Source organism: Rhizobium sp. ERR 1071 (assembly GCF_007828675.1).
Classification (GTDB): Bacteria; Pseudomonadota; Alphaproteobacteria; order Rhizobiales; family Rhizobiaceae; genus Rhizobium; species Rhizobium dioscoreae.
Map to the genome: position 1 here is coordinate 55,732 of NZ_VITM01000009.1, position 172,015 is coordinate 227,746.

Consider the following 172,015-nt stretch of genomic DNA (forward strand, 5'->3'; position numbering starts at 1 on the left):
GTGCGCTTTTCCAACAAGGTCTTTGCGGTCGCCGATGCCGTCAGGCGCTATCATAACACGGTCGATCAACTGATATGGCTCGATGCCGATACCGTGACCCATAGGCCCATTCCGAAGAGTTTTCTCGATGGAATCGCCCCGCGTGGAAATCAGCTTGCCGCCTATCTGAACAGGAGAATCTATCCCGAATGCGGATGGGTGGGATACAACCTGCGTCATCCGGCGATATTGACCTTCATCGACCGTTTCGAAGGGGCTTATTCCTCCGGCTATTTCCTGACGCTGAAGGAAAGCCATGACAGCTTCGTCTTCTGGAAGGTGCTCCAGCAGATGGAACAGGACAAGGAAGCCAGATTCAGGCGGCTCGGCTCAAGTCTGACGAAAACCCATGTTTTCATCAATAGTGTCCTGGGCGGTTATCTGGATCATTTGAAGGGTGACAGGAAGGCTGAGGGAAGGAGCCGCCGGCGTGATCTTAAATGGCATCGCCGCGAACCATGGTGGCAATGATTTCCGATCATTTGTAGCGGTGAAAGCCTCATTTCTGCTGGGTGTGGGCGCAGACGATCAAGTTGTTTTTTAGGGTGCATGGCACTAATCTGGGTAGCATTGAGGGATTGGGAATTCATGCACGACGATTCGATCCTGCCGACAGAGATCGCTGTTTTACTTGGCTTGATATGCAATATAGGCGCTCCGCTTCTGGCCTTTTGGGTGGCGGGAAAATTGCCTCGATTTCGCCTCTGGATTCATGGTGTCGCTTTCGTTGCTATCCTTGCCTCGCCGTTGACGGCGATGATCCTCGGGTTGCCTGATCTGCTCCCTGAAGAGGAGGAAAGCCCCGGCGCTCGCTTTGCGTTTCTGCCTCTGATCGTCGAGGCAGCCATCATCGTCCTGCTCTATTGCCTGGCCGGGGCGATGCTTCTATCCCAATCTGTCCATTCGGCAATCACAGACTGGCACCGCGGAGATGGGCTCTCGCGGGCGACGCCACGTCCTCGCCGTACAGCCGGGAGCAGATCCTACATCTCCAAAGGCTCCAAATCGCGATAGATATTGTTCAGTTAGACGCACGGGATTGTTGTTCGCCGTCGGAGCTGCGGAATCGCGATCGATAGGCTGTCGGTGACAATCCGACGCTTGTGCGAAAATGATGACGGAAGTTTGCAGCGCTTCCCAGACCGACATGCATTGCGATGACCGAAACAGGAAGGCTTGTTTCTTCCAGAAGCTCGCGTGATCGCGCGAGACGCTCGTTTTGAAGCCATTCCCCGGGTGCGACCCCCGTCGCCTCGCGAATGTGACGATGCAGGCTCCGCACGCTTACGCATGCTTCTTCCGCCATGCGCTGGACGCTCCATTGTTGTGCGAGGTCTCTTCGGATCGCATCCAGCAGAGCGGATAGCCGCGTGGCACCGCGCCCTGCGACCGGGCGCTCGATGAACTGCATTTGGCCGCCTTCGCGATGGGCGGCGACGACAAGGCGCCGGGCCACGCTATTGGCTGCCTTGGCGCCGAAATCCTTGCGCACGACATGAATGCAAAGATCGAGCCCGGCCGCACTGCCGGCCGATGTCAATATGTCGCCTTCGTCGACATAGAGGGAATGCGGCTCGACATCGATTTCCGGATAGGCGGAAGCAAGCCTTGCGGCATGATGCCAATGGGTCGTCGCGCGTCTGCCGGACAACAGGCCGGTTTGAGCCAGCACGAAGGCGCCTCCGCAGATCGACACCAGCCGGACACCTTTGGCGTGGGCTTTCCGCAGCGCTTCGAGAAGCGGCTCGGGAGCCGCGGCGCCCGGCCCCCGCCAACCCGGTATGACGATCGTATCCGCCTGATCGAACAGCTCAAGGCCACCGTCCGAATTGACGGTCAGGCCGCCGGCACCTCGAATGGGTCCGGGCTCTACTGCAGCGGTCATGCAGCGATACCAGCCCGGCCCCATTTCCGGTCGCGATAATCCGAACACTTCGAAGGCGCATCCGAATTCGAAGGTGCAGAGCTGGTCATAGGCGGCGATGACGACAAGCGGGTTGGCGTTCTTTGGCATGATCCTTGCGCTAATGGCTTTTTCGGCCACTGGCAATAGCCGTCCGCCCACGACTACTATTCCTCATCGGATCGCGGCGCGGTCCTTGCGCTTGTCCAAGCAAAGAGATGGTGATGGTGGATATGAGACTGATCGGAATGCTGGATTCACCTTTTGTCAGGCGTGTGGCGATCTCGCTGCGCGCACTCGATATAGCATTCGTGCATGAGCCGCTTTCTGTTTTCAGCGCTTTCGAGGCTTTTGCCGATATCAATCCTGTCGTGAAGGCGCCGTCGCTTGTCACGGATGACGGAACCGTCTTGATGGATTCGAGCCTAATACTTGCGCATGCCGAACGCATCGCGCCGTCGGGGCGCAGCCTCATGCCCGTCGATCCGCAGGATCATGCCCGGTCTCTGCGCATCATCGGTCTTGCGTTGGCAGCGTGTGAAAAGACGGTTCAGATCGTCTACGAGCATAAGCTGCGTCCTATGGAAAAGCAGCATCAGCCCTGGCTTGATCGAATTCATGGTCAGCTTGCGGCGGCGTACCGTCTGCTGGAGGCGGAAATGCCGCAGGCCGATCCCTGGCTCTTCGGTAGACGGCCGCTCCAGGCTGATATCACCAGTGTTGTCGCGTTTCGCTTTACGCGCGAGATGCTGCCCGATGCCCTCGATGTAAAGGCTTGCCCGCGCCTTCATGCGCTGTCGGTGCGTGCCGAGGAGAGCGCGGAATTTCGCGCCTTTCCCTTCAGCTGAGACATGTCGCGCAAAAGCGCTGCGATTGGGCGGCAGCGCGGCACCCAATCCAGTTCCGACTGCGTTCAGGCAGAGTTCATGCGAATCGGCATATCTTTATTCTTGTCTACAAGACAGGAAATGGGGGTAAGGGAAATGCTTGAAGGTTTGGTACGGATTTCGCGTGTTGCCGTGGTCGGATTGGCCGCGTTGCAACTGATGACGTCTGTCGCTTCGGCGCAGTATTATGGCGGCGATGACGATTATGCACCGCCGCCCTGGCAGCGTGACCAGGGTCGAGACTGGAGAGGTCCGCCGCGCGGCTGGGATCGTGACCGCGACAGGGGCTGGGATCGTGACCGCGGTTGCGACAGACGCGATCTCATGCGCGCCGCGCGGGCGGAAGGCTTCCGTCGCATTGATTCGGTCGACAGTAACGGACGCCGCATCGTCGTTCGCGGCTGGAACGATGGCGGTCCGGACCGCATGGTCTTCGCCAATCGGCGCGGCTGCCCGGTCCTCGACTGACGCTCGAAATAGAGCATAAGCGGAAGCCGAGTGTGGGTCGGCCTCCGCTTACATCACGGCAGCGCATGCTCTCGACTGGCTGAAAGCCATGCGTTTGCTGCGACCTTCGAGTTTTACGATAGCTTTGCCGCGCCTTTCAGGCGGCGGCGAATTTCTTTTTTGTGACCGTGACGCTGCCGATTTGCTCGGATTTGGCGGATATTTTGGCGTCAGCGCTTTGCTGCCTGACCAGAAACTGCCAATATATGCCCCATGGATCTCTCACAAGGCCGCGATCGTCCGGACGGCTTTTCCCCAGCGCATAACGCAAACGGTCCGCCTCGTCCTGTGTCGCACATTCGACTGTGATGGAAGAACTATGCTCCGAGCGGTCGAATGGCCCTGCCTCGAAGCCCATATAGGCGCGATTTCCAAGTGTGAAACCTGCAAACTTTACGCTACCGGCGGGTCCATTCAGATTGTCGGTGAGAATACTTGAGACCCATCCGGCTGCCGAACCCGGGATAAGCGACGTATAAAGTTCGATCGCCGTTTCCATGTCATGTTGAAACCAGAGATGTTGTCTGATCTTCATCGTGACCTGCTTTCTACAAATCTTGCCTGGATGGGGCAGGGCATGAAGGAAGCATGCTGACTGCTTGCCGAATAAAATTCATGCCGCCGGTGAGCCGCCTTCTTGTTCTCTTGAGCGGTGTCACCGACGGCATGCTGGAGAGTTGCTCCTAACCGTTCGTGCTCACCCCTGCGGAGCTCGGACGGACGCGGTACACTATTTCTCAGCAACTCTACCAGCGAGAGCCATCACATAGTCATCGGCAATATCGGCCAAGGTCAAAGCAACCTCGGGCTCGTTCCAGCCGGCAGCGAGCGCCATTTGAACAAAGTCACGAAAGGCCACTTCAAGGACCTCTTCGCGCTCGACTGCGCGGTATGAGTCATTGACGGGATGCTGAGGCTTGCTGATCTCTATTGTCTGGCGAGTAGATACCATTGCTGTTTTCCCTATGACTTGCCCCGTTGGACGCACAGTACATTCACCAAACACTAGGGCTTCGGTCTCCGAACGACTATTCTTCTTCTTTTTTAATGGGTTACGCACCATATGTCGTTAGACGTGCATCCGGAAACTTGCAGCAGCGTCCATTTTCGCAATTGCTGAAGTGCGGTTTCGGGTCGACACGGGGATTGGTGGGAAGATGTGCCCTTCGCTTGCGCGTGCCCACCGGTGCGCACGCGTCTCGAGGCATCGAAATCCGCGGTCTAGTGATAATAGCCGAGGGTTTTCAGCCATTCGTCGAAGGAGTGGCTGCTGCCGGAGGATGCCGGCGAGATGACCTGCCCGAGATAGCGCGGGATGGTAAGGTTTCTGGCTTCACGGGGACTATAGCCGAACTCCTTGCCGAAGGCTCGGCTGAAGTGCGCTGCCGAGGAAAAGCCGACTGCAAAGGCAATGTCGACGATCTGTTCCCGATTGGCGGGATCGCTGAGGGCGGCATGAGCCGACAGGAGGCGACGGCGCTGAATATAGTGATGCACGCCGCCATATTGTTCGAATATTTGATAGAGCCTGGTACGGGATATGCCGAGCTCACGGCATATGTGCTCTACCGTCAGATCGCCCGAAATGAGATTGCTTTCCACGAACCGCCGCACGCGTTCCGTCAGGGCGAGAATGCTATGCTGTTCCGTGCCGGTCGATTGTGCCGCCGAGGTCGAAACGGAGGCCACAATCATATTGCGCACCGTCTGGACGACGTGCGGCAGATCGGTGGCTGCAAACCGCGCGAGATTGTTTTCGACGCTATCGAGGAATTCGATCAACATGCTGGTAAACACGCCGGAGAGCGCAATATTGTTCTCGATCTCGACCGGTGTGGGAACGTCGAACAGCAATGCCCTCGGCAGGAAGAGCGAGAGGCCCTTCGCCTCCGTCGAGCGCCCTCGAAAAGGGTGTCCCAGCGATCGCAGTTCCACCTTGCCCGGCTCGCCTTCCAGAACGTGGCCATCGACTTCCGTCCAGGTCCGGCCACTGGTCGGCACTGAGACCTGCCAGTGATCGATGTGATTGGTTTTCACCTTCGCCTGCGATCGCATGTAGCTATGGGGCGGCGTATCCTGTTGAACGATGAGCATGCCGCCAAGATTCCACGCGATATGATCGGCCGGAAAGCCGGCTTCCGGCGGGATATTGTCCGGCAATCGCACGTCGGCCACGGGAGCGACATAAGCTTGCCAGGCGGCAAATTGCGCGGCCGGCTCGATGTCGCGCGTCGAAAACTTCAGCGGCTGCAAGGCTGGAGGCGGCAGGGCTTCCTCCGTCGCCGCCTTCTCCGGTCGCGGGAAGCGCCGCCGTTCTGACTGTAATGACTTCCTGTCCTTGCGCCATGACGATTCTTTCGCCTCGTCTGACGCAGATCCGGATCGTTCCTCGCGCCGAAAATCAGACAATCCGTTCTCCTCGAATACGGCTAGAACAGGACATGAGCGCCGCCATCTACGCTCCATCCATTATTCAAGCAGACGGCTGTCTCCGCTTCGAGCCGCCTTCTTCAGCAAGCTGGTATGCTGCTGTAATTCCTGCCGTATTCCCAGCTCTTTCACCATACTAAAGCTTTCATTTGCTGCGCATTTTAGAAAAAGCAAGTGTTGCGGGTCGCCAAACCTATATTCCCGCTGCAATTGCCGCAAAATATTGCGCTGGCTGAGCCGATTTGTCTCGTGCAGGCACATCTGCCACGTCAAAAGCGAAAACTCGCTCCATGGAGACGCTCTGCAAAACCGCTGCGAAACTATTCCGCCTTTGCCTCGCCGCCTTGGCACCGCCCGGCCGCCATCGTAATTTCCGAACGTTTTCACAGCGGGGTCTTGCAACCGACCAATTCCATTTTCGCAGACCCTATACGTAGTTTGCAGTTGCCCATTCCGCCAAGCTTGCCTAGGCAGATATCAACTGCAATTTTTGGAATGAGACATGACCGAATCCTCGATAATCCCCGTCTTCGATGGCCATAATGACGTGCTGCTCCGGCTGCGCCGCGGTGGCTTGAATTCCGTCGATGCTTTCCTGAATGGCGAAGCTGCCGGACATATCGATCTGCCTCGCGCTCGCCGTGGCGGTCTCGCGGGCGGCCTCTGCGCCATATTTATCCCGTCGCCGGATCAGCCGAAGGCGGAAAATGCCGATTTCGCAACACCTGCTCAGCCCGACGCGCTGAATGAAACTCTGGCCATGGCGCGGCTTCTGCTTGCGATTGAAGCGCGCTCCCAGGGAGCCGTGAAGGTCTGCCGCACGGCCGGTGATATCAAGCGGTCGATTGCCGAAGGCCAGTTTGCTGCCGTATTCCACATCGAAGGTGCGGAAGCGGTCGCGGCCGATCTCGATGCTCTCTACGTTCTGCATCAGGCCGGCCTGCGCACGCTCGGGCCGGTCTGGAGCCGCCCCAATGTCTTTGCCTATGGTGTGCCTTTCCGGTTTCCTTCGTCGCCCGATATCGGCCCAGGGCTCACCGACGCCGGCAAGGATCTGATCCGCGCCAGCAACGAGCTCAGGATCATGATCGATCTCTCGCATATGAACGAGCAGGGATTCTGGGATATCGCCAAGCTGTCGAATGCGCCGCTGGTCGCCTCGCATTCCAATGCGCATGCCATCAGCCCTCACAGCCGCAATCTGACCGACAAGCAGCTCGACGCGATCCGCGATACCGGCGGCCTGGTCGGCATCAATTTCGGCGTGCTCTTCCTGCGGGATGATGGTGTTAGAAACACCGATACGCCGCTCGAAGTCCTCGTTCGCCACGTCGCTTACATTGCTGAGCGTATCGGCATCGAGCATGTCGCGCTCGGCTCCGATTTCGACGGCACGACCATTCCAGCGGCGCTCAGCGATGCGAGCGGCTTGCCGAAGCTGATCGAAGCCCTGCGCGCGCACGGGTTCGACGATCAGTCGCTTGCCAAAATCGCCCATCAGAACTGGGTCCGTGTCCTCGAACAAACTTGGGGCGGCTGAGACGCCCCCTCGTTTCTGTTCGGGGCAGACGACCCGCTCGACTATCGCTCCACGAGATTGATCGACAGCGGATGCATGGGCCGCAACGTAACCTTCATGACCGGCTTGGGCGAAGACTCGGTCGAGCCGGTTACGCGGAATTTCTGCAGGAGTACGGCGAGGATCGCGACGGCCTCCATCATTGCAAAGCCATTGCCGATGCAGACGCGCGGGCCGGCACCGAAGGGCATGAAGGTGTAGCGATGGCGATTTCGCGCCACCGCCGGCTCAAAGCGGTCGGGATCAAAAAGCTGCGGGTCTTCCCAAAGATCCGCATGATGATGCACGGCGTAGATCGGTACATAGATAATGGTGCCCGCCGGTATCATGTGCGTGCCGATGGCAAATTCGCTAGTGACCGCGCGCGAAACGATTGGCGCCGGCGGATAGAGCCGCATGGCTTCCGAAAAGACCTGCCTGGTGTAGGTGAGCTTGCCGAGATGTTCTGCCGTCAGCGGGCCGCCCTCGGTCACGGTGGCAATTTCTTCAAAGAGCTTGGCCTGGCAATCCGGATGGCGCGCAAGAAGATGGAAGGTCCAGGCAAGACCGAGCGCCGTCGTCTCGTGCCCGGCGGTGATGAAGGTCATCAGATTGTCGATGATCTCTTCATCGGTCATCATGCGACCGGTTTCGGGGTCGGCTGCGTTAAGCAGCATGGAAACCAGATCGCTCCGTTCCCCGCCGCTGCGGCGTCGTTCGGCAATCACCGTACCAAGGGTCGTTCGCAGGAAGGCAACGGCCGATCGCGCCTTCTCCTTGCCGGGATGGGGCATCCAGTCGGGCAGGCCAAGAAGGCCGAGCGCGAATTTCCAGCCGGTCGGCTTGAGGTAGTTGGTAATATTGTGCTCGACCTTGTCGACATCGATGCCTTCGCCGCCCGACATCATCGTATCGACGATAATATCGAAGGTGGTGCGCATCATTTCCTGACACAGGTCGATGGGGCTGTTCTTACGGGTGAGCCAGAGATCACGCCTGCGCCCGGCCGCCGCAATCATGGCTGGCTGCAGTTCCAACAGTTTTTCATGGCGAAAGGCGCCGGCCACCGACTGTCGCTGCCATTTCCAATGGGCGCCATCGGAGGTCAGAATGCCGTTGCCGAGAGCCGGGCCTAGCACGCGGCGCACATCTTCGCCTTTGCTGAGCGCGTCGGAATTGCGCACCAGCGCCTGATAGATGAGCTCGGGATCGGCCAGATAGATCCGCAGTTTTCCACCCACCTTGGTGAAGACCATGGGCTCGGTGAAGATTTCCGGCGGCAGTGCGTCGAGCGGATTGCGGATCAGCGACAGGAGGACATGCGGCATTGAGCGCGGAGTGAGGGGAAATGTCGTCTGCGAGAGATCGGCAGCGTTCACACGTGCATTCATCCTTCAGTCTCCTTGTTCAGCCCGGCGGATGCCTGTAGATCAGGATTAAGGTATTTGCCTTACAAAGAATAAGGTGGATACCTTAGAGCTTCAAGGGGGACGAGATGACGGCCAGCAAAGGTGGGAAGAAGGACGTGGCTGCGCGGCCCGATACGCGCGAGCGGATTCTCGTCTCGACATTGTCGCTCTTCAATCAGAAAGGACCGGAAGCCGTCACCACGGCGGAAATCGCCAAGGCCGTGCACATCAACCAGGGCAATCTCTATTATCATTTCCGCACCAAGGAGTCGCTTGTCCTGGCCTTGTTTTCTCGCTTCGAAGCCGATGCATTGGCGCTCGTCAGGCAGGCCGATTCCGTAGAAGGGGCGGATTCAAAAGCCTATGCCGGCTTTTTGCGCAAATGGTTCTCGCTAGTCTGGACCCATCGCTTCCTCTTTCGCGATATTCCCGGCCTGTTGGCAATCGCACCTGGCTTGAGAGGGCCGATCCTGATGGTCAGCGCCGGCATGCGTGTTTCCGTCGATGCCATTTTTCAGCGCATGGAAGAGGCTGGCTTGATCAGCACCGCCGCGGAGGAGCGCAATGCATTGATGACCAATATGCGGATCGTTGCCACCTATTGGGCCGTCTATCTCGGTCTTCAGGAAGGTGTGGGGGAATTGACGCCTCAGCATGTGCATTGGGGGCTCGGCCAGGTCGCGAGCCTGTTGCGACCCTATCTCTCGCCACAGGCACGGGCCGATCTCGAGGAAATGCTCGCGGAACCCTTCGCCTGAGGCTTTTCCGCCGGGTAAGTCCTTGCCGCCATTCCCTCGGCAAACGAACAAAGAATCTCCGAAGCCAGCCAAAATCGGATGATTTAATCTACTAAAAATATAGGGTTTATATCTAATAATTGCATGCGTCGCAGGGTCATCTATCCGTCAGACGACGCTTCCGATGGATCGTGAGGATCGCAACGATGAGATTATTCACACGGCTTGCCCTGTCGGCCGTTGCCCCGCTTCTTCTGGCACAGACGGCGCTGGCTGCCGGTGTGAACGGTGCGCCTGCGCCTTTCGACAAGGGTGGCGTAAAAGTTGCTCTGGTCAGCTACATTTCCGCCGGCGATTTCTTCCAGGCCTATCAGGCGGGTGCCGAAGCGCAGGCCAAGGCGCTCGATATCGATCTTCGCGTTTTCCCCGGGCGCCAGGACGCAGCCGCCCAGCGTGAACAGATCCTTCAGGCGATCAATCTCGGCGTTTCCGCCATCGTCATCGATCACGGTCTACCAGAATCACTTGGCGACGTCGTTCAGCAGGCGCTCGACAAGGGTATCAAGGTCGTTGCCTTTGACGTCAATCTCAACAATCCTAGGGTTCCACAGGTCGAGCAGAGCGATCACGAACTTGCCGACCTCGCCCTGAAGCAGGTGGTCAAGGAAAATGGCGACAGTTTCAAGGCGGGCTATGTCTATGTCGCCGGCTTTGCTCCGCTCGACCGCCGCAATGAGGTCTGGGATGCTTTCAAGAAGCAGAATGCCGGTGTCGTCGAAAAGGCTCGCTTCGGTAACGTCAGCGATACGACCGCGACCTCGACTGCCGATCAGGCAAAGGCGGCGCTGGCGGCCAATCCCGATATATCAGTCGTCTTCGCACCCTATGACGAGTTTGCCCGCGGCGTGAAGCTTGCTGCCACGGATCTCGGCATTGCCGACAAACTGAAGATCTACTCGGCCGACGTATCGACGGCCGACATTCAGGAAATCACCGAACCGGGCAGCCCATGGGTGGCTACGGTCGCGACCAATCCGGCCGTCGTCGGCGCCGTTTCCATCCGTGCCGCCGCCTTGCAGGTCGCGGGGCAGGAGGTTCCGCATCAGATCACCGTCAAGCCGACGCTGCTGACGCAGGAAGGACTTCGCGCCGCCAACGTCCAGACGATTGAGGAACTGGCCAAGAAAGTTCCCGCCTTCAGCGCCAGCGATGCAGTGACCGCCAGCTGGATCCCGGACAAGCTTTTTTAAGCAGCCATTGTCGATATGTCGGCGGGATTTCCGATCCCACCAGATTACGCTACTGAACCGGAGTTCACATCATGAGCCAGTCCAACGTCATCTTTGCGGGCAATCGTAATGTCACGCGGGAAGATCTCTTTGCCAGAGCGGAAGAGATTGCAGCCGATCTTTCCAAGCGCGCCGCAGAGCTTGACCGCGAAGGCCGGCCGCCGCTTGGCGAGATCGTCAAGCTGAAAAATGCCGGCTTGCTGAACGCGCTGCACGGGTCGCAGATCGGTGGCGGCGGCCTCGATTGGGTGGATGGTTTGCGGCTGGTGCGCATTCTTGCGCGCGGTGAGAGCTCCATCGGCCAGCTTCTCGGCTATCACTACGTCAACAGCCAGTACATCTATTGGGCCTTTGACGAGGCCCGCGCCCAGGAGCTCGGCGGCAAGACGGTCGCCAATAGCCTTTACTGGGGTGCAGCAGTCAATCCGCGCGATCCCGGCCTCGTGCTGACGCGCCGCGGCAACGGCTATGTCCTGAACGGCCGCAAGTCCTTTTCCACGGCCGCGCATGTCTCCGATTACGTCAACGCCAATGCCGCGCTTGATGACCGGATCGTTGGCTTTGCCGTCCCGACCAATCGGGCCGGTTACAAAGCCAATGACGACTGGGACAATTTCGGCCAGCGTCTCTCCGACAGCGGCAGTGTCGAGTTCCACGATTTTCCTGTTTACGAAGAGGACCTGGACAAGGCGGCATCGACCGGTGGCGAAGCGCCGGTGCTTGCGACCTTCAACACGCCGCTCATCCAGCTTGTTTTCGTCAATTTCTATCTGGGCACAGCGGAGGGTGCGCTACGCGAGGCTGTCGATTATGTCCGCACGACGACGCGGCCCTGGATCACTTCCGGTGTCGAACGGGCATCGGACGACCCTTATATTCTGGAGCGTGTCGGTGAATTTACCGCAGCCCTCAAGGCATCCGCCGCCCTGGCCGACAGCGCTGCTGCGACGGTTCAGGAAGCTCTTGCTAGAGGACACAAGGCAACGGCGCGCGAGCGCGGTGAAGCAGCGGCCGAAGCCTATGCGGCGAAGGTGCACGCGACCCACGTTGCCCTCGATATCACCTCGCGCGTCTTCGAGCTGACCGGCGCGCGCTCGACCGCGGAGAAATATCGCTTCGATCGCTTCTGGCGCAATGTGCGGACGCACACCCTGCACGATCCGGTCTTTTACAAGGCCAAGGAGGTCGGCGAGTTCGTGCTCAATGACCGGATTCCAGAGGTCAGCCTCTACAGCTAAACGCCGGGGCGGGGACGCGGCGGAGTTTAAGAAGTGGATCGGCTCGTAATCCGAGCTGATGGTGACTTCATCCGCACTCAAGATCGATCAGCGTCATTGGCATCTGGTGTGGCGTGGACCAGTGTTGGAACACGCCACAGCTTCAAACAGGCTCGCCCGCTTGTGGTCTCCCGCGATGCTGGACGATTGATGTTCTGATATCCGGCTCATAAATCCTGTGCTCAACTCACTATTCTGTGGAGGGCTGCCGCCGCACGCCGCAATGCGCACACGTTCCTCACTAGGATCTCTTCCATCACGAATCGCTCCAATGTCCGTTTCCAATAGGGACAGGCGATCGCGATTGAGAATGAAATTGATCCAATGGAGTCCTTCATGGCAGACATGCGCGCACCACTTTCCGGGGTGATACCGAAGATTTCCGTCGTCGGTGTCGGCGGTGGCGGCGGCAACGCGATCAACAACATGATCGCGCAACAACTTCAGGGCGTTGAATTTATAGCGGCAAATACGGATGCACAGGCGCTTGCGACGTCCAAAGCGACCAGGCGCATTCAACTTGGCGCACAAGTGACGGAAGGTCTCGGTGCAGGCTCCCTGCCGGACATCGGACGAGCCGCCGCCGAGGAATCCATCGATGAGATCATGGATCATCTCCACGGTACGCATATGTGCTTCGTGACGGCCGGAATGGGTGGTGGCACCGGCACGGGCGCCGCCCCGATCATTGCTCAGGCCGCGCGTCAGGCGGGCATCCTCACGGTCGGAGTCGTCACCAAGCCTTTTACCTTCGAGGGTAACCGACGCATGCGCACGGCCGACCAGGGCATCGAGCGGCTGCGCGAAAGTGCGGATACCGTCATTGTCATCCCCAATCAGAACCTGTTTCGCATTGCGGACGCCACGACCACCTTCGAGAATGCCTTTGTGACTGCGGATCGGGTCCTGTATGCGGGCGTCAGCTGCATTACGGATCTGATCATTAAGGAAGGTCTCATCAATCTCGACTTCGCCGACGTCAAATCCGTGATGCGGGGAATGGGGCGCGCGATGATGGGAACGGGCGAGGCGTCAGGGCCGGGCCGCGCGCTGAAAGCGGCAGACGCCGCCGTCTCCAATCCGCTTCTCGACGATATGAGCATGAAGGGCGCGCGGGGTGTGCTGATCTCCATTTCCGGCGGGACAGATATGACGTTGTTCGAGGTCGATGAGGCCGCCAGTCGCATCCGCGACGAAGTCTTTGCCGATGCCGATATCGTCGTCGGTGCGATCTTCGACAAGACTCTCGACGGGGTGTTCAGGGTATCGGTCGTTGCAACCGGTCTGGAAAGCCTCGCGGCGGCCGCCGATCAGTCCATGGAACTCCATATGGATCGGCACTAGCTGGCCTCAGCGTGGCGCTCCTGACTTACGCCTTTGTTTGTATGAAAGCCCCGGCGTCTGCGACGGGGCCTTCGTCTATCCGTCAAAGCGCGCCATTCTTCGGCGGAATGACATCGTTCAGGTGATAATTGCCGACGACGTGATATTTCCATCGAACGGGGTCGTGAAGCGTATGCGTGCGGGCATTGCGCCAGTGACGGTCGAGATTGAGGTCGAGCTTCACGGAGGCTGTTCCGGCAAGCTCGAAAAGCGTGTTCGTCGCTTCGATCGCGATTTCCGTCGTCAGTGCCTTGGCTGCCGCAACGGCCAGCGTCGCCTCGACCACCCGCTTCTCCGTCGTCTCGACCTGAGCGGCATCTACCTTGCGGCCGGCGCGTTCGATGGTCGCAGCCGCCGCTTCAAGCCGGATGGCGATCTGGCCGATCTTGGCGATCGTTAGCGGATCGTCGCTGGCGCGGTCGACGCCACTATCCATCCAGGGGCGTGACCTGGTTTTCACGAAATCGAGCGTTTCCGCGAAAGCGGCCCGGGCAATGCCGAGATCGACGCCGGCATGGATGATCTGGCCGACGGAACCGATCGTCGTCGGCCGCTCGAAGCCCTTATGATGCAGGACGACATGGTCGGCGTTCACATAGACATTGTTGAGCGCCGTCGTGCCGCTGCCTGTCGTACGTTGTCCGAAGCCATCCCAATCGTCGATGATTTCGACGCCCTCCGTACCCTTCGGCACGAAAGCCATGACCAGCTTGTCAGCTTCATCCAGCGCGAAGACGGTGATCCAATCGGCAAAGAGAACGCCCGTCGAATAGAACTTGCGGCCATTGATGCGATAGCCGGGTCCATCGCGAGTAATGCGGGTATTATAGTGCCCGACCGTTTTCGTGCCCCGCTCGGACAAGGCATTGCCGAATCGGTCGCCGGCCAATGCGCGGCTGAAGAAGAAGCGTTTCTGATCCTCGGAGCCATCGACGCGCAGAGCCTCAAGGATATAGAAATGGTTCTGCGGGATCTGTCCAATCGAGCCATCCGCCTCAGCCAGGATCGCCGTGATCTCGGCCAGCGCCGCATTCGAAACATCGAGACCACCATATTCCTCGGGGACGGTGATCGCCAGCAGTCCGGATTGTGCCAGGGCATCCATCTCGGCAAAGGGGAGCAGCCTCTCGCTGTCGCGCTCCGAGGCGCTAGCGGCAAAGCGTGCTGCAAGCTCCTGCGCGACGGCCAGCGCTTGTTGCTCGGTCTCCAGTACCGTGGCCTCCGGATGCGTGGCGTTGATATGGTGCAATTGCGCGTTCATGGACAGGCTCCGATTTCATTCGGCGCCACGATGCCGCATTCAAAGCCGGGCTTCGAGAAAAGGCATTTCATTTTTTGGGGATGAGGTCGCGTCTTCATTCCTTTCTCTATAGAATTAATGGTCAATTACTGCCTGGAGCTGTACCGGTGCTCATGAATATTGATCTTACGCCGATTAGCGGCGTCCGGTTCGCCAATCTTCAAAGCGTGCATGTGCGAGCGCAAGCGAAGCAATGACCGGCGTGAAGCAATGAAATGGCAGAGCGCGGCCGGATTGCAGCGGAATCGGCAGAGATTCCGCCGTTTCGCCGAGCGCCAGTCTCGCCAGTGTCCGACCGAGTTGCGCCGTCATGGCGATGCCGCGGCCGTTGCAGCCGATCCCTCCGAAGAAGCCGTCGCCGAAATGATAGAGGCGCGGCAGGAAGTCCGGCGTCATGATCGCCGTTCCGGTCCAGACGATCTCCACACCCGGATGACGCGGCAGACGGAGTTCGGATGTGAGCCGGTCGACGACGGCGCGACCGACGCGCTCGAAGGCGCCGACCGGATTGATCGCCATACCGCCGCTGATCAGCCTGTTGTCGCGATCGAGCCGGTAGGTGAAGAGGTTGGAGCGCGTATCGCCGACAGGCCGGCGATTTGGGGCGATCCGCGCAACAGTTTCGGCATCGATCGGCTTCGTCGCCACTTGATACACCTTTAACGGCACGCCCGTTCGACCCATGCGGGAAGCTATGCCGCTCGTGAAGGCGTTGGTGGCGAGGATGACGACCTCCGTTTCGATTTCATGGTCCACGAGGTTAACGCGCCAGGTGCCGGCATGTCGCTCGACATGCTCGACCACGCTGTTTTCGCGGATCATGGCGCCGCGCTGCATGACCGCCCTTGCGAGCCCGTAGAGATAATTCAGCGGGTGGATCGTGCCACCGGAGTGATCGATCAATCCTCCGGAATAGATCGCCATACCGGTCTCATTGCGGATGGCGCCGGCATCGAGAAATTCGACTGGACGACCAAGTTCTGTCCAGTCCTTCGCCCTTTGGCGCAGGATCGCTGCCATGTCGTCGCCATAAGCGGGCTGCAGCCAACCGGTCTGCACCGCATCGCATGAAATCTGTTCCTCCGCGATGGTCGCAAACACCTCGTCGGCGCCTGCACCGACGAGCGACAACAGCGCATCTGCCTTGCCGCGCGGCAGCTTCTGACGGACGGTCGTCGGATCGGCCTTGGCAAAATTCGGAACCACGAAGCCGGCATTCATGCCGCTGGCTCCCGCACCCAGCCGCCCGGCCTCAAGAACGGTCACGGAGCGGCCGGCGCGGGCAAGATGAAGTGCTGCGGTCAGGCCGGTGAAGCCGCCGCCGATCACGACGACATCTGAGCGGGAAGGCAGGTCGTGGGAAAGTTCAGGGGCAGGGCCGGCTGTCAGCGTCCACAGGGTAGGATTGGTAGGGCGAGCGGCACTGCTGGGCATCAGCGGAGGGTCTCTCAATAACTACGCCAGATAGCTGTCACCATAGATCAGCCGCTGAAAGGATTGCGCCAGGATGATTTCAAGCGAGGCACCCCAATGGGAGCGCCTCGCCTTTTTGCAAAATAGAGTGTTGCCTACTTGATCTTATCCTTCAGGGCTGAAACGTCTTCCATCTTCAGCTCGCCGTCGGTGACGACCTTGCCGTCGGCGATCTTCCAGAGTCGGAAGGGGCCGGTGATGTCGCCATATTGATCGAAGGAGACCGGGCCGATGACGCCCTCGTAACGGATCGGCTTGCCTTCCTTGATGAGACCGAGCGCCTTGGCGAACTCTTCCTTACCGGCATAGATCGGCGTGCCCTTGGGATCGACGACTTTATAGATGTCATCCTTGAGCTTGGATGTGTCGTCGCCGGCGATAGCCAGCGCGAGACCGACAATCGCGCCGGCGTCATAGGCGCGGTCAGCAGCCGGATTGGTCGGTTCGATCCCCGAGAAATCCTTGTAGTTCTTGTTGAAATAGTCGGTCGAGGGCGTCGGCGTCGTGCCCGAGGAGGTGCCGTAGGCGTCCTTCAGATAGTCGGCGCCGACGGAATCGATAAAGTCCGGGCTGTTCATGCCGTCATTGAGCAGGAACTTCTGCGGGCCGCCTTGCGAGATCCATGTGCGGGCAATCGTCGCACCATCAACCGGCGTACTGACGAGGTAGAGGCCATCCGGATTGCCGCCCATGCCGGCTGTCACTTCGGAAGCATAGCTTGACTGCTTTTCATTGTAGGGCGTCGTCGAGACGATCGTGCCGCCGAGCGCCTTATAGGCTTTCGAGAATTCGGCGACCATGTTGACGCCGAAATCATTGTTGACGTGGATGATCGCGAGCTTCTTGAACCCCTTGTCGATCGCATATTTGGCGGCTGCAATGCCCTGCAGCGAATCCGAGGTGATGGTGCGGAAGAAGATGCCGTTGGTCTTGCCGTCGCGGCCGAGCGCCGTCAGCGTTGGCGAGGAGGCAGCGGGCGATACCTGCACGACCTTCGCGGGTGCGGTGACCGACGTCAGGATCGGGATCGTCACCGAAGAAATAATGCCGCCGATTATAGCCGGTACCTTCTTGACCTGCACCAGCTGGGTTGCAGCATCCACTGCGACATTGCCCTGGCTCTGGCTGTCGCGCGTATCCGTCACCAGATCGCAGCCATGGGCGCCGCCGGCGGCGTTGATATCGCGGAAGGCCATCTCGACGGACTTCGCGCCCGCCTGGCCATATTCGCCGGCCGGGCCGGTCAGTTCCATCACGAGGCCGACCGTGACTTTGCAGTCTGCGGCATTGGCGGCCCCGGCTGCAGTCAGAAGGGCGAGAGCCGTGGTGATTTGAAATATCGTCTTCTTCATCTTTGTTCCCCTTGTTCGGTCAACGATTTTCATTTCTGTTTTTAGAACCTGTCAGGTCTCCGGCATCTGCAGCCAGGTTTCATGCAGATGCTGCCATTCGACGCCGTTGGGTGCCGATGAACTTGCAGTGAAAAGGGCGCTCGCCTGACGCCGGCTATATTTGCCAGCCCGCGTCTGCGCTTCGACATAAGTCAGGACGATCGTATCCGTAGTTTCGTAGCTCGCGCGGATATCCGAAATCTCGATGGTGAAATTGCCCTGAAACGTCGCCCGGTTTGCCCGGATGAGCTCGATGGTTTCAGCGCGGTCGAAGATACGGCCGGTCGGCGGGATCATATGGAACGCCTGGCCGAAGGTGCGCTCGCAGCGGCCGAAATCCGTATGATCGGCAGTGGCGGCATCGTACCAGGCTTCGAAGAAGCGATGGAAATCGATGACTTCGGCGCTGGCTTTGCGGAAGAGAGGCGATTGCTGGCTCATACCTTCCCCGCATTGAGGTTGTAATGCATGATCGAGCCGTGCCTGCCGGTACGGTCGCGCTCCAGCGTATAGACATCGCCATCGAGACCAGGGCTTTGGGCGATGATGTCGGTAATCTGGCGGCGGTCTTCGTCCGAAAGGGCAATGTCCATGATCCTGGCATTGGCGAGCGCATGCGCCTGATTGCGGGCGCCGACGATGACCGCGGCCACCTGCGGCTGCTCCAACACCCAGGCGCTGGCGATCGTGGCGATATCGACGCCATGACGATCACCGATAGCTTTCAGCGTGCCGAGCAGTGATTGAAACAGCTCCCAGCCGCCAAAGTCATCGATGATCAGCTTGTATTTGACGAGCGAGCGATTCTCGAGCGGCATTTCCGGTTCCGGCTCCCCTAGCCATTTGTCGCTCAGGAAGCCGCCGGCCACTGAGCCGTAGCAGAGGAACTTCACGTCGTTCTCCGCCGCCAGCTTGGCGAGGCTACGCGATGGCCGTTGATCGAGAACGGAATATTGCAATTGCTGGCTGACGAGTGGAATGCCGGCTTTCAGAATCTCGGCAACATGCGGCGTATCGAAATTGGTCGTGCCGACATTACGCACCTTGCCTTCGCGGCGCATCTCGTCCAGCCAGCTCAGGGCTTCGAGATAGCCTGATAGCGAGTAGTCCCACCAGTGAAACTGTACCAGGTCAAGCTGTTCGGTCTTCAGTTTGTGCAGCGATTTGTCGACGATGCCGCGAATATAGTCGCGGCTGATGGTTGCGAGCTTTTCCAGATCGGGAACCAGCTTCGTGTGGACCTTCATCGCGCTTGAGGCTTCCGTGCCGCGCTCGTTGCGAAGCCGTTCGCGCGCCTCGCCTATCAGCTCCTCAACGCCCGTATAGATATCAGCGCAATCATAGGTGCGGATGCCGACGTCGAAAGCAGCGATCAGGTCGGTCACGGCCTGGGCGCGATCGATTTCGCCGTGCCCGCCGGCAAGCTGCCAGCCGCCGCGGATGATGCGGGAAATCTCGTATCCGGGGCTGAGCTCAAAAGTCTTGGCGGTCATGCAATTCATTCTCCTTCTGGCAACGGCACGGCCGTTGTTTCGGCATGGCTGAACCGCCGTTTGCCCGTTCTGACGATCCGCAGCCGGCTCGCGCAGTTGGGGTCGGGGCAGGCGATTTCCGCGTCCGAGGTCATCCAGTCGTTCTTGTGGGTTGGTCGCTGCTTGGCCGCCAGCAGCGGCAGGACGGCCGATATGGAGTAGATCGAAAAGCCCTGGCCCGCAGGGAGGGACAGCATCTCGCCCTTGAGTTCGAAATAGTCACCCGGCTTGGCGCCGCAATAGATCGGCTTGCCCTCGGGAATGACCGCTTCCACTCTAAGGTCGAAGAGCTCGAAACTGTCGTCGCTTTCAGCGGCCATCTCAGATCTCCACGCGTTCGAAGGTGACGTCGCAGGCGCCTTTGCGGCGGATGACGCCGCAGGCCGCCGCGAAGTGTTCGCGCTCCTCTGGGCGCACTTGCGCGACGACGCTGCCGGCAAGCCAGCCGATCGGGAAGAGCAGGCGAGCGCCCTGACCATAGAACAGACCGATATCGAAGATCGCATCTGGATTGCCGCCCCACATACGCGGCGGCACATAGCTGAGCACAATATCGCCTGGCTGCGGCGTCAGTGTCGCGTTCTCGGCGGGCAGGGCGTTTGCATAGGAAGCACCCTTCAGATGCGCCGGCGGGATTGGGCACGAGATTTCCGGTCCGGTCCACATGGCATGAATGCCGCCAACCACGCGAGCTTCGCCGAGATAGGTCCAGAGAAAGGCGGCATTATCGGGCGCCTTGGTTTCCAGCAGAGGTGCCAAGATACTGAGGCCGGAACTGGGTTCGGAGATCTTGATGGCGCGTTGGCTCATGCGGATTGGCCCCTTTTGGCTTCGGCTTCCAGTTTGCTGCGCAGGAAGGTGAACGGCCGGCTAATGTCCGCCACCAGCGCATCGCGCGCTTCTCTGGCGTCCTGTGCGGCGATCGCCTTGACGATGGTGCGGTGATAATGGGCGGTATCGACCTCGCCGGCATCCGAGAAGGCATAAATCGCGACGCGGATACAGGGGCCCGATTGCAGCCAAAGGCTTTCGATCATCGGGATCAGCACGGCGGAACCGCAGGCGCGATAGATCTCAAAGTGAAAGGCCTGATTGAGCGTCACCTCGCGGTCGACATCCTTCTTGTGCTTCAGCGCGCGCATCTCGTCCCATTCGCCGAGCATGCTCTCGATGGTCGTAATCTGCCGCGGCGTCATGCGGATCGCGGCAAGCGCGATCGCCTCGCCCTCGATCAGGATGCGAGCGCGCAGAAGATCGTCCATGCGCTCCAGCGTGATCGGCGGCACGCGAACGGATCGATTGGGGAGGGCTTCCAATGCCTTTTCGGTAATGAGCCGACCTAGCGCCTCGCGCACCGGCATGGTGCTGGTCATCAGCGCGTCGGCAAGACCGCGGATCGTCAGCACCTGGCTCGGCTCGAAAAGCCCGCCGATCAGCGCCCGGCGCAGCTCCAGATAGACCCGGTCCTGAACGGTTTCTCGCCCCACTGGCGCAAGCTGTGCGGCAATCGGATCGCTCTTGTCGGCGGTGGCCTTTTGCATTCGAAATCCCTTTTTCGGCTTGCGAAGAGGATTAAAGCTGATTAGCGTGATCAATGCAAGTGTGATCACAAATCAAATAATCAGGGAAACGGCAATGATCGTTTTCCGGCCAGAGGGATCTCATGAGTACGACAACTGAACGGCATGGGGAGGAAGCCCAGCCTGTTCTGACGGCCAGAAACGTGGTGCGGCGTTTCGGCGGCCTCGTCGCCGTCAACGATGTTTCCTTCCATGTGCGCCAGGGCGAAATCCTCGGCTTGATCGGTCCGAACGGCGCCGGCAAGACGACGATGTTCGACCTTCTGGCCGGTAGCGTCGCGCCGAGCACCGGCGAAATCGTCTTGAATGGCACCGCAGTCGCAGGCGAGGCTGCCCATCGACGGATCGCACGCGGACTTGGACGCACCTTCCAGATCCCGCGGCCGTTTCCCAATCTGACGCTTCTCGACAACGTGATGCTGGCCGCCCAACGTCAGACAGGAGAGCGCTTGTTGTCGAATTTCCTGCGGCCATGGAAGGTCGCCGCTGAGGAGAAGGCGGCCTATGCAAAAGCGATGGAGTTGCTTGACCTCGTTCACCTGACGCGTCTGGCGCATGAACCGGCGCGCGTTCTATCGGGCGGTCAACGCAAGCTTCTGGAGCTTGCCCGCGTCATGATGGCCGATCCTGCCCTCATCCTGCTCGATGAGCCCGCCGCCGGCGTCAACGCCACGCTTCTGGAGACGATCATCGACCGTATCCGCGATATCAACCAGCGCGGTGTCACCTTTCTTCTGATTGAACACAATATCGATATGGTCACGCGCCTCTGTCACCGCGTGCTTGTGATGGCGAGCGGCCAGCTTCTTTGCGAGGGCACACCGGAAGAGGTAGCCCGGGATCCGCGCGTCATCGAGGCCTATTTGGGAGGCGCGGCATGAGCGAACCGGTCTTGAGTGTTCGCAATCTCGTTGCCGGCTACGAGCCGGGTGTTCCGATCGTGCGTGGCGCCTCGATTACGGTGAAGGAGAGGGAAATCGTCGTTGTGCTGGGCCCCAACGGCGCCGGCAAGTCGAGCTTCATCAAGGCGATCGCCGGTCTGGTTCCGGTCGAAAGCGGCACGGTGGAACTGGGCGGCAGCGATATAACGAGTACGCCCGCGCACATCATGGTGCGGCTCGGCCTTGCCTTCGTGCCGCAGACGGAGAATGTCTTTCCGCTGATGTCCGTCGAAGACAATTTGAAGGTTGCCGGCGGCATCCTGAAGCCGAAGGACGTGCCCGTTCGCATCGAAGAAATGTATGCGACCTTTCCGGATCTTGCCCGTCATCGCCGCATCGCGGCCGGCAATCTCTCGGGAGGGCAGCGGCAGATGCTGGCCGTCGCCCGAGCTCTTATCGTTCACCCGAAGCTTCTCGTGCTCGATGAGCCCTCGGCGGGCCTCTCGCCGAAATTCGTCTCGATGGTCTTCGACATGCTGAGCGAAATCCGCAAATCCGGCGTCACCATTCTCCTGGTCGAGCAGAATGCCAAGGCGGCGCTTGCGATTGGCGATCGTGCCTATGTTCTCGTCGAGGGCAAAGACAGGCATGAAGGCGTTGCATCGGAGCTTTGGAGCGATCCTGTCGTAGCCGAACTCTACCTCGGGCAGCGACCCGCAACTTCGGCAAGGGGAGGTGCGGCATGAACCTGCAATTCATCATCGATGGCTTGCTCACAGGCTCGATGATCGGCCTAGGCGCGATAGGTGTGACGCTCACCTATTCGATCCTGCGTTTCTCGAACTTCGCCCACGGCGATTTCATGGCCTGGGGCACCTATGCAACGCTTGCTGTCGTCAGTGCCATAGGCGCAATCTTCGGCAAGGTCGCTCCCATTGGCCCGCTTTCCTTCGGCTGGCCGTTGATCGTGGCGGTAATCCTGGCGATGGGCTTTACCGGCATCCTTGCCCTCGCGCTCGACAAGGTGCTGTTTGCCAGGCTAAGGGCTAAAGGCCAGTCGATCATCGTCGTGATGGCGAGCTTCGGTGCCTCCATGGCGCTGCGCAGCCTGCTCGAATTTCTCTTCACGTCGCGCCCGGCCTATTTCAGCCGCGCCATTCAGATCGCCATGCCGATCGGTTTCGGCATCCGCATCACGCCCGATCAGATCGCCCTTTTGATTGTGACGGCGCTTTTGGTCTTCGGCGTTCATATGCTGATGACGAGGACGCAGACAGGGCGTTCCATGCAGGCGCTGAGCCAAAATCCGGCGCTTGCCCGCGTCGTCGGCATCGATGTCGCCAAGGTCGTGCGCGTCACCTGGCTGATCGGCGGTGGACTGGCCTGTGTCGCCGGCGTCATGATCGGCATTCTCGTGCAGATCCGCCCGCTGATGGGCTTTGACATGCTTCTGCCGATGTTTGCCGCCGCCATTCTCGGCGGTATCGGGAGCGTTCCGGGCGCGGTTTTGGGTGGCCTGATTATCGGCCTTGCCGAAGCGGCCGCGGTTCAGCTTATCGGTGCGGAATGGCGTGCCGCCATTTCCTTCATCATCCTGATGGCGGTGCTGTTCATCCGGCCGATCGGCCTTTTCGGAGTGAGAGAGCGATGATGGACATTATTGGCTACGGCGCTTTCTTCCTGACCACAGCGTTGATCTTCTCCTTCATCACCCTCGGCCTGAACCTGCAATGGGGCCTGACCGGCCTCTTCAATGTCGGGCTCGCCGGCTTCGTAGCGATCGGCGCCTATACCTCGGCCCTGCTGACGACGCCGGATACGGCCGGGCGGTTCGGTGGGTTCGATCTGCCGATCCTCGTCGGCTGGCTCGGCGCGATGATTGTCGCCGGTCTTGCCGCCGCCATTATCGGCGTGGCGACGCTCCGGCTGAAATCCGATTATCTGGCGATCACCACCTTCGGCGTGGCCGTCGTCGTCCAGCTCGTGGCCCTGAATGCGCAGAAACTGACCGGTGGCCCCTTTGGCATCGGTTTCATTCCGCGCCCATTTTCCAGCCTCGCCGAAACGCCACTTCTTTTCAATTTGGCCAATCTCGGCATCGTGGTCGTCGCATTGCTGATCGTTTATTTTGCGCTGGAGCATCTGGCGAAAAGCCCTTGGGGACGCGTCCTCAAGGCGTTGCGTGAGGACGAGCGCGCCGCCATTTCTCTTGGCAAGAGCGCTCGCTTCTATCGCGTACAGGCCTTTGCCGTCGGCGGTGCGATCATGGGGCTGGCTGGCGCCATACAGGCGCATTTCATCGGCTTTATCGCGCCGGACAATTATCTTCCGATCCTAACCTTTCAGGTCTGGGTCATGCTGATCGTCGGTGGCTCTGGCAGCAACAAGGGTGCTATCGTCGGCAGCGTTCTGGTCTGGGCTATCTGGGCTGGTTCCGGTGCGCTGACGAGCATCCTCTTTTCGCCGGAACAGCAGGCTCGTGCGGCATCGCTGCAGATCGTAGCGATCGGCGTCATGCTCTGCATCATCCTGCTGGTGCGTCCCGGCGGCCTCTTTGGCGACATGCCGCGGCGGCGATCTGTGATCGCGCCGCAACGAAAACCGGCCGAGGACAAGAGCAGCGCCGCCTCATAGCCTAGCGCCTGAGTGAGCAGAAGCCTCGCTCCAGCTTTAAGCTATGCGCAGTCGCAAGGCGCGTTGCCCCTAACCTTTAACGGCGCCTGCCGTCATCGAACCTGAAAGCTGGCGATACATCACGAGACCGAGCAAGGCTGGCGGCAAGGCGCCGAGGATCATGACGGCGGATGCCAGCCCCCATTGCACGCCGCCGCCGCTGGCCGCGAAGAAGAAGGAGGCGCCGACCGTCATCGGCACGGCGCGGTTGGTCGTCAGCATCAGCCCGAAGAGGAATTCGTTCCAGGCAGTGATGAAGCCGAAGATGAAGGTGGTGACGAGCGCGGGGCGGATCACCGGACGAATGACCCTGATCATGATCTGGAAGACGTTGGCTCCGTCGACCGTCGCGGCCTCGTCGAGCTCTATCGGTATGTCGGATATGGCATTGACCAGCATGACCAGGGCCAGGGGGATATTGACGATCGTCAGAATAAGCCCAAGGCCGATCCGGGTGTCGAGCAGGCCAAGCCACTGATACATCATATAAAGTGGGATCGCGAAAACGACCAGCGGCACGGCGCGAAGGTTGATAACCAGCGGAAGCAGGAGCTTTTGTCCGGTCTCGCTACGGGCGATCACGTAAGCCGCCGGGAAGGTAAGGACGATCGCCAGCAGGGTGCCGATGAGCGCTGCCGCGGCGCTGTTTGCGAGATAAAGGAAAATGTTGAAGCGCTCGGTGTCCGTCAATACCTTGACGTAGTTGTCGAAGGTCGGCTGTTCGATCCACAGGCCGGGATTATTGGAGATCTCGCGTGTAGTCTTGAATGAAGTAATGAGGGTGACGAGGATCGGAAAATTCGTCGCGAAGACCACGATACCATAAACGATCCAACGTAGGAATTTCAGCATCTCATCTCTTCCTTCGCGCGCCAAGCCAGTTCAGGCCGTAGAGAACCAGCAATGAAGTGATGAACAGGACGACGGATGCCGCCACCGCCTTGCCGATGGCGCCTTCCTTGAAGAAGGCCTGGTAGATGTAGATCGACAATGAGGTCGTCGATCCACCGGCCCCGCTGCCGGTCAGGGCGTAGACATTGTCGAACACGCGGAAGCCGTCGATGAAGCGGATGAAGAAGGCGACGGTCAGCGTCGGCAGCATCAGGGGCAATTCGATACGCCAAAGCCGCTGCAGACCGGTCGCACCATCGAGCGCTGCAGCCTCGCGCACATCTTCGGGAATGGCGATGTAGGCGACGTAGAAGAGCAGAAAGGCGAATGGTGTCCATTGCAGCACTTCGACGACGACAAGCGTGCGGAAGGCGTTCTGATAGTCGAGGAAAGCCGGGCTGTCGCCGAACCATTCGAAAAGATAATAGGGCACAGGTCCGGCAAATTCATGCAGCACGAGGCGATACATCAGGCCGACCATGGCTGGTGCGACCATCAGCGGCAGCATCAGCGGAGCCATCAGAACAGGCCGTGCCGATAGAAGCGGCTTCAGAAAGATCGCCAGGAAAAGGCCGAGCAGGCATTCCGAGATAGCCGTGATGATGCCAAAGCGGAAGGAGAACCAGACGGATTGCCAGAATGCGGTTTCCGTCAGCACTGTGACGTAATTGCCGAGACCGCTGATCCGTGGACTGCGCAACGTCTCGAACGAAACGGTCGAAACGGAATAGAGAAGATTGAGAAGAGCCGGGAAGCCGAGGAACAGCAGCAGAAACCCGACCAACGGTGCCAGGTAGAGCCTGCCTTCGGCGCGTTTTACAAGAGCCATGGGTTTCAGCCGCATTGGCCGGATGCCGGGAGAGCCTTTTCACTTTTCGTCGAATCGCGAAAAGGCTCTATTCCTCTGCTTTTACGCAATACCGGACGGAAAACCGCAATACACTTTTCCTGGAATTGCTCCGAAGCCGGCACCCGGCCTTCTCCTTATTTCTTCAAGAAATCCTGCATGCCTGCCTTAGTATGGGCAAGCGCATCCTCAAGGCTCTGCTGACCCGACCAGTAGCCCGTGAATTCCTTGGCCTGCAGCTCGTAGACCGATAGCGCCTTGGCCGAGGTGGCCCCCGTCATGACGTAGCCATATTTGCTGGCAAACTCGCCGAGCTTCACGAGATCGGGACGCTCCTTGGCCACCTTGGCGACGACATCCGGCGTCAGCGCCGGTGAACCGCCGGCACGCGCATAGGCAAGGGCCGCATCCTCGGAGGACAGCCACTTGAGGAACTTGATAGCGCCTTCCTTGTTCTGCGCGTTCTTGTTCAGTCCGAGGCCGAGACCGTGGATATGGTCGACGCGACCGTTCGGCCCGGCCGGCGGCGCAACGATGCCGGTGGCGTCGGCGACGGCAGGCGACTTCTTTGCATCGGTGAGCTCGGCCGCTGCGGCATTCCATTGCAGGGCAGTCGCGGCCTGCCCGGAGCTGAAGGCGGCATTGGTTTCGGCATATTCGTAGCTCAGCGAATCCTTCGGCGATGCGCCGGCATCGTAAAGCGTCTTATAGAGCTTCAGTGCCGTCTTGTAGGCATCCGAGTCGATCGTGACATTGCCGCTCGCGTTCATCCAGTCGCCGCCATAGGAGCGCGGCAGGGATTGGAACACCATCATATTGAAGAGAAGGTTCTTCATCTGCAGCACGGTGCCATAGCGGACCGGGCTCTGGCGGTTCACCTGTTTGCTGAAATAGAGCGAAGTCGCTGCCCAATCATCCCAGGTCCAGTCGTCGGGCTGCTTCGGCGCCAGCTCCTTGCCGAGATATTTCTTGGAGATCTCGGCATATTTGGTCTTGGCATCGGGATCGGCGATAAGGGCATCAACGAGATCCTTGCGGTAGTACATGAAATGCAGCGACAGGTCCGTCGGCACGCCATATTGCTTGCCATCGAACTGCATCGTTTTCAGCACCGTGTCGCCGAACACTTTGGAGGCATCCGCATTAAGCTCGATCGGCTCCATGTAAGGTGCATAGCGGCCGATCGAATAGGTCGCGACCAGATTGACGTCGAAGGCGTTCGAGCCGGCTGCCATGTCGGCCTGCAGCTTGTCGAAGAAACCGTCGCGATTGAAGAACAGCAGCTCGACCTTGTCGGCATCCGATGCCGTCTTGTTGTAGAGATCGGCGGTGGCGCGCAGCGCCGTTTCCTCTGAGCCTCCCGGCCAGCCGAGCACGACGACCTTGGCATTGGCAAGTCCTGGTAGGGCCGTTGCCGACAGCATGAGAGCAAGCAGTGTGGACGATATGTGCTTGAATTTCATTTTGTTCCCTTTCCTTATCGTTGTTTGTTGAATTGAGCAGATCTTTTCATCGATGGCGTGCAGCAAGATCTGCCGCGCCGATGATGCCGGCATTGGAGCCGAGGCTTGCGGCGACCAGGCGCGGTGCCACATGTGGCGGCAACCCCTCGAGTTGCGTACCGACAGCGTCGAGATAGCCGGATGCCAGACCGATACCGCCGCCGATAACGATGCGTTTCGGCGCGAGCATCATCTGGATGTCACGGCATAGAAGCGCGACGCGTGACGCCGACTGCATGATGATCGCTTCGGCCCAGCCGGCACCTTCGCGTGCCTTTCGAAAGATCTCGGGTGCCTCGGCCGGATGCCCGGCGCGGGCGGCTTCGGCCGCCATCCACCGACCCGAAACGACGTCCTCCAGTGGTGACTGGCCGTGCATCGGTCCGCGAAGCAGGCCGAAATGACCTGCCAGACCCAATAGCGGCCGCCCATTAATTACGATGCCGCCGCCGATGCCCGTCGATATGGTCAAAAAGACGATATCCTCGTTGTCGCCCGCGCCGAACCTGTGTTCGCCCCAGGCTGCAGCCTGAGCATCGTTGACGGCGAGAGCCGGCTTGCCGAAGATTTTGCTGGCCTGTGCCACCAGTGGATAACCGTCCGGAATTGCGAGTGTCGCGGGATTGAGGGCCGACCAGCAGCCGTCGTTTATCAAGCCGGTTGCGGCGATGCCGACGCGCTCATATCGACCGACCCAGGACTTTGCGTGCTCGGCGACGGCGGCCAGCCAGGCGTCCGGGCCTGCCTGCCGGCTGGTCGCGATGGTCGCCTTATCAAGTACCTGCCCGCCCTGGACCAGGGCCGCCAGGGTCTTCGTGCCGCCGATATCGATCGCCAGCGTTGCGTCATCACGCGCGGAAAAGGCAGCGGAAACAGCGTCGTCGAACCAGAGTGTCACATGCTCGGTGCGCGTGATTGCCGATCCGACGACGACGGCACAGGCACCGGCCCGCACGGCATCCGCCGCCTGTTCGGGCGTGCGGATGCGGCCTTCGGCGATCACATAGGGCGTGAGCTCCCGCATGGCGGCAATCAGCGCGATATCCGGCTCCACCGGTTCGGGGCCGCCGACATAGCCGGACATGGTCGTGCCGACGAAATCGACGCCGGCATCGAGAGCGCGTTTGGCATCCCCAACACACGAGCAATCCGCCATTGACAGCAGACCTCGGGCCTTGATGGCGGCAATCAGCGCTTCGATCGTTGCCGGGCGAGGCCGATCGGTCGCATCGAAGGCGATGATATCGGCGCCGGCATCGGCCAGCGCCTCAACATCGGTGATAAAGGGAGTGATGCGCACCGGGCTGTCATCGAGGTCACGCTTGACGATGCCGATGATCGGCGCGTCGACGGCCGCCCTGACGGCTGCAACGTAAGCCGCCGACTCGATGCGCAAGGCACGGGCGCCAGCGGCCAGAGCCGCACGCGCAAAGCCGCTAACGAAAATGGCCTCATCCATCGCTCCGCCCGGTACGGGCTGGCATGAGACAATGAGGCTCAGATTGAGATCTTCCTTGCGCATTCGGCACCCCTTTCGGAGCGCAACGATAGAGAATGATCACCAGAAAGCAACCGGTTTTAAACTGGTATTATCTCTGCAGCTCGAAGACGAAATCATAGACCTCGCCCTTGTAGCGGGTCTCGCAATATTCGACGATCTCTCCGTCGGCTAGAAAGCAACGCCGCTCGGTCGTCAGGATCGGTGCGCCCGGTTCGCAGCGCAGATGCTGCGCATCCTCGGGCGAGGCGGCGCGCGCGCGCATGCGCTGGACGGCACGCCTAGGAAGAAAGCCGCGCTCGGCCAGCGCCTCATAGAGGGAATCGCCGACGAACGAAGGTGAGGGAAGGAAGCGCACGGGTACGGCGGCATGTTCGACTGCGATCGGTGCGCCATCGGCTGTTCGCACGCGGCGCATCCGCAGGACTTGCGCATTGGCTGAGATGCCAAGCGCCATCATCTCCGTCGGCGAAGGTCGGGTTAACTGTTTGGAAATCCAGACGCAACCGGGCTCCATTCCACGAGCGCGCAGGTCTTCGGAGAAACTGGTGAGGGTGGAAAGCGATTTTTCGACGCGCGAGCCAATCTCGCTGCGGGCACCTTGCCGTCGGCTCAACATGCCTTCCTCCTCCAGCATGGCGAGTGCTTTTCGAACCGTGACGCGCGACAGGGAGAGGGTTTCCGCAAGCGATCGCTCACCCGGCAATACCGAGCCGGATTTGAAGGCGTGGCTGCGGATGGCGGTTTCGATCGCGCTCTTCAGCTGCTTGTAGAGCGGCATCCCCTCTGTGCCGGAAGCAAGCTCTTTCTTGACCAGCTCAATAATATCAGTTGCCAAGGCAGACTTTCCCTTGATGGCATGGCGACGAAAATGTCGCCCTGTTTGCTACTGGTATTATACTGTACAGGTTTTTGCGATCTGTCGAGGCGGGTAAAGGACATACCGGTCCGCTGAAGCGGGCCGGTATGCAGTTCGTATCAGGAGGCCAGAGCGCGGCGCGCGGTCTGGGCTGGCATGGCTTTGCCGGGGACCCGCAAAGGGGCCTTCGCGACGACGGGCGAAATGCGGGCCGTATTGGACTTGGCAGCTCCCAGCCAGCGAAGAATAGCGTCGAAGCCGGGCTGGGCAGCCCGCTTGAATTCCGGGCTCATCTCCTCGTCCATGCCGCAGAGCGAGGCAATTTCCTGGAAGTCGACACGTCCTGCCCGAAGGGGAGGACGCGACTGGAAAACGATCAGGCCGATCATGAAGCCTTTGATATTCTCGAAGCTACGCGGCTGAAGCAGCGGCTTGAGCCGCATATCGCAAAAATCCGAAATCTTGCGCTGGAAAACGTCAGAGGCAGAGCTTTTCTTTATGGGCATTATTCATTCCTTGCAGGCGACATCATCCAAAGGTCGGGGTGTGGCCCGCTAAAGCACGCAGGTTAACGAAGCGCAAACAACCGACCAATTGGCCGCTTTCAATTCTACGATACATCGCCATTTGGCAAGTGAAAGATCGATCACGCTTCGGTCGGCACCGTTTCCGGCACGAGGCGGCGGAAAGAGATCAGAAGTCTTGTCGTCGAGCCATCAAGACCATGAAAAAACTGTAACTTGCCTCCCGCGTCATTGAGAGCGACATTTTCCTTGCGCCGGAATTATGAGGTGAAAGACATGTCAGTCTTGGAAATGCTGGTCAGACGCCGGATGCAGGAAGAATATGCCAAGGGTACATCGCCGGAGCGCATTACCCGGCTCCTGCAGGAATTCTTCAACGGGGCAGAGGCCTCCCAAGCCGATGTACTGCGTTCGGAAGAATATGCTAATGAATTCAAGATTACAGGTAGTTAGACTGTGGCCTTTTGAATGAGGCAAGGTGCTGTTTTTTACAACGCCTTGCTCATTGTTCTCGGCTTTCCGATCTGGCCGGCTCGCATCGGCGGGCTTCGTTCAGCAGGCGAATGGCTCCGCGTATGGCGGAGTCCGGGCTTGCATAGCGCCGATGATTTCGTCCGCGCCCTTCCTCTCTCCGCTATTCATTCCGCTCGGATGCGAATTGAGAGACCGGTGGCCTAAAATCCGATTTCCGCGATGCGCCGAGGCGCGACAAAATGCAGGTCACGGCCATGGTGCCTGTGATGACTGCCTTCCCGTCCAATGGTGTGCGTTTCCGGTCCTGCCAGAGCGGTTGAGCTTTTCATCGAATATATGAACCGCTCCAGCTTTTGTCTTCACGCAATTCCCTACGGAAACGGCTGCGCACTTTATCCTGGAATTGCTCCAGGCTGACCCATGCATGGTCGGAGTGCAGTCAGAGAACGACGACCTTTGTTCCCACGCCGACCCGGCCATAGAGATCCATAACATCCGGATTTGCCATGCGAATGCAGCCGGACGACACCGCCTTGCCGATCGAGTTTGGCTCATTGGTGCCGTGGATGCGGTAGAGGGTGGAACCGAGATAGAGCGCTCTCGCTCCGAGGGGATTATTGAGCCCACCTTCCATGTGGTCAGGCAATTCCGGACGGCGAGCGATCATTTCCTTGGGCGGCGTCCAATCGGGCCACTCCGCCTTGCGGCTGATCGTCTCGGTGCCCTTCCAGGCGAAGCCTTGCTTGCCGACACCGATGCCGTATTTGAGGGCAGTTCCGTCGTTGAGCACGAGATAGAGGCGCTTTTCCTTGGTGGAGATAACGATTGTGCCGGGATCGTAGCCGGAAAAACGCACAACACTGCGCGGGATCGGCGATTGCGCCAGACTGGCCTGCTTGTCGTCCTTGAGGCCCGGACTGAATTGGGGAGACACCGCATTCCGATCGATCGAAGCCTGGCGCCGTGGACGAGGGGCTGGCGGGAAATCGCCGTCCTCATCGTCATAGTCGTTGTAACGGTCGCCCCGATAGTAATAGCCGTCGTCGAGACGCGGATCGTCGCGATAACGCGGCGGTGCCTCCCGCCAATAGCGCGGAGCAACATAGCCGCCATCCAGATCGTCGCCATAATCCGGCAAATATCTCCATTCCTGCGCATGCGCGGCGGAGCCTGCCATCAGTAAAGCCAGAGCGGGCAAAAGAACAAATTTTTTAGTCTTCACGTGATAACCATACTTCCCGAATAATGCATCGGATTGCACCCCGTGCGAGCGGGGCATGCGTGCTGCAGACAATTCCGGAAACGGCGGGCGTAATTGTGGCAGCGGCGATTGAAAGTCGAGATTTTCCGACCTGTTTTGAAGTTCAGATGGAGATGCGCAAACGGGCGGCCACACGGAGCGTTTCTGTCATCGATCCGAAAAGATCGGATGATTACTCGGCGGATACTGCCAGTTTCGACCAAGCGGGATCGCTGGAAGGGTCCGTCGACCAGAACTGGATATCCGCGAAGTCAACTGATTGCACGACGCCGGGAAGAGTGTCCCTATAGATCCCGAAGCGCGGCTGAACGTCGATGAACGGGCGGCCGTCTTGATGCCGCATACCGTGATCGAGAAAGCCGAGGCGCCCCGTATAGGAGGAGTCGCAGGCGCGTCCGTTGAGATAGACCTGTATGGAGCTCGCACCCTCCTGCAGGCTCGGCTTCAGCATCACATTCACATCATTCCAGTCACCCACATTGAGATGCCAGGGACCACAGATTATCTTGGATTGACCGGCGTTGCAGTCGGCGCTACCCCGCACTTTGGCAACGAAATTCGCCCCTGTTTCCGATGGTATAGCCTCGATTTTGAACAATGGATTTGCCGCCTGGCAAGCTCCAAGAGGCTTCGTCTCCTCCGTTGGAATATTTTGCTTTACCTGATGAATGACGGTGCGGTTGCCGATCCCTCGCCAGGGGGCTTCGAGCCGGAAGGCAAAATGATACCACGTCGGCTCATCGAATTTGATAACCTCTTTCTTGATTTGAATTTCCACCCGTTCGGTCGGCGCATCGCCGATACTCTGGTCGGGGGCATCACCTGGATGCACCGAGATGCGCAATATCGGCCTGGAAGGAGATGAGAGATCGCAAACGATACGCGATCTCCATAAGGCAGGGTCCAGCCTGCTGCTGATCCGCCAGAGCTTCGACGGATGCTCGCCGTCGACGGCGCATAGGTCGGCAAAGCTGCCCGACAGCGGAGCCGCTGCTTCCTGTGCCATGGCGTGCGATCCGTTCAAAGCACCCAGGCATGATAGGACGAAGGCAAGCTGTGGCGTTCTCGAGGTCATCATCGTCGGTCTTTTCCGCAAGACAGGACAGGGTCTGAGAAGTAGCGGCTCCAGCCAGCTTTCTTGACCAACGATATTGGTTGCAAAGCCTCAGTTCATTTCTATCGGCCGAAAATTGCGGGTCAAGAGTGATTCGATCGACAATGTCATTGCCTCGATCTGGTCGTGGGTGACGTAAATCATCGTTGCAGCCACTTCGTCATGCAGGCGTATCAGCTCCAGCCGCATGTTGACGCGCAGCGCCGCATCGAGATTGGAAAGTGGCTCGTCGAACGGAAAGATCTTCGGATTTCGAACGATCGCGCGGCCAACTGCCACGCGCTGGCGCGCCTTGGGACTCATCGACTCCGGGGCGGCTTTCCGTAGCCGTCGAAGATGAGGCTGGCGGCGCCGATCAGACCGGCATGGCGCCCAAGCTGTGCGGCAACGATCGGCACGTCGCGATAGGCGGGCATGGCGCGCTCGCGAACCGTCGCCGCCACTTGGTCGTGCAGAAGATCGAAGCCATGCGAAATTCCTCCGCCCATGACAAGCACGTCGGGCGAATAGAGATGAAGCAGGTTTGTAAAGCCGATCCCTAGCCACCGCGCTTCGTCGATCAGCAGCGCCAATGCATCGGCATCGCCCTTTCGTGCGGCGTCTACGACATGTCGTCCAGTCACGTCGGCATCGGCGGCGAACTTGCGCAGTATCGATCCGTCTGACGGCCTGGTGCGGACCGTCGCCCGCCTGCCGAGTGCCGTGCCGGAGGCGACGGCCTCGAAGCAACCGACTGCGCCGCAAAAGCAACGTTCGCCCTCGTTTGTGATCGTCATGTGGCCGATCTCGGCAGCCAGGCCCCGTCTGCCATGCAGGATCCGGCCATCGGCAATCACGCCGCCGCCGATACCGGTCGATACCGTGACGAACACCATCGATCCCGCCCCGCGGCCGGCGCCATATCGCCATTCCCCGAGAGCTGCCGCATTCGCATCGTTTTCGAGCCGCACGGGCAGCTGAAAATGGTTTTGGAGAATCTCCGCCAGCGGGACCTCATGCCATCCGACCAGCGTCGGGGCCGCAATGACGATACCGGCGTCCGGATCGAGCGGACCGGGCGCGCCGATCCCGATCCCGATCGGCGAAAGATCGGGCGTTTCCGCCAACACCGTTTCCGCCAGCAGTTCGATCTGACGGATGACGGCTGCGGGACCCCCGGCCGCATCCGTCGATAGCGACGAGAACGACAATAGGCATCCCGCATCATCGATAAGTGCGGCGCGAAGCTCCGTTCCACCGAGATCGAATGCAAGAGCGACCTTTTTCACGAAACCTGGCTCTCCAGTCCATGCAGCCAGGCGATCCGGTCGCCAAGATTCTTGTCGCCGAATGCCAGCGATCCGAGAACGACCGTCTGTGCCCCGGCCTGGCGCAGGAGTGGCACTGTCTGCTCGCGAATGCCGCCATCCGCGGCCAGAATTACGCGATCCTCGCGGCCTGCCTTCTTCAGGAGAGAACGCGCCTCGAGCAGCCGGTCGCATGCCTTGTCGGAAAGGCTTTGTCCCTTGACGCCGATCGAGGTTCCGAGCAGCGTCACGAAGGCGACGTGATCGATAAAGGGCTCGATCGCTGAAACGGGTGTTTCCAGCCGCAGCACCACGCCGGCTTCGGCGCCAAGCTCTTTGGCAAGTGCAATGGCGCGTAAGCCGGCATCGCCGTTTTCGGCATGGACGCTGATCAAATCCGCTCCCGCCTCTATGAACTGGCGTGTCTGCTCCTCGACGATTTCAGCCTCGACCATGAGATGCACGTGGATCGGCTTCGCCGTCGACTTGGCGATGCGCGCGACAAAATCAGGAAAGAACAGGAAGCCCGGCGTAAAGCGCGCATCGGCGACATCGATGTGATGTAGATCGACATAGGTTTCGATGCGCTTGAGGTCGGTCTCCATATTGGCAAGATCGGCCGACCAGAGCGAAAATTCGCCGAGAAGCCTGTTGCGGGGAAGCGCTGCGATGGCCGCCGGGCCGGAAAGAGGTCTGGACGTCATGACGAAACGAAGCTCCGGAGTGTTTTGGATGCTAGAAAATGCGCGATGGCGTCTTGGACCTCGGCAAAATGCTTATCTTTATCGACAGCCTTGGCGGTGACTTCGACAAAGCTCGCGCCTGGAATGACATCGGCGAGCGTCTGCGCGCAGGAGAGCGGATGGATCGCATCGTGCTGGTTGCCGATAATCAGGGCAGGCACGGCAAGAGCGGCTGCTGCTGCCCGCGGCACCTCCGGCCCGTCTGCAGCGATATCAGCCAGAACAGAGGCGAAGGCGAGAGCATCTGGTCGGTCGAAGTAGCCAAGCAGGGAGGAGAAATTGTCCGGTGCCTCGGAGGCGATCCGCTGTCCTGTTTCAGAGGCGATAAAGAGCCTTTTGGCCTCCTCGATCGGATGCGAATGGATGAGGGCAGCCACTGTGCGGATCGGCGCGAGATTGCCCGGCGATGCCTCGAAGGTCCAGGCGGGGCGCACAAGAACGAGCCCGGCAATCCGGTGGGCGTGATGATGAGCGAGGTGCAGCGCAATGGCCGCTCCCATCGAAATGCCGCCGATGATGAAGCGATCGAACCCGTATACGGTGGCCGCGGCCAAAACATCCTCGGCAAACATGCGGATGGAAAAGGGTCGTGTATTGCCGAGGGAGGATGCCCCGTGCGCACGGCATTCCAGCGTCAGCCGGTGCATGTCTACCGAAGCGGGAACATTTTGTGCAACCTGTGCCTCGTCGCCGCCAAGGCCATGCTGGAAGATGACGGGGAGTCCTTGCCCATTCTCGTAGACGACAAGTTCCGCATCGTCGCGCTTGAACCATTTCTTGCCCATCAGATTAGCGCCTTGAAAAAGCCGGCAACCGCCGGTGCGTCCGAAGCAGAAAGGCCATGCGTCACGAGCGGGCCTTCGAAATTCACCGAGCGCAGCCGCGCGATGAAGTCGGCAAAATCCACCACGCCCCGTCCGGCGGTTGCGAAGCGACCATCGCTGTAACGATCCTTGGCATGGGCCAGGGCGATATGACCGGCTGACGTTTCGACCGCCTCTTCAATTATCGCCCGCGCCTTGGCAGGTGTTGCCTGTTCGAAGAGATTGGCCGGATCAAGCACGATGCGCAGCCGCCGCGATCCCATCTCGTCGATCAGCCGCAGGGCGTCGCGTGCCGAGGTGACGATATTGGCCTGCTCCGGCTCGATGCCGAGATCGACGCCATGCCGTTCCGCCAACTCCAGAGCCTTCGATATCTCAGCCGCCATGTCGGTCCAGGCGGAGAGATCGCCGTTGTCTGGATGATAAGCCCATTGGTCGTTCGGGTCGCGCGTTCCGGTGCAAAGCGTTACCAGCGGAATCGAGAGTGCCGCCGCCGTTTCGATGACGACGGCGAGCTGGGCGAGGCCCGCTCGGCGTACAGCAATATCAGGGTGAGCCATGTTGTAGGTGCCGGACAGGGCGGCAAGAGAGACGCCCGTCGCCTCGACCGCTGCCCGGATGGTCGCGATCATTTCTTCCGAAACGGCATCGGGCATGGACGGGAGACCGCAGCAGGCGAGATTGAACTGCGCGCATGCGTAACCACTGTTGCGCACGGCCGAGAGAACGCCGAGCGGCTCCGTTCCGGGAAAGGTCTTGGCGAAGATGCCGATCTGCATCAGACCGCTCCCGTGACCGATGCGAGTTCGACGCGCTCGCCTCGTTCCACCGATCGGGCGATCGCCACCATCGCGCGGATGGAGGCCAGGCCGTCCTCGACATTGGCACCGCGCATCGGCGCGCCATTTAATGCCGTATCTGCAAATCCTTCCAGCTGACGGCGGAAGAAATGGCCGTCGGCACCGAGCGGCTTCCGACTCGTCGCATCCTTCTCGTGAAAGATCTCCACTTCGCTCGAGCGGAAGTACCAGGGATTGAAGGTCTTTGCGAGAACCGAGCCGTTTTCGCCATAAAGCTGGAAACCTTCATGCCAATCCATGCGCACGGCAACTGTCAGGTCCAGATGGCCGAGAGCACCATTGGCAAACTCGGTCTCCACGAACCAGCAATAGGCACCCGCACGTTCCAGAAGCCGGGCACGCACGGCGACGATCTCACCGCAGAAGAAGCGGGCGGTATCGACGAGATGTGAGCCATGGGCGAGCATGAAATATTGCCGGAGATCGGCCTTGGGATTGCCTGATGGTTTGCGCGCAAGCTTGCTGGTGACGGGCAGGGGCTGCACCGCATCCGTATTGGTGTAGCGATGGGTGGAATCGCAATACCACGCCTTCATCGCAAAAATCTGGCCTATGTCATCGCGTACGAAATCACGCGCGGCCTCAAGCGCCGGATCGAAGCGTTTCATATGGCCGACCTGCAGGATCCTCCCGGACCGGCGCACGGCCTCGGCAAGCTGCTGCCCTTCCTCGACGGACACTCCGATCGGCTTTTCGCACAGCACATGCTTTCCGGCTTCAAGCGCCTTGATCGACATCGGCACATGATAGGCGTCGGATGTCGCGACGATCACGGCCTCCAGCTCGGGATCGGCCAGCATGGCATCATAATCATCGTACATCTTCTGCGGCTCATAGGTCGCGCCCATGCGGGCCAGAAGATCGGGGGCTGCGTCGCAGATCGCATAAAGATCGGCATTTCTCGCCTTGGCGCAGGATTCGAGATGTGCGAATTGCGCGATCGGGCCGCAGCCGAGTACTCCCACGCGAAGACGACGACTTTCCTTTTCGATCATGGTTCTACTCCTTATGCTCCGTAGCCGCGCATGGTTTGGCGATTGGCTTTGACCGCAGCGGCAGGATCGGAGCTGGCCGTCTCGGATTCCTCCTCCAGCACCAGCCAGCCATTGAAGCGCGGAGCGGCCGAGACGAGGTCGATCACGGCCGGCGTATCGAGAACGCCCTTGCCGAGCATCGCCCATCGGCCCTGCGCATCGACATCCTTCAGATGCAGGTAGCGGATACGGTCTTGATAGGTGCGCATCGTGTCAAGCATATCGGCATGCCCCCGCAGGATATGACCGGTATCCGGCACCCACCCGACCAGGTTCGGATCCAACAATGCGAAGATGCGGTCGTAATCGGCACGGTCGAACAGTAGCGTATTGTGATGCGAGCTCGGATGTACGGCGACCTCAACGCCGGCGGCCTTGCCCAGTTCGCCGGCGCGATTGTAGAACTCGCCGGCAATGGCGAACTTCTCATCTCGCGGGCCATCGGAAACGACGGTTGCCGAGCCGATGGAAACGAGCGCGCCGGGAAAATGCGCGGCATAATCGATCCAGCGCTTGGCCGTCGCAAGATCGTCCTTCACGGCGTCAGCGACGGTAAAGCCGCTCCTGGAACCGAAGGCGAAGGAGACGAGCGTCAAGCCGCAATCCCTCAATGCATTCGCGAAGGCATGCGGCTCCGCGCCATAGCGACCGATCATCGTATCGGTGATTTCGAGGCCGGAGTAGCCGCCGACGGAAATGGCCGACAGCAGATCATCTGCCGTTCCAGTCCAGGTATTGCCGAGCATTTCCCATGTGAATGTCTGGCAGCCGACCTTTATGTCCTTGCGCATTCCCGCTATTCCTTGATTCCGCCTTGGGTCAGGCCTTCGATGATGTGTCGTTGGAAGAAGAGCACCAAAATGATGAGCGGTATGGTGACGACAGCCGATGCGGCGGCGATGTCTCCCCAGGGCACATAATATTGGTTGGTGAAATTGGCGATGCCGACCGGGATCGTCTGGCTGTCGCTGTCCGACGTGAAGGCCAGCGCAAACAGGAACTCGTTCCAGGCGGTAATGAAGGCAAGCAGGCCTGTCGTGACTAGGCTCGGCAGCGACATTGGCAGGATGATATGCCAGAGCAGACCGACAGGGCCGACGCCGTCTATGCGGGCCGCCTCGTCGATCTCGCGCGGCAGCGTTTCGAAATAGCCGAACAGCACCCAGGTCACCAGCGGCAATCCGAGCGCGAGATAGGTGATGATCAGCGCGGTATAGGTATCGAGCAGCCCGAGATCGGAGGCGATGAGATAGAGAGGCCCGACGAGCGCGATCTGCGGAAACATCGATACCGAAAGGATGACCGTCAGGATGCCGAAGCGTCCCTTCACATCGAGGCGCGACAGCGAAAAGGCCGCGAGCGAACCGACGATCAGGCAAAGTGCTGTGGTCGCAAGGGAAACGACGAGCGAATTCAGCACGTAATGATGAAGGCCTTTCTCTACAAAGGCATTGTAGTAGTGCTCCAGCGTGAACGGGTTCGGTATGAGCGAGGGCGTTCCCTCGGTCAGCGCCTTGTCGAGCTGGAGCGATGTCGAAAACTGCCAGATGAATGGGCCGGCGGACCAGATGAGGATGAACAGCGCGCCAAGATAGATGGCGATGTTTTGAAGGACTGAGCGCTCTGCGTTCATGTCGTCCTCCTGATCTGGCGCACGAGGAAGACGCAGAAGCCTATGGCGATCAGACCTTCCGTGATGAACATGGCGGTCGAGACTGCAGAGCCGTAGCCGAACTGAAGCGTCGAAAAGAGTACCTTGTAGGACAGCGTCGAAAGCGTCTCGGTGGAATCGGCTGGGCCGCCGCCCGTCAGCACATAGACGAGGTCGAAAACGCGAAAGGCATCGAGCGCACGGAAGAGGCCGGCAATCAGCAGCGTCGGCATCAGGAGCGGCAGGCGAATATGCCAGAAGATCGTCCAGGCTCCTGCCCCATCAATGCGTGCCGCCTCGATCAGCGATTTCGGAACGGTCTGCAGCCCCGTCAGCAAAAGAAGCGCCATGAATGGCGTGGTCTTCCAAACATCGGCAAGGATGATCGTCGTCAGCGCCGTGTCCGGTGACCCGTACCAGTTGACGTTCTGGTCGATCAATCCTGCATGCAGAAGGATGAAATTGACGATGCCGTGCTGACCGTCGAAGAGCCAGCCGAACATTTTCGACGTCACGACGGTCGGCATGGCCCAGGGCACGAGCATGGCGGCGCGGACCATGCCCCGGCCGGCGAAGGTCTCGCAAAGGATCAGCGCCATTGCCAGGCCGATGAAGGTTTCGAGCAACGTCGAGATCAGGGTAAACCAGATCGTGTGCCACCAGGCATTCCAGAACGGCGGATCGGCCAGCAGCTGCACATAGTTGGCGATACCGACGAAATCATTGTCCTGTGTGATCAGCGAGCGGTTGGTGAAGGACAGATAGACGCCGTTGACGATCGGATAGAAGGATACCGATGCGAGCGAAAGAAATGCCGGCAGCAGCAACAGCCAGGGCCAGAGGGCGCTTGACAGCGCCCTCGACTTACCTGGAGTTGGCTCGGAAACGGCAACCGTCATCGTCACGGCCATTTCAGCCGACGATCTTGTTGATCTGGGCGGCGGCTGCCTGAAGCTCGGCCTTGACGTTGCCGCTGACCAGCGCCTTGGAGATGCTGGACTGCAATGCCAGCGTCACCTTGGCATATTGCGGCGTGATCGGCCGCGGCGTGGCTCCGGTGAAGACGTTCTGGAGACTTGCCATGAACGGCTGCTCGGCCTTGAGCTTCGCATCCTGGAAGATGGCAGGTCGCGAGGGCGCAAGACCGAAATTAAAGGCAAGCCGGGTCTGGGTTTCGGGTGAAGACATCCAGGTCAGGAATTCGATCGCCGCTTCCCGCTTCTTGGAGTTGGCATTGACGCCCAGCTGGTAGCCGCCAAGGCAGGCCGAGCTCCTGCCGCCGGCAAAATGCGGCAGCGGCGCGACAGCCACCTTGTCGACGACATGCGAGGCCTTCGGATCCTGCGCGATCGGATAGACATAGGACCAGTTGCGCATGAACATCGCCTCACCAGACGTAAACGGCTGGCGAGAGGGCTCTTCGTCCCAGGAGAGCACGTTCTGAGGACTGATCTTCGTCTTGTTGATGGTGTCATACAGGAACTGGATCGCGGCAACGGCGGCATCGTCGCCGATGACGGAAGATTTTCCATCTGCGGACAGGATGGAGCCGCCGTTGGATGCGATGATTTCCACGGCGTCACAGACCAGAACCTCGGCCTGCTTGCCCTGCCAGAGATAACCGAATTTGGCGTCGCCGGCTTTTTGCGCCTCTGCCGCCATCGTCGCCATGTCGGCCCAGGTTTCCGGTACCTTGCCGCCGTGCTTTTCCACGAGGTCCTTGCGATAGTAGAACATGCCGGAATCGACGAACCATGGCAGCGCTGTCAACTTGCCGCCATAGGTGCAGGCAGCCACTGTGCCGGGGAAATAATCGGCACGCTTGTCTTTCGGGAAATACTCGTCAAGCGGCAGCGCCCAGCCGGCGGATGCAAAACCCGCGATCCAGATAACGTCCTGGCTGAAAACATCGGGCGTTCCGTTGCGGCGGGCGAGCTGCTGGACGAGGCCCTGATAGACTTCCGTCGACGAGCTCGGCGGCGGCAGTTCGATGAATTTGACGGTAATGCGGTTTTGCGACTCGTTGAACGTCTTGACGAGGTCGCCGAGGCCTTCCTTGCCAAAGAAGCTGGCGCTGGCAAAGCTGATTTCCGTCCGATCGGCGGCACGCGCCGGGCGGATGCCAAGGCTTGTAGCAACTCCAAGCGTTGCCGTACCGATGGCGGCGCCGGCGGCACCCAACAGCAGCTGACGACGATCAAGCATTATCGATTGTCCGGCACTCGTGGAGTAAGCCGGCGTCTTCTTGATATCTGTCATGTTTCCCTCCCAGGAAGACTGGCGACCTCCAAACCTCCACGCCAGTATTCGCATATGTTTTATAAAAATTTATCGCGCGTCAAGAAATAAGGTGCTTTAAATCAACCCGGGAGTCATCGTTCGGATGCGCCGAAGCGCGGCGAACAGATGTGGTAGATCAGGGGGGATTGGGTAATATGGCTGGTAATTCAAAAGCTAAGCTCGGCATTGGCGTCATCGGCTGCGGTAACATCTCGATGACGTATCTGCGCAATGCAGCGCTGTTTGCCGGTGTCGGATTGCGCGTCTGCGCCGATATATCCGCCGATGTCGCCGCGCTGCGTGCCCGGGAATATGGTATTCGCGCGCTCAGCGTCGACCAATTGCTGGCCGATCCCGAAGTCGATCTCGTGCTGAACCTCACTGTTCCCGCCGTCCATTTCGACGTCACGATGTCGGCCCTGTCTGCCGGCAAGCACGTCTTCACGGAGAAGCCGCTGGCAACGTCGGCGGCCGATGGACTGGTTCTCGTGGCGGAGGCCAAGCGCCGCGGATTGCAGCTGGGGTCGGCGCCCGATACGTTCCTCGGCGCTGCAGGCCGCCGAGCGCGGCGCCTGATGGATGAGGGCGCGATCGGCCGGCCGGTCAGCGGCACTGCCTTCATGATGGGGCGCGGCATGGAGCACTGGCACCCCAATCCGCAATTCTACTATCAGCCGGGCGGCGGCCCGGTCTTCGACATGGGCCCCTATTATCTGACGATGATGGTGAACCTGCTTGGTCCGGTCGTGCGGGTCATGGCAATGGCGACGAAGGGCCAGGAAGAACGCCTGATCACCGCCGACGGCCCGTTCAAGAATACGCACTTCAAGGTCGGCACTCCCACAAACATCCTGTCGCTTCTGGAATTCCAATCCGGCGCGACCGTGAATTTCGGCGCCTCCTGGGACGTGTTTCGCCACTCCAACCATCCAATCGAGCTTCATGGCACCGAAGGTTCGCTCCGTTTGCCCGATCCGGACACGTTCGGCGGAACGGTGTCGCTATCCGAGCGGGGCGCCGATTGGTATGATTTCGAAAGCGACGGCGAGCTTTACGGCGCGAGGAACTGGCCATTCCATGCACCGGATCGGGCGAATTACCGCATGCTCGGTGTCGCCGACCTTGCGCGAGCGCTTGAGGAGGGGAGACCTCCCCGCGCGTCGGGAGAGCTGGCCCTTCATGTCCTCGAGATCATGGAGGCCATTCTCCAGTCGGGGGAAAGCCGGCAGTCGGTCAGCATCGGCGCGCAATTCACTCCGCCACCGCGCCTTGACGAAGACGAAGCACGCAGCCTTCTCGCCTGATCGCTGCAGAGAGGGGATAATCCAATGGAAAAGCTGGATGAAAGCGCGCTGCGCGTTCTTGCTCTCACCAGTCGGTCGAGCGGTCGGCCATTCGAAACCGGCACACCTCAGCAGGCGCGTATCGACTATGATGCGAATTGTCCGACGCTCCAGGGCGCAAGAGAGGTGGTCGCTTCGCTGGAGGATCGCGGGATTGCCGGCCCGAGCGGTCCGATCGCCTTGCGCATCTATCGCGGCATCGGTGCGCCTCTGAAGCATGGCCCGGGCCTCATCTATTTGCATGGCGGCGGCTGGGTGATCGGCAATCTCGAATCGCACGACGAAATCTGCCGATGGTTCGCCAATACTGCCAAATGCACTGTCATCTGCCCCGACTACCGGCTAGCGCCAGAACACAAATTTCCCGCCGGAGTGACCGATTGCGCTGCGACTTTGGCATTCGTGGTGAAATCGGCGGCGGACCTCGGCATCGATCCCGGGAGGATCGCCGTTGCTGGCGACAGTGCCGGCGGCAATCTTGCTGCCGTGCTGGCATTGATGTCACGCAATGGCGATGCCCCGCCGCTCGCGGCGCAACTGCTCATCTATCCCAATACGGACGCCGCCCAGACGGCCGACAGCTATCGCCGTTATGCCGAAGGCTTCGGCTTGACTGCCCCGACAATGAGGTGGTTTCGCGATCACTACGTTCGCACTGCAGCCGATATAGCAGACTGGAGGGTTTCTCCGCTACAAGCCGAGACCTTGGCCGGAGTAGCACCGGCCTTCATCGCCACCGCCGGACACGATATTCTGGTCGACGAAGGTATCGCCTATGCCGGGCGATTGCGGGAAGAAGGGGTGCGTATGGTACATCGCCATTGGCCGGGGCAGATCCACGGTTTCGTGTCGATGGGGAGATATGTGGCGGAGGCTCGGCGGGCAGTGGAGGAGGCCGTCGCGGCGTGGCGCGGCTTCGAAGCTGTCTTGATTTAGATGAAGAGCAGGTGTCGCCTTAGGCCGACTGCCGCATGACTAGTGTTCCATCCAGGCAGACCTTGCGCGCGATCGACTGGGTGGGCACGTCCGTATCTCCAAGCAGCATCAGAAGCGTGCTGACGCTGCTTGCCGTCATCGCGGCGAAGTCCTGAGCCATCGTCGTCAGCGGCGGGCAGGTATAGCGGCTCAAGGGATGGTCGTCATGGGCCGCGATGCGCAGATTGTCGCCCTTTTTGCGCCCGATTTTCAGCCCGTGCGCGAAGGCGGCTGCCATCACGCCGAAGGCGAGGCGATCATTCGCGCAAAGGATGGTTTTGCGCGGAAGAGACTTTGCGCGGAGCAGGCCATCCATCTGCTCGTATCCGATGCGCTCGAACTCCCAGGTGTAGGCAACACTGGTGCTGATGACCAGCGGCTCGCAGCCTGCGGCTTCCATGGTGGCGATATAGCTTGCCAGCCTTTCGGGTGAGTTGTGATTGACATGCGGAATGTCGAGATAGGCGGGCGCCTCTCCGGATCGGCAAAGATATTCCACGATCGTTGCGACGCTCTGGTAATTGTCGTTGCCGATGAAGGGCGTATTGCCTTCGATATAAGTGTCGAAATAGACGATGGGCAGGTTCTGCGCGAGTTTTTCAAAGGTGCGCGGATCGGATTTCTTCCCCAATGGTGCGACAAGCGCACCGGCTACCTTCAAGGACAGCATTGTGTTGACCGCTTCGCCTTCCAGTTCGGGCAAACCGTGCGACGAGAACACGATCGGCCAGTAACCCTCGTTGCGCAGGCGCAATTCCAGGCGATTGACCATTTCTGCATAAAAGGGATCGGTAAGGGCGGGAACCAGGATGCCGATATTGCGGGTTCTCTTGCGATTGAGGTTCCGCGCATAAAGATTAGGCTGATAATCCGACGAACGAAGCGCCGCCTCGATCAGCGCGCGGGTTGCCGGTTTTACACTGGTCGGATCGTCGAAATACTTGGAAAGGGTAGGGCGGGAGACACCGCAGGACTTCGCGAAATCCTCCATCGTCTTATGCGTCAATTTTTCCATCTAAAGTCGACCATTTTTCCAGCTGCCGTCGCTACGAATGCCTTATGCGCATACGTGGAAAGCAGCGCAACCAGAGACGTAAAATCCCGACAAGTTCTTTTGCGCTTTGTGTTGCAATAAAAGGTAGCGCGCGAAAATTTATTATTTAACGCGTTAAAATTCAAGTTGCAGCATGAGTGGTCCGAGCGGGAATGGAGCGCATCACACGAAATCCCCTGTTGGGATCCTTCATCAACGCTCATGCGAATGGCGACAAGCTGCGCCGATGAGTAGTTACGACGACATTCGAACCACAGCCGCATAGTCAGCTTTTGATATTGGCGCGTGTGAAGCGGGAATGGGTAAAGCCGGAGGCGCATGAACGGCGCGCTGGCCATTGACATGCATATCCTCTTGCAAATGGTAATTTCGGACTGCTCTTCGCGATCGCCGCGAACCGGGCCTGGGGCTCGCCGTTTTGCTATCGGCGTCGCCTTGATGGATGCCGCGCGTTTCTCCTGATACAAATTTGTTATCGAATCCGCGCGACAAGCCGGCGCCAGCTTTCAAATCCCCGACCCGTCGAGTTGCTGGGCGTTGTCGCCTTCCCAAGGTGAAGGCATTGAGGTGCGATTGAGATTGGCCGAGGGCATCGGCATCCAGCATTTTAGTTCCGGCTCGGCATATTCGATGATGTGCCCGGGTGAAGAATCGGAGGCGCGCCAGCCTTCCGTACCAAATTGATCGCCATTCGACCAATATGCGAGGTCAACTTCTGCAGGCCCCTGTTCTGACGGGCGGATCGTGACAAGGATCCGACTGCCGTCTTTCGGAGCGCTTGCCATGTGCCGCCAGCGGTCTGGCTCATTCATCACTCTTCCTCCTGCCTTGCTTTGGGTTGCAAGTGTCGCCTCGCCATCGAAAACGGTCAACTCAAACTTTGGGCGATCCATTCTCCATCGTCTCAAATGTTTGCGGCTGTATATATTTCAGAAGGAAGTATGTACTGCGATACGGTCGAGGTGCTTTGAGGCATCCCGCGCTCCGGAACTTGCAAGATGCGCCAACACATTCCGGAGCACTTGTATAATCAGGGAGACCGGCGATCGTCCCGCAGAACGAGATGATCGGCTGCGGTACTGGTCGGAACGGCTCCGAGATCTTAGGATAGCGGAGCTTCAGCCTTGCATCTCTTTTTCCCACCAGCCGCGGGTGTTCACGTCCGCGGCGTCAGCGAGCGCTTCCAGCTCTGCAATGTCGTCGCCGGTGAGGCTGATGCTGCCGGCTCGGACGAGACTATCGACATGATCGGGTTTGGTGACGCCGATGATCGGCGTTGTGCCCTTGGCGATTGCCCACGCTATCGCGACATCGGGAGCGGCCGCATCCTGCTTCTGGCCGATCGAGGCGAGCATGTCCGTCAGCGCCTTTAGCTGAGGCAGCATGCCATTGTAAGCAGCCGCCCGGCTGCTTCCTTTTGGCAGCGGGTTCTCCGGACTGTACTTGCCAGTCAGGGCGCCCTGTTCAAGCACCATATAGGCGAAGAACGGGATACCTTGATTGCGGCAGTAGTCCAGGATGCCAGCTTGCTCGGAGCTGCGGTAGAGGAGACTATAGTGGTTCTGGATGGCTTCAACCCGGAATCCGGCTTCTCCGAGGATCCGGTTGGCGAGCTCGATTTCGCTCAGGTTGTGATTCGAGACACCGACATGTTTGACCTTTCCGCTCTTCAGCAGCGGTATCAGGTGCGGAGTCCACCGCGCCACATCGGCTGGATTGTGAATCCAGTAGAGGTCGATGTAGTCGGTGCCGAGGCGCGCCAGGCTCTGCTCCAGCATGTCCGCCACGGGATCATCACCGGTCCCTGCCGCTTGCGGGGTGAACTTCGTGGAGAGCTGATAGCCGCTGCGGGCGTAGCGTTTGAGTATCTCCCCAAGTAGGGTTTCTGAACGGCCCATGCCGTATACCATGGCGGTATCCCACAGGGTGAATCCGCTCGCATGCGCCTTTTCCGCGACCTCTTCGAGGCCAGCCTGAGTAAGGCGGCTGCCGAAGTAACCGTCGCCGGTCTCGCCGCTGTCGCCCCACGCCCAGGTCCCCAGTGCTACTGTGGGGGCTTTCAAATAATCCATCGTCATGTTTGCTCCGTCCTTGTTCTGCAGCCTGGTTCGCTGCGACCCAGGTGCTTCGGACACTATGATGTGTGGCGACGCCGAACCGTTAGCCTTATGCGCCGGGATTACTGCCCAATCCTCCAGAAGCCGCACGGTTTCGCCTTGCTGCCCTCCTGCTCGCATGCAATGGTCAGGCTCATGGAAACACTGACCAAAATCTCTGCAGTAATTGCCCGACACGCCTCCAAGGATGGTTTCCACGCCACCCCCATCGAACGGATGACGCTTGCTCGATCCTCCACGGTGACGATGCCGATGCCGAACGTATATCGGCCGCAACTGTGCCTTGTCGCACAGGGGCAAAAAGAGGTTACTCTGGGTGACCACGTGTTCAGATATGCGCCGGGCCGCTATGGGATTGTGACTTACGATCTGCCGGCAACGGGCCAGGTGGTCGAGGCGACACCTGACAGGCCCTATCTCTGCCTGTTCCTTGATTTCGATCCAGTCAAGCTGGGGCAGCTGGCGTTGCATGTGCCGCCGCCGCCGGGAGCGCCCGCTCGGCCCACAGGCAAGACGGTGTCCGACGCCGGCGCCAGTCTGCTCGATGCGGTGCTGCGCCTGCTGCTTCTGCTCGACGAACCGGCAGCATTGCCCGTACTCGGGCCGTTGACCGAGCAGGAAATTCTCTATCGCCTGCTCGCCGGCCCGGATGGTGCCAGGATGCGCCAGATCACCTCGAGCCAGGGGCGGGTGGCGCAGGTTGGCCGCGCCATTGCGTGGATCGGGCAGAACTTCCGGGAACGGTTCAGCATCGAGCGGCTTGCTGCGGAAGTCGGCATGAGTCCGTCGAGCCTGCACGAGCATTTTCGCGCCGTGACGGCGATGACGCCGCTGCAATTCCAGAAGCAGCTAAGGCTCCAGGACGCGCGCAGCCTGATGCTGGTCCAGGACATTGACGTCACGACCGCCGCCTTCCGCGTGGGTTACGAAAGCCCGTCGCAGTTCACTCGCGAATATCGGCGCCACTTTGGAGAACCGCCGGCGCGTGACATAGCTCGCCTGCGCGCTTCGCCGCGCTTGGTAGGGGTAGCTTGAATTCAGCTTTCCGGGGCATTGACGGTCAGTCCAAATATAGCGCCCGTCGAAGATGCGGACCGAATGCGAATGTGCCTATGGAGCAAGGCCGCGACCGATCCAGCTCCTGATCCCCTCGGGCTGGACCCTGAGACTTTATGCGAACTTCATAGCCGCTTTTCTATGGAGAGCATTCGGGGGCTTTTATCGGGATAAGCCATATTCGGGGTTAGATCCCAGATTTGATGTCGGCCACCACCGCCTGCCAGCCACGAGCGACAGCTCCGGCGCATGCATCTTCGATGCGATCAAGCATGGCATGTAGCACCTCGCGCTCACGAACCGACAAGCTTTCGAGAATACGTGCTTCCATCGCCTGACCGATGGACACGATCTCCTCGAGCACCTTGTAGCCCTCGGGTGTGAGTTCGATCGCAGAGAATCGGCGATCACCGGCACCGGCATTGCGCCGGGCAAAGCCTAGCGAGACCAATTGCGCAATGCCGCGGCTTACTGCGAATTGATCGAGCGCTCCGGCATGGCAGATTTCCTTGCTCGAAAGCCCCGGGCGGCTGCCGGCGATGGCGAGAATTCGCCATGACGCCTGGGACAGGCCATATCGTGGCCCGTAATAGGATGCGAGCAACTCAGCGGTGCTGCTTGCCACCAGAAACATGCGGTAGGGCACCCAGCGATCGAGCCGAAAGGCTGGCTTCACCGCCGTTCCATCCTCGCGTTCCTCCGTCACCCTATTATCGGTTTTATCGTTTTTTAATTGCATATTGCAGATATATTCCAGCGAAGTTCCGAAAACAAGCCGCGGATGATCGCGGCGGATGTCAAGCGAGCAGCAGCCTGTCTTCGGCAATTTCGCCGCCGCTTACCGCTCCAAACAGCGCAATCAGGTCCGGCACATCGTAACCAGCCCGTTCATCCCCTGCGACGTCAAGCACGATGCGTCCCCCGCTCATCATGATGGTGCGCTGGCCATAATCGAGAGCATGGCGCATACTGTGCGTGACCATCAGTGTGGTGAGACGCTGACGCTCGCTGATTTCCGCCGAAAGTGCCAGGATGCGCGACGCCGCCTTAGGATCGAGCGCTGCCGTATGTTCGTCGAGAAGAAGTAGTTTCATGGGCAGCAATGTCGCCATCAACAGGCTTACCGCCTGCCGCTGGCCGCCGGAAAGGGTGCCAATCCCCGCCTTAAGCTTCGTTTCAAGTCCGAGGCCAAGGCTGGCAAGCTGTTCTTCAAACCGCGCGCGCCCAATCCGTCCACCAAGCGCAAGGGACAGTCCGCGCCGTCCGGCGCGCGCGGAAGCAAGCGCAAGATTTTCCTCAACGGTCAGAGCCTCACAGGTTCCGATGCGCGGATCCTGGAATACGCGGCCGATAAATCGCGCCCGTGCCTGGGTCGGCAACCGCGTAACGTCGACGCCGTCGATGACGATCCGGCCCCGATCGGGCGAAGTAGCGCCGGCAATGGCCGAAAGGAGTGTCGACTTCCCGGCACCATTGCTGCCGATCACCGTTACGAACTGCCCCTTGGGGATGGCCAGCGATACGCCACGCAGTGCAGCCACTTCGAGAGCTGTCCCCGGGTTGAAGGTGACCGATATCGCGTCGAGATTCAGCATCATGAGGTCGCTCTTTCTGCTTTCGATGGCTCAGGCAGCCGGCTACGCCTGATGGAGGGCAGCTTCTTCAGCCGCGTTTTCGAAATCATCACGGCGACGGCGACGACCAATGCTGTTACCAGATTGAGATCCTGTGCCTGGATCCCGATCACGCCGCCGTCGAGCGCCAGCGCAATGACCAGCCGGTAGATCAATGCACCGAGGATACAGCCGAAGGTGGCTCGCGCGACCGATCCTGCGCCGACGACCGTTTCGCCGATAATGACGGCGGCAAGACCGATGACGATCGTGCCGATGCCCATTGAGACATCGGCAACGCCCTGGCTTTCGGCATAAAGCGCCCCGGCAAGCCCGACGAGGCCGTTAGCGAGGGCCATGCCGAGCATGACCATGCGGCCATTATCGACAGCCTGTGCCTCGGCCATCCTCGGGCTGGCGCCGGTTGCACGTAAGGCCAGTCCCATTTGCGTGGCAAGGAACCAGTCTACGAACATCTTTGCGGCCAATACGATGCAGAGGAGCAATACTGTATTGGCCCAGACCCCGAGCGCTGCGATGCCGCCGATCCAGGAAAAGATGGTATCGGTCCCATAAAGCGAAACATTCGGCTTACCCATGACGCGCAGATTGATTGAGAACAATGCGACCATGGTCAGGATCCCTGCAAGCAGGTTCATGATCTTCAGCCGGACCGACAGGAATGCTGTGACGAAGCCTGCAGAAGCGCCCGCGGCAAATCCGAGGAATGTCGCAACAATGGGCGGCACGCCGGCCATGATCGTTGACGCTGCAACCGACGCGCCGAGCGGGAAACTGCCGTCGACAGTTAGATCCGGAAAATCGAGCACTCGGAACGAGAGATAGACGCCAAGGGCAACGAGGGCAAACAGCAGGCCTGCTTCGCAGGCACCGGAAAGGGCAATCAGGCTCATTGGTCGATCACCTTCGCTGCGCTCTGTGTCATCGCCTCGGAGAGAGTGACGCCCATCTTCTTGGCCGAGGCGAGATTGAGGTAGAGATCCTCGCTGTCCAGTGTTCCGACCGGGATGTCGCCCGGCTTTGCGCCATTCAGGACCTTGGCGGCAATCTCACCCGTGAGCCGTCCCAGCTTGTAATAATTGAATCCGAGTGCAGCCATCGCACCCCGTTCGACTGAGTTGGTGTCGCTGGCGTAGACCGGGATCTTCGCGTCGACGCCGACCTTGACCACGCTTTCGACGGCCGAGACCACCGTGCTGTCGGTCGGCAGGAGGATTACATCGGCCTTGCCAACGAGGCTGCGGGCAGCGTCCGGCACCGCGGCCGACTGTGCCGCCGTCGCCTCGACGATACTCATACCGATCTTCGCCGCCTCGGTCTTCATTTCAGCCACTTGCGCGACGGAATTGGCCTCGCCGGCATTATAGAGGACGCCGATCTTCGTTGCCGTCGGGGTCAGTTTATGAATCAGTTCGAAGGTCAGGTTCAGGGGCTGCTTGTCACTGGTTCCGGTCAGCGTGCCGTCCGGTTGAGCGAAGCTTTTGACCAACTTTGCGGCAACGGGATCCGTCACGGCCGAGAACACGATCGGGATCGCTCCTTTGGCTGCGGCCTGGCAGGCCTGGGCCGACGGTGTGGAGATGGCGACGATCATGTCGGGCGATTTGCCGGCAAATGTCTTGGCGATCTGCGTCTGCGTCGGCATGCTCCCTTGAGCGCTTGCAATGTCGAGTGTGACGGTCTTGCCGTCGATGAAGCCGGCATCGGCCAGTGCATCGACAATCCCTTTGCGGGCCGCGTCGATGGCCGGATGCTCGACAATATAGGTTAGCGCCACTGTCTTGTTTGCCGCGGTGGTGACCGTGGCGGAGAAAGACAGAAGCAGGGCCGAGAGGGCTAGTGCGTGTACGAAAGCGGTTTTGCGTTTCACCGGAGCAATCTCCTCGTAAGGGTTTTGGCAATGACGGGTCAGGCGGCAAATGGTGACTGTGGGCGCGGAGACATGGGTTCGCGAGCGGAAACCTGCTCGGGCCGCAATAGCATCGGGGGAAGGCGAAGCGTGGAAGGTCGAAGATCGGCAATGGTGGGCGCACCCATCATTGCCTGAGCGACGTCGAGTTCGGCGGCGATGATGGCAAGGGCTCTGAACGCGGCATCCTCGCCGCCACTCGCCAGGGCATAGAGCGTCGCACGTCCGATCTGCACGGCCGTTGCTCCAAGCGCCAGCGCCTTGGCAACATCAGTGCCGCTGCGAAAGCCGCTGTCAATCAGGATTGCGAGCTTGCCCCCGACGGCGCTGACGAACTCCGGCAGGATGTCGATACTCGCGACGGCTCCATCGAGTTGCCGTCCACCGTGATTGCTGACAACGATACCGTCAAGCCCGAGCTCGGCTGCCCGGCTGCCCTGCCTCGGATTGAGCAATCCCTTAAGGATCAGCGGTCCCTTCCAGCGATCCCGTATGAAGGCGATGTCGTCCCAGGACACGGTTGGGTCGAGCTGCTGTTCCATCACCTCGGCAATCGTTCCCGCGGATTTAAGATCGAACTCGGCTTCCATGACTTCCAGACGCGGAGCGCCGGCCTTGGCCATCCGCAAGGCCCATCCAGGATGAGCCGCAAGGCTCAGGAGCTTCCTGGGTGTCCAGCGGAACGGCAGCGAAAAGCCATTGCGGGCATCGCGCAACCGTCTGCCGGGAATGGCGTTGTCGACTGTTATCTCGATTGCTTCGAAGCCCAGTGCTTCGGCCTGTTTCAGCAGCCTGAGGCTCACCTCGCGGTCTCGGAACAGGTAGAGCTGAAACCACTTCCTGCCTTCGCCGGCGGCTGCCACCGCTTCCATGGTCGCGCTGGCCGCTGAGCTCATGACAAAGGGGATTCCCGCTCGCGCGGCAGCCCGGGCCAACGCCTGGTCGCCCGCAGGCCATGCCGCGCCTGCCAGCCCGGTCGGTCCGATGATGACTGGCATTGAGAGAGGCTCGCCGAAGAGCGAGATGGCCGCCGAGCGGTGGCCAACATCGACGGGTGCAGAGCCGACGAGACGAATCCGATCCAACGCTGCCCGGTTTTCGCACAGCGTGAGTTCCGAGCCGGCGCCTCCGTCGAAGAAGTCAAAGACCATTTTCGGCAATGCGCGCCTTGCGGCGTTTCTGAAATCGGCGATCGATGCCGGGCCATGCGGATTGGACATAAATTCTCACTACCTCCCTGGTTTTTGTATCTCGCTCAATTGAAAGGCGGTGCCTCGGCGAGATTGAAGATCTTGCCTGGATTCATGATGTTGTGAGGATCGATGGCGCGTTTGATTGCGGCCATGACCCGGATGGCTGGACCATGCTCCGCGACAAGCGCTGCTATTTTGCCGTGGCCTATCCCGTGTTCGCCCGTCGATGTTCCCTGAAGGGTGATGGCGCGGTCCGCGAGACGTTTGGTCAGTGCCTCGACGCGCTGACACTCATCGGGATCGGCGGGATCGAAAAGGACGCAAAGATGGAAATTGCCGTCTCCCACATGGCCGCAGATCGGTGCGACAAGGCCAAGATCCCGCACGTCATCCTTGGCGGCAAGTATGGCCTCGACAAGCCGCGATACCGGCACGCAGCTATCCGTGGGAAGGGCGCTTGCGCCCGGGCGGAGCGCAAGATTGGCCCACCAGATATCATGGCGCGCTTGCCACAGCCTGCCTCTCGCTTCCGCCGATACGGCGCTATCAAACCGACTGGCACCGGCGGCATGTGCCTCCTCCTCGATGAACGGCAAGGCCGCCTCGACCGCTCCGCGGCTACCATGCAGTTCGATAAAAAGCGTTGGCTCGACCGGCAAGGAGAGTTTTGAATAACGATTGACGGCCTCGACCTGCAGTTCATCCAGCAGTTCGATGCGTGCCAAGGTGTCTGTGAGCCTGGTCGCGACAAGCACGAAGCCGACTGCCTGTTCCAGTGTGGAGAAACTCGCCGAAATCGCAACGATATGGTCTGGAATTGAATGCAGCTTGACGGTGACGTCGGTCACGATGCCGAGCGTGCCTTCCGATCCCACCCAGAGACGTGTCAGATCGTAGCCCGCCGCCGATTTGCGAGCATGGCTCGCGGTGCGGATCCGATCACCATTGGGCAGAACGACACCAAGCGAAATGACGTTGTCTTTCATCGTGCCATACCGCATGGCATTCGTACCGGAGGCGCGCGTCGAGGCCATCCCCCCAAGTGAGGCGTCAGCGCCGGGATCGACGGGAAAGAACAGTCCGGTGTCGCGCAATTCGGCGTTGAGGCGTTTGCGGGTTACGCCTGCCTCGACCGTCGCTGTCATGTCGTCCGGTCGAATCGTCAAAATCCGGTCCAGCCGGGAGAGATCGATACATATTCCGCCCATGAGGGCGGCAACATGTCCCTCGCAGGAGGTGCCGGTTCCAAACGGGATCACCGGCACGTCGAAGGCGTGGCAGGTCGCCACGATACGCGATACCTCATCTGCCGTATCAGGGAAAACGACCGCGTCCGGCGGATAGGAGGGATGCCAGCTCACGTCATGGCCATGCTGATCACGCACAGCCGTAGCCGTTGTCAGCCGATCGCCAAAATGCAGCTTCAGTTTCGCGATTGCCGCCTCGACCAGATCGCTATGGCGCCCGTAGTGCTTCACCGCGGTCGTCATCCCCCGGCCTCCTGCTGGCTATCGGACCATCGAAAGGCGGCCGGAGGCTTGGTCCCCCATGACGGGAGATTTTCTTCGCTGCGGTTGCGCAGATGGCGGCTCGCCATCGGAAACGTCCCGAGCACGACAAGCTCGCGAGCATGGCGGGCGAGAGTATCGAGCGCATCGGCCACCTCCGGTGCAGCCGGATCACCTTCGAACTCGCAGAGGAAGCGGGACGGCACGAATTGCCCGCCGACAAGGTAGCTTTCGATCTTGGTCATGTTGATGGCGTTTTCGGCAAATCCGGCAATGGCGTGGTAGAGGCAGCCCGGCCGGTTCTGTGTGCGGAACACAATCGTCGTCAGAAGCTGTGTTTTTTGTTCGATCGCCTGAGGTTCGGCAGACAACACGTAGAACCGCGTCGTATTATGCGGATCGTCTTCGACATTGCGTTTGAGGATATCCAATCCGTAGAGGTCGGCTGCAAGATCCGAGGCAATTGCTGCTTCGCTCGGATCCTCGCAAGATGCCACCAGCTCGGCGGCGTGGGATGTCGTCGGAGCGGCGATAGCCTCAAGATCGAGCGCTGCGATAAGCCGGCTGACCTGGCCAAGCGCCACTGGATGCGAACGCACGCGTCTGATGCTTGCAAGTGATGCGCCTGGCGGTGCCATGAGGCAATGTTCGACGCGTTGAAAATGCTCGCCGACGATATGCAAACCACTGTCGGGCACGATTCTGTGCACATCCGGCACGCGTCCAACCAGGCTGTTTTCGCATGGCAGGAGGATCCGGTCGACTTCACCGCGGACGGTGCTGGCGATCGTGGTCTCCAAGCTCGGCATGGCGATGCGATCCGCGGACGGGAACGCCATCCTGCAGGCGACATCTGCAAATGCGCCGGGCCGACCATTGTAGCCGACTTTATGGACTGTGGTCTCCGAGCCGAGTTTCCTGGCGCCCGGAACCAATGAACTGGCATCGAAAGGGGCTCCGGTGGGAGGGGCCGTGGCTCCACGGTTTGCGGCGGTCGATGTCATGACGATCTCCGAAGGAATTGTGCACGCCAGGTCACGTTGCGGGCGGATTTGTCCGGTCCCGCGTCAAGCGCCTGTCATCGTTCATCCATGATTAATTCGCAGTCGGCAGCTTTGTCGTTTCCATCACTGTCATCGGCCAAAGCAGGGCGATGCCGTTGCCGTCGGAAACGATGTCAAGATGGCGTTCCGCTGCAACAAGGCAGTCGTCGTCGGTGAAGATGTCGGTTGCCGAGAACAGCAATCGCAGGAAATGTCCGAGACTTGCCTTGGTGTCGAAGCGCCAGCGGGTGGTGACATCGGTAAATTGAGGCTTGTCCCATCCGGTCAGAGCGCACAGGCTCGTTGCAAATTCCCGTGAAAGGAAAGAGACCTCGTGGCCGGTACAGCAGCTCTGCGCGATGAAATCGTCGAAATAGGCGGCAAGCCGCGTTCCGGCGAAGATGTCAGCAATCACCAGCTTGCCGCCGGGCCGCATGTGGGCTGCGATCGCCTTCCAGGCAGCGGTCTTGTCGGAAATATGGTGCACGGCGCCGCGCGACCAGGCCATGTCAAAATCGCGGATCGGCAGGTCGAGCATGTGCGCAGCCTGACCGAAGACCCTGATCCGGCCGCCGCTTTCGACTTCTAGATCCTCAAGTTGTTCGGTGGACGGATCGGTCGCGACCAATAAGCCGGCAGGGCCGACATCTTCGGCAATCGCCCGGCTGAAATGACCGTTGCCGGCGCCGATCTCTAAGACGTGCCGGCCGTAGATCGGCTGCAGGAAGCGGCGCATGGCAGCGACATCGTCAAGCCAGGCATCGGGAAAGAGATGAAGTGCATCGCGGTAGGTCGCCGAGCGGCGGCCGGAGAAGACGATGTCAGATTCAATCGGTGTCGAGGACATATACATGAACATATGCCTTCCAAAATTGTTGCGGTTCGGACATCTCCCTAGATTCTCGTTTTGCGGGCAATCGCGATGCGATTTACCTCTTATGATTAAAACTACAACATAGATTTGATAGGAAATCAATTGCTATTTGCAAGTAATTTAGACATGCATAAGCTTTGTGCAATCGATCTTATTGGAGGCAATTTTAGCGGAGCCAATAGCCGATCTGAGGGATGTTCTTGATGGGTATCCGCATCTTCCGATTATCGGATCGGTCGTTAAACAGCTCTCAAGCTGTGACCGCAACACACCGGCCCTTCACAAATTGCCAGGAGTATTAAGTCTCGCCGGAAGTACTTCAATCGCCGGGACTGCGGGCGAACACGGATAGGATGCCGATTGCAGAACCGGTGCTTGATTGTTGCGCCTCAAGCATTGAGCACCAGTATATTGCCAAGAAGGATCGTCGCGCCGCCGAAGGCAAGACGGGTATCGATGTGCAGGCCTTCGAAGATGACCGAGATGGTTATGGCGACAATCGGAACAACGGTCAGCGCATAGGCCGCCCGTGCGGGGCCGACCTTCTCGATGAGCGTAAAATACATAAGAAACGTGACGCAGGAGGCAATAATTGCCAGATAGGCGAGCTGCGCCAGATAGCCGACAGTGACAGGTATCGTGAGAGACGTGCCGACAACGACCGCCCAGGCGACCCCGAAACCGCATCCGCATAATGCTCCCCAACCCATGAGCACCGGGATCGGCAAGCCGCGCCGCTGGTTGCGCGCAGCAATTGCGGTCCCCGCACCTGTCGCCATCGCCGCAACGCCTGCCCAGATGAACCCAGTCACGGTCTGCGGGTCGAGATGCAGTGCGAAGATCTGTGGGGCGGCGACGATGCCAAGACCCAGGAGACCAAAAACTATGCCAATCGTCGCGCGGCGGCTGATCCGGAGATTCAGCAGTAAACGGCTGGCGATGGCGGCAAACAGCGAGGAACTCGATAGCACCAGGGCAGCAATCCCGCTCGGGATACCCTTGGTCGCCTTATAAAAGGCGATAAATGCAAGCCCGAAAAACAATATGCCTTGCATCATCACCCAAAGACGATCGCTGCGGGCTATCGTGATCGGTTTGCCGGTGGCGATCGAAAATCCGAGCATGCTCAATCCAACAAGGAACATGCGGATCGCTACCGACAGCTCGGGAGCAGAAGCGCCTGCCTGGAGAGATGTCACAATCGCGCCCGAACCCCAGAAAAGCACGGTCGCGAGAAAGAGGGCTGCGGTCATCCTCACATCCTTTGTGGCTAAATGGTAATCCAGGCAGTCGACTCGACTCGTGGAATACGCAGGCATAGGCATAATGTCGGTTATTTAGTTGCAAAATGCAATTATTATTTAATTCGCGTCGCCGCTGCGGCTCCTGCGTCCACGATGGCAAACGGCGATTATCGGAAATCTCGGGCTTCGAAGGTGAGATTCAGTAATTTTCACTTTCGGCCTGAGGCTGCGATATAGCTTGTGACAGGCGGGGAACAACAGGGCGGCGAGCGCGACGCGGGTTCGGGCACCAGTCATTGTTGATCACACGGAAATCCGAATAGCCTTTTGTTTCCACGTGGTGCGAAATCGAATAACATCTCCGTTATCGAAAATGGTCAAAGAGAGCATTAGGGATGTCTATGCAGCCGATCGATAAAGCGTTCACAAGGACGGTTGCCTTAGGCATTCTGATTATTGTTCCCGCCGTTTTCTTTGCTTCCTGCTCGACGGTCGGCGGAACCGGCGGCCAATCCAGGTCGGTAACCGCGAGCAGATCGACAGATCGCGACAAAGACAAAGCGGCCGAACGTCGGCGATGGGCGGAGAGGGTTGAACGAGACAATCAGCTAGCTCCAAGCGGGTCGGCACCGGGTTCCTATGGCTCTTCCCGTCCTCTCTTCACTTGGTGAGCGATAGATTGGCAAACTGCCCCGGTCTCAGGTTTTAGGGAACGGGTCCGCCGCCAGCCGGAGCCACAATCGATCTGCTTGCCGGCAAGATCTTCGACTTGGAAGAGATGATAGTCGTTTCCAGTCTCTGTCCTGGTTTGTGGTCGGCGGACCTTTGCATTGCCCGAATATGGCATACGTCGTTATCCAGCATGCTCCGGAGGCGCTCGCAACGCCGCTTTCGAGAGACCTATGGTCCAATCAGGCAGATCATCAGACAAGCGCATCCCTGGGAAAGCCTGCCGCCAGGCAGTCGATGAACCTGCGAACGGCCGGAGGAAGACCACGGCGCGTGGTGAATACGAGGTGGACAAGGCCCTTCATGCCATGCCAGGCGGGAAGGACCCGTACGAGCTTCCCTTCTTCCAGCGCCTGTCTGCATGTGTGATCGGGGAGAAGAGCGACGCCCAGACCCGCAAGTGCGGCTGCCCTCACGGCCGTAAAGTCCGCACAGCCCATTCTCGGCTCGTGCCTGAGCGTATGGCTTCGGCCATCGTCCGTCTCGAGAAACCAGTTCACTTCGCCCTGATCATCCGTGGTCGAGAGGGTAGGTTCGCTCGCCAAAGCTTCTATGTCTGCAATGCGGCCGGCAAGTTGCGGGCTTGCGACCAGGATACGGATCGAGTTGCCTAGCGAGCGCATCGTCAAGGAGGCATCGCCGTCCAACGACGTTCGGACGCGCAATGCGACGTCGATCCGCTCGTCTATAAGATCGACCGGACGGTCGATCGCGATGAGTTGCAGCTGCACTTTTGGATGCTGCGCCAGGAATTGCATTAGGAGGGGGGAGATCGGTTCGACCAACCCTGTCGGGCAACTCATTCGGATCAGACCATGCGGCTCTGATTTTGCCTCTGCAACGAGCGCCTCTGCACGCTCGGCTTCCGCCAGCATTGCCTTGCAGCGCTCGTAGAAGGATTGACCTACATCGGTCACCCGAAAGCGGCGGCTCGACCGTTCGATCAGTCGCACGCCGAGCCTTTCCTCGAGCCCCGCTATCCGTCGGCTAAGCTTCGACTTCGGCTCGCGCAAAGCGCGCCCCGCGGCTGCGAACCCGCCGTGGGCGACGACCTCGGCAAAATAGACCAGATCATTCAAATCAGATCTCATCATCGTTCTCCATTTGGAACGATGAGTATCAAATTTGCTGGCTGTTTGCAGCATCGTTCCGCTGGCATGTTCAATTCAACGGCAATGCCGCAACAAAGGAGCATGATAGTGAGTAAGAAATTCGAAAACAAAGTCGTGATCGTAACGGGTGGCACGAGCGGTATTGGTCTTGCAACGGCAAAGGCTTTCTCGATGGAAGGTGCCTCCGTGTTCATCACCGGCCGCCGCAAGGAAGCACTCGATGCCGCCCTCCAAAAGATCGGTGGCCGTGTCACGGGCGTACAGGCCGACATGAGCAAGCTCGTCGATATCGACCGTCTGTACGACGCAGTTCAACAGAAGCACTCGCATATCGATGTGGTTTTCGCGAATGCCGGCGGCGGCGAGATGTTACCTCTCGGGGCGATTACCGAAGAACACTACCAGAAGACATTCGATACCAACGTGAAGGGCACCTTGTTCACCGTTCAAAAGGCGCTCCCGCTCCTGCGTGATGGTGGCTCGATCGTTCTCACTTCGTCGACGACGAGCATTTCCGGCACGCCTGCCTTCAGCGTCTACTCGGCAACCAAGGCTGCCGTGCGCAACTTCGCCCGCAACTGGATCCTCGATCTCAAGGATCGCCATATTCGCGTCAATGCAGTTAGTCCTGGCGTGACCGATACGGCCGGTCTCAACGAACTTTTCGGCAATGGTGAAAGCGCGGAGAACACGAAGAATTACCTTGCGAGCCTCATTCCTGCCGGCCGCATCGGGCAACCGGAAGAGATCGCCAAGGCCGTGCTGTTCCTGGCCTCCGACGATGCCAGCTTTATCAATGGCGTCGAACTCTTCGTCGATGGCGGCCACGTCCAGATCTAAGCCGCCATATCAGGGAGAATGACCATGGCAGACATCGCAACGCTGCTCGATCGGAATCTGCAGGGCATCTTTGGGGAGGGCGACGACGTCCTTCGCCGGAAAGTGGCGGAGGAAATCCTTCACGAAGACGCGATATTCATCGAACCGCACGGGATCTACCGCGGCCGCGACGAGATCGTCCGCATTGCCGGAGCCATCCGCGCCATGCATCCGACATTTGCATACACGACAATCGCCGCAGCGGACGTCCTCCATGATCAGGCCGGGCGGGTGCAATGGGTGGCCGGTGCGCCCGGCGAAGAGCCTGCATATGCAGGTACGGACTTCATCATTGCCAAGGACGGCAAGATCGCAGCGATCTATCTTTTCTTCGATGGAAATCCAGATCCGACCAGCCCACCTATCGGGGCCTGAGGGGGCTCAATGCACTAGGAACGATCGCCGCACTCGATTCAATCGGCGCCGGTTCGGATCCCATCATGTGCGGAGATTTGCCACTTTCGTGAAAAAACTTGCTAGGTTCAGGATCCGAAGAAGCGGCCTTTCGGCGACCGGAAGCCGAGCTTTTCGGAGATCTCGTGAGCGGCTCTCAAGAGGCTGTCGAGATAGGCGGTGCGGTTGCGCAAGCCATCCTCACGCGGCGTTACCAGGCAGAGTGTCGCGATGCAGGCGCCGTCGGCTTGATTGATGGGCACGGCGAAGCAATGGGTGAAATTCTCCACTTCGCTGTTGAAGGTGAAGTATCCATCTTCGGCGGCTTGGCGCACTTGAGCGATGAAATCGGCTGGTTCCAGCCGCCTTCCATTCGGAAGGACGAAATCTTCAGGCGGAATGAAATCCAGGATTTCCCGGTCCGAAAGATGGGCTACAAGCAGGCGCCCCGAGGCGGTCCACGGAATAGCGACGAGCTCGCCCACATTCGAGGATATGCGAAAGGGGCGGATGCCTTCCCGCATCATGGCGACCGTATATTTATTGCCTTCCAGCAGGCACATTTGCGCTGTCTCGCGCGTCTCCTCCGCCAGCACGCCTAGCATGCGGCCGCATTCGCGCATCAAGTCGAATTGTTCGGCATAGGCGGTGCCGAGAAAATAGAGACGGCGGCCGAGAAAGACCCGGCCGTCGCCGCCCTGATAGTCGAGCATGCCATGGCCGAGCAGGAGATTGACGAGTTCGTAAATGGAAGAGCGCGGCGCGCCGATCTCCGTGGCGATCTCGTTCGGACGCATGGGCTGGCGTTTTACCCGCAGAAACTCAAGAATCTCGAAGGCGCGATCCAGGCCCCGCATGCGTCGGGATACAATGTCGTTTGCAGTCTCGGCCATGCTTCTCTCCGAATATTCCCATACCAGCCACAACCGGCATGCTGCGACGCATCAGCACATGGTGCCGGCTATACGGCGTTGGTGCCGTCAGATCTCAGCAAGACGCTGCGATAGCATCCGGGCGGGCGATGACGCAACGCTTGCGCCGAGCTGTTGTTTCCTCTCAATTGAAACTCGAGGTCTTGAGGAATTCGGCAAGCCGCTCCGTCTTCGGACGCACGAACATGTCTTTCGGATCACCTTCTTCGCAGATGACGCCCTGGTTCATGAAGATGACGCGCGAGGAGACCTCATAGGCAAAGCGCATTTCATGGGTGACGAGCAGCATCGTCATGCCGTCGGCGGCGAGCCCTTTGATGACTTGAAGAACTTCGCCAACCAGTTCCGGGTCGAGGGCCGACGTCACCTCGTCGAACAGCATCAGCCGAGGCGCCATGGCAATCGCTCGGGCAATCGCAACGCGCTGCTGCTGGCCACCCGAGAGCTGGCCCGGATAATGATTGGCGCGAGCGGCAAGGCCTACACGATCGAGCCATTTTTCCGCGACGACGCGTGCGTCCGACTTCGACATTTTCTTCACCTTGACGAGGCCGAGCATCACGTTCTCGGCGGCGGTCATGTGCGGAAAAAGGTTGAACTGCTGGAAGGCCATGCCGGTGAGTGCGCGCTGGCGGGCAATCTCCTTCTCGCTCTTGCGACGACGGGTACTGCCGTCGGCGTGATAGCCGATCTCCTCGCCATCGAGGCTGATCTTGCCGCCCTGGAACTCCTCCAGCATGTTGATGCAGCGTAACATCGTCGTCTTGCCGGAACCCGACGAACCGATGATGGAAATGACCTCGCCTTCCTCAACCGTGCAGTCGACGCCCTTGAGAACCTCGTGCTGGCCATAGGTCTTGCGCAGGCCCTGAATGTCTAGAATTGTCTTGCCCATCGGTCCGATCTCCTCAAGACGGCAGTGCGGTCTTGCGCTCGACATATTTGCCGAAGCGCTCGATACCGAAGTTGACGATGAAATAGAGGCCGCCAGCCAGGAAATAGAACTGGAGGCTCATGAAATTGCGGGAGATGATCTCCTGCGTGCGCAGGAGCAGTTCGGCGACGCCGATGACGGAAAGCAATGTCGAGGCTTTTACCATCTCGGCTGCCGTGTTCACCCAGGCTGGCAGACACTGGCGCATCGCTTGCGGCCACAGGACCGAAGTGAAGGTCTGGGTGAAGGTGAGGCCGATCGCCTTGGCCGCCTCCGTCTGACCTTTCGGAATGGCCTGCAGCGCGCCGCGCACGATCTCGCCGACATGTGATGAACAGAAGATCGCCAGGGCAAGAACGCCTGCGGAAAACGGCCCCAAATCAAGACCTACCGCAGAAGAGACGTAGTAGCTCGCCAGCACGAGGACCAGCACGGGCGTACCACGGATGATGTCGGTATAGGCCCGGATCAAAAGGCGCAGAATGGCTCCGCCGTAGACGAGCGCGAGGCCAACGAAGACACCGACGATGGAACCGGCAAGAATGGCAAGAAGGGAAATCGATACCGTCACGCCGAGCCCATTGATGATGACGTAGCGGGCGATCCAGAGTTGTTCGAGAAAACTATGAGACATCCGATGTTACCTCGGCAAAGCCAGCCTGCGCTCGACGAAACGCATCAGCGCGGCGATGAGGAAGCAGGTTGCTACGTAAATAGCTGATGTGACCATCCAGGTTTCGATGACGCGAAAGCTCTCGACGTTGATCTTGCGGGCAGCGAATGTCAGCTCCGGCACAGCAATGGCGGCTGCAAGCGAGGTATCCTTGAACAGCGAAATGATGGTCGAAGACAGCGACGGAAGCACGTTGCGCAGCATCAGCGGAGCGATGACCGATCCGCGAATCTGCATTGGCGTCAGGCCGATTGCCAGACCCGCCTCTGAAAGACCTTTCGGGATCGACAGCAATCCTGCGCGAAACACTTCAGCAAGATAGGCGCCTGAGTAGATGGAAAGGACCAGGACGAAGCTTTTGATCTTGTCCAGTCGAAAGCCCATCTGCGGCAAGGCGAAGAAGGCAAACAGCACCAGCACCAGGATCGGCAGGTTTCGGATCACGGTCACATAGACCTGCGCCGGGATCATGGCTGCCCGGTTTTTCGATGTCAGCGCGAAGGCGAGTATCAAACCGATCAAGGCGCCAATCAGAATCGATATGATCGCCAGGCCGAGGCTGAGCGCCAGACCGCTCATAAGAAAATCAAAATTGCGCCAGACGGCGGCAAAATTCAGCGTGTAACCCATGTCGGGCCGCCCCTTTCAGACTGGCGGAGCGGGAGATGTCCCGCTCCGCTCGGCCATTACTTGTATTCGACCGGGAAGCCGATCTGTGGTGGGGTCAGGTCCTTGCCGAACCAGGTCTTGTAGGACTTGGCGTAGCTATCGAATTCGACGCCTGTCATCGCTTCATGAAGAGCGGTATTGACGAAGTTCAGCCAATCCTGGTCGCCGCGCTTGACCGCGCAGGCATAGGTCTGCGGGTTCCAGCCATAGCCGGCATCCTTGTAGCGGCCCGGGTTCTGCGTCATGTACCAGGCGAGTGATGACTGGTCGGTCGCAACCGCGTCGGCGCGGCCGGATTCCAGCGCCTGGTAGATCAGATCGACGGATTCGTACTGGTCGACCTTCGCGTCCGGAAGGGCGGCATGAACCATGGATTCCGCATAGACGTTCTGCAGAACGGAAACCGTGACGGAAGAGCCTGCCGCCTTCAGCGCCGCATAGTCGGCATACTGGCCATCGGCCTTCAGCATCAGGCCGACGCCTTCACGATAATAGGGAATGGTGAAGGCCACCTGCTGGGCGCGCTCGCCGGTCACGGTCATGAACTGGCAGGTGATATCGACCTTGTTGGTGGTGATGTTTGGAATTCGGGCATCGGACGACTGATTGACATACTCGATCTTGTCGGGGTCGCCGAACAGGGCCTTGGCGATGATGTGACCCATGTCGACGTCGAAGCCCTGCAGCTTGTCGTCAGCGCTCTTGAAGTGCCACGGCGCGTTCGTGCTGCCGGTTCCAAGAACGAGGTGACCGCGCGCAAGCACCTCATCGAGCTTGCTGCCGTCGGCGAGAACGGGCGTGGAAGAGAGGAGTGCGGCGGCGGCCAGCGACATCAGGCCGACGCGCAAGGAAATGGTCATGGTTGTTCCCCTTGGTTAATGGCTTTCGAATAATCCAATATTCCGGACATCTGTCTGTTATCTCGGATAAGGCATATCAAGGGATATACGGGGCAACTTGTCAATAGTGACTGCTGTTGCCGATCGTCGGAGATAGTGAATGGTCAGGCGTGTCTCCAGCCGGATTTACCGTTATCGCCGTCGACAATGCAGTGGCGGGGGCGTGCGGTATCCCTGCGGCAGCTCCCCGCATCAGGCTGCTCTAAGCCATTATCCGGGCAACAAACAAGATTCACTCGATGTTGCTGGTCACTCGCAATGCGAGGGATTTTCCGCGGGACTTGCCGGATATCCGGGTGCCTGCGAAATTTGAGCGCTGTGTTTGATCTGTTGTCAGGCGTTGCCGACGCAAGAAGTCCCACCAGGAGGAAAGTAGCCGTTTGCAACTTTTCTTGAAAGTTGTCCATTCAACTGGATGGCCAGGATGCCGAGCTGAATCCTTGGCCGAGCGAGTGCAGTCATCTCGTGTGCCTGCACTCGCTTATTGGTGTTTTTCCGGCCATCCCTCAAGTCTGCGAGATGTTCTCGTCCGAAGCGTTTAATCGGTCTCTGACCATGCCTCGCTACGAGCGGAGTGAAACTTAGGCCGATCAAGGCTGCCAATTGCCTGGGTTCTCGCAGTCAGGCCATGAAGAACGATCTGCAATGCCCGTAAGAGGGTCTTTCTCATCCTGCTTCTCCTTCATTTAACCTGTGGCATCGGCATCGCGAATGAAATTTCGCCAGCCACCAAATTCGGTGATGTCTCTAGCGTCAGCTACGGCGTGGCTCTCGCAGAGGAATCCGGAAACATGGCTGCCATCTTCAAGCAGGATCTTACCGATCCCCAGCGGCGCCGGAATATTCTGGACGAAGTGGGCGAATGCCGCAGGCGGCAAGGCCCAGACCTCTATTTCGATACCCTTGCCGGCAAAGCCGGGATCGCGCACCAATCCCGGCTTCGGCGGCACTGTTCCGGAAAGGGCGAAAAGCCGATAGCTGCCATCCGTCCGTCCCGTCTTCATCCTGTAGCCGCCTTTTCCGGTGAGTTCATGGTTGAGCGGCATATCGGTCAGATGCGCGCCGACAACGACGATCGGGACCATGTCGGCAGCCATAGGTGTCACACGGCTGTTATCCGGCAGTGCCGCCATACGGTCCTTACCCATCCCGCTTTTCGCCGCTCGATGCATAGCATCGGCGAACGGCGCCAAAGCATCGTCGGTAAAGGCAGGCCCGACGAGCATCACACCGGCCGGCAGATGACCGTCGGCATCGAAGCCTGCAGGTACGGCAATTGCCGCGCAGTCGAGCAGATTGGCGAAATTGGTATAACGGCCGAAATGGCTGTTCCTGACGATCGGATCGGCCTGCATTTCCTCGACGGTGTAGGTTGTGGGCGATGTCGGCAGCATCAGGAAATCGACCTTCTCCCACTCCACCTTCGTCTTTTGTCGCAAAGCCTCCAGCCTGTACTTGCCTTCGAAGGCCGCAACCGCGTCATAGCCTTTCGCCCCCTCGATGATGGCTCTGACCGTTGGATTGAAATCGCTGGCATTACTTGCGAGGAAGTCCTTGACCGCCGCCAGGCGCTCCGCAACCCAGGGGCCGTTGTAGAGCAGTTCGGCAGCCTGTCGGAAAGGTGCATAGTCGAATGGGACGATCTCCGCGCCGAGCGATCTCGCCCTATCGATGGCGGCATCGTAGAGGGTCTCGACTTGGCTGTTGCCGTAGAACTCACGTTCGGCGCCTTCGAGCACGCCGACACGAGGGCGTGCCGATGGCAGGGTCGCCTGAGTTGCGTCCCGTGAGAACGGATCTCGTGCGTCATAGCCTTCCATGATCCGCCGGACGGCGATGCCGTCCCCAACGGTCGCGGCGAACACCGTGACGACATCGACGCTGCGGCAAGCCGGTACGATGCCAACATTGGGAACAAGCCCCGGCGTTGGCTTGATGCCGACGAGATTGTTGAAGGCAGCCGGCACCCGGCCCGAGCCTGCGGTATCGGTTCCCAGCGAGAAATTGGCAAGACCCGCCGCCACTGCAACCGCGGAGCCCGAACTGGAGCCGCCGGAAACATAGGCGCGATCGAAAACCGAGCGGGGCGCACCATAAGGCGAGCGGGTGCCGTTGAGGCCGGTTGCGAACTGGTCGAGATTGGTCTTGCCGATGACGATGGCACCGGCAGCCTTCAGACGCGCAACCACGGCCGCATCCTCCTCGGGATGATAGGCAAAGGCCGGGCAGGCGGCCGTCGTCGGCAGACCTGCGACGTCGATATTGTCCTTGACTGCGAAGGGGATGCCCCAGAGCGGCAGGCTGTTGGGCTCGGGTGCCTTCGCCAGCAAGTCTGTTGCCGCAGCTCGCAACGCCTCTGGAGATGCCAGCGTAATGAAGATTGCCGGATCATCGGATGCCCCGCATCGGGCTATGATTTCCTCCACCATGTCGAGCGGTGAAAAGCCTGCCTTATACGCATCTCGCAGGGAGGTAAGGTCAAGGATAGTGGGCAGCATCAGATTTCCTCCAGAATGACGAGAACGTCGCCGGCCTTGACGTTGCGCCCAGGTGCTGCACGCAGATCGCGGACGCGTCCGGCGGCATGGGCGGTGACATTGATTTCCATTTTCATCGACTCGATGATGGCCAAAGTATCGCCGGCTGCAACCGGCTGGCCCTCCTCGACGAGTATTTTCCAGACATTGCCGGGCACGGCGCTTTCGATGCCGAAGCAACCTTCCGGTATATCTCCGGCAAGGGCAGGGCCTGTCCCTTCGTCGACCGAGAAGCTGTCGAGCCCCAGCTCCTTCCAGCGTTGCCTTTCCGCCTCGAAGGCTGACTGCTGCCTCGACTTGAAGGCGCCGATCGCCGCAGCCTCGCGTGCGAGGCCGGCCTCGTAGGCGGCGTAGGAGAACTCCATCTCCTCGATCTTGATCGGATAGCCGCCGTGCGGGAAGGCCGCACGCGCTTCATTGAGCTCTTCATGGGTGACGGGAAAGAAGCGGATCTGGTCGAAAAAATTGAGAAGCCACGGCTTGCCCTTGGCGAAGGCCGGCGTCTGCCGCCAGCTGTTCCACACCTGGATCGTTCGGCCGAAGAGCTGGTAGCCGCCCGGTCCCTCCATGCCATAGATGCACATATAGGCGCCGCCGATGCCGACGGCGTTTTCCGGTGTCCAGGTGCGTGCCGGATTGTATTTCGTCGTTACCAGCCGATGTCGTGGATCGACCGGCGTTGCGACCGGAGCCCCGAGGTAGACATCGCCAAGGCCGAGCACGAGATAGCTGGCGTCAAAAACGATGTCGCGCACCGCCTGCTCGTCCGGCAGGCCGTTGATGCGGCGGATGAACTCGATGTTGGAAGGGCACCATGGCGCATTCGGGCGCACGAGTTCCTGATATTTACGCATGGCAAGCTCGGCCTGCGGATCGTTCCAGGAGAGCGGCAGGTGCACGATCCGGCTCGGGACTTTCACCTCATGTGCCGCCGGCAGCGTAGCCTCGATCTCCGCAAGCAGACCCAGCAAACGATTGCGGGTCAGCGTCGTCCCGTCATAGTGGATCTGCAGCGAACGGATGCCAGGCGTCAGGTCGATAATTCCTGGCAGACGCGCCTCGACGATTGCCTGCATAAGCAGATGCACGCGCAGGCGAAGCGCGATATCGAGCGTCATCGGCCCGTATTCGATGAGCAGATTGTCATCACCCTGCCGACGATAGACGACGGGCACCGGGCCACGCTGGTTCTGACCGACGATTGCCGATCCGGTTTCTTCTGGCACGCGGCGGACAGTCGGACCTGCGATGGCGTCGTTCTCTCGCGCCACCGGATGAAAGCGGATTTTGTCGCCCGGCTTGAACTGGCCCATCTTCCATTGCTCGTCGCGCGCGATGACGGCCGGGCAGACGAAGCCGCCGAGGCTCGGTCCATCCGGGCCGAGAATGATCGGCATATCGCCGGTGAAGTCGATCGCGCCGATGGCGTAAGCATTGTCGTGAAGATTGGAGGGGTGGAGGCCGGCCTCGCCGCCGTCGCTGCGCGCCCATTTGGGCGTAGGGCCAATCAGACGGACGCCGGTGCGGGCGCTGTTGAAATGCACTTCATATTCGGTCGAAAACAGCGTTTCGATATCGTCGTCCAGAAAGAAGTCCGGCGCGCCATGCGGCCCATAGACGACGCCGACCTTCCAGACGCGGGTGAGGGCTGCGGGCACGTCCGCCGGCTTGACTTTAGGCTGAGGTGTGCGTGCCAGCCGCAAGACATGGCCTGTTTGAAGCGTGCCGGTGGCATGGCCCCCAAAGCGACCGAGGCCGAAGGTTGCCCTGGAACCGAGCGTGAGCGGCGCGGCAAAACCGCCCGCAACGGCGAGATAGGCACGTTGGCCCGGGCCTTCTATGGCGCCAATGGCAAGCGTCTGCCCTGCCTTGGCGATAACGGCCTCGTCGTGGGGTAACGGAACGCCCTCGAGAGTCATCGGCATGCGAGCGCCTGCAAGCGCGATCGTCACGTCGGAGAAGATCTTGAGCACCGGTCCCGAGACGGTTAGCTCCAGGGCCGCGGTCTCGTCGGCGTTGCCGACCAGCCTGTTAGCATGGCGGAACGATCGCTCGTCCATCGGCCCGCTCGGCGGCACGCCGACGTGCCAGAGCCCCAGCCTGCCGGGAAGCTCCTGGATGCTCGACTGCGCGCCGGGCGCCACCACCTCGATCACATCGGGCACGAAGGGAAGATCCTTCAGAGCCGTCGTCGCCACATTGCCGCTGGCCAGCAGATCCGATCCGGCAATGGCCTTCAGATAGTCGAGATTGGTTTCGATGCCGGAGATGGAGCTTTGCGCAAGCGCAAGCTTCAGCTTCTCGATCGCGGCCGGCCGGTCTTCGGCTGCCACGATCACCTTAGCGAGCATAGGGTCGTAATAGGGTGTTACTTCCGTGCCGGTCTCGATCCAGCCGTCGACGCGCGTGCCTTCCGGAAAGATAACTTCGGTCAAAAGGCCGGCGCTTGGCCGGAAGCCAGCATGCGGCATCTCCGCATAGATGCGTGCCTCGACCGCGGCACCCTTCGGAACAAGCCGGTCATTGCCTGTTATCACGTCTTCGCCAGCGGCCTCGCGGATCATCCACTCGACGAGATCGATGCCATAGACGGCCTCGGTGACCGGATGTTCGACCTGAAGCCTGGTATTGACCTCGAGGAAGTAGAATTCCTCCCGCGCGGGATCATAGATGAATTCGACTGTGCCGGCGGAGCGATAATGGGCGGAGGTGCCGAGCGCCACCGCCGCTGCATGCAGGCGTTCGCGCACGGAAGGCGACAGGCCCGGCGCGGGCGTCTCCTCGATCACCTTCTGGTTCCGGCGCTGCAACGAGCAGTCGCGTTCGCCAAGCGCGATCACGCGGCCCTTGCCGTCGCCGAAGATCTGAACCTCAACATGCCGCGCCCGCGAGACAAAGCGCTCCAGATAGACGCGGGCATCGCCGAAGCTTGCTTTTGCCGTGCGCTGTACGCTGTCGAAGGCAGCCTTCAGACTTGCGGCATCGTCGCAAAGCTGCATGCCGATGCCGCCGCCGCCGGCTGTCGATTTCAACATGACCGGGTAGCCGATTTTCGCCGCGGCCGCGAGCGCCGCTTCGCTCGTTTCAACGAGGTCGCTGCCCGGCAGTAGCGGAACTCCGCTCGCACGCGCCAGTTCTCGCGCCGTATGTTTGAGCCCGAAGGCGGCGATATTGTCTGCCGTCGGCCCGATGAAGACGATGCCTTCCTTTGCCAGCCGTTCGGCGAAGCCGATATTCTCCGACACGAATCCGTAGCCTGGATGCACGGCCTCGGCACCGGTTGTCTTGCAGGCGGCAATGACGGCATCGACATTGAGATAGCTTTCCAAGGCCGGCGCCGGGCCGAGCCTGACGGCTTCGTCGGCCATCAGGGATGCCTTGGAGAAGCGGTCCGCATCGGAATAGACGGCGACGGAGGCAATGCCCATGCGTCGCAACGTGCCGATGATCCGGACGGCGATCTCGCCGCGGTTGGCGATCAGTATTTTCTTGAACATCTCAGGCCTCACCGTCCCATACAAGGACTCGGATCGGCGTCGGGTCGAAGCCGTTGCAGGGATTGTTGATCTGCGGGCAATTGGAGATGACCAGAAGCACGTCCATCTCGGCCTTGAGCTCAACATAGTCGCCCGGAGCGGAGATGCCGTCGACGATCGTCATTTCACCTGACGGTTCGATCGGTACGTTCATGAAGAAATTGATATTGGGCACGACGTCGCGCTTCCCCATGCCATGCTTGGAGACTTCCAGCACGAAATTGTCGCGGCAGGCGTGAAGATATTTCGTACCGTGGCCAAAGCGGACCGTATTGCTCTCGCAGGAGCAGGCGCCAGCTGAAGTGTCATGACGGCCGCAGCTGTCGGCGGTCATCGTCAGCATGACGCGCCCTTCGTTGGAGATGATCCGGGTGCCTGTGGTGATATAGGCGGCGCTCTGTTCGCGCATCGTGTCCTGGTTGGAATAGCGCTCGGAATAGTCCTCGGCATTGTAGAACAGCGTGTCGATCGCCTGCTGGCCGTAGCTGTCTTCGATGCGCAGCGTCTGGCCCTTGCGCACGATCGTCGAAAACGGCGCTTCGGCAGCGATGAAATGATCCTGCACCGCCTTGTCGAGCGTGCGGGACGGCGCGGTCTGAATGAAATCGCTCATGATCGTCTCTCCCGGCTCAAAGATTGGCGACGGCGTTGTTTTCAAAGCCGCGCACGGCTTCGGCGGTGGCCGTGCGGCACAGATCGTCTTCGGCGATCGGCTGGGCGGCGATGCGGGTGACGGTCACCGGTTTCGGCGCGTAATGCGGGTCTGGATCTAGCGGGTGCGGGCAATTGGAAAAGCCGACAATCATGTCCATCTCGGCGCGAAGATGAACATAGTCGCCATCATGCAGAAGGTCCGGCTTCCAGGCGAACTTGCCGTCCGCATCGACGCGGACGGGCGCGAAAAGCGTAAAAGCTGCGGGAATATCGCGCCGATCCAAGCCAGCTTTCGTCGCGAGCAGGATGAAATTGTCGCGGCTGTTACGCAGGCCTTGGCCATATTTTGTCTCATTGGAGGCGGCGGTGGAGCCTCCCATCAGGCAATCATGGGCGCCGGAGGAATCCTCCGTCACCGAGAACATCACACGCCCCATGTCGGAGAAGATCACGCGGCCCTTCGACAGAGCCGTCGTCCATTGCACCTTGACCGTATCGACGAGGTTCAGCCGTTCGCTCGGATCTGCCGCGTTCCAGGCAATCAGCGATACGGAGGAAAAGCCTTGCTCCTGCGCGATGCGCAAGGTCTCACCCGTCTTGATGCGTGTCGACCAGTACCAGCCGCCGGGCAGGATCTCCCGGTGCAGGACGAGGGAAGGGGCGATCGGTGGGGCGGGAAGCGGACTTGCCGCCGGCAATGCCTTCGGCGCGAATTCCAGCCCCTCGCGTTGATGATCTTCATAGCGCGCGCGATTGGCGGCGATCTCTTCTGGCGAACGTCTGACATGCTGCATGGCTAAATATCTCCCGATGGTGCCAGGTCGTCCCGGCGGTGCCCCAGGGAAGAGACCGGGCCGTCCCGGTCGGGGCCAAAGATCGAGGCTGCGCCGGCAGTGCGCGGCGGCCAGATGGAAATGTCCTTGGTAATGGTGGCGCCGTAGCGCTCCTTCTCTTCTGGCCTGTCGCGGCGCCGCTCGAAGGCGACGACGCGGGTCGCAAGCGTGAAAGCTTCGCGCATGTCATGGGTCACCATGACAACCGTCATTTGCGTCTCGTGCCAGAGGCGTTTCATCAACGTATGGATTTCGGCGCGGATGCCTGGATCGAGCGCACCGAAGGGTTCGTCGAGCAGCAGTACTTTCGGTCGCATGATGAGCGCTTGCGCAAGCGCCAGGCGCTGCTGCATACCGCCGGAAAGCTGGGCCGGGTACTTGTTCTCGGCGCCGGCAAGACCGACTTCCTCAAGAAGCTGACGTGCCTCGTCGGTGGCATCGCGACGCGCCGAGCCGAAAAGCCTTGCCTTGTAGCGCGAGCCGGCAAGTTCCTTGCCGAGCAGTACGTTGCCGAGCGCGGTCAGATGCGGAAAGACCGAATAGCGCTGGAAGACGACGCCGCGATCGGCGCCGGGTTCCGAGGGCAGGGCTGTGCCATCGAGCAGGATCGTCCCGCGCGTCGGCTGTTCTTGTCCCAAAAGCATGCGCAGGAAGGTGGACTTGCCGCAGCCGGAGGGGCCGACGAGCGCGACGAAGGCACGCGAGGCCACCGTCAGCGAGACATCCTCAAGCACGATCTGGTCGCCATATTCCTTCCAGACCTTTTCGATTCTGAGCTCGCTCATGCCTGCTTCTCCAGTTCGGACCAGGGGAAGACGGCGATGCGGATGCGATCGAGCAGGTAGTTCATGACCACGGCAAGCAGCGTGATCCAGGCGACATAGGGAAAGATCACGTCCATCGAGAGATAGCGGCGGACGAGGAAGATGCGGTAGCCGAGGCCGGAATCGGACGAGATCGCTTCGGCGGCGATCAGGAACAGCCAGGCCGGGCCGAGCTGCAGCCTGAGGCAGGTGATCAGCCGCGGCAGGATCTGCGGCAGTACGACGCGAAGGGCGATCTGCCAGGAAGAGCCGCCAAGCGTCTCGGCCTTGACGATCTGCTCGCGCGGCAGTTCCAGCGCCTTCAGGGCCAGGTCGCGGATCATCGTAGGCGCAACACCGATGACGATGAGGGCGATCTTCGACGTCTCGCCGAGACCCATGACGATGAACAGAATGGGCAGCAGGGCCAGCGGCGGCACCATGGAAATGACGGCGACGAAGGGAGACAGAAGCGCCCTCAGATAGGGGAGCATGCCGATCAGCATGCCCAGGCAAAGCGCGATCGCCGTGGAGATGCCGAGACCGGAGAGCAGCCGGACGAGACTTGCCCCAGTGTCCGACCACAGGAGGTAGTCTCCGGTGCGCGGATCGGCGATGAAGGCCATGCGGTTGATGGCGTCGGCAAAGCCGGCGAAATTCGGAAGCAGCTTGTCATTGGCGTTTTCGGCAAGCCTTGCGGCGGAACCGATCGCGTAGGCAATGATCAGCAGCGCAAAGGGCAAGAGCGTCAAGGCAAGCTGCGCGCCGGGACTTGGCTTGGTATTGATCCAACGCATGAATGGCTCCGCGAAAGGAAAGGCTGGCGGCGCTGCTGCGCCGCCGTTCAAGGAAGGTCAGAGCAGACCGTCGGCGGCCGACTTCATGTAGGCTTCGGTGAAGCGAAGCTTCACGTTGCTGCCGTCGCCGAGGACTTTGCCATCGGGCATTTCGATGCCGATGACATCGGCGGAAGGCGCGCCATTGCCGAGAAGCCCCTTCTGAAAGAGGAAATTGCGCACGAGATCCATGGTCTTCGGCAGGTTCGGCGAGGTGGTAAAGGTGAGCGCATCGGCGGGCTTGTCGAAAAGGCGGGTCGCAGCGAGCTGCGCCTCGAAGCCCTTGAGGTCCGTGCCCGATGCCTTGCCCATGGCTGCGCGGGCGGCCTTGCCCTCCGCCGTGTCGGCCTTCATCAGCGCGGCGGTTTCATACCAGATACCGGCGAGTGCCTTGCCGAAATTCGGGTTGTCTTTCAGCACATTGCTGTTGGCGACCATCAGATCGATGATTTCGCCCGGCACCTGCGAACTGTCGAAAACCTTCTTGGCGCTGGAGTCTTCGAGAATGGTCGAAACAAGCGGGTTCCAGGTCACGACGGCGGAAACGTCAGGCGTCTTATAGGCCGCTACCATGTCGGCATCGGAGGTATTGACCACCTTCACGTCGCGTTCGCTGAGCTTGATGCTGTCGAGCGCGCGCGCCAGCAGATAGTGCGATACTGAATATTCGACGAGGTTGACGTTCTGGCCCTTGATGTCGGCGAGGTTCGCCTTGTTTTTGAGGATGACGGCGTCGTTGCCGTTCGAGAAATCGCCGACGATAACGGCCGTCGTATCGACGCCGCCGGCAGCCGGGATCGAGAGACCATCCATGTTGGTGAGCGTTACGGCATCGAAGGCACCGGCCGTATATTGGTTCATCGACTCGACATAGTCGTTGAACTGTGTGACCTCGATATTGATGCCATATTTATCGGCCCATTTCTTGACGATGCCGTGGTCGCTCGCATAGCCCCAGGGCATCCAGCCGACATAGATTGACCAGGCGACCTTGAAGCTGGTCTTCGGCGCAGCACTGGCGACCGAACCGAGCCCGAGGGCCAGCGATACGGACAGGGCTGTGACGGAAAGGATTTTCGAAAAAGTCTGCATTGAAATTCCCCTTTTGCTTTTTTCAAAAAGGGATCGGCAAAGACCATCGCGCCGCCAATCCCTTGGCTTACGAGGTCTCCCGGGCTTTTATCCCGCCGTGCATCCGGTGGGATTTCTCCCCCAGCCGGTGGTGGCTCTCGGACCAGCCACGCTTCATGTGAAGCGCCGGAACCCTAGCCACCAACTCAACCAAATACGAAGCAAATGGCGTGCCAGATCGTAAGTGGTTGATTTTGTTAGAGGAAAGGTGTTGTGGTGTTGATGAAAAATTGAGCGATCTGAAAATTTGCGCGGAGAATATGCAATTTTGATGAGCGCGATGATCCTCATTAGACGACTGACAAGGAACGATCGGAAGCAGCAGGCTGAGCTTGCTCGTGTCGAGTTGGATAAGCCTAGTTCTCCTCCCACCTTGTGATAGCGAACTCGCTTAGGAGGCAAAAAACGCTCCTCGTGCTAGTCGATTAACTTTAGCCGTCGCCGATAAACGAGCTCGATGGTGCAGTGGTCTAAACAGCTCTCTCCCTCAAAACCTCGGCGGCTTCTGACCCGCGGCGCGATGGGCAGCGATGACGGTATTGGCCATCAGCATGGCGATCGTCATCGGTCCGACACCGCCCGGAACCGGCGTGATCGCGGCGGCGACTTCGGATGCTTCACCATAGGCGACATCGCCGACCAGCCGGCTCTTGCCCTCGCCGCGCTCGGGTGCATCGATCCGGTTGATGCCGACATCGATGACAGTGGCGCCGGGCTTCACCCAATCGGCCTTCACCATCTCCGGACGTCCCACAGCCGCCACCAGAATATCGGCGCCTCTTGCCACCGAAGTCAGATCCTTCGTGCGCGAATGCGCCGTCGTGACAGTCGCATTGGCGGAAAGCAGCAATTGCGCCATCGGCTTGCCGAACAGGTTGGAGCGGCCGATGACCACCGCATTCAGACCCGACAGGTCCTCGCCATGGATGGAGCGCACCAACAGCATGGCGCCGGCCGGCGTACAGGAGATCAGCCCGGTTTCGAGATCGCCGGTCGCAAGCTTGCCTGCATTGACAACATGTAGGCCATCGACATCCTTCTCAGGACGGATCGACTGAATGATCGCATCGGAATTCAGATGCTTCGGCAGCGGCAGCTGTACGAGAATGCCGTGGATGGAGGCATCGTCGTTCAGCGAGGCCACCAGGGCAGCGAGCTCTTCCTGCGTCGTCTCCGCCGGCAGCGTGTGCTGAACCGACTTGAAGCCGCACTCCTTGGCCATCTTGCTCTTGGAGTTCACATAGGCGTGGCTGGCCGGATCGTCGCCGACGATGACGACCGCAAGCCCGGTCTTCACCCCGGCCTCCGCCTCAAGCTCCGCCGCCGCAGCCTTCACAGCCTCGATCACCGAAGCTGCTGCTTTCTTACCGTCGATCACTGTCGCGAGCGCCATCACTCACCCCATGCGCTCGGAGGCATAGGAGCCCGGGCTTGCCGGGAAGACGACGGTGCGATTGCCGTTGAGGAAGGTGCGATAGTGGATATGCGCATGGATGGCGCGCGCCAGCACCTGGCTTTCCACATCGCGGCCGATCGAGACATAGTCCTCGGCCGACTGCGCATGCGTGATGCGCGCCGTATCCTGCTCGATGATCGGACCTTCGTCGAGATCGGCCGTCACATAATGCGCCGTCGCCCCAATCAGCTTCACCCCGCGCTCATAGGCCTGCTTGTAGGGGTTCGCCCCCTTGAAGGACGGCAGGAAGGAATGGTGGATGTTGATGATGCGGCCCGACATCTTCCGGCAGAGCGCATCCGACAGAACCTGCATGTAGCGGGCGAGCACGACTAGCTCCGTGCCGGTCTGCTCGACGATCTCGAGCAGCTGGGCTTCGGCCTGCGGCTTGTTGTCCTTCGTCACCTTGATGTGGTGGAAGGGGATGTCGTGATTGACGACCACTTTCTGGTAGTCGAAATGGTTGGAGACGACGCCGACGATGTCGATCGGCAATGCGCCGATCTTCCAGCGGTAGAGCAGGTCGTTCAGGCAATGGCCGAAGCGCGAGACCATGAGCAACACCTTCATGCGCTTCTTCTCGTCATGGATCTCGGCATCCATGGCGAACTTCTCGGCGATCGGCTTGAAGCCTTCGACGAGCGCTGCCTGGCCCACGCCTTCTTCCGAGATGAAGGAGACGCGCATGAAGAACTTGCCGGTATCGAGATCGTCGAACTGGCTGGAATCGACGATGTTGCAGCCCTGCCCGGCCAGATAGTTCGAGATCGCCGCTACGATCCCACGCGTCGATTGGCACGTCACTGTCAATACATAGGTTTTCATTCGAGATAGCCCAATTCGATGTGTAAATGCTTCACCCGAAGCCTAAGGTTCACTTAAAGAGTTTGCTCGGCGATCATATGCAGGAACGCCTCGAGCTCTTGCCTGTCGACTGCGACCTGATGTCCCTTCTCCGGATAGGCGCCGGAACGAACGTCATCGGCAAATTCGGCAAAGGCGGCAATACGCTCATTCTGCAGCCGATCGAACTCCGCCGCGAAATCGCGGTAGACCTTCGCATGGCGGGGGCGATGGCCGCGATTGCTGCCAAGGACATCATCGGCAAACAGATATTGCGCGTCACATCCTGTTCCCGCACCCATGGAAATCATCAGCATCGATGTCCTTTGGCTGATGGCGGCCGCAACGTCACCAGGCACAACCTCGATTTCGACGGCAAAGGCGCCGGCTTCTTCCAGCGCCTTGGTCTGGCGCCAAATTTCAAAAGCGCTGATCGACGTTTTTCCGACGGCGCGAAAACCGCCCGTCCATGTCGCCTTCGAAGGAATGAGGCCAACGTGGCTGCAGACGGGAATTCCCTCATCCCGCATTCGTCGAATGATCGCGAGGCTTGCAGCGCAATAAACGGCATCGCCTCCGGCTTTCAGTGCCTTGAATGCCTCCCGCATATATTCTTCTGCCGAGACATAGTCGCCATATTCCAGGCCCGGTACTGCAAAGGGGCTTGGCGCGGCTTCACGGAAAGAGGGGCCCAAAAGCGCTGGTGGGACAGAAAGCATATCGATGCCGGCTCTCTCGGCGGCTTGCGCTTCCTCAAGTGACGTGACGCGCAGCATTGTCAATTGTCGCTTTCCTTTGAGCGACAGGAGATCAGCAACCGTCGGACGATTGTGCTTTTGCATTGGATGTTCCTCGATATGGATAGTTACGCCGCAAGCAACGACTTCAGCTTGACCGTGCTCGCCGCCAAAGCAGCTTGATCCGGATGCGCGCGGGCGGCGATCAGCATCTCGGCAAGGCGGATATCGCGCGCTATGGCATTGCCGCGTCCGATACCGCTGGCGGCGAGCAGCCTTCCGTCCGCGCCGAGATGGAAGAGGATGAACGCCCCGTCATCGAGGTCGCGCCGTACATGGGCGACCGCTTCATCCGCAAGGCCGGCAATCTGCAATGTCAGATCATATTGATCGGACCAGAACCACGGCACCGCGGATATCTCCGCACATTCTCCCAGCATGTTGGCGGCGGCGAGATTGGCCTGCTCCTGCGCATTGCGCCAGGATTCGAGGCGGACACGCCTTCCGCCATAGAGCGCCAGCGGAAAGGAGCAGCAATCGCCCGCCGCATGAATATCGGCCATCGAGGTCTCCAATCGCTCGTTGACGGCAATGCCGTTGTCGATCGCAAGGCCCGCGTCGGCGGCAAGCGCGACATTCGGGAGGGCACCGATACCGACAAGCAGCAGATCGGCAGAGATCACGTCCCCGGTCGCCATGCGAATGACCACCTTGTCGGCGTCCTCCTGCACTGCTTCGATGACTTGACCGCAGCGTATATCGACACCCTCCTGACGATGCCGTTCGGTAATTGCCTCGGCGATCTCCTCCGGCACGCCGCGTTTCAACACCCGCGGAAGCCCCTCGATTACAGTGACGTCGGCGCCGCGCTTGCGTGCCGTCGCTGCCAGTTCCAGACCGATGAAGCCGCCGCCAATGATGGCAATGTGCCGTCCGGGATTGAGCACGGCATGCAAAGCCACCGCATCCGCATGGGTCCGCAGCATGCGGATGCGATGAGAGGTGCCATCGGTGCCGGGAAGCTTGCGTGCCGAAGCACCAGTTGCGAGCAGCAGTTTGTCGTAACTTAGCGTTTCCCCACCCGCGAGCCTGATGGTCTTTGTGGAGGGAGCGATCGTTGTCACCGTCGTATCGAGCCTCAGGTCGATCGATTGCTCCTGGTAACGCTCCAATGCTGCGACGAATTTTGGCTCGAGCGCCTCATCCGATCCGCCCTTCGAAAGCGGCGGGCGTTCGTATGGGGCCAGCGGCTCGGCGCCGATAAGGGTGATGTCGCCCTCAAATCCCTTTTCACGAAGTGCGAAGGCAGCGCGGGCGCCGCATTCCCCGGCTCCGACAATGACGAAATGCGCCACGATAGCCTCCTCAGAGCCCGATGAAGACGGTGCCATTCTCGACCTTGACCGGATAGGTCTGCAGATTGATGCAGACCGGAGCGCCCTTGGCTTCGCCGGTGCGGTAGTCGAAGCGGCCATTGTGCTTGGGACATTCGATGATGGTGTCCATGACAAGACCATCGGCGAGATGAATCTTTTCATGCGTGCACAGGCCGTCGGTCGCGAAATAATCATCCTCGGGGCTGCGATAGATAGCGAAAGTCCGCCCGTCATGATCGAAACGGATGACATCCTCCTCGTCGATTGCATCAGCGGCGCAGACTTCGATCCAGTTGCTCATGTTTTCCTCCCTCGCAATGTCGATGTTATTGTGCGGCGGCAGCCGGCAGGTCGCCGTGGAACTCTTCACGATAGGGCCGCGCCGTTGGCGGCAGCTCGCGCTTCAGGAAATAGTCCTCGTTGCGCAATTGCCGCAGGAATGCCGGGATCATCTCGCGATAGCCGGACCAGATGGATGGATTGGCGGCCGGCAGATCATGCTTGATCATCGCATGCAGCTTCGGCAGCGCGTGATAGGGCACCATCGGAAACATGTGATGTTCGACATGATAGTTCATGTTCCAATAGATGAAGCGGCTGACCGGGTTCATCATGACGGTGCGGCTGTTCAGCCTGTGGTCGATGACATTGTCGGCAAGGCCGCCATGCTGCAGCAGACCGGTCAGAACATGATGCCAAGCGCCGTAAAGCCGGGGAAGGCCGATCAGCATCAGCGGCAGGATCGAGCCCATGGTGATCGCTGATGCGATAGTGACGATATAGATCGCAAGCCAGATACGGGCGATGCGGATCGCTTTCGGCTGCTCCATCTCGGGAATGAAGGTCTTTTCCGCGGCGCTGACGAAGCCGGCAGCATTGCGCAGCATGTCGATCATGGCGTACCAGGCATCGAGGATGCCGAAGAAATTCAGGACGAGGCGCAGGAGATCCGGCGGCCGCATGACGGCGATCTCCGGATCCCGGCCGACGATGACGGTATCGGTGTGATGGCGCGCGTGGCTCCAGCGCCAGGTCACCGGATTGCGCATGATCATGAAGCAGGCGATCTGATAGACCGCGTCATTCATCCATCGCGTCTTGAACGCCGTACCATGGCCGCATTCATGCCAGCGGCTATCCGAGGCAGAGCCGTAGAGCACACCATAGGCCAGGAAGAAGGGGACACAGATCCAGGATCCCCAGAAGTAGACGGCCAGTACAGCGAAAACCGCCATGCTGCCGAGCCAGATGATGGTGTCGCGGATCGCAGGCGCATCCGAGCGCTGCATCAACGCCTTCATATCCTTGCGCGCAACATCCGTGTGATACCATTCGGCGGCAGCCAGCCCCGTTTCCACCGCCAGCTTGCCGCTTGCGCCGAGCAGATCATAGTCACGCTTGATCATCGTCGTCATCCCTGCCTCCCGCGATGCGCGATAGCGCCTCGCTCTCAATGCTGGAAACGATAGATCGACTTTTTGCTTGCCTCAATGCAGGAATGATGGAATCTATCAAAACCTATCATTAAGATAACGCAGGAATGATAAATTCCATCAGGAGCCGCCATGCGTCGCCCCACCATATCGGATCTCGCCAAGGCGTCCGGCGTCAGTGTCGCCACCATCGACCGCGTGCTGAACGGACGCCTTCCGGTTCGCGAACAGACGGCACGGCGCGTCTATGAAGCGGCGCAGGAAATCGGCTATCACGCTGTCGGTCTCCTGCGTCAGCGCGTCTTCGAAGACGTGCCGCGCTATCAACTCGCATTCCTATTGCAGAAGCCCACGCAATCATTTTATCAAGCTTTTGCCAAAGAGATCGAAGCGGCTGCGGCGGCGATGACGGCAGCGAAGCTGCAGGTTCAAATCGACTATCCGGCTGTCTCGACACCGAGCGCGATCGCGGAGAAAATGCGAGCGCTGGCAGCGCGTAATCAGGCCGTGGCCGTCGTCGCCCCTGATTATCCGGCTGTCGAGGCCATCGTCGACGAACTCAAGGAAAAGGGGATTCCGGTCTTTTCCGTACTTTCCGACTTTGCCGCGGGCGTTCGGGAAGGATATCTCGGCCTCGACAACAGAAAGGTCGGGAGATCTGCTGCCTGGACGATCGCGCGCACGGCTCGCAAGCCGGGCAAAGTGGCGTGTTTTGTAGGCAGCCACCGCTTTCACGGCCACGAGTTGCGAGAGGTGGGTTTTCGCTCCTATTTCCGCGAGAATGCGCCGGAATTCGAAGTGCTGGAAACGCTCATCAATTTCGACGCCGTCGACGTCACGCATGAGGCGACGCTCGATCTTCTGCAGAAGCATCCAGACCTTATCGGTCTTTATGTCGCCGGCGGCGGAATGGAGGGGGCGATCGCCGCACTTCGGGAAGAAAACCGCGCAGGCGATGTTACCCTCATCGTCAACGAGCTTGTCCCCGAGAGTAAGGGCGCACTGATGGATGGAACAGTTGCCATGGCCATTTGCACTCCACTGCCCCTTCTGTGCCGAGAGCTCATCACGCAAATGGTGAGTTCAGTCGAAGGGAGCGCGCAAACGACCGCGCGCCAGACCTTTTTCCCGTTCGAGATCTATATCTCCGAGAATATTTGAATGAGGGAAGCCCGGCGATGGCAAGGTCGCGTTGGCAGCGCCGCTGCCCACGCGAAAGCGCCAAAACAGGAGCTCGATCTTATCGACACCAGATCGGACCGGGCCCACAGCCAAGCTCGGCGGGCTCCTTCGCATCGCCAGCTTGGCGATCACCCGGCCTTCAGGGCCGATTCGATGAAATCAAACGAGGCTTGGATTGCTTCTCGTGGGTTGGCGAGGTCGTGCACCAGGGGAGAGAAGCATTCGTAGGAAATCGGTCCGACATATCCGGCAGCCTGAAGAGCCTTAATCTGACCGACATTGTCCAGTCGGTCCAATCCGTCGACAAGAACCCGGTGTTCGTCTTCCATCTGGTTCAGCTGCAACGTCGGATCGACGACAGCCGATATGTGGACGATCCCGGTGTGGCTGGCAAAAATCGGTCCGCCATCCGCCAGGGCGTGATGGAATGTGTCATGGACGAGTTTATAGCGATGTGCTGCCCCGAGCGCGTTGATCGTGTCCACGAGCTCTGCCTTGTAACGCAGCGAGGAACGCTGAAACCCCAATGGCTCGACCAGTGCGACCAGGTCCGCCTCTTCAAGAAGAGGTAAGATGGCGGCAAGGGACGTTTCGAGATTGGCTTTGCGCTCCTGCGCCTCGGTACCGATCCCCTCGTTTCGAGGGATCAGGCTGATGGTTTCAGCGCCGGCTTCCTTGGCGATTGCAATCAGATCCCGAACCTTCCGCTCGATATCATCCGACCAGAAATTGAACGGATAGACCTGGGACAGGCCAACGAGCCGCAAACCTCGCTCCCGAACCATTTGACCTGCCTCGGCCGGCGAAAGGCCGTCAAATAGCTGGCGCTTGAGGTCGTTGCGAACCTCTACGCCCTGGCAGCCGAGAGCAACCGACAGGTCGAGGAAATCGGTGTAGCTAAGATTTGGTGCCGTAATCTGATTGAGTGCCCAGAACATGTTTCCTCCCAAGATCCCGATATTGCTGCTCCAGCGGAGCGTCACGCGGCTCTAGGCAATGCCAAAAGCATCCGTCGCGCGCAATCGGGTGGAATTTGGATTAGCGCATCGGTGAGGTTTCTTGCGTCTTCCGCTTGAGGTGTTTCACCTCATTCTGAGATGGAAGGAGGTAGAAAAAGTTGCGGTTCCAGAAAATGCGCATCCGGCATTTGAACGCGACCCTGGAGCACGTTTTGTGCCATCAATTCGACGGTGTCCCGGCAAAGCTGTGCCAAGGGCGTGCCGATGACCATTGTCGCATAGCCGTCGGAAAGGGCTGCGCGACTGACAGAGGTGAGCTCGTTGACGATGAGGGCGACCTCCCCGGGCGCGCGCATTTCCCGCAGCGCCGCTATTGCGCCTTCCATGCCACCGCCTGCGACATAGATGCCTCTCAAGTCCGGATGACGCTCAAGCAAGGCGACGGAGGTTTCATGGGTGAGCTTTCTTGTCTCAAGATTGATGACCGGTTCCAGGATATCGAGATCCGCCCGCAACTGGCTTAAGTATGAACGGAATCCGGCTTCCTTCAATTCGTGTCCCTGCCAGCGATTACTGCCAAGAAAAATCGCGACTTTTCCGGGCTGGCGACTTGCTATGGCAATCATCCATGCCGCTAGGCGTCCGACCTTGTGATTGTCGAGACCGATATAGGTTTGACGCGCGCCGTGGCCGAAATCATTCAGCAGGGCGAAGACGGGAATTCCGTTCTGCCGCAGGCTCCGGGCGGCTTCATTGACGATGCTATGGTTGACCGCAGTGCAAGCTATCGCATCAGTATGCGTGGCAAGTTCCCGCATGATTGCCGCAAAGTCTGCCGGCGACTGAGACGGAGAATATCGGATGATCACTTCACCGCGAAAATCCTGATGGTCTGCCACCGCCCGGGTCAGCTCTTTGCTGAAAGACTGATAAAACTCCTGTCTTTCTTTTATGAGCAGAAAGCCAAATCTCACTCTTGCAAGCGGTGCGGTCAGCTGCCGATCGATCAGACCACTCGCATAATAGGCCAGTTTATGCGCTGCTTCTGCAACCTTGCGGACCGTTTCCTCGCGGACGAAGCCTCTCTTGTGAATGACACGATCTACAGTCGCTTTGCTCACCTTCGCCTCTTTGGCGATATCCTCAATTCTTGTCCGCTTCATATAAATCCTGATCAGGTCCCCGGGGGTTGCTGACCTTGCCTTATTCGCCAGATCCAACAGGCTTCGTCATTGCCGGCAATCTAAGTCAAAGTGAAAAGTGCTCCAAGAGGGGCGGTTGTGCCTCGATCTATCAAAATGTCGATAGTTTGCTTCAGCCGCTGTCGCCTGGCATGGCTGCAATGGTCGAGTTGCCGCCTTGCGCGGGTCGATTTCGTTTCCAGACCGCCATCCGGTTCGTCATGGGGAAGGGATGTTTTCGAAGCCCTGAAGATCGTTTCGCTTATGCATGCTCGGTATGCGAGAGGCAAATCTGCATCTCGGAATTTATTTACATGGCGATCAAATAAGGATATTCTTTATCCTTGATAGATATATGCCAGCCGCGGGCCTTTGGAATGAATTTATGATTTTGAAAAGCCAAGTCGAATGGGCTCTCCATTGTTGTGCCATTCTTGCGGGTTTGCCTGAGGGCCGCTATCTCTCCACCAAAGCGCTCGCCGAATTCCATGGGCTTCCCAAGGAATATCTTTCCAAGGCCCTCCAGAGCCTCTCTCAGGCTGGACTTGTCGACACGACACTCGGCCCCTCCGGCGGTTATCGATTGGCGAGACCGCCCGCGGATCTCACTTTTCTGGAGATCGTTGAGGCCGTCGAGGGGCGGCAGCGAACCTTCGTCTGCACCAATATTCGCGCCAACAACCCCTGCCGCCCGAAGGACTATTGCGAGAGCAGTCCTTGTGCGGTGGCGCGCATCATGTGGGAGGCCGACGAAGCGTGGCGCGAGAAACTGCGCGGCGTCAAATTGTCAGATCTCGTCGGCATCCTGTCGAAGGAGATCCCGCCGGAACTCTGGAAAAGCTCTTTCGAATGGGTGCTAGAGCGCGCCGGATGATATCGCCCTGAGAGTGGCCTGTTCCTTCTGTTCGCCTATCGGGGGGCAGACGAGGCTTTGGGCCGGCATCGCCAATGATATTCCGTTCGCCTTGCAATGTTCGTAGATGAGATCGATGATCTCGTTCTGTGCCGACATGCGGCTTGCCGCGCTCGCGACGCGGAAGAACAGCTCGACCTCGATGGCGATTGCGTCGATCGTCTTGAGCGTGACGACCGGCGGCGGGTTCATGACGATCCTTTCGCAGCCCTGCAGGACGGCAAGCATGACCTCTTCGACGAGCCGCGGCTTGTGTATGGCGGATATTCGTATCGTCAGCGAGATCTGGTGCGACTCATCAGGGCGGCTGCGATTGGTGACGCCCTGTTTCGCCAGAACGCTGTTCGGCAGGACGACGACGTTATATCCGCCAGAAAGCAGATTGGTGGAGCGCCAGTTGGTTTCAACGACGCGCCCTTCGGTGCCGTCGGCGAGCTGGATCCAGTCGCCGATGACGTAGGCGTGACCGAGAGCCAGCGCGATTCCGGAAAAGACATCGGCAAGCGTGTTCTGCAGCGCAAGGCCGATGATGACGACGACGATGCCTGAGGTGGCAATCAGCGGCCCAACGGGTGCACCGAAGACGAAGCCGATGACGGACAGGGCGACGCCGAGATAGACAATGCCGACGATCAGATCCTGAAGAAGATGCGCCTCCTGCGGCCGGCGGTTGAGGGTGAGATAGATATGAAGGAAGCCGATCATCGTCCAGGCAAGATGCAGCCACCAGAGGATCCTTGCGGATTTGGCAAGCAGGATGCCGCCATCCTGAAGCTCATCGTAGTCAAAGTGATAAGGCGAAATTCCGGCAAGCCAGAGCACGAGGCTCATGCAGCAAAAGAAGAGGATCTGCACGACGAGGCGCGCAGTCGGACGACGGCGCCCCTGGATGTGCCAGATGAGAATGCCGGCCAGCCCGAGCAGATTGATCAGGACGAGCGGCAGAAAATGATGTTCGCCAAACATGATAGGGCTCACCGACGATGATTTCCTGAAACCGGGAAGGGACAGGCGCCTCCGGCACCCATCCAGCCTCCGGTTATTTCTTGATCGGAAAGGTCAGTTCTTTCTGGCTGCTGTCGACAACGAAGACAGCCAACAGCTTCGCCGGCTTGGTCTTGCTCGCATTCTCGCTGACGCCATGGCGATCGCCCGGCATCTCGGAGAAGTTTTCGCCGGCCTTGAAGACTTTGACCGGACCGTCATTGACCTGGCTTCGGATCGCCCCTTCCAGGACCGTTGCATAAATGAACGCCGAGTTCGGATGGGTGTGGGCCGAGGAAAAGCCGCCCGGACCATATTCCACGAGGACGCCCTTGATGCTCTTGCCAGGAACGTTCGGCAGTTCGTGTTGGTAGACAAGCGTGACCTTGGCGTCCTTCTCGCCTTCGGCGTGTGCGACGGCGGTGGTGGACAGCAGGACGGTGAGGGCGAGGCCGAGAATTGACTTGATCATCTCGAATTCCTTTCTGAAGAGTTAGACGGTCATTTGCGCGCGGAGGTTGCGAACCATTGCTCGAAGGTGATGCGGCCGAGGCGCGGATTGCCGTCGGACACGAGCGAGCCGTCTTCCAGCCTTGCGCCGAAATAGCGGGCTTCCGGATCCGCCACGACCTTGCGGGCATCGCCCATGGCCTTCAGATAGCGGGCCACGAGCTCATTCAGCCGGACACGTTCCGGACCGGAGATCTCGACGATGCCGTTGATTGCCGCGGAGTTCGCCACGACGGTCATGTTGTCGGCGACGTCGTCGGAAGCGATCGGCTGCACATAGGCCGGCGACAGGCGCACCGTATCGCCGACCGTGCCGGACTGGGCTATGCCGCTTAGGAATTCCATGAACTGCGTCGAATGGACGATGGTATAGGGAATGCCGGAGTCGCGGATGATCTTTTCCTGGGCGATCTTGGCGCGCATGTAGCCGCTTTCGGGCAGGCGATCGACGCCGATGATGGAAAGGGCGATATGATGCTTCACGCCGGCCGTCTTTTCCGCTGCCGCCAGATTGCGGCCTGACGTCTCGAAGAATTCGAGCACGGCTTTGTCCTCGAAGGAGGGCGAGTTTGCGAGGTCCATGACGATGGAGGCGCCCGCCAATGCTTCGGCGAGCCCTTCGCCGGTAATCGTATTGACGCCGGTGTTCGGTGCGGCGGCAACGACTTCATGGCCCTGCCTACGAAGGCGGTCGGCCGTCTTCGAACCGATCAGGCCGGTTCCGCCGATGATGACGATTTTCATGAGCTTCTCCATTTGCGGTCGCTTCGCGCACCGCATTGTTCGTTCATTCTGTGTGATTGTGTTGCAAGGACGGGCCGGCTCTGATCATGCCTTGCATCCGCTCAGCCGAGCCAGGTGCTCCCTAACAGCTGCACGCCGGCCCGGCGCTTGCTCACCAGGGAGTTAGTAGTCCCAGAACACCGGTACCCAACGGAAGACATCGCCGTCGGTTGCCACATGGCCGACCGAAGGGAACGGCATATGGGTGGCAACCAGAAGCCCTCCGGTCTCGGCCAGCTCCCGCAAAAGACGGACGCGCACGCGCGCAGCTTCTTCCGGATCGTGTTCGAAGCCGTTGTGCCAGTCCGGATGTTCGAACCCGACGGCGAACACCGCATCGCCGGCAAACATCAGCCGGTCCTTTCCGGAGGCGACGCGGACCACGCTATGCCCGGGTGTGTGGCCGCCGGTTCGGGAGACGACCACGCCCGGTGCGACCTGGAATTCATCATCGAACAGTTGCAGTTGGTTCTCGTATTCCTTTCTGAACTGCTTGGCGGCAGCTCGAAGCGCGTCCGGGAATCCGGGCGGCATGGACACATGTGAGAAATCGGGCGCTTCCCAGAATTTGACCTCTGCTGCTGCGACATGGATCCTGAGGTCTGGACGCAGCCGCTCCTTCACTCCATCGACGAGCAGCCCGCCAACGTGATCCATATGCATGTGGGTCAGCACCACGTCAGTCACGGAACCAAGGTCGATGCCTGCAGCTTCCAGCCGCTTGATCAATTGTCCGGCGCGCGGCAGGTTCAACTCCGGGTCCAAGCCAAGACCTGCATCGATGAGGATGGTCTGCTTGCCGCTGCGAACGACGACCGCGTTCAGCGCCCAGTCGAAAGCGTCCTGCGGCAGGAACATATCATTCAGCCAGGCCGCGCGATCGGCAGCGTCGGCATTGTATCCCAGCATCTTGGTCGGCAGCGGCAACACGCCGTCGCTGATCACCAGTACCTCGATATCGCCGATCTGTACCGCGTAGCGCGACGGAACCAGCTCGTCGGGGTTTGATTTAACGGGATGAGAAGTGTCCAGGTCCATGTTTGTCTCCTGTTGATCGAGATCTTGGAACCGATCTGGCCGGCTCCACGGTTGAAATGATTGTCATGAGCGTTTTGGTCGCGGCCGCCGGAACGGCCACCCATCGTTTGCCGAAGCCTTTTCTGAGAGGCTCAGTTGAGGCCGGCCCTGTCGAGGCCGTAGGCCTTGTCGGCCGAGCCCGGCACGGTCTTGAAGGCGATGCTGGCGCGGTTCCAGGCATTGATGACCATGATTACGAAGGTGAGATCGGAGATCTCCTTCTCGGAAAGCTGGCCGCGCACGCGCTCGTAGAGCTCGTCGGGAATGCCGCCTTCATGCAGTTTCGTCACCGCTTCCGTCCAGGCGAGCGCGGCGCGCTCCCGGGGAATGAAGAGATTGGATTCCCGCCAGACGGCTACGTGGTGGAGCCGGAGTTCGCTCTCGCCATGGATCTTGGCTTCCTTGACATGCATGTCCAGGCAGAAAGCGCAGCCGTTAATCTGCGATGCGCGGATGTGAACGAGATCCTGGATCTTCTGTTCGATGGCGCTGTCCTTCAGAGCCATGCTGAGTTCCGAAAGTTTCCTGAAGAGTTCCGGTGATTGCTGGGCATAATTCAAACGCTGGGTCATGGTCGCCTCCGTTATTAAGGACATTAAGTATCCTTGTGGATAAAAGATATCCTTAATAGCTGGACAGTAAAGTCCTTCCGGGCTAAGGTTCGAACATAAGGCCTATGCCGAAAAGTATGGGGTGGGGATGGATATCGTATGCGCATTGCAAACATTCATGCGGGTGGTGGAGACTGGCTCCTTTTCCGCCGCAGCGATTGATCTCAGGCTGACGCAGCCTGCTGTTTCACGCCAGGTTTCGGCGCTGGAAGCGCATCTCAACACACGTCTGCTGCATCGCACGACCACCGCGCTGGCGCTGACGGCGGAGGGGGAGCAGATCATCCCGATGGCACTCAAGGTCATCGAGGCGGTCGAGGCGCTTAGTGAAACCACATGTCGTGATGGCGGGCGCATAGCCGGCAAGGTGCGGCTGGCTTTGCCGACACCGCTCGGGCTTTACGTCAGCGACCGGCTCGGGATGCTGCTCGAACGCCATCGGGGACTTTCCGTCGACTTGCTCTTTCGCGAGGAACCGTCCGACCTGGTCGAAGAGGGGATCGATCTTGAGGTACGGCTGGGAACGGTCGCAGACTGCAGCCTGATGTGCCGCAGAATTGGGTGGACGACGGCCTTTCTCGTTGCCGCGCCTTCCTATCTACAAGACCGGGCAGCACCCAAAACACCCGACGATGTCAGCGCTCATGATTGCATCTGTTACAATCGCGCCGGAAACGGCCGGGCATGGTCGTTCTCAAATGGCGCCGAGGACGTTACCGTAAGGATCGCGCCGCGCCTCGTCGCCAGCAACGCGGTTGCCGTCCACCGTGCGGTGTTGGCTGGCAATGGGATTGCCGTACTTTCCCACATTCTTGTCGGGTCCGACATCGAGGAAGGCAGGCTGGTGAACGTCATGCCAGACTTTCCGCCGAGCCGGGTCGCTATCAGCGTCGTCTACCCATCGCGTCGGAACCTGCCGTTGCGCATCAGGACGGTCCTCGACTTCCTGATTGAGATAGTCGGCAAGGATCCGCTGATGGCGCCTGCGTCTTCTCATTGGCTTGGATGGCGCTCGGATTGTCGAACGTCACCCGCATAAAAAGTGGGATTCACGCTCGCTTGAGATATCGCCACGCCGCCACGCTGCCGAAGAGCTGAAGACCGCCGCCGCAAAACATAGCCACAATGAACCCGAAAGCGGGCTCCCGGAAGAACGCGTAGACCGATCCGAGTGCGGCCACGCCGATGGTTGCGCCAACCATGCGTGCGACGTTGATCAGTGCGCTCGCAGTTCCAGCGCGCTCACGGACGACGCTCGAAACCGCGACTGCCGTAAGAGGCCCGGTCGCCATGCCCATCCCGATACCGGTCAACAGCAGGCCGAATTCCTCGGCGGTGAACAGGTTACCGTCAAAAGTAATGCCGAGCAGAAGGTTCCCTAGTCCTATCGTCGCCAACCCGATGCTGATGGTGTGCCGTTTTCCCAGATGTTCAGAAAAGAAACCGGAGAAGGGTGAGATTGCCACAAAGCTCAGCGCCATGGGTAATAGTGCCAGCCCGACAGCGATCGGAGGCAGTCGATCGAGGCTGAGGGAGGCGAGGGGAAACAGAAAGAGCGTCCCGTACATGCCGAACGTCATTGCGGCCGTTCCTGCCATCGCCCCGCTGAACCGCTCAGTGGAAAACATCGAAAGCGGCACGAGAGCCCGCTGATCGAGGCGTCGTTCCACCAGGATGAAAAGCGTCAGCAGACCGAAGCCGCAAAGTGCCAGCAGGATCGTCCAGACTATCGGAAAATGCGAGGACTCGATTGCCGCCAGAGTGATGGCGGCGAGCGACAATATGCCCAATAGCTGACCCAGCATGTCGAACGATCGTCCCTTTTTATCCGCACTTTCCAAGATCCAAGGCAATGCTCCGGCAGCCGCCGCCACGCCGATGGGAACCACGACGAGGAAAACAGCCCGCCAACCGAAATTATGGATCAGATAGCCGCCAAGGCTTGGCCCAATGGCAAGCGACATGCCGTTGCAGCCGGCCCAGATACCGAGCGCCCGACCGCGAATCTGCTCGTCTGGGTAGATCACTCGAATGAGCGAAAGAGAGGCCGGTATCAGAAGGGCCGATCCGAGGCCGGTTATCGCTCTGGCGCCGATTAGGATCGTGATCGTCGGAGCCAAGGCGCATCCAAGGCTTGCGATTGAGAAGATGACGCAGCCGACGATGAAAATCAGACGACGTCCGTAAAGATCCGCAAGCAGACCGCCACTGATCAGAAGCGCAGCGTAGACGAGATTGTAGGCATCGACGACCCACTGCAACTGGGTTACGGAAGCCTGGAGGCTCTCGCCGATTGGTTGGACAGCCAGATTGACAACCGACGTGTCGACCTGCGCAACGATCACGCCCAGGCAGAGAATGGTCAGAGAAGCAGGATGTAGTTTCGAAGGCCGGTCGTCGCGCTGCTCGATTGAATGCATGACATTTCCTCATGGAAACAAACGTAGAGCAACTTGTTTGGTTTCACTTTGAAGGCATCGAAGTATCGAAAGACAAGGATGGTCATGCGAACCGAAAGGCACCCGTGCCTGGAACAAGCCTGTTCCGCGCAAGTTCGGGAGTTTTCCACGGGAGAACGGACCAATGTCTTCCTACAAAGACCGCCCTGTCATCAGCGATTTTCAACATCCCGGCCAGGCGCCGACTGGTGATCCCTTCATGGGAACGATCAACAACGAACTCGCCGATAAGGGTTTTCTCGTCACGAGCACGGACGAATTTGTCAGTTGGGCGCGCACCGGATCGCTGATGTGGATGACGTTCGGGCTTGCCTGTTGCGCCATCGAGATGATGCAGATGTCGATGCCGCGCTATGACGTGGAACGCATTGGTGCCGCGCCGAGGGGTAGCCCCCGGCAGTCGGATCTGATGATTGTTGCCGGCACCGTATGCAACAAGATGGCGCCGGCGCTGCGCAAGGTTTATGACCAGATGCCCGAGCCGCGCTACGTGATCTCCATGGGATCATGCGCCAATGGCGGTGGCTATTATCACTATTCCTATTCGGTGGTGCGCGGATGCGATCGGATCATTCCGATCGATATTTATGTGCCTGGTTGCCCGCCGACCGCGGAGGCCTTGCTTTACGGAATTCTGCTTCTCCAGCGCAAGATTCGCCGCAATGGGACGATCGAACGATAACCGACACCCGTCGGCCTCGCTCTCCGTGGCGGCGTCGCGGCGCTTTGACGTTTATTTAGATTCTCATGGAACAAGCTCAAGATGCAGCCGTTCCCCTAGCAGATGCAAGGAACATCGAAGCCTTAAGATCGCAACGAAGCTCCCGAACGCATCGCAAACAGCAAGTCTGCTCAAATCAAGGTCAATGAAGGCATTATCCGAGGTCCACAGGGCACCGGTGCCGGTCTAGCGTATGGACGGCAGCTGAAACCACGCATTGCGCGGCAATGCTGGAACGGTCGTTATGCGCGTTCTTCAAGGAGAAAAATTGTGACCGATAGCCCCAGCACCCCCGATCTGCAAAACGAAATTGTAGAGCTTATTCCGGCCCTTCGTGCATTTGCACGCTCGTTTCATAGAAACGCCAGCGACGCCGACGATCTCGTGCAGGAAACCCTCGCGAAAGCGCTGGCCAATCTCAACCAATTCGATCGAGGCACCCGGCTGAAATCGTGGCTGTTCACGATCATGCGCAATACGTTTTGCACGAAGTTCCGCATTGCCCGGCGCGAGGCTCCCGGAATCACGAAATGCGTTTCCGGCGCCGGGGTGGCCGCGCCATCGCAAGAATGGGCGATACGGGCCAAGGAAATGGAAGAGGCCTGCAATCTGCTGCCGGAACCTTACCGTGTCGTGCTCGAATATGTTGTCATAGAGGGACGCTCCTATGATGCCGCTGCCGAGAAATTCGGATGTGCGATCGGTACCGTGAAAAGCCGGCTCAGTCGAGCCCGGCAGCAACTGGCAGCGCACCTTGACGAAGACAGGCATTGATGATGCCTGCACTTCTCAACGCATGGAGTGGTAATGCGTGGCGTTATGTATCTTTGTCCGGGATGCCGAACAGTGCCTTGGCAATATGATCGAGCGCGGCAGGCCTCTCGGATAGCACAAAACCTGCAAAGTTCATGTCTGCATCGATTGGGTCTCCGCCAAGAGCGAAGAGATAGGGAATCTTTTGCCTGTCGAGCCGTTCGACCAGGGGAAATACCTGTTCCGCCTCGAGATTCAGGTCGAGTATCGCCGCGTCCAGGTCATTTGCCTCGATGAGATCGGACGCATGTTCGAGATCATGGACCGGACTAACTATAATCGCTCCGAGTTCACACAGCTTTTGGCGCACCTCGTCGGTCAGAAAGTAACCGCTCTCTGCCACCAGGAGCCGCTTTCCCGAAAACAATTGGCTATAGAGGGGCGCTAAACCGTCCATTTCTCGATCCGAATTGAGCCTTGCTTATAGGTGTTGGCGCGTGAACCGAAACTGAACCACGGTTCTTGTACACGGCAGCTGTCTTTGTGCGCTCGTCAAAGGAGGGCTTTCGGTGAACGTCACATGATTTGAGAGGAAATTCTTACCCTCAATCACGAACAACTGCCGCCGGAAAAGGTTTCCGGACTTGATGCGATAGATCAGAGAAAACAGTCGAACAGGCTCGGCCTCGGGAACAAACGGCCGCGCATATGGTTCGAGCATAGGGGAGGGGCATCCACGGCATGGGAGAGTTGGATGCACAATGTGATTGATGTGGAATTCAAGATGCTTTGGACCGCACCAGTCTACCTCGCGACCAGCAGTCGAGACGGCTGTCTGATTCAGGGGCCGGAGGATGCGATCCATTTCCTGTCACGAAGATGGCCTTGCGAACGAAGCAGGTCCTACGCGCGTGCGACGGAAAAATGCGTTGCGGCGGTTTCGCACAAAATTCCCGTCGAGGCGTCGCGAGCAGCTTTTGTAATTGCCTGCCTCGACGCGCACCTGATGTCGGGAAGCAGGTCGCCATGAAGACTGGCGACGATGATGCGATTTCAGAAAAACACGCTTACGAGTTCGGCCGGAAAGCCTTTGCAAAGGGAGTGAGCAGCGACAGCACGCTTTTGCGCAAGTGAACAACGCTGCGATCGAGGCGTATGGATTCATGGATGCGCAAAAGAAAAGATCCGTAGTGGACAGCATAAGCCGGGCCATCGGCCAAACTGATCATCCGCAATTGCTCCCCATGCCGGACATAAGCAGATTACCCTTGTCTCGCGAGGCGTCCGTCTCCCTCCCACATCAGCAGAAACTTCCGCGTTATCTGCGGCAGATGATCGTCAATCCATTTGGCCATTGCCTGCTCTTCGGCCAAGCTCTCCCGCAGAGCATGTTTTGCCTCGTCGAAGTTTCCGGCGTCCGCGATCGTCAGCAGTGATTTATATGCCGCGATTTCATAGTTTTCGAATGCGAAATCGGTGAGGGCGTCTTTCAGCACTTCGTCGCTTACGCTTGCATGGCTCATGACAGTCGTCGGGCTGGTGAACGAAAGGATCATATCCTTGAGGTTGAGATAATCCTCGTCTAAATCCTTAAGGATACGTTCGAGTCGCCTGATTTGATCCTCCGTTTCGCCGATGTGCTGTTCAAGTTTTGCCGCCACTTCCGGATAATTTTCCAAGCGTGACGGTTGCGGTCTTGTCATCCCCAAAGCCTGGTTTTCCATCGCATAGGCGTTTCGAAGGCCGATGACGAACATGTCGTGGATTTCTGTCTCTGCCATGATTGCATCCTCCATTGGCTGCTCGTTCTCAAACTAGGGCGAATTGGCGTTGTTCCCGCCGCTTCTGTTGTCCTGACGAATACCGGAGGATCGGCAGCATGCATTGAGTGCGGAATTTGACGGCATGGATGGTCGGGAACCATGCCTGCCGAAGACCGTTCCCCTTCCTGGTGGAGGAAAACTCATGGCGCCAAGATCATTCTGGAAAGGCTATCTCAAACTGTCGCTCGTGACATGTCCGGTCGCCATGGCTCCGGCGACCACCATTAACGAGAAGGTTCGCTTCCACACGCTGAACAGAAAGACGGGCAACCGCATCGTCAGCCAATATGTCGATTCCGTCACGGGCAAAGCGGTCGATGAAGACGATGAGGTCAAGGGATATGAGCGCGGCGAGGATGACTATGTCATGCTCGAGGACGAAGAGCTCGATGCCGTCGCTTTGGAAAGTACCAGAACGATCGATATCGAGATGTTCGTACCGCGCGACAGCATCGAATGGATCTGGTTCGATACGCCGCATTATCTGACGCCGAACGATGCTGTTGGGGAGGAGGCTTACTGCGTCATTCGTGATGCGATGGCCGCGAGCCGCATGGTCGGCATATCCCGGCTCGTCATGTATCGCCGTGAGCGTGCCGTCATGCTGGAAGCGCGAGACAAAGGGATCGTCCTGTGGACGTTGCGATTTGGCGATGAGGTCCGGGATGAAAGGGATTACTTCGAAGACATCCCTGCAAAATCGGTCGACACCAAACTGCTGAAGCTCGTGGGAGAGCTGATAGACGAGCGAACGAAATCATGGGACCCAGGCATGGTCTCCGATCCCGTCCAGGACAAGCTTCTCGATATCATCGCTGCCAAGAAGAAAGGTCGCAAGCGCCCGGCAAGGGCAAAGGCCGAAGAGGCACCCGCCGCGGGCAATGTCATCAGCATCATGGATGCGCTTCGAAAGGGCCTTTCACAGGAAAAGGGTGCAAAGAAAAGATAATCCGCATCGAGGGGGTTTCCGCCGGGAAGACGGAGCCTGTCATGAGCCGCGCTTGCGCTTCGCGTCGGGCAGATGCAATGGTTCTGCGGCTTTTCTGAACTCGGCCCAGGGATCCGAGCGAAGCGCGGCAAGCCGTGTCGGCACGTTGAGCACGGTGAAATAGTCGGGGCCGATGGCGGGGCTCAATTCCTCCCAGGACAAGGGCATGGAGACGGCGGCTCCCGGACGAGCGCGGGTCGAATAGGGCGCAACTGCAGTCGAGCCGCGTTGGTTTCGCAAATAGTCGACCAGGATCTTGCCCCGGCGTTTCGATTTGGTGATGGTGGAAACATAGCGGCCGGGGCTATCAGCGGCCATCGCGTCGGCGATGTCCTTGGTAAAGGCTTTCACGGCAGGCCATTCGGCTTTGGCGACCAGCGGGCAGACGATGTGCAGCCCTTTGCCGCCGGATGTCTTGACGAAGGGAACGAGACCCGCCCGTTTCAGCCGTTCGCCGGTCTCTTCCGCGGCGGCGATGATCTCTGTCCATGCGACATTCGGACCAGGATCGAGATCCATGATGATCATGTCAGGCTTTTCCCAATTGCCGACCATCGATCCCCAGGGATGGATCTCCAGGACAGCGGCCTGTACGAGGCCGATCAGGCCGCTCAGGTCGTTGATGTTCACATATGGCTCCTCACCTTGCGGATCCTTCGCCAATGCGATGTTCCGGTTCATGCCCTTCCAGGCGTGCTTCTGGAAGAAATGCTGGCCGCCGATCCCGTTCGGGCAGCGCACGAGCGCAAGCGGTCGGCCGACGACAAAAGGTCCCATGTAGTGCCAAACCTCCGTGTAGTAATCTGCAAGTCCGGCTTTTGTAACGCCCTCGTCCGGCCAATAGAGACGATCGCCATGGGTCAGGGAGATGCTGGTTCGCGACGGCCTTTCAGTCGAGGTCTTGGCGGCTGATTTCGGTGTTTCGCGAACGATGTCGAGTGGGTTCTTGTCTTCTCTTAAGCCACGGAAGGACGCATGACGCAGATGGCCGTCGGCCGTCCACGCACGGAATTCGACTTCCGCGACCAGTTCGGGCCGTATGAAGCGGACACCGCGATGTTCTTCTGCCGTCAGCCTGGATGCGAAAGGACTTTCCTCTGCCTTCAGGCGGGTAAGCCTTTTGAAGAGCTGCTCGGCGACTGTGTGTGTGTACCCGGTTCCGACGCGGCCGACATGCTGCAGCTTGCCATGCTCGTAGACGCCGAGAACCAGCGAGCCGATCGCGTTTCTCGATGTCGTCGAAGGCACCCAGCCGCCGATGACGAATTCCTGTCGTGACGAACATTTCGATTTGACCCAGCTCTTGCCGCGGCCGGAGCGATAGGAATCGCTGGCGATCTTGGAGACGATCCCTTCCAGGCTCAACCGGCAGGCATGGTTCAACAGCAGATCGCCATTCTCGTCAAAATGGCTGCTGAAGCGGAGGATCCCGGTTTCGGACGAAATGATCTTCTGCAGCAAGTCCTTGCGGCTGACCAAGGGGCAGGCAGTTAGATCATAGCCATCGAGGTAGATCAGATCGAATGCGTAGAAGACGAAACGGTCGCTGCGCCCTTCGCTGAGGTCGGCCTGCAGGGCGGAGAAGTCTGAGGCGCCGGCAGCCGGCTCGACGACCAGTTCGCCATCGATGATGGCTGTGCCGACGGGGAGATCCTTGAGGGCGCTGATGATCTCCTTGCCGAATTTCTGGGTCCAGTCGAGGCCGCTGCGCGTCAGCAGCTTGACGCGGCCTGCCTCGATGCGAACCTCCAGCCGATAGCCGTCGAATTTGATCTCGTGAAGCCAGCGCTTGCCCGTGGGAGGCTTGGATACCAGTGTCGCCAGGGCGGGTTCGACAAATGCCGGCAGGGCAGCCTTTCTGGCGTCCTTTAAAGCGGATGGCTCAATGGGCTTCGCATCGGCTTCCCGCTCGGGCGCAGCTTTGCTCGGCTTCTTTTTATTCTTGCCCTTGTCGTTGAAGCTCTCATCCTTGGCTCGGGCTATCCTGCGATCAATCTTGCCCGTTTTGGACGACCAGCCCGGCTTTTCGCCTGCAACCTCATCGATGACCCGTCCCGTCTTTGCCGATTCCGGCTGCTCTTCGAGGATATCGGGCGCACCCTCCGGGCGGGCCGCATCGTCCTCGCCTTTGATCAACAGCCAATTTTCCCGCTTCTCACGCGGCTTTCCGGCCATGCGGATCAGATGCCACCGGCCGCCGAGTTTTTTTCCGTGAAGCTCGAATTCGAGATGTCCTTTTGCCAGTCCCTTGTGGGGGTCGCCAAGCGGCGTCCACGTACCTTTGTCCCAGACGATGACGGTGCCACCGCCATATTCGCCCCTCGGAATCGTGCCTTCGAAGCCGCCATATTCCAGGGGATGATCTTCGGTCTGTACCGCGAGCCGCTTCTCGCCGGCCACCAGACTTGGCCCCCTGGTCACCGCCCAGCTCTTCAGCACGCCGTCCAATTCGAGGCGAAAATCATAGTGGAGCCGGCGCGCATCGTGCTTCTGGATGACGAAGCTGTTGCCGGCTGATGCAGCCTTGTTCCTGCTCGCACGGCCCTTTGGTTCCGATGTTCTGGTGAAATCGCGTTTGCGGTTATAGATCTCCAACGCCATGATCAGCTCGCCTTGCGTTGTGTCCGCGAGGAGGAGGCGGCACGCGATTTTGCTGCCTTGCGGGATGCCGCACGCGATTTCTTGGCGGAATGTTTGGCGCCTGTCTTGCCTTGGCCAGCCATGCCGGCGCTCTGGCGCAGAGCCTCCATAAGATCGGTAACCTTGGCGACTTTCGCCGGCTTGCGTTGCGGGATCTTTTTGCCTTCGATCTTGGCTTTTACCAATTCCGCGAGCGCGGCCTCATAGCGGTCGTCGAATTCACTGGCATCGAAACTGCCTTTCTTGGTGGCGATGATATGTCTCGCGAGATCGAGCATTTCGCCCTTGATCTTCATATCGGGCACATCCTCGAAGGCTTCCTGTGCCGAGCGAACCTCATAATCGAAATTCAATGTCGTAGCGATCAGCCCCGCGCCATGGGCGCGGATCATCATTGTCCGAAGGCGGCGAAACAGAACGGTGCGGGCAATGGCGGCAACCTGCTTCTTGCGCATCCCTTCGCGGATCAGCGCGAACGCCTCTGCGCTCGCCGGAGCGGAAGGGGCCAGATAATAGGGCCGGTCGAAATAGACATCATCGATTTCATCGCATGCCAGAAAGGCTTGTACATGCAGGACCTTATCGCTTTCCGGCACCGCCGCGGCGACTTCCTCGGGCTCAAGGATGACGTAATCGTCCTTGTTGAGTTCGTAACCCTTGACCTGATCCTCGCGCGGTACCGGCTTTCCGCTCGCACTATCGATGAATTCGCGCCTGACCCGGTTGCCGGTCGCCCGGTTCAGCGTGTGAAAGGAAATCCGTTCCGAGGTGGAAACTGCCGTATAGAGCGCGACCGGGCAGCTGACCTCCCCGAATTTGAGATATCCTTTCCATTGCGCACGCGGGCTCATGGGGATGCTCCATTTTCACGATGATATTCAACGATGCCGAAACGGCATTGTTCCGCAGTTTCGGATTTCGTCGCTGCGCTGACCGGCGTGCTTCCCGATATTGGATTGACGTCATGCGCGACGTTGCGAGCCTGGCGCCTCGGGACCTATTTTCCCAATTGCTTGGCCATCTGCAGATGATGTTCGAGCGTAGGTGTCGTATTTGCGGCCCATGCTTTCAAAGCAGCGCTGTCTCCCTTTTCGCCATATCGTTTGAAAAGATCGACGGCTTTGGCGTGAGCTGAACGTTGGTCGGAATCGTAGCGCTGAATGAATTCTCTTCCTTGCAGCTTTTGGAGCCTGGTCAGCATCTTTTTCTGATTGGACGTCATATCGCTGGGAAGCGTCGCCTTCGCCTTGCCGCTCGTTATCAGATCTTTCAACTGCATCGTCGTCTTCTGATGATCATCGACCATTTGCTGCGCAAAAGCCTTCGTCTGATCATCGCCCCGCTGCAGAGCAAGCTTACTGGCTTCGATTTCGAACATGTCGCTGCTCGCAGCTTCATTGACGAAATCCTGCGCCGCGGGTGCGGCGCCTACGAGCGAATTGACTCCGGTCTTTTCGGCAGCCGACTGGGCGAAGGCGCCGGTGGCAAGGAGCAGGATCCCTGCGGTAATGATTGAGCGCTTCATGACATTCTCCTTCCTTCGCTCTTCGAACTTGGAAAGGGTCGAAACGTTCCTGCCCATTTATCCTCACCGGATACCGAGGGCCAAAAATATCCGCGAAGGCAAGCTTCCTGTCAGGGCACAAGACCCGGCTTTCCCGGCCTCGACGATCGTATTCTCCTTCGCCTTTCTCCTCAGCGTCTCATCACATTCATGATCAGCGACACCACGAAGAAGATGAGGAAGATAAAGAACAGGACCTGTGCGATGGACGCAGATGCGCCTGCTATGCCACCGAAGCCGAGCGCGCCTGCAATCAAAGCTACGACGAGAAATATCAGTGCATAATAAAGCATTTCGCTCTCCATTGGTTGCTGCAAGGAGAACGGAATTGTGAGTGGTTTGTTCCTGTGGATGCTGGGAAGCGTCACGCTGCAGCGGTTGCCTGTCTCGACCAGGCCTGCTCGCCGCCGTTGCCAGGTGGCGGCGGCTCGGCGGCGTCCAGATACATCTTTGCCGGTGCCGTCAGCACAAACCAAAGGCTGGCGCCAAGCAGGAATGAGCTTGCGGCCTCATCACCGGCAGAGACACAAAAGGGGAAGATGACGGCGGTGAACAAAACGGTCAGGCGTACCGCCCATTCCGTTTCACGCTTGCGGGTGGCCGTCGCCGCGAGCGCCCGATAGGACCGCATGTCATAAATCCGTCCCACCCGTCCCAGGGCCAACAGCCGCAGTGACGGAAGCGAAAGCATCAAGAGCGTGCCGAGCCCGAAAACATAGATAGGGCCGTTTAAAAACAGGCCGCATGCCGACAGAAGGGCAAGTATGACGATGAGGTTCCACAAAGGGAAGAGCTTCTGCGGAGAATGGCCTGTCTGTCTGTGCCATAGCTGCATGACTGCCGATCCGCCGCGCAGCAGCGGTCGATCAATGTAACAATTGAGGAATTCCATGATGTGCCCTTCTAAACCCGGCGCAGACACACATCAGAAAAATCCGGCGTCAGCATGGCAGAATCGCAAATCCGATAGGCCAATCGAGCTTACTCGATGTTTTTCTATTGCGGAGGGAGGAACTATCCGCGGTCAAGGGGGTTCTCTGGCTGATCCGTCTTTCAGACGAGGCGGCGCCGATTATGTCGTCAATCGCGCGCCATCCAAACGGCTGCAAACATACGATTTCGCGACATATCCGCCAGCAAGCGATATCAACGACCCGGAAAGCTTTTACCGTGAAACATCTTGACCAAGCCATCCATATCGCGCTCGAGGCGCACGAAGGGCAGACGGACAAGACTGGACGGCCTTTCTTTGAGCATTGCCAACGCGTCGCACTGCTGGTTTCCGGTGACGAGGCCCGCACGGTCGCCTATCTTCATGATGTCGTCGAAAAGCGAAGAGGATGGACGCTCGATCGTCTGCAGGAAGAGGGCTTCCCGACAAGGATTCTATCTGCCGTCGATGCCTTAACGCGGCGGCCGGGCGAGCCGGACGAGCAATTCATCCATCGTGCGGCAGCGAATGTGCTGGCTTTGCCCGTCAAGCGGGCCGACCTTGAGGACAATCTTTGGCAAAGCGAGCAGATAGGCAAGGACGCCGCAAAATATCAGCGCGGCTTAGACACCCTGCTCGAAATGGCGAGCCGAAAGTAGGGGATGCCTCCTTCGATGCTTGAGGGGCGTGATCCAATCGAGGGGAGCGATCATGGTTCTGATGACTTTAGCTCTGAACCCAGCTCCTCAGGGATCGCGGCCAAAATCCTTGCGGAGTTCGGTTTTTGCCTTCTCCAGCGTTGCGCGCCGGGATTTCGAAAGCTGATCGCCCGCCCGATTGATATAGAAGTTCAACATCGACATGGCGGATCGAAACGGACTGGATTTGCGGCGGTCGCTGTTTTCGGCGGATTCTTTGAGTGAATCGGCAATTTTCTTGGCGCTGCGCTCGTTGAATACGCCTTTCTTCAGGTCCATGGCATCACTGGTCTCATTGACGTGCTGTGACCATTTCTTCGATTTACCTTTGGGCATTGCTGCACTCCTCGTTGAAATTCGCGGTGCCGTCAGCAACCCTGAAAGGCTGAGCTTGCCGGCGCTGGAATCCGAACAAGCGAGCTGCCGTCATGTTCCCCGTCACGGGGCCAACATTGGCTTCGGGCTCGTAGATTTCCCCCGGGCAATCTTGAAGAGACAACAGGCAGTATTAATTTTGTGGCCAGAACCTGTCGCGCCTGACCGAAACTATGGTTGCCGAGGGAGCTGCCGATTGAGCGAAACCGAACGCGAGCTTCGCTATGCATCCTGGCATAAGGATGCTGTCATCTACCAACTCCATGTGAAGTCGTTCTTCGACGCCAATGGAGATGGATTTGGCGATTTCGCCGGATTGACGCGCAAACTGGATTACCTGGCATCGTTAGGTGTCAACACGATCTGGCTTTTGCCGTTTTATCCATCTCCCCGCCGTGACGACGGCTATGACGTGCTCGATTATGAAAGCATCAGCCCGGAATTCGGCACGCTCGACGATTTCAGAAGGTTCGTGGAGGCGGCCCATGCCCGCAACATGCATGTCATTACGGAGCTGGTTCTCAACCATACCTCCGATCAGCATCCCTGGTTTCAGCGTGCCCGAAACGCGCCGGCCGGGTCTCCGGAACGGGATTTCTACGTCTGGTCGGAAACGGACGACAAGTTTGCGGAAACACGCATCATTTTCGTCGATAGCGAGAGATCCAATTGGACCTGGGACCCGGTTGCCAACGCCTATTTCTGGCATCGCTTCTACTCCCATCAGCCGGATCTGAACTATCACAATCCTGCCGTTATCGAAGCGGTTTTGGATATCATGCGCTTCTGGCTCGATCTTGGCGTGGACGGCTTTCGCCTCGATGCCGTTCCGTATCTTGTTGAGCGAGAAAACACCAATAACGAGAATCTTCCTGAAACGCACAGGCTGCTCAAGCACATCAGAAAGACGCTCGAGGCAAGCTACCCCGGCGTCATACTCCTTGCAGAAGCAAATCAATGGCCGGATCAGGCACGGGACTATTTCGGAACAGGGGACGAATGCCACATGGCCTTCCATTTCCCGCTGATGCCGCGAATATTCACCGCGGTTGCAATGGGAAATTCCCAGCCGATCATCACCATGGTGCAGCAGACCGATGGCATCCCTGAGGAATGCCAGTGGGCCATTTTCCTCAGAAACCATGACGAGCTGACTTTGGAAATGGTCACCGAGGCCGAGCGCAATTTTCTTTGGGACACCTATGCTTCCGACGAACGCGCCCGATTGAATCTCGGCATCCGGCGTCGCTTGTCGCCGCTCATGGATCAGGATCGGCGTCGCGTCGAGCTTCTCCACATGTTGTTGTTCTCTTTACCCGGTAGCCCTGTGCTTTACTATGGCGATGAGATTGGCATGGGCGACAATGTCGATTTGGGAGATAGAGATGGTGTTCGCACACCGATGCAATGGTCCAGCGGCAAAAATGCCGGATTTTCGGGCGGCGATCCAAAGACCCTCGCACTGCCGCTCATCGATAATCCCCGTTTCGGCTTCCAGGTGATCAATGTCGCCGCACAGGAGAAGGACCCGCATTCGCTTCTGAACTGGGTTCGTCGCATCCTAGCAATCCGATCGGCGCATCAAGCCTTCGCAAGGGGCGCGATTTGCTTTGTGAGCACGGAAAACCCGGCCGTCATCGCATATGTCAGAGAATATAAAGGCGAATGCGTTCTCTGCGTCGCGAATCTGTCAAACATCGCTCAGGCCGCCATGCTCGATTTACATCAATATTCGGGCAGTCGTCCCAGGGAGCTGTTTGGGAAGACGGCATTTCCGGCTGTGGGCAAGCATCGTTATCCGATCATGTTTCAGCCCTACGGTTACTTCTGGTTTCAGCTGAAGCCCTGAGGTGAGCCTTCCAGCCATCAAAACACGGTCGGCTCGCCCTTGTTTTCCTATTTGAGAAGGGCAGCTCTGGTTGCACGACGATCTTCGTGCCATTCGGCGGCAACAGGCTCAAAGCCTTACCGCAAGTTGTTGTGACCATTGGCCGGGAACGGATCAGGCGCGCCTGGCCGAGTTCAACGCGCCGTCCGTAACTACATAGGGCGGGAGCTCCAGATTCGAACGGAAATCGTCTCCGACATAATCGGTGTCGATAATCGACCGCCGCCGCAACTCGGGCAGCAGCCCGTTCACCAGCAGATCCTCCTGGTCCGGATTGCCGAAGCCGTGGAGCGAGAGAACATCGAGAATTCCGGCCCGAAAGCGTTCCTCGATCGCATCGACAAGCTGCTCCGGCGTGCCGGCGACCGACCAGTGCCCGGTTTCCTGCGCCTGAATGATGAGCTGCCGCAATGTCAGCCCTTCACGCGCATAGCGGCGGAAGATTTCCACGCGGCCGCGCCGTCGGTTGATGCTGGTGACCTCAGGCAGAAGTGCCTCCGGCAAAGGCTTGTCGAGCGGCAGTTCGGAAAGATCGAGATCGCCGCCGAGCATGTCCGCCAGTTTCAGGCGACCTTGTTCGTAGTCGATCCGCTCATGCTTCTCCTTCAGGCGTCTTGCGACATCCGCATCGGAATCGCCGATCACCGAATGGAAGGAATTCATGATGAAGGGGAGGCCCGCTGCGCGCCCGAAGCTTGTCGCGCGACGCCGCAGTTCCGTGACGAAAGCGATGGCATCCTCGAGCTTGGGCTGCGAGGTATAGACCACCTCGGCATATCGTGCGCCGACGGTGACACCGGCTTCCGACTGGCCCGCCTGGAACTGGACGGGGCGACCCTGCGGCAAAGGCGGCACGTTCAAGGGGCCGTCGACCTGGAAGTGCTTGCCGCGATAGTTGATCGGATGGAATTTTGCCGGATCGATACCGATCGCCCCGGACGCCTTGCGTTCGGCGGCATTACGTTCATTGGCATCATAAAGCGCATTGACGATTTCGATGAATTCAGCAGCCCGCTCATAGCGCTCCTCCGGGCTTGGCAATGTCTCGCCGAAATTCTCCTCGCCGACAGAGGAGGTCACGGCATTCCAGCCGGCGCGCCCGCCGCTTGCATGGTCGAGCGTGCCGATCTGGCGGGCCAGATTGTAGGGATAGTGAAAGGTGGTAGAGACGGTGGCGATCAGGCCAATGTGTGACGTCACCTGGCTCAAGGCGGCAAGCGCGATGATCGGCTCCTGGATGCCGGCGGTTCCGGCAAGTCCCGCCGGGTCGATATGGAGCAGGTCGGCCGTGAACAGCCCGGTGATCTTTTCCGCTTCCGCCTTGCGGGCGAGCTCGATGGCACGCTTGATGCCGGTGACGGGGCTTGTGTCGTTTCCGGCGGAAATGACGCTGCTTGCTCCGGTCAATGTCTTCAGGCGTCGGGGACGATTGTGGGTCATCGCGAATTTCCTTGATGTCGTCGGCAACGTCAATTGTTATAATCTATATTTTTAATCGATTATTAGATCGAGCAATGATGTTTTAATCGTCGGCTGCACGATAAAAGATCATGCCGTGCGACACCCTCCTGAAATTATACGTCCTGAGCCACCGAAGCATTGGGTGATCGAGAGATGGCAGGGTCGATCGGTGGGTTCCCGATGATCGGCAGCCTCTGGATAGGCTTCAGCTATCGGCAGGAGGCATTCCCTTGGCTGATATGTCGGCCATGGGAATTTTCGTCCTTCGGCAAGGACTGGGCATTGCATCTAGGGCTACGGAGGCGAGTGAGATGGATTTGCCTAAACATCCTGGCGATTATCGGAACCAAAAGCGCACGCCCGCGTAGATTTAGACGACGAGCCTTCGTTCGGTTCTGGCGAGGAGCGGAATGTCATGAACCGCTTCAATACCCAGGAAGGGTAATTTGCTTTCCCTCCACGGCGACACGCAGCGTAACTTCGAAAGGAGGACCTGATGTCGAATTATACACCTCTGGTCCTGTTTTTCATCTCTGCGGGGCTGCTAATATGCATGATCGGTATCGGCTTGGCGTCTCTTATTCAGTGAAAATACCCGGATGACGCCTCTGGATGAGCGAAAGCTGGTAATCGGAGCCGAAGAGGTTCGGGAGCAACTGAACGATTGAAGCCGGATGCCAGGATATGCCGGGCGCCACTTGCTTTCAGGCGATTTTCAGGCCCGATCAGCGACATTGGATTTTCGTGGAAGTATCGAAAGCGTGGTATGGATATTTACGTCAGTGGTTCTAAGCAGGGTGAGGAAGGCAATCGAATTTTTCCGTCAGATTTCGGAGCCGCTTTGGAATCGTTGCTCTTCTATAGTTAGCGAGATGCTCTCCATAGAAGTTACAGACTCGGACGCGAAATATGGGACGACATGGGCATATCACGGCTAGGGAACGGCGGTTCGCGCAAAACCAGTCTCTATGAGGAGCTCTTCGGGCGGCTGAAGGCCGAGATTCTCGATGGGACGGTGCCCGAGGGCGCAGTGTTGACCGAGGCCGCTCTTGCGGGCTTGATAGACAGCAGCCGAGCGCCGGTACGTCAGGCACTCCAGCTCCTCTTCGAGGATGGATTGATCACACGGTTTGATGGCCGCGGTTTTATTGTCGGCAAGACAGGGACTCTTCCGAGGCGGATCAAACTTGCGGACTATCTCGGCAAAATGTTCGACGGGGATGACGACAGGCCGATATTCGCCTGGCAGGCGCTCTATGAAGATGTCGAGAGCATCGTCGTCTATCGCTCCTTTTTCGGCCGCTATCGCATCAATGAAAACGAGCTCGCACGGCATTTCGGCGTTGGGCGTGGGGTAGCACGCGACGTACTGCTGAAGCTCGAAACGCTCGGCATCACCGAAAAGGACGATAATTTCCGCTGGTCGATCGTACCGCTCGACAGCCAGCGCATTCGCGACCTCTACGAGGTGCGCGAGCAAATCGAGCCGGCGACCCTTGCAAGTGCCCTGGGCGGGCTTTCGAACGAACATGTCGACACAATGCTTTCAAGGCTGGCGCTGGCGCTTGCAGATTATCCCGATGTATCGGCCTCGACCATGTATGAGCTTGAGCTGGACCTTCATCTGCGCAGCCTGCAGGCTTGCCCGAACAAGGAGTTCCTGAGCATCCTGAAGCGGACTCACTGCATCCTGACCCTCAGCAAGCACATCGTCGGCAGCCGCATCAAGAGGCCGGAATACGAGCCCTTCCTCTCCGAGCATATCGGTGTCTTCAAGATGGTGCAAAAGCGCGATGAGGAAGGGCTGAAGAAAGCGATGCGTGATCACATCAGCAATTCTCAGCCCAACGTACAGGCGCGTGCCGCCTATATCCGCGAGCACTATCAACCGGACGAATACAGTTTCATCCTCTAATACGGAACGGCATCAGGTGATGGCGCCGACCTGCCAGGGAACGAATTCATTATCGCCATAGTCGAAGGTCTCGCTGAGCGTCTTCTTTCCGGAGGCGACAGCGATGATTTCTTCGAAGATCCGTTCGCCGGCCGCCTCGATCGTATCGTCGCCGCTGACGATGTCGCCACAATTGATGTCCATATCCTCGCGCATATGGTTGTACATCTCGGTATTGGTGGCGATCTTGACGCAGGGCGCCGGCTTGAAGCCGGAGACGGAGCCTCGGCCCGTCGTGAAGCAGATTACATTGCAGCCGCCGGCAACCTGGCCGGTGACGGCGACGGGATCATAGCCGGGCGTGTCCATGAAGACGAAACCGGGTTCATCGACGATCTCCGAATATTCGTAGACGGCCTTCAGCGGCATCGAGCCGCCCTTGGCGACGGCTCCGAGCGACTTCTCGAGGATGGTCGTCAACCCGCCGAGCTTGTTTCCATAGGAAGGGTTGTTGTTGAGTTCCGCACCGTTGCGGCGGGTATAGTCGCGCCACCAGTCGATCCGGGAGAGTAGCTTTTCTGCGACGGCGGGCGTAACCGCTCTGCGTGTCAGCAGATGTTCCGCGCCGTAGATCTCCGGCGTTTCCGCCAGAACCGAGGTGCCGCCATTGCGCACGAGAAGATCGGAGGCATAGCCGAGCGCCGGGTTGGCCGATATTCCGGAATAGCCATCGGAGCCGCCACATTCCAGGGCCAATTTGATCCCCGAAAGCGGCTGGACGGTGCGCTTGGCTGAGTTCACCTCGGGCAACATGTCTTTGATCATTTCGGAAGCGGCCGCGATTGTCTTGCGGGTACCGCCGAGATCCTGGATCGTCATGGTGCGCAGGCGGTTTCCTTCCTCAAGCTTGTAATGCTCCAGGATGGGTGCGATCTGATTGGTTTCGCAGCCAAGGCCGATCATCAGGATGCCGCCGAAATTCGGGTGCCGCGCATAGCCCTGAAGAGTGCGGGCCAGATAGCGGTAGCCCTCCGACTGAGTGTTGATGGCGCAGCCGCCGCCGTGGGTCAGCGCCACGACACCATCGACATTGTCGAAGCCCTCAAGCCCGCCGGTGCGATTGAAATGTTCGGCAATATATTTCGAGACGGTTGCCGAGCAATTGACCGTCGTGATGATGCCGATGAAATTGCGCGTGCCGACGCCGCCGGCGCCGCGGTCGAAGCCCATGAAGGTCCGACAGTCCTCTTGCGGCAACATGCCCGTCTCTTCGATATCGACGCTGAACTGGTAGGGATGGTCGGATTCGATCACGGCCAGGTTCTGTAGATGGACGTGGCCGCCGGACGGAATGAACTGTGTCGCGACGCCGATCGGCTGACCGAATTTGCGGATCTCCTGGCCGACCTGGATATCGCGGACTGCCACCTTGTGACCGCGCGGGATCTGGTCTGCCGCGATCAAGCCGTCGATGCCGGTCGGGCTGCCGGCGCGGATCATCGCGCGAGCGACCGCGACATCGTCGATGGGGTTCAGCAGGATGACAGGCGAAACGGCGGACATAGGAAGTTCCATATGGTTGGATTAATGTCTATTGCTAGCAATAGACAATTATTCGAGGGAAGACGTCAAGCACGATCGACTTTAGTTCAGGGCTTGCTTTCAGTTGCGTGGTTGGCGCGCCAGCCAGGCGGAAAGATCGGCTTCCGCACGTTCGAGCGCGCTGTGATTGAGAGGTTTCCTTAAGAACGCCACGGCAACCGCGCGCGCTCTCAGATTGAAACGACCATCATCATCCTGACCGCCAAGCGGCTGATAGACGCCGAGTTTCACATAGAGCTGCTGCAATCGGTTCTGAACGCTGCGGACCGAAAGATTGCGCCGCTGGGCAATCGCGCGATCGGTCAACCCAAGAGCGATATCGATCAGGATCTCGTATTCGGCCTCGGTGAAACCGTTGACGTTGCCGAGGCTCTTTTGCTGCATGCCGCGCACCTCACGGTCGATAACGCACTGGCTTTCGATGAAGATGCTGCGAAGCGCCAGCTTCAGGCGGTCGTCCGAGGCGGATTTCAGAACATATCCGTAGACGGCGCCGGCAGGCACGATGCGCGAAACGCCGCGAACATAGGCCTCGTCTGAATAGTTTGACCAGAAAAGGATGCGTGTCTCCGGTCGCTCCTTCCAGATCGTGCGGGCCGCTTCGATGCCGTTGCGCTGGCTCATCTGCAGATCCATGACGATATGAGACGACCTCAAATCCCGCGCCAGCCGTTCGCCCGTATTGCCATTTTCTGCCTCCAGCACGCCATCGCATTCGGGAAGTGCGGCGCGGATCGCTTCATTGAGATAGGAGCGATGGAGCGGATCGTCTTCGATGATCAGAACCTTCATGCGGCGGCTCCTCCGACCGTCTGCGCCTTGGCAGGCAGGTTGACACTGACGATCGTTCCACCGGAGGCTGCTGCGGCCTTAATTGCGAAGCGGGCTGAAATCAGGCGCGCTCGGGTCCGCATATTTTCGATACCGCCGCCCGATAATCTGCGGGTATTTCCAAGTCCGACACCGTCATCCACGACATCAATGGTGACCGCACCCTCGGGTGCTTTCAGATGAACCGCAATGTTGCCGGCCTGGGCATGGCGAATGGCGTTGTTGATGGCCTCCTGCGCAATGCGGAATAGGGCAATGGACACCGATTGTTCAAGGCAATCGATCGCGCCGCCGGTCTCGTCGTTCAGTGTCCAGGTCAAAGTCGCGCCGCTCTCCTGGATCGATCGTTCGAGATGGTTCTCGATCGCCTGCGCGAAACCGAACAGTTGAAGGACGGAGGGCTTGGCCTCCTCGATGATCTGGCGAAGATCGTGCATGCTGTGCTGCAGCCCGCGAAAGAGCGGCTCAAGTGCTTCGCCGGTGACATCGGGCTGTCGCGCGAGCCGCTCCAGCCGTCTTGAGAGACGGGTCAGGTCGGCCAGAATCTGGTCGTGGAGGTCCATGCCGATGCGCTGCCGCTCGGCTTCCAGGGCCTCAGTCAATTTCAGGGCGCCGAGGCGCAGACCCTCTTCGCGGGCACGAGCTTCGGCTTCCACGATTGCCGAGCGTTTCGCTTGGTCGGCGGCGCGGATTGCAAAGAAATGGGGTGCCAGCAGATCGGCAATGACGCGGGCACTTTCGATATCTCGCATGGTGTAGAAGCCGGTCTGGTGGCTCGAGCAGGAAAGCGCACCGATGACATGCCCCTGGACTTTCAGAGGCACGTGCAGACGGCTATGCAGCGATTGATGAAAGATCGGATGTGAAAACGCGCCCTGGAAATGGAATTGGGGATCATTCCAGGCGTCGTCGGTCAAGAGGTAGTCCGTCTCGCCCCATAGAAGCGTGCGGATGGGGCTATTGCTCACGGGTGCGGGAAAACGGCGACCCCAATCCGTTTCCAAGCCGCTCTCGTAGGCGGTATGAAATTGCTCGTCCATCAGGATGATGCAGACATCCAGATGGTCATGCGGGATGACGTGGCTGATCTCGGCGGCGACCGCCTGGATGACCGAGTGAAAGTCGAGCTGGCCGGCGAGAAGCCTCGATATGTTGAGATAATGGTCGAAGACCGATTGCGGCGCCAGATCGCGCAAGATACGCCCTCCCAGGCAATGCGCCGACCTATGCTCCTCCGGTCGCTCGCAGCATGCAAATTTCCGGCACTATTAAGCGCCGATCCGAGAGATCCGTCTTGCGGATTTGCGCATCTTTTCTGCGGGATCCCGCAAGGTCCCGCCCTTTAAGCGCCTGTACAAGCGTCACAATCTCGGACATCCTGTTTCTACTGACAGGGTAACCTTCAGTGCAAATATTATTTTCGATCGTTCGTTGAGGAGCGCGCTCGAAAATCTTGGCCTGGAAGATGAAGTACAGGCGCTTTGGGAGGAAAAAATGAATATTGCCAAGATGCTTATGGCGTCCGCCGTCATCGCTTGCGTTGCCGCGCCGGGAGCTGCCTTTGCCGATACGTCATCCAAGAAAATTGCATTATCGAACAATTATGCCGGCAATTCCTGGCGTCAGGCCATGTTGACCAGCTGGCAGAAGGTTACGGGCGAAGCGGTCAAGGCCGGTGTCGTCGCCGCGGCCGACCCGTTCACGACGGCTGAAAACCAGGCGACCGAACAGGCCGCCCAGATCCAGAACATGATCCTGCAGGGTTATGATGCGATCGTCATCGATGCTGCCTCGCCGACGGCGCTGAACGGCGCGATCAAGGAAGCCTGCGATGCCAAGATCGTCGTCGTTTCCTTCGATGGCATCGTCACCGAACCCTGCGCGTGGCGCATCGCAGTCGATTTCAAGGGCATGGGTGCCAGCCAGATCGAATATCTCGCCAAGAAGATGCCGAAGGGCGGCAATGTGCTCGAAATCCGCGGGCTTGCAGGCGTTTCCGTCGATGATGAGATCTCGGCCGGCATCCATGAAGCTGCCGCCAAATACCCGCAGTTCAAGATCGTCGGTTCGGTTCATGGCGATTGGGCTCAGGATGTCGCCCAGCGAGCGGTTGCCGGCATTCTGCCCAGCCTTCCCGATATTGCCGCGGTCGTGACCCAGGGCGGCGACGGCTACGGTGCCGCTCAGGCCTTTGCCGCCGCCAAGCGTCCGATGCCAACCATCGTCATGGGCAACCGCCAGGACGAGCTTGCCTGGTGGAAGAAGGAGAAGGATGCCAGTGGCTACGAGACCATGTCGGTCTCGATCGCGCCAGGCGTCTCCACGCTGGCCTTCTGGGTTGCCCAGCAGATTCTCGACGGTCAAGAGGTGAAGAAGGATCTGGTCGTACCATTCCTGCGCATCGATCAGGACAATCTCGAAACCAACCTTGCCAACACGCAGGCAGGCGGTGTTGCGAACGTCGAGTATACGCTCGACGACGCCAAGAAAGTCATCGCGGCGGCGAAGTAACCGATATCTGCGAACCGTAGAGACGGGCGCCGCCGATAAAAGGTGGCGCCTGCTGATGCAACGCCCGATCCGGACGATCCATGATTGCAGCGAAAGACAATGTTTTGAAGAGACAGGATGCCGGCCCGCAGGCCGTCGTCTCTGCTCATGGCATCAAGGTGCATTTCGGTGCTGTGAAGGCGCTCGATGGCGCCGACCTGACGGTTCATGCCGGCGAGTGCATCGGGCTCGTCGGTCATAATGGCGCTGGCAAGTCGACGATCGTCAACGTCATCAACGGCGGTCTCAGCCCACACGAGGGCAGTGTCACCTATGAGGGAGACGACAGCGTGCACGGCATCAACGCAGCGCGCGCTCACGGAATACGTTGCGTTTTTCAGGAATTGTCACTTGCGCCCAATCTCACCGTCGTCGAGAACATGCGGGTGGTCCATCGCGGCCTTGCCGGCTGGAATTGGCGGCGACAGGCGGCGGCAATCGTTCGCGCCAAGCTCGACGAGATTTTCGCTGGCCACAGGATCGACGTCATGCGGACCGTCGGCGAACTCTCGATCGCCGAGCGGCAGATGGTGGAGATCGCGATCACCTTTTGTGCGGTCGGTGAAACGCCGAAGCTGGTCATCCTGGATGAACCGACCTCATCGCTCGACGCCGGGCTTGCCGCTCAGCTGATGGCCTATGTGCGCAGTTTTGTGCAGGCCGGCGGAGCGGTCATGCTGATCTCGCATATTCTCGGTGAGATCCTTTCGACCGCAAGCCGAATTCTGGTCATGAAGGACGGTCGCGTCGTTGCCGATCGCATTGCTCAGGATTTCACCGTCCACAGCCTGGTCCAGGCGATGGGCAGTGTCGTCAAGGAACAGGATTGCAGGGGCAGGAGCGGAGGGAACATCGCATCGTCTCCTCTGCTTGCGCTGTCGGCGCGAGGGGGAAGGGGCCTTGGCTTCAACGCCCGCCGGGGCGAAGTGATAGGGCTTGCCGGGCTCGCCGGCCATGGCCAGACCGACATGTTGCTCGATCTCCATCGCTCGCTTTCTCACAACTGGCTGCCGGGCAGGCAAGACAATATCGCTTTTGTTGCCGGCGACCGCAGCTTGAACGGCACGTTTCCGCTTTGGAGCATACTGAAAAACCTCAGCATTGCCTCGCTCAGCGATTTATCGCGTCTGTCGGTCGTTGATCGCGGCCGCGAGGATCGTCTCGGTGCAGACTGGAAGGGTCGCATCGAAATCCGGACGCCGACGATGGCAAACGGCATTTTGTCCTTGTCGGGCGGCAATCAGCAGAAGGTTCTGTTTGCTCGCGCTCTGGCCACGACTGCGCCGATCGTGCTGATGGACGATCCCATGCGCGGTGTCGATATTGGTACCAAGCAGGAGGTCTACAGGATCTTGAGCGACGAGGCTTCGTCCGGTCGGACGTTCATCTGGTATTCGACCGAGATGGACGAGATTCGCCTCTGCGATCGCGCCTACGTCTTTCGCGACGGCGCCATCGTGTCGGAGCTGATTGGAGAGGACATCACGGAGGAAAATGTGTTGGCGGCTTCCTTTGCCGGGGAGGGCGCATGAGCCGCCCGTCATCTGCTACCCTGCGCCTGCTCATTCCGGCGCTGTCGCTTGCCGTCCTGCTCGCCGCGGTCTTTTATCTGCAGCCACGCGCCATGAGCTATATCGGCCTCAATCTGCTCTTCAATCTCGCCGTGCCGATTGCGCTGGCCACGATCGCGCAGATGATGATCATGGCGGTCAACGATCTCGATTTGTCGATGGGCACCTTCGTCAGCTTCACGGCCTGCGTGGCGGCGACCTATCTGCAATCTGCCCCGCTCATCGGTATCCTCATTCTGACGGCCGCAATTGCCGTCTATGCCGCGATCGGCATCGTCATCTATATCAGGGATCTGCCATCGATCGTCGTGACGCTCGGCATGAGCTTCGTCTGGGGTGGCCTAGCAGTTCTGCTGCTGCCGGCACCGGGCGGCACCGCGCCCGATTGGGCGCGCTGGCTGATGACTTCGAAGCCGCCGTTCATCCCGATTGCGATCATAGCCAGCATCGTCATCGCGCTGCTTGCCCATCTGATCGTCATGCGCTCTTCCTTTGGAGTATTGATCCGCGGTGTGGGCGGTAATCAGCGGTCGCTGCAGCGGGCTGGCTGGTCCGTTGTTGGTCTGCGTGCCGCCGCCTATGCGCTGGCGGGCTTCTTCGCCGTATTGGCCGGCATTGCCCTGGTTGGGCTTACCACCTCGGCTGATGCGAATATCGCGCTGCGCTATACCTTGCTGTCGATCGCAGGCGTCATCCTCGGCGGCGGGGAGTTTACCGGCGGCCGCGTCTCGCCTATGGGCGCCGTCATCGGCGCCCTGACATTGACCCTGGCGGGCTCCTTCCTGTCGTTTCTGCGGATATCGCCCGACTGGCAGATCGGTGCGCAGGGCGCGATCCTGATCATCGTGCTTGCCCTCAGGCTCTTGCTCAATCGCGTCGAAAAGCGGGAGAAACAATCATGATCGCGCTTGCCACGCTCGGCCGTAAACCCTGGATTTGGTCCTTCATCGCCGCAATCGCGGTGTGGATCATCACCGTTCTCTTCACCGGCGGCGCGAGTTCCATCGGCCTGTCGCAGGCGGCACTCACCTTTGCGGCATTCTCTGTCATCGTCGGCATCGGCCAGATGTTCGTCATCACGCTCGGGCCAGGAAACATCGATCTCTCCGTGCCGGCGACCATGACGCTTGCTGGCACCATCGCGCTGAAACTCATGAATGTCGAGGACAGTATGATCGTGCCGGGTTTGCTGGTGTCGGTCGTCATCGGCCTCGGCATCGGTCTCGGCAATTACGCCCTGATCAAGCTCTTGCGCATTCCGCCGATCATCGCGACGCTCTCCATGAGCTTCATCATTCAGTCGACCGCCATCTGGAGCAATCGCGGCCTTCGCATCAAGCCGCCCGAATATCTGGCCGAGTTCACGACATCGGGGGTATTCGGCATACCAAATGTCGCCATTGTCGCCTTGTTGCTCTCGGCGCTTGCCTGGATTCTTCTGGAAAAGACGATCTATGGCCGCTGGATCTCGGCGATCGGTCAAAGCATGTTTGCGGCGCGCATGGCAGGCATCCCCGTCGACGGAACGCGGCTTGCGACCTATGTGCTCTGCGCCATCCTCGCCTCGATCTGCGGCTATCTGCTGGCGAGCTTCTCCGGCGGCGCGGCCCTTAACATGGGCGCGGAATATCTGTTGATGTCGATCGCCGTCGTCATCATCGGCGGGACGGCGGTTGCCGGCGGCGATTCCAACGTGCCGGGCATCTGGGGCGCCTCGCTGTTCATGTTTCTGGTCGTCTCGATGCTGAACACCTATGGCTTCGGCGCAGGCCCGAGGCTCGTTCTCACCGGCCTGATCATTATTGCCGTCATTCTCGTGGCTGGCGGCCGTCCGATTGGCGGGCGCTGAATTCTCTCCCAAAAGACCCCAGGAAAACTGTGATGTCCAACGACGCTCCTTCCATTTACGAAATCTACGACACGCGCTTCCGCCATCTGATTGTCCCGAGCGCCGGCCTGGAGGAGCTTTATTCCGATTGCCGCTGGGCGGAGGGGCCGGTCTGGTTTGCTGATGCCGGATGCCTGATCTGGAGCGACATTCCCAACGAGCGCATGCTGCGCTGGGTGCCGGGCGGCAATGTCTCGATCTTTCGCTCACCCTCGAATTTCGCCAACGGCAATACGCGCGATCGCCAAGGGCGGTTGATATCCTGCGAACATGGCGGCCGCCGTGTGACGCGCACGGAGATCGACGGCTCGATTACCGTGCTTGCCGACAGCTATAAGGGCAAGCGCTTGAACTCGCCTAACGACGTGATCGTCCGCTCAGACGGAACGGTCTGGTTTACCGACCCGACCTACGGCATTCTCTCGAATTACGAGGGTTATAAGGCGGAGCCGGAGCAGCCGACCCGCAATGTCTACCGCCTCGATCCGTCGACAGGGGAATTGGATGTCGTGGCGGATGATTTCCGCCAGCCGAATGGCTTGGCTTTTTCACCGGACGAGACGAAACTGTATGTTGCCGACTCCGCCGCAAGCCACGACATCAGCGCCCCCCGCCACATTCGCGTCTTCGATGTCGTGGACGGTAAGAGACTCGCAAACGGCCAAGTCTTCTGCAACATCGACACAGGTATTCCGGACGGATTCCGTGCCGACATCGACGGCAACATCTGGACCAGCGCTGGCGACGGCGTTCATTGTTTTGCAGCTGATGGGACTTTGATTGGCAAGATTAAGATACCACAGACGGTCGCTAATCTTACATTTGGTGGTCCGAAGCGGAACCAGCTTTTTGTTGCGGCAACGCGGTCGCTTTATCGGGTCTTTACTACTGCAACTGGGGCGCAGATGCCTTGAAACTCTAACTCCTGGTGCCTTGTGTTACGCCGGCGCCTTGCGCAAGGTGGAGGACTATTGTCACTGTTTGATGCTGCACAATGGATTGAGGGCAGGCAAAGATGTCCAAGGAACCGGCTCTCTCAGTGCATGATCAACGGTTCTTGACCATGTAGTGCAGGCGGCTTTAGATGCCTGGCTTGGCAGAAAGCGGTTGCTACTATTGGATACCAGGGGCGCGTCTTGCCGAAATAACTAAACTTCGGAACAGATCGCGCAGCTTAAGGTTCCGCTCACCTGTTTGCCTGTGCATATTCTAAAGCTTGAACGGTTCTATTAAAATAATTAATGATGGGCTGATTTCCGGCCAAGCAGATGGATAAAAGTATGTGGGCTTCTAAAACGGACTATGCCAAACTTTACTCGCCTGAGTACTTTGGAAAGTCCTCCGGGAGTGCCAGCTACAATGGCAGCGATTTTGAACGCGTTTTTTTCAATCTCTGCAAGGCCAATAATATTGATTCATTGGTCGATGTTGGCTCTGGAAGTGGAAAGCTTAAGCAGTCGGCCGTATCAGCAGGGATGACGGTCTTCTCATGTGATTTTGATCCCGTAGATAAAGATGCTTTTCATTTTGATCTCTCGCTTGAAGATGCAGAAGCCGCAGCCACACTATATAATCAAATAGGCGATCGGGTTGGTTCAGCAGAGTATATTACTACATGTCTCGACGTTTTGGAGCATATTGACATCGAGGATGTCAGTAACGCTCTCTGGAACCTGCACACGATAATAGGAAACCTGGCTGTCGTATCCGTGTCCACACGACCAAGCAGCCGCGGAAATAAGTATCACTCGACAGTTTTGCCTTTATCAACGTGGAAATATTTATTCGAGCTTTCGGGGTTTGAGATTGTCGATCCGCATTTTTGTTCCGAAGGTCGCAGAATTCTGCCGCCCACTAGCAATGATCCGCTGCTAGGACTTGTCTCTCATTGGGCCCAGGCTGATATTTTCAAGGATCGGCTTGATGGTGAGCCGACCTATCTTCTATTGCGGAAAGCAAAGCGACCAACCGACAAAGAAAGCCGCCTGATAAAAATAGACGCAGTGCTCGATATTGCCTATAGAAAGGAAAAACGACTTGCTTTTCATGAGCGACGTTTACAAGCTATTGCTTTAAATATCGGTCATTTTCAGGACTTTCTAACTCTTCGTCCTCTGTTAGACATTATTCCAAGGGGGCAGTGCTCCGCGCTAATTCGGGGCGACGAGCTTCAATCCGACGAAATGTCAATGATCGTGGGCCACTTCGAGCGCAATGGGATTCCGATAATAATCTATCGGACAGTTGCCGAGATCGATTGGCGAGGACTGTCCGTCCGCACCCTTGTTTCCGGCTCCGAATCAACGGCGGCAGTCAGTCATGCATTAAACGCGCAGGTTATCGAAGCTGCAAAGTTGTGGGGCGTCAAAACGGTGTTGCTACAGCATGGGATATGGATTGAACCCATGCAAGATCGCGAAATCAATTTTGCCTCCGACACTATTTTAGCATGGGGCGCGGAACATGAGCGGTTTAGCAGCGGTAAGCATTCTGCAGCCGGGATTTCCAGATCTTATAGCGCGTTGAACAATGGTCGCTTTAAAGCGGCAGGCTCGCCAAAATTTCATGACTCGTTGCTGCAAACGAACTCGGATGTCCTCCGATGGCGGTTGGGTATCGATATATCAAACTACAGCGAACACGTCCTTCTAGGAACGAACTTGAAATGGGCGCAACATCATGATGAGAGGTTGCATATATTAGCGGGCATACGCCGGATGATTCAAAGCAATCCGGAAAAGTTATTCATCGTAAAACCTCATCCGTCTGAACGGCATTCTGAATATGCTGAATTGAGAGCAGATAACACACTTGTACTGGACGACATCCTACTGGGCTGTCTCGATTTATCGGTGTCGAGGCTGTTGGGCGGAATCGCAACAGTTGTGTCTTCTCTTTCGACCTTGTTGCTTGACGGTGCTGTGTTGGGTCGCCGTTGCATCCAGTACGATACCGGAAACAGGCTTCACTATGAATTATGCAAGCCGATTTCCGTTAACGATCTGCATCTTGCGATAAAGAATCCTCTCGCAGCTTCGTTGAGCAGCAAAGATTTTGCATCATACTATAACGATGCGGGCAACGATCATTTTTACGAAGTATTTGCTGAAGTTGTTGGCGACCAATCCTCCAGTGGCCACAGTTGAGGCGACGACCTCAATACTCTCCCCGCGGCGGATGTAGCGTAAGCTGGAGGTCGCGCAAGCCACGGCTGCCGTCGCGGCTGCCGGTTGCGGCGACGGCGGTGAAGATGCGTTCGGCGTCGTCGTACATTTTCAGATTGAGGTAGCAGTATCCGCGCAGCACCATCAGATCGACGCGCTCCTGCTGCAACTGCGCGCGCTGGTCGAGATAGAGCAATGTCTCGTGATAGCGCTTGCCCTCGAAGGCCGAGAGTGCGCGGTCGGCCAGTATGGCGACCTGCAATTCGGCAGCGCGCTGGTGGTTCATCGGCGCCTTGGTCGCAGCGACGGCGGCATTATTGGCAAGGCCGGCCCGCAGATAGGCAAGGCTCTGTCCGTAGGCTGCTTCTTCGCGCGATTTCGGATCCGTGTTGCTCAAGGCAACATCAAAGGCTTCTACCGCTTCCATTGGCCGATTGAGGTTCATCAGGCACCAGCCGCGAGAAAGAGCACTAGCAGGCGTCAGCAGCCGCGCATTGACGGTGGTATTGCATCCCGCCGCGTGCCGTGTCGAGCGGGTCGCCACCCGGGCACGCGTCTCCGGTTCGGCATAATTCGGGGACGGCGCACGGCGCACAGGGGCTACTCGTTGCACCGGGGGCTCAGCGTTGACGTAGGGCTGCGTTACAGGAGGCTGGGGCGCGACCTGAGAGGCCATCGGTTGCAGGTTCTGCGGTTCGCCTTGCTGCATCGTTGTCTGGGGCAAGGTTTGTGGGGCAGGCTGCAGTGTCTGATTGGGAGACGGCAGCGGTTCTGACGTCGGCGTGCGCGGCGCCGGCTCGCCGAGTACGGCGATACGTTGGGAGCGATCGGCCCACAGTCTCTGGACTTCGGCGACGCCCACACGATCGTTCAACTGGTTGCGCGTAATCGCAAGGCCGTAGGCGGAAGGCTCGTCGTCGGGTTTCCAGCGCAAAGCCGTCTCGAACCAGCGAGCAGCGGCCTGCGGCTGGTTCATCGAGCGAGCAAACCATCCGAACTGCTGAGCCGTCGGGACATATTTCTGCTTCACGACTTCCGCGGCGATACGGCCCAGAACATCTTCGCTAAGGCTGGCCGGCGGTTGGAGCGCCATCAGATTGGCGGTTGCCGCAAGGTAGGTCGCCATCGCGTCCTTGGATTCATTGCGCCATTTATACATGGCGTCTTCGGCTTCCTGCGGCTTGCGGTCGGCAATCAGCACCAGAGCCAGCCCCTGCGAGATTGTGGCAGAATCTTCCTTCTCATGCGCGGCTTTGAACCATTGCTCGGCGTCGGGATAATTGCCGCGGCGCAAATCGTACCAGCCGAGGAGCGCATCATCGGATGCAAGGCCCTGACTGCGCGCGACACGCTCCACTTGAGACAGATAGTCTTGCGATACAGTCAGTTTGGGATCGTCATTGCCCTGGGCAACGAAGCGGCGAGCCAGATCGGTCCTTATGCTATCGAATTCGCGCCCGCCGTTGCCGTCTGGTTTTTCCAGAGACAAGAGATCCTGCATCGGCTGATAGGGCAGCAGGGCCGCCGCCTTCTGGATGGTCGCAAGTCTCTCCTGCGGATTGGTGCAGGTCTTCAGAATATATTTGTAGGCGTCCTGGCCGCGGGCTGCACGATCGGTGCGGATGAAAGCTTCGGCGACGCGCCAGAGAACGTCGATATCGCTGCAGGTCAGGAGGCTCGGCGTTCTGGCGCCGATGTCGATCACAGTCTGATATTGCTTCAGATCGGAGGCGTTGACGAGCCGCGTGCGTGCTTCCGCGATATCCAGACGCTCCAGCAGATCGGCGGGCGGTTGCCATCCGGATTCGGTTGTCTGGCGGTCGGCAATGGCCTTGCGCACCTCGGCATAACGGCCCTCTGAATAGAGCTGCCACATGGCCTCGAGCTGCTTGTCGCTGTTTCGCGGAATGGCCAGCGGATCGGCAGGCGGCGTCCAGTTCGGGTAGAGCGTCTGCAATCGGGATATTTCTGCCTGGAGCCGCGCCTTGTCGCCACGGCTTGCAAAATAGCGCAATGCGCTTTCATCGACCTTCGGTTGATTATCGGCAGCTTGTGCCGGATTGGTCTGCTGAGCCGACGGCTGCATTGATTGCGGCTGCGCCTGCTGTTGTGAAGTTTGGGCGATTGCGTCGGGGGCGGTTCCGTTTGCCGGCTTGGAGGGTGGGTCGGAGAGAACCGCCGATGGTGCAGCCGCTTGTATATGGTCGGCGAGTGCTTGCAAGTCGATCGGCTTTCCCGAGCTACTATCAGCGACGAGTATCGCCTGCGGCTCGAGGCGTGCCGACTTTGCCAGCTTGATCTTGTCTTCCGGCGAATCGTGATCCTTCGTCGCGAGCGTAAATCCCGCCACGGCGACGGCCAGGAAAGCCATGATCAAGGTGGACTTTATAAACACTCCGGATGTCTCTCCGTGACGAAAGCCAGGCTCAACAGCTGCAAGGTGGCTGGATAGTAAAGCGATGGGGTGAACTGCCGAACCGAAGCAGGCAGTTTCGCTCCGCTCACCACACACGCCACAACATCGTTAACAATTCTATAACCCGGATCTGGAAGCAGGTCCTTCGGCTTCCCGGTCGTCAGATCGATCGTTGCAGGTTCGTCCTCCTCGACGGTCATGCCCTGCTGCAGACGCGAAAGCAGCGCCTTGTCGCCGATGCCTGCGCGCGCCAGGTAAAGCGGGATCCTGACGCTATTATAACCGAATTCCGCCTCGAAGCCGTCTGCCGGTTCCGGCTTCGCCTTCACGCTAACCCAATCGGCGGGAAGCTTGCGCGGACCAAATTGCAGGGCGCGCAGCAGGGCAAGGCCATCATCGCTGAGCTTCTGCCAGCGATCGGAAGGCACCAGCAGTGCCATGACGGGAATTGCCTCGAAGACCCAATAGGATGGATTGATGACGGGTCCATCCTTGCGCCCGGGCGGGCGATAGCCCTCTACACCGGGAATGAGCAGTGTCCGCCCTGCGGAACTGATGACGACATGGGACAGGATGGACTTGGCCATGCTCGCAGCCGCCTGCAGATAATCCCTGTTGTTCCAGGCCGAACCCGCCAGGGCCAGTGCGTAGGCAATCAGCAGATCGCCATCCGAAGCGTTGTTCGTGTCCGCCACATGTGGAACAGCAGTCGGATCCCATTTCCAGACGGCAAGGCCGTCGTCGCGCAGCAGTAGCTCCGTGCGGGTAAAATACCAGATCTGTTCGAAATCGGCGGGATTGTTGGCGAGATAGGCAAGCAGCATGCCGTAGCCTTGGCCCTCGCTGTGGCTGATGCCGCCATTGCCGTTGTCGATGATGCGCCCGTTCACATCGAGGAATTTCGCCTTATAGGCAGCCCAGGCCTGCGGATCGATTGCCGGCCGCTGGGCGGCAGCCGGTTGCGCTGCTGTCATCATGGCCGCGCTGCAGATGGCAAGAACAAGGTGCCGGAGTTTCATTCGCGCCTGCCGATCTTGGAAAGAACGCTTGCCGTGCTCACCCCGAGCAGGAAGGAACCCACCACGAACAGGAAGGCGTAGGACAATATGTTGCTGGAAAGCCAATTTGCGGCGATCAGCCGATAATTCGTCAGCGACCAGGGTTGGGAGACGACAAAGGTGAACCGGCTGACCGGCACGGTATCGATCTTTCCCGTCTTGCCGGAATAGACGGTGATGCGGCCGCTGATCTGCGACCAGGTATGCTGCGCACTCATCGCCTCGGCACCCGCTCGCAGGTCTCCGGCACTGGGCGCGGTGACAACGGTCCAGGTCGCGTCATTGGTTGGATTGGCCTCCTGAGCGATCAGGAAGCTGTTGGCATTCGATGGGGTGAACACCTGCTCTGAACTGGGGATGAAGCGAAGCGAGCTCAAGGTGATATCGAAATTGCGGTGCATCCATTGCTGGAAGCTCTGCATCTGCCCCTGCAGCAACCCGCCGCTGATGCGGGAGCGCCAATCGGCGATCGTCACGGACGCTTCAGGTATGCTGCCTTGGCCCGGGGCAGGCGGGCGCCAGGCCACCTGGCTCGAGGCGGAGATATTCATTTGTGTGAGGATCGTCGACGGCAGCTGCGAGACGGAACCGATGAACAGCGCATTGCGGCTCCCGACCGTACTCGGCGAGGCGGTCGGTTCGAGCGCGATGGGATGGCCGGCGACAAGCGCCATCTGGCCGAGGAGCGTCGCGGTCGCAGACAGCGTGTCGGTGTCTGCGCGGTCGATGAAAAGCGCGGTTGGCTCGGTTTGGCGGTTGTAGGGATAGCCAGTGCCGGCAAGGGCTGCAAGGTTCGGCCGCTGAGCGATCCTTGCAAAATCCGGGACGGTGAACTGGCTGGTATCGAACAACGCGAAGCGGGGCGTCGTGCTTGAGGTCGCTGCGGGCGCGCAGGCGGTATCCTCTTCTGCCAGCAACATGGCTTCTAGCGTGATCGTGTTCAGACCCGGCTTGAAATGGCGCATGGTGATACGGATGGGCAATTGCCGGAAAATGCCGCCCCCGGTTGCCGTGATCGGCTTGGTCGTGGCGATGCTGCCGTTGACGTACACGTCGATATGACTGCCCGGACGCACATCCTTGGCATAGGCCGCATCGAGCAGGATGGTGGCCTCGCCATAGGCATTCGCATAGAAGTCGGACGGGATCGCCACGTTGAAGCTTGTATGGAAACGCCGTCCGGAAAATTCCGTCGTCCTGACACCCAGCTGTTCGAAGGAAAGGCTAGTGCCCGAGTAGATGAGCGGGGCGTCGGGTGCGGACCATCGTTGCGTTAACAGCAGATCGCGGCGGGTATTGGGGTCGCGGTCAGTCGGCGAAACAACCATGTCGATCGCGGATGCGATCGCCTGCCAGGACGGGCCGCTGATAAGGAGAAGCTGCTGACCGCTGCGTGGGTCCGTCGCAAAGGTCGCCAAGGCCCCATTTTGGGCCGCGGCTGGAACGGCAAAGACGGGCTGCAGCTCCGCCGGCGTGCCGACGACGACGGTCATCTTGCCGGGGCCTGCTGGAGGTAGGGCATCCGTGCCGAACGAAAAGGCTTCGTTCGGCATTCCGCTCAAAAGCGCCAGTCCCTGTGCCAGACGCAGGATCGGCTTGGTCGTTCCCGGTTGAGCCAATGCCGGCACGACCAGATTGAACTGTGTCTTGCCGGTACCGTCGACACCGATCGCGCGGATGGCGTCGGTGGTGGTGAGTTTCTCCGCTTCGCGACTGGCGAAGCTGAGATAAGTTCTTGCGGGATCGATATCGGACCAGAGCTCGTACGTCGACGGAATGTCGCAGTCGACGCGGTGGCGCTGCGTCGCCTCGAAGGTCAACAGATTGGCGCCGGGCTGCAGCAGCCCGCGCGGGATATCGAAGCTGATATCCGACTCGTTGTCCGAGGAGCCGATCTGCTGCTGATGGACGGCGCGGTCATTCACGAGGACCGTAAGCTGCGATGCCTCCGGGGCGACGACCACCGCGTTCTGGTAGGCAAAGGTAAGTTTCGCGGGCGCCGCCGCCTGCTCCGGCGTCAGATAGATCGACCAGGATTTGCGGTCGGCTTCACCCTCCAATCGCAGCTTTGCGTAGGGAACGACATAGCGGCGGAATGCCGACGGGTCGGTGCTGGCGGTTGCCTGTTTCGCCTTTGGCGCCACTTGCGGTGTCGTCTGGGCGGGAGTGACAGGGGTTGTGACCTGCGGCGTTGCCGTCTGTGGAGTAACGGTCGGCGGCGTCATGACCAGGGGCGGAACAGCTTGAGGAGCTACGGTCTGCGGTGCTACGGTCTGAGGAACCGTGACCGGAGGCACCGCTGCCTTCGGTGGCTCTGTCTGCGGCACGGCAGTTTGCGGAGTTATGATCTGAGGCACTGTCGGCGCTTCGCCTTTCGGCCGCTCGCCGGACATGTCGAAAGGCATCGTCTGGGCCTGCGCCGTAACGGCGCCAAGGATAAGCAAGAGAGCGGGGAGGGCGCGGTTCATCAGCTTCTGGCCTTCGCATCCTGCCGCTGCTGTGTGCGATCCGAGCCAACACCCCTGAACAGGTAGATCAGACCCCGGCTGGTCTGATAGAGCGACATGCTCAGAAACCAGAAGGTTCCGCGGATGATGCCCGGATTGCGCCGCCGCGCCTGCTGGAACTTCGTCCATTGATCGGAATTGGCAAAGACGAGGTCGGCAATCAGGCGATGGTCGGCAGCACCCCTCGGAACATATTGGCAGCCGATGGCGGTAATATCGCCCATCTGCTCGATATTACGAACGACGACCGACAGGGTCACCATGTCGGCGCCACTATAGGGCTGGAAGCGGATGATGGCTTCCGAGCCGACCGCGACCGGTTCCAGATCCTTGTTGAAGACGTTCAACCTGGCGCCATGGACGGAGACGTCCTCGATGGAAGCGGAATTCCAGCGGCCGTCGATCCCGAACTCGCTGCGGCGGTCGACTCTGACGCGCCGCGAAGATGCACGCTCGCCACGTTCGGAGACGACGCCGAGAGCGCAGCCGGAAAGGACGAGGTTGATGATGTTCCAGCCGCCGACGACAAGCGTAACGTCGGCCTTATAGGGCTCCGCATAGACGCGGTAGATTGTGACCGCCAGTGCGATGATCTGAACGGCGAAAATAACGAAGAACGGGCGGCTGATTTCCGAAAGCCGGCTGACGGCGATCGATTCGTCCTTGGCCGTGACCTTGAAAGTCGGCTTGCGGGGATTGAGCATGACCGAGACGACGGCCGGCAACAGGTGCACCGTCTGTACATATTCATAGAGTTCGGAAATCCACGGCCAGCGGAACGACCCGTAGAGATAGTTCTGCATCATCAGGTTCACGAGCATATAGGCAAGGGTATAGGCGAGGAACTCGCTGCCCGATGCCGTGAAGATCTCGAGATCGAAGAAGAGGTAGAAGAGCGGCGCAAACAGGAAGATGACGCGCGGAAACGGAAACAGCCAGAACAGCGTCGACGACATGTAGCAGAGCCGTTGCGGCAGCGTCAGGCCGCGCTTCAGGAGCGGGAAGCGGAAACGCAGGATTTGCATCATGCCTTGCGCCCAGCGGCTACGCTGACCGATGAAGCTTGCGAAGGTCGCCGGCTGCAGGCCGGCAATCAGCGGTTTGTCGACATAGATGCTATTCCAGCCGGCGCCATGAAGCGCAAGCGCGGTTTCGCAGTCTTCCGTGATGCTGATGCCGCTAAAGCCATTTTGCGATTGCAGCGCCTTGCGGCTGAGCACGGCGGCCGAACCGCAGAAGAACGCGGCATTCCATTTATCGAGGCCGCGCTGGATGATGCCGTAGAACATCTCGTTCTCGCTCGGCATGCTGTCGAAGGTGCGCAGATTGCGCTCCAGCGGGTCCGGATTGATGAAGAAATGAGGGGTCTGAACGAGAAAAAGCTTCGGATCGTCCTCGAAGTAGCCGACGGTTTCGCGCAGGAAATCACGCGCAGGAGCATGGTCGGCATCGAAAACGGCGATCAGGTCGCCGTTCGAATGCTCCAGCCCGTTGTTGAGGTTGCCGGCTTTGGCATGTTCGTTGCGGTCGCGCGTCAGATATTCGACATCCAGATCGGCGCACAGCCGCTTGAGCTCGTCATGGCGCGCGATTGCGGCCTGCGATTCCAGGATTTTGGTCGAATTGCGCTTCTGCAATGTGCCGCCATCGTCGAGCAGCCACACTTTGAGCTTGTCGGCCGGATAATCCATCGCCTTGGCGGAGGCGAGCGTGTTGGCCAGAAGATTGGTATCTTCGTTATAGGACGGAACGAAAACATCGACGCTCGGGAAATTCTTGGTTTCGGAAGCGCGCTTGGTTCGTGGCGGCAGCGGAGTAGCAACGATGAAGAGGCTGAGCATCAGCATCGCCACGTTGTACATTTCGGCGAGATAGAGCAGCAGCCCGGGAATGAAGTTTTCCAGCTGGTTTACGGGCGGTATCGTATAGGACGTGCGCCAATAGACATAGCGCAGAACGATGGCCGTGCCGAAAGCGAGCGCCACGAGCCGCCATGTTCCCTGACGCTTGAGGATCTTGATGATCGCCATCAGGGTGACAACCACGGTGCTGGCAATCAGCTGCGTTTGAAGGTTGACCGGCAACGTGATCAGCACGATTCCGCATAGTGCTATCACGGCCCATATCAAGATGCTGCGTGCAGTCTGCATCGGTGTCCCTTCAAAGGTATTGCCAGACGCCATCCTGGCGCCCCCAAGCAGCGCCGCCTGCTAGCGGCACCCCTGAGATATGCCAGTTGCCCCGTTACAGTCCGGTAAAGGCACGACGATATTGCTTGCAGTATTTGCAGGTGGCGGCGCCGCCATCGAACTTGCACCATTCGCGCCATTCGTCTGCGGTTGATCGTTCTGCCCATCCGGCAGCGGTACGCGCGGGCCGATCATCGGCGGCAGAGCTGGCGCCGCCTGCGGCTGGGGCTTCATCATGATCGGTCGGCGCACGACCGTAGGACGCGGTGCGGCGGGGCGGTTCTGGTAGCCGATGCTGATGGGTGCCGTGCGATAAGGGGTGGCGTCGGGATAGACCGGTTCGCCGGGCTTGCCCAGAACGGCATCCGCGCCGCGGGGCGCGCCGAAAGGGTTGAGTGCGGCGCCGGCAAAATGGCCTGCGATCGTATAACCATAGACCGTGCTCAACAGCTGGCCTTCGCTCGCATGGGCGTCGCAGAGCCGGATGCGCACCTGTACCATGCCGAAATTGCGTTGCTCCTGGGGCGGCGCAAAGCCGGCCTTCACCTGCTGCCAGGCATAAAGACAGGTATCGCCGGCGCGGCTCTGGCCGGAGGCGTAACCGAAGGGGCCATAGTTGTTTTGAACGAAGGTTGCTGAGCGGGCGAGCCGAACGCCGGGCACGGCAGCCGCCATCTCACGTGCAATCGCGCCGTCGCTGATCGTATTGTAAGGCCGGCTTCCGAGTCCCGGATTGGAGCCTGTCAGCCCAAGAAACTGAACCTTCAGGAAATTCTGGCCTGAGACGGAAGATGAGGTGGAAAGCGCGATCGTCTGCTCGACATCCTTGCCATGCCTGCGCTCGACCACGTTTATGATCGCCGGTCCGCCTGGCGGCGGAAATGCCAGTGCCTTGTCACTCGAGACCGTTTCCACGCCGATCGACTGACGAACCTGGCCGGTTGTGGTGCAACCAGCGCCGATGCAGGCCAGTATCATCAACACTATCGTCTTTGAAAAATGCATCTCTTAGATCGCGGCAATCCTGTGTGATCACATTCATCGGCAAATTGCGCGACGGTCTTTGGAATCAAGTGCTTGTATTCACTATAGCAAATAAAGGTGATTATGGTTAACCAAGGGTTAATTTTAGCCGATTGGTGTACCGCAAGAGGCCTGAAATGCACGCCGAATACGCCCTCTCGCGCCGAATGCACGAAGAGCGATGCAGAGTCGGAGATTAAGCTACAACTTTAGGCCGCAAGCCTATGAATTTCAGGTCGATTTCTTTCTTTGAAATGCGATCTGGACGGCTCGGTTCAGCGCGACCGGGAGGACCGACATATGGTTCTCTCCCGCATATTCCTCAAAGGTAATCGTTTCTGTGGATGACGCCAGTTTGGCCCATCTCTCAGCCATGTCGCGGGCGAGTTCTATCGTGCGTGTTTCTCTTGCCCGTTCTTGTCGTTTTTGCTCCTCGGCGGTGCCTTTATGGAAGGGCGCCAAGGTCTCGCCTTCATACTGACCGGCGGAAAGATGCAGTTCCATATCGAGCGGCTCTTTGTGCCTGTCGAGGAATTCTCTCTCCATCGAAAGAATAGCGGCATCTTCCCAGTAGATCGCCGGGCTTGCGGAAATCCAGCGACTGAAGGCATCGGGTTTACAAAACAGCGCGTAGAGCGTGAACAGGCCGCCGAACGAATGGCCGAAAAGTGTCTGGCGTGAACGGTCGACCGGGACCTGCTGCTCTATCCAAGGCTTAAGCTCATCCTCGATGAGCGCCAGAAAACGTTCGCCGCCGCCGGTCTTCACATCCGGCGTATCGGGGAAGAATGGCGGATAGACGCGTCCGGGCGGTGGGCTCAAATCCCAGGAGCGGCGCAACGGGTCATATGGCTCGTCCGTGGGATAGCCGATGGCAACGATGACACCTTCCGCGACATTGGTTCCGTTCGGATAGCTCGCCTGTACTTTGACTGCGTCGACAGCGGTCGCAAAACAGGCGTTCCCGTCGGTCAGGTATAGGATCGGCCAACCCTCCCGCGGTGCCGGCTTGTCCGGGCGATAAAAAAAGATCCTGTGCGGATGATCGGCATTGTCGAACTTCAGGTCAATGAATGTGCAGCCGGGAAGGGTGACCGGCGCCAGAATGGCAGCGGCAGTATGTGACGAGGTATGGGACATGGCCTCTCCGGCTGACCGATCATGTAAGGCGCAGGAGCAACGGGCGCCGATGTTTGAAAGATGATGAAATTTCTCATATTATGAGTGGTGCGATCTGGCAAGCGGGCCAAATGCTTCGCTAAGCGTAATTTTTAGGTGTCTTCCGCAATCCGGTATTCGGCCGCCGGAGCCATTCTGCAACATGAGGGTGGAAACCAATAAAAAATATGACTCTTGCACTCATGTATTCTTGACGCCGGCGGTGCCTGCGAACTAATTTGCGCCATCTTTTTCAGAAACGGGCAGGCGCAAAGGGCTTATGAGGCAGAAATCCCATAATTATATCAGTAATTTGGCACGTAAGAGATTCCAGCTTGCGAGCAGCGCCACCGCACTTGCAACACTATTTGCTTTCAGTGGAAATGCCTTTGCGCAGGACGCTGCGGTCAATGCGAATGATGGAGGTGCCACCCAACTCGCGCCGATCGTCGTCAGCGGACAGTCGGGCGACGCAAGCGATAATACGACCGTAGCGGCAAAGAAGAGCCAGGGTGCCACTAAGATCAATACGCCCCTGGTCGAAACCCCTCGCTCCGTCTCGGTCATCACCAAGAAGGAAATGGAAGAGCGCGGCGCGCAGGACATCGTCGAGGCTGTGCGTTATTCTGCCGGCGTCCAGACCGGCTCCTATGGCTTCGATCCGCGCTTCGACCAGATCTATGTTCGCGGTAATGACATCACCACCGACGGCGACTATCGCGATGGGTTGCGTCAGCCCTATATGAACTACGCCATGTTCCGGACTGATCCCTATGCACTCGACCGTGTCGAGATCATCAAGGGGCCTGTTTCCGTTCTTTACGGTGCCGGTTCTCCGGGCGGCATCGTCAACAAGATATCGAAGCTGCCGACAGACGAGACGATCAGGGAGGTCGGTGTTCTCTACGGGACATCGGACCGCGCGCAGACGATGTTCGACTTCGGCGGTCGGGTCAATCAAGACGATGACAGCATGCTGTATCGCATCGTCGGTCTGGCGCGAAAGGGCGACACCAATTTCGATATCGCCGACGATCGTTATCTGATCCAGCCGTCCTTCACCTGGAAGCCGGACGACACGACGAAAATCACCATCTATGGCTCGGCGCAATCCACCGAGACGGACGCAAATCCCGGCGCAATGATCGGCCCCGATGGCAATGTTCTCGATTATCGCGACAGCGACCCGGATTACGATTATCAGAGGACCAAGCAGCAGCAGGTCGGCTATCAGTTCGAACACGAGTTCGACGGCGGCTTCACCTTCCGTCAGAACCTTCGCTTTTCGCATCTTGATCTGAAAGCACGCTATCTTAGCACCTACAGCTGGGTCGGAGACGTCGCCCAGCGCGGTGTGACTGCGATCGGCGACAGGATGAATGTCTTCCAGGTCGACAACCAGCTAGAATCCAAATTTGATACCGGCCCGGCAGCCCATACCATGCTGTTCGGTCTCGACTATACCCGTATGAGCGATTCATTCGCCTATGGGATGGATGCAACGACCAGCACCGCTTATGACTTCGATATCGACAACCCGACCTACGGAGTATCGGGTCCGACGCCCGCCTATAATGTCAGCCGGGTTGATGGCCGCCTGCAGCAGTTCGGCGCCTATGCCATGGATCAGATCGAACTCGACAAGTGGCGCTTCACGCTTGGCGGCCGTCAGACCTGGGTGAAGCAGTCGACTGACACCACCATTGTCTCCACCGATACGACCACGAACGACAGCCTCAACAAGAATGCGTTTTCCTACCAGCTCGGTGCAGTCTATCTTTTCGACAATGGCATTGCGCCTTTCACCAGCTATTCGACCTCCTTCAATCCGGTCACGGAGCGGTCTGCATCCGGCAGCATCCTCGATCCGGCTAAAGGCGAGCAGTATGAGCTTGGCGTGAAATATCAGCCGCCGGGCACCGACATCCTGCTCTCAGCCGTTGCCTATCACCTCGTCGAGAAGAACAAGCCGGTCCTGGTCGACCCGCTGACGCTCGTCTATGAGTCGCTGGGTGAGGTCACCAACAAGGGGATTGAGCTGGAAGCCAGGGCTAATATCACCGATGGCTGGGACGTGATTGCCGCCTACTCTTACAACCATTCCGAAATTACGCGGGGCGACGATCAAGGCAACGCGCCTGCGGTGACGCCAAAGAACATCGTCAGCCTATGGTCGAATTATACCTTCCAGGAGGATTCGGCTGCCAAGGGTCTGACCGTCGGCGCCGGCATTCGCTATACTGGCGAGACCTACACCAGCACGGCCAATACCGCCAAGAACGACGCGAGCTTCTATCTCGACGCTGCGCTTTCTTACGACTTCGGCGCGATCGACCAGAAATACAAGGGCCTCACCGCTTCTGTTGACGTCCGCAACATTGCCAACCGCCGCCTGACGGTCTGCAACGAGGGCTATTGCTACCTCGGACAGGGCCGCAACGTCACGGCTTCATTGAAGTATCGCTGGTAAATTTATCGGGGCGCCGTATTCTGTGCGGCGCCCGCTCCGCCCTGATAGTCTCCTCGTCGGCCGAACTCGACCTTATTGTAAGCAAGGCTACCTTCCCGCCTGAGTCTATCGCGCAAGATATCCGCATTCTTGCCGATGCGGCGATGAGGCTGTAGCCTGGCAGAAAATGTGCCCGACCATTCCAGGGGGAGGTTCCGTATGGCGGAGGTCCTTTTGTTCCACCACGCACAAGGATTGACCCCGGGTGTGTGCGCGTTCGCTGATGTGTTGCGGGGCGCCGGTCACATCGTGCACACGCCTGACCTATTCGACGGGCGCACTTTCCAGAGCATCGAAGACGGGCTCGCTTATATCGAGGGGATTGGATTCGACCATATGCGGGAGCGCGGTGCCCGCGTCGCCGACGAGCTGCCTGCTGCACTTGTCTACGCCGGGTTCTCGTTCGGTGTGCTACCTGCCCAGAATCTGGCCCAGACACGGCCCGGAGCCCGAGGAGCTCTCTTCTTCCATTCCTGGCTGCCGATCAGTGGCGAATGGGCCTTCGGACCTTGGCCGCATGGCGTCCCGGTCCAGATTCATGGGATGGAAAACGACCCAATCTTCGTAAGCGAAGGTGATATCGATGCCGCCCGTGAGATCGTGGCAAGGGCCGAGGACGCGAAGCTTTTTCTTTATCCCGGCAATCAGCACTATTTCGCCGACAGTTCCCTCCCGTCGTATGATGCGGATGCAACCGCACTACTGACGAGCCGAGTGCTTGAGTTCCTGGATCGTGTCTGATCGAAGCCAGTGTAGCAACACACGCACACTGCCCGTCTTCGGCTACAGGCATCCCGTTTGCATATATGCGCGCTCGGGGAGCGTCTGCTACGTCAGACTATGCCGCTCTGCGCCGCTTCATCAGCAATATCAGCAGCAGCGGAGCGCCGACGAGGGCGGAAACCAGGCCGGCGGGCATCTGGTAGGGAAAGGCGATCATTCGGCCGAACCAGTCCGCGAGCACCATGAGGCCGCCGCCGGCGAGTGCCGCGCCAGTAAGCTGGGGTGCGGCGCGACGCAGGCCGAGCTCGCGTGCCAGATGCGGCCCCATGAGGCCGATGAAGCTTAAGGGGCCGACAACGAGGGTGGCGGCTGCGGTCATGGCTGCGGCAAGAGCAAAGAGGCAGGCCCGGGCAAAGTTGACGCGAACGCCGATTGCCTGGGCCGCCTGGGTCCCAAGCGGCAGCAGATCGAGCCAGCGACGGGTCAGAAAGGCAAGCGCAAGGCCTGTCGTTGCTGCTGTCGTTGCAGAGATTGCCTTCGTTGTATCAACGAGATAGGCTGATCCGCTCATCCATTGCATCACGATCATTGCACGCGGATCGCCGCTCGCGGCCAGCACGCTGATGAAGGCATCCAGCATGGCTCCGAGCGCAATGCCGGTCAGAAGTACCCGTTCCGGCGCGAAGCCGGACCGGATGCCGAACAGGAAGATGGCGATGAGGACGGCGAAGGCACCGATACCACCGAAGCTTAGTTGGGCGGCCATGCCGGGAGCGGGCAGAAGGAAAAGTGCGACGGTGACGCCAAGGGTAGCGCCTGCCGAAATGCCTAGAACCTCCGGACTTGCCATTTCGTTGCCGCTGAGCCGTTGCAGGATGGCGCCGACGACGCCAAGCATCGCGCCCGCAGCAAAGGCACCGGCGACGCGTGGAAGGCGATAAGGCAGCACGTCGGGCCAATGGGGATAGGCAAGCAGCGTCCATGTTCCATCCGGTGCGCGCCCGAAGAAGACCGCGCCGGCCAGCAGAAGCACGAGTGCCGGAACTGATGCAAGCAAGAGTACGCGCGGCGTATGTAAGGCGCTGTTCGCATTCCGAGAGGGAGACGGCGTGCTGCGTTGCACGGCCTTCAGGCGCGGCAGCATCAGGAGCAGCAATGGCGCGCCCAGCAAAGCGGTGATGGCACCCGTCGGCAGGAAGGTCGAAGAGGCCCCAGAAAGCAGCATCACGGCCTCATCGGTCAGCAGCAGCAATCCTGCGCCGATGAGGGGCGACCAGACGAGCTGGCTTTTCATCTGTCGGGCGCCGGCAAGCTGAGCGATGCGTGGCGCGATGAGACCGATGAAGCCGATGACGCCGACCGCGCTGGTGACGATCGCGGCAAGCGCAATCGCGATGCAAACGGCAGCAATGCGCGTGCGCTTGACCGACAGACCAAGTCCGCTCGCGCCGTTATCGCCTAACTCCATGAGTCCCAAAGGCCGCGCCATGAGCAAGGCCGCGGAAGACAGGATGAGGATTTTCGGAAGAAGGGAAAGCGGAATGGTCCAGCTTTGCTGCGCCAGCGATCCAGCCCCCCAGATGAAGAGGCCGGAGAGATAGCGATCGTTCATTAGGACGAGAATGGCGGCAAGCGCTCCGCTCCAGACGCCGACGATCAGGCCGGCGAGCACGAGTGCCAAGGGCGAGAAGCCCCGCCTTGCACCGATCAGGAAAACGACTGCCGCAGCGGCGGCGCTGCCGAACAGGGCAACGGCGTCGCGGCTGAGGCCCTGAAGGGCCGGAAAGGCGAGCATGACGGCGACGAGCGCAAGATTGGCGCCTGCGGAAATACCAAGTGTGGATGGCGAGGCGAGCGGATTGCGCAGTGCTTGCTGCAGCAGGCTTCCAGAGAGCGAAAGTGCGGCGCCGGCCAGCAATGCGGTAACGATCCTCGGCAGGGTTGAATAGACGAGCAGCAAGCGCTGCGGATCGTAACCTGCTTCCTGCTCGAACAAGCGTGAAAGGTCAGGCGCCAGTTGATGCCAGGCAAGCAGGCTGGCGAGCACGAACAGCGTCAGCGCCACGGTTGGAGCACCGAGGAGGTTATTTGCTTCGGTGCGGATCATGCGACTGTTTCCAAATGGTCAAGCAATATGCGCGCGAAGCGCTCCGCTTCCTGCACCATGCCGAACATCAATGTGCCCGGCAGCACGGAGACGCGTCCGTCTCTAACGAAAGGGAGGCTGGTCCACAGCGGACTATCCTGCAGATTGTCGAGAACGTTCGGCGGTAGCAATGGTTCGAATGCGATGAGGCGCAGGCTTTGATCGAGCGTCGCCAATTGCTCCAGCCCGATCGTCTCGAAGCCCCAGTAATCGCCCGGTCTGGCCCAGGCGTTTTTGAGCCCAATCCTGGTCATGACGTTCTGGTAGAGGCCAGCGCCGCAATAGATGCGGGCATGGCGCGGGTCGACAAAATTGATGAGCGCCAATGGTGGAGGGTTGAGCTTTTTGACGCGGTTTGCGCAGTCGTCGAAGAATTGTTCCGACCGGGCAAGGAATTCTTCCGCCTGTTGCCGCCGGCCGATGGCGTCGGCCAACTGACGCGTCGCCTCGATGGAGCGTGGCAAAGCTTCGCCGCCTTCGGCATAGATCGTCAGTTCCAGGACCGGCGAAATTGCCTCCAGTTGCGGCTTCAAAGGCGTGAGATAAGGCGTCGTCAGGATCAGAGCCGGCTTGACGCTTGCCAGGACCTCGAAATTGATCTCGCTGGTGGTGCCGAGATCGATGACACCTCCAGGCATTTTCGGTTCGACGACCCATGTGTCCCAATCAGCAAGCGAGGCGATGGCGGCGGGCGTGACGCCGAGCGCGAGCAGTGTCGACGCCAGGCCGTAATCGAGGGAAACGATCGGGCCGGACATGGTTTCTGCAGCCACATCCGCTTGCGGAACGGCAAAAAGTGCCGCAGCAGCAAGCAGCGTGCGGCGGGAGAGCATCAGGTTCTCGAAGCTGCTTTCAAATGACATAGGCAAGCGGCGTTCCATGCACGGGATGGGCGGTGACGCCCATGTTGGTGCCGTAGATCGTATTGAGCGTTTCGGCCTTCATGAGGCTTGGCGACGGGCCTGCTGCAATGAGGCGCCCTTGCTTCAGCGCATGCAGATGATCGCAGAAATGTGCCGCGACATTGATATCGTGCAGGACGAGAATGACGCTCAGATCCTTCGTCCGGCAAAGCTCGCGCACGAGCCCGAGGATTTCCATCTGGTGGGCGATGTCGAGTGCCGATGTCGGCTCGTCGAGCAACAGGCAGCGGCTGTCCTGGGCAACCAGCATCGCGATCCAGACACGCTGGCGTTCGCCGCCGGAGAGCGTATCCACCATCCGGCCTGCCAGCGTATCGACATGCGTGAGCTTCATCGCGGTCTCGACTTTTTCCCGATCGATATCGGTGAACCGCCCGAGCGCGCCATGCCAGGGATAACGCCCGCAGGCGACAAGCTCCTCGACGGTCATGCCAGCGGCCGAACTGGTATCCTGCGGCAGATAGGCGACGGCGCGGGCAAAGGCGCGCATGTCATAGGAGCTGGCGGCTACGCCATCGAACAGGATGCGCCCGCCGGTCGGCTGAATCTGTCGAGCCAGCAGTTTGATCAGCGTGGATTTGCCGGAGCCGTTATGGCCGATCAGACCGGAAATCTCGCCCGCCTTGAAGCTGATATCGAGCGGGTGAAGAATGGTCTTGCCGTCGACCTCGAAACGCAGGCCCTCCGTCGTGAAGACGGTTGCGTGATTCTGATCGTATCCGGTGATCGTTTTGTCGTTCATGGTCATTATCATTCCTGCTGAAGCGTGCTGGCTTCGTGAAATTCCGATGGCCGGCGGGTGGCCGGCTTAGTTTATCGAGGTCAATGGCTTGACGAAGAAGAGGCACGGATCGCTTTCACGCCAGAGGGTCGGGAATATCTCGGCGCGGATGAAGCCGTTTCTATCGTAGAAGGCGCGGGTCTTTTCATATTGCGGTTCGTCCCTGCCGCGCGGCGCGAGCGTCTTGACCGTCAGGAGCTTGCAATCGGAAGAGCGGGCGAAGGTCTCGGCTGCGGCCAGCAATCGCTTGCCGACGCCGCTGCGATGGTGTCGGCGCCTGGTTGCTATCACGAGAATCTCCATGGCGGCTGGCGGATGGGCGCGCAGCGCAACGAAGCCGGCAACGGTATCCGCCTCGACGCAGCCGAACATCGGCAGGGTCTCCACGGCACCCGCACAGGCTTCGATGACATCGGGGTCGGTAAACCAGTCGGTCAATTCCGACATGATGTCACGACAGATGGCGCCTTTAGATTTGGTTATCTCGATGGCTTCCTGCATCTGTTCTTCCCTTTCCTGGCGGTGGAGCGCGGTTCGCAGGCGATGGTGGCGAACCACCATCAGGCCCGCATCTCGCGCACCCGTGTTGTTCGGTTTCGTTTGTGATTGCCGCCGGCAGCGCAAGCATGGTCGGCCTCGAGCGAGATGGCGGCGAGGCATCGCGAATGCGCCTCCCGCAGAAGGCCGCAAACAAGGGCGCAGGATACGCCCGCCTCTTTGGCAATGATGTTTTGGGGGATATCGTCGAAATAGTGCTCTTCGTAGAACTTCCGGGTTCTGGCGGGCATGGATTCGACCGTGCAGCGGAAGGCCTTGTAGGCCTCGGCCTCGTGAAGATGCTCCTCGGGGCTTCCATAGGCCGAGGTATTGCCGCCGACTTCCTCTTCGACGAACAGGCCGCGCTCATATTGCCGGCGCCGCATATGATCGGTTGCCAGATTGCGCACCATGCGCATCACATAGGGCGTCGGAGCCGCTATATCCTCCTTCAGTGGCTTGGAGACCAGTTGCAGGAGAACTTCCTGCACGACATCCTCGGCCAAGCTCATGCAGCCTGTGATCCTGCGTGCGACGGAGAGGAGCTTCGGATAGGCGTGAAGTGCTGTTTGGAGTTGCTCATTGGAAGTCGACTGCGAATGGTTGGCAATCATGTCGGGCTCTCGCTGAAATCCAAAGTTGCATTTCTGTGTGCCCCTCTTTTTGAGAGGGAACCTATAAAACATGACAATGATAGTCAAGATAGCGGAGTCGAAAAGTGAAGCATCTCCTAAATCAAGGTTTATCCACCTGATTTTATTTTAATTTTTTTAGCAATCTAGAAGAAAATCCCGCTTTTGTGATGCTGCCATTGCGGCCGTGCCACAGCTCTTGAGGTCGCGATAGCCCATTGAAAATCCCCGCTTTCTCCATTGCTGATCCTGCCGGAATGGATGAAAATCGCTTCGTCCGATATCTGGCTTTTGCTTTCAAAGGTTGTATTTCCCGGCGCCAGCATCACGCCTTGCGGGTCGGCCAGAAAACCCTGGCCGAAGCATTTCAACGCAGCCTCTTTCTGAACCCAGCAGGCGAGAAAAACATCGTGGCGATATCGCTCATCCAATTGATGCACCTGATTGAGCTCTTGTTCGGAAAGGATCATCGGCATGATCTCGAAGGCTTCCTTCTCCGAAAATGCGTCGAGGCGCTCGATATCGATACCGATGCGGCCGCCGCGACAGATCGCGAGCGCTATGTGGTCTTTGGTGTGCGAGAGATTGAAGTCAATGTCGGGGTAATCACGCAGGTAGGGCCTGCCGGAAGGGGTAATCGCGAGACAAAGTGCTTGCGGGGCGCAGCCAAGCAGATTGGCGATAATGCTTCGGCACAGCACCCGTCCGGCAACGAAAAGGCGCCGCGCCGGGCATGATCTGAATGCTGCGGCACGGCTTTTTTCTGCCTCGCTCAAAATCGAGTCCGGTACGGGAAGCTCGTCAGACAGGTACAGGCTATGAAGCTCTACCTGCGCTGTCTCTTCCCCCGGTTGGGCCGTCTTCACCTATTCCGCTGCCTGTCCCATGTGAGAGGGAAGGTTCGACGGCTGCCCGTGCGTTTCCCACTGTACGATGGGATCGAGCTGATCGAGATCGAAATGCGGGCGACCGAGCAATGCATTGGCAATCACGGCGCTGCGCCATGCGGCGAGGCTGAGCTGCGGTTCGGCGATGCCGTGGCTATGGCGCCCGGCATTGAGAACGAAGATGCGGTTTTCGCGCGGCCCGTCCCATGCCAGCGAGAAGTCGCTTTCCAGCACCGGTTCACCGATGGAGTTGAGTTCGATGCGATTTTCAAGCGAATGCAGGAATTGCGGAAGGACAAAGCGATAGCCGGTTGCAAAGACGACCATGTCGACAACAAGCGTCTCGACGCTGTCATCGAAACCGTTGCGCATGGTCAGCGTGATTTCGGGACCATCCTGCTCGGCTGCGATGACATTGCGGAACGGGCGCAGCGATATGCCGTGATCGGGGTGGCCGCCTGCATCGAGCTTTCGTTCGTAGAGGCGGCGATAGAGCTTTTTCAAGGTGGAGGCGGAAACGCCGTCGCTCGCCAGCACCTGCCGGCGTGTGTGCGTGAGCCGCAGCTCTTCGGGAAGTCCGTGGAAACGCTCCATATAGCCTGGCGTGAAGAGCTCGTTGGTGAATGGCGTCGCGTCGAGCGGCTCGAAATTCGGCCGGCGGCTGATCCAATGGATGGACGAAACCCTGTTCAGATCCATAAGCGCATCGACGATCTCCGCCCCGCTTTGGCCGCCGCCGATGACGGCAACACGGGGCGCTTTGACATCACCCATACGCTGCGTCGCTTCGCTGCTGTGGAAGGTCATGGATTTGGGTAGTTGTTCGGCCCAGGCTGGACGAGACGCGATCTTGCCGACGCCGACGGAGAGATTGCGGGCGCTGATCGCGCCATCCTCGGTGGCAATGGAGAAGAAGCCGTCGTTGGCGTGGACCTCCCGGACGCTGGCGCCGAAGCGCAGCGACGTCAGGCCGCGCGCGACCCATCCGAGATAGTCGGCGAATTCTTTGCGCGGAACGGCTTCATATTCCGCATTGAGAAATTGATAAAAGCGTTTATGCGCAACAAGATAGGAGAGGAAGCTCCACGGACTTGTCGGGTTGGTGGCGGTTACCAGATCTTTTAGAATGGAGGTCTGCATCTCTGCGCCCGGCAGCATCATTCCTGGATGCCATGCGAAGGATGGGCGCCGCTCGAAGAAGCGGACGGAAAGTTGCGGTATGGAATCGAGCTGAGCGGCAAGGCTGAGGTTGAAGGGACCGATACCGGCCCCGGCGAGGTCGAGCACGTGCGATGTCATGATGCAGCTCCAGAATTATGTCGAAGAGGGGGTTACTTGACGGCGTCTTTGGACAGCGGCGCCGGCGCAAAGGCATGATCGAGCCGCCGGGCGAAACGCTGATGGAAGGGCGTCTTGCCGATGATCGTCAAATGGTTGGTGCCGGTGACGATCTCCGATGCCGTGGCATTTGGCGAATAGCGCCGCCAGTCGATGACGTTGAGGGCGCGCGTGAGGGAATCCTCGGCCGCAAAGGCATGGATGCGGAAATCGGATTGTTCCAGGCGGTAGTTACGGAAGATCATCGCGTTGTCGATGAGAATCCAGAACGTGTGCTCTTCCGAGCCGATATCGGGGCCATCCGTCGGCAGTTTGACATTATGCTTGACGACATGGTGGAGGAACTGTTCGTAAACCTCCTCGTTCATAGCTGCGAACAGCCTTTTCCAATCCTCGCGCATCGGCGTGGTGGCAAGCCAGCTCTGCACGGCAGCATGGGTACGATCTCGGATGCCGTCTTCGAAGCGCGGCATGATGCCGACGGTAAATTCCTCGTCCATGTCGCAGACATCGACCATGCCGATCATGCGCAGATCGATGTCATTGCCGAGCTGACGGGCGGCTTCATAGGCGAGCAGCCCGCCCCACGACCAGCCGAGGAAGGCGCATGGCCGGCCCTTGGCTTGTCTGCGCACGGCTTCCGCATAGCGCGCCGTGATATCTTCGACGCGGGTACTCAGCGTCTTGGTCTCGGTCAGTGAATAGCAGATGAAGCCGGTCGCCGGCTGTTCCGGCCCGAGATAGTCGACAAGCCGCATATATTCGCGCGTGCTGACGAGCAGGCCCGGGAAGCAATAGAGCACCGGCCGGTCGCCATTGCGTCTGAGGTAGACGACGTCGACGCCGGTTTCATCGCGACTGCCGTCTATCGCCAGTGCCAGATCGCGCACTGTCGGATGGTTGAACATGTCGGCGATCGACAGCGGCCATTCGGGATGGCGCATCTTCAGGCGCGAGACGATGCGCACGGCCATCAGCGATTGCCCGCCAATATCGAAGAAATTCTCCGTGACACCGATATCGCCGATGTCGAGGATGTCTTTCCAGACATCCAAGATTGCTTTTTCCTTGTCATTGACGGGCGCCGCCATTTCCCGTTCGATGCGCGGTGCCGGCAGGGCGGCGCGGTCCAGTTTGCTGTTCGGCCCCATCGGCAGCCTGTCGATCAGCATGATCGTTTGTGGCACCATGTAATCGGGCAGGGCGGTCATGGCGGTGCGGCGCAGTTCTGTCACGCTCAAGCTTTCGCCCTCGCGCGGCACCACATAGGCGACCAGAGAACTACGTCCGCCGTCATTGTGCAGGAGGATGACAGCCTCCGCGACACGTTGGTCCGAGCGCAGCACAGCTTCGATTTCGCCCGGCTCGATGCGGAAGCCGCGCAATTTGATCTGGTGATCGACGCGGCCGGCGAATTCGACAATGCCGTCTTCACGCCAGCGGCCGAGATCGCCCGACTTGTACAGTCGTCCGCCCGGTGTGAAGGGATCCGGAATGAAGCGATCAGCCGTCAGCTCCGGCTGGCCGAGATAGCCGCGGGCCAGGCCGCTGCCGCCGATATAGATTTCGCCGATTACACCGACCGGGACGGGCGCGAGGTCGGCATCGAGCACATAGATGCGTCGATCGCCAACTCCGCGGCCGATCGGCGCGACGGTCCCTTCGAAGCGAGTTCCCGCCGGGATCTTCCAGATCATCGGCGTCATGATCGTTTCGGTCGGACCATAGCCGTTGATCAGCAGCTGCGCCTTCAGGTTCTCGGTGATCATGTCAAACACCGCCTGCGACAGCGCCTCGCCGCCGAAGGAATAGAGCCGCAGCCGCGGGATTTCGTTGTTCTCGCCCGCATATTCGGCAAGGCCGCGCACATAGCTTGTGGGCAGGCTGGCATTGTTGACGCCGTGCCGCTTCATGGCTGCAAAGGCATCTTCAGGCGTGGCAAGCTTGTCTTGCGTCAGCACCACACCGCCGCCTGCCATCAGTGGCACCATCCAGCGCTCATGGCCGCCGTCCGAAGTGAAGGGCAGTACCGGATATTCGCAGGACTCCTCGCTCATTTCATAGATGCGCAGGGTCGCCTTGCAATGGTGGGCGAGCGGGCCGTGCTCGACGGCGACGCCTTTCGGCACGCCCGTCGAGCCTGACGTGTAGATCACATAGGCAAGTTGCTGCGGGGCAATGATCGTTGCCGGTGCGTCGACGCTCTCCGCGGACAGGTCGATGGCATCGAGATTAAGATAGGGTGTTGCGATATTGCTCGGCAGGTTGGCGATATGCTTTGCCCGGGAGATGACGAGCGAGAGGCCCGGAGCGGTCAGGATGTGACGATTGCGGGCCTCAGGATGATCCGGTTCCACCGGCGTGAATGCGCCGCCGGCCTTCAATACAGCAAGAATGGCGATGATCGCGTCGATCGATTTCTCAAGGGCGATAGCCACGCGTTTTTCCGGGCCGATCCCCATCGCGATCAGCCGATGGGCCAGCCGGTTGGCGGCAGCTTCGAGTTCGCCATGTGTCACGGATTTCTCGCCCTGTGCGACGGCAAAGGCGTTCGGCCGCCTTTTCGCCTGCGCGGAGATGACCTCGTGGATCGGTGTGCCGTCGTCCGCTTCCGGTGCGTCGGGATAGGGTGCGGAAAGTCTCTCCAATTCCTCTGGCGACACGAAGGGGATGTGTTTGACCTGTGCAACGGGATTGGCATTCAATTGCGCAAGCGCAATGGCAAGATCATCGGCGAAGCGGATGATCTGCTTTCGATCATGCTTCTGCGGGTCGAAGCCGATGCTGATGCGCAGTTTGCCTGCGGATGCCGGGGAAACGGTAACGACCAGATCGGCATCGCGGCGCGGCTGCGGTTCGATGGGGCTGCGCAACGCGACGTCGCTCGAGGTTGCTTCCAGGAGACGCAGGGGCGGACGCACATCGAGGAGCGTCTTGACGAGGCCGGTGGTGTCGAAGGATTCTTCCCGTCTTATCAACGCGTCGGCAAGGGCCTCGAATGGCAGGAATTGCCGATTTACGGTCTCGATTTCCTTGACGAATGCATTGCGAACGTCCTTGAGCGTCATGGCACCGTCGAGTTCCGGCGTCAGGATCAACACGTCCTCGTTGCGGGCGGCAACTCTTTGCCTTTTCGAACGCGTGACCAGGCCGATCCTCTGAGTGCCGTATCCGGTATGGCGCCGCAGGGCGATCCCGAGGGAGGCAAGCATGTCCTCGGAGATGTCAGCGGACGATTGTATCGGCACGTCGAGCGTATGCTCGAACCATGCCTCGTCGGCCGTGTTCTTTCCTGCCGATGTTTGCGGCAGGAGCGACGCAATATTCTCCTGACCCGTCAGCCGCTGGAACCAGAAGTCGATTAGCTCCGGTGCCGCAAGGCGTGGTGCACCATTGGCAATCATCCACGAAGCGGCGTCGGGCAACGCCGTCTCTACGATATCCGCTGGGTCATGACCGTCGATGTTGCGAAGGAAATCCGTTGCAAGCAGGTCGAGCGCCGCAGCGTCGGCGAGGATGGCGTGGAGGGAAAATAGGGCACCCACCGCCCGCCCTTCTTGCGCCAGGAGAATGAAACGGGCCGGATTGCCATCGGTAAGGTCGATCGGGCGGGCCTGTTCCGCCGTAGCCGCCGCGGTCAACGCCTCGTCCGGGTTTTCGCCTGCAGTCAGCGTCGTCTCGATGATCTCGACGAAACGGTCGTTCTTCAGGATCTGCTGGACGGCGCCGCCCGCCCGCGTCTCGAATTCCGAGGTGATGAGGGGATGTTGTCGAGAAAGTTCTGATAGGCCCTCGCGCGCGAGGTCAAGAGAGATCGAAGAGAAGACGATCCCGAGTATTTGTCGCCCGTAGACGACTTCGTTACCCGTCTCCGATAGGAGCCAGATACGTGACTGTGCTGGCGATAGCGAGCATTTGGCGAGGTAATCCGTATCGTTTGCTGCCTTGGCGTTCCGATCGTGGACAGTCATTTCTTCGCCATTCTCCCCGGGTGTACTGAAATACATATCTAATCAGTCGAAATAAAATAGCGTATACATCTCAATATCTATTGTAGATATTAAGTTTAATCGATTGATATCTCTGACTTCTGGCGTCGATAAACTCGGTTACTCCGAAAATTACATCGATGCAGCTGCATGACGAATGGAGTTTTGGAAAATTCAGGAGATTTTCAAAAAATATTTTCGGAAAATATTTTGAATTTCTGCCGATGTCGTTCGTCACCGCAGAATTAGCGCTGTGCTTGGCCTGCCGATCTCAGCCGGCGTGTTTCTGAAGATATGGAGATGAAATATGGATGCTTCCCTGGCGATCAGGAGCGATAGGGCGGCGGAGAGATCCTTTGATCTGCGACTGCCGGCTTCGGGCTTTGAGAGCAGTGCGCTTGCCTGCGGCCAGCCGCTCATCATATCGGCAGGGTCTACACCAGGAAGTTTCCGCGTCGAGCATCATGAAGTGAAAGTGGCCTCAGGTCATCTATCGGGGCCGGCCACCAATGTTCTGGTCTTCGATACAATCTCGGCGGCGGTTCCGCTGCCTTCCGGCGCGGATATCGTCAACGCCGTGTCAGAAGCCATTCTGGCATGCAATCCGCATCTGATTTGCTTCGAGATCGCGCTTGCGGATGATGATCTTGCAAGGCGACTGCTGGAGACCGGCGCGATTGAACGTAGCGGCGAGCGCCTCATCGTGCGGCCCGAATCCTTTTTCCAGCAGGCGGGATCCTGGCTCGGAAGTGCGCCCAAGGCCTATCCGGAATTGCCGATCCTGACGAATGGCGCCCTTCATCCGCAGCGGCCTCCGAAGCCTACCGGCCGCGTCTACAGCCGCTTCATTCCCTGGCTGAATACTCAGCTTGGCTTCCATGTCGCCGATATCGAGGCCGATCTTGCGCATTTCCATCGCTGGATGAACGATCCGAGGGTTGCCGCCATATGGGAAGACAGCGGCGATCTTTCCTATCATCGTGATTTCATCGCAGGCCGCCTTGCCGATTCGCGCACGCTGCCGCTGATCGGAACCTTCGGCGGTGTGCCCTTCGGTTACTTCGAACTCTATTGGGCAAAGGAAGATAGGATCGGCCCGCATTACGACGCCGACGGCTACGACCGCGGCTGGCATGTGGCGATCGGTGAGGATGATTTCCGCGGAAAAGCCTTCGTCAGCGCCTGGCTGCCATCGCTGATGCACTACATGTTCCTGGCTGATCCGCGCACCCGCCGTATCGTCGGCGAGCCGATCCATCATCACGCCCAGCAAATCCGCAATCTCGATCGTTCCGGCTTCGCCAAGGTCAAGCATATTCAGTTCCCGCACAAAAAGGCGCTGCTGGTCATGCTTCTGCGCGAGCGCTTCTTCATGGACCGGCTGCTGCTGCCGGATCTCACCGGCTTACCTACAGAGGATGGGCAGCCTGTCCTTGGCTCGCTGGCGCGAGGCGCCTGATGAAAGCAGCCGTCGATATGAACGATCCGCGCGTCAAGCGGCTCGTTCTGGCGGTCGCGCTTCCGGCCGTGGCAGGATTGGCCGCCAGTGCCGGCCATCATGCGATCAACGCGATCTTCCTGGGAACGCTCGGTCCGGACGTGCTGGCGGGCATCAGCCTGGTCATGCCGCTATTTCTGCTTGTCGCGGCCGCCGGTCAGGGGCTGGGTATCGGGCTTGCGACACTGCTTGCGCGCTACCTTGGCGAAGGGGATATCAAAGCCGCAGCGTCGGTCGCCACGACAGCGCTCGCGGCGACGATCCCGCTCGGCATCCTCTTGTCAATCCTGATCTATCTCGGCCTGCCGGATTTTGTCGGCGCGCTTGACGCCAGCGACAATCTCCTTGCCCCAGGGCTCGATTATGGGCGGCTGCTTGCTTTCGGGGTGACGCTCGGGCTTTTGCAGGCTATCTGCGATTTTATCGCGATCGCCGAAGGCAATTCACGTTTCTCGATGATCGTGCTGATCGCGAGCTTCGCATTGAACGCGGTTCTCGACCCTGCCTTCATCTTTCTCTTCAAGCTCGGTGCGTCCGGCGCGGCACTGGCGACCATTGTGTCGTCCCTTGCAGCCCTTGCATGCTATGCCGTCTACTTCCTGCGCCGATGGGGAACAGTGAGCGTGACCGGCGGGGCGATTTGCTGGCAACTGCTTTGGCCGATCGCGCGGATCGGCCTTCCCGCTGCCGCAACAAGCATAGTCACGGGTCTCGGCTTTCTGGTCCTGATGCGGGAGGCCGCTGTCCATGGCGGCGATACCGGCGTCGCCGCAACGGCGATTGCCATCCGGCTGATGACTTTGGGACAGCTTCCGTTGTTCGGTTTTTGCCTCGGCGCCCAGAGCGTCGTCAGTCATGCCTTCGGCGCTGGCGATGCCGAGCGTCTGAAAGCCGTGATCCGGTTCATGCTCGCTGTGACGATGCCGGTCGCATTGCTCTATTCCATCTTGCTGTTCCTGGCTGCCGAGCCGATCACACGCCTGTTCACGGATAACCAGGACGTCGTGGATGAGGCAGTCGCCTGGTTGCGGCACCTCTTTCCGATCTTTCCGCTTGCAGCTTTTCAATCCGTCCTGCTTGTCATGCTGCAATCGCGGGGCCGGGCCGGCTTGTCCGCGCTCGTGGGGCTTGCACCGCAGGGATATCTGCTGATCCCGCTTCTGCTCCTGCTGCCGCTTTGGATGGGCTTTGCCGGCATCTCTGCTGCTGCCGCTGCCGCAGCCATTCTCGCTGCCGTCCTCGGCGGCTTTGTCGGATGGAGGGAATGGCTCGCCATTCTGCCGACCGATGCACCGGGCCGCCTTGTTGGCCAATCGACACTTCACTCCTGACCCAAGAGGAACGCCATGAACGAGACGCCGAGATTCGATGCCTACCGCCACGCTATTCCAGATGCGCTGATGCCGCCGCGCGACGATCCGTTCGACGCGGCCGTGCCGCCGATCTACCAGACATCGCTCTTCCTGTTCGATAGCTACAAGGAACTGGAGGACGTCTTCGCCGGCCGCTCGAAGAAGCCGATCTATTCGCGCGGCGACAACCCGACCGTGCGGCTTCTGGAGCGCAAGATCGCCGAAATGGAAGGCGCGGAAGAGGCACGTGCCTTTTCGAGCGGCATGGGCGCGATTGCTGCTGCAGTTCTCGCCTTCGTCGGACCCGGCGATCGTATCGTCACCGTCCGGCACGTCTATAGCGATGCCTTCCGCTTCTTCGAAAAAGTCCTGAAGCGCTTCGGCGTCGTCGTCGACTATATCGACGGCACCGATACGCAAGCCATGCTTGCCGCGCTTCCGGGTGCCAAGCTTGCCTATCTCGAAAACCCGACCTCGATGGTTTTCGAGCTGCAGGACCTGACTGCGATCGCTGAGGCAGCTCGCCGCCATGGCGTCGTAACAATGGTCGACAATTCCTGGGCAACGCCGCTCTTTCAGAAGCCGCTCTCCGCCGGTATCGATATCGTCATTCACGCCGCCTCGAAATATCTTGGTGGACAGAGCGACACGGTGGCGGGACTTGTTACCGGCTCGAAGGCGCATATCGACCGGATCAACAGCGAAATCTACCCCTATACGGGTGCAAAGCTCGCGCCGTTCGAAGCATGGCTCGTCCTGCGTAATTTAGAGACACTGCCATTTCGCATGCGCCATCATCACGAAGCCGGGCTCGAAGTGGCGTCCTGGCTCGATGCCCATGCGGATGTGACCAACGTCATGCATCCCGCACTTGGCGACCATGCCGGAAAGAGCACCTTCAGCGGCTTTGGCGGGCTGTTTTCCTTCGAGGTTTCGGACCGCATCGATGTGGCCGATTTCGTCGATGCATTGCGCCTCATTCGCATCGGAGTGAGCTGGGGCGGGCCGGAAAGCCTGGTGGTGCCGGCAAAGGCAGCACTCAGCATTTCGCCGGAGACCAACGTCTTCGCGCGCTTTGGTGTCAGTGACCGCACGATCCGCCTGAACGTCGGGCTGCACGCTGCCAAGGAGATCATTGCCGATCTCGAGCAGGCACTTGCCGCCGCCAGGCGCTAACCGGCTGCAGCACTCTTGTATCCACAAAGGGGCGGAGTGACACGGTCGCTCCGCCCATATTATTATTCATTGTTGATCCATTCCCGCCCTGACCCGATCGAGACAAGATGACCATCCCTTCCAATGAAACGTTGAGCGCGCTTGCCGCCGAATATGGAACGCCGCTCTGGATCTATGATGTCGCTGCGATCCGCCGCCGCATCGCGCAACTCTCCGCCTTCGACGTCATTCGCTATGCGCAGAAGGCCTCATCGAACATTCATATTCTGAAAGAGATGCGCAAAGCGGGCGTGCGGGTCGATGCCGTCTCGCTCGGCGAGATCGAGCGGGCGATGCGGGCAGGTTTTTCCGCTGGGAATCCGTCGGGAGCTGCGGAGATCGTGTTCACTGCCGACGTCTTCGACCGGCCGACATTGGAACGTGTCATTGCCGACAAGATCGAGGTGAATATCGGTTCCATCGATATGCTGCATCAATTGGGTGAGCGCTCGCCGGGTCATCGGGTCTGGCTGCGCATCAATCCCGGTTTCGGGCATGGCCATAGCAAAAAGACCAATACCGGCGGCGAGACCAGCAAGCATGGCATCTGGTTCGAGCAGTTACAGGAGGCCGTGGCGCTGACGCGTCAATATTCTTTGAAGCTCGTAGGACTGCACATGCATATCGGCTCCGGCGTCGATTATGGGCATCTGCAGCGCGTCTGCGGAGCGATGATCGGATTCTGCCGCGCGCTGGATGCCGATATCGAGGCCATCTCGGCTGGCGGCGGCCTGTCTGTGCCCTATAGGGAGGGTGAAGAAGAGATCGATCCTGCCCATTACTTTTCGCTCTGGGACAAGGCCCGGCGCGAGATCGAGGCGCACTTTGGCCATACAATCCGGCTGGAGATCGAACCGGGGCGCTTCCTGACTGCCGATTCCGGCGTATTGCTTGCTGAAGTCAGAGCCGTCAAGATGATGGGCCGCAACCGCTTCGTGCTCGTCGATGCCGGCTTCAGCGATCTTGCCAGACCGGCTATGTACGGCAGTTATCACCATATCTCAGTCATTCCAGGCACAGCGCCTCGCGATACCGCCGGAACTACCTTCCCGTCAGTCGTGGCAGGCCCCCTTTGCGAATCGGGTGATGTTTTCACGCAGACGGACAATGGCACCGTAGAAACGCGCGATTTGCCCGAGACCCATGTCGGCGATTATCTCGTGTTTCATGGCGCCGGCGCTTACGGGGCAACCATGTCGTCGAATTATAACAGCCGTCTTTATGCACCGGAGGTCCTGATCGACGGCGAAACCCATCGCTTGATCCGCAGGCGCCAGACTTTGGATGAGCTGCTTATGCTGGAGGCGCTTTAGGCACGGTCGATCGCAAGGCGAAAGAAGAGCCTCTACTTTGGCCAAGCGAGGGCTTTTCTGCGGTTGCGAAATGAATATAGTGACCACGACCGTGCGTCGTGGCGCTCGGCCGTTCTCACATCGTTACCGGCCGCAAGGCGCGAAAGTTCTGCACCGCTATGCTGGCCTGGCTCGATCAGAAAACCGAAATCGTCGAACACGCCGATCAATCCGCGCAATATTTCGAGCCGGCCCACGCCGCCTATTATGGCGGCAAGCCCGGCCAGCCGCTGAAGCTTATGCTGCAGGCGCGCAGCGACTTTCTGTCGATCTGGCGTCGCGCGGATTATCGCGAGCATGTGGCGGAGTTCAAGCTTCTGGGCCGGCAGCTCGTCATCGTCAATTCGCCCGAGGCTATCCGCTATGTGGTTGCCAAGCGCCATGAGAACTTCGAGCGCAAGACGCCGCAGATGCGACGCGCGCTGGAATATCTGCTGGGTGACGGCTTGTTCATTTCCGACAAAGAGACCTGGAAGCAGCGCCGGCCGCTGGTCTCCGATATCGTGCATAAAAACCGCGTCCCGGCCTTCGGTTCGATCATGCAAAGTACCGCAAGCGAGCTTGCCGACCGCTGGCAAAGCTTGGGCGAGGGCGCGGAGGTCAATGCCTTGTTCGAGATGGCCGGGCTGACGGCGGAGATCATCTCGCGCAGCGTCTTCGGCAATGATCTCGGCGAGGAGAGCGCCAATGCGGTCACCGAAGGCTTTGCGAACTACCAGTCGCTGGTCGATTCCGTCAATTTCGGCTATTTTCTCGGCTTCGATGAGGGGCTGCCGATCATCAGGACGCCGAGCTTGAGCCGGTCGGTGAAACGCATTCACCGGATCATCGATCAGGTGATTGAAGATCATCTGGCTGGCAAGGGCGACAATAGTTCCATGGTCGAACTGCTGATCCGCCGGCAGCAGCGCAATCCCGAGCTGAAACTCGATGTCGTGGCGCTTCGCAACGAGGCCGCCACCATCTTCATGGCAGGCCACGAAACCACGGCGGCAACCCTGACCTGGGCCTGGTATCTGCTCGCAGGGGCACCCTGGGTGGAGGAGGCGGTTCATGCGGAAATCGAGGCTGTCTGCGGTGATCGGGTCCCCTCGATCGACGATGTCGCGAAGCTCGACTGGTGCCGCGCGGTGATCGAGGAGACGCTGCGCCTCTATCCCCCGGTACCGATCCTGGCACGGCAGGCGGCCGAGCCCGACCAGATCGGCGACGTGAAGATACGCAAGGCGGCACTGGTGCTGATCGTGCCATGGATCCTGCATCGCACGGATTCTCTCTTTCCCGAGCCGCATCGCTTTTATCCGGAGCGTTTCCTCGGCGAGGCGCGGCCAGCGCCTTACAGCTATATTCCCTTCGCGGCCGGCCCGCGTGTATGTCCGGGCCTGCAATTCGGCCTCACCGAGGCGATCCTCTGCCTGGCGATCTTGGCTCAACGTTTTCGCGTTCGGGTCAGAGATGGACATAAGGTTCAGCCACAATGCCGCCTGACATTGCGTCCGCGTGACGGCATGCCCGTGACACTGCATAGGCGCCGGGGATGACGACCAAGACCGATAAAGAAGTCACCGCCGGTAAGCGCAAGGCGTGGACCTATGAGCCGCCGAAAGCTCCGCCCCTTGCCGATTTCGTGGCTGGCGGCGACCGGCGCAAGGCATTTCTGCGCTATTGGCTTTATGAGAATATCGACAACGCTATCGATCTCTTCCTCTATTTTGCCTTCATGCTATTGCCGGCGAGCGTCTGCTCCGACCTTGGCGGTTGGCTCGGACGAGTTCTGGCTCCGCGCTTTCATAAAAGCGCTTATGCGCGCGCCGCAGCTAATCTCAAGATGATCAGGCCCGAGCTTGGCGATGCAGAGCTCGATAAGCTCTTCAGGGCTTATGCCGATTCTCAAGGGCGGCAGATGGCGGAATATTCAGTCGTGCCGAGACTGGCACGACGGCACGTTCGCATGATTGGCACCGAAGGACTGGTCGAGCGTTGCAGTAAAGGGCCGGTGATCTTCATCGCGCCCCATATCAGCAATTGGGAGGTACTCTGGCATTGCCTTCTCGACATGGGACTCGACGTCACCATGAATTACGACCCGCCCAAACGCCGCTCACGCCACTATATCGTCAACCGCTTGCGCAAGAGGGCGGGACTTGGAATCTTGAAACCCGGCCGCAGCTTCGTGCGCCCGGCCCTGAGAATCCTGGAGAACGGCGGCAATCTGCTGATGTTCTGTGACGAGGGCTTCAACGGGCATATCCGAGCGCCGTTCTTCGGAAGGCCCGTGCATCTTGAGGGCAATTATGCGCTCATCGCGCGAATGGCTCGAAGGACGAATGCCTTAATCTATCCGATTTATATCGTCCGGGAGACGGGGGTGCGATTTGCGCTGACGGCCCTGAAGCCTTTCGTGCTCCCTGAAGGATCAGACGTTAGGAAATATCTTGTTCATGATGTCGCACATTTGAATACGGTAGTAGAACCCATAGTGCGCTCGCACATGGAGCAATGGTATTTTGTCGATAATCGGCTGTAACTGAGAGTAGTGAATCAATCTCCATATTTCGCAGGTAGCCTACGCGCCGGTGGATCGGGAACGCGCCTCCACCCGCTGACACTTTAGTGAACTCCGAAACTTTTGGCTGAGCAATTGAATTGGAAAGCGGCCCAGATCAGGCCTGCGCTGCCTTAAGGGCCGATGGAAGGCTTAACTTGTCCAACCCTATTACCACTTCACCCCCAGATCTTCGTTTAGGCTCAAGCAGACCTCTCATCGGCGCACTCAAGAATAGCGCGCCGCGATCTGTCGCAGCTCGGGCATTCCCGATTTACTGCCGGCCTTATCCGCCCAATCCAGAAAAGCATGGATGCGGCGGGCCACCTTTTCGGGGTGGTGCTGGCTGATGTCGGCGATGCGATGGTCTAGAAAAGGATTGAGGAAGCGGTCGAGTGTCGTAGCGACATAGGCCTTCGCCTCGTCGCCCATGCCGTTTGCGGCAAAGCCGGGCAGCACTTCGTTTTCGTAGAGAGTATCGAGTCTCGCCCTTACGCCCTTGTCGGCCAGTATGGCGCGCACGGTTTCGTCCGCCGGACGACTTTCGCGCTGCCAGATTTCGGCAAGGAAGGTGTGGCCGAGATTGAGGATATGCAGTTTCAGGCGCTCATAAGGGGCGAGATCGTCGGTCAGTACGATGCTTGGATGGTGGCATGGCGCGCGGACACCGGGCGCGCGTTTGATCGCCCACAGGGCATAGGGTTCGGCAACAGCGCCGATCGGCTCGATCGGCTCGGAAACGATGCGATCGACCAGGGTGTCGGCGAAGGCAGCGTGGCCGTCGAGCCAGGTATAGAATTCAGCCGGCACATCGTTGAGCCGGGCGCAATCGATGACCGTCTGTTTCAGAACGCGGCCGTTGCCCGTCATCAGTTCGCAAGGAAGGATGACCAGGGGGCGCCCGGAGGCCTGCCAGCGTCTGACGAGGAGCGCGGCAAGCTTGGCGGGGAAAGATCGCGGAACCTGGCCGTTTGTGACGAAGCGGTCTTCCTCCGGCCATGTCTGGTAGCCGGTTTCGCCGGTGTTGGAGATGACGAATTCCGCATCCTCGGCAAAGAGCCTTGACAGCTCCCCCCAGTGTTCGACTGCAGAGAGGCCGCGATCGACGCTCATGACCTGGACGCTGCGATCGACGGGTTGCCCATCCGACATGCCGCGTATGATGACGGGATAGCCAGCCGGATTGCCGAAGGCAGCGACGCGCCCGCTGCGGCTGCTGGCGCCTGAAACCTGAACGACAGCAATGGGACCAGCATCCTGGCCGGATTGTCGTGCCTCGTGCACGAAGAATGCCGCATGCGCCTGCAAGAACCGGCTGGTGCCGAGCTGGATGATCCGCGAGCTCACGCCACTTTCCTCCCATATTCGATGTTGATGAATAGGACCGTCCGGCTGAGGCAACATGCAACTTTCATGCAGTCCGGCCGGCTTCTGTTTTTTATCTATAGAAAACAGCGAAACCATGAGCAGTCAATGTTTTTATGGAAGTGAATGCAGGTTGGGCTGCCGCAGCAGCTCGAGGAGCACGGACTCGATCGCGTATTCTTCGATTGTTTATTCAGTGACCCGTCATGCCTCGCCGTTGCCGGCAAAATGACGATCAATAATGGAGCCGCGGCGCGATCGGATCTCTCCCGCAGCTACAGTAACCTCTATTCCCCACATTCGAGACTGATCTCCTTGTGAAAATCGAAGAAAATCTCACAAAAACTGTGATTTTGTCATATTTTGCCGTTATGTTTGTACTGGAGGATGCCTTGCTGTCTGCATGCCCTGTTTGCCGGATTGTAGCGTAGTCACATACTGACGGCGCACATCTCCATAACGAGGTCGGGCAAATAGCAACATCCACGCGATCTTAGCCGCCCATCATGACCCAGGGGAGAGTTGAATGGCACGTATCACCTTAAGGCAATTGCTCGATCACGCCGCTGAAAACGGCTACGGCGTTCCAGCTTTCAATATCAACAATATGGAACAGGCGCTCGCCATCATGGAAGCGGCCGATGCGGTCAACGCGCCCGTGATCATGCAGGCGTCGAGGGGGGCCAGGGCTTATGCCAACGACATCATGCTGAAACACATGATGGACGCAGTCGTGGAAATCTACCCGCATATTCCCGTCTGCGTGCATCTGGATCATGGCAACGATCCCTCGAGCTGCATGACGGCGATCCAGGCCGGCTTCACCTCGGTCATGATGGATGGATCTCTGAAGGCGGATGCCAAGACGCCGGCAGATTGGGACTACAATGTCGGCGTGACCAAGACGGTGACCGACATGGCACATCTCGGCGGCATTTCCGTCGAGGGTGAGCTTGGCGTGCTCGGCTCGCTGGAAACCGGCATGGGCGAAGCTGAGGATGGTCATGGGGCGGAAGGCAAGCTGTCTCATGATCAGTTGCTCACCAATCCGGACGAGGCGGTTAAATTCGTGCGCGAGACCAAGGTCGACGCGCTGGCGATTGCCATGGGCACCTCGCATGGCGCCTATAAGTTCACGCGCAAACCGGATGGTTCGGTGCTGGCGATGAGCGTGATCGAGGAGATCCATCGCAAGCTGCCCAATACCCACCTTGTCATGCATGGCTCCTCCTCGGTGCCCGAGGAGTTGCAGGAGATCATCAACAGATACGGCGGCAAGATGAAGCCGACTTGGGGCGTGCCGGTCGAAGAGATCCAGCGCGGCATCAAGAACGGCGTACGCAAGATCAACATCGATACCGATGGCCGCATGGCGATGACGGGCCAGATCCGCCGCGTGCTGCAGGAGGATCCGAGCGAGTTCGATCCTCGTAAATATATGAAGCCCGCTATGGCTGCACTGACGAAGCTCTGCAAGGAGCGCTTCGAACAGTTCGGCACGGCCGGCCACGCTTCGCGTCTCCAGCCGCTTTCCGTTGCCGAAATGGCCAGGCGTTACAAATCCGGTTCGCTCGACCCGGTTTTCTCCTGAGCCAGATGATCAGCGTGCAGCCGGGCCTGCCGCCTGGCGCACGCTTTCTTCGCTCAGCGTCTGGCCGTGAAATTTCGATAGCGATACAACGACATCGTCGATCTCCTTGGCCAGTCGCTGCGCATCCCACTGCAGGGCTGCTGCGGCGATTGCACCGATTTCGCGTAATCCCTGGATCGTCAGCAGGCCCTCGATCGCCATGGTCGTACGCCGGAAGACAATGTCGGAGAGATGCACGACCATCTCCTGCCGCGCGATCCAATCGATCTCGAGCGCGCTGTGGCGAGGTGCGCCGCTGATGCGTTGGCCGTCTTTATAGTCCGAAGGGCGAGTGAGAATAGCTGCGGCAGTCGTGCCGTATCGGCCGAGCAACTCATCCACTCTGCTTGCCTCGGCTCCGGTCTTTGCGGCGACCGATCGGATCCAGCTCGCCCGCTCATCGAAATTGACCGGGAAATCCCGGCCGCCGCCGATCGCAAGCCGCTCCGTGGACATCTTGCGGCCGCGTTGAAGGCGCGCCAGCACAGTATCGGCAACCTCTTCGGCAAAGCCGCGGAATGTGGTCCATTTGCCGCCGACCAGAGAAATGATCGGAAAGGGGCGTCCGGCCTGCGGCTCGAAAACGGGTGCGGAGTGATCGCGGCTGATCAGGCCCGGCGACGAGGCGTCCGAGGCGGGCAGGGGGCGAATGCCGCTATAGCTGTAGGTCACCTGATCGCGATCGAAGCGCAGGCTCGGAAGGAGTGATCTGACGCTGTCGAGGAAGTAGTCGATCTCGTCTTCCTCGCAACGCACATTGTCTGGATCGTCGCAAGGGATATCGGTCGATCCTACAAGCGCCTGGCCGAGATAGCCGTAGACTAGGCAGATGCGCCCGTCATCGGCTTCGAAATAGATCATGTGGCCGTTCAGGCTGCGCACCAGTTCGGGATGATCGAGCAAGATATGCGATCCCTTGGTGCCGCCGATCAGATGGGCCGGCGCACCGAGAGCGGCGTTGACGTGATCGATCCATGGACCGGCGGCATTGATCACGAGCTTCGGCTTGGCCGAAAAGGCATAGCCGTCGGCGCGCTGGAAGGTCAGCAGGCCGTCGGCTGACGAAACAAGCCTTGTCGCATTTGCGGCGAGCGAGCCCTTGTTCGCCTCCAGTCCGTCATTGACGAGCTCATAGACCAGCCGTTCCGGCCGGCTGATCTTGGCATCGTAATAGATACCGCCGGCGACGATCTCAGGCGTGACATGCGGCATTTCCTTCAGCGCACGGCGCTTCAAAAGGAACCGGTGGCGCGGCATGACACGGTTGCGCGAACCGAAGAAGTCGTAGAGTGCAAGCCCGATCTTGATAAGCAAGGCGCCACGGCTGCGTGGGGCGGTGGTCGAGCCCGTCAGCGTGCGTAGGGCTGCCCAGATGCCGCGTGTCCATGAGAAGATCGGCACGAAGGTCGGCAGTGCTTCGACGCAATGCGGCGCGTTCCTGAGCAGAAGGTTTCGCTCAAGCGCCGATTGCGCGACCAGGCCGAATTCGCCTGTTTCCAGATATTTCAGGCCACCATGGATCAGCCTGGATGGCGCAGCACTCGTTCCCGAGCCGAAATCTGATTTATCGACGATCAGGCAGTTGATGCCCTGCAGCGACAGATCGCGAAACAGCCCCGCGCCATTGACGCCTGCGCCGAGGATGACAACATCGACATCTCCGTCTTGAAGCTGCGAGAAGCGTTGTTTCAGATCGGCGGTCCTATCGGTCATAACATCATTGTCCTGGTGAACTGCCGCGACAGAGTCTTCTCGCGCGGCGCAATTTTGGTTTAGGCTTGGGAGTGCTGGGTCGCGAGATTGCCGATCCGCGGCCAGAGCGGCGTCATTGCTTCAGCGATGTCGCGGAAGAGGTCGTAGCGGACGCGATAATCGGCGCTGCGGGCGGAATCCGGATGATAGGTTCTGGCGATCTTGCCGACATCGCGCGGATCGCTTTGCGGGCTGGCATAGACACCGATCCCGACACCGGCGCAAAGCGCGGCCCCCCAGGCCGCGGCTTCGTCGGTTTCGGTGACGGTGACCGGCATGCCGAGCACGTCGGCAAACATCTGCACGACGATCGGACTGCGCGAGACGCCGCCTGCCAGCCTTGCCTGATCGAAAGAAAAACCGTCGCTTAGGGCATCGACGTGAATCTTATGGTTGAAGGCGATGCCTTCGAGGACGGCGCGCAGCATATCGCCGCGATCATGCCAGCCGCCAAGCCCGAAAAAGCTGGCGCTTGCCTCAGCGCCATAGGGGGAGCCGAACAGATAGGGGTGGAAGAGCGCGCTCGATGGCCGGTTGAACGCCGCCTCGATCTCGGGGCCGAGCACGGCATGGATCGACTTGCCCGCTGCTTCCGCGCTTGCAATTTCTCTGGCGCAGAGCTTGTCGAGGAACCATTCGTAGTTCGCCGACGACGCCGGCGAGATTGACATGTTGTTCCATTGGCCCGGTGCAATGGCATTGCGGCAGAACCAGCGGCCGTCGACGCGCGGTTCCGAGGAGAGCGTCTCGTTGATCGAATAGGTGCCGGCAATAACGGCGACGACGCCGGACGCATAGCCGCCGGCTCCGAGGGCTGAGGCGGTCACGTCGTGCAGGCCGGCAACGACGGGCGTATCTTCGGCAAGGCCGGTTCGCTTCGCGACGGCTTCTGTCACGTATCCTACGATTTCGTCGGATCGCGAGACAGGTGGCAAGGCACCCGTCACCTCGGCAATGCCGAAAAGCTCCAGGGCATCTGCAGAATAATCCTGCGTCGAAACATTGGTGAAGGAGGTGCTTGCTTCGGTACGGTCGGTACCGGCAACGCCAGTCAGGCAGAATCGCAGCCAGTCCTTGCAGCTCAAAATGTGGCCGATTTCAGCAAAGCGCTCGGGCTCATTGACCTTGATCCAGGCAAGGAGCGCCGATGGGGCCGAGACATGCGGCAATTGACCGGTCAGCTTCAAAGACGCTTCGGCAACAGGAGTCTTCAACCATTGTTCGACGATCGATCCGGCGCGGCTGTCGAGCGAAAGAATGGCGCGTCCGAGCGGCTTCTTTGCCTTGTCGAGCAGATAGATGCCGTCGCCGTGTGCGGTTGCGGCAATTGCCTGGATGTCGCTTGCCGGGCGGTTGCTGAGCCTGATCGCCTCGGCAATGGCGTCGGCCGTCTGGTTCCAGAGTTCGTCCATGTTCCGCTCGACATGGCGTGCCTTCGGCATGAACTGGGTCACCCGACGGCGCGCAACGGCGAGCGGCGTTCCGTCAATGTCGAAGATGACGGCTTTGGTGACGGTCAAACCGCTGTCAATTCCGAGCAGACTCGGCATTCCCGTGACTCCTGATCATGAACGAAAAGAGGTGGCCGTTGCGGGCTTCAGCCTCATGATCGCTCCTTGTCGCCTTTGGCGACGACCACGTTGATATTCTTGTTGCGCATACGCTCCAGATGGGCGGCGGGTGTCTTCTCGTCGACGATGACGACATCGAATTCGCTCAGATGCGCGAAACTATGCAGCGCCCGCCGTTCGAACTTCGTATGATCCATCAGCAAGATGCGCTTGGCGGCACTATCGAACATCGCGCGCTTGATATCGACGATCTCGGGCGACTGATGGAAAACGACATCGTCGATGATGGCCGACATCGAGATGAAGGTGACATCGGCCCGTAAGCGATTGATTTCGTTGATCGTCATCCGCCCCATGAAGGCATTGCACCAATTATAATATTGCCCGCCGAGCGCCAGAAGCGTCACGTCATGCATATCCTTCAGCGCATTCATCAGCGTCAGCGAATTGGTGATCGCCGTCAGAGGAACCTTGGCCGGCAGCTGCGAAGCCATCTGCAGGACGGTGGTGGAATCGTCGAGGAAAATTGCCTGGCCAGGCTCGATGAACTGCATGGCAGCCGCGGCGATCATCTTCTTTTCGCTTGCCTGCCGGTTGGCGCGATAGACGTCGCTCGATTCGATCAGGCTGGTCGCTGCGGCCGATACGATGCCGCGCGTCTTGCGAAACAGGCCTCGGCTGACCAGTTCGTCGACATCGCGATGAGCCGTCATCAGGCTGATGCCGAAGCGCTCAGTCAGATCCTCGATGCGCATCGAGCCTTCCGCCATGACGGCTTCGGCGATCATCTGGCGCCTGGCAATCTGGCGCGAATGCCGGCTGTCGCTCGGCAGCTCGTCTTGCAGGAATGATACGGGGCTTGTCTTGTCTGTCACTTTGGCCTCTGACGCTGAACCTTGCGGAGATTAACTTGCTGCGGCGAACGTCACGTTATAGAAAAAGATATAAAGAACAGTTCGCTATCAGAGTTTCTGCAAGTTCTGTCTAATGTTGAGCCAGGGTGCCGCCCGCCGCGGTCTAGGGATAGGGGCGCCGAGTTCCGGCGCCCCCGATATCATTACTCGGACAGAACGAAAGGTGCCGTGTACTTGTCGACATTATCCTTTGTGATCAGGATGCAATCGAAAAGTTGCTTTTCGCTCTTGGCACCGGTCTTGCCGGTCTTGATGAAGCTGTCGGCCTGCTTGACGGCTTCTTCGGAGAAGACGGCAACCGGCTGCAGGACGGTGTACTGAAGCTCACCGGCCTTGATGGCGGCAACAGCGTCCGGCGAACCGTCGAAGCCGCCGACCTTGACGTTGGCGAGCTTGCCGGCTTCCTTGAGAGCGGCAATCGCGCCAAGGGCCATTTCGTCATTGCCGGAGATCACGCCGGTGATGTCCGGATGCGCCTGCAGAATCGACTGCATCTTGTTGTGGCCCTGGGTGCGGTCCCAGTTGGCAACCTCCTTGGCAACCTTCTTCAGGTCGGGATATTGCGTCAGCACGGTTTCGTAGCCGTTCGAGCGGGTAGCGGCATTGTTATCGGAAGGCGAGCCGAAGAGTTCGGCATAATTGCCCTTGTCGCCAACGGCTTCGACCCACTGCTGAGCGCCGATCGCCGCACCCTGGGCGTTGTTGGAAACGAGCTGAGCCTTGGCAAGGCCTTCCTGGTTGATTTCAGCGTTGACGAGGAAAACCGGGATTCCGGCTGCAACGGCCTTCTTGACTGCACCAACAGAGCCGTCAGCATTGGCCGGATCGAGGATGATGGCGACCGACTTGTTGGTGATCGCCGTATCGATCAGGTTGCTTTCGGTGTTGGTATCGCCCTTATGCGCACCGACTGTGGCGGTATAGCCGAGCTTCTCGGCGGTTGCCTTGGCGATATTGCCTTCCGTCAGCCAGTAGGGGTTGGACGGATCGTTAACGATGACGGTGATCTGACCGGCGGCCCAGGCGGCCCCCGTTAGAAGCGGTGCCACAGCAACTGCTGCCATGACGATGCGCAAACCTTTTTTGAACATTAGTCTCTCTCCCTTTGATGAGCTCTGGTAATGCCGGCGAACCGGCGGTCCTTTCTCCGATCGGCATCTCACCGACCGGGGACAAGTCTTGATGCAGTGTCAGCCGGATTTGGTCCGGCGCCCGTACTGGATGCTGTTCATGAGCACGGCGAGCACGATGACCGCGCCGGTAAAAACCGTCTGCCAATAGGCCGAGACACCGATGATGACGAGGCCGTCCGCCAGGAAGCCGATGACGAAGGCGCCCAGCATGGTGCCGCGCACCGTACCGCGGCCGCCCGTCAATGCGGCGCCGCCAATGACGACGGCGGCAATTGCGGTCAGCTCATAGCTGGTGCCGGCATTCGGACCGGCCGAGGTCAGCTGCGAGGACAGGACGAGGCCGGCAATGGCAGCGCAAATACCTGAAAGCACGTAGACAGCGATCTTGACCTGCTTGACCGGAACGCCGGAAAGATCGGCAGCGCGCTCGTTGCCGCCCGAGGCGTAGAGCCAGCGGCCGAAGGCGGTGCGGCTGAGAACGATACCGCAAATGATCGCAAGCACCGCAAGGACGATGACGCCGATCGGGACGCCGGCGAGGCGGTTGAAGCCCAGCCAGTTGAAGCCGGTATTGCCGAGTTCGGGGCGGCCACCGAGATTGTTGTAGGTAAGCCCGTTCGTCATCAGCAAGGCGATACCCCGGGCAACATAGAGGACGCCCAACGAAGCGACGAAGGCCGGGACGCGCAGGTAGGCGATGAGCACGCCGTTGACCGCACCGACCACGCCACCGAGGATGCAGGTCAGCACGACGACTGCCCAGACCGGCGGATAGAGGATGACGCCGAAACTCGACAGCGTGACGCCCTGCATCAGGAAGCCGGCGATACAGCCGGCAAGGCCAAGCGTCGAGCCGACCGACAGGTCAATGCCGCCATTCAAGATGACGAGCAACATGCCGATGGCGAGGATGCCGAAGATCGCAACATGCGAGGCCATAGTCAGGAAGTTGCTGAGCGAGAAGTAGTAGGGCGACAGGAAGGAGAAGACCGCGATGATGACGATCAGCGCAAAGAAGGCGCGTCCTTCCAGGATCAGCCGCACGAGACTGAAATTCCGCCGCTGTCCGTTGGATACTGGTTTCTTATCTGTAATGTTCGTGACTGACATAATCAGTGCTCCATGAATGCGGCTAGTGCGCGACCACTGCTTCGCCCGAGGCGGCCATGATCTTTTCCTTGGTGACATCAGGACCGAATTCGGCAGAAATCTTGCCGCGGTGCATGACGATGATGCGATGGGCGATGCTCAGGCATTCGGCGACTTCCGAGGTCGAATAGATCACCGCCAGACCCTCTTTGGCGCGCTCGGCGAGCAGCTTGAAGACTTCAGCCTTCGCGCCGATGTCGATACCGCGGCTTGGTTCGTCGAGCAGGATCACGCGAGGCGCCGTTGCCAGCATTTTGCCGATAACGACCTTCTGCTGATTGCCGCCGGACAGAGAGCCGATTGCGGCCTCGCCGCCATCGGTCTTGATGTGAACTTTGCGGATCGAGTCGTTCACCAACGACCGCTCACGGCCGCTCGATGTGAAAAGACCCTTGGTAAAGGCACCGATGCTCGCAAGCGACAGGTTCGAGCCGACGGTCATCGTCTGAACGAGACCGTCGCGCTGACGATCTTCCGGCACCAGCACCAGCCCCTGCGCGATCCGGCCGGCAATGGAAAGACCGCCGACATCGGTGTTGCCTAGGAGCACGCGGCCGCCGCTCGACCGAAGCCGCCCCGCCACACATTCGAGCAGCTCAGTACGACCGGCGCCCATCAGGCCGTAGATGCAGACGATCTCGCCGGCGCGGACTTGAAGCGACAGGCGGTCGACAGCGTTATAGGCGGCGCCCGACGGGCCGGGGACGGTGAGATTATCGATCGTCAGCGCCACATCGCCCATTTTATGGCCTGCCGGCGGGCTGCCGAGGTCGAAATTGTCGCCGACCATGTTGCGCACGATCCATTCGAGATCGATGTCCTTGCGTTCGGCATAGGCGGTCATGTTGCCGTCGCGCAGAACGACGGCGTGATGGGTGATTTGCAGCGCCTCTTCCAGATGATGCGAGATATAGACGATCGACACGCCGCGGTTCGTCAGATCGCGAATGACCTTGAAGAGAACTTCGACTTCGCTGGCGCTGAGCGCCGAAGTCGGCTCGTCCATGATCAGGATGCGGGAATTAACGGAAAGCGCGCGAGCGATCTCGACGATCTGCTGCTGGCCGAGGCGAAGATCCTCGACGGGTGTGAGCGGATCGATATTTTCCTCGAGCTCTTCCATCAGCGCACGGGTCTGGCGCTCTTCCTCGGCAAAATCGACTACGCCACCCTTCATGATCTCGCGACCCATGAAGATGTTGTCGCGGACGCTGAGATTCGGTGCCAGGCTCAATTCCTGGTGGATGATGGAAATGCCGCAGGCGCGCGCATGCGTGGAGGAGGCAAAGGAGATCGGAGCGCCATCGAGAATGATCTCACCCGATGTCGGCTGGATGACGCCGGAGAGGATCTTCATCAGCGTCGATTTGCCGGCACCGTTCTCGCCGAAGAGGGTGGTGACTTCGCCGCGACGAATATCGAAATTGACGCCCTTCAGCGCATGGACGCTGCCATAGGATTTGGCAACATTGCGCGCGGCGAGAACAACTTCGCCCGTGGTGGCGCCATTGTGCTGAACCTGGCTCATTTCACATCGACCTTTACCGGGGTGACGAGCCAGTTCTTCGGATTAATGAGCTTGAAAACGCCGACGACCGTCGCCGTCTTGCCCGTCAGCTTCTCCGGATCCAGACTGCCAAGCGTCGCCTTCTTCATCTCATTGTTGATGGCGGAGCCCGCGTCCTGATATTCGATCTGGTTGGTGAACTGGCCGAATTCGATCTTACCCGTGGCATCGCGAAGATCTGTACCGTTGATTGCTGGACCTGTTTGGACGCGGACGGTGATGCCTTCGGGCACGCCGTCGACCTTGAATTCGTTGAGGTTGGCCTTGCGCTCGCCGAACGTGCCCGTCAAAGAGACAGGGAGGACGGGGCCGGTTGTGGTGGCGACGCCATATTTCTCGCCCGCCGCCTTCTTGTCGGCCAGAACCGCACTGGCGAGCGTTACTGCATCGACGGCGCGCTTTTCGACATCGGCTTGGACTTTCGGGAATTCGGTAGCGCCAAAGGTCTCCGGCTGGAAGCCCTGCTCGCGCACGTCGTGTTCCGAGCCGATCTTGACCACCTTGGTATCGGCAGCGATGGCGCCGATTACGATCACCACCGCGGCGATGCCGGCGACGATCTTGAGCTTGGAGCCAGTCGGCTTGGCAGTTGCATATTGAGCTTGCGTATTCATGTTCGAACGACCTTGGGCATGTCAGCCGGATTACCTGATGGAGAAAGGGAGAAAAGTCCGATGGTTCCGGCTTAACGGAAGCACGGCTCGCGCGTTCGCACCGTGGAGCGCTCCGCTTGGCTTCGGGCGGCGCCGTCACCGGAAAGGAAATTCAACATCAGGAAGCCTCCTCAGCGTGCGGACGGCTGTCTCCTCCAGTCGCCCACCTTGGTTTCGCAATCGCCGCATCTATGCGACAATTGCGATATAAGTATGTTAACTTCTGCATTTCATATGTTATAAATCTTTGGGCGTGTCAACCGCGATTTAACAGGTCCTGTATCCGGTCGGTATCTTTGGATCTCAGTGCTTCCCGCCTTTTCACAGTCGAAGCTTTCGCTTTGTCGGCCTTCTTCCGAGGTTCGCCGATCGGCGTCGTTTTGGCCGACATGATATCAAAGCTTCCTGATAATAACTTGATATACCTCAAAATTATAAGGTGATCGCCCGACGCTTTTCAATAGTCTTCCCGATTCGATCCGAGAGATTCAGGTCGTTGATCCGTGTTCCTCCAAGGCGTTGCCGCAGTCTTTCCCTGCTGCGGCTTGCCTATCAACCACATCCATTTTATATGAAAAAAATTACAATGCCAGAAAAATATTACTGTAACAACGATATGATTATGTTATAAAGCCGCGAGCTGCTTGATGGGTCGCGGCTGTGCGTCGGATCCATTGCGTGGCTGGTGTCGGGTGCGCGCTGGTGCTTCGTTCGCGATCCTCCCTTTGGGGCGGAGAGTACGATGGCGACGATAGATGCGACCTGGCGTAGATTATGCCCTTGGCCGCGTGGGGAGGAATGAAAATGTTTGTGATGGTTACCGATGCTCTTGCCGGAGGGTGTCGCGTGGTGGAGCTGGCTTGCAATGTCTAAAAGCGACGGGATCATCATCGGGATCGATGCGGGTACCTCGGTTTTGAAGGCAGTTGCCTTCGAGCTATCCGGACGGCAGATCGCTTCGGCTTCAGCGCGCAATCGCTATGAGACGGGAGAGGATGGGTCGGTCACCCAATCACTCGGCCAGACGTGGTCGGATTGTCTCAGCGCATTGCGCGGCCTTAGTGAGAAGGTGGGCAACCTTGCCGCCCGAACGGCTGCGATCGCGATTACCGGACAAGGCGACGGCACCTGGCTTGTCGGCTCCGGTAATGCTCCGGTCGGTGATGCCTGGCTGTGGCTTGACGCCCGCGCGGCATCCACCGTCACGCGCCTGAGCGCCTCGGCCGACAACCGCGCCCGGTTCGAGGCGACGGGTACAGGGCTCAACACCTGCCAGCAGGGTGCTCAGCTCGCCCATATGGACCGCTTCATGCCCGAGATTCTCGATCGGGCGGAGACAGCGCTGCATTGCAAGGACTGGCTCTACCTGAACCTCACCGGCATACGGGCGACCGATCCATCGGAGGCGAGCTTCACCTTCGGCAATTTCCGCAACCGCCAATATGATCCGGTTGTCATCGATGCGCTCGGCCTTGCCCGCCGGCGCTCGCTTCTGCCCGAGATTGTCGACGGAACGGAGATCAGCCATCCCCTGACGGAGGCCGCCGCCAAGGCCGCCGGCTTACGTGCGGGAACGCCAGTCTGCCTGGGTTACGTCGATATGGTCATGACCGCGCTTGGTGCAGGCGTCCGCACTGGCGGTCGGAACGCCGCCTGCTCGACGATCGGATCGACGGGCGTGCATATGCGAGCCAAGGCCGTGCCCGATGTCCAGCTCAACGAAGAGGGGACGGGATATGTTATCGCACTGCCGATCCCCGGTATCGTCACGCAGGTCCAGACCAATATGGGCGCGACCATCAATATTGATTGGATTCTCGAGGTTGCGGCGGATCTGATGTCAGCTGGCGGTAGCGAGATTTCCTATTCCGACCTTATTCCGCGCATCGATGCGTGGTTTGCCGAAGCGCGTCCGACGAACCTTCTCTATCACCCCTATATTTCCGAGGCCGGCGAGCGCGGTCCCTTCGTCAACGCACATGCGCGTGCCGGCTTTACCGGACTTTCGACGCGGCATGGCTTTGCCGACATGCTGAGGGCCGTGGTCGAAGGGCTGGGCATGGCAACGCGGGATTGCTACGCGGCCATGGGCGACATGCCTTCGGAGCTGCGCATCACCGGAGGGGCCGCCCGTTCGCGCGCTCTACGAGGTTCGCTATCTGCCGCCGTCAAGGCGCCGGTGCGGATTTCGGATCGCGAAGAGGCGGGGGCTGCCGGTGTCGCGATGATGGCTGCCGTCGCGATCGGCGCCTATCAGGACATGGACAGCTGCATTGCCGACTGGGTGACGCCCTTGCTTGGCGAGGCCGAGGCGCCCGATCCGGCAAATATCGAGCGCTATGATCGTCTGTTCGATGCCTACAAGGACGTGCGTCAGGCGATTGCGCCGGCTTGGGACAAATTGGCCCAGCACTAGCCAATGACGAAGCCGGCGAGGAGCTTGGCCTTAGAAGATTGAATTGATGATGCCACGGGCATCCTTAGGAGCATGACATGATGGAACCGGAAATCTATGATCTTTTCGTGATCGGCGGAGGCATCAATGGTGCCGGCATTGCGCGCGATGCAGCCGGCCGCGGCCTTTCGGTTATCATGTGCGAGAAGGGCGATCTCGCGGAGGGTACGTCCTCGCGCTCCGGCAAGCTGGTGCATGGCGGCCTGCGCTATCTTGAATACTACGAGTTCCGCCTGGTACGTGAAGCCCTGATCGAGCGTGAAGTGCTGCTGAATTCGGCAAGCCACATCATCTGGCCTATGCGCTTCGTACTGCCGCACAGTCCGACCGATCGTCCCGCATGGTTGGTGCGTCTCGGCCTCTTCCTCTACGATCATCTCGGTGGCCGCAAGAAGCTGCCGGGCACGCGCTCGCTTGATCTTCATCGCGATCCGGAAGGGGCGCCGATCCTCGACCAATATTCGAAAGGTTTCGAATATTCCGACTGTTGGGTTGACGACGCCCGGCTCGTTGTCCTCAACGCTCTCGATGCTTCCGCCAAGGGCGCGCAGATCCTGACGCGCACGGCCTGTGTCAGCGCGCGCCGCGATCAGGGGAGCTGGGTTGTCCAGATGCGCGACGAGCGTTCCGGCGAGGTGCGGACCGTGCGCGCCCGCGTGCTGGTCAATGCCGCCGGCCCCTGGGTCAACGACATTATCGGCCGTGTCGTCGGCTCGAACAGCCAGCGCAGCGTCCGGCTCGTCAAAGGTAGCCATATCATCGTTCCGAAATTCTGGGCAGGCCAGCAGGCCTATCTCGTCCAGAACCACGACAAGCGCGTGATCTTCATCAACCCTTATGAAGGCGACAAGGCGCTGATCGGCACGACCGACATTCCCTACGAGGGCAAGCCGGAGGAGGTGAAGGCCGACGAGAAGGAAATCGATTATCTGATCACGGCGGTCAATCGCTACTTCAAGGAGAAGCTGCGCAGATCCGACGTGCTCGAGAGTTTCTCCGGCGTCCGCCCGCTGTTCGACGACGGCAAGGGCAATCCCTCGGCCGTCACGCGCGACTATGTCTTCGATCTCGACGAGACCGGTGGTGTGCCGCTCCTGAGCGTCTTCGGTGGCAAGATCACGACCTTCCGCAAGCTTTCCGAACACGCCATGCAGCGGCTTGCAAAATTCTTCCCGAAGATGGGCGGCGACTGGACGCGGGGCGCCACGCTTCCGGGCGGCGAGATTCCGAATGCCGACTACGTTGCCTTTGCCGATACCCTGCGAGCGGCCTATCCCTGGATGCCGCGTGCGCTCGTCAATCACTACGGCCATCTCTATGGCGCCCGCACCAGACAGATCGTCGGCAATGCGATGTCGCTTGCTGAACTCGGCCGCCATTTCGGCGGCAATCTCTATGAGGCCGAGGTTCGCTATCTCGTGGCTTCCGAATGGGCGCAGGCGGCCGAAGACGTGCTGATGCGACGCACCAAGGAAGGTCTGCGTATGACCGCTGAAGAGAAGGCGGATTTCGCGGCCTGGTTCGACGCCGAGCTGGCGCTCGCCGCCTGAACCAACAGACCTTGCCGGGAGACCTAAAATGCCCTTGACGCTTTCACTCAACACCAATCCGCTTGTCAATCGCTTTGCCGAGCCGGCCGACCTGATCGAAACGGTGGCGCGCGATCTGCGTATCCGCGATCTGCAGCTGACGCACGAATTCATCAATCCGAGCTGGCAGGCGCCGGTCATTCGCCGCCTGACGCGCGACATGCAGGAGGCATTGAAGCGCACCGGCGTTCGCGTAACCTCAGGAATGACCGGTCCCTATGGCCGTCTCAACCATTTCGGACATCCCGACAAGGATGTCCGCCGCTATTACGTCGACTGGTTCAAGACCTTTGCCGATATCACCGCGGATCTCGGTGGTCATTCCGTAGGAACGCAGTTCGCAATCTTCACTTACAAGGACTATGACGATCCGGCCCGGCGCGAGGAATTGATTGAGATTGCGATCGATTGCTGGGGCGAGGTGGCCGAACATGCTCGGGCTGCCGGCCTCTCCTACATCTTCTGGGAGCCGATGAGCATCGGCCGCGAATTCGGCGAGACGATCGATGCCTGCCTTTCCCTGCAGGACAGACTGACGAAGGCGCCCTTCGCCATTCCGATGTGGATGATGGCCGATATCGATCATGGCGATGTCACCTCGTCCAATCCCGACGATTATGATCCATATGCGTGGGCGCGTGCCGTGCCGAAGGTGTCTCCGATCATTCACATCAAGCAGAGCCTGATGGATAAGGGTGGGCATCGCCCCTTCACGGTGGAGTTCAATGCCAAGGGCCGTATCCAGCCCGAACCTTTGCTCAAGGCTTTTGCCGAAGGAGGCGCCAAGGACAACGAAATCTGCCTGGAACTGTCGTTCAAGGAGCGCGAACCGAACGATCGTCAGGTCATCGCGCAGATTGCCGAAAGCATCGCCTTCTGGGCGCCCCATATCGACACGGGCGCTGGCGACTTGCATATCTAGCCGGTGGGGCGGACGAGTCCCGATTCCCTGAACGCCAATCCTTTCGAGGAGGTAGCCGGATCGGGGCGCTATGGCCGGAGAGAACAGGCGAGGACGATGCAGAGCAAAATGAAAGGGAACGGACGATGACGGATGCAGATGCTTCGCTCGCCGTGCGGGCGGCCTGGTTGCACTATGCCGGCGGGTTGACGCAATCCGAAGTGGCAAAACGTCTCGGCGTTCCCTCGGTGAAGGCGCATCGCCTGATTGCGCGCGCGGTCGCCGAAGGCGTCGTCAAGGTGACGATCGACGGCGATATCGTCGAATGCGTCGAGCTTGAGATGCAGCTTTCGGCACGCTTCGGCCTGCAATATTGTGAGGTCGCGCCCGATCTCGGCGAAGACGGCTTCGAGTTTCGCGCGCTCGGCCAGGCGGGCGCGGGTTTCCTGAGGCGAGAAATCGAGAGCGGCAACAATAAGGTCATCGGTCTCGGCCACGGGCGAACGCTTTCTTCCGCCGTCCATCACCTGTCGCGCGTCAGCGCCAAGGATTTGCGCTTTGTGTCGCTGCTCGGTGGCCTGACGAGAAATTATGCTGCCAATCCCTATGACGTCATGCATCGCATTGCCGAAAAGACCGGCATGCAGTCGCATGTGATGCCGGTGCCGTTCTTCGCCAATACGCGCGAAGACCGCGACGTGCTGCTTGCCCAGCGCGGCGTGAAAGAAGTCTTCGATCTTGCAAACGGCGCCGATCTCAAGCTGGTCGGTCTCGGCACGGTCGATACCGACGCGCAGCTCGTCTTGTCGGGGATGGTGGAGCCTAAGGAGATCAGGGAAATCACCGCGGCCGGTGGCGTCGGCGAAATTCTCGGCCATTTCTTTGATGCCGACGGCAATATCCTTGAGACCACGCTGACCTCTCGCACATTGTCTGCCTCCCTGCCGCGCATGAAGGGCGAGCGGCTGGTGGCACTGTCAGGCGGGTTGCCAAAGGTCGAAGCCATCCGCGCGGTCCTTAAGAGCCGCTGTCTCTATGGGCTAATCACGGATGAGAAAACAGCGCAGGCACTGTTGAAGATCTAAGAATGATGCTGGCTTCTAAACACGAATTTATCTCAATGTAACAACAGAAATGTTGAATTGTGAGATTTTAATGTTATATTTCTCGGAGTTCCATTTCGGGCCGATGGCCGGAGTAAAAGGTGAAACGGGAAGAGCGCCAGCAATCGATCATCAATCTGCTCATCGAGCATAAGACCGTCGATCTCGACGATCTGGCGGATCGTTTCGTTGTGTCCAAGATGACGATCCACCGCGATCTCGATGATCTCGAGCAGGCCGGCGTGCTGCGCAAGGTTCGCGGCGGCGCGACCATCGATGCCGGCACCCAGTTTGAAAGCGATTTTCGTTTCCGCGAGCGTCAGGGCCATGACGAGAAGCTGGCGATGGCGCGCGCAGCACTCGATCTGGTCGAGCCCGGCATGACCGTCATGATTAATGACGGATCCATGGCCGCCGTTTTAGGCGAGATGCTGCTGCAGAAGCGGCCGCTGACGCTGATCACCAACAATGCCGCAATCATAGACCGCATGAGGAACGAAAGCGGCATTACACTGATCGCGCTCGGTGGCGTCTATTCCGCCAAGTTCAACGCCTTTCTGGGCGTCGTTACCGAGGAAGCACTATCGCGCCTGCGGGCTGATATTGCCTTCCTGTCGACGCCGGCTGTTTCCGGCAGGCTCGCCTATCATATGGACGATAACGTCGTGCGCACGAAGCGGGCGATGATTGCGTCGGCGGCCAGGAGCTGCCTGCTCGTCAGCCATCAGCGCATCGGCCATACGGCTCTGCATGTGATGGCCGATCTTACCGATTTTGATGCCGTGATTACCGATCACGCGCCTGATGCCGCCATTGTCAAGCAATTTCGTCGCGACGGCATCGCCCTTACCATCGCCTCGAACCAGGATATGACATGACTGAAAAGCCTCGCTATTGGATCGGCACGAGCTGGAAGATGAACAAGACGCTCGCGGAGGCGCGCGCTTTCGCCGAGGCCCTGCGCGCCGCCGATACCCTGCGTGACGACCGTATTCAGCGGTTCATCATTCCGCCGTTCACGGCCGTGCGCGAGGTCAAGTCGATCCTGTCGGAAAGCTCCGTCAGGGTCGGTGCCCAGAACATGCATTGGGCCGACCAGGGTGCCTGGACAGGGGAAATCTCCCCGTTGATGCTGAAGGATTGCAATCTCGACATCGTCGAGCTTGGCCATTCGGAGCGTCGCGAACACTTTGGCGAGACCAACGAAACCGTCGGATTGAAGACCGAGGCAGCCGTCCGTCATGGTTTGATCCCGCTTATCTGCATCGGCGAAACGCTGCAAGATCGCGAGAGCGGCCGTGCAACCGAGATTCTGAGCGAGCAGGTCATCGGTGCGCTATCGAAGCTCTCCGACGCCCAGAAGCGGGCTGAAATCCTGCTGGCCTACGAGCCGGTCTGGGCGATCGGCGAAAAGGGGATTCCCGCCGAGCCCTCCTATGCCGATGCACGCCAGGCCGAGATCATTGCGGTCGCGCAAGACGTGCTCGGCCGAAAGATTCCGTGCCTCTACGGCGGATCGGTCAATCCGCAAAACTGTGAAGAACTCATATCCTGCCCGAACGTAGACGGGCTTTTCATTGGCCGCTCGGCCTGGAACGTCGAAGGCTATCTCGACATCCTCGCCAAGTGCGCCGCCAAACTCTGAGGAGCATACAATGAAGCTTGCTATTGCTGGAGACAGCGCCGGCGAAGGCCTCGCCAAGGTTCTTGCCGACCACCTGAAGGACCGTTTCGAGGTGAGCGAAGTCTCGCGCACTGATGAAGGCCCCGATGCGTTTTATGCCAATCTTGCGGACCGCGTGGCCTCCGGCGTCATCGACGGCACCTATGACAAGGCGATCCTTGTCTGCGGCACCGGTATCGGCGTCTGCATCTCGGCCAACAAGGTTCCGGGCATCCGTGCGGCACTGACGCATGACACCTATTCGGCGGAGCGCGCCGCTCTGTCGAACAACGCCCAGATCATCACCATGGGCGCTCGGGTCATCGGTACCGAACTCGCCAAGGCAATTGCAGACGCCTTCCTCGCCCAGACCTTCGACGAGAACGGCCGCTCGGCCGGCAACGTCAAGGCCATCAACGAGGTCGATGCGAAGTACAACGCCCGTTAAGAACAGCGTAAGCGGTTAGCTGATGGCGTCAGGCCTGAAGTTCCATGGCATAAGCGCCTCGAGCTCGGATACTGGCCAGCCTTGAGCGATGCGGGTCAATG

General features: G+C 59.4%; 152 protein-coding genes, 2 pseudogenes and 1 riboswitch (1 of these 155 cut by a window edge). Of the genes and pseudogenes, 50 read left to right on the forward strand and 104 right to left on the reverse strand.

Annotated features, from left to right (window positions below; translation table 11 throughout):
- On the forward strand, positions 1 to 510 hold the 3' portion of the coding sequence (locus tag FBZ99_RS25125) for a hypothetical protein (protein WP_113350973.1). It extends 315 nt beyond the left edge of the window; the window shows 510 of its 825 coding nt (coding positions 316-825); its start codon lies beyond the left edge, outside the window; the stop codon is at positions 508 to 510.
- A 550-nt stretch (positions 511 to 1,060) separates the two neighbouring features.
- Here FBZ99_RS25125 and ftrA read toward each other — a convergent pair.
- The gene (ftrA, locus tag FBZ99_RS25135; RefSeq protein ID WP_113329205.1) at positions 1,061 to 2,053 is read right to left on the reverse strand and encodes a transcriptional regulator FtrA; all 993 of its coding nucleotides are present in this window, start codon (positions 2,051 to 2,053) and stop codon (positions 1,061 to 1,063) included.
- A gap of 113 nt (positions 2,054 to 2,166) precedes the next feature.
- Here ftrA and FBZ99_RS25140 point away from each other — a divergent pair, with 113 nt between their 5' ends.
- Positions 2,167 to 2,790, forward strand: a complete 624-nt coding sequence (locus FBZ99_RS25140) for a glutathione S-transferase family protein (RefSeq protein WP_233788655.1) — start codon at positions 2,167 to 2,169, stop codon at positions 2,788 to 2,790.
- 135 nt (positions 2,791 to 2,925) lie between these two features.
- Entirely contained in the window at positions 2,926 to 3,297 is a 372-nt protein-coding gene (locus FBZ99_RS25145) for a hypothetical protein (protein WP_168192600.1), read from the forward strand.
- Positions 3,298 to 3,433: 136 nt separating this feature from the next.
- Here the strand turns inward: FBZ99_RS25145 and FBZ99_RS25150 are convergent, their stop codons facing one another.
- The 3 genes from FBZ99_RS25150 to FBZ99_RS25160 all read right to left on the reverse strand — a co-directional run bounded on the left by FBZ99_RS25150 (position 3,434) and on the right by FBZ99_RS25160 (position 5,745).
- The gene (locus FBZ99_RS25150) at positions 3,434 to 3,871 is read right to left on the reverse strand and encodes a VOC family protein (protein WP_145635565.1); all 438 of its coding nucleotides are present in this window, start codon (positions 3,869 to 3,871) and stop codon (positions 3,434 to 3,436) included.
- Positions 3,872 to 4,066: 195 nt separating this feature from the next.
- Positions 4,067 to 4,288, reverse strand: a complete 222-nt coding sequence (locus FBZ99_RS25155) for a hypothetical protein (protein ID WP_069609932.1) — start codon at positions 4,286 to 4,288, stop codon at positions 4,067 to 4,069.
- A gap of 269 nt (positions 4,289 to 4,557) precedes the next feature.
- Entirely contained in the window at positions 4,558 to 5,745 is a 1,188-nt protein-coding gene (locus FBZ99_RS25160; protein WP_246661747.1) for a helix-turn-helix domain-containing protein, read from the reverse strand.
- Positions 5,746 to 6,268: 523 nt separating this feature from the next.
- On the opposite strand from FBZ99_RS25160, the gene FBZ99_RS25165 reads away from it, so the two are divergent.
- Complete coding sequence (locus FBZ99_RS25165; RefSeq protein WP_145635567.1) at positions 6,269 to 7,306, forward strand: dipeptidase; 1,038 nt, start codon at positions 6,269 to 6,271, stop codon at positions 7,304 to 7,306.
- A gap of 41 nt (positions 7,307 to 7,347) precedes the next feature.
- Here FBZ99_RS25165 and FBZ99_RS25170 read toward each other — a convergent pair whose 3' ends face one another.
- Complete coding sequence (locus FBZ99_RS25170; RefSeq protein WP_145635569.1) at positions 7,348 to 8,715, reverse strand: cytochrome P450; 1,368 nt, start codon at positions 8,713 to 8,715, stop codon at positions 7,348 to 7,350.
- 104 nt (positions 8,716 to 8,819) lie between these two features.
- Here FBZ99_RS25170 and FBZ99_RS25175 point away from each other — a divergent pair, with 104 nt between their 5' ends.
- The 4 genes from FBZ99_RS25175 (at position 8,820) to ftsZ (ending at position 13,380) form a co-directional block, all read left to right on the forward strand.
- On the forward strand, positions 8,820 to 9,491 hold the full coding sequence (locus FBZ99_RS25175; RefSeq protein ID WP_113329199.1) for a TetR/AcrR family transcriptional regulator: 672 nt from the start codon (positions 8,820 to 8,822) through the stop codon (positions 9,489 to 9,491).
- A 185-nt stretch (positions 9,492 to 9,676) separates the two neighbouring features.
- A complete protein-coding gene (locus FBZ99_RS25180; RefSeq protein ID WP_145635571.1) occupies positions 9,677 to 10,720 on the forward strand; it encodes a substrate-binding domain-containing protein in 1,044 nt (347 codons plus the stop codon).
- Between the two features lie 71 nt (positions 10,721 to 10,791).
- The gene (locus FBZ99_RS25185; RefSeq protein ID WP_145319873.1) at positions 10,792 to 11,997 is read left to right on the forward strand and encodes an acyl-CoA dehydrogenase family protein; all 1,206 of its coding nucleotides are present in this window, start codon (positions 10,792 to 10,794) and stop codon (positions 11,995 to 11,997) included.
- 375 nt (positions 11,998 to 12,372) lie between these two features.
- Positions 12,373 to 13,380 carry a cell division protein FtsZ gene (gene ftsZ / locus FBZ99_RS25190; protein WP_145635572.1) on the forward strand — a complete coding sequence of 336 codons (1,008 nt, stop codon included), beginning with the start codon at positions 12,373 to 12,375 and terminating at the stop codon, positions 13,378 to 13,380.
- 82 nt (positions 13,381 to 13,462) lie between these two features.
- Here the strand turns inward: ftsZ and FBZ99_RS25195 are convergent, their stop codons facing one another.
- From FBZ99_RS25195 to FBZ99_RS25230, 8 genes are all read right to left on the reverse strand, one after another.
- Positions 13,463 to 14,680: an SfnB family sulfur acquisition oxidoreductase gene (locus FBZ99_RS25195; protein ID WP_113350981.1), complete on the reverse strand. Its 1,218-nt coding sequence runs from the start codon at positions 14,678 to 14,680 to the stop codon at positions 13,463 to 13,465.
- Positions 14,681 to 14,854: 174 nt separating this feature from the next.
- The gene (locus tag FBZ99_RS25200; protein ID WP_113350982.1) at positions 14,855 to 16,153 is read right to left on the reverse strand and encodes an NAD(P)/FAD-dependent oxidoreductase; all 1,299 of its coding nucleotides are present in this window, start codon (positions 16,151 to 16,153) and stop codon (positions 14,855 to 14,857) included.
- Positions 16,154 to 16,287: 134 nt separating this feature from the next.
- Positions 16,288 to 17,544, reverse strand: a complete 1,257-nt coding sequence (locus FBZ99_RS25205) for an ABC transporter substrate-binding protein (RefSeq protein WP_113329194.1) — start codon at positions 17,542 to 17,544, stop codon at positions 16,288 to 16,290.
- A 51-nt stretch (positions 17,545 to 17,595) separates the two neighbouring features.
- Entirely contained in the window at positions 17,596 to 18,024 is a 429-nt protein-coding gene (locus FBZ99_RS25210) for a hypothetical protein (RefSeq protein WP_112344874.1), read from the reverse strand.
- Entirely contained in the window at positions 18,021 to 19,076 is a 1,056-nt protein-coding gene (locus FBZ99_RS25215) for an aldo/keto reductase (protein WP_113350983.1), read from the reverse strand. Before FBZ99_RS25215 ends, FBZ99_RS25210 begins: the two co-directional genes overlap by 4 nt.
- Positions 19,077 to 19,081: 5 nt before the next feature.
- Entirely contained in the window at positions 19,082 to 19,435 is a 354-nt protein-coding gene (locus FBZ99_RS25220; protein ID WP_095437503.1) for a TIGR04076 family protein, read from the reverse strand.
- 1 nt (position 19,436) lies between these two features.
- Positions 19,437 to 19,925, reverse strand: a complete 489-nt coding sequence (locus tag FBZ99_RS25225) for a DUF3830 family protein (protein ID WP_113350984.1) — start codon at positions 19,923 to 19,925, stop codon at positions 19,437 to 19,439.
- Complete coding sequence (locus FBZ99_RS25230) at positions 19,922 to 20,656, reverse strand: GntR family transcriptional regulator (RefSeq protein ID WP_113351078.1); 735 nt, start codon at positions 20,654 to 20,656, stop codon at positions 19,922 to 19,924. Before FBZ99_RS25230 ends, FBZ99_RS25225 begins: the two co-directional genes overlap by 4 nt.
- Positions 20,657 to 20,778: 122 nt before the next feature.
- Between FBZ99_RS25230 and FBZ99_RS25235 the strand changes: the two genes are divergently transcribed.
- The 4 genes from FBZ99_RS25235 to FBZ99_RS25250 are packed head-to-tail and all read left to right on the forward strand — an operon-like array spanning position 20,779 to position 24,210.
- Complete coding sequence (locus FBZ99_RS25235) at positions 20,779 to 21,576, forward strand: ABC transporter ATP-binding protein (RefSeq protein ID WP_113350985.1); 798 nt, start codon at positions 20,779 to 20,781, stop codon at positions 21,574 to 21,576.
- Positions 21,573 to 22,322: an ABC transporter ATP-binding protein gene (locus FBZ99_RS25240; RefSeq protein WP_113350986.1), complete on the forward strand. Its 750-nt coding sequence runs from the start codon at positions 21,573 to 21,575 to the stop codon at positions 22,320 to 22,322. The genes FBZ99_RS25235 and FBZ99_RS25240 overlap by 4 nt, the downstream gene beginning before the upstream one ends.
- Complete coding sequence (locus FBZ99_RS25245; RefSeq protein WP_113350987.1) at positions 22,319 to 23,227, forward strand: branched-chain amino acid ABC transporter permease; 909 nt, start codon at positions 22,319 to 22,321, stop codon at positions 23,225 to 23,227. The genes FBZ99_RS25240 and FBZ99_RS25245 overlap by 4 nt, the downstream gene beginning before the upstream one ends.
- Positions 23,224 to 24,210 (forward strand): branched-chain amino acid ABC transporter permease, encoded by a 987-nt coding sequence (locus tag FBZ99_RS25250; RefSeq protein WP_162748766.1) that lies wholly within the window; start codon positions 23,224 to 23,226, stop codon positions 24,208 to 24,210. Before FBZ99_RS25245 ends, FBZ99_RS25250 begins: the two co-directional genes overlap by 4 nt.
- A 69-nt stretch (positions 24,211 to 24,279) precedes the next feature.
- On the opposite strand, the gene FBZ99_RS25255 is transcribed toward FBZ99_RS25250, so the two are convergent.
- From FBZ99_RS25255 to FBZ99_RS25280, 6 genes are all read right to left on the reverse strand, one after another.
- Positions 24,280 to 25,101, reverse strand: a complete 822-nt coding sequence (locus FBZ99_RS25255) for a carbohydrate ABC transporter permease (RefSeq protein ID WP_113350988.1) — start codon at positions 25,099 to 25,101, stop codon at positions 24,280 to 24,282.
- A gap of 1 nt (position 25,102) precedes the next feature.
- Complete coding sequence (locus FBZ99_RS25260; protein WP_113351080.1) at positions 25,103 to 25,969, reverse strand: carbohydrate ABC transporter permease; 867 nt, start codon at positions 25,967 to 25,969, stop codon at positions 25,103 to 25,105.
- 155 nt (positions 25,970 to 26,124) lie between these two features.
- Positions 26,125 to 27,450, reverse strand: coding sequence for an extracellular solute-binding protein (locus FBZ99_RS25265; RefSeq protein ID WP_113350989.1), 1,326 nt, complete (start codon positions 27,448 to 27,450; stop codon positions 26,125 to 26,127).
- A 46-nt stretch (positions 27,451 to 27,496) separates the two neighbouring features.
- Positions 27,497 to 29,011: a putative N-acetylmannosamine-6-phosphate 2-epimerase gene (locus FBZ99_RS25270; protein WP_113350990.1), complete on the reverse strand. Its 1,515-nt coding sequence runs from the start codon at positions 29,009 to 29,011 to the stop codon at positions 27,497 to 27,499.
- 67 nt (positions 29,012 to 29,078) lie between these two features.
- Positions 29,079 to 29,768, reverse strand: a complete 690-nt coding sequence (locus FBZ99_RS25275; RefSeq protein WP_112721997.1) for a GntR family transcriptional regulator — start codon at positions 29,766 to 29,768, stop codon at positions 29,079 to 29,081.
- 197 nt (positions 29,769 to 29,965) lie between these two features.
- Positions 29,966 to 30,352, reverse strand: coding sequence for a hypothetical protein (locus FBZ99_RS25280; RefSeq protein WP_113350991.1), 387 nt, complete (start codon positions 30,350 to 30,352; stop codon positions 29,966 to 29,968).
- A 294-nt stretch (positions 30,353 to 30,646) separates the two neighbouring features.
- On the opposite strand from FBZ99_RS25280, the gene FBZ99_RS33270 reads away from it, so the two are divergent.
- Positions 30,647 to 30,823, forward strand: a complete 177-nt coding sequence (locus FBZ99_RS33270) for a hypothetical protein (RefSeq protein WP_173002461.1) — start codon at positions 30,647 to 30,649, stop codon at positions 30,821 to 30,823.
- 460 nt (positions 30,824 to 31,283) lie between these two features.
- Here FBZ99_RS33270 and FBZ99_RS25285 read toward each other — a convergent pair whose 3' ends face one another.
- The 12 genes and pseudogenes from FBZ99_RS25285 to FBZ99_RS25340 form a co-directional block, all read right to left on the reverse strand.
- Positions 31,284 to 32,021, reverse strand: a complete 738-nt coding sequence (locus FBZ99_RS25285; protein ID WP_308936544.1) for a L,D-transpeptidase — start codon at positions 32,019 to 32,021, stop codon at positions 31,284 to 31,286.
- A gap of 256 nt (positions 32,022 to 32,277) precedes the next feature.
- Complete coding sequence (locus FBZ99_RS25290; RefSeq protein WP_113350993.1) at positions 32,278 to 33,183, reverse strand: heparin lyase I family protein; 906 nt, start codon at positions 33,181 to 33,183, stop codon at positions 32,278 to 32,280.
- Between the two features lie 135 nt (positions 33,184 to 33,318).
- Positions 33,319 to 33,513, reverse strand: a pseudogene (locus tag FBZ99_RS25295) (ABC transporter); the annotation flags it as partial.
- A 5-nt stretch (positions 33,514 to 33,518) separates the two neighbouring features.
- Positions 33,519 to 34,487, reverse strand: coding sequence for an ROK family protein (locus tag FBZ99_RS25300; protein ID WP_113350994.1), 969 nt, complete (start codon positions 34,485 to 34,487; stop codon positions 33,519 to 33,521).
- Entirely contained in the window at positions 34,484 to 35,209 is a 726-nt protein-coding gene (locus tag FBZ99_RS25305) for a ribulose-phosphate 3-epimerase (protein ID WP_113350995.1), read from the reverse strand. The genes FBZ99_RS25300 and FBZ99_RS25305 overlap by 4 nt, the downstream gene beginning before the upstream one ends.
- Positions 35,206 to 36,033, reverse strand: coding sequence for an alpha/beta fold hydrolase (locus FBZ99_RS25310; protein ID WP_113350996.1), 828 nt, complete (start codon positions 36,031 to 36,033; stop codon positions 35,206 to 35,208). The genes FBZ99_RS25305 and FBZ99_RS25310 overlap by 4 nt, the downstream gene beginning before the upstream one ends.
- The gene (locus tag FBZ99_RS25315) at positions 36,033 to 36,851 is read right to left on the reverse strand and encodes a sugar phosphate isomerase/epimerase family protein (RefSeq protein ID WP_113350997.1); all 819 of its coding nucleotides are present in this window, start codon (positions 36,849 to 36,851) and stop codon (positions 36,033 to 36,035) included. Before FBZ99_RS25315 ends, FBZ99_RS25310 begins: the two co-directional genes overlap by 1 nt.
- A complete protein-coding gene (locus FBZ99_RS25320) occupies positions 36,851 to 37,927 on the reverse strand; it encodes a Gfo/Idh/MocA family protein (RefSeq protein WP_113350998.1) in 1,077 nt (358 codons plus the stop codon). Before FBZ99_RS25320 ends, FBZ99_RS25315 begins: the two co-directional genes overlap by 1 nt.
- Before the next feature lie 11 nt (positions 37,928 to 37,938).
- On the reverse strand, positions 37,939 to 38,757 hold the full coding sequence (locus tag FBZ99_RS25325; protein WP_113350999.1) for a sugar phosphate isomerase/epimerase family protein: 819 nt from the start codon (positions 38,755 to 38,757) through the stop codon (positions 37,939 to 37,941).
- A 5-nt stretch (positions 38,758 to 38,762) separates the two neighbouring features.
- Positions 38,763 to 39,599, reverse strand: a complete 837-nt coding sequence (locus tag FBZ99_RS25330) for a carbohydrate ABC transporter permease (protein WP_113389539.1) — start codon at positions 39,597 to 39,599, stop codon at positions 38,763 to 38,765.
- Positions 39,596 to 40,516 (reverse strand): carbohydrate ABC transporter permease, encoded by a 921-nt coding sequence (locus tag FBZ99_RS25335; protein WP_371864883.1) that lies wholly within the window; start codon positions 40,514 to 40,516, stop codon positions 39,596 to 39,598. Before FBZ99_RS25335 ends, FBZ99_RS25330 begins: the two co-directional genes overlap by 4 nt.
- 13 nt (positions 40,517 to 40,529) lie before the next feature.
- Positions 40,530 to 41,876, reverse strand: coding sequence for an ABC transporter substrate-binding protein (locus FBZ99_RS25340; RefSeq protein ID WP_113395934.1), 1,347 nt, complete (start codon positions 41,874 to 41,876; stop codon positions 40,530 to 40,532).
- A 176-nt stretch (positions 41,877 to 42,052) separates the two neighbouring features.
- Here FBZ99_RS25340 and FBZ99_RS25345 point away from each other — a divergent pair, with 176 nt between their 5' ends.
- Both FBZ99_RS25345 and FBZ99_RS25350 read left to right on the forward strand, forming a co-directional pair.
- On the forward strand, positions 42,053 to 43,201 hold the full coding sequence (locus FBZ99_RS25345; RefSeq protein ID WP_113389542.1) for a Gfo/Idh/MocA family protein: 1,149 nt from the start codon (positions 42,053 to 42,055) through the stop codon (positions 43,199 to 43,201).
- A gap of 24 nt (positions 43,202 to 43,225) precedes the next feature.
- Entirely contained in the window at positions 43,226 to 44,176 is a 951-nt protein-coding gene (locus tag FBZ99_RS25350) for an alpha/beta hydrolase (RefSeq protein WP_113389543.1), read from the forward strand.
- Positions 44,177 to 44,195: 19 nt separating this feature from the next.
- Here the strand turns inward: FBZ99_RS25350 and FBZ99_RS25355 are convergent, their stop codons facing one another.
- From FBZ99_RS25355 to FBZ99_RS25365, 3 genes are all read right to left on the reverse strand, one after another.
- Positions 44,196 to 45,230 (reverse strand): LacI family DNA-binding transcriptional regulator, encoded by a 1,035-nt coding sequence (locus FBZ99_RS25355; RefSeq protein ID WP_113389544.1) that lies wholly within the window; start codon positions 45,228 to 45,230, stop codon positions 44,196 to 44,198.
- 545 nt (positions 45,231 to 45,775) lie between these two features.
- Positions 45,776 to 46,081: a hypothetical protein gene (locus tag FBZ99_RS25360; RefSeq protein WP_113395940.1), complete on the reverse strand. Its 306-nt coding sequence runs from the start codon at positions 46,079 to 46,081 to the stop codon at positions 45,776 to 45,778.
- A gap of 306 nt (positions 46,082 to 46,387) precedes the next feature.
- On the reverse strand, positions 46,388 to 47,347 hold the full coding sequence (locus FBZ99_RS25365; RefSeq protein ID WP_113395936.1) for an aldo/keto reductase: 960 nt from the start codon (positions 47,345 to 47,347) through the stop codon (positions 46,388 to 46,390).
- 174 nt (positions 47,348 to 47,521) lie between these two features.
- Between FBZ99_RS25365 and FBZ99_RS25370 the strand changes: the two genes are divergently transcribed.
- On the forward strand, positions 47,522 to 48,421 hold the full coding sequence (locus FBZ99_RS25370) for an AraC family transcriptional regulator (RefSeq protein ID WP_145635575.1): 900 nt from the start codon (positions 47,522 to 47,524) through the stop codon (positions 48,419 to 48,421).
- A 208-nt stretch (positions 48,422 to 48,629) separates the two neighbouring features.
- Here the strand turns inward: FBZ99_RS25370 and FBZ99_RS25375 are convergent, their stop codons facing one another.
- The 10 genes from FBZ99_RS25375 to FBZ99_RS25420 all read right to left on the reverse strand — a co-directional run bounded on the left by FBZ99_RS25375 (position 48,630) and on the right by FBZ99_RS25420 (position 59,670).
- A complete protein-coding gene (locus FBZ99_RS25375) occupies positions 48,630 to 49,148 on the reverse strand; it encodes a MarR family winged helix-turn-helix transcriptional regulator (protein ID WP_233788657.1) in 519 nt (172 codons plus the stop codon).
- 91 nt (positions 49,149 to 49,239) lie between these two features.
- Entirely contained in the window at positions 49,240 to 50,037 is a 798-nt protein-coding gene (locus FBZ99_RS25380) for an ABC transporter ATP-binding protein (protein ID WP_162746304.1), read from the reverse strand.
- Positions 50,037 to 50,969, reverse strand: coding sequence for an ABC transporter permease (locus tag FBZ99_RS25385; protein ID WP_113395937.1), 933 nt, complete (start codon positions 50,967 to 50,969; stop codon positions 50,037 to 50,039). Before FBZ99_RS25385 ends, FBZ99_RS25380 begins: the two co-directional genes overlap by 1 nt.
- Positions 50,966 to 51,946: an ABC transporter substrate-binding protein gene (locus tag FBZ99_RS25390; RefSeq protein ID WP_210248394.1), complete on the reverse strand. Its 981-nt coding sequence runs from the start codon at positions 51,944 to 51,946 to the stop codon at positions 50,966 to 50,968. The genes FBZ99_RS25385 and FBZ99_RS25390 overlap by 4 nt, the downstream gene beginning before the upstream one ends.
- Before the next feature lie 38 nt (positions 51,947 to 51,984).
- On the reverse strand, positions 51,985 to 53,205 hold the full coding sequence (locus FBZ99_RS25395; protein WP_113329166.1) for an alpha-hydroxy acid oxidase: 1,221 nt from the start codon (positions 53,203 to 53,205) through the stop codon (positions 51,985 to 51,987).
- A gap of 35 nt (positions 53,206 to 53,240) precedes the next feature.
- The gene (locus FBZ99_RS25400; protein ID WP_145635577.1) at positions 53,241 to 54,668 is read right to left on the reverse strand and encodes an FAD-binding oxidoreductase; all 1,428 of its coding nucleotides are present in this window, start codon (positions 54,666 to 54,668) and stop codon (positions 53,241 to 53,243) included.
- Complete coding sequence (locus FBZ99_RS25405) at positions 54,665 to 55,690, reverse strand: prephenate dehydratase domain-containing protein (RefSeq protein ID WP_113351010.1); 1,026 nt, start codon at positions 55,688 to 55,690, stop codon at positions 54,665 to 54,667. The genes FBZ99_RS25400 and FBZ99_RS25405 overlap by 4 nt, the downstream gene beginning before the upstream one ends.
- Before the next feature lie 91 nt (positions 55,691 to 55,781).
- Positions 55,782 to 56,582 carry a class I SAM-dependent methyltransferase gene (locus tag FBZ99_RS25410; protein ID WP_233788658.1) on the reverse strand — a complete coding sequence of 267 codons (801 nt, stop codon included), beginning with the start codon at positions 56,580 to 56,582 and terminating at the stop codon, positions 55,782 to 55,784.
- A 410-nt stretch (positions 56,583 to 56,992) separates the two neighbouring features.
- Positions 56,993 to 57,856, reverse strand: a complete 864-nt coding sequence (locus FBZ99_RS25415) for a DMT family transporter (protein WP_113351012.1) — start codon at positions 57,854 to 57,856, stop codon at positions 56,993 to 56,995.
- A 914-nt stretch (positions 57,857 to 58,770) separates the two neighbouring features.
- Positions 58,771 to 59,670, reverse strand: coding sequence for a LysR substrate-binding domain-containing protein (locus tag FBZ99_RS25420; protein WP_210248395.1), 900 nt, complete (start codon positions 59,668 to 59,670; stop codon positions 58,771 to 58,773).
- A 99-nt stretch (positions 59,671 to 59,769) separates the two neighbouring features.
- Here FBZ99_RS25420 and FBZ99_RS25425 point away from each other — a divergent pair, with 99 nt between their 5' ends.
- Complete coding sequence (locus FBZ99_RS25425; protein WP_371864882.1) at positions 59,770 to 60,528, forward strand: SDR family NAD(P)-dependent oxidoreductase; 759 nt, start codon at positions 59,770 to 59,772, stop codon at positions 60,526 to 60,528.
- A 24-nt stretch (positions 60,529 to 60,552) separates the two neighbouring features.
- Positions 60,553 to 60,942 carry a nuclear transport factor 2 family protein gene (locus tag FBZ99_RS25430; RefSeq protein ID WP_113351014.1) on the forward strand — a complete coding sequence of 130 codons (390 nt, stop codon included), beginning with the start codon at positions 60,553 to 60,555 and terminating at the stop codon, positions 60,940 to 60,942.
- 107 nt (positions 60,943 to 61,049) lie between these two features.
- Here the strand turns inward: FBZ99_RS25430 and FBZ99_RS25435 are convergent, their stop codons facing one another.
- The 18 genes from FBZ99_RS25435 to FBZ99_RS25520 form a co-directional block, all read right to left on the reverse strand.
- Positions 61,050 to 61,853, reverse strand: a complete 804-nt coding sequence (locus tag FBZ99_RS25435) for an IclR family transcriptional regulator (protein WP_113351015.1) — start codon at positions 61,851 to 61,853, stop codon at positions 61,050 to 61,052.
- Positions 61,854 to 62,016: 163 nt separating this feature from the next.
- Positions 62,017 to 62,787 (reverse strand): amino acid ABC transporter ATP-binding protein, encoded by a 771-nt coding sequence (locus FBZ99_RS25440; RefSeq protein ID WP_113351016.1) that lies wholly within the window; start codon positions 62,785 to 62,787, stop codon positions 62,017 to 62,019.
- A gap of 13 nt (positions 62,788 to 62,800) precedes the next feature.
- Complete coding sequence (locus FBZ99_RS25445) at positions 62,801 to 63,460, reverse strand: amino acid ABC transporter permease (RefSeq protein ID WP_113228797.1); 660 nt, start codon at positions 63,458 to 63,460, stop codon at positions 62,801 to 62,803.
- Positions 63,461 to 63,466: 6 nt separating this feature from the next.
- The gene (locus FBZ99_RS25450) at positions 63,467 to 64,129 is read right to left on the reverse strand and encodes an amino acid ABC transporter permease (protein ID WP_113351017.1); all 663 of its coding nucleotides are present in this window, start codon (positions 64,127 to 64,129) and stop codon (positions 63,467 to 63,469) included.
- A gap of 56 nt (positions 64,130 to 64,185) precedes the next feature.
- On the reverse strand, positions 64,186 to 65,028 hold the full coding sequence (locus FBZ99_RS25455; RefSeq protein ID WP_095437550.1) for a transporter substrate-binding domain-containing protein: 843 nt from the start codon (positions 65,026 to 65,028) through the stop codon (positions 64,186 to 64,188).
- Positions 65,029 to 65,753: 725 nt separating this feature from the next.
- The gene (gene atzF / locus FBZ99_RS25460) at positions 65,754 to 67,565 is read right to left on the reverse strand and encodes an allophanate hydrolase (protein ID WP_145635579.1); all 1,812 of its coding nucleotides are present in this window, start codon (positions 67,563 to 67,565) and stop codon (positions 65,754 to 65,756) included.
- A complete protein-coding gene (gene uca / locus FBZ99_RS25465) occupies positions 67,565 to 71,101 on the reverse strand; it encodes an urea carboxylase (protein ID WP_145635581.1) in 3,537 nt (1,178 codons plus the stop codon). The genes atzF and uca overlap by 1 nt, the downstream gene beginning before the upstream one ends.
- A 1-nt stretch (position 71,102) precedes the next feature.
- Positions 71,103 to 71,753, reverse strand: a complete 651-nt coding sequence (locus FBZ99_RS25470; protein WP_113351020.1) for an urea amidolyase associated protein UAAP2 — start codon at positions 71,751 to 71,753, stop codon at positions 71,103 to 71,105.
- A gap of 16 nt (positions 71,754 to 71,769) precedes the next feature.
- Entirely contained in the window at positions 71,770 to 72,588 is an 819-nt protein-coding gene (locus tag FBZ99_RS25475) for an urea amidolyase associated protein UAAP1 (protein ID WP_113351021.1), read from the reverse strand.
- A 2-nt stretch (positions 72,589 to 72,590) separates the two neighbouring features.
- Positions 72,591 to 73,412 (reverse strand): ABC transporter ATP-binding protein, encoded by an 822-nt coding sequence (locus tag FBZ99_RS25480; protein ID WP_113351022.1) that lies wholly within the window; start codon positions 73,410 to 73,412, stop codon positions 72,591 to 72,593.
- Positions 73,409 to 74,227, reverse strand: coding sequence for an ABC transporter permease (locus FBZ99_RS25485; protein ID WP_113351084.1), 819 nt, complete (start codon positions 74,225 to 74,227; stop codon positions 73,409 to 73,411). The genes FBZ99_RS25480 and FBZ99_RS25485 overlap by 4 nt, the downstream gene beginning before the upstream one ends.
- Before the next feature lie 57 nt (positions 74,228 to 74,284).
- The gene (locus FBZ99_RS25490; protein WP_113351023.1) at positions 74,285 to 75,358 is read right to left on the reverse strand and encodes a putative urea ABC transporter substrate-binding protein; all 1,074 of its coding nucleotides are present in this window, start codon (positions 75,356 to 75,358) and stop codon (positions 74,285 to 74,287) included.
- A 74-nt stretch (positions 75,359 to 75,432) separates the two neighbouring features.
- A riboswitch (guanidine-I (ykkC/yxkD leader) is annotated at positions 75,433 to 75,546 on the reverse strand.
- A 338-nt stretch (positions 75,547 to 75,884) separates the two neighbouring features.
- Complete coding sequence (gene folD / locus FBZ99_RS25495) at positions 75,885 to 76,790, reverse strand: bifunctional methylenetetrahydrofolate dehydrogenase/methenyltetrahydrofolate cyclohydrolase FolD (protein WP_145635583.1); 906 nt, start codon at positions 76,788 to 76,790, stop codon at positions 75,885 to 75,887.
- Positions 76,791 to 76,793: 3 nt separating this feature from the next.
- Complete coding sequence (gene purU / locus FBZ99_RS25500; protein ID WP_145635585.1) at positions 76,794 to 77,678, reverse strand: formyltetrahydrofolate deformylase; 885 nt, start codon at positions 77,676 to 77,678, stop codon at positions 76,794 to 76,796.
- Positions 77,679 to 77,731: 53 nt separating this feature from the next.
- Positions 77,732 to 78,538 carry a 3-methyl-2-oxobutanoate hydroxymethyltransferase gene (locus FBZ99_RS25505; protein ID WP_113352486.1) on the reverse strand — a complete coding sequence of 269 codons (807 nt, stop codon included), beginning with the start codon at positions 78,536 to 78,538 and terminating at the stop codon, positions 77,732 to 77,734.
- Between the two features lie 23 nt (positions 78,539 to 78,561).
- Positions 78,562 to 79,788, reverse strand: coding sequence for an NAD(P)/FAD-dependent oxidoreductase (locus tag FBZ99_RS25510; protein ID WP_113352485.1), 1,227 nt, complete (start codon positions 79,786 to 79,788; stop codon positions 78,562 to 78,564).
- Between the two features lie 10 nt (positions 79,789 to 79,798).
- Positions 79,799 to 80,110, reverse strand: coding sequence for a MocE family 2Fe-2S type ferredoxin (locus tag FBZ99_RS25515; RefSeq protein ID WP_113352484.1), 312 nt, complete (start codon positions 80,108 to 80,110; stop codon positions 79,799 to 79,801).
- A gap of 25 nt (positions 80,111 to 80,135) precedes the next feature.
- The gene (locus FBZ99_RS25520) at positions 80,136 to 81,224 is read right to left on the reverse strand and encodes a fatty acid desaturase family protein (RefSeq protein ID WP_113352483.1); all 1,089 of its coding nucleotides are present in this window, start codon (positions 81,222 to 81,224) and stop codon (positions 80,136 to 80,138) included.
- Positions 81,225 to 81,374: 150 nt separating this feature from the next.
- On the opposite strand from FBZ99_RS25520, the gene FBZ99_RS25525 reads away from it, so the two are divergent.
- Positions 81,375 to 82,403 (forward strand): LacI family DNA-binding transcriptional regulator, encoded by a 1,029-nt coding sequence (locus FBZ99_RS25525; RefSeq protein WP_069615676.1) that lies wholly within the window; start codon positions 81,375 to 81,377, stop codon positions 82,401 to 82,403.
- Positions 82,404 to 82,552: 149 nt separating this feature from the next.
- Here the strand turns inward: FBZ99_RS25525 and FBZ99_RS25530 are convergent, their stop codons facing one another.
- Together FBZ99_RS25530 and FBZ99_RS25535 are read right to left on the reverse strand one after the other, a co-directional pair.
- Entirely contained in the window at positions 82,553 to 83,362 is an 810-nt protein-coding gene (locus FBZ99_RS25530) for a TIM barrel protein (RefSeq protein WP_113333584.1), read from the reverse strand.
- A gap of 149 nt (positions 83,363 to 83,511) precedes the next feature.
- Entirely contained in the window at positions 83,512 to 84,603 is a 1,092-nt protein-coding gene (locus tag FBZ99_RS25535; RefSeq protein WP_246661198.1) for a LacI family DNA-binding transcriptional regulator, read from the reverse strand.
- A gap of 346 nt (positions 84,604 to 84,949) precedes the next feature.
- Here FBZ99_RS25535 and FBZ99_RS25540 point away from each other — a divergent pair, with 346 nt between their 5' ends.
- A complete protein-coding gene (locus FBZ99_RS25540) occupies positions 84,950 to 85,438 on the forward strand; it encodes an RrF2 family transcriptional regulator (RefSeq protein WP_113352497.1) in 489 nt (162 codons plus the stop codon).
- On the opposite strand, the gene FBZ99_RS25545 is transcribed toward FBZ99_RS25540, so the two are convergent.
- The 5 genes from FBZ99_RS25545 to FBZ99_RS25565 all read right to left on the reverse strand — a co-directional run bounded on the left by FBZ99_RS25545 (position 85,421) and on the right by FBZ99_RS25565 (position 89,403).
- Entirely contained in the window at positions 85,421 to 86,443 is a 1,023-nt protein-coding gene (locus tag FBZ99_RS25545) for a mechanosensitive ion channel family protein (protein WP_113352481.1), read from the reverse strand. The genes FBZ99_RS25540 and FBZ99_RS25545 overlap by 18 nt on opposite strands.
- Positions 86,444 to 86,516: 73 nt before the next feature.
- A complete protein-coding gene (locus tag FBZ99_RS25550) occupies positions 86,517 to 86,933 on the reverse strand; it encodes a cupin domain-containing protein (RefSeq protein ID WP_113352480.1) in 417 nt (138 codons plus the stop codon).
- A 29-nt stretch (positions 86,934 to 86,962) separates the two neighbouring features.
- Positions 86,963 to 87,715 (reverse strand): SDR family oxidoreductase, encoded by a 753-nt coding sequence (locus FBZ99_RS25555; RefSeq protein ID WP_113352479.1) that lies wholly within the window; start codon positions 87,713 to 87,715, stop codon positions 86,963 to 86,965.
- A gap of 162 nt (positions 87,716 to 87,877) precedes the next feature.
- A complete protein-coding gene (locus tag FBZ99_RS25560; RefSeq protein WP_113352478.1) occupies positions 87,878 to 88,792 on the reverse strand; it encodes an MBL fold metallo-hydrolase in 915 nt (304 codons plus the stop codon).
- Positions 88,793 to 88,923: 131 nt separating this feature from the next.
- Complete coding sequence (locus FBZ99_RS25565; protein ID WP_113352477.1) at positions 88,924 to 89,403, reverse strand: carboxymuconolactone decarboxylase family protein; 480 nt, start codon at positions 89,401 to 89,403, stop codon at positions 88,924 to 88,926.
- A 127-nt stretch (positions 89,404 to 89,530) separates the two neighbouring features.
- Between FBZ99_RS25565 and FBZ99_RS25570 the strand changes: the two genes are divergently transcribed.
- Positions 89,531 to 90,481: a LysR family transcriptional regulator gene (locus FBZ99_RS25570; protein ID WP_113352476.1), complete on the forward strand. Its 951-nt coding sequence runs from the start codon at positions 89,531 to 89,533 to the stop codon at positions 90,479 to 90,481.
- Between the two features lie 10 nt (positions 90,482 to 90,491).
- Here FBZ99_RS25570 and FBZ99_RS25575 read toward each other — a convergent pair whose 3' ends face one another.
- A complete protein-coding gene (locus FBZ99_RS25575; protein WP_113352475.1) occupies positions 90,492 to 91,862 on the reverse strand; it encodes an MFS transporter in 1,371 nt (456 codons plus the stop codon).
- A gap of 163 nt (positions 91,863 to 92,025) precedes the next feature.
- Here FBZ99_RS25575 and FBZ99_RS25580 point away from each other — a divergent pair, with 163 nt between their 5' ends.
- Positions 92,026 to 92,583: a NuoB/complex I 20 kDa subunit family protein gene (locus FBZ99_RS25580; protein WP_069615666.1), complete on the forward strand. Its 558-nt coding sequence runs from the start codon at positions 92,026 to 92,028 to the stop codon at positions 92,581 to 92,583.
- A 309-nt stretch (positions 92,584 to 92,892) separates the two neighbouring features.
- Positions 92,893 to 93,396, forward strand: coding sequence for a sigma-70 family RNA polymerase sigma factor (locus FBZ99_RS25585; protein ID WP_113352474.1), 504 nt, complete (start codon positions 92,893 to 92,895; stop codon positions 93,394 to 93,396).
- A 43-nt stretch (positions 93,397 to 93,439) separates the two neighbouring features.
- Here the strand turns inward: FBZ99_RS25585 and FBZ99_RS25590 are convergent, their stop codons facing one another.
- Positions 93,440 to 93,832, reverse strand: a complete 393-nt coding sequence (locus tag FBZ99_RS25590) for a response regulator (protein ID WP_113333594.1) — start codon at positions 93,830 to 93,832, stop codon at positions 93,440 to 93,442.
- Positions 93,833 to 94,159: 327 nt separating this feature from the next.
- Between FBZ99_RS25590 and FBZ99_RS25595 the strand changes: the two genes are divergently transcribed.
- Positions 94,160 to 94,405 carry a DUF982 domain-containing protein gene (locus FBZ99_RS25595; RefSeq protein WP_233788669.1) on the forward strand — a complete coding sequence of 82 codons (246 nt, stop codon included), beginning with the start codon at positions 94,160 to 94,162 and terminating at the stop codon, positions 94,403 to 94,405.
- 232 nt (positions 94,406 to 94,637) lie between these two features.
- Here the strand turns inward: FBZ99_RS25595 and FBZ99_RS25600 are convergent, their stop codons facing one another.
- Positions 94,638 to 95,156 carry a ferritin-like domain-containing protein gene (locus tag FBZ99_RS25600; RefSeq protein WP_113333596.1) on the reverse strand — a complete coding sequence of 173 codons (519 nt, stop codon included), beginning with the start codon at positions 95,154 to 95,156 and terminating at the stop codon, positions 94,638 to 94,640.
- Positions 95,157 to 95,340: 184 nt separating this feature from the next.
- Between FBZ99_RS25600 and ku (FBZ99_RS25605) the strand changes: the two genes are divergently transcribed.
- Positions 95,341 to 96,147, forward strand: coding sequence for a non-homologous end joining protein Ku (gene ku, locus FBZ99_RS25605; RefSeq protein WP_113352473.1), 807 nt, complete (start codon positions 95,341 to 95,343; stop codon positions 96,145 to 96,147).
- 39 nt (positions 96,148 to 96,186) lie between these two features.
- Here the strand turns inward: ku (FBZ99_RS25605) and ligD are convergent, their stop codons facing one another.
- The 5 genes from ligD to FBZ99_RS25630 form a co-directional block, all read right to left on the reverse strand.
- A complete protein-coding gene (gene ligD, locus FBZ99_RS25610; protein ID WP_113352472.1) occupies positions 96,187 to 98,787 on the reverse strand; it encodes a DNA ligase D in 2,601 nt (866 codons plus the stop codon).
- A gap of 2 nt (positions 98,788 to 98,789) precedes the next feature.
- On the reverse strand, positions 98,790 to 99,677 hold the full coding sequence (gene ku / locus FBZ99_RS25615) for a non-homologous end joining protein Ku (protein ID WP_113352471.1): 888 nt from the start codon (positions 99,675 to 99,677) through the stop codon (positions 98,790 to 98,792).
- Between the two features lie 146 nt (positions 99,678 to 99,823).
- Complete coding sequence (locus FBZ99_RS25620; RefSeq protein ID WP_113333622.1) at positions 99,824 to 100,351, reverse strand: DUF4142 domain-containing protein; 528 nt, start codon at positions 100,349 to 100,351, stop codon at positions 99,824 to 99,826.
- 170 nt (positions 100,352 to 100,521) lie between these two features.
- On the reverse strand, positions 100,522 to 100,683 hold the full coding sequence (locus FBZ99_RS25625; protein WP_095437579.1) for a DUF1328 domain-containing protein: 162 nt from the start codon (positions 100,681 to 100,683) through the stop codon (positions 100,522 to 100,524).
- Positions 100,684 to 100,754: 71 nt separating this feature from the next.
- Complete coding sequence (locus FBZ99_RS25630) at positions 100,755 to 101,282, reverse strand: hypothetical protein (protein WP_113352470.1); 528 nt, start codon at positions 101,280 to 101,282, stop codon at positions 100,755 to 100,757.
- Positions 101,283 to 101,560: 278 nt separating this feature from the next.
- Between FBZ99_RS25630 and FBZ99_RS25635 the strand changes: the two genes are divergently transcribed.
- Positions 101,561 to 101,980: an HD domain-containing protein gene (locus FBZ99_RS25635; RefSeq protein WP_113352496.1), complete on the forward strand. Its 420-nt coding sequence runs from the start codon at positions 101,561 to 101,563 to the stop codon at positions 101,978 to 101,980.
- Between the two features lie 87 nt (positions 101,981 to 102,067).
- Here FBZ99_RS25635 and FBZ99_RS25640 read toward each other — a convergent pair whose 3' ends face one another.
- Complete coding sequence (locus tag FBZ99_RS25640; RefSeq protein WP_113352469.1) at positions 102,068 to 102,355, reverse strand: DUF3175 domain-containing protein; 288 nt, start codon at positions 102,353 to 102,355, stop codon at positions 102,068 to 102,070.
- A 235-nt stretch (positions 102,356 to 102,590) separates the two neighbouring features.
- Between FBZ99_RS25640 and treS the strand changes: the two are divergent.
- A pseudogene (gene treS / locus FBZ99_RS25645) lies at positions 102,591 to 104,237 on the forward strand (maltose alpha-D-glucosyltransferase); the annotation flags it as partial.
- A 159-nt stretch (positions 104,238 to 104,396) separates the two neighbouring features.
- On the opposite strand, the gene FBZ99_RS25650 reads toward treS, so the two are convergent.
- A complete protein-coding gene (locus FBZ99_RS25650; protein ID WP_113352467.1) occupies positions 104,397 to 105,722 on the reverse strand; it encodes an NtaA/DmoA family FMN-dependent monooxygenase in 1,326 nt (441 codons plus the stop codon).
- 940 nt (positions 105,723 to 106,662) lie between these two features.
- On the opposite strand from FBZ99_RS25650, the gene FBZ99_RS25655 reads away from it, so the two are divergent.
- The gene (locus FBZ99_RS25655) at positions 106,663 to 107,658 is read left to right on the forward strand and encodes a GntR family transcriptional regulator (protein WP_113352466.1); all 996 of its coding nucleotides are present in this window, start codon (positions 106,663 to 106,665) and stop codon (positions 107,656 to 107,658) included.
- Between the two features lie 12 nt (positions 107,659 to 107,670).
- Here the strand turns inward: FBZ99_RS25655 and FBZ99_RS25660 are convergent, their stop codons facing one another.
- The 3 genes from FBZ99_RS25660 to FBZ99_RS25670 all read right to left on the reverse strand — a co-directional run bounded on the left by FBZ99_RS25660 (position 107,671) and on the right by FBZ99_RS25670 (position 111,266).
- Positions 107,671 to 109,200 (reverse strand): UxaA family hydrolase, encoded by a 1,530-nt coding sequence (locus FBZ99_RS25660; protein WP_113352465.1) that lies wholly within the window; start codon positions 109,198 to 109,200, stop codon positions 107,671 to 107,673.
- Between the two features lie 99 nt (positions 109,201 to 109,299).
- Positions 109,300 to 110,031, reverse strand: a complete 732-nt coding sequence (locus tag FBZ99_RS25665) for a response regulator transcription factor (RefSeq protein ID WP_145635587.1) — start codon at positions 110,029 to 110,031, stop codon at positions 109,300 to 109,302.
- Entirely contained in the window at positions 110,028 to 111,266 is a 1,239-nt protein-coding gene (locus tag FBZ99_RS25670; protein ID WP_113352463.1) for a GAF domain-containing sensor histidine kinase, read from the reverse strand. The genes FBZ99_RS25665 and FBZ99_RS25670 overlap by 4 nt, the downstream gene beginning before the upstream one ends.
- Before the next feature lie 298 nt (positions 111,267 to 111,564).
- On the opposite strand from FBZ99_RS25670, the gene FBZ99_RS25675 reads away from it, so the two are divergent.
- From FBZ99_RS25675 to FBZ99_RS25700, 6 genes are all read left to right on the forward strand, one after another.
- A complete protein-coding gene (locus FBZ99_RS25675; protein ID WP_113333623.1) occupies positions 111,565 to 112,581 on the forward strand; it encodes an ABC transporter substrate-binding protein in 1,017 nt (338 codons plus the stop codon).
- Positions 112,582 to 112,661: 80 nt separating this feature from the next.
- A complete protein-coding gene (locus tag FBZ99_RS25680; RefSeq protein WP_145635590.1) occupies positions 112,662 to 114,152 on the forward strand; it encodes an ATP-binding cassette domain-containing protein in 1,491 nt (496 codons plus the stop codon).
- Positions 114,149 to 115,093 (forward strand): ABC transporter permease, encoded by a 945-nt coding sequence (locus tag FBZ99_RS25685; RefSeq protein ID WP_145635592.1) that lies wholly within the window; start codon positions 114,149 to 114,151, stop codon positions 115,091 to 115,093. Before FBZ99_RS25680 ends, FBZ99_RS25685 begins: the two co-directional genes overlap by 4 nt.
- Complete coding sequence (locus FBZ99_RS25690) at positions 115,090 to 116,040, forward strand: ABC transporter permease (protein WP_069615646.1); 951 nt, start codon at positions 115,090 to 115,092, stop codon at positions 116,038 to 116,040. The genes FBZ99_RS25685 and FBZ99_RS25690 overlap by 4 nt, the downstream gene beginning before the upstream one ends.
- Before the next feature lie 32 nt (positions 116,041 to 116,072).
- Positions 116,073 to 116,993 (forward strand): SMP-30/gluconolactonase/LRE family protein, encoded by a 921-nt coding sequence (locus tag FBZ99_RS25695; RefSeq protein ID WP_113333612.1) that lies wholly within the window; start codon positions 116,073 to 116,075, stop codon positions 116,991 to 116,993.
- 354 nt (positions 116,994 to 117,347) lie between these two features.
- Positions 117,348 to 119,225 carry a hypothetical protein gene (locus tag FBZ99_RS25700; RefSeq protein ID WP_145635594.1) on the forward strand — a complete coding sequence of 626 codons (1,878 nt, stop codon included), beginning with the start codon at positions 117,348 to 117,350 and terminating at the stop codon, positions 119,223 to 119,225.
- A gap of 10 nt (positions 119,226 to 119,235) precedes the next feature.
- On the opposite strand, the gene FBZ99_RS25705 is transcribed toward FBZ99_RS25700, so the two are convergent.
- The 6 genes from FBZ99_RS25705 to FBZ99_RS25730 all read right to left on the reverse strand — a co-directional run bounded on the left by FBZ99_RS25705 (position 119,236) and on the right by FBZ99_RS25730 (position 129,576).
- Positions 119,236 to 121,638: a cellulose synthase gene (locus tag FBZ99_RS25705; RefSeq protein ID WP_442966513.1), complete on the reverse strand. Its 2,403-nt coding sequence runs from the start codon at positions 121,636 to 121,638 to the stop codon at positions 119,236 to 119,238.
- Positions 121,629 to 122,678, reverse strand: coding sequence for a glycosyl hydrolase family 8 (locus tag FBZ99_RS25710; RefSeq protein ID WP_145635596.1), 1,050 nt, complete (start codon positions 122,676 to 122,678; stop codon positions 121,629 to 121,631). The genes FBZ99_RS25705 and FBZ99_RS25710 overlap by 10 nt, the downstream gene beginning before the upstream one ends.
- On the reverse strand, positions 122,675 to 125,185 hold the full coding sequence (locus tag FBZ99_RS25715) for a cellulose biosynthesis cyclic di-GMP-binding regulatory protein BcsB (RefSeq protein ID WP_113352456.1): 2,511 nt from the start codon (positions 125,183 to 125,185) through the stop codon (positions 122,675 to 122,677). Before FBZ99_RS25715 ends, FBZ99_RS25710 begins: the two co-directional genes overlap by 4 nt.
- Positions 125,185 to 127,374, reverse strand: a complete 2,190-nt coding sequence (gene bcsA / locus FBZ99_RS25720; protein ID WP_113352455.1) for a UDP-forming cellulose synthase catalytic subunit — start codon at positions 127,372 to 127,374, stop codon at positions 125,185 to 125,187. Before bcsA ends, FBZ99_RS25715 begins: the two co-directional genes overlap by 1 nt.
- Positions 127,375 to 127,434: 60 nt before the next feature.
- Complete coding sequence (bcsN, locus tag FBZ99_RS25725) at positions 127,435 to 128,391, reverse strand: cellulose biosynthesis protein BcsN (RefSeq protein WP_246661199.1); 957 nt, start codon at positions 128,389 to 128,391, stop codon at positions 127,435 to 127,437.
- Between the two features lie 276 nt (positions 128,392 to 128,667).
- The gene (locus tag FBZ99_RS25730; RefSeq protein WP_113352453.1) at positions 128,668 to 129,576 is read right to left on the reverse strand and encodes an alpha/beta hydrolase; all 909 of its coding nucleotides are present in this window, start codon (positions 129,574 to 129,576) and stop codon (positions 128,668 to 128,670) included.
- 298 nt (positions 129,577 to 129,874) lie between these two features.
- Here FBZ99_RS25730 and FBZ99_RS25735 point away from each other — a divergent pair, with 298 nt between their 5' ends.
- Both FBZ99_RS25735 and FBZ99_RS25740 read left to right on the forward strand, forming a co-directional pair.
- Positions 129,875 to 132,064 (forward strand): TonB-dependent siderophore receptor, encoded by a 2,190-nt coding sequence (locus FBZ99_RS25735; protein ID WP_145635598.1) that lies wholly within the window; start codon positions 129,875 to 129,877, stop codon positions 132,062 to 132,064.
- Positions 132,065 to 132,262: 198 nt separating this feature from the next.
- Positions 132,263 to 132,844, forward strand: a complete 582-nt coding sequence (locus tag FBZ99_RS25740) for a dienelactone hydrolase family protein (protein ID WP_145635600.1) — start codon at positions 132,263 to 132,265, stop codon at positions 132,842 to 132,844.
- A 97-nt stretch (positions 132,845 to 132,941) separates the two neighbouring features.
- Here FBZ99_RS25740 and fhuB read toward each other — a convergent pair whose 3' ends face one another.
- The 8 genes from fhuB to FBZ99_RS25780 form a co-directional block, all read right to left on the reverse strand.
- Positions 132,942 to 134,933, reverse strand: a complete 1,992-nt coding sequence (gene fhuB, locus FBZ99_RS25745; RefSeq protein ID WP_186450353.1) for a Fe(3+)-hydroxamate ABC transporter permease FhuB — start codon at positions 134,931 to 134,933, stop codon at positions 132,942 to 132,944.
- Positions 134,930 to 135,805, reverse strand: coding sequence for an iron-siderophore ABC transporter substrate-binding protein (locus FBZ99_RS25750; protein ID WP_186450356.1), 876 nt, complete (start codon positions 135,803 to 135,805; stop codon positions 134,930 to 134,932). Before FBZ99_RS25750 ends, fhuB begins: the two co-directional genes overlap by 4 nt.
- A 19-nt stretch (positions 135,806 to 135,824) precedes the next feature.
- Positions 135,825 to 136,637 (reverse strand): ATP-binding cassette domain-containing protein, encoded by an 813-nt coding sequence (locus tag FBZ99_RS25755; RefSeq protein WP_186449575.1) that lies wholly within the window; start codon positions 136,635 to 136,637, stop codon positions 135,825 to 135,827.
- A 66-nt stretch (positions 136,638 to 136,703) separates the two neighbouring features.
- On the reverse strand, positions 136,704 to 137,177 hold the full coding sequence (locus tag FBZ99_RS25760) for a GNAT family N-acetyltransferase (RefSeq protein WP_113352450.1): 474 nt from the start codon (positions 137,175 to 137,177) through the stop codon (positions 136,704 to 136,706).
- Positions 137,178 to 137,236: 59 nt separating this feature from the next.
- Positions 137,237 to 137,827 (reverse strand): sigma-70 family RNA polymerase sigma factor, encoded by a 591-nt coding sequence (locus tag FBZ99_RS25765; RefSeq protein WP_145635602.1) that lies wholly within the window; start codon positions 137,825 to 137,827, stop codon positions 137,237 to 137,239.
- Positions 137,828 to 137,991: 164 nt separating this feature from the next.
- Positions 137,992 to 138,711: a 4'-phosphopantetheinyl transferase family protein gene (locus FBZ99_RS25770; RefSeq protein ID WP_145635605.1), complete on the reverse strand. Its 720-nt coding sequence runs from the start codon at positions 138,709 to 138,711 to the stop codon at positions 137,992 to 137,994.
- Positions 138,712 to 140,031: a lysine N(6)-hydroxylase/L-ornithine N(5)-oxygenase family protein gene (locus FBZ99_RS25775; protein WP_145635607.1), complete on the reverse strand. Its 1,320-nt coding sequence runs from the start codon at positions 140,029 to 140,031 to the stop codon at positions 138,712 to 138,714.
- Positions 140,032 to 140,063: 32 nt separating this feature from the next.
- A complete protein-coding gene (locus tag FBZ99_RS25780; RefSeq protein WP_186450354.1) occupies positions 140,064 to 144,041 on the reverse strand; it encodes a non-ribosomal peptide synthetase in 3,978 nt (1,325 codons plus the stop codon).
- Between the two features lie 325 nt (positions 144,042 to 144,366).
- On the opposite strand from FBZ99_RS25780, the gene FBZ99_RS25785 reads away from it, so the two are divergent.
- From FBZ99_RS25785 to FBZ99_RS25810, 6 genes are all read left to right on the forward strand, one after another.
- Positions 144,367 to 145,518, forward strand: a complete 1,152-nt coding sequence (locus tag FBZ99_RS25785; RefSeq protein ID WP_145635611.1) for a GNAT family N-acetyltransferase — start codon at positions 144,367 to 144,369, stop codon at positions 145,516 to 145,518.
- Positions 145,518 to 146,888: an MATE family efflux transporter gene (locus FBZ99_RS25790; RefSeq protein ID WP_113352445.1), complete on the forward strand. Its 1,371-nt coding sequence runs from the start codon at positions 145,518 to 145,520 to the stop codon at positions 146,886 to 146,888. Before FBZ99_RS25785 ends, FBZ99_RS25790 begins: the two co-directional genes overlap by 1 nt.
- A gap of 15 nt (positions 146,889 to 146,903) precedes the next feature.
- A complete protein-coding gene (locus FBZ99_RS25795; RefSeq protein WP_113333893.1) occupies positions 146,904 to 148,085 on the forward strand; it encodes a PLP-dependent transferase in 1,182 nt (393 codons plus the stop codon).
- 107 nt (positions 148,086 to 148,192) lie between these two features.
- The gene (lysA, locus tag FBZ99_RS25800) at positions 148,193 to 149,437 is read left to right on the forward strand and encodes a diaminopimelate decarboxylase (RefSeq protein ID WP_113333892.1); all 1,245 of its coding nucleotides are present in this window, start codon (positions 148,193 to 148,195) and stop codon (positions 149,435 to 149,437) included.
- A 98-nt stretch (positions 149,438 to 149,535) separates the two neighbouring features.
- Positions 149,536 to 151,017, forward strand: a complete 1,482-nt coding sequence (locus FBZ99_RS25805) for a cytochrome P450 (RefSeq protein WP_246661200.1) — start codon at positions 149,536 to 149,538, stop codon at positions 151,015 to 151,017.
- The gene (locus FBZ99_RS25810) at positions 151,014 to 152,003 is read left to right on the forward strand and encodes a lysophospholipid acyltransferase family protein (protein ID WP_113352444.1); all 990 of its coding nucleotides are present in this window, start codon (positions 151,014 to 151,016) and stop codon (positions 152,001 to 152,003) included. Before FBZ99_RS25805 ends, FBZ99_RS25810 begins: the two co-directional genes overlap by 4 nt.
- Positions 152,004 to 152,249: 246 nt before the next feature.
- Here the strand turns inward: FBZ99_RS25810 and FBZ99_RS25815 are convergent, their stop codons facing one another.
- Positions 152,250 to 153,368: a mannitol dehydrogenase family protein gene (locus FBZ99_RS25815; RefSeq protein WP_113352443.1), complete on the reverse strand. Its 1,119-nt coding sequence runs from the start codon at positions 153,366 to 153,368 to the stop codon at positions 152,250 to 152,252.
- 544 nt (positions 153,369 to 153,912) lie between these two features.
- On the opposite strand from FBZ99_RS25815, the gene fba reads away from it, so the two are divergent.
- Positions 153,913 to 154,977 carry a class II fructose-bisphosphate aldolase gene (gene fba, locus FBZ99_RS25820; RefSeq protein ID WP_113352441.1) on the forward strand — a complete coding sequence of 355 codons (1,065 nt, stop codon included), beginning with the start codon at positions 153,913 to 153,915 and terminating at the stop codon, positions 154,975 to 154,977.
- Between the two features lie 9 nt (positions 154,978 to 154,986).
- Here the strand turns inward: fba and FBZ99_RS25825 are convergent, their stop codons facing one another.
- The 7 genes from FBZ99_RS25825 to FBZ99_RS25855 form a co-directional block, all read right to left on the reverse strand.
- Positions 154,987 to 156,729, reverse strand: a complete 1,743-nt coding sequence (locus FBZ99_RS25825; protein ID WP_113352440.1) for a glycerol-3-phosphate dehydrogenase/oxidase — start codon at positions 156,727 to 156,729, stop codon at positions 154,987 to 154,989.
- 59 nt (positions 156,730 to 156,788) lie between these two features.
- Complete coding sequence (locus FBZ99_RS25830; RefSeq protein WP_113352439.1) at positions 156,789 to 158,318, reverse strand: FGGY-family carbohydrate kinase; 1,530 nt, start codon at positions 158,316 to 158,318, stop codon at positions 156,789 to 156,791.
- Positions 158,319 to 158,371: 53 nt separating this feature from the next.
- The gene (locus FBZ99_RS25835; protein WP_350223831.1) at positions 158,372 to 159,127 is read right to left on the reverse strand and encodes a DeoR/GlpR family DNA-binding transcription regulator; all 756 of its coding nucleotides are present in this window, start codon (positions 159,125 to 159,127) and stop codon (positions 158,372 to 158,374) included.
- Between the two features lie 269 nt (positions 159,128 to 159,396).
- Positions 159,397 to 160,344 carry a D-ribose ABC transporter substrate-binding protein gene (locus FBZ99_RS25840; protein ID WP_069615621.1) on the reverse strand — a complete coding sequence of 316 codons (948 nt, stop codon included), beginning with the start codon at positions 160,342 to 160,344 and terminating at the stop codon, positions 159,397 to 159,399.
- A 99-nt stretch (positions 160,345 to 160,443) separates the two neighbouring features.
- Complete coding sequence (locus FBZ99_RS25845; protein ID WP_041678207.1) at positions 160,444 to 161,496, reverse strand: ABC transporter permease; 1,053 nt, start codon at positions 161,494 to 161,496, stop codon at positions 160,444 to 160,446.
- 22 nt (positions 161,497 to 161,518) lie between these two features.
- The gene (locus FBZ99_RS25850; RefSeq protein WP_113352438.1) at positions 161,519 to 163,063 is read right to left on the reverse strand and encodes a sugar ABC transporter ATP-binding protein; all 1,545 of its coding nucleotides are present in this window, start codon (positions 163,061 to 163,063) and stop codon (positions 161,519 to 161,521) included.
- The gene (locus FBZ99_RS25855; protein ID WP_113352437.1) at positions 163,060 to 163,716 is read right to left on the reverse strand and encodes a DUF2291 domain-containing protein; all 657 of its coding nucleotides are present in this window, start codon (positions 163,714 to 163,716) and stop codon (positions 163,060 to 163,062) included. The genes FBZ99_RS25850 and FBZ99_RS25855 overlap by 4 nt, the downstream gene beginning before the upstream one ends.
- Before the next feature lie 904 nt (positions 163,717 to 164,620).
- On the opposite strand from FBZ99_RS25855, the gene FBZ99_RS25860 reads away from it, so the two are divergent.
- The 7 genes from FBZ99_RS25860 (at position 164,621) to derI (ending at position 171,914) form a co-directional block, all read left to right on the forward strand.
- Positions 164,621 to 166,171, forward strand: a complete 1,551-nt coding sequence (locus FBZ99_RS25860) for an FGGY-family carbohydrate kinase (protein ID WP_113352491.1) — start codon at positions 164,621 to 164,623, stop codon at positions 166,169 to 166,171.
- Positions 166,172 to 166,248: 77 nt separating this feature from the next.
- Positions 166,249 to 167,760 carry a glycerol-3-phosphate dehydrogenase gene (locus FBZ99_RS25865; RefSeq protein WP_113332812.1) on the forward strand — a complete coding sequence of 504 codons (1,512 nt, stop codon included), beginning with the start codon at positions 166,249 to 166,251 and terminating at the stop codon, positions 167,758 to 167,760.
- A gap of 28 nt (positions 167,761 to 167,788) precedes the next feature.
- Positions 167,789 to 168,721 carry a sugar phosphate isomerase/epimerase family protein gene (locus FBZ99_RS25870; RefSeq protein ID WP_113352436.1) on the forward strand — a complete coding sequence of 311 codons (933 nt, stop codon included), beginning with the start codon at positions 167,789 to 167,791 and terminating at the stop codon, positions 168,719 to 168,721.
- A gap of 125 nt (positions 168,722 to 168,846) precedes the next feature.
- Positions 168,847 to 169,785 carry a sugar-binding transcriptional regulator gene (locus FBZ99_RS25875; protein WP_113352435.1) on the forward strand — a complete coding sequence of 313 codons (939 nt, stop codon included), beginning with the start codon at positions 168,847 to 168,849 and terminating at the stop codon, positions 169,783 to 169,785.
- A gap of 119 nt (positions 169,786 to 169,904) precedes the next feature.
- Positions 169,905 to 170,681, forward strand: a complete 777-nt coding sequence (locus FBZ99_RS25880; RefSeq protein ID WP_113352434.1) for a DeoR/GlpR family DNA-binding transcription regulator — start codon at positions 169,905 to 169,907, stop codon at positions 170,679 to 170,681.
- On the forward strand, positions 170,678 to 171,448 hold the full coding sequence (locus FBZ99_RS25885; protein ID WP_113352433.1) for a triose-phosphate isomerase: 771 nt from the start codon (positions 170,678 to 170,680) through the stop codon (positions 171,446 to 171,448). The genes FBZ99_RS25880 and FBZ99_RS25885 overlap by 4 nt, the downstream gene beginning before the upstream one ends.
- A 10-nt stretch (positions 171,449 to 171,458) precedes the next feature.
- Positions 171,459 to 171,914 (forward strand): D-erythrulose-4-phosphate isomerase, encoded by a 456-nt coding sequence (gene derI / locus FBZ99_RS25890; RefSeq protein ID WP_069615612.1) that lies wholly within the window; start codon positions 171,459 to 171,461, stop codon positions 171,912 to 171,914.
- Positions 171,915 to 172,015 lie beyond the last annotated feature (101 nt).

Bases quoted from the DNA above. Each gene is read 5' to 3' on its own strand.
- ftrA (WP_113329205.1), bottom strand. From the start codon at position 2,053: ATGCCAAAGAACGCCAACCCGCTTGTCGTCATCGCCGCCTATGACCAG.
- FBZ99_RS25140 (WP_233788655.1), top strand. From the start codon at position 2,167: ATGGTGGATATGAGACTGATCGGAATGCTGGATTCACCTTTTGTCAGG.
- FBZ99_RS25145 (WP_168192600.1), top strand. From the start codon at position 2,926: ATGCTTGAAGGTTTGGTACGGATTTCGCGTGTTGCCGTGGTCGGATTG.
- FBZ99_RS25150 (WP_145635565.1), bottom strand. From the start codon at position 3,871: ATGAAGATCAGACAACATCTCTGGTTTCAACATGACATGGAAACGGCG.
- FBZ99_RS25155 (WP_069609932.1), bottom strand. From the start codon at position 4,288: ATGGTATCTACTCGCCAGACAATAGAGATCAGCAAGCCTCAGCATCCC.
- FBZ99_RS25165 (WP_145635567.1), top strand. From the start codon at position 6,269: ATGACCGAATCCTCGATAATCCCCGTCTTCGATGGCCATAATGACGTG.
- FBZ99_RS25170 (WP_145635569.1), bottom strand. From the start codon at position 8,715: ATGAATGCACGTGTGAACGCTGCCGATCTCTCGCAGACGACATTTCCC.
- FBZ99_RS25175 (WP_113329199.1), top strand. From the start codon at position 8,820: ATGACGGCCAGCAAAGGTGGGAAGAAGGACGTGGCTGCGCGGCCCGAT.
- FBZ99_RS25180 (WP_145635571.1), top strand. From the start codon at position 9,677: ATGAGATTATTCACACGGCTTGCCCTGTCGGCCGTTGCCCCGCTTCTT.
- FBZ99_RS25185 (WP_145319873.1), top strand. From the start codon at position 10,792: ATGAGCCAGTCCAACGTCATCTTTGCGGGCAATCGTAATGTCACGCGG.
- ftsZ (WP_145635572.1), top strand. From the start codon at position 12,373: ATGGCAGACATGCGCGCACCACTTTCCGGGGTGATACCGAAGATTTCC.
- FBZ99_RS25195 (WP_113350981.1), bottom strand. From the start codon at position 14,680: ATGAACGCGCAATTGCACCATATCAACGCCACGCATCCGGAGGCCACG.
- FBZ99_RS25200 (WP_113350982.1), bottom strand. From the start codon at position 16,153: ATGCCCAGCAGTGCCGCTCGCCCTACCAATCCTACCCTGTGGACGCTG.
- FBZ99_RS25205 (WP_113329194.1), bottom strand. From the start codon at position 17,544: ATGAAGAAGACGATATTTCAAATCACCACGGCTCTCGCCCTTCTGACT.
- FBZ99_RS25210 (WP_112344874.1), bottom strand. From the start codon at position 18,024: ATGAGCCAGCAATCGCCTCTCTTCCGCAAAGCCAGCGCCGAAGTCATC.
- FBZ99_RS25215 (WP_113350983.1), bottom strand. From the start codon at position 19,076: ATGACCGCCAAGACTTTTGAGCTCAGCCCCGGATACGAGATTTCCCGC.
- FBZ99_RS25220 (WP_095437503.1), bottom strand. From the start codon at position 19,435: ATGGCCGCTGAAAGCGACGACAGTTTCGAGCTCTTCGACCTTAGAGTG.
- FBZ99_RS25225 (WP_113350984.1), bottom strand. From the start codon at position 19,925: ATGAGCCAACGCGCCATCAAGATCTCCGAACCCAGTTCCGGCCTCAGT.
- FBZ99_RS25230 (WP_113351078.1), bottom strand. From the start codon at position 20,656: ATGCAAAAGGCCACCGCCGACAAGAGCGATCCGATTGCCGCACAGCTT.
- FBZ99_RS25235 (WP_113350985.1), top strand. From the start codon at position 20,779: ATGAGTACGACAACTGAACGGCATGGGGAGGAAGCCCAGCCTGTTCTG.
- FBZ99_RS25240 (WP_113350986.1), top strand. From the start codon at position 21,573: ATGAGCGAACCGGTCTTGAGTGTTCGCAATCTCGTTGCCGGCTACGAG.
- FBZ99_RS25245 (WP_113350987.1), top strand. From the start codon at position 22,319: ATGAACCTGCAATTCATCATCGATGGCTTGCTCACAGGCTCGATGATC.
- FBZ99_RS25250 (WP_162748766.1), top strand. From the start codon at position 23,224: ATGATGGACATTATTGGCTACGGCGCTTTCTTCCTGACCACAGCGTTG.
- FBZ99_RS25255 (WP_113350988.1), bottom strand. From the start codon at position 25,101: ATGCTGAAATTCCTACGTTGGATCGTTTATGGTATCGTGGTCTTCGCG.
- FBZ99_RS25260 (WP_113351080.1), bottom strand. From the start codon at position 25,969: ATGGCTCTTGTAAAACGCGCCGAAGGCAGGCTCTACCTGGCACCGTTG.
- FBZ99_RS25265 (WP_113350989.1), bottom strand. From the start codon at position 27,450: ATGAAATTCAAGCACATATCGTCCACACTGCTTGCTCTCATGCTGTCG.
- FBZ99_RS25270 (WP_113350990.1), bottom strand. From the start codon at position 29,011: ATGCGCAAGGAAGATCTCAATCTGAGCCTCATTGTCTCATGCCAGCCC.
- FBZ99_RS25275 (WP_112721997.1), bottom strand. From the start codon at position 29,768: ATGCCGCTCTACAAGCAGCTGAAGAGCGCGATCGAAACCGCCATCCGC.
- FBZ99_RS25280 (WP_113350991.1), bottom strand. From the start codon at position 30,352: ATGCCCATAAAGAAAAGCTCTGCCTCTGACGTTTTCCAGCGCAAGATT.
- FBZ99_RS33270 (WP_173002461.1), top strand. From the start codon at position 30,647: ATGTCAGTCTTGGAAATGCTGGTCAGACGCCGGATGCAGGAAGAATAT.
- FBZ99_RS25285 (WP_308936544.1), bottom strand. From the start codon at position 32,021: ATGGCAGGCTCCGCCGCGCATGCGCAGGAATGGAGATATTTGCCGGAT.
- FBZ99_RS25290 (WP_113350993.1), bottom strand. From the start codon at position 33,183: ATGATGACCTCGAGAACGCCACAGCTTGCCTTCGTCCTATCATGCCTG.
- FBZ99_RS25305 (WP_113350995.1), bottom strand. From the start codon at position 35,209: ATGACGTCCAGACCTCTTTCCGGCCCGGCGGCCATCGCAGCGCTTCCC.
- FBZ99_RS25310 (WP_113350996.1), bottom strand. From the start codon at position 36,033: ATGGGCAAGAAATGGTTCAAGCGCGACGATGCGGAACTTGTCGTCTAC.
- FBZ99_RS25315 (WP_113350997.1), bottom strand. From the start codon at position 36,851: ATGCAGATCGGCATCTTCGCCAAGACCTTTCCCGGAACGGAGCCGCTC.
- FBZ99_RS25320 (WP_113350998.1), bottom strand. From the start codon at position 37,927: ATGATCGAAAAGGAAAGTCGTCGTCTTCGCGTGGGAGTACTCGGCTGC.
- FBZ99_RS25325 (WP_113350999.1), bottom strand. From the start codon at position 38,757: ATGCGCAAGGACATAAAGGTCGGCTGCCAGACATTCACATGGGAAATG.
- FBZ99_RS25330 (WP_113389539.1), bottom strand. From the start codon at position 39,599: ATGAACGCAGAGCGCTCAGTCCTTCAAAACATCGCCATCTATCTTGGC.
- FBZ99_RS25335 (WP_371864883.1), bottom strand. From the start codon at position 40,516: ATGACGGTTGCCGTTTCCGAGCCAACTCCAGGTAAGTCGAGGGCGCTG.
- FBZ99_RS25340 (WP_113395934.1), bottom strand. From the start codon at position 41,876: ATGACAGATATCAAGAAGACGCCGGCTTACTCCACGAGTGCCGGACAA.
- FBZ99_RS25345 (WP_113389542.1), top strand. From the start codon at position 42,053: ATGGCTGGTAATTCAAAAGCTAAGCTCGGCATTGGCGTCATCGGCTGC.
- FBZ99_RS25350 (WP_113389543.1), top strand. From the start codon at position 43,226: ATGGAAAAGCTGGATGAAAGCGCGCTGCGCGTTCTTGCTCTCACCAGT.
- FBZ99_RS25355 (WP_113389544.1), bottom strand. From the start codon at position 45,230: ATGGAAAAATTGACGCATAAGACGATGGAGGATTTCGCGAAGTCCTGC.
- FBZ99_RS25360 (WP_113395940.1), bottom strand. From the start codon at position 46,081: ATGAATGAGCCAGACCGCTGGCGGCACATGGCAAGCGCTCCGAAAGAC.
- FBZ99_RS25365 (WP_113395936.1), bottom strand. From the start codon at position 47,347: ATGACGATGGATTATTTGAAAGCCCCCACAGTAGCACTGGGGACCTGG.
- FBZ99_RS25370 (WP_145635575.1), top strand. From the start codon at position 47,522: ATGGAAACACTGACCAAAATCTCTGCAGTAATTGCCCGACACGCCTCC.
- FBZ99_RS25380 (WP_162746304.1), bottom strand. From the start codon at position 50,037: ATGCTGAATCTCGACGCGATATCGGTCACCTTCAACCCGGGGACAGCT.
- FBZ99_RS25385 (WP_113395937.1), bottom strand. From the start codon at position 50,969: ATGAGCCTGATTGCCCTTTCCGGTGCCTGCGAAGCAGGCCTGCTGTTT.
- FBZ99_RS25395 (WP_113329166.1), bottom strand. From the start codon at position 53,205: ATGTCCAATCCGCATGGCCCGGCATCGATCGCCGATTTCAGAAACGCC.
- FBZ99_RS25400 (WP_145635577.1), bottom strand. From the start codon at position 54,668: ATGACGACCGCGGTGAAGCACTACGGGCGCCATAGCGATCTGGTCGAG.
- FBZ99_RS25405 (WP_113351010.1), bottom strand. From the start codon at position 55,690: ATGACATCGACCGCCGCAAACCGTGGAGCCACGGCCCCTCCCACCGGA.
- FBZ99_RS25410 (WP_233788658.1), bottom strand. From the start codon at position 56,582: ATGTATATGTCCTCGACACCGATTGAATCTGACATCGTCTTCTCCGGC.
- FBZ99_RS25415 (WP_113351012.1), bottom strand. From the start codon at position 57,856: ATGACCGCAGCCCTCTTTCTCGCGACCGTGCTTTTCTGGGGTTCGGGC.
- FBZ99_RS25420 (WP_210248395.1), bottom strand. From the start codon at position 59,670: ATGATGAGATCTGATTTGAATGATCTGGTCTATTTTGCCGAGGTCGTC.
- FBZ99_RS25425 (WP_371864882.1), top strand. From the start codon at position 59,770: ATGATAGTGAGTAAGAAATTCGAAAACAAAGTCGTGATCGTAACGGGT.
- FBZ99_RS25430 (WP_113351014.1), top strand. From the start codon at position 60,553: ATGGCAGACATCGCAACGCTGCTCGATCGGAATCTGCAGGGCATCTTT.
- FBZ99_RS25435 (WP_113351015.1), bottom strand. From the start codon at position 61,853: ATGGCCGAGACTGCAAACGACATTGTATCCCGACGCATGCGGGGCCTG.
- FBZ99_RS25440 (WP_113351016.1), bottom strand. From the start codon at position 62,787: ATGGGCAAGACAATTCTAGACATTCAGGGCCTGCGCAAGACCTATGGC.
- FBZ99_RS25445 (WP_113228797.1), bottom strand. From the start codon at position 63,460: ATGTCTCATAGTTTTCTCGAACAACTCTGGATCGCCCGCTACGTCATC.
- FBZ99_RS25450 (WP_113351017.1), bottom strand. From the start codon at position 64,129: ATGGGTTACACGCTGAATTTTGCCGCCGTCTGGCGCAATTTTGATTTT.
- FBZ99_RS25455 (WP_095437550.1), bottom strand. From the start codon at position 65,028: ATGACCATTTCCTTGCGCGTCGGCCTGATGTCGCTGGCCGCCGCCGCA.
- atzF (WP_145635579.1), bottom strand. From the start codon at position 67,565: ATGCTGCCCACTATCCTTGACCTTACCTCCCTGCGAGATGCGTATAAG.
- uca (WP_145635581.1), bottom strand. From the start codon at position 71,101: ATGTTCAAGAAAATACTGATCGCCAACCGCGGCGAGATCGCCGTCCGG.
- FBZ99_RS25470 (WP_113351020.1), bottom strand. From the start codon at position 71,753: ATGAGCGATTTCATTCAGACCGCGCCGTCCCGCACGCTCGACAAGGCG.
- FBZ99_RS25475 (WP_113351021.1), bottom strand. From the start codon at position 72,588: ATGCAGCATGTCAGACGTTCGCCAGAAGAGATCGCCGCCAATCGCGCG.
- FBZ99_RS25480 (WP_113351022.1), bottom strand. From the start codon at position 73,412: ATGAGCGAGCTCAGAATCGAAAAGGTCTGGAAGGAATATGGCGACCAG.
- FBZ99_RS25485 (WP_113351084.1), bottom strand. From the start codon at position 74,227: ATGCGTTGGATCAATACCAAGCCAAGTCCCGGCGCGCAGCTTGCCTTG.
- FBZ99_RS25490 (WP_113351023.1), bottom strand. From the start codon at position 75,358: ATGCAGACTTTTTCGAAAATCCTTTCCGTCACAGCCCTGTCCGTATCG.
- folD (WP_145635583.1), bottom strand. From the start codon at position 76,790: ATGGCGCTCGCGACAGTGATCGACGGTAAGAAAGCAGCAGCTTCGGTG.
- purU (WP_145635585.1), bottom strand. From the start codon at position 77,678: ATGAAAACCTATGTATTGACAGTGACGTGCCAATCGACGCGTGGGATC.
- FBZ99_RS25505 (WP_113352486.1), bottom strand. From the start codon at position 78,538: ATGCAAAAGCACAATCGTCCGACGGTTGCTGATCTCCTGTCGCTCAAA.
- FBZ99_RS25515 (WP_113352484.1), bottom strand. From the start codon at position 80,110: ATGAGCAACTGGATCGAAGTCTGCGCCGCTGATGCAATCGACGAGGAG.
- FBZ99_RS25520 (WP_113352483.1), bottom strand. From the start codon at position 81,224: ATGACGACGATGATCAAGCGTGACTATGATCTGCTCGGCGCAAGCGGC.
- FBZ99_RS25525 (WP_069615676.1), top strand. From the start codon at position 81,375: ATGCGTCGCCCCACCATATCGGATCTCGCCAAGGCGTCCGGCGTCAGT.
- FBZ99_RS25530 (WP_113333584.1), bottom strand. From the start codon at position 83,362: ATGTTCTGGGCACTCAATCAGATTACGGCACCAAATCTTAGCTACACC.
- FBZ99_RS25540 (WP_113352497.1), top strand. From the start codon at position 84,950: ATGATTTTGAAAAGCCAAGTCGAATGGGCTCTCCATTGTTGTGCCATT.
- FBZ99_RS25545 (WP_113352481.1), bottom strand. From the start codon at position 86,443: ATGTTTGGCGAACATCATTTTCTGCCGCTCGTCCTGATCAATCTGCTC.
- FBZ99_RS25550 (WP_113352480.1), bottom strand. From the start codon at position 86,933: ATGATCAAGTCAATTCTCGGCCTCGCCCTCACCGTCCTGCTGTCCACC.
- FBZ99_RS25555 (WP_113352479.1), bottom strand. From the start codon at position 87,715: ATGAAAATCGTCATCATCGGCGGAACCGGCCTGATCGGTTCGAAGACG.
- FBZ99_RS25560 (WP_113352478.1), bottom strand. From the start codon at position 88,792: ATGGACCTGGACACTTCTCATCCCGTTAAATCAAACCCCGACGAGCTG.
- FBZ99_RS25565 (WP_113352477.1), bottom strand. From the start codon at position 89,403: ATGACCCAGCGTTTGAATTATGCCCAGCAATCACCGGAACTCTTCAGG.
- FBZ99_RS25570 (WP_113352476.1), top strand. From the start codon at position 89,531: ATGGATATCGTATGCGCATTGCAAACATTCATGCGGGTGGTGGAGACT.
- FBZ99_RS25575 (WP_113352475.1), bottom strand. From the start codon at position 91,862: ATGCATTCAATCGAGCAGCGCGACGACCGGCCTTCGAAACTACATCCT.
- FBZ99_RS25580 (WP_069615666.1), top strand. From the start codon at position 92,026: ATGTCTTCCTACAAAGACCGCCCTGTCATCAGCGATTTTCAACATCCC.
- FBZ99_RS25590 (WP_113333594.1), bottom strand. From the start codon at position 93,832: ATGGACGGTTTAGCGCCCCTCTATAGCCAATTGTTTTCGGGAAAGCGG.
- FBZ99_RS25595 (WP_233788669.1), top strand. From the start codon at position 94,160: ATGCTTTGGACCGCACCAGTCTACCTCGCGACCAGCAGTCGAGACGGC.
- FBZ99_RS25600 (WP_113333596.1), bottom strand. From the start codon at position 95,156: ATGGCAGAGACAGAAATCCACGACATGTTCGTCATCGGCCTTCGAAAC.
- ku (WP_113352473.1), top strand. From the start codon at position 95,341: ATGGCGCCAAGATCATTCTGGAAAGGCTATCTCAAACTGTCGCTCGTG.
- ligD (WP_113352472.1), bottom strand. From the start codon at position 98,787: ATGGCGTTGGAGATCTATAACCGCAAACGCGATTTCACCAGAACATCG.
- ku (WP_113352471.1), bottom strand. From the start codon at position 99,677: ATGAGCCCGCGTGCGCAATGGAAAGGATATCTCAAATTCGGGGAGGTC.
- FBZ99_RS25620 (WP_113333622.1), bottom strand. From the start codon at position 100,351: ATGAAGCGCTCAATCATTACCGCAGGGATCCTGCTCCTTGCCACCGGC.
- FBZ99_RS25625 (WP_095437579.1), bottom strand. From the start codon at position 100,683: ATGCTTTATTATGCACTGATATTTCTCGTCGTAGCTTTGATTGCAGGC.
- FBZ99_RS25630 (WP_113352470.1), bottom strand. From the start codon at position 101,282: ATGGAATTCCTCAATTGTTACATTGATCGACCGCTGCTGCGCGGCGGA.
- FBZ99_RS25640 (WP_113352469.1), bottom strand. From the start codon at position 102,355: ATGCCCAAAGGTAAATCGAAGAAATGGTCACAGCACGTCAATGAGACC.
- FBZ99_RS25650 (WP_113352467.1), bottom strand. From the start codon at position 105,722: ATGACCCACAATCGTCCCCGACGCCTGAAGACATTGACCGGAGCAAGC.
- FBZ99_RS25655 (WP_113352466.1), top strand. From the start codon at position 106,663: ATGGGCATATCACGGCTAGGGAACGGCGGTTCGCGCAAAACCAGTCTC.
- FBZ99_RS25660 (WP_113352465.1), bottom strand. From the start codon at position 109,200: ATGTCCGCCGTTTCGCCTGTCATCCTGCTGAACCCCATCGACGATGTC.
- FBZ99_RS25665 (WP_145635587.1), bottom strand. From the start codon at position 110,031: ATGAAGGTTCTGATCATCGAAGACGATCCGCTCCATCGCTCCTATCTC.
- FBZ99_RS25675 (WP_113333623.1), top strand. From the start codon at position 111,565: ATGAATATTGCCAAGATGCTTATGGCGTCCGCCGTCATCGCTTGCGTT.
- FBZ99_RS25680 (WP_145635590.1), top strand. From the start codon at position 112,662: ATGATTGCAGCGAAAGACAATGTTTTGAAGAGACAGGATGCCGGCCCG.
- FBZ99_RS25685 (WP_145635592.1), top strand. From the start codon at position 114,149: ATGAGCCGCCCGTCATCTGCTACCCTGCGCCTGCTCATTCCGGCGCTG.
- FBZ99_RS25690 (WP_069615646.1), top strand. From the start codon at position 115,090: ATGATCGCGCTTGCCACGCTCGGCCGTAAACCCTGGATTTGGTCCTTC.
- FBZ99_RS25695 (WP_113333612.1), top strand. From the start codon at position 116,073: ATGTCCAACGACGCTCCTTCCATTTACGAAATCTACGACACGCGCTTC.
- FBZ99_RS25700 (WP_145635594.1), top strand. From the start codon at position 117,348: ATGGATAAAAGTATGTGGGCTTCTAAAACGGACTATGCCAAACTTTAC.
- FBZ99_RS25710 (WP_145635596.1), bottom strand. From the start codon at position 122,678: ATGAAACTCCGGCACCTTGTTCTTGCCATCTGCAGCGCGGCCATGATG.
- FBZ99_RS25715 (WP_113352456.1), bottom strand. From the start codon at position 125,185: ATGAACCGCGCCCTCCCCGCTCTCTTGCTTATCCTTGGCGCCGTTACG.
- bcsA (WP_113352455.1), bottom strand. From the start codon at position 127,374: ATGCAGACTGCACGCAGCATCTTGATATGGGCCGTGATAGCACTATGC.
- bcsN (WP_246661199.1), bottom strand. From the start codon at position 128,391: ATGATACTGGCCTGCATCGGCGCTGGTTGCACCACAACCGGCCAGGTT.
- FBZ99_RS25730 (WP_113352453.1), bottom strand. From the start codon at position 129,576: ATGTCCCATACCTCGTCACATACTGCCGCTGCCATTCTGGCGCCGGTC.
- FBZ99_RS25735 (WP_145635598.1), top strand. From the start codon at position 129,875: ATGAGGCAGAAATCCCATAATTATATCAGTAATTTGGCACGTAAGAGA.
- FBZ99_RS25740 (WP_145635600.1), top strand. From the start codon at position 132,263: ATGGCGGAGGTCCTTTTGTTCCACCACGCACAAGGATTGACCCCGGGT.
- fhuB (WP_186450353.1), bottom strand. From the start codon at position 134,933: ATGATCCGCACCGAAGCAAATAACCTCCTCGGTGCTCCAACCGTGGCG.
- FBZ99_RS25750 (WP_186450356.1), bottom strand. From the start codon at position 135,805: ATGCTCTCCCGCCGCACGCTGCTTGCTGCTGCGGCACTTTTTGCCGTT.
- FBZ99_RS25755 (WP_186449575.1), bottom strand. From the start codon at position 136,637: ATGAACGACAAAACGATCACCGGATACGATCAGAATCACGCAACCGTC.
- FBZ99_RS25760 (WP_113352450.1), bottom strand. From the start codon at position 137,177: ATGCAGGAAGCCATCGAGATAACCAAATCTAAAGGCGCCATCTGTCGT.
- FBZ99_RS25765 (WP_145635602.1), bottom strand. From the start codon at position 137,827: ATGATTGCCAACCATTCGCAGTCGACTTCCAATGAGCAACTCCAAACA.
- FBZ99_RS25775 (WP_145635607.1), bottom strand. From the start codon at position 140,031: ATGACATCGCACGTGCTCGACCTCGCCGGGGCCGGTATCGGTCCCTTC.
- FBZ99_RS25780 (WP_186450354.1), bottom strand. From the start codon at position 144,041: ATGACTGTCCACGATCGGAACGCCAAGGCAGCAAACGATACGGATTAC.
- FBZ99_RS25785 (WP_145635611.1), top strand. From the start codon at position 144,367: ATGGATGCTTCCCTGGCGATCAGGAGCGATAGGGCGGCGGAGAGATCC.
- FBZ99_RS25790 (WP_113352445.1), top strand. From the start codon at position 145,518: ATGAAAGCAGCCGTCGATATGAACGATCCGCGCGTCAAGCGGCTCGTT.
- FBZ99_RS25795 (WP_113333893.1), top strand. From the start codon at position 146,904: ATGAACGAGACGCCGAGATTCGATGCCTACCGCCACGCTATTCCAGAT.
- lysA (WP_113333892.1), top strand. From the start codon at position 148,193: ATGACCATCCCTTCCAATGAAACGTTGAGCGCGCTTGCCGCCGAATAT.
- FBZ99_RS25810 (WP_113352444.1), top strand. From the start codon at position 151,014: ATGACGACCAAGACCGATAAAGAAGTCACCGCCGGTAAGCGCAAGGCG.
- fba (WP_113352441.1), top strand. From the start codon at position 153,913: ATGGCACGTATCACCTTAAGGCAATTGCTCGATCACGCCGCTGAAAAC.
- FBZ99_RS25825 (WP_113352440.1), bottom strand. From the start codon at position 156,729: ATGACCGATAGGACCGCCGATCTGAAACAACGCTTCTCGCAGCTTCAA.
- FBZ99_RS25830 (WP_113352439.1), bottom strand. From the start codon at position 158,318: ATGCCGAGTCTGCTCGGAATTGACAGCGGTTTGACCGTCACCAAAGCC.
- FBZ99_RS25835 (WP_350223831.1), bottom strand. From the start codon at position 159,127: ATGATCGCCGAAGCCGTCATGGCGGAAGGCTCGATGCGCATCGAGGAT.
- FBZ99_RS25840 (WP_069615621.1), bottom strand. From the start codon at position 160,344: ATGTTCAAAAAAGGTTTGCGCATCGTCATGGCAGCAGTTGCTGTGGCA.
- FBZ99_RS25845 (WP_041678207.1), bottom strand. From the start codon at position 161,496: ATGTCAGTCACGAACATTACAGATAAGAAACCAGTATCCAACGGACAG.
- FBZ99_RS25850 (WP_113352438.1), bottom strand. From the start codon at position 163,063: ATGAGCCAGGTTCAGCACAATGGCGCCACCACGGGCGAAGTTGTTCTC.
- FBZ99_RS25855 (WP_113352437.1), bottom strand. From the start codon at position 163,716: ATGAATACGCAAGCTCAATATGCAACTGCCAAGCCGACTGGCTCCAAG.
- FBZ99_RS25860 (WP_113352491.1), top strand. From the start codon at position 164,621: ATGTCTAAAAGCGACGGGATCATCATCGGGATCGATGCGGGTACCTCG.
- FBZ99_RS25865 (WP_113332812.1), top strand. From the start codon at position 166,249: ATGATGGAACCGGAAATCTATGATCTTTTCGTGATCGGCGGAGGCATC.
- FBZ99_RS25870 (WP_113352436.1), top strand. From the start codon at position 167,789: ATGCCCTTGACGCTTTCACTCAACACCAATCCGCTTGTCAATCGCTTT.
- FBZ99_RS25875 (WP_113352435.1), top strand. From the start codon at position 168,847: ATGACGGATGCAGATGCTTCGCTCGCCGTGCGGGCGGCCTGGTTGCAC.
- FBZ99_RS25885 (WP_113352433.1), top strand. From the start codon at position 170,678: ATGACTGAAAAGCCTCGCTATTGGATCGGCACGAGCTGGAAGATGAAC.
- derI (WP_069615612.1), top strand. From the start codon at position 171,459: ATGAAGCTTGCTATTGCTGGAGACAGCGCCGGCGAAGGCCTCGCCAAG.